General features: G+C 45.8%; 154 protein-coding genes, 1 rRNA gene and 1 other RNA gene (1 of these 156 running past the window's edge). 87 read left to right on the forward strand and 69 right to left on the reverse strand.

Going from position 1 to position 183,010, the window contains the following annotated elements:
• Nucleotides 1-524, forward strand: the 3' portion of a protein-coding gene (locus tag H8S84_RS12575) for a hydrogen peroxide-inducible genes activator (RefSeq protein ID WP_187067689.1). The gene continues 418 nt to the left of window position 1, outside the view; the window shows 524 of its 942 coding nt (coding positions 419-942); its start codon lies off the left edge, out of view; it ends in the stop codon at nt 522-524.
• Nucleotides 525-891: 367 nt separating this feature from the next.
• Here H8S84_RS12575 and rny read toward each other — a convergent pair whose 3' ends face one another.
• The 11 genes from rny to H8S84_RS12630 all read right to left on the reverse strand — a co-directional run bounded on the left by rny (nt 892) and on the right by H8S84_RS12630 (nt 11,327).
• On the reverse strand, nt 892-2,457 hold the full coding sequence (rny, locus tag H8S84_RS12580; protein ID WP_187067690.1) for a ribonuclease Y: 1,566 nt from the start codon (nt 2,455-2,457) through the stop codon (nt 892-894).
• 118 nt (nt 2,458-2,575) lie between these two features.
• A complete protein-coding gene (locus H8S84_RS12585; protein ID WP_187067691.1) occupies nt 2,576-2,863 on the reverse strand; it encodes a cell division protein ZapA in 288 nt (95 codons plus the stop codon).
• 78 nt (nt 2,864-2,941) lie between these two features.
• Nucleotides 2,942-3,238, reverse strand: coding sequence for a hypothetical protein (locus H8S84_RS12590; protein ID WP_187067692.1), 297 nt, complete (start codon nt 3,236-3,238; stop codon nt 2,942-2,944).
• Nucleotides 3,239-3,242: 4 nt separating this feature from the next.
• Entirely contained in the window at nt 3,243-5,660 is a 2,418-nt protein-coding gene (pheT, locus tag H8S84_RS12595; RefSeq protein ID WP_187067693.1) for a phenylalanine--tRNA ligase subunit beta, read from the reverse strand.
• 552 nt (nt 5,661-6,212) lie between these two features.
• Nucleotides 6,213-6,830 (reverse strand): DUF1684 domain-containing protein, encoded by a 618-nt coding sequence (locus H8S84_RS12600; RefSeq protein ID WP_187067694.1) that lies wholly within the window; start codon nt 6,828-6,830, stop codon nt 6,213-6,215.
• A gap of 192 nt (nt 6,831-7,022) precedes the next feature.
• Complete coding sequence (locus tag H8S84_RS12605) at nt 7,023-7,985, reverse strand: sodium-dependent bicarbonate transport family permease (RefSeq protein WP_187067695.1); 963 nt, start codon at nt 7,983-7,985, stop codon at nt 7,023-7,025.
• Nucleotides 7,982-8,476 (reverse strand): carbonic anhydrase, encoded by a 495-nt coding sequence (locus H8S84_RS12610; protein ID WP_187067696.1) that lies wholly within the window; start codon nt 8,474-8,476, stop codon nt 7,982-7,984. The genes H8S84_RS12605 and H8S84_RS12610 overlap by 4 nt, the downstream gene beginning before the upstream one ends.
• Nucleotides 8,477-8,478: 2 nt before the next feature.
• Nucleotides 8,479-9,315 (reverse strand): DUF6671 family protein, encoded by an 837-nt coding sequence (locus H8S84_RS12615; RefSeq protein ID WP_187067697.1) that lies wholly within the window; start codon nt 9,313-9,315, stop codon nt 8,479-8,481.
• Nucleotides 9,291-9,602, reverse strand: a complete 312-nt coding sequence (locus tag H8S84_RS12620; protein WP_222621650.1) for a hypothetical protein — start codon at nt 9,600-9,602, stop codon at nt 9,291-9,293. Before H8S84_RS12620 ends, H8S84_RS12615 begins: the two co-directional genes overlap by 25 nt.
• 2 nt (nt 9,603-9,604) lie before the next feature.
• Nucleotides 9,605-9,853, reverse strand: coding sequence for a hypothetical protein (locus H8S84_RS12625; protein WP_187067698.1), 249 nt, complete (start codon nt 9,851-9,853; stop codon nt 9,605-9,607).
• Nucleotides 9,837-11,327 carry an NADP-dependent isocitrate dehydrogenase gene (locus H8S84_RS12630; RefSeq protein WP_187067699.1) on the reverse strand — a complete coding sequence of 497 codons (1,491 nt, stop codon included), beginning with the start codon at nt 11,325-11,327 and terminating at the stop codon, nt 9,837-9,839. Before H8S84_RS12630 ends, H8S84_RS12625 begins: the two co-directional genes overlap by 17 nt.
• A 95-nt stretch (nt 11,328-11,422) precedes the next feature.
• Between H8S84_RS12630 and H8S84_RS12635 the strand changes: the two genes are divergently transcribed.
• From H8S84_RS12635 to H8S84_RS12660, 6 genes are all read left to right on the forward strand, one after another.
• Entirely contained in the window at nt 11,423-12,352 is a 930-nt protein-coding gene (locus tag H8S84_RS12635) for a LysR family transcriptional regulator (RefSeq protein ID WP_187067700.1), read from the forward strand.
• A 120-nt stretch (nt 12,353-12,472) separates the two neighbouring features.
• Nucleotides 12,473-14,320, forward strand: a complete 1,848-nt coding sequence (locus tag H8S84_RS12640) for a pyruvate kinase (protein WP_187067701.1) — start codon at nt 12,473-12,475, stop codon at nt 14,318-14,320.
• 187 nt (nt 14,321-14,507) lie between these two features.
• Nucleotides 14,508-14,741 (forward strand): hypothetical protein, encoded by a 234-nt coding sequence (locus tag H8S84_RS12645; protein WP_187067702.1) that lies wholly within the window; start codon nt 14,508-14,510, stop codon nt 14,739-14,741.
• A gap of 8 nt (nt 14,742-14,749) precedes the next feature.
• Nucleotides 14,750-15,232, forward strand: a complete 483-nt coding sequence (locus H8S84_RS12650) for a TonB-dependent receptor plug domain-containing protein (protein WP_187067703.1) — start codon at nt 14,750-14,752, stop codon at nt 15,230-15,232.
• A gap of 34 nt (nt 15,233-15,266) precedes the next feature.
• Nucleotides 15,267-16,898: a right-handed parallel beta-helix repeat-containing protein gene (locus H8S84_RS12655; RefSeq protein WP_187067704.1), complete on the forward strand. Its 1,632-nt coding sequence runs from the start codon at nt 15,267-15,269 to the stop codon at nt 16,896-16,898.
• A 37-nt stretch (nt 16,899-16,935) separates the two neighbouring features.
• Nucleotides 16,936-17,136: a YwbE family protein gene (locus H8S84_RS12660; protein WP_187067705.1), complete on the forward strand. Its 201-nt coding sequence runs from the start codon at nt 16,936-16,938 to the stop codon at nt 17,134-17,136.
• A 38-nt stretch (nt 17,137-17,174) separates the two neighbouring features.
• On the opposite strand, the gene H8S84_RS12665 is transcribed toward H8S84_RS12660, so the two are convergent.
• Together H8S84_RS12665 and radC are read right to left on the reverse strand one after the other, a co-directional pair.
• Nucleotides 17,175-17,552 carry a four helix bundle protein gene (locus tag H8S84_RS12665; protein ID WP_187067706.1) on the reverse strand — a complete coding sequence of 126 codons (378 nt, stop codon included), beginning with the start codon at nt 17,550-17,552 and terminating at the stop codon, nt 17,175-17,177.
• 48 nt (nt 17,553-17,600) lie between these two features.
• Nucleotides 17,601-18,323 (reverse strand): RadC family protein, encoded by a 723-nt coding sequence (gene radC, locus H8S84_RS12670; protein WP_317175443.1) that lies wholly within the window; start codon nt 18,321-18,323, stop codon nt 17,601-17,603.
• A gap of 152 nt (nt 18,324-18,475) precedes the next feature.
• Between radC and H8S84_RS12675 the strand changes: the two genes are divergently transcribed.
• The 4 genes from H8S84_RS12675 to uvsE all read left to right on the forward strand — a co-directional run bounded on the left by H8S84_RS12675 (nt 18,476) and on the right by uvsE (nt 22,229).
• A complete protein-coding gene (locus H8S84_RS12675; protein WP_222621651.1) occupies nt 18,476-19,714 on the forward strand; it encodes a metallophosphoesterase in 1,239 nt (412 codons plus the stop codon).
• Nucleotides 19,715-19,898: 184 nt separating this feature from the next.
• Complete coding sequence (locus H8S84_RS12680; RefSeq protein ID WP_187067707.1) at nt 19,899-20,408, forward strand: hypothetical protein; 510 nt, start codon at nt 19,899-19,901, stop codon at nt 20,406-20,408.
• A gap of 174 nt (nt 20,409-20,582) precedes the next feature.
• A complete protein-coding gene (locus tag H8S84_RS12685; RefSeq protein ID WP_187067708.1) occupies nt 20,583-21,218 on the forward strand; it encodes a carboxypeptidase-like regulatory domain-containing protein in 636 nt (211 codons plus the stop codon).
• 117 nt (nt 21,219-21,335) lie between these two features.
• Nucleotides 21,336-22,229, forward strand: coding sequence for a UV DNA damage repair endonuclease UvsE (gene uvsE / locus H8S84_RS12690; protein WP_187067709.1), 894 nt, complete (start codon nt 21,336-21,338; stop codon nt 22,227-22,229).
• Here the strand turns inward: uvsE and H8S84_RS12695 are convergent.
• The 8 genes from H8S84_RS12695 to H8S84_RS12730 all read right to left on the reverse strand — a co-directional run bounded on the left by H8S84_RS12695 (nt 22,226) and on the right by H8S84_RS12730 (nt 30,194).
• Nucleotides 22,226-22,723, reverse strand: a complete 498-nt coding sequence (locus tag H8S84_RS12695) for a DUF4112 domain-containing protein (RefSeq protein WP_187067710.1) — start codon at nt 22,721-22,723, stop codon at nt 22,226-22,228. The two genes, uvsE and H8S84_RS12695, sit on opposite strands and share 4 nt — an antisense overlap.
• Nucleotides 22,717-22,935, reverse strand: a complete 219-nt coding sequence (locus tag H8S84_RS12700) for a hypothetical protein (RefSeq protein WP_187067711.1) — start codon at nt 22,933-22,935, stop codon at nt 22,717-22,719. Before H8S84_RS12700 ends, H8S84_RS12695 begins: the two co-directional genes overlap by 7 nt.
• Nucleotides 22,936-23,240: 305 nt before the next feature.
• Nucleotides 23,241-23,516 carry a hypothetical protein gene (locus H8S84_RS12705; RefSeq protein ID WP_187067712.1) on the reverse strand — a complete coding sequence of 92 codons (276 nt, stop codon included), beginning with the start codon at nt 23,514-23,516 and terminating at the stop codon, nt 23,241-23,243.
• Between the two features lie 241 nt (nt 23,517-23,757).
• Nucleotides 23,758-24,261 carry a cupin domain-containing protein gene (locus H8S84_RS12710; protein WP_222621657.1) on the reverse strand — a complete coding sequence of 168 codons (504 nt, stop codon included), beginning with the start codon at nt 24,259-24,261 and terminating at the stop codon, nt 23,758-23,760.
• Nucleotides 24,262-24,480: 219 nt separating this feature from the next.
• Nucleotides 24,481-24,851: a transfer-messenger RNA gene (gene ssrA, locus H8S84_RS12715) on the reverse strand.
• Between the two features lie 141 nt (nt 24,852-24,992).
• Nucleotides 24,993-26,396: a DUF4932 domain-containing protein gene (locus H8S84_RS12720; protein WP_187067714.1), complete on the reverse strand. Its 1,404-nt coding sequence runs from the start codon at nt 26,394-26,396 to the stop codon at nt 24,993-24,995.
• A 23-nt stretch (nt 26,397-26,419) separates the two neighbouring features.
• Nucleotides 26,420-27,805 (reverse strand): S41 family peptidase, encoded by a 1,386-nt coding sequence (locus tag H8S84_RS12725; RefSeq protein WP_187067715.1) that lies wholly within the window; start codon nt 27,803-27,805, stop codon nt 26,420-26,422.
• 28 nt (nt 27,806-27,833) lie between these two features.
• Complete coding sequence (locus tag H8S84_RS12730) at nt 27,834-30,194, reverse strand: ABC transporter permease (protein WP_187067716.1); 2,361 nt, start codon at nt 30,192-30,194, stop codon at nt 27,834-27,836.
• A gap of 341 nt (nt 30,195-30,535) precedes the next feature.
• On the opposite strand from H8S84_RS12730, the gene H8S84_RS12735 reads away from it, so the two are divergent.
• From H8S84_RS12735 to cfa, 4 genes are all read left to right on the forward strand, one after another.
• A complete protein-coding gene (locus H8S84_RS12735; protein WP_187067717.1) occupies nt 30,536-31,903 on the forward strand; it encodes a sigma-54-dependent transcriptional regulator in 1,368 nt (455 codons plus the stop codon).
• Entirely contained in the window at nt 31,893-33,248 is a 1,356-nt protein-coding gene (locus H8S84_RS12740) for a sensor histidine kinase (protein ID WP_187067718.1), read from the forward strand. Before H8S84_RS12735 ends, H8S84_RS12740 begins: the two co-directional genes overlap by 11 nt.
• 361 nt (nt 33,249-33,609) lie before the next feature.
• A complete protein-coding gene (locus tag H8S84_RS12745; RefSeq protein WP_187067719.1) occupies nt 33,610-34,581 on the forward strand; it encodes a DUF3667 domain-containing protein in 972 nt (323 codons plus the stop codon).
• Nucleotides 34,582-34,735: 154 nt separating this feature from the next.
• On the forward strand, nt 34,736-35,857 hold the full coding sequence (cfa, locus tag H8S84_RS12750) for a cyclopropane fatty acyl phospholipid synthase (RefSeq protein WP_187067720.1): 1,122 nt from the start codon (nt 34,736-34,738) through the stop codon (nt 35,855-35,857).
• Nucleotides 35,858-35,900: 43 nt separating this feature from the next.
• On the opposite strand, the gene H8S84_RS12755 is transcribed toward cfa, so the two are convergent.
• Nucleotides 35,901-36,362 carry a hypothetical protein gene (locus H8S84_RS12755; protein WP_187067721.1) on the reverse strand — a complete coding sequence of 154 codons (462 nt, stop codon included), beginning with the start codon at nt 36,360-36,362 and terminating at the stop codon, nt 35,901-35,903.
• 467 nt (nt 36,363-36,829) lie between these two features.
• Between H8S84_RS12755 and H8S84_RS12760 the strand changes: the two genes are divergently transcribed.
• Both H8S84_RS12760 and H8S84_RS12765 read left to right on the forward strand, forming a co-directional pair.
• Nucleotides 36,830-38,731, forward strand: a complete 1,902-nt coding sequence (locus H8S84_RS12760) for a DNA polymerase III subunit gamma/tau (RefSeq protein WP_187067722.1) — start codon at nt 36,830-36,832, stop codon at nt 38,729-38,731.
• Nucleotides 38,732-38,783: 52 nt separating this feature from the next.
• Nucleotides 38,784-41,744 carry a M16 family metallopeptidase gene (locus H8S84_RS12765; protein ID WP_222621652.1) on the forward strand — a complete coding sequence of 987 codons (2,961 nt, stop codon included), beginning with the start codon at nt 38,784-38,786 and terminating at the stop codon, nt 41,742-41,744.
• Between the two features lie 127 nt (nt 41,745-41,871).
• Here the strand turns inward: H8S84_RS12765 and H8S84_RS12770 are convergent, their stop codons facing one another.
• The 4 genes from H8S84_RS12770 to H8S84_RS12785 form a co-directional block, all read right to left on the reverse strand.
• Nucleotides 41,872-42,459, reverse strand: a complete 588-nt coding sequence (locus H8S84_RS12770; protein WP_187067723.1) for a DUF1989 domain-containing protein — start codon at nt 42,457-42,459, stop codon at nt 41,872-41,874.
• Entirely contained in the window at nt 42,452-43,198 is a 747-nt protein-coding gene (gene gntA / locus H8S84_RS12775) for a guanitoxin biosynthesis heme-dependent pre-guanitoxin N-hydroxylase GntA (RefSeq protein WP_187067724.1), read from the reverse strand. The genes H8S84_RS12770 and gntA overlap by 8 nt, the downstream gene beginning before the upstream one ends.
• 930 nt (nt 43,199-44,128) lie before the next feature.
• Nucleotides 44,129-46,354: an NADP-dependent isocitrate dehydrogenase gene (locus H8S84_RS12780; RefSeq protein ID WP_187067725.1), complete on the reverse strand. Its 2,226-nt coding sequence runs from the start codon at nt 46,352-46,354 to the stop codon at nt 44,129-44,131.
• A gap of 296 nt (nt 46,355-46,650) precedes the next feature.
• Nucleotides 46,651-48,405: a hypothetical protein gene (locus H8S84_RS12785; RefSeq protein WP_187067726.1), complete on the reverse strand. Its 1,755-nt coding sequence runs from the start codon at nt 48,403-48,405 to the stop codon at nt 46,651-46,653.
• A 305-nt stretch (nt 48,406-48,710) separates the two neighbouring features.
• Here H8S84_RS12785 and H8S84_RS12790 point away from each other — a divergent pair, with 305 nt between their 5' ends.
• Nucleotides 48,711-50,063, forward strand: coding sequence for an SGNH/GDSL hydrolase family protein (locus tag H8S84_RS12790; protein ID WP_187067727.1), 1,353 nt, complete (start codon nt 48,711-48,713; stop codon nt 50,061-50,063).
• 1 nt (nt 50,064) lies between these two features.
• Here the strand turns inward: H8S84_RS12790 and H8S84_RS12795 are convergent, their stop codons facing one another.
• The gene (locus H8S84_RS12795) at nt 50,065-50,691 is read right to left on the reverse strand and encodes a phosphoribosyltransferase (RefSeq protein ID WP_187067728.1); all 627 of its coding nucleotides are present in this window, start codon (nt 50,689-50,691) and stop codon (nt 50,065-50,067) included.
• Nucleotides 50,692-50,771: 80 nt separating this feature from the next.
• Nucleotides 50,772-51,452: a dienelactone hydrolase family protein gene (locus H8S84_RS12800; protein WP_187067729.1), complete on the reverse strand. Its 681-nt coding sequence runs from the start codon at nt 51,450-51,452 to the stop codon at nt 50,772-50,774.
• Nucleotides 51,453-51,582: 130 nt separating this feature from the next.
• Here H8S84_RS12800 and H8S84_RS12805 point away from each other — a divergent pair, with 130 nt between their 5' ends.
• From H8S84_RS12805 to H8S84_RS12820, 4 genes are all read left to right on the forward strand, one after another.
• Nucleotides 51,583-52,227 carry a hypothetical protein gene (locus tag H8S84_RS12805; protein WP_187067730.1) on the forward strand — a complete coding sequence of 215 codons (645 nt, stop codon included), beginning with the start codon at nt 51,583-51,585 and terminating at the stop codon, nt 52,225-52,227.
• A 92-nt stretch (nt 52,228-52,319) separates the two neighbouring features.
• Nucleotides 52,320-53,006, forward strand: a complete 687-nt coding sequence (gene nfi, locus H8S84_RS12810) for a deoxyribonuclease V (protein WP_187067731.1) — start codon at nt 52,320-52,322, stop codon at nt 53,004-53,006.
• A 414-nt stretch (nt 53,007-53,420) separates the two neighbouring features.
• On the forward strand, nt 53,421-56,039 hold the full coding sequence (gene clpB, locus H8S84_RS12815; protein WP_187067732.1) for an ATP-dependent chaperone ClpB: 2,619 nt from the start codon (nt 53,421-53,423) through the stop codon (nt 56,037-56,039).
• Nucleotides 56,040-56,170: 131 nt separating this feature from the next.
• On the forward strand, nt 56,171-56,671 hold the full coding sequence (locus H8S84_RS12820; protein WP_187067733.1) for a hypothetical protein: 501 nt from the start codon (nt 56,171-56,173) through the stop codon (nt 56,669-56,671).
• A 34-nt stretch (nt 56,672-56,705) separates the two neighbouring features.
• Here H8S84_RS12820 and H8S84_RS12825 read toward each other — a convergent pair whose 3' ends face one another.
• A complete protein-coding gene (locus H8S84_RS12825; protein WP_187067734.1) occupies nt 56,706-57,077 on the reverse strand; it encodes a SpoIIAA family protein in 372 nt (123 codons plus the stop codon).
• A 118-nt stretch (nt 57,078-57,195) separates the two neighbouring features.
• Between H8S84_RS12825 and H8S84_RS12830 the strand changes: the two genes are divergently transcribed.
• The 3 genes from H8S84_RS12830 (at nt 57,196) to H8S84_RS12840 (ending at nt 61,316) form a co-directional block, all read left to right on the forward strand.
• Nucleotides 57,196-58,029 (forward strand): alpha/beta hydrolase, encoded by an 834-nt coding sequence (locus H8S84_RS12830; RefSeq protein ID WP_394367999.1) that lies wholly within the window; start codon nt 57,196-57,198, stop codon nt 58,027-58,029.
• Between the two features lie 306 nt (nt 58,030-58,335).
• Complete coding sequence (locus tag H8S84_RS12835) at nt 58,336-58,929, forward strand: HupE/UreJ family protein (protein ID WP_187067855.1); 594 nt, start codon at nt 58,336-58,338, stop codon at nt 58,927-58,929.
• 44 nt (nt 58,930-58,973) lie between these two features.
• A complete protein-coding gene (locus H8S84_RS12840; RefSeq protein WP_187067735.1) occupies nt 58,974-61,316 on the forward strand; it encodes a M1 family metallopeptidase in 2,343 nt (780 codons plus the stop codon).
• 120 nt (nt 61,317-61,436) lie between these two features.
• Here H8S84_RS12840 and H8S84_RS12845 read toward each other — a convergent pair whose 3' ends face one another.
• Together H8S84_RS12845 and H8S84_RS12850 are read right to left on the reverse strand one after the other, a co-directional pair.
• Nucleotides 61,437-62,783: an NAD(P)/FAD-dependent oxidoreductase gene (locus H8S84_RS12845; RefSeq protein WP_187067736.1), complete on the reverse strand. Its 1,347-nt coding sequence runs from the start codon at nt 62,781-62,783 to the stop codon at nt 61,437-61,439.
• A 237-nt stretch (nt 62,784-63,020) separates the two neighbouring features.
• Nucleotides 63,021-63,686 (reverse strand): carboxypeptidase-like regulatory domain-containing protein, encoded by a 666-nt coding sequence (locus H8S84_RS12850; RefSeq protein ID WP_230407166.1) that lies wholly within the window; start codon nt 63,684-63,686, stop codon nt 63,021-63,023.
• 74 nt (nt 63,687-63,760) lie between these two features.
• On the opposite strand from H8S84_RS12850, the gene H8S84_RS12855 reads away from it, so the two are divergent.
• The gene (locus H8S84_RS12855) at nt 63,761-64,147 is read left to right on the forward strand and encodes an ArsR/SmtB family transcription factor (RefSeq protein ID WP_187067737.1); all 387 of its coding nucleotides are present in this window, start codon (nt 63,761-63,763) and stop codon (nt 64,145-64,147) included.
• A gap of 128 nt (nt 64,148-64,275) precedes the next feature.
• Nucleotides 64,276-64,977: a YjjG family noncanonical pyrimidine nucleotidase gene (locus tag H8S84_RS12860; RefSeq protein ID WP_187067738.1), complete on the forward strand. Its 702-nt coding sequence runs from the start codon at nt 64,276-64,278 to the stop codon at nt 64,975-64,977.
• 12 nt (nt 64,978-64,989) lie between these two features.
• On the opposite strand, the gene H8S84_RS12865 is transcribed toward H8S84_RS12860, so the two are convergent.
• Nucleotides 64,990-65,427 (reverse strand): hypothetical protein, encoded by a 438-nt coding sequence (locus tag H8S84_RS12865; RefSeq protein ID WP_187067739.1) that lies wholly within the window; start codon nt 65,425-65,427, stop codon nt 64,990-64,992.
• Nucleotides 65,428-65,568: 141 nt separating this feature from the next.
• Here H8S84_RS12865 and pruA point away from each other — a divergent pair, with 141 nt between their 5' ends.
• The 11 genes from pruA (at nt 65,569) to H8S84_RS12920 (ending at nt 75,662) form a co-directional block, all read left to right on the forward strand.
• Entirely contained in the window at nt 65,569-67,203 is a 1,635-nt protein-coding gene (gene pruA / locus H8S84_RS12870; RefSeq protein ID WP_187067740.1) for an L-glutamate gamma-semialdehyde dehydrogenase, read from the forward strand.
• Between the two features lie 434 nt (nt 67,204-67,637).
• Complete coding sequence (locus H8S84_RS12875) at nt 67,638-68,018, forward strand: NADH-quinone oxidoreductase subunit A (protein WP_187067741.1); 381 nt, start codon at nt 67,638-67,640, stop codon at nt 68,016-68,018.
• A gap of 82 nt (nt 68,019-68,100) precedes the next feature.
• The gene (locus tag H8S84_RS12880) at nt 68,101-68,652 is read left to right on the forward strand and encodes an NADH-quinone oxidoreductase subunit B (protein WP_187067742.1); all 552 of its coding nucleotides are present in this window, start codon (nt 68,101-68,103) and stop codon (nt 68,650-68,652) included.
• 4 nt (nt 68,653-68,656) lie between these two features.
• Nucleotides 68,657-69,163 (forward strand): NADH-quinone oxidoreductase subunit C, encoded by a 507-nt coding sequence (locus H8S84_RS12885; protein WP_187067743.1) that lies wholly within the window; start codon nt 68,657-68,659, stop codon nt 69,161-69,163.
• Nucleotides 69,164-69,179: 16 nt separating this feature from the next.
• On the forward strand, nt 69,180-70,424 hold the full coding sequence (gene nuoD, locus H8S84_RS12890) for an NADH dehydrogenase (quinone) subunit D (RefSeq protein ID WP_187067744.1): 1,245 nt from the start codon (nt 69,180-69,182) through the stop codon (nt 70,422-70,424).
• Between the two features lie 55 nt (nt 70,425-70,479).
• Nucleotides 70,480-71,013 (forward strand): NADH-quinone oxidoreductase subunit NuoE family protein, encoded by a 534-nt coding sequence (locus tag H8S84_RS12895; RefSeq protein WP_187067745.1) that lies wholly within the window; start codon nt 70,480-70,482, stop codon nt 71,011-71,013.
• Nucleotides 71,014-71,064: 51 nt separating this feature from the next.
• The gene (nuoF, locus tag H8S84_RS12900) at nt 71,065-72,411 is read left to right on the forward strand and encodes an NADH-quinone oxidoreductase subunit NuoF (RefSeq protein WP_187067746.1); all 1,347 of its coding nucleotides are present in this window, start codon (nt 71,065-71,067) and stop codon (nt 72,409-72,411) included.
• Between the two features lie 79 nt (nt 72,412-72,490).
• Nucleotides 72,491-73,471, forward strand: coding sequence for a 2Fe-2S iron-sulfur cluster-binding protein (locus tag H8S84_RS12905; protein ID WP_187067747.1), 981 nt, complete (start codon nt 72,491-72,493; stop codon nt 73,469-73,471).
• A gap of 3 nt (nt 73,472-73,474) precedes the next feature.
• A complete protein-coding gene (gene nuoH / locus H8S84_RS12910) occupies nt 73,475-74,542 on the forward strand; it encodes an NADH-quinone oxidoreductase subunit NuoH (protein ID WP_187067748.1) in 1,068 nt (355 codons plus the stop codon).
• A gap of 87 nt (nt 74,543-74,629) precedes the next feature.
• Nucleotides 74,630-75,139, forward strand: a complete 510-nt coding sequence (locus H8S84_RS12915; protein ID WP_187067749.1) for a NuoI/complex I 23 kDa subunit family protein — start codon at nt 74,630-74,632, stop codon at nt 75,137-75,139.
• Nucleotides 75,140-75,143: 4 nt separating this feature from the next.
• A complete protein-coding gene (locus H8S84_RS12920; protein WP_187067750.1) occupies nt 75,144-75,662 on the forward strand; it encodes an NADH-quinone oxidoreductase subunit J family protein in 519 nt (172 codons plus the stop codon).
• Nucleotides 75,663-75,749: 87 nt separating this feature from the next.
• Here H8S84_RS12920 and H8S84_RS12925 read toward each other — a convergent pair whose 3' ends face one another.
• The gene (locus H8S84_RS12925) at nt 75,750-76,685 is read right to left on the reverse strand and encodes a DUF6929 family protein (RefSeq protein WP_187067751.1); all 936 of its coding nucleotides are present in this window, start codon (nt 76,683-76,685) and stop codon (nt 75,750-75,752) included.
• Between the two features lie 364 nt (nt 76,686-77,049).
• On the opposite strand from H8S84_RS12925, the gene nuoK reads away from it, so the two are divergent.
• The 5 genes from nuoK to H8S84_RS12950 all read left to right on the forward strand — a co-directional run bounded on the left by nuoK (nt 77,050) and on the right by H8S84_RS12950 (nt 83,084).
• Nucleotides 77,050-77,379 carry an NADH-quinone oxidoreductase subunit NuoK gene (gene nuoK, locus H8S84_RS12930; RefSeq protein WP_187067752.1) on the forward strand — a complete coding sequence of 110 codons (330 nt, stop codon included), beginning with the start codon at nt 77,050-77,052 and terminating at the stop codon, nt 77,377-77,379.
• 42 nt (nt 77,380-77,421) lie between these two features.
• The gene (nuoL, locus tag H8S84_RS12935; protein WP_230407167.1) at nt 77,422-79,386 is read left to right on the forward strand and encodes an NADH-quinone oxidoreductase subunit L; all 1,965 of its coding nucleotides are present in this window, start codon (nt 77,422-77,424) and stop codon (nt 79,384-79,386) included.
• 12 nt (nt 79,387-79,398) lie between these two features.
• On the forward strand, nt 79,399-80,850 hold the full coding sequence (locus tag H8S84_RS12940) for a complex I subunit 4 family protein (protein ID WP_187067753.1): 1,452 nt from the start codon (nt 79,399-79,401) through the stop codon (nt 80,848-80,850).
• A gap of 40 nt (nt 80,851-80,890) precedes the next feature.
• Nucleotides 80,891-82,273, forward strand: coding sequence for an NADH-quinone oxidoreductase subunit N (locus tag H8S84_RS12945; RefSeq protein WP_187067754.1), 1,383 nt, complete (start codon nt 80,891-80,893; stop codon nt 82,271-82,273).
• 124 nt (nt 82,274-82,397) lie between these two features.
• Complete coding sequence (locus H8S84_RS12950; RefSeq protein ID WP_187067755.1) at nt 82,398-83,084, forward strand: dioxygenase family protein; 687 nt, start codon at nt 82,398-82,400, stop codon at nt 83,082-83,084.
• Nucleotides 83,085-83,453: 369 nt separating this feature from the next.
• On the opposite strand, the gene aspS is transcribed toward H8S84_RS12950, so the two are convergent.
• Both aspS and H8S84_RS12960 read right to left on the reverse strand, forming a co-directional pair.
• Nucleotides 83,454-85,214: an aspartate--tRNA ligase gene (gene aspS / locus H8S84_RS12955; RefSeq protein ID WP_187067756.1), complete on the reverse strand. Its 1,761-nt coding sequence runs from the start codon at nt 85,212-85,214 to the stop codon at nt 83,454-83,456.
• Nucleotides 85,215-85,285: 71 nt separating this feature from the next.
• On the reverse strand, nt 85,286-86,191 hold the full coding sequence (locus tag H8S84_RS12960; protein ID WP_230407168.1) for a glycerophosphodiester phosphodiesterase: 906 nt from the start codon (nt 86,189-86,191) through the stop codon (nt 85,286-85,288).
• Between the two features lie 89 nt (nt 86,192-86,280).
• Here H8S84_RS12960 and H8S84_RS12965 point away from each other — a divergent pair, with 89 nt between their 5' ends.
• Nucleotides 86,281-87,918, forward strand: a complete 1,638-nt coding sequence (locus H8S84_RS12965; RefSeq protein WP_187067757.1) for a glycosyltransferase family 39 protein — start codon at nt 86,281-86,283, stop codon at nt 87,916-87,918.
• Between the two features lie 8 nt (nt 87,919-87,926).
• Here H8S84_RS12965 and H8S84_RS12970 read toward each other — a convergent pair whose 3' ends face one another.
• The 4 genes from H8S84_RS12970 to H8S84_RS12985 all read right to left on the reverse strand — a co-directional run bounded on the left by H8S84_RS12970 (nt 87,927) and on the right by H8S84_RS12985 (nt 89,857).
• The gene (locus tag H8S84_RS12970) at nt 87,927-88,433 is read right to left on the reverse strand and encodes a hypothetical protein (protein ID WP_187067758.1); all 507 of its coding nucleotides are present in this window, start codon (nt 88,431-88,433) and stop codon (nt 87,927-87,929) included.
• Nucleotides 88,434-88,542: 109 nt separating this feature from the next.
• Entirely contained in the window at nt 88,543-88,926 is a 384-nt protein-coding gene (locus tag H8S84_RS12975; RefSeq protein ID WP_187067759.1) for a lysozyme inhibitor LprI family protein, read from the reverse strand.
• A 91-nt stretch (nt 88,927-89,017) separates the two neighbouring features.
• Nucleotides 89,018-89,434 carry a hypothetical protein gene (locus H8S84_RS12980; RefSeq protein ID WP_187067760.1) on the reverse strand — a complete coding sequence of 139 codons (417 nt, stop codon included), beginning with the start codon at nt 89,432-89,434 and terminating at the stop codon, nt 89,018-89,020.
• Nucleotides 89,435-89,461: 27 nt separating this feature from the next.
• On the reverse strand, nt 89,462-89,857 hold the full coding sequence (locus tag H8S84_RS12985) for a GtrA family protein (protein ID WP_187067761.1): 396 nt from the start codon (nt 89,855-89,857) through the stop codon (nt 89,462-89,464).
• Between the two features lie 246 nt (nt 89,858-90,103).
• Here H8S84_RS12985 and H8S84_RS12990 point away from each other — a divergent pair, with 246 nt between their 5' ends.
• Together H8S84_RS12990 and H8S84_RS12995 are read left to right on the forward strand one after the other, a co-directional pair.
• Nucleotides 90,104-91,015 (forward strand): ABC transporter ATP-binding protein, encoded by a 912-nt coding sequence (locus tag H8S84_RS12990; protein ID WP_187067762.1) that lies wholly within the window; start codon nt 90,104-90,106, stop codon nt 91,013-91,015.
• A gap of 56 nt (nt 91,016-91,071) precedes the next feature.
• Nucleotides 91,072-94,704 (forward strand): ABC transporter permease/M1 family aminopeptidase, encoded by a 3,633-nt coding sequence (locus H8S84_RS12995; RefSeq protein ID WP_187067763.1) that lies wholly within the window; start codon nt 91,072-91,074, stop codon nt 94,702-94,704.
• 145 nt (nt 94,705-94,849) lie between these two features.
• Here H8S84_RS12995 and H8S84_RS13000 read toward each other — a convergent pair whose 3' ends face one another.
• Nucleotides 94,850-95,287, reverse strand: coding sequence for a hypothetical protein (locus H8S84_RS13000; protein ID WP_187067764.1), 438 nt, complete (start codon nt 95,285-95,287; stop codon nt 94,850-94,852).
• 191 nt (nt 95,288-95,478) lie between these two features.
• Between H8S84_RS13000 and H8S84_RS13005 the strand changes: the two genes are divergently transcribed.
• The 3 genes from H8S84_RS13005 to H8S84_RS13015 all read left to right on the forward strand — a co-directional run bounded on the left by H8S84_RS13005 (nt 95,479) and on the right by H8S84_RS13015 (nt 97,287).
• Nucleotides 95,479-96,030 (forward strand): hypothetical protein, encoded by a 552-nt coding sequence (locus H8S84_RS13005; protein ID WP_230407169.1) that lies wholly within the window; start codon nt 95,479-95,481, stop codon nt 96,028-96,030.
• Nucleotides 96,031-96,145: 115 nt separating this feature from the next.
• Nucleotides 96,146-96,601: a nucleoside deaminase gene (locus H8S84_RS13010; protein WP_230407170.1), complete on the forward strand. Its 456-nt coding sequence runs from the start codon at nt 96,146-96,148 to the stop codon at nt 96,599-96,601.
• A gap of 77 nt (nt 96,602-96,678) precedes the next feature.
• Entirely contained in the window at nt 96,679-97,287 is a 609-nt protein-coding gene (locus H8S84_RS13015; protein WP_187067766.1) for a superoxide dismutase, read from the forward strand.
• Between the two features lie 102 nt (nt 97,288-97,389).
• Here the strand turns inward: H8S84_RS13015 and H8S84_RS13020 are convergent, their stop codons facing one another.
• Nucleotides 97,390-99,615 carry a protein-disulfide reductase DsbD family protein gene (locus H8S84_RS13020; RefSeq protein ID WP_187067767.1) on the reverse strand — a complete coding sequence of 742 codons (2,226 nt, stop codon included), beginning with the start codon at nt 99,613-99,615 and terminating at the stop codon, nt 97,390-97,392.
• Nucleotides 99,616-100,190: 575 nt separating this feature from the next.
• Here H8S84_RS13020 and H8S84_RS13025 point away from each other — a divergent pair.
• The 3 genes from H8S84_RS13025 (at nt 100,191) to H8S84_RS13035 (ending at nt 102,495) form a co-directional block, all read left to right on the forward strand.
• Complete coding sequence (locus H8S84_RS13025; RefSeq protein WP_187067768.1) at nt 100,191-100,502, forward strand: hypothetical protein; 312 nt, start codon at nt 100,191-100,193, stop codon at nt 100,500-100,502.
• A 214-nt stretch (nt 100,503-100,716) separates the two neighbouring features.
• Nucleotides 100,717-102,030 (forward strand): hemolysin family protein, encoded by a 1,314-nt coding sequence (locus H8S84_RS13030; protein ID WP_187067769.1) that lies wholly within the window; start codon nt 100,717-100,719, stop codon nt 102,028-102,030.
• Between the two features lie 6 nt (nt 102,031-102,036).
• The gene (locus H8S84_RS13035) at nt 102,037-102,495 is read left to right on the forward strand and encodes a hemerythrin domain-containing protein (RefSeq protein WP_187067770.1); all 459 of its coding nucleotides are present in this window, start codon (nt 102,037-102,039) and stop codon (nt 102,493-102,495) included.
• Nucleotides 102,496-102,507: 12 nt separating this feature from the next.
• Here the strand turns inward: H8S84_RS13035 and H8S84_RS13040 are convergent, their stop codons facing one another.
• Together H8S84_RS13040 and H8S84_RS13045 are read right to left on the reverse strand one after the other, a co-directional pair.
• A complete protein-coding gene (locus tag H8S84_RS13040; protein ID WP_187067771.1) occupies nt 102,508-103,023 on the reverse strand; it encodes a gamma carbonic anhydrase family protein in 516 nt (171 codons plus the stop codon).
• An 84-nt stretch (nt 103,024-103,107) separates the two neighbouring features.
• Nucleotides 103,108-104,094, reverse strand: a complete 987-nt coding sequence (locus H8S84_RS13045) for a radical SAM protein (protein ID WP_187067772.1) — start codon at nt 104,092-104,094, stop codon at nt 103,108-103,110.
• A 132-nt stretch (nt 104,095-104,226) separates the two neighbouring features.
• Here H8S84_RS13045 and H8S84_RS13050 point away from each other — a divergent pair, with 132 nt between their 5' ends.
• Nucleotides 104,227-104,658, forward strand: a complete 432-nt coding sequence (locus tag H8S84_RS13050; protein WP_187067773.1) for a RidA family protein — start codon at nt 104,227-104,229, stop codon at nt 104,656-104,658.
• A 325-nt stretch (nt 104,659-104,983) separates the two neighbouring features.
• Here the strand turns inward: H8S84_RS13050 and H8S84_RS13055 are convergent, their stop codons facing one another.
• The 3 genes from H8S84_RS13055 to H8S84_RS13065 all read right to left on the reverse strand — a co-directional run bounded on the left by H8S84_RS13055 (nt 104,984) and on the right by H8S84_RS13065 (nt 108,518).
• Nucleotides 104,984-105,712, reverse strand: a complete 729-nt coding sequence (locus H8S84_RS13055) for a LytR/AlgR family response regulator transcription factor (RefSeq protein ID WP_187067774.1) — start codon at nt 105,710-105,712, stop codon at nt 104,984-104,986.
• Between the two features lie 6 nt (nt 105,713-105,718).
• Complete coding sequence (locus tag H8S84_RS13060; protein WP_187067775.1) at nt 105,719-106,759, reverse strand: sensor histidine kinase; 1,041 nt, start codon at nt 106,757-106,759, stop codon at nt 105,719-105,721.
• 232 nt (nt 106,760-106,991) lie between these two features.
• Nucleotides 106,992-108,518, reverse strand: coding sequence for an AbgT family transporter (locus H8S84_RS13065; protein ID WP_187067776.1), 1,527 nt, complete (start codon nt 108,516-108,518; stop codon nt 106,992-106,994).
• Between the two features lie 191 nt (nt 108,519-108,709).
• On the opposite strand from H8S84_RS13065, the gene H8S84_RS13070 reads away from it, so the two are divergent.
• From H8S84_RS13070 to H8S84_RS13085, 4 genes are all read left to right on the forward strand, one after another.
• A complete protein-coding gene (locus H8S84_RS13070) occupies nt 108,710-109,603 on the forward strand; it encodes a S66 peptidase family protein (RefSeq protein WP_187067777.1) in 894 nt (297 codons plus the stop codon).
• A gap of 93 nt (nt 109,604-109,696) precedes the next feature.
• The gene (locus H8S84_RS13075; RefSeq protein WP_187067778.1) at nt 109,697-110,767 is read left to right on the forward strand and encodes a serine hydrolase domain-containing protein; all 1,071 of its coding nucleotides are present in this window, start codon (nt 109,697-109,699) and stop codon (nt 110,765-110,767) included.
• 86 nt (nt 110,768-110,853) lie between these two features.
• Nucleotides 110,854-111,360, forward strand: coding sequence for a hypothetical protein (locus H8S84_RS13080; RefSeq protein WP_187067779.1), 507 nt, complete (start codon nt 110,854-110,856; stop codon nt 111,358-111,360).
• 65 nt (nt 111,361-111,425) lie between these two features.
• The gene (locus tag H8S84_RS13085; protein ID WP_187067780.1) at nt 111,426-112,157 is read left to right on the forward strand and encodes a hypothetical protein; all 732 of its coding nucleotides are present in this window, start codon (nt 111,426-111,428) and stop codon (nt 112,155-112,157) included.
• Nucleotides 112,158-112,174: 17 nt separating this feature from the next.
• Here H8S84_RS13085 and H8S84_RS13090 read toward each other — a convergent pair whose 3' ends face one another.
• Nucleotides 112,175-112,891 carry an endonuclease III domain-containing protein gene (locus H8S84_RS13090; protein WP_230407171.1) on the reverse strand — a complete coding sequence of 239 codons (717 nt, stop codon included), beginning with the start codon at nt 112,889-112,891 and terminating at the stop codon, nt 112,175-112,177.
• 214 nt (nt 112,892-113,105) lie between these two features.
• Between H8S84_RS13090 and H8S84_RS13095 the strand changes: the two genes are divergently transcribed.
• A complete protein-coding gene (locus H8S84_RS13095) occupies nt 113,106-113,795 on the forward strand; it encodes an MBL fold metallo-hydrolase (RefSeq protein WP_187067781.1) in 690 nt (229 codons plus the stop codon).
• Nucleotides 113,796-113,945: 150 nt separating this feature from the next.
• Nucleotides 113,946-114,599, forward strand: a complete 654-nt coding sequence (locus tag H8S84_RS13100) for a DUF2238 domain-containing protein (RefSeq protein ID WP_187067782.1) — start codon at nt 113,946-113,948, stop codon at nt 114,597-114,599.
• A 19-nt stretch (nt 114,600-114,618) separates the two neighbouring features.
• On the opposite strand, the gene H8S84_RS13105 is transcribed toward H8S84_RS13100, so the two are convergent.
• The 7 genes from H8S84_RS13105 to H8S84_RS13135 all read right to left on the reverse strand — a co-directional run bounded on the left by H8S84_RS13105 (nt 114,619) and on the right by H8S84_RS13135 (nt 122,051).
• Entirely contained in the window at nt 114,619-114,972 is a 354-nt protein-coding gene (locus H8S84_RS13105) for a hypothetical protein (RefSeq protein ID WP_187067783.1), read from the reverse strand.
• Nucleotides 114,973-115,110: 138 nt separating this feature from the next.
• Complete coding sequence (locus tag H8S84_RS13110) at nt 115,111-115,788, reverse strand: OmpA family protein (RefSeq protein WP_187067784.1); 678 nt, start codon at nt 115,786-115,788, stop codon at nt 115,111-115,113.
• A 302-nt stretch (nt 115,789-116,090) separates the two neighbouring features.
• Entirely contained in the window at nt 116,091-116,855 is a 765-nt protein-coding gene (locus H8S84_RS13115) for an OmpA family protein (protein ID WP_187067785.1), read from the reverse strand.
• A 252-nt stretch (nt 116,856-117,107) separates the two neighbouring features.
• Complete coding sequence (gene accD / locus H8S84_RS13120) at nt 117,108-118,007, reverse strand: acetyl-CoA carboxylase, carboxyltransferase subunit beta (RefSeq protein ID WP_187067861.1); 900 nt, start codon at nt 118,005-118,007, stop codon at nt 117,108-117,110.
• A 155-nt stretch (nt 118,008-118,162) separates the two neighbouring features.
• Nucleotides 118,163-119,221, reverse strand: coding sequence for a class I fructose-bisphosphate aldolase (locus H8S84_RS13125; RefSeq protein ID WP_187067786.1), 1,059 nt, complete (start codon nt 119,219-119,221; stop codon nt 118,163-118,165).
• Nucleotides 119,222-119,460: 239 nt separating this feature from the next.
• Entirely contained in the window at nt 119,461-120,675 is a 1,215-nt protein-coding gene (locus H8S84_RS13130; protein ID WP_222621653.1) for an amidohydrolase family protein, read from the reverse strand.
• 74 nt (nt 120,676-120,749) lie between these two features.
• The gene (locus H8S84_RS13135) at nt 120,750-122,051 is read right to left on the reverse strand and encodes an amidohydrolase family protein (RefSeq protein WP_187067787.1); all 1,302 of its coding nucleotides are present in this window, start codon (nt 122,049-122,051) and stop codon (nt 120,750-120,752) included.
• A gap of 190 nt (nt 122,052-122,241) precedes the next feature.
• Here H8S84_RS13135 and H8S84_RS13140 point away from each other — a divergent pair, with 190 nt between their 5' ends.
• On the forward strand, nt 122,242-122,904 hold the full coding sequence (locus tag H8S84_RS13140) for a hypothetical protein (protein ID WP_187067788.1): 663 nt from the start codon (nt 122,242-122,244) through the stop codon (nt 122,902-122,904).
• Between the two features lie 315 nt (nt 122,905-123,219).
• Here the strand turns inward: H8S84_RS13140 and H8S84_RS13145 are convergent, their stop codons facing one another.
• The 3 genes from H8S84_RS13145 to H8S84_RS13155 form a co-directional block, all read right to left on the reverse strand.
• The gene (locus tag H8S84_RS13145) at nt 123,220-124,230 is read right to left on the reverse strand and encodes a M28 family peptidase (protein WP_187067789.1); all 1,011 of its coding nucleotides are present in this window, start codon (nt 124,228-124,230) and stop codon (nt 123,220-123,222) included.
• Nucleotides 124,220-125,710 carry a cysteine--tRNA ligase gene (gene cysS / locus H8S84_RS13150; RefSeq protein ID WP_187067790.1) on the reverse strand — a complete coding sequence of 497 codons (1,491 nt, stop codon included), beginning with the start codon at nt 125,708-125,710 and terminating at the stop codon, nt 124,220-124,222. The genes H8S84_RS13145 and cysS overlap by 11 nt, the downstream gene beginning before the upstream one ends.
• 108 nt (nt 125,711-125,818) lie before the next feature.
• A complete protein-coding gene (locus H8S84_RS13155) occupies nt 125,819-126,943 on the reverse strand; it encodes an endonuclease/exonuclease/phosphatase family protein (protein ID WP_187067791.1) in 1,125 nt (374 codons plus the stop codon).
• 306 nt (nt 126,944-127,249) lie between these two features.
• Here H8S84_RS13155 and H8S84_RS13160 point away from each other — a divergent pair, with 306 nt between their 5' ends.
• The 3 genes from H8S84_RS13160 to infB all read left to right on the forward strand — a co-directional run bounded on the left by H8S84_RS13160 (nt 127,250) and on the right by infB (nt 132,140).
• The gene (locus H8S84_RS13160) at nt 127,250-127,723 is read left to right on the forward strand and encodes a ribosome maturation factor RimP (protein ID WP_230407172.1); all 474 of its coding nucleotides are present in this window, start codon (nt 127,250-127,252) and stop codon (nt 127,721-127,723) included.
• Between the two features lie 7 nt (nt 127,724-127,730).
• On the forward strand, nt 127,731-128,984 hold the full coding sequence (nusA, locus tag H8S84_RS13165; RefSeq protein WP_187067792.1) for a transcription termination factor NusA: 1,254 nt from the start codon (nt 127,731-127,733) through the stop codon (nt 128,982-128,984).
• A 120-nt stretch (nt 128,985-129,104) separates the two neighbouring features.
• Entirely contained in the window at nt 129,105-132,140 is a 3,036-nt protein-coding gene (gene infB, locus H8S84_RS13170) for a translation initiation factor IF-2 (protein WP_187067793.1), read from the forward strand.
• 110 nt (nt 132,141-132,250) lie between these two features.
• Here infB and H8S84_RS13175 read toward each other — a convergent pair whose 3' ends face one another.
• From H8S84_RS13175 to mscL, 3 genes are all read right to left on the reverse strand, one after another.
• A complete protein-coding gene (locus tag H8S84_RS13175; protein ID WP_187067794.1) occupies nt 132,251-132,604 on the reverse strand; it encodes a hypothetical protein in 354 nt (117 codons plus the stop codon).
• Nucleotides 132,605-132,696: 92 nt separating this feature from the next.
• Nucleotides 132,697-133,653, reverse strand: coding sequence for a DUF3078 domain-containing protein (locus H8S84_RS13180; protein ID WP_187067795.1), 957 nt, complete (start codon nt 133,651-133,653; stop codon nt 132,697-132,699).
• Between the two features lie 52 nt (nt 133,654-133,705).
• On the reverse strand, nt 133,706-134,149 hold the full coding sequence (gene mscL / locus H8S84_RS13185) for a large-conductance mechanosensitive channel protein MscL (protein ID WP_187067796.1): 444 nt from the start codon (nt 134,147-134,149) through the stop codon (nt 133,706-133,708).
• Between the two features lie 181 nt (nt 134,150-134,330).
• Here mscL and H8S84_RS13190 point away from each other — a divergent pair, with 181 nt between their 5' ends.
• The 18 genes from H8S84_RS13190 to H8S84_RS13275 all read left to right on the forward strand — a co-directional run bounded on the left by H8S84_RS13190 (nt 134,331) and on the right by H8S84_RS13275 (nt 161,689).
• Nucleotides 134,331-135,113 carry an enoyl-CoA hydratase/isomerase family protein gene (locus H8S84_RS13190; protein WP_187067797.1) on the forward strand — a complete coding sequence of 261 codons (783 nt, stop codon included), beginning with the start codon at nt 134,331-134,333 and terminating at the stop codon, nt 135,111-135,113.
• Nucleotides 135,114-135,147: 34 nt separating this feature from the next.
• A complete protein-coding gene (locus H8S84_RS13195; RefSeq protein ID WP_187067798.1) occupies nt 135,148-136,638 on the forward strand; it encodes an oligosaccharide flippase family protein in 1,491 nt (496 codons plus the stop codon).
• Nucleotides 136,639-136,653: 15 nt separating this feature from the next.
• On the forward strand, nt 136,654-137,103 hold the full coding sequence (gene dut, locus H8S84_RS13200) for a dUTP diphosphatase (RefSeq protein ID WP_187067799.1): 450 nt from the start codon (nt 136,654-136,656) through the stop codon (nt 137,101-137,103).
• A 145-nt stretch (nt 137,104-137,248) separates the two neighbouring features.
• Entirely contained in the window at nt 137,249-138,256 is a 1,008-nt protein-coding gene (locus H8S84_RS13205) for a nucleotidyltransferase family protein (RefSeq protein ID WP_187067800.1), read from the forward strand.
• Nucleotides 138,257-138,260: 4 nt separating this feature from the next.
• A complete protein-coding gene (locus H8S84_RS13210; protein ID WP_187067801.1) occupies nt 138,261-140,024 on the forward strand; it encodes a tetratricopeptide repeat protein in 1,764 nt (587 codons plus the stop codon).
• Nucleotides 140,017-140,769: a DUF4292 domain-containing protein gene (locus tag H8S84_RS13215; RefSeq protein WP_187067802.1), complete on the forward strand. Its 753-nt coding sequence runs from the start codon at nt 140,017-140,019 to the stop codon at nt 140,767-140,769. Before H8S84_RS13210 ends, H8S84_RS13215 begins: the two co-directional genes overlap by 8 nt.
• Before the next feature lie 75 nt (nt 140,770-140,844).
• Entirely contained in the window at nt 140,845-142,080 is a 1,236-nt protein-coding gene (locus H8S84_RS13220) for a murein hydrolase activator EnvC family protein (protein ID WP_187067803.1), read from the forward strand.
• Nucleotides 142,081-142,956: 876 nt separating this feature from the next.
• Nucleotides 142,957-143,166: a Sec-independent protein translocase subunit TatA/TatB gene (locus H8S84_RS13225; protein ID WP_187067804.1), complete on the forward strand. Its 210-nt coding sequence runs from the start codon at nt 142,957-142,959 to the stop codon at nt 143,164-143,166.
• A gap of 26 nt (nt 143,167-143,192) precedes the next feature.
• Nucleotides 143,193-143,405, forward strand: coding sequence for a Sec-independent protein translocase subunit TatA/TatB (locus H8S84_RS13230; RefSeq protein WP_187067805.1), 213 nt, complete (start codon nt 143,193-143,195; stop codon nt 143,403-143,405).
• 1 nt (nt 143,406) lies between these two features.
• A complete protein-coding gene (gatA, locus tag H8S84_RS13235) occupies nt 143,407-144,843 on the forward strand; it encodes an Asp-tRNA(Asn)/Glu-tRNA(Gln) amidotransferase subunit GatA (RefSeq protein WP_187067806.1) in 1,437 nt (478 codons plus the stop codon).
• A gap of 6 nt (nt 144,844-144,849) precedes the next feature.
• The gene (locus H8S84_RS13240; RefSeq protein WP_187067807.1) at nt 144,850-146,373 is read left to right on the forward strand and encodes a lytic transglycosylase domain-containing protein; all 1,524 of its coding nucleotides are present in this window, start codon (nt 144,850-144,852) and stop codon (nt 146,371-146,373) included.
• A 261-nt stretch (nt 146,374-146,634) separates the two neighbouring features.
• The gene (locus H8S84_RS13245) at nt 146,635-148,911 is read left to right on the forward strand and encodes an NADP-dependent malic enzyme (RefSeq protein WP_187067808.1); all 2,277 of its coding nucleotides are present in this window, start codon (nt 146,635-146,637) and stop codon (nt 148,909-148,911) included.
• A complete protein-coding gene (gene ruvA / locus H8S84_RS13250; RefSeq protein ID WP_187067809.1) occupies nt 148,912-149,502 on the forward strand; it encodes a Holliday junction branch migration protein RuvA in 591 nt (196 codons plus the stop codon).
• A gap of 14 nt (nt 149,503-149,516) precedes the next feature.
• A complete protein-coding gene (gene sov, locus H8S84_RS13255; protein WP_230407173.1) occupies nt 149,517-156,674 on the forward strand; it encodes a T9SS outer membrane translocon Sov/SprA in 7,158 nt (2,385 codons plus the stop codon).
• Between the two features lie 60 nt (nt 156,675-156,734).
• Nucleotides 156,735-157,115 carry a glycine cleavage system protein GcvH gene (gene gcvH / locus H8S84_RS13260; protein ID WP_187067810.1) on the forward strand — a complete coding sequence of 127 codons (381 nt, stop codon included), beginning with the start codon at nt 156,735-156,737 and terminating at the stop codon, nt 157,113-157,115.
• Nucleotides 157,116-157,183: 68 nt separating this feature from the next.
• On the forward strand, nt 157,184-157,516 hold the full coding sequence (locus tag H8S84_RS13265) for a VanZ family protein (protein ID WP_187067811.1): 333 nt from the start codon (nt 157,184-157,186) through the stop codon (nt 157,514-157,516).
• Nucleotides 157,517-157,569: 53 nt separating this feature from the next.
• A complete protein-coding gene (locus tag H8S84_RS13270; RefSeq protein WP_187067812.1) occupies nt 157,570-158,862 on the forward strand; it encodes a M28 family peptidase in 1,293 nt (430 codons plus the stop codon).
• A gap of 178 nt (nt 158,863-159,040) precedes the next feature.
• Nucleotides 159,041-161,689 (forward strand): S8 family serine peptidase, encoded by a 2,649-nt coding sequence (locus tag H8S84_RS13275; protein ID WP_187067813.1) that lies wholly within the window; start codon nt 159,041-159,043, stop codon nt 161,687-161,689.
• A gap of 330 nt (nt 161,690-162,019) precedes the next feature.
• Here H8S84_RS13275 and H8S84_RS13280 read toward each other — a convergent pair whose 3' ends face one another.
• The 4 genes from H8S84_RS13280 to H8S84_RS13295 form a co-directional block, all read right to left on the reverse strand.
• A complete protein-coding gene (locus tag H8S84_RS13280) occupies nt 162,020-162,823 on the reverse strand; it encodes a M57 family metalloprotease (protein WP_187067814.1) in 804 nt (267 codons plus the stop codon).
• 190 nt (nt 162,824-163,013) lie between these two features.
• A complete protein-coding gene (locus H8S84_RS13285) occupies nt 163,014-163,817 on the reverse strand; it encodes a M57 family metalloprotease (protein WP_187067815.1) in 804 nt (267 codons plus the stop codon).
• 327 nt (nt 163,818-164,144) lie between these two features.
• Nucleotides 164,145-164,948, reverse strand: a complete 804-nt coding sequence (locus H8S84_RS13290; RefSeq protein WP_187067816.1) for a M57 family metalloprotease — start codon at nt 164,946-164,948, stop codon at nt 164,145-164,147.
• A 483-nt stretch (nt 164,949-165,431) separates the two neighbouring features.
• Nucleotides 165,432-166,310 (reverse strand): YicC/YloC family endoribonuclease, encoded by an 879-nt coding sequence (locus tag H8S84_RS13295; protein ID WP_187067817.1) that lies wholly within the window; start codon nt 166,308-166,310, stop codon nt 165,432-165,434.
• A gap of 401 nt (nt 166,311-166,711) precedes the next feature.
• On the opposite strand from H8S84_RS13295, the gene H8S84_RS13300 reads away from it, so the two are divergent.
• Nucleotides 166,712-168,253, forward strand: a complete 1,542-nt coding sequence (locus H8S84_RS13300) for a SulP family inorganic anion transporter (protein ID WP_187067818.1) — start codon at nt 166,712-166,714, stop codon at nt 168,251-168,253.
• A 63-nt stretch (nt 168,254-168,316) separates the two neighbouring features.
• Here the strand turns inward: H8S84_RS13300 and H8S84_RS13305 are convergent, their stop codons facing one another.
• From H8S84_RS13305 to H8S84_RS13320, 4 genes are read right to left on the reverse strand one after another with little or no spacing between them, the layout of a single operon-like run.
• Nucleotides 168,317-169,090 carry a sulfite exporter TauE/SafE family protein gene (locus H8S84_RS13305; protein ID WP_187067819.1) on the reverse strand — a complete coding sequence of 258 codons (774 nt, stop codon included), beginning with the start codon at nt 169,088-169,090 and terminating at the stop codon, nt 168,317-168,319.
• Nucleotides 169,091-169,103: 13 nt separating this feature from the next.
• Entirely contained in the window at nt 169,104-170,255 is a 1,152-nt protein-coding gene (locus tag H8S84_RS13310) for a serine hydrolase domain-containing protein (protein WP_187067820.1), read from the reverse strand.
• 9 nt (nt 170,256-170,264) lie between these two features.
• Complete coding sequence (locus tag H8S84_RS13315) at nt 170,265-173,450, reverse strand: hypothetical protein (RefSeq protein ID WP_187067821.1); 3,186 nt, start codon at nt 173,448-173,450, stop codon at nt 170,265-170,267.
• A gap of 4 nt (nt 173,451-173,454) precedes the next feature.
• Nucleotides 173,455-174,543: an NAD(P)/FAD-dependent oxidoreductase gene (locus H8S84_RS13320; protein ID WP_187067822.1), complete on the reverse strand. Its 1,089-nt coding sequence runs from the start codon at nt 174,541-174,543 to the stop codon at nt 173,455-173,457.
• An 81-nt stretch (nt 174,544-174,624) separates the two neighbouring features.
• Between H8S84_RS13320 and H8S84_RS13325 the strand changes: the two genes are divergently transcribed.
• The 5 genes from H8S84_RS13325 (at nt 174,625) to H8S84_RS13345 (ending at nt 182,494) form a co-directional block, all read left to right on the forward strand.
• Nucleotides 174,625-175,260 carry an MBL fold metallo-hydrolase gene (locus tag H8S84_RS13325; protein WP_187067823.1) on the forward strand — a complete coding sequence of 212 codons (636 nt, stop codon included), beginning with the start codon at nt 174,625-174,627 and terminating at the stop codon, nt 175,258-175,260.
• Nucleotides 175,261-175,281: 21 nt separating this feature from the next.
• On the forward strand, nt 175,282-175,992 hold the full coding sequence (gene pssA / locus H8S84_RS13330; RefSeq protein WP_187067824.1) for a CDP-diacylglycerol--serine O-phosphatidyltransferase: 711 nt from the start codon (nt 175,282-175,284) through the stop codon (nt 175,990-175,992).
• Nucleotides 175,993-176,161: 169 nt separating this feature from the next.
• Complete coding sequence (porU, locus tag H8S84_RS13335; RefSeq protein WP_187067825.1) at nt 176,162-180,013, forward strand: type IX secretion system sortase PorU; 3,852 nt, start codon at nt 176,162-176,164, stop codon at nt 180,011-180,013.
• A gap of 51 nt (nt 180,014-180,064) precedes the next feature.
• Entirely contained in the window at nt 180,065-181,180 is a 1,116-nt protein-coding gene (gene porV / locus H8S84_RS13340) for a type IX secretion system outer membrane channel protein PorV (protein WP_187067826.1), read from the forward strand.
• A gap of 18 nt (nt 181,181-181,198) precedes the next feature.
• The gene (locus tag H8S84_RS13345) at nt 181,199-182,494 is read left to right on the forward strand and encodes a M16 family metallopeptidase (RefSeq protein ID WP_187067827.1); all 1,296 of its coding nucleotides are present in this window, start codon (nt 181,199-181,201) and stop codon (nt 182,492-182,494) included.
• Nucleotides 182,495-182,928: 434 nt separating this feature from the next.
• Here H8S84_RS13345 and rrf read toward each other — a convergent pair.
• Nucleotides 182,929-183,010: ribosomal RNA gene (gene rrf / locus H8S84_RS13350) — 5S ribosomal RNA — on the reverse strand; the annotation flags it as partial.

The raw sequence follows: 183,010 nt of genomic DNA on the forward strand, positions 1-183,010 counted from the left end.
TTTTGGATGTGGGTTTGCTGGTTACTCCTCTCGAAGATAAAAGTATAAAAGAGCTTCCCCTGTTCTACGAAGCATTTGTGACATATATCAACCCAAAGCACCCTTTAGCAAAACATGAAAGTATAAAACCCGAACAGCTTGACATGGACGAACTGTGGGTATTGAATGAGGGGCATTGTTTCCGAAGCCAGGTACTAAACATCTGCAACAGAGGCGGCAGTACAACCTCCCAAAGCAATAACCTCGATTATAGGAGTGGATCTCTAGAGACTTTAAAACGCATCGTTGAAACTCAGCATGGGCTAACGCTTTTGCCAGAGCTATCCATCCTTGACATGCCGGAGCAAAAGCGGCAGTTGGTGCATACATTCCAGGAGCCACAGCCGCTGAGGGAGGTTAGCCTAGTGGTGCACCGCAGCTTCCTTAAAAAGAAACTGATCGAGGCACTGCAGCAAGAAATTATCGCAGCCTTGCCACATGAGATCAGGAACAGAAAAAAAGAACAGGTTGTGCCGGTGGGGTAACCAAGACTACGTGATTTAGAAGGCTACTCAGATTTAAATTACTAACTACAACACCGGGTCCAACCACCCCTAACCCCTCCTTATCTAAGGCGGGGAATTGTGACTTTACTCTGGCAAAAGCATAAGCTCAGTAGTTTCTGCTTAACCTCTCTTCTTACAAGATCCTTAACAGATTGACAAAAAAGAGAATAGCTGCTACAAAAATGTCAGAAGAAACAGTAAGTACAAATACCCAGCCTTGGATAAGGGGTGGTTGGACCCGGCGCCGCAGATAAACAATCTTAGTTCTCCCATTCTTCTACAGCCCAAAACAAAAACGCCTGCTGCATTGCTGCAGCAGGCGTTTTTGTTTACTTATACTTGAGGATTACTTCGCGTAGCTAATAGCACGCATCTCACGGATAACCGTGATCTTGATTTGCCCTGGGTATTGCATTTCTTTCTCAATCTTCTGCGAGATATCGAATGAGATTTGAGCGGCCTTGTCGTCAGACACGTTGTCTGCATCTACCATTACGCGCAGTTCACGACCTGCCTGAATAGCATAGCATTGGTTAACACCTTCAAAAGAGATAGCTGTTTCTTCCAGCTCCTTCAAACGCTTGATGTAAGACTCCATGATCTCGCGGCGAGCCCCTGGTCTTGAACCTGAGATGGCATCGCAGGCCTGTACCAATGGAGAAATCATCGCTGTCATTTCAACTTCATCGTGGTGGGCACCAATCGCGTTGCACACATCCGGATGCTCTTTATACTTCTTGGCAAGCTCCATACCGATAATCGCGTGCGGCAATTCCGGCTCGTCTGGCGTTACTTTACCAATATCGTGTAGCAAGCCGGCACGTTTCGCATGCTTCACGTTCAGGCCAAGCTCTGCGGCCATCGTAGCGCAAAGGTTAGCAACCTCACGAGAGTGCTGCAGCAGGTTTTGGCCATAAGACGAACGGAAACGCATACGGCCCACCATCTTGATCAGCTCAGGGTGCAGACCGTGGATACCAAGGTCAATGGCAGTACGCTCACCGATTTCCACGATCTCCTCTTCAATGTTTTTACGGGTCTTAGAAACAACCTCTTCGATTCTAGCCGGGTGAATGCGACCATCAGCCACCAGGCGATGCAACGACAGACGCGCAATCTCTCTGCGAACCGGATCGAAACCAGAGATAATGATTGCTTCAGGGGTATCATCCACGATGATTTCCACCCCAGTCGCAGCCTCTAAGGCACGTATGTTACGTCCTTCACGGCCAATGATTTTACCTTTAATGTCATCACTCTCGATGTTGAACACCGACACGCAGTTTTCAATAGCGTGCTCAGCGGCTGTGCGCTGGATAGTCTCGATAACGATTTTCTTTGCTTCTTTTGTAGCGGTAAGCTTGGCCTGTGCTACAATATCCTTGATGTGCGATGACGCTTGTGTAGTGGCTTCGTTTTTCAGAGCTTCTACCAATTGTTCGCGGGCCTCTGAAGCAGTTAAACCTGCAATCTTCTCCAGCTGCGCTACAACTTCTTCGTGCTGCTGCTCAACTTCATCTTTGCGCTTTTTAAGGTGCTCCAGTTGCATGTTGAGGTGCTCTTTTTCTTTGTGAAGTTCGTTTTCTTTGCGTTTAACATCCTCCATCTGCTTAGACACGTGCTGCTCGCGCTGCTTTACTTTGTTCTCGTTCTGGATGATGATGTTCTTCTTCTTGTTCATCTCCTCCTCGAACTCAGACTTCAGCTTAAGAGACTTTTCCTTCGCCTCCAGAATACGGTCTTTCATGATGCTCTCGCCGTTGATCTCGGCTTCGCGGATGATGTTTTTGGCACGTTGCCGCGCAGCATCTTCCTGCTGTTTATAGACCTTCTGCAACAGCGAACGGCCAATGTACACGCCCACTCCGAGCGCTACGATGGCAGTTAGTATAATATAAAGAATGGTGGGCATAACTATAGTTTTATGGTTAACAAAAACGTATAGCCGGTGCCTGCAAAAAGATAGGGATAAGGCTCAGGGCCCTAAACGAAGTATAAGCTATATATGAAGTATAAAATCCAGCAATAACTTATTTATTTGTCGATGAAAGGAGTTCGTCGAGTACATTAAGCTGCTGGCCCACTTTAGCGAGGTGAGCTGATTTCTCTTCCTCCATCTTCAGTTTCTCCACCATGGTTTCAAAGGCCACCATGGCCAGCAGATCTTGCTTGTCCTGGATACCGAACTGATCCTTATAAAAACGAAGGCGCTCGTTCAGTAATTTCCCGACAACTCTTAATCTTTCCTCTTCCTCCTCTTTTACCCGCATCGGATACTCGCGTTCCGCGATGCGAATCTTTATAGATAATTCACCCATCCGTTGCGTTTTTTATGGTGATGCTTACTTGCTTTTTGCTCGTTGGCTGCGCTCTAAAGGAGCTTTATGGCCTGATGCTTAGTCTTGTAAGTAAGCGATACACTTATCGATTTCTCTAATGTATTCGTTTAGTTTGAGCTTTAACTCTGTCGAATTTGCAGTATTTCCTGCTATCGCATCTACAATTTTAACAATATTATCCTGATTTTGAAAATTTTTTATTTGCTGCTCTTTCTCTTGCACCAAACCTTCCAAAAACTTGATTTCTTCCTGCGCCTGCGCAAACTTCTGTTGCACATCGGTGTAGCGTGAGATCAGCTTGCGAAGCTTTTCTTCAATATGCTGGAGTTGTTGTACTTGCGTTTCCTTAGCCATAACACTACTTGCGGATAAAAGCTCCCAGTTGTTTTTCAAATTGCTGCATCAGGCGATTCATTGTACTGTCAATCACCTTATCGGTCAGGGTTTGCTGTTTATCCAGCAACGTGAAGCTAAGGGCATAAGCTTTTTTGCCTGCTTCTATTTTGTCGCCCTCGTACACATCAAACACGTTTACACTCTGCAGCAACTTACGCTCTGTGCGCAAGGCAATAAGTTTAACCTGGTCAAAAGTAACATTTCTATCCAGCACCAAAGAAAGGTCACGGCGTACTTCCGGGAATTTTGGCAACTCTTCGGCTACCAGCTTGTTTTTATACTTCTTCAGCAGGTAATCCCAGTTAAGTTCTGCATACCACACCTGCTCTTTTACCTCCATAAAGCGGCAAACAGCAGCATCCAACAAGCCTAATCTAGCTATTTCGGTACCGTTCTTCTGGTAAGATATGCCTTGGCGCATGTAGCTGTTCTGCTCCAGGTTCTGTACTTCAAACTCACCGGCATTTAGCTTGTGCAGCACGTTCTGCACTACACTTGCCAGGTCGTGGAAGGCAGTTTTCATACTTGGCTGCTTCCAGCTTTCGGCAGTTGCGTTGCCAACCATGTATAAGGCCAGTTTGCGGCTCTCCTTATAGTCACCATCTATCTGCTCGTATACTTTACCCAGTTCTACCAGTTTCAGGTCGCGCTGACGGCGGTTAATGTTGCGGCGCAGCACTTCTAACCCAGAGAAAACCATACTTTTACGCAGTACATCCAGGTCTTCGGAGTTATAGTTCAGCACCTTTACCAGGCTCTCTACTTCAGCCTCACCGGCTGGTTTGTAGTAGTTGGAGTTGGTAATAGAGTTAGTAATAATCTCGTTAAAACCATTGGCTGTGATGTAGTTCATGATCGTGTCCGTCACATCTTCAGCGTATGGCGTAGCAAACTTGGCCAGGAATGTTGTGGCCAGGTTCTCGTCCATCTCAATGTTGTTGAAGCCGTAAATGCGCAGGATTTCTTCCACCACATCGGCCTCACGGGTAACATCCACTTTAAAAGGAGGCACCGAAAGGGTTAGATCTGTTTCAGTTTCCTTTGTTACTTCAATACCTAATGATGTAAGTATACTTTTGATTCGCTCCACATCAATGTGCTGCCCGATCAATGTATGGGTACGCTCGATGTTTAACTCAATCTCTGTATTCTTAATCTGAGTTGGGTAAACATCTACTATCTCAGAAGAAACCTCGCCACCTGCTATTTCCTGCACCAACAAAGCAGCACGCTTCAAGGCAGTTATCACCATATTAGGATCTGTACCACGCTCAAAACGGAACGATGCATCCGTTTTTAAACCATGAGCCATACCTGTACGTCGGATCCAGTCCGGTGAGAAGTATGCGCTTTCGATGAAGATACTGGTTGTTTCTTCAGATACACCGGAGTCTTCACCGCCAAATACACCGCCTATCGCCATTGGGCCTTCTGCGTCGCAGATCATCAGGTCAGTTGCCTTCAGTTTGCGCTCTACACCGTCCAAAGTCTTTAGTACAGAACCTTCCGGCAAGGTTTTCACGATAATCTTGCCACCTCTGATCTTATCAGCATCAAAAGCGTGCAGTGGCTGCCCCAGTTCGTGCAGCACGTAGTTCGTAATATCTACAATGTTGTTGATCGGGGAAAGATCGATGGCACGCAGGCGCTTCTGCAGCCACTCCGGCGATGGACCAACTTTTAAACCAGTGATGGTTACACCAGCATAACGCGGACAGGCCTCTGTGTTTTCTACCTCAACCGTTATTGACTTAGAAGTAGTATCAACTTTAAAATCATCTACATTTGGAAGTGTAGCAGCAGCATCTGTTAATGCCTGCAGGTCGCGGGCTACCCCATAATGTGAAGCAGCATCGGCACGGTTTGGCGTTAAGCCAATCTCAAACACTTTATCAGAACCTAATCCAAAGAACTCGGCAGCTGGTGTTCCGTTTGGCAGGTCGGTGTCCAGCACCATGATGCCGGCATGCGATGTACCAATACCTATTTCATCTTCGGCACAGATCATACCTTCCGATACCTGACCACGGATTTTCGACTTCTTGATCTTGAACGGTTCCCCGCCAGTTGGGTAAAGTGTGCTGTTAACCGTAGCCACTACCACTCGCTGACCTGCTGCCACGTTCGGCGCACCACAAACAATCTGGCTTGGTGTACCGTTTCCGATGTCTACTGTGGTGAGGCTTAGTTTATCTGCATCCGGATGGCGCTCACAGGTAAGTACCTCACCCAATACGATGCCCTCCAGGCCGCCCTGTACCTGATCAAAAGTATGAATGGCCTCTACCTCCAAGCCTGCGCCTGTCAGTAAAGCGCCTACTTCTTCAGCGGTTTTATCTGTATGTATAAGTTGTTTTAGCCAGTCGAATGATATCAGCATGATGTTAATCTGTGTCTGTTAAAGTATAGCTTCTATAGCAAAAGCCAATGTTCACCAAAATTAAACATTATTCTGTTTAGTGTCGCAAGAGAGGAGAAATTAAGATATTGTTGCTACTGCTGTTACTTTGACAGACGTTTTTTTGCTTTTCTATTGAGATGAGGTTCATCCTTAGCCTTACTGGCGGTATTTTCACTTCTAGCTTTGGTGCCCTCAAGGCCGTGTGGCCTCGTTTCTATGCATCACCGCTGTGTTCCTTCCTGCACTTGCGTGCTGCCCTAGCGGGCACCGGATCTCACAAGGCGCCTCTAAAGAGGGCCCCTACCCCCACAGAGAAACTGGGATAGACACTTCTTGGCCGATGCATTTGCTAAAGGAGAGGACGTGTGAATCGTTTTTGTAGGGACAAGTCGCGATCTGTCCACCTAAAGGCTGGTGCTATGCAACTTATACTTAAACTAAAGCAAAAACAGAATTCCCCGTCTTGGCTAAGGAGGGAATACAGGGGTAGTTTGACCCGGCACTACCGAACCGACAATCAGCAATCAAATTTTACTTTTCGTACGTCTTTTCCCCTGCCGGAATAGCTATACTTAGGCGGTTATCCTTCGGTGGTAATGGACAAACATACTCCGGGTTATAAGCACAGAAGGGGCTATAGGCGCGGTTAAAATCGAGCGTCACCGTTTTAGCTCCCTCTTCAAAGGGCACATCTAGGTAGCGGCCTCCACCATAGGTTTCGAACCCATTGGTTTTATCTGTGAATGGCACAAACAACTGGTCCTTTTTCTCACCACTTAGCTTTTTATACAGTGTTAACTGGTGTGGTTGGTTTTGAACCTCAAACTTTGCCAGGGCATACCGCAAGTAGGGTTCATAGCTACCATTGGTAAGAGGCATCAGCAATGTATCCTGTTCAGGAAGCGGCTCTACCTCTGCTTTGATACGATACTCCAGGTTTGGCTCGTAATAAACTAGATTCTTGAAACTGCGTCGCTCCTCGTCGTTTAAAGGGGAGTTTGTTTTACTTCTGAAAGACAGGTCTTTGTCTTCCCGCTCTTTCAGCAGAGGCATTGTATAATTCTCCTCGTTAAAAAAGGCATCTTTAAAGAAATAAAACAGTACCAGCACGACGCCGGCAAATATGATCAGCTTATGAGCTCGTTTCATAATTAGAATTCTTGACTTCTGGCAAAGTTCGTAAATTTTGAAGAGAAGTATAAACGGTTTAGCCACTATACATGCAATGGGCACTTTATTATTATGGCACAAAAAAGGAGGCAGCCTTTTCTTCAATTAACTGTTTTTTTAACAGCTAAAGGAAGCGGCTACCTCCAAACCAACTAAACTTAAACCTTATCTTTAGAAGGTACCGATTACAAAGAGGTAAATCGGCATACCTAGTGTAATGTTGAACGGGAACGTAACCGCCAGCGCCATTGGCAGGAAGATTCCCGGATTTGCCTGTGGCACGGCTATTTTCATGGCGGCAGGCACTGCAATATAAGAGGCGCTTGCCGCCAGCACAGCAAACATCAGCCTGTTGCCGGGGTCTTGCGTTATTAGTCCGCTTAGTACTGCCACCGCGCAACCATTTAAAAGTGGTACTACTATGGCAAACATAGAAGTGAACCAGCCGCTTTTGAAGAAGTCCTGTAGCTTGCGTCCGCTAATAATGCCCATATCCAGCAGGAAGATCGCCAGAAATCCTTTAAAAATATCTGTTGTGAACGGTTTTATGCCCTGCGCCTGCTGTTCGCTGGCCAGCATACCAATAGCCAGGCTACCTAAAATCAGCAGTACACTCCCATTCGTAAAAGAATGATGAATTACGTGCCTTAAGTTTGGAGACTGCTCTTTCCGTTCGCAAAACATACTAATCAGGATAACTCCAACTATAATGGCAGGCGCCTCCATAAACGCCATTACGGCTACCATGTGTCCGCTAAAAGGCAGCTGCTGAAACTCTAGAAAAGACACAGCTGTGACAAAGGTAACTGCACTAACTGAGCCATATGCTGCGGCAACAGCACCTGCGTTCTCCACACTTAGCTTTCTCTTTAGCAGAAAGAAAGTATAAAATGGAATGGCGCATGAGATAAGTACCCCAAACAGAAGCGCCCATACAATTTCGAGATTGTAACTACTGTGCGCCAGTTCCTGTCCGCCCTTAAACCCAATGGAAAACAGCAGGTAAAGCGAGATAAATTTTGATGAATTCGGTGGTATCTCCAAGTCACTTTTTACCTGAACGGCCAGAATACCCAACACAAAGAAGAGCAAGGCCGGACTTGTGAGGTTGTCAATCAGTAGATGTAGGTTCATATAGAGAACACAGCTTTGTTTGTTTTTACCGCCGTTAACTTACCCTCTGCAGTGGAGGCTATTAGCCCTTTAATTTTGATCTTTTGCAGTACCACCTGCTGCAGAAAATACTCACTGCTTAGTAATTGCTGTATTTGTCTTTGCACGTTTAGCTCTGCTAATTTCTCCTTTTGCACTTCCACAGAACTACCGCTCATCACCTCTGCATAATTATCAATCAGCAGATCTACCAATACTTCTTCGGCATATGTGCCATACCCTTTCTTCTTCGAGAGCACACTTTCTATAAATTGGCAGTCGACGTCATTTACCACAATCACCTCTTCTACAGATTCTCTTTCTATAAAGTCGATCAGTTCCTCTATATAGGTGTGCTCATTTAGTTTAAAAGCGGCTGCCAGTGCCGTAAGAAAGTAAGCGTTTTTGTACTTGCTACCCAGAAAGTGCTCTAGCTTACTGTGAGGGCATATCAGAAATAACTTATTTTTCATGGTTAAGGATTACATAATTGGCAATAGGCAGGGTCTTCCACCTTTTTATTGTTGGGATACATGCGTTCCGAAGTATAATCACACTTCAGGCAGGTAAGAATTTCGCTCTTGATGGAGTGTGTCGGAAAACCGCAACCGGCACAAGGCAGCCCTTGCTTCACGCTGGTAACCCCGAAACCTGGCGTATGACATGCAGGGCAAAAGGAGTTTACCTTAACCAGCAACTTCTCCGTGGCTTGCCTGATGACGGACATGCGGGTGGGATTATACATAGCCCGCATGTCCGTTTCTACATACACCAGTTCATGTTGCTGCTGTAACTGGCGAAAAACCTCCAGCAGTTGCGCCTTGTCAGTGATACCTTTGGTTATAGCTGTGGCAGAAGATCTTGTTGGCCGAAGCACCAGTGCATGAGATGGAAATTTAGCGTCTACCGCAAAAGCCATCAGTTGCTCCTCTGTGCTTACCGCTTCGCCGGCAAAATTCGTTTCAATGCTCAGTTCCCGGGCTACTATCTCCAGGCTGTTCTTTTTATCAAGCAGCAACAGGATCTCCTGATCTGCCGGCATAAACCCCAGCACCGGATGCGGACCGAAAGACCCTTCACTGGCAACAGCCAAGTCGAAACCGTGCAACTCCAAAGCCATTTCACACTTTTTACGGGCTGTAGTTACAGGGTCAGCTTCACGCTCTACCTCGCCTGTAAATGTGCCCAGCATATCTGTGTCAAACTGCGAAGCCACCACACAACTTACTCCCAAGGCCTCCTCCAACAAAGGCGCGATCACTTTTTCTTTTTCGTGCTTAGTGGCAATTAGTAAATTTCTGCCTCTGAACATGTCTCTGCAGGTTGTTCCTGCGCCTCTAGGGTAATGTTTATAGTAGATTCAATCACAAATTTCTTGTTGTTTCGTTTTGCCTCTTCAATAAGACGCAGCACTTGCTCCTTCGCCTCCCTTAGCTCTTCCAGCCTGCTTCTCTGCTCCTCGTCTTGCTCATCGAAGCGAATGATTGAGCTGAAATTCTTCAGGTTATGAAAGTTGATTTTTTTTGTAATGATCTCAAGTAGGATCTCTTTTGCTTCTTCACAGGTAAAGCTTCCCTGTATCAATTTTATAGTTTCCATGATTATAATTGTTTTTCTGTTGATGTATTGTTGCTTGCCATTACCCTGAACATGTTCAGGCAAAGCACTATGCCTAAAGCTTTACTTAACTCATTTATCATGACATCGCTGGTGTAGAATATCATCATAAAGCAAGCAGCTACGGCCAGTGCGTTTACCATAAGTTGCAGGCGCAGTTTAAGGTCTCTCCTTTTTTCGCTGTTGCCTGCTGCTGGCAGAGCAGGCTGTGCAATGTTACTGTCCTTGCCCAAGAGAGAAGGCTTTTCTGTTATCGAAGGCATATAAATTCTCTGTTTTAATGGTGTCTATGTTCTTTTCGATGGCTTTTGCCAAGATGGCTACGATGTGCTCTTTTGTGATTGGCTGCTCCTGCGCATGCTGGAAGCGGCAGCGCCAGTGGTCGGTGCAGAATGTCTCTGCAAAGCCCTCAGGCCATACTTTGATACCCCGGTTTGTGATCATGCTTAGCTTTACCTCCGGCGTGTCCAGTTGCTGCAGTTGTTTGGCTATCTCCTCCGGGTCTCTGCCATTCCAGTGCACAAACACGTCTACACCAAGCAATTTTTTAGTTGCCGCAGGTTTAGGCATATACTTTGGCATGTTAAACTTAATGCCCTTGCCATAGGCTACTGAGCTTAGCTGTGCAGGTTTTTGCCCCAGGTTATTGATCACGGCTGTGGCAAAATCTTGTGTCCCTACTTTCTGTTTGCTGGTTCCTTCTTGGTAGATATCAGGTGTGTGCACGCCCTCTTCTATGGTCTTTAACCAGGCGTTGTAGATTTTCTCGGCTATGTCGTTTTGCCCGACATGGTTAAGCATCATGCAGGCCGCCTGCAGCAAGCCAGATGGGTTAGCCACTCCTAAACCAGCGATAAGAGGCGCCGAACCATGAATTGCCTCGAACATAGCGCAAGACTCACCGATGTTAGCAGATCCCGCCAGACCCACAGAACCTGTAATTTGGGCAGCCACGTCAGAAAGAATATCGCCGTATAGGTTAGGCATTACTATTACATCGAACTTTTCCGGCGAATCGGCTAGCATAGCGGCTCCAATGTCCACAATCCAGTGCTCTTTCTCTATGTCAGGGTATTCAGAGGCTATCTCATCAAACACCTTGTGAAACAGTCCGTCTGTCTGTTTCATGATGTTGTCTTTTGTAAAGCAGCTCACTTTTTTGCGGCCGTACTGGCGGGCATATTCAAAGGCGTAGCGCACGATTTTCTCGCATCCCGGTCGGCTGATAAGCTTCAAGCACTGTACTACCTCATCAGTCTGCTGGTGCTCAATGCCGGCGTATAAGTCCTCCTCGTTTTCCCGTACGATCACCACATCCATCACTGGGTGTTTAGTTTTAACAAAGGGTGCAAGGCTGGTACAAGGGCGAACGTTGGCATACAGTCCTAGCATTTTGCGCATGGTTACGTTCAGGCTTTTGTAGCCACCTCCTTGTGGCGTTGTGATGGGTGCTTTCAGCAATACTTTATTTTGACGAATCACATCCCATGCTTCTTTCGTGATGCCGGAGGAGTTGCCAGCCAAGTATACATTCTCTCCCACCTCAATTTCTTCTATATCCAAGCGTGCTCCTGCAGCCTGTAACACACGCAGGGTTGCCTCCATAATTTCAGGCCCGATGCCATCTCCTTTGGCTACTGCTATTTTGGTGCGAGTTGGCGCATTTACCGCTGCCTCGTCTGTTTGTTTTTCATTAAGTGTTATCATATCGCTTTTCATTTTTTCTTATTTAACTGCAAACATCATATTTTTGATTTATAAATATTAGTTTATAATTTTAATGCGACACATAAACATTATTTATGAATTATACTTTACACCAATTGCAGGTCTTCCTAAAGATCACGCAGACAAAGAGTATCACCAAGGCCGCTGAGGAGCTGCACCTGACTCAGCCAGCGGTGTCTATCCAGCTAAAAAACCTCCAGGAACAGTTCGAAATCCCACTCACAGAGATCATCGGAAGGAAACTCCACGTCACTGATTTTGGGAAAGAACTAGCCGTTGCTGCAGAGAAAATTCTGAACGAGGTACATGCAATCAACTTTAAAACCCTTGCCCATAAAGGGCTCTTGTCTGGCAGATTAAAGCTATCAGTGGTATCAACCGGAAAGTATGTGATGCCATATTTTCTCTCAGGTTTTCTGAAACAGCACGCAGGGGTAGAACTAGTGATGGACGTTACAAATAAATCAAAGGTGTTAGAGTGCCTGGAGAACAATGAGACGGATTTTGCCTTAGTGTCTATTCTGCCTGAGCACCTTAAGGTGAGTAATGTAGAGCTTATGCAGAACAAGCTATACTTAGTAGGCCGCGAACTGGAGGGAGATGGTAGCAGGCACCACGGCATAGAGCTCTTTGAAAAGCTTCCCTTAATTTACAGGGAGCCCGGATCGGGCACGCGCCTGACGATGGAACGCTTTATCTCCAGCAACAAAATCAGTGTTGGCAAGAAGATAGAGCTTACCTCTAACGAGGCGGTAAAGCAGGCACTATTAGCTGGTATAGGCTATTCCATTATGCCACTGATCGGCATCAAAAATGAGCTTAACCAGAAAGACCTGAAGATTATACCGGTAGATGGCCTACCGCTGATTACCTCCTGGAACCTGATATGGCTGCACAACAAAAGTTTCTCGCCTGTAGCCGAGGCATACCTAAATTATATACAGCAAGAGAAAAGCAGCATCATCCAGAAGCATTTTGATTGGGTGGATAAGTATAAAGATTGATCATATAGACTAACTAATTCTTTTGCCCCTATCGCACTGTATTCTGCTATTTATACTTAGTACAGGAATACCTCATCCTGGCTGTATGCGTAAGTCTCAATAAAGACTAAAGTATGAATTATGCCAAAGCCCAAGGAGGAGCCGTATGATACACTAATTGCGCAATTAGACCAGCTGCACCAGGACGCTATTGCGCTGGAAAAGAAGTTTTCTGCTGCTGTTAAAGTCGTGCATCCCAATTTTAGAAAAAGTGCTAAGAACCTGCTGCACTACCTGGCGCTTCGGCAGCACGATATTCGGGAACTACAGCAACAACTGGCAGCGCTAGGCCTTTCTTCGTTGGGCCGCGCCGAGGGGCATGTGCTGGCCAGCCTGCAGGCAGTACGGAAACAACTTTGCTATCTCTCTGCGTGTCAATCAGCCCCAAAACACTTGTCGGTAACGTTTAATGAAAACAAGAAATTACTAGCTGCGCATACTGAAGCGTTGCTTGGCACGAAGCCTAAAAAGCGTAGGACCAGCATTATGGTAACACTGGCAGCTGATGTGGTAAATGAATATGAGCTAGTACTTCGAATGTTTAAAGCCGGCATGAACTGCGCACGCATTAACTGCGCTCACGACAGTGAAAAGGTTTGGCTAAAGATGATAGAGCTCATACGGCAAGCAGAGAAAGAAACAGGTAGTAGCTGCAAAATCCTGATCGACTTGATGGGGCCTAAACTGAGGACCGGCCCGCTTAAAGAGGGACCTAGGATGCGTGCCATACACCCGGTGCAAAATGACTTAGGCCAGGTAACCGAAGCTGCTAAAGTATGGCTTGCACCAGCAGGCGCTGAGCCCCCAAAAAACATAGATGCTGTACTTCCGGTAGATGCCGATTGGGTAGCACAACTGCAGGAAAACGACAAAATCAACTTTACTGACACCCGTGGCCGTAAGCGAACTTTTACGGTTGCAAGTAAAGAAGAAAATGGTTGTGTGGCGCGCCTATTTAAGACCTCCTACCTCGTAACAGGCACCAAACTGCGCGTAAAAAGTAAATCGGTACCGGACCGGGTAACGGAAGTTGGCGAACTGCCTCCTATATACTCCCCGCTTATACTTAAGAGCGACAGTCTATTGATGATAACAAAAGAGCAGATACCCGGCGAACCAGCACAGTATGACTCAAAGGGACATATTGTACAGCCTGCCCACATTGCCTGTACTTTGCCAGAAGTGTTTAAACAGGTAAAAGCAGGTCAGCCTATCCTGTTTAACGATGGCAAAATAGGTGGTGTAATAGAGGAGGTGAATAAGGATAAACTGTTTGTAAAAATAACCTCTGCCAGTGAAAAAGGCAGTAAACTGCGCGCCGATCAAGGTATAAACCTCCCTGAAAGCGACATCCATTTAAAAGGACTAACAGACAAGGATAAAAAAGACCTCCGCTTTATAGCCAAGCATGCCGACATTGTAAACCTGTCGTTTGTGAACCATGCAGAAACTGTGGATGCCCTTCAGCAAGAATTAAAAAAATTAAAGGCTGAGCACTTAGGCGTGATGCTGAAGATAGAGACCAAGGAAGGCTTCAGAAACCTGCCCCACTTATTATTGGCTGTGATGCAGTGTTACCCTGCTGGCATCATGATAGCGCGAGGCGACCTTGCCGTGGAGTGCGGTTGGGAGCGGCTGGCGGAGGTACAGGAAGAGATCCTGTGGCTTTGCGAGGCAGCACATTTACCGGTAGTGTGGGCTACACAGGTACTGGAAACATTGGCAAAGAAAGGTCGCCCCTCCAGGGCCGAGATAACAGATGCCGCCATGGCCCAGCGAGCCGACTGTGTGATGCTTAACAAGGGTCCTCATGTAATAAAAGCCATCGAGATGCTGCACGATATCCTGGTGCGGATGCAGGAGCACCAGAACAAGAAAACATCTATGCTGCGCAGCCTGCACATTTCGGAACTGGATATGCAGCCTTAAGCCAAGTTAGTAACATTACACGTGCTAAGATTTAACATAATTCACATCTTTTTGAATTTCAGCAATATAATTACAACCTTTATCGTTTTTATACATATATTACCCCTGTAAAGTGCTAAACCTTTTTAAAGTAACTTAGGTCTCGCAATTACACTTAGTAAAGATTTGTTCAACGAAGCATACCATTATGAAATCGAGAACACTTGAAAAGTTGCTTTACAAGGCTGCCATTTTGTTGGTAATTATCGGAGCCTTTGTTAAGTTTATGTATTCCCCGGATAGCAACTTTGGTTTGTACCTTATACTGGCCGGTCATGCTGCTGGTGTAGCTGGCATACTGTTATACATGAAATACTCCTGCAGCCAGGAACGCCAGAGCCAGTTGCACAAAGAAAACTTCAAGCATTTTAAAAACGGCTAAGCTCCGCTATGAAACAACTTTTCGCCCTGCTTATACTCGCCTCCAGCCTGGGAGCAAGTGCACAGACTCCTTCAAACCAGGAGCAACTAACATTTGTTGGCAACACACAAACATCAAACCCGCTGGTAGTTGTAAATGGGCAACAAACAGCTATGGGAGCTTTTATACTTGAGCCCGACAAAATAAAAAGCGTTGATATTTTAAAAGGTGAAAAAGCCACTGCAAAGTATGGCGACAAAGCTGCAGAAGGTGCTGTTATCATTGCTTTAAAAGAGGACATTGAGCTAACCAGACTGCCACAGGTGTTTACCCACTTTAAAGTTCCTGCAAAACAACAGCAGCTGAAAGTTGCCATTGATGGCCGCATGGTTAGCAAACCGGAGCTAGTTTTAGTAGAGCTTGCCACTATAAAAGATGTGGTGGTGGCTGTTGCTGATAATCCGTTTATAGAAGGCGGCAAAGAAGAGTACCTGAACCTGGTTACAAAATAAAACCGGGCATGCAACTGTAAACGTACAGCCGTGCATGGCCTTTACAAAATCAATAGCGACTATACTTTTACTCGTATTCAGTAGTTTGAGTGTAGCCGCAAAAACATACTACATCAGCAGCGCAGGCAGCGATCAAAACACAGGTCTCTCCCCAGCCAGCGCGTGGTACAGCATCAGTAAAGTAAACTCCCATACTTATTACTCCGGCGATACTATTCTTTTTGAGAGCGGCAGCACGTTCAACGGCAGTTTATACTTACACAAAGGCAACCTAAAACAAGGTGACCAACAAGTGGTCATCAGTTCTTATGGTCCGGGTAAAGCCAATATTGAAGCCGATACCAGCTTTGGCTTGTATGCCTACAATGTGTCTAACCTTGATGTAAGCCAACTGGCATTTACAGGCAATGGCTACCAAACCAATCAAAATACCGGAATCCTGTTCTACAACGACTTACCCGGAGACACGAAGCTTAACCGTGTACGCATCCATGATGTGGAGGTGTCTGGCTTTAGGGATGCAGGAATTGCCATTGGCAGTTGGAACGGTAACAGCGGCTACAGCGATGTAAGTATAACCAAAGCCATTGTATATGATGTGGGTTCTGAGGGCATTACCAGTTGGGGATTCTTCAGCCAGTCTAAAAAAGGGTATTCACACCAAAATATTTTTGTGGGCAGCTGCCATGTGTACAAGGTGTACGGCTTAGCCAAACAAAATAAACACAGCGGTAGCGGCATTGTGCTTTCAGATGTAGACGGTGCTACCATAGAGCATTCCGTGGTGCATAGCAGCGGCAGCAACAACATACATTGTGGCGGTCCGGTGGGTATTTGGGCTTGGGACGCAAACAAGGTGATTATTCAGTTTAACGAGGTCTACAATATGCAGGCCGGCAGTGGCTGCGACGGCGGCGGCTTCGATTTAGACGGAGGCACTACCAACTCGGTGCTGCAGTACAACTACTCCCACGACAACGACGGCCCGGGTTTTTTAGCTGCGCAGTTCGAATGGGCCAGGCCAATGCATCACAATACCATCCGGTATAATATCTCGCAGAACGATGGGCGCAAGAACAACTACAAAGGCATTAGTTTGTGGGTGGCTCCAGCCAACACAACAGGCGGCATTAGCCAATTATACATCCACAACAACACTGTTTTTGCAGATGGTGCTGTGGTACCCAGTGGCGGCGGCTTCCGGATTATGAGCAGTGGCTTAAAAGATGTAGAAGTATGGAATAATATCTTTTACACAGACAATGGCGCTACACTCCTAGCAATTGAAGACACCATTAATACCGTACGTTTCCGGAGTAACAATCTCTACAGTAAAGATGGTACACCGCTATTTATCGTGGGAGATAAAACGTATACAGATCCACAACAGCTACAGCAGCATACAAGTATAAATATAGCAGATGCACAGGGGCTGTTTATGCAGAACCCAAGGCTTAGAAAACCGGGCAAAGGAAAAACAGTCGGCTACCCAGGCAAGGTGATGTCTTTAAACGCCTATAAACTGAAAGCGCGTTCTTCCTTACAAGGCAAAGGAGTATGGCCGGAGCAGTTGCAACTCTCTCCAGGAGCACATGATTTTTTCCTGAACCCTTTACCCCGGCAACAACTGCTGGATATTGGCGCACACCAACGAACAAAAGAGTAACACGATTTATACTTACCTTGCCACTTTAATCAAAACTATGGACGGCAGAAAACGATCAAACATAAAGCCCGGCCTTCGGGTAAACATCGTGATGAAAGAAGACCAGCGCACCGGCTATCTTACCGAAGGCTATGTGCAGGATATCCTGACTAATTCTCCAAATCATCCGCACGGGATTAAGGTTAGGTTGGAGACTGGTGAGGTTGGCAGGGTAAAGGAGATACTTCCTGAGTTATAGAGTTAGAGGGTTTAAGAGTTAGAGAGTTAAATCTGTTACTATTTCCTTGCTGAATTCCTGCGGATGGTAGTAAGTATTGCTGTTAGCTCATCTGCTTCTTGTTTTAAGCCAGTTAAAAGTACAGATTTGACTATTCCTGCCTCTTCAAGCATCTCAAGCCAAAAAAGAGATTCGTCCACCTCTTCCAGCGCTATACCAATTTTAGCGGCGAACTCTGCTTTAGATCTTGCTCTACAAGCTGCACGATAATTTGCTGCAACAGATATTGCTGCTCTAAGTAATTGTTTACCCAAAACCTGTGCCTCCACATCTTTAGGTAATGCCTGAAAAAGTTTTATTACCCTTAGACTATAAGCTTTGGTACGCCTTTTAAACTGTTCGCCAAACTCAAAATTGCTTAACCTAAGCTCACCCATATTTCTACCTTTTAACTCTCAAACCCTCTAACTCCCAAACTCTCTAACTCATAACAACCCTTCATCTGCGAAGCTATAGTAGTCATTATCCGTAAAAATGATGTGGTCCAGCACAGGCAGGTCTAGGAACTGTCCGGCTTCTTTCATCTTTTTGGTCAGGGAGATATCGGCTGCGCTTGGTTTGATGTTACCGCTGGGGTGGTTGTGCACCAGTATAATAGAACTGGCCAATTGCTCTAGTGCTTTCTTAAAAATGATCTTTGGGTCAGCCACGGTGCCGGCCACGCCGCCAGAACTTATACTTTCCTTTTTCATTACCACATTGGCGCGGTTCAGAAGTATAATCCAGAATTCTTCGTGGGGCAGGTCGAGCAGTTGGGGCTTAATGTAATTATAAATATCTGTGGAACAGGTTATTTGCGCACGGGCAGCAGCAGTTGTCTCTTTGCGGCGGCGGCCCAGTTCCAGTGCACTTACAATAGTAATAGCCTTTGCCTCTCCTATTCCTTTATGCTTCATCAGATCTTTTACCGAAAGCTTTGCCAGCTCGTTCAGGTCGTTGCCAACGGCAGCAAGTATAAGTTTGGCTACATCCACGGCCGTAAGCTTAGGCGTACCCGAACCGATAAGTATAGCGATGAGCTCGGCATCGCTCAGGACCGCTTTTCCTTTTAGCAAGAGCTTTTCGCGGGGTCGGTCTTCTTCGGCCCAGGTTTTAATATTTAACGGCTGCAGGTATGGCGCAATGGCAGTAGCTTCGGTCTCTTTCACTTACGGTACAAAATTTGATAATAAGAAGATGCTACTGCAATTAATTATAGAGAAAATTAGTTCAGCAGTTAGTAATAAATACAAAATAACTTTCACTAATTGTGGTTACACACGCGCGGCTATTTGATTTATAGCTTGCAGCTTACTAAAATATGATACAACGCATCTTAAATTTTGGCATTGTTGTCCTGATCCTTTTCATGCTGGACCTGTATGTGTTTCAGGCAGTAAAGGCAGCAACTCAGAATCTTGCACCAATCACCCAACGCATTTTACACATAGTTTACTGGCTGATTTTTGTCATAACGGCAGGCACATTTATACTTGCCTCTGCCACACGTGGCACACCTCCTAGTGCCTTCCAGACTTATTTGGCCAGCACGCTCTTTATAATATTTGCCTCTAAACTGGTAGTGGTAGCTTTCCTGATGGTAGACGATTTGTTGCGGGTGGGCAAGTATGCCCTAAACAGCATTAGCAAAGAAACGCCGTTCGATCCGTCGCGCAACAGGTTTATCAGCCAGTTGGGCCTGGCAGTGGCAGCCATTCCATTGTCTGCTTTTATCTATGGCATGGTTAAGGGCGCCTACGATTACCGTGTTAAACGCGTAACGCTCCGCTTCCCTAACCTTCCGGCTGCGTTCGATGGCTATAAAATGCTACAGATCTCTGACTTGCACACCGGCAGCTTTACCTCTACAGAACCGCTGCAGGAGGCAGTTAGGATCATTAACAAGCAGGAGGCCGACCTGGTGTTTTTTACCGGCGACCTTGTAAATAACCTTGCTTCGGAGGTAGAGAGTCACATACCAACGCTTAGCCAGATCAAGGCAAAAGATGCAGTATACTCTGTGCTGGGCAACCACGATTATGCCGACTATGTGCGTGAGTGGCCGCACCCGAATGCCAAAAAGGATAACCTGAAGCGTATGGTAGAAACGCATGCCGAAATGGGATGGCAGCTACTCATGAACGAGAACCGCATTATCGAGAAGAACGGGGAGAAAATTGCCGTGCTTGGCGTTGAGAACTGGGGCAACAGGGCTGGCTTTCCGAAGTATGGCCGCTTAGAGGATGCTTACAAGGGCACTGAAGGCACTCCGTTTAAAGTACTTCTTTCGCACGACCCATCACACTGGGATGGTGAGGTAAATCAGAAATACGATGACATCGACCTTACCCTTTCCGGGCACACGCACGGCATGCAGTTTGGCGTAAACATACCTGGCTTTAAATGGAGCCCGGTGCAGTATGTGTACAAACAGTGGGCAGGCCTGTACAAAAAGGGACAGCAGCACTTGTATGTGAATACGGGTCTGGGCTTCATTGGCTATCCCGGCAGGGTGGGCTTTTTGCCAGAGATCACTGTTTTTGAGTTGAAACGAGCCTAAACCGTAGGGTTTATACTTAAAAGAAAGCCGGCCTTTGCGTCGGCTTTTTTCGTTTCGCTATACTTGCTGTCATCTGCTATAATCAAACATAACAGAACATGAGACGTAATAAACTGAAGCGAAAACAAATGCCGGCTTAAAAGAAAATAAGACCGGCACAACATCAAACAAACAGAAGCAAACCATGAAAAAGGCGTTTAATATTGTACTGGCTGCAGGTATACTTTTCTTTGCAAGTTCATGTATGGAAGACAGTGGCACCTCTTTTGAAACAGAAGAGTCTAACAATGATGAAAGAGTTAATCCTAACCATATCAGACCATACTCTAGTCTCGACTCTTTATCCCGTATGATACAAATGACCACAGCTACTGTACCAACCAACGGGCAATTAGCCACCGAAATGGTTAAGGCTTATTACATATCAGACCAAGACGCAAGTGGCATAATAGAACAATTCAACCTTAATCAAACCACTAGAATGGTTGGCCAGGCAGGAGACATAATAGATGAGTCCAGTGCAACAGACCCAAGAGAGCAGGAAAGTATGGTAACAGTACAGGACAGCCTGAACGAAGTAACTGGAGACAAAAACACCGAAAGCGCGAAGCCGGAACAAAACAACCCCAACCAGAAAACCACAACAGGCACACAAAAACAGTCCGATACAAGCAAGAAGACGAACAAGCAATAAGTATAGCAAAGCATAAGAAAGGCAGACCGTAAATTCATACACGGGCTGCCTTTCTTTTTTAACTATCTTGATATATCTTTCAGGACTAATATTTTGAGGCTGGCATACTTTTTGGCAGTTCTGGACGTAGTAAAGAAGTCCTACGATTAAATGCTGCTTATCAACCTATACTAAATGCTTCGTTTCCCCCTACTTTTCAGCTTTGTCTGTCTGATGCTTTTTGTAAGCCTGCCTGCGCAGGCACAACGGAAGTTACGGGTAAGCGGAACCGTAGTGCAGGCCGATAAAAAAACACCCATTCCCGGTGCCAGCGTCATTAAGATCAACTCAAGTTTAGGAGTAGTTTCAGACGAGCAGGGCAAGTTTGTAATAGATGTGGCGCAGGAAGACACCCTGATGATTCGTGCCATTGGTTTTAAGCCACTTTTATACCTGCCTAAGCCTGTACCTGTTTCCGAGATCAGGGTAAATATTGTGTTGCAGGAGGATAGCGTAATGCTTGGCGAGGTAGAGGTAACGAGCCGCCCCTCTCCTGAAATGATACAGCGCGCCCTGCGCAACATGAAGCAAAGCACCACTAGCCAGGCCAAAAAGCCAGGCTACATACCGGGCTTAGAACCACCCCCACCCCCAGAAGCAGCCCCTGCCACCATCATGAGTCCGGCCACTTTCCTGTACGACCTGTTATCACGGGAAGGCAAGGAGAAGCGCAAATTACAGGAACTGATCATTTTACAGGAGCTTGAGCGTTTGCAAAAAGAACGGGAGGCATACAACAAGTTTTTTAAGGATAACAAAGGCTACGAATAAAGCCAAAGCGCCTGCAGCAAACTGCAGGCGCTTTGGCTTTAGGGACGGTGCAGACGACGAAGTAGATTCCTAAACCTTTTTTTACAGCAGGGGTTAAACAAAACAAAAGAAGCGCACATGAAGATTGGATACCCCTGCATAAACGAATCACTGGATTGCACCTCTTCCCGCACATTCAGGTTAGCATCTTATACAGAAGAACGTCTTATTGAAACTGTAGAGCAAAATCTAGCCTGCTTGCGACGCATTCTGGAGTATAATGTACAGCATGGGCTGCTTTTCTTCAGGCTCACATCCGGTTTAGTGCCCTTTGCCTCGCACGAGGTGAACAAGTATAACTGGCAAGAGCATTTTAAGATGACATTTAGGCGGCTGGGTAGTTACATCCGAAATAACAACATGCGCATCTCTATGCATCCCGATCAGTTTGTGGTGCTAAACTCCCCGAACGAGCAAACGGTAAAGAACAGCATAGCCGAGCTGGTGTACCAGGGCAGCGTACTCGACCTGATGGGCCTTGACACTACTGCCAAACTGCAGATACACGGCGGCGGCGCCTACGGCGATAAAGCCTCTGCCCTGAGCCGCTTTTCCGAAGTATACCACACCATGTTACCCGATGCTGTAAAAGCCCGACTCTGTGTAGAGAACGACGACCGCACCTATTCTCTAAGAGACTGCCTTTACCTACACGACCTCACTGGTATGCCTATTATTTTTGACAACCTGCACCACGAGTGCGTAAACAACGGTGAACCAATGCGTGAGGCAGTTGAGATGGCTGCCGCTACCTGGCAACCAGAACGAGACGGTATACTGATGATGGACTATAGTTCGCAAGCTCTTGGAGAGCGCAAAGGCAGACATACGCAAAGTATACAGGAGCAACTTTTCCATGATTTTCTGATTGAGACTGAGGGTCTAGACATGGACATCATGTTAGAGATCAAGGACAAAGAAGACAGTGCCCTCAAAGCTCTAAAGCTGGCGCAAGCGTTAGGCCGGGCCTAAAACAAGTCCGCTATTATGTGGTAAGCCCACTCCGCCAGTTCCCATAGTGCCCAAATTAAAAGTATAAATAGCACCAGTATCCCAATACCTACGCCAATAATTATATTCTTGCCACTGCCCTGGTATTTGCCTTCTTCGTAGTGTTCCCGCATCATACGAACATTACGCTCATTGGCTTTAAAGAAAAAGTCGAAGATGTTACCTAGTATAGGTATACTTCCTATAATAGTATCTAAAGCAATGTTCAGCAGCATTAGCACAACCAGTTTATTGCTCGCACCGTGCCTCGCCATGGTCATCACGATAGTGGCAGAAACAGCAAATGACGCAAGATCTCCAGCCACTGGAATAAATCCAAGTATAGGATCTAAGCCAAATCTGAAGTTAGTGCCCGGAAACCTGAACTGGTTATCCATCAGCTTCACCATGTGCTCCACCCACTTCAGCTTCTCGCTGCGAGGCGTGCGGGTATAACGACTGTTATATTCTACCATAAGCGCATATACGGCAGCTTGCAGTTAAAGATATTAGCAAGACAATATTCCCAAACTTCAACACTGATGGCACAGGTTTTACCCTCGTCTTCTTTTTGCAAAAGACTTGTTTCTCTTCTTCTGCTGCTTTCCAATGCTTTTAGAGCTGTTCCACTTTTTATTTTTGCTTTCTTGCCGGCCATTATTAAAGCGCATGCTTCTCCCATCATCATCAACCAAAATAGCTTTATTGCTTCTGCTAAGGGGCGAACATGAAGCAACCATAGCTCCTACTGCCAACACAAAAAATCCTTTTGTAAAAAACCGCATAAATAAACTGTTTATTCCTGCCCAGACAAGGGCAATTCTACAAATAGTGTTTTAACAGTGTATTTATACTTTATAATTTCACAATGGTTTTATCCAATTTAAATTTCTCTATATTTTGTTTTACAAATAGCCTTAGCCAAGCATAAAGGCATAAAAAAAGCACCTAAACCTAATGGCTAAAGTGCTTTTCTAAAGATTAACTGGTAAGCTACTTTTTCTTTTTACCGTTGCCCTTACCTGTTGGCTTACCCTTTTGCTTGGTATGGCCCGGATTGGTTGTGCTTGGGTGATGCGGGTTGTTCGGGTTTTTATACCACCCTTTGTGCAAGCCATTGTCTTTTTTGCCGCTTTCTATGCGTACCTGTTTTCCGTCTACTACAACAACACGGCCATTACTGCCAGTGCTTTTTTTAGAAGATGAGCAAGCAGTCATTGACAACACTGCAACTACAATCAAAATACTTGTGCTTAATGTAAAATTCATAAAAGAATTGGTTTCTGATACCGATGAACGGCAAAACTACATCTCTCTGTATAACTTAATAAACACATTGCAAAGATTCTTGAATAAGAATTAACTCAACTGCATTAAGTACAAATTAGACAAATAGGAAGAAGATGAACATTGATCATATTGAGGATTAACTCATTGCACTAAAAAAGAAACCCTTAAACAAAAGAGCCTCTTATGCAGAGGCTCTTTTGTTTATAATAATATCATAAGCTTATCTTCCAAAGTCATCCTGCAGCCTGACAATATCCTCTTCATCAGAGGGTTGTGTTGCATCAGTGTGGCGCCAGATTTCGGCAAGTACGCCCCAGTCGTTAAGTCCGACTAAACGGTGGCGTTCGCCCTGCTTTAAAGTTATTAAAGATTCAGGAGATAATCGCTGCAATTCACCTTCTTCGTCTGTATCGCTGGTAACCACGCCTACCTCGCCTTTTAGCACTTTCCAAATCTCAGCACGGCGGTGGTGGTATTGCCACGACAGTCTTTTGTCAGGAGCTACAACCAAAATCTTAGGGCTAAGCTTTCCGGATATTTTCAGGTCCTCTACTGGTACCTGGTTGAAGTATGTTTCTGCAAACTTTGGTGCCTGGGCTTCATCTATTACAAAAAAACCACCCCAAGGCCTATTTAAATCTTTTTTTTCGATATAAAAGCCCTGGCTGGCAAGTTGTTTTTCTACCTCGCTAAACAACGTTTGTTTATCTTCTGCTAAACTCATCATATAAGGGTGTCTCTTCAGGGTGTATTGTTCTTGGTATTAAGTTTAAACAATACTAGCTCTTATAATTTTTGTTACTACGGAACGTAGTAATTTAGTTAAAACATCAGCATGCACAACATCTTTCAGCAGCTTTTTAGTGAAAACGGTACTGCACAAAAAAAGATAAAGCACAAAAAAGCGCCAGCCGACACAATGTCAGCTGGCGCTTTTTATAATTGGTGGAGATGCAGGGATTCGAACCCTGGTCCAGACAAGGAAACCGTCGTGCCTTCTACATGCTTAGACGCTAGTTGGATTGTCGGGAGATTGCGGGCCTAGGTCAAGCCTATGCGCACTCCTTAGATGCTTAATTTCGCCTGTGCACCGCACCTTTACACAGACTAGTAAATCGGATCGAAGCCTCTGATGTGCAAGCAGATTTACGAAGCCTGCACGAGACTATGGCTAGTGCTTAATACCTAGATTAAGCAGCCATGGCGTAGTTATATTCGCCAGTTATTGTTCGAACGAATTTTTAACAGGTGGTACGTTCATCACCCAACATGCTTACACGCAATCTGCACAAGCTGTCAATTCCGGTCATCCCCAATAAATAAAGAACGAATTCTTGTTATTTATACTTCAAGAAGTATGCCACAAATGTATAAAATTTGCAGCACACTTCTATCCGTTTTTCAGTTAATTAACACTTAAATATCGTTTCAGGTTTCAGATTTCTAAAGTTTTGCCTATAAAGTTTTGCTCCAGTCAAGCATAGCAATATAAAGCTCATCTATACTTATTTTTGGGTTCACTTTGTAAAGCGAGATCAGCTTTTGATTGAAGTCTCCGAACCGGATAAAACCCCTACTCTTCTCCATCTGGCGCTCCATTTTGGGTATAAAGGTGGCATTGTCTTCGGCAGAAAATTTATCCAGGCAATAAAGGGAGTAAATGGCCCATGTCATGTATTCTTTAAAAACATGGTCAGGCGAAGCATAAGCGCTAGTACCAGAAACAGCATCGTTTACCCATTTCGATCTATCTGTAAACGCCTGGTTTACCTGCTCAGGATACTTCTCCGCTACCGGATTCACAAAGTTGTGGTCTATCTCTGTAAATACGACACGCGTATTGCTCATCTCGTTTACTTTCGCATTATACTTTGGGCTTAGCTTTGCACGGTTTACGAACATAACGGTCTGGCTAAAGCCATTGTCTTCGAAACTCATGGTAGAGTGAGCGCCACCTACCAGCGGCGAGAACGTGACACGGTAGTTGCCATACTTGAACCCGAATTTTTCTTCCAGCCACTCCTGCTGCTGGTCTATTGGGTTTTGAGAGCGATACATCTGAATAAGCTCATTGTAGTATGGCTGGTGCTGCTTATAAAATTCCCTGAAATTCGATTTCCTGGCAAAGTCTTCGATCAACGCGCGGTTGGCAAGAATCGGATCCTCAGGATAGTTAAAACCCATTTTCCTGATGAAGCCTTCGTTCTTTATGTTGCCTTTCTTATCGAACACGTAGGCGCAGGCATTCATTTTCATGCCATAGTAATACCAATAGCTGTCTATGTCCTCTGGTTTAGTAATGTGTTTATTAACCACATCCATAACCGGGTGGTTTTTGTATGGGGAGAAATGCGCCATCACTTCTTTGTAGTAAGGCGTAGTCATATCAACCATATTAGAATCCTGCTGCCCTACATTTGAGATAGCCGTTAAGATATTAGCGAGCTCATGCACTTCGGGCACCTCTACACTAAACTTGCCCTGGTGCTCTCGGATATACTTCTTCGTGAAGTTCGTGTTCTTAGGCACTCCCACGATTTCGGTAAGCTTTTTTTCTTTACCTGTCTGCTGCACATAGAAGTGCACAGTTTCACCTTCTTTTATATGAAAGAAGATCGAGTCAACGTCTGTTATAAAACCTACTTTATTTACCTTCAGTTTACACTCTACTTGCAGCCTGGACGGTTCAGCGTCAGGAGACACTCTCCAGTCAGAGCGCCTGTCGGTATCATTTACTACATAAGTAAAGTTGTCTGTATTAGATTTTATGCTTGGCAGTTCCTTTACCTTCTGTGCATAGCTGGCTGATGCGCCAGTTACTAACATCAACGCCAATGCGTATTTCTTTAAGCTTTTCATAAAGTTTTATTTTGAGATTGGTATTATTTAGCGGCTAATTTCTGGTCTTTCAGGTGCTTCAGGGCACGCTCCAGCACAGGATCTTTTTTCTGGATGTAGTCCTGCAGGGTCATCTTCACCTCTATGTCTGGTTTCACACCGTAGCCCACAAACTCACGGCCATCCGGGTAAGTGTCTTTTTTGGTGCAGATGCGGGCATTGCCACCGCCAGGCAACTCAAACATAAAAGGCTGGCCCGTGCTGCCATTAGAGTTCTCCCCTATCTTGGTCATGTGCTTTTGATTATCGGCATAGATCAGGAAATCTTCGGCTGCTGATGTAGTTTTATGCCCAATAAGTATGGCGGTTGGCACAATAACTTTTTCACTTTGCTGGACTTTATTGTGGGCTGGATTGTAGTCAAACTCATACATCAGTCTGTCCTGAAAAGCGTTCAGCGACTTGGCGGCAAACTCACTTCCAACGGTATCTTTTGGCGCCGTAAATACACCCCAGGCTTTAAAACTGGCTAGGTGCTGGCGCGTAGAATTTTTAGAGCCATAAAGCAGTGTGTCAGGACTCAGGTAATCCAGTATCTGACGGCCTATACTTGTAGAGCCGCCGCCATTATAGCGAAGGTCAATGATCAGGGCTTTGGCTTTGCGCAGCTCAGGCAGCTTCTCTAAAAACAGCTGGTTAATTTTAGGATCGTGAAAGGCGTTTAGTGCCAGGTAAGCTGTTTCATTCGGGTACCACTTCAGGTCTAGCAGCTCACGTTTCTCAAGCACCGGGTATACTTCCTGCTCTGTAGTTTTGGCATGGGTCAGCGTCAGGCTCTTTACCTTACCTTTTGGAGTTCTGTACTTGATGTCATACTTCTCTCCTACCAGGCCTCTCAGCATATTTTCAATAGCCCAGTCCATCAGTACATAATCCGTAGAGGATGAGATGTAAAGCAGTACATGCTGCTTTAGGTAGGCATTGGTTGGTTGTCCGTTTACTTCAATGATCTCGCTACCCACCGGCACTTCGTCTTTAGCGCTCAGGTTGATTCTGGTTATAATGGCTTTGTTATCAATGTTGCTAAGGAAGAGTTTATACTTGCCGAATGTGTTTTTGTGAATCAGCGAATCTATACTTTTCGGAAAGTAGATGTTGGTGTGACCATCATTCAGCAAGGCACAGAATTTCTGCAACTCCCTGTAATACTCATAATCATTTTTCGTAGCCTGGACTGTAGTTATAGCCTCACGGTAGGCATTCTCCCACTTGCTGCGGTCCACTTTGTTTAGGTACACAAAGTTATAGTTTACCTCCTGCCAGAATTTAGACAAGCCGTATACTTTGTCGGCTGCAGAAAGGGTGTTAGGAACCTGTGCATGTGCAACAACTGCTAAGAGCAACAGCAACGGGAATAGAAATTTTTTCATGGTTATATTTTATACTAATGGTTGGATACTATTCAGTTCTAAGTGAAGTAACCGGATTAGCTACTGCAGCTCTTACTGCATGGAAGCTAAGCGTGAACAGTGCAATAATAATTGTGGTTATAAAGGTGCCTGCAAAAATCCACCAGCTAACTTCGGTGCGGTATACATAGCCGTTCAGCCATAGCTGCATAACATACCAGCTCAGTGGCAGCGCGATAAGATTAGCAATCAGCACCAACTTCAAGAAATCCTTGCTCAGCATGAACACGATGTTTGCTACCGATGCGCCCAATACTTTTCGGACACCTATTTCCTTGGTGCGTTGCTCGGCTGTAAACAAGGCTAAACCAAACAAGCCCAGGCAAGAGATGATAATTGCTATTACTGCAAAATATGTGGTCAGCTTGCCCATAATGGCTTCGCTTTTGTAGATCTTCTCATAATCATCGTCCAGGAAATGATACTCAAATGGGAAAGCTGGATTGTGTCGCTTTATAACTCCCTCAACTCCAGCAAGTGCATCAGTGGTTTTTCCTGTAGCAATGCGGGCAAACAGAAACTGAGAACCAGACCCTAAAGTGATGATAATTGGCTGCGTGTTTACCTGTGCAGGCGAAGTATGAAAGTTCTTTACAACCCCAATTATTTTTCCCCTTTCATCATCCTGACCAAGCCATTCTCCTACCGGATTTTGTAACTGCATCAGGCGGGCAGCTTCTTCGTTTATAATGTAATTGGCAGTATCGGTACCAAACTCTTTGGAGAACGTGCGGCCCTCTTTCAGCTTGATATCCATTGTTTCAATAAAGTGATAGTCTACCCACAGCCTGCTGAATAGGATATTGGTATCAGGATCTTTACCTTCCCACTCAAAGTTACCGGTAGAGTTTCCAACATAAAGTGGCACTTCACTTCCTGCGGACACACCTGTTATACCCGGCACCTGCTGCAAATCACGCTTTACTTGCTCATACCTTTTGTTTAGCTCGCCTTCCAATGGCAGATACACCACGTTATCCCTGTTCATGCCTATGTCTTTTGTGCGGATGTAGTGCAATTGCAGGTAAACAACCAGTGTGCTGATAATAAGCAAAGCCGAAAGTATAAACTGAAACACCACAAGCCCTTGTCGGAAAACGGCTACGCGCTTATTTAATTTAACTGTGCCTTTAAGCACAACTGCCGGATTAAAGGAGGAAAGGAAAAGGGCAGGATAACTACCAGAAATCAATCCTGTAAACAAAGCCACACCCAGCAGCAAAAGTATAAGAGACGGATTGCTTAAATCAAATGAAATGGCTTTGCCTGTAAGCTCATTAAACTGTGGCAACACCATACCAGCAATGTTTAAAGAAAGGAACAGCGCCAGAAAAGCCACCAACACCGACTCGACCATAAACTGCCCTATAAGTGCAGATTTGCTTGCGCCTATTGCTTTGCGTACACCTACTTCTTTAGCGCGCTTTGCAGAGCGTGCCGTGGCCAAGTTCATGAAGTTGATGCAGGCAATTACAAGTATAAACAGGGCAATAACCGAAAAGAGACGTACGGTTTCAATCTTACCACTTCCTTTCGGGTTGCTTTTGAAGTCACCGTAGAGGTACATGTCTGCAACGGGTTGTACAAACAAATCTATGTGCGTGTCCTCCTGATATTTCTTGATGAAGAATTCAATCTTTTTGTTAAAAGCCGCTACATCGGCACCTGGTTGTAGCTGCACATAAGATCTTATGCCATTGTTGCCCCACTCCTTCAACCAAGCCATATCCGGCTTGCTTAGCAGGTCCTGCATCGGCATCAAAAAATCAAATTGAATTGAAGAGTTCTCCGGCACGTTAGCCAACACACCTGTTACTCTGTAGCTTTCCTTGTTATCTACCTTGAGCAGTTTACCTACTGCTGCATCAGCACTTCCAAAAATATTTTCCGCCATCTCCTGCGTTAGTAATACAGATTTTGGCTGGCTCAGCGCCTGGTTGGCATCACCGTGTAGCAGCGGAAACGAAAACATCTGCAAAAACTCCGGATCTACATAGCGGCCAGTCTGCTTCAGGGTTTTGTCGCCGTAGTTGAAGAGCATCTGGGTATCCCAAAAAATACGCGCTGCACGCTTTACTTCTGGCAGATCTGCTTTCAAAGCCTCAGCTAACGGTCCTGGATTAGCCGAAGTGATAAGATCATCGTTTCCTGGGTAGTGCTGTACCTCCATCACCCTATACAGATCATCTATGTTACTATGATATTGATCAAAGCTCAGTTCGTCCTTCACCCACAGCATAATCAGGATGCTGCACGTCATCCCCAGCGCTAAACCTGATATGTTGATCAAAGAGAAAACCTTGTGGCGCATTAGGTTGCGGTAGGCCATTTTGAGGTAGTTCTTAAGCATAGCTTTAAATTTTATCTGGTACAGGTATAAATCTTCTTTTTGGAGTGTAACAAGTATAACTTCACTCTCTGTAATCTGTATCAAGAAATTAAGATGCCAATTTTAAACATCATTGATTATCAGTTATTTACACAAATAAAGAATTAGAAAGTGTACGCTTCCGATACACATTTCAGGAGAACACCTGTGCGGTTGTGACACAGCTTTTTCAGGAGCCGAAAGACATAAATTGTACTGAGGCAATTTGGAGCATGAGCCAGCAAAGCAGCTTGAATGAAGACAAGTATTAAACTCCGGATAAATTACTTAAATTCGGTATCTGAACCAGAATAACTTGCACGATGGCTACAGGAAAAACCGGTAGAATTTTAGTTGTTGACGATGAAGCAGACGTGCTTTTCGCCATGAAGATGCTGTTGAAAACAGAGGTAAAAGAGGTGGTAACCGAGAAAAACCCGGATAACCTGATGAGCCAGCTGTCGAAGGAGAAGTTTGATGTCATTTTCCTGGACATGAACTTTAAGAGTGCTCTTAACACTGGCAACGAAGGTCTGTTTTGGCTGCGCCAGATTCTGGGAAAAGACAAAGACGCCAAAGTCATACTTATCACAGCTTACGGTGATGTGGAATTGGCTGTAAAGTCGCTGAAGGAGGGTGCTTACGATTTTATAGTAAAGCCCTGGCACAACGACAAGCTGCTGGAAACACTGCATAATGCACTGCAGGCAAAGGGGCAAAAGAAGAGTGAAAAATCAGCTGCCAATACAGGCCATACCACTATACTTGGCGAATCCGAAGCAATACAGGATATACTTTATAAGATAGATAAAATTGCCCCTACCGAGGCTAACGTACTTATACTTGGCGAGAACGGAACAGGCAAGGAACTGGTAGCACGCGCCCTGCACGAGAAATCTTTTAGAGCCAACCAACCTTTTGTAAGCGTAGATGTGGCAGCACTTACCGACACTTTATTTGAGAGTGAGTTATTCGGCTTTAAGAAGGGTGCTTTTACCGATGCCAAAGAAGATCGCAAAGGCCGCTTTGAGGCAGCAGATGGTGGTACGCTGTTTCTGGATGAGATCGGAAATATCTCGCCTGCCATGCAAGCCAAACTGCTGACGGTGCTGCAAAACAGGCAGGTAACGCCACTAGGCTCCAATACACCCATTCCTGTCGATATACGTCTAATTTCTGCTACCAACGAGCCCATTTACGAACTGGCTGCTAAAAACCTTTTCCGCAAAGACCTTATTTACCGCATCAACACTGTAGAAATAACCTTGCCGCCGCTGCGTGTCCGCGGTAATGATGTGGAACTGCTGGCAAGACATTTCGCCGGAATCTATGCACAGAAAAACCATAAGCCTGTACCTGAGTTTGCCCCTGCTACCCTGCAAAAGCTAAAGCAACACAGTTGGCCTGGCAATGTGCGTGAGCTGCAACATGCCGTGGAGCGTGCCATCATACTTGCCGAGGATAATGTGTTGCAACCGCAAGACTTTAGCTTTTCGCCTATGGAAATGGCACCTGCTGCACAGTCTGTACCTGCTTTTGCCGCAGATACAAATATGCCGCTACACGAAATAGAACGCGAAACGATTCGCCGCGTGATCGAGAAGAACAAAGGCAACATTTCTAAAGCTGCTAAAGAACTTGGCCTTACCCGCACTGCCCTTTACCGCCGCCTGAACAAGTATGATATCTAAACGACTGGAGCTCGGGCTGTTTGTCCGGTTTATACTTTTGCTGGGCATGATGTACGTTACGGTGCAATACCTGACACAGTACACCTGGCTGCAGGTTACATCGGGCATACTAATCATGCTGGCGCAGCTTTGGGAGATAGCACGTTACGTAACCCGCAGCAACAACGAACTGGCTAAGTTCCTGGAGGCTGTGAAGCAGCGTGACTTTTCGCAGCGATTTAATGAGAATACAAACTCTTCGCTGCAGCAACTCCATCGCGCCTTTAATCTAATAAATAACACATTCAAACAACTACAGATAGAACGGGAGGCGCAGTTCCAGTACATGCAAACCATACTGCAGTTGGTGGATACCGGCATTATGGCCGTTGACACAGAGACGGGGGAAGTAGAATGGGTGAACGATGCCTTTAAAAAGATGCTGGGCCTGCCTCACCTCAAAAGTATAGATAACCTGGACCGGCGCTACCCTTCCCTGCATAACTCGCTGCAAAGTATAAAGTCAGGAGATAGCACACTCGTAAAACTGAAGTTACCCTCGGGTCAGTCGCAGGTGCTGGTTTCGGCAACGGCCTTTACCATGCAGCACCGTGATCTGCTGCTGGTTGTAATTAAAAACGTAAGCGCTACTGTAGATGCCACCGAAACAGAGGCCTGGCAAAAGCTGTTACGTGTGATGACGCACGAAATTATGAACTCCGTGGCTCCCATTGCCTCACTAGCCGATACTTTAGGAAAACATTTGCACATGGAGCGTGAGCGCTATACTTCTGAGCCCGATGTACCTGTAGATGTGGAAGTGCTGGAAGACACCGAAGAAGGGATCGGTATCATCAAGAAACGTAGCGAAGGACTGTTGCGCTTTACACAGTTTTACCGCAACCTGAACAAGTCGCAACAGCTTAACCTCACTACCATTTATGTTGAGGAGCTTTTCAAAAGTATAGATACCCTGATGCGACCACGCCTGAAGGCAGATGGCATTGAGTATATCTGCAAAGTATCTCCTCCGGACCTGACCATAACCGGTGATGTAAATCTACTGGAGCAAGTGCTCATCAATCTGATCACGAACGCCCAGCGCGCGGTGCTGGAGCGGCCATCGCCGCAGATAATACTTGTGGCTGGGCAGCAGGATGGAAAAGTAACGATTGAAGTGCACGATAACGGCACTGGCATTCCGGATGAAATCCTGGAGAACATTTTTATCCCGTTCTTTACCTCCCACAAAGAAGGTTCCGGCATTGGCCTTAGCTTATCAAAGCACATCATGCTGCTGCACAAAGGCACTATTCAAGTCGAGAGCGAAGAAGGCGTGGGCAGCACATTTAAGTTGGTGTTTTAAGCTAGATTCTGAGAAATTTGCAGGGTTCTCCTCCTCTGAGGAGTTAGGGGAGGAAACACTATATGCTTCACCTGCTTGCACACAAGATCCTTTCAGGATGACGAAAGAAATACTTGGCTTTCTGGCGCTAGTCTTCAGACTCGTGTCTTCAAGTGGTGTAGAGTCAGAGACTCTACTGGGACAGAGGCCCAAGTATAACCGATCACGAGCGAGGACGCTCGCGCCATAGTATGGCAAAGTAAAGCTTAGAGCTTAGCAGCCCCATCTCTTCAATTCTGCCTTTTAAACACATCAAGCTTATATAGCTAAATAATTATTTTTACTTTTGGCGCTTGAAACGACCTTACTCACCACCTCTACTATGAAAAAGCGCTACCGCTCTGAAAGCAACTGCTTAAACTGTGAAGCAACTGTAACGGGTAACTTCTGCTCGGCATGCGGACAAGAGAACCTGGAACTGCATGAGAACTTTCTGCACCTGGTAATGCACAGCGTTGGGCACTACTTCCACTTAGAATCGAAGTTTTTTAAAAGCATGGTGCCGCTTTTAACCAAACCAGGCTACCTGACGAAGGAATATTTTGCTGGAAAACGGGCCTCGCATCTTAACCCGATCAGCATGTACATCTTCATCAGCATCCTGTTCTTTTTCCTCTTCACAGCTAACACAAACATCAACAAGAAAGGAATACTAAAAGACGGTGCTGCAGAAAAAACTGCTACGGCACAGACGGAAGCTAAAAAAGCAGAAGCTTTAGCTGACAAAAAAACATTCCAAAAGATAGTTAGTAATGTCACTCCTGCACCGGCAATTGCCAACAACATCAGCAACGTTAAAAAAGGAGCAAACGGAAAAGAAGAGATTACTTTTGGCGAGTTCAACATCCCCCTCCACACCTTCAATGCCAAATATAGAAAGGTAAAGAACGATAAAGTGCAGTTTGAGCTTTTCTTAAACAAGCTGATAAGCCATCTGCCTAAAGTCATGTTTATCCTGCTGCCACTCTTTGCCCTAATCCTGAAGTTGGTTAATATCAGATCAAAGAAGCTTTATGCGGAGCACCTGATTTACTCGATTCATGTACATTCGTTCCTTTTCCTGTTTGGCTCTATCCTTATCATTTTAAAGTGGTTGCTTCCTTTTGTGTCTGGCTGGGTACAAATGCTGGGTGTGCTTGTGATGCTTTGGTACATCTACCGGTCAATGCGAAACACCTACCGGAGCACACGCTGGCGCACTGTTTATAAATGCATGCTGCTGTCCTTTGCCTATACTTTTCTGCTGTTCCTGAGCAGCTTAGCGGTAGTTATTGCCACACTGTATTCTATGTAAGCTTAACTCCAATAGCTTCATTTTGGCTATGAATTAAATTTATTGTGCATCAGCAATACAGTTTGTAATAGAGCAAAGGCTAAAGGATTTAACTATTCTCTGTTGCCTCCGTTCATATTCTCATAAGTATAATAAGTACTTAAACCTGAGCATTATGGCGGCCCAAAGTCTACAGCAGCAAGTAGTTAATACACTGGCCACAGCAGATGTAAAAATCAACGGGCCCGACCCGTGGGATTTGCAGGTGCACGACAAGAGGTTCTATAAGCGCATACTTACAGACGGAACGCTGGGCCTCGGCGAGTCGTACATGGATGGCTGGTGGGACTGCCAAAGTATAGATCAGTTTGTGTTTAAGGTGCTGCGTGCTGATCTATATAAAAAGGCGAACCTTGGCTGGAGATCGGTGCTGCAGGTGCTGCTGGCAAAGCTGCTGAACATGCAGGCCAAAGGCAAGGCCGCCCGCAACGCACAACGCCACTACGACATCGGCAACAAACTGTACGAATTAATGCTGGACCGGCGCATGACCTATAGCTGCGGCTACTGGAAAGGCGCTGATAACCTGGATCAGGCGCAGGAAAACAAACTCGACTTAATTTGCCGGAAGTTATACTTGCGGCCCGGACAACGGGTGCTTGATATTGGCTGCGGCTGGGGAAGCTTTGCCGGACTTGCCGCCGAAAAGTATGGCGCCGAGGTAGTAGGCATTACTGTTTCGAAAGAGCAGGCGGCGCTGGCCCGGGAGAGGTACAAAGGTTTACCTGTTGAGATTCGCCTGCAGGATTACCGCGACATAAACGAGCAGTTTGACCATGTGGTATCGGTGGGAATGTTTGAGCATGTGGGATACCGCAACCACCGAAAGTTTATGCAGGTGGCGGCCCGTTGTTTAAAAGATGACGGCCTGTTTCTGCTGCACACCATTGGCCATAACTACTCCAGAACTTCAGCCGATCCATTTACCGACACCTACATCTTCCCGAACTGCCTTATACCTTCTGTTAAGCAGCTAGGCGCAGCCATGGAGCACATCTTTAAAGTGGAGGACTGGCATAACTTCGGCCCCTACTACGATAATACCTTAATGGCATGGTTTGACAACTTTAACCGCAATTGGGACCAGTTGCAGGGCGAGTACGGCGAACGCTTTTACCGCATGTGGAAGTATTACCTGCTTTCCAGCGCAGGCTCATTTAGAGCTCGCAACAACCAATTGTGGCAACTGGTATTGTCTAAGGAAGGGATCGCAGGAGGGTATACAGCAGTAAGGTGATGTAAAGCATAGCAAATAAGTATAAAGTATAACTTGTAAGCTTTTACTTTAGCATGAAGCGCGCAGAGGTTACTTCATGCGGTGTTATGAGGCGGCCAATATAAGCCCCGGCTCTAAACTTTTCCTTTTTAAGTTGATACACAAAATGCTCTCCTGCCTGCCCTGTTCCCTCTGCTAATACCTCAAGCACATCGCCTTGCATGTTCAGGATCTCCAGTTTATAGCGGCCATCCTGCCTCAGTGTAAAACTTAAATCTGTTCTAGAGTTAAATGAGTTGGGTGATGCTTTTAGCTCCAGCCGCTCTACGCCAATCTCTTCGCCAAGCGTAGTGGCTTTTCCAGAATTGCTACCTGATTTAGGGCTTTCTTTACCCTGTTGCTGTTGCGCTTTATTTGCCCAGGTCGCCATATCAGCTTTTCCCTCCTGCCCAAACACAAACTCAAGTCTCGACAGAAAAGCCAAAAGCAGCAGCAGCTTAATAAATGGTCCGACGTGCTTTCTCATAACGTATAGGTTGGAATTGATTTTGCTTTCTTTCAGCATTTAAATATAGCTCCACCTCTATACTTTATTGCAGGAATAAAAACTCTGGCAGGTAACGTTTAAACATCAGCTTTTAACTGCTCATACATTAAAACCTCACCGCCTTAGACGCCATTAATGCAATAATTTCAGGGAACAAATGGTGTAAAAGGTAACATATCCGCTTTATTATATTTATCACTATACCTGACAAATGCCTTTTTAAAAGCAAAAAAGCATAAAAAAAGTATAATTAAAACAACACCTTCTAAAACACTATTACAAAAGTCGCTATCTTATTAAAAGCTAATAAGGCAGTCAAGGGCAAAACGAATTGTCTCTTGCCGGTGTTCTTTAACTAGAGAAGCTCCTGCCGTGGATAAGTATCTGGAAAACTACTGGATAAAAAGCACTCCCATCTCAGCTTCAGATTGATTATCTTTGTAGTAATGGAAAATTTCGTAGTATCAGCGCGTAAATACCGCCCAAGCACATTCGATAGTGTGGTGGGGCAGCACCATATAACCAATACCCTTAAAAACGCCATCAGCAGCAAGCATTTGGCGCAGGCCTTCCTTTTCTGCGGACCGCGTGGTGTAGGTAAAACCACCTGTGCCCGTATTCTGGCTAAAACCATCAACTGCCAGAACATTACTCCGGAAACAGAGGCTTGCAACGAGTGCGAATCTTGCCGCAGCTTTAACAGCAACAGTTCGTTCAACATACATGAGCTAGATGCTGCCTCTAATAACTCTGTAGAGGATATCCGTAACCTGGTGGAGCAGGTGCGTTATGCACCGCAAACGGGCAAGTATAAGATCTACATCATAGATGAGGTGCACATGCTCTCGAATCAAGCCTTCAACGCTTTCCTGAAGACCTTGGAGGAGCCGCCATCTTACGCAATTTTTATACTTGCCACCACAGAACGCCACAAGATCATCCCGACTATACTTTCACGTTGCCAGATCTTCGATTTCAACAGAATTCGAATCGAGGACATGGTACGCCACCTGGGCAACATCGCCACAAAAGAAAGTATACAGGCCGAGCCGGATGCCCTGCACCTGATCTCGCAGAAGGCCGATGGCGCCCTGCGCGACGCGCTTTCCATTTTCGACCAGATGGTTACTTTCTCAGGCAGCAATGTGACTTACAAGGCTACCGTAGAGAACCTGCACATACTTGACTACGATTACTACTTCCGGTTAACAGACCACCTGCTGGACCAGAACCTGGCTGGCTCGCTGCTGCTGTTTGATGAAATCCTGAAGAACGGTTTTGATGCCCATAACTTCCTGATTGGTATTGCAGAGCATTTCCGTAGTTTGCTAGTTTGCAAAGATGCGCAGACAATACAGCTGCTGGAGGTATCAGATAACATCAAGGCGAAGTATGCGGAGCAGTCGCAGAAGTCTAGCGTATCGTTCCTGCTATCGGGTCTGAACCTAGTGAGCACCTGCGACACTAATTATAAAAGCAGCAAAAATCAGCGTCTGCATGTAGAGCTGTGCCTGATGAAATTGGCACACCTGAATGCAGCCCTGAGTTTTGCACAAGACGGAGCAGAAGCAAAAAAAGCTAAGGTAGCGGATAAGGCACCAGCCTCTACCGGAAATACAGGTGCCATACCTTCTGCTGCCATGCAGCCTGCCCATAACCAGGGCACGGTGCCATCGCAGCAGATGCAACAGCCAACGCCAGGTAGTGTACCATCCGAGCGTATGCAGCCTCCGCACACGCCTAACCATGTGCCGTCGGAGGGGCTACAACAGCCACCTAAACCGCAAGAGGTAACACCTGATGCACATATTGCTCCTCCAAAGGCACAGGCTGTTCCGGAACAGCCGCGCTCTAAAGTGCAGCTGCCTCCGCCTAAAAAGCTAGGCAAGCTGCCAAGCCTGAAAGACCTGCAGAATCAGCAGACAGCTGTTGCCGATGTGGCCGTAGCCGAGGAGGAAGAGGATACAACTTATGGTGCTATTGTTCCGATAGATGAAGCTAAGCTGAAAACAGTTTGGCATGCTATCCTGCGCCGCAAGAAGGCGGAAAATATGATGGAGTTCACCCTCCTGAACCGCCAGTACCACATCAGTGCCGACAACGAAGTTATACTTCACCTGGAGAACCACGTGATGATGGACCAGTTCACGGCCATTCGTCCGGAGATACTGCGCGAACTGAAGGCACAGACCGGCAACCGAAGTATAAAACTGAGGGCAGAAGTGGTAGAAGTGCAGGATGAAGGGCGAAAACTGTATACTTCGCAGGACAAGTTTAACTACCTCGCCGAGAAATACCCGGTAATCGTCGATTTAAAACAGCGATTTGGCTTAGATACAGATTTTTAAATCAGTAATACTGTATCTTCGTATAGTTACATCATCACTAATTAACAGAACTATGATAATCAAAAAGGGAGTATCTCTGTTTTTGATTGCGTTGGCATTTACATTCACGCAATGTAAAAATGAAACCTATCAAACGCAGTCAACAGCTCAAACTACCGCACCTGCTGCTACAGCTACAGCCGAGAAAGAGTATAAATACGAAACGGTTCCTAATGATCCGCTTAATGCCCGTATTTATACTTTAGACAACGGTTTAAAAGTATACCTTTCGGATTACGAGGAGGCACCGCGTATTCAAACGTACATTGCCGTGCGTGCGGGCTCTAAAAACGACCCTGCCGATGCTACCGGCCTGGCGCATTACCTGGAGCACATGGTATTTAAAGGCACTAGCGAACTGGGTACCATGAATTGGGAAAAAGAAAAAGTAGAGCTAGATAAGATCGAAGCCCTTTACGAAAAGTATAGAGCTACCAAAGACGAGGCTGCCCGCAAAAAGATCTATGCCCAGATCGACTCAGTGTCTGGAGTAGCCGCTACTTACGCAATTGCTAACGAATACGATAAGATACTTAGCGCTATCGGAGCCAAAGGCACCAACGCTTATACTTGGGTAGACCAGACGGTGTATGTAAACGACATCCCGAGCAACCAGATGGAGCGTTGGATTGAACTGGAAGCTGACCGTTTCCAAGACATGGTTCCCCGCATTTTCCATACGGAGCTTGAGGCTGTGTACGAAGAGAAAAACCGTAGCCTAGACAGTGACGGCCGTAAAGTGGCAGAAGTGATCAACACAGCACTTTTCCCAACGCACCAGTATGGCACTCAGACGACCATCGGTACTATTGAGCACTTAAAGAATCCTTCTATCACTGAAATCAAGAAGTACTACAACAAGTACTATGTTCCGAACAATATGGCCATTGCCATGAGCGGAGACATTGATTTTGATAAGACTATCCGCCTGATCGACAAATACTGGGGTGGCATGGAGAAGCAGCCTGAGCCTACGTTTAATGTAGCCCAGGAGCAACCAATCCAGCAGCCAATCGTGAAAGAAGTGCTAGGTCCGGATGCTGAGAACGTATCTATCGCCTACCGCTCACCGGGCATTAATACAAAAGATGCGCTAGTTGTACAGATGATCAGCAATTTGCTTTACAATGGCTCAGCCGGACTAATCGACCTAAACCTGAACCAGCAGCAGAAAGTACTGCAGTCGTATGCCTACGACACGCCGATGAAAGACTATGGCACGTTCAGAATGACAGGTATGCCACGCCAGGGACAGTCACTCGACCAAGTGCGTGATCTGTTGCTGCAGCAGTTGGATATGATCAAGAAAGGCACCTTTGATGAGTCGCTGATTCAGGCTGTGGTGAATAACGACAAGATCAACACCATGAAGGCGTATGAAGACAACAGTAACCGTGCTGATGCCTTCGTTACTTCGTTTATCTATGAGATGCCATGGCAGAAGTTCGTAACCCGCCAGGAAGAATTTGCCAGCATCACGAAACAGGATGTGATGAATGTGGCAAACAAGTACTTCAACAACAACTATGTATTAGTGTACAAGCGCACTGGCAAAGACCCTAACGCTCAGAAAGTAGAGAAACCTGCCATTACGCCGGTAGCCGTTAACCGCGATGCGCAATCAGATTACTACAAGCAGTTTATGGCGAAGGAAGTACAGCCACTGCAGCCAGTATTCATCGACTACAAAAAGGATATAACTGAGACTTCCCTGAAGCAGAATATCCCGCTGCTGTATACTAAGAACAAAGACAATGGCTTGTTCCAGCTATACTACATCCTGGATATGGGTACCAACAACGACCAGAAGTTGGGCATGGCCGTGAACTACCTAAAGTACCTGGGCACCGACAAGTATACAGCCGAAGAGCTTCAGAAGGAGTTCTACAAGCTGGGCACTTCATTTGATGTGTTCTCTTCCGGTGATCAGGTGTATGTAAGCTTATCTGGTTTGGATGAGAACTTCGAGAAAGGCCTGAACCTGTTTGAAAGCGTACTAGCTAACGCTAAACCAGATCAGCAGGCATTAAATGACATGGTTGCTGGTATCCTGAAAGCCCGTGCCGATGCCAAGAAAAACAAAGGCGTTATTCTGCAGCAGGCCATGGTAAACTATGCCAAGTATGGCGCTAAAAATCCATTTAACACCGTACTGAGCGAGAAGGAACTGAAGGCCATGAAGCCGCAGGAACTGGTGAACATCATCAAGAGCATCCCAACGTACGAGCACCGCGTGCTATACTACGGTCCACGTGAAACAGACAACCTGGTAGCTACCCTGAACCAGGGCCACATGGTGCCAGCCAAACTAAAGCCAGTACCAGCCGAGAAAGTATACACTGAGATTGATTTTAAAGAACCAACGGTTTACTGGGCAGATTATGACATGGTGCAGGCTGAAATGTTATTCCTGAGCAAGTCGGTGCCTTACAGCAAAGACATTATTCCGGTGGTGCGCCTGTACAACGAGTACATGGGTGGCATCGTGTTCCAGGACCTGCGTGAGTCGAAGGCCCTTGCCTACTCTACTTACTCATTTTATAGCCCTGCTGCCAAGAAGGACCGCGCCAATTACTTAGTGTCGTACATTGGAGCACAGTCGGATAAACTAGCTGAGGCGATGGCTGGCATGCAAGCTTTACTTACAGACATGCCACTGGCAGATGCGAACTTCCAGAATGCCCGCGCCGCTTTGCGCAACAGCATCTCTACGGAACGTATTACCAAAGCAGGCATCCTGTTTGACTACGAGCGTGCAAAAAAACTAGGCCTGAACTACGACATCCGCCAGGACGTGTACCAGAGCGCCAACTCCATGACCTTTGACCAGATGAAGGAGTTCCAGCAGAAGTATGTAAAAGGCCAGCCACAGGCTATACTTGTGATCGGCTCTAAAGACAAGCTGAACTTCAAAGCGCTGGAGAAGTATGGAAAAGTGAAGCAGCTGGATCTGAAGACCTTGTTTGGGTATTAGTAGATTATAGAACTTGAATACAAGATAAATTAAAAAGGGCAGCTATGTATGGCTGCCCTTTTTAATTTTATACACTTCTGGTGCCTCTTTGTCTGAGAGTGCTTCAGCATTTGTAACCCTTTTGTAATCACTCTCCGGAGATTATCTCATACTGAATAGGCTTAAAAGCATAATTGTTAGACTGCTCTGCAGAGCATGCGGTTAAACCTACAATTAAATCCATTTTAGCCTCCAGTAACATATAGTCGCCTGCTTTGCTTAGCGGCGGGTCTACTGAAAGCGTTCCATCCGGTGAAAACTGCACATTCATGAAAATGTTAAAGGCAGTAGGAATGTCATCAGGGGCAATGCCATACTTGCTTAAGTTAGTGTGCAGGTTCTCAAAGCAACTTGGGTGATACTCAGGGTTTTTATACATGATCTGGAAAGTCTCGGGGCTGCAGGGCGCCAGCAAAAAATCGTTGCGCCCATTCGTATCCTCCAATATTTCCATCATTTTCCGGCTGCGGTTACTCCAGAGGTGGTGCCCTTTGGTTATCAGTATCGTTTCCTCAAAGTCGAGCGTTTTGCCTGATGACAGCTTCTCGCGCAAGTCTTCTGCGTTGAACAGCACTATATCACTTACCTGCTCCCCCTGCGGATCTATTACCTTGAGCCTGTCTCCTTTCCGAAGTCTAAAGGCTGCCCCAGTCTGTTTTTCTATTGTGTTAATCATTCTCCTTTTTTGTTTGATGCTTGAACGCGACATGAAACGGGCACTTCCAACTTTCATCTACCTGCCGGCCACTGTATTGAGGTGCCTCTAGTCCTTCTCCGAAGTTACTCAACATCGGATTGATGGAGCCATCATAAGCTTCCTCACGCTCCCGAATTACCTTTTGCATGTTTTCATACACTCCTTTCTCACGTAGCTGCTCAAACTGGCGGTGCAGATTAAATGCCATGGCCGTATGTGTAAACCTTCTGGCTCTGCGACTGGCCTTAGCATGCAACCCTACTACAAAAAAGGCAGTCCCGTTAAAGCTAAAGCTAAAATCGCTGTCTTCAGGGTTGTTACTTACTTCAGGGTCCCAGCGCTGCAGGTGTTTTTCGCTGTCGTGCAGTCTTTGAAGCTGCTGCCACAACTTCTGCTCAAAATCTAACTCAGAGGCAGGTTCGTCGGTAAACACAGCAATCAGTGTCATATATTCGCTTTCGGCAGATAGGGTTTCTGTTGTGTAGTTTTTCAGGTCTTCTCCTAATTGGCGGGTAGTTTCATCGTCACCCATACTACCATACACACCAATACGGTATTGACTTGAGTTTAAGGCTGCCTTGGCTCCTACACAAGGATAATCTGCATCATTAAGCTTCTCAGTTATGCTCGTATGTATTTCTGTAAGCTGTTCATCCGGGCAATCATTCAGTTGCTCAGGTGTAAAATAAGTTTGTTGTTTTATGTTATTTGCAGACATAATAAAATCTTAAGTAATGCCACTCAGCTACAGTTCGTATGCAGAAGGCATGGATTCTGTGTTACGGCGAAACAATACTTTAAGATAAGTTCCGACAGCAGTTTAGGTACGTTTTGAAAGTACTTTTAAAGATGCTGGCCATAATCTAATTTCTTTATCTTACTCACTATCACTATAAAGTATAAGTATAAACCTGATTGCCTGGTATTTGTTAACAACCTTACTTTTTATGGAAAAACCTCTCCATAACATAAGCTGTGCTTTTGTAATGTACCCAAAACAGAAGACGAACTTTCGATATCAGAGGAGTATGATGACCAGTAGAGTTGGAGCTAAGTATACCATTTGGATGTTAGGTTATACTTTAATTCATAGACTGTGAAAACTAGGGCAGCCAAATATAGTTGGCCGTTAGTTTTTTGTCTTGCTTGTACTAACAGGGACCAAAAAAGTTATAGATAAAGCCTTAGTTAGTCTACCTCCTGCTCGCGTTCGTCTAATTGTGAAACAATATGTTACGATATTTTCTACTTTAGTACAAGGCAGAACTGATTATTAAACAGTACATACTTTGATCATATATGGAGAATAAAATGACCTACACTAAATCAATACTATTTTTTGTTTCAGGCATCATTTCAGTTGCCACTTCATATCTATTGGGCGGCAAAAGCGATTTTTATGGCTTCTTGATTGGCTATGGTTATACTGCTGTAGTTAGTGGCTTGGTGGGAATACTGTATGTGTACACGAGGAAACAGAATCTCAAAAAGCAGGTAAAGGGGTAGTGCATCATTGTTTTAAATTTACTCATAGCAAAACTGTGAAACTCTGCTGTTAGTGAGAAAGCAAACAACGATAGGTTCTCAGCATAAAAAAGGCTGCCCGATATCTCAGGCAGCCTTTCATATTTGTACTTTATACTTCTGATTAGAAATTATTCAAAGCAGCATTAAGCGTTTCGCTTGGGCGCATAGCTTTGCTGGTTTTCTCTTCGTCTGGGTGATAGTAGCCACCAATCTCAACTGGTTTGCCTTGGGCTGCGATCTGCTCATCTACGATCTTCTGCTCGTTGTCGGTCAGCTCTTTTGCCAGGCTAGAGAACTTGTCTTTCAGCTCCTGGTTTTTGTTCTGCTCAGCAAGTGCTTGTGCCCAGTACATGGCTAAGTAGAAGTGGCTGCCACGGTTATCAATACCGCCTACTTTACGAGCCGGAGACTTATCTTTCTCCAGGAACTCAGCATTTGCTTTATTCAGGGCTTCTGCTAATACTTCAGCCTTCTCGTTCTTGGTTTTGTAAGCAAGGTCTTCCAGCGATACAGCCAGGGCTAAGAACTCACCAAGCGAATCCCAACGCAGGTAGTTTTCTTCCACGAACTGCTCTACGTGCTTCGGCGCAGATCCACCGGCACCTGTTTCGAACAGGCCACCACCATCCAGCAACGGAACGATAGAAAGCATTTTGGCACTAGTGCCCAGCTCCAGAATCGGGAACAAGTCCGTCAGGTAGTCGCGCAGTACGTTACCGGTTACCGAGATAGTGTCTTTACCAGCTTTGGCACGCTCGCAAGTATAACGCATGGCCTCAACCGGAGACATGATCTTGATCTCAAGTCCGTTGGTATCGTGGTCCTGCAGGTATTTCTCTACTTTCTTAATCAGGTTAGAATCGTGAGCACGCTGCGGATCCAGCCAGAAAATAGCTGGTGTGTTGGTAATTCTAGCTCTGGTAACGGCCAGCTTCACCCAGTCTTGGATAGCTACGTCTTTTGTCTGACAAGCTCTGAAGATATCACCTTTCTCTACCTGCTGCTCCATCAGCGTGTTACCGTTCGCATCTACGATACGCACCGTACCAGCCTCAGCCATTTCGAAGGTCTTGTCGTGCGAGCCATACTCTTCCGCCTTCTGGGCCATCAGGCCGATGTTCGGAACTGTACCCATGGTAGTCGGGTCGAAAGCGCCGTTCTCTTTGTTGAACTTGATCACCTCCTGGTAAATACCTGCGTAAGAGCGATCCGGAATGATAGCAACTGTATCTTTTGGTTTACCATCAGGCCCCCACATCTGGCCAGACGTACGGATAGCCGCTGGCATAGACGCGTCGATGATCACGTCGCTTGGCACGTGCAGGTTGGTAATACCTTTGTCAGAGTTCACCATTGCCAGCTCAGGGCGCTTCTCCATCTCAGCTTTCAGATCAGCCTCAATCTCGGAACGCTTTTCGGCTGGCAGGCTCTGGATCTTATTGTATACATCGCCCAAACCGTTGTTTGCATCCACACCAATCTCTTTGAATGTAGCAGCATGCTTGGCAAACGTATCTTTGAAGAAAACCTTCACTGCATGGCCGAACATGATAGGGTCAGATACCTTCATCATGGTAGCCTTCAGGTGCAGCGACAGCAGGATATTATCTTCCTTCGCCTCAGCAATCGCCTTTTCGAAAAATGCGTTCAGTTCAGCAACATGCATTACCGAAGAGTCCATCACTTCGCCTTCCTTCAGCGCCACTTTCTCTTTCAGCACTTTTGTATCACCGTTGGCACCCACAAACTCGATGCGCACGTCCGTAGCCTTATCAGCCACTACAGATTTCTCGCTGCCATAGAAGTCGCCGCTCTCCATGTGCGCCACGCGCGTTTTGGAGTCTGATGACCATTTGCCCATTGAGTGCGGGTGGCTCTTAGCGTACTGCTTCACGGCATCAGCCACACGGCGATCCGAGTTACCTTCGCGCAACACAGGGTTTACCGCGCTACCTAAGATCTTGGCGTAACGGGCTTTAATATCTTTCTCTTCGTCGTTTCTAGGCTCAGCCGGGTAGTTCGGGATGTTGTAGCCCTGCGACTGAAGCTCTTTTATAGCCGCATTCAGCTGCGGAATAGAGGCGCTGATGTTAGGCAATTTGATGATGTTCGCCTCCGGAGTTTTCGCCAGTTCACCCAGGTACGCCAGGTCATCGCTTTGCTTCTGCTCTTCAGTCAGACTCTCCGGGAAGGCAGCGATAATACGGCCCGCAAGCGAAATGTCTCTTGTTTCTACTTCGATACCGGCTGCTTTAGTGAAAGTTTGTACAATTGGTAAGAATGAACGCGTTGCTAACGCAGGAGCTTCATCTGTAATGGTATAGATGATCTTTGATGTTTTTGCCATTTAGAATGTTAGTTAAGGCTATACTTTACTGCTAGGCAGCAAAAGTATAGGTTAAAAATGCTTTGATTAAGGATGTTACAACTACAAATCCAGCATACGGAGCAACTGTTTAGCCCAGCCGGATTAAGGAACAAATATAAGAGACTTTTTGATATAGGCAGGGAGGCAAGCCAGCTTTCCTTATTTAATTAGATTATAGCCTCAGCTGAGTTAAAGATACGCACGGTTACACGCCCTAGAGAGTAATAAATTTGGTATAAATCATATTCTTGGACAAGAAAAAGGTGAGTCAAATTTTATGGTTTATTTAGCCAAAGGTGAGGCTCCTGCCCTTTCCATTCAAGGGCACCAACACTAGTCCAAGGTTTAGCCATCTGCTGATGCAGGTGATCTTTTCTCCATTCCATTACAACATCCACTTCCCTTACCTTAATTACAAATAAAGCGTCCTGTAGAGAGACCTGATTCTTAGCGGCCCAAAAACCAACATAACGTACCAGCCCTTCCTCTAGCTGTATCACGTCCTTTGGATACGCACCTATTATTCTCCCCCACTTCGTGTACATTCTGCCAAAACTGTATTCATCGGCCATACCCAGTTTATCTATTATCGGTAACCAGGCTCGCCTACCATCTTCAGCAACATACTCTACTGCGATAATCTTATAACTACCTTCTCTAAAGCCGGCAAAAATAATATTCTCTGTTACACCTAGCAGCTTTGAATTAAAAACGGATAACGGAAAAGATGTATTAGCAATGAGTTGCCGTAACCTATCTGTGCCGGTATAGCTGCTGAGCTTCTGAGCTAGGGGTGAATTTAATGTAAGTACTAGCTGCGCAAGCACCAGGTAAGCTATAAAAAAATATATAAAGCCTGCCTTTAAGTTTTCCTTAAATTCGTAGCTATTCTCTGGACTCACAGTTTGCTCTTGTACCTGCCCGTGCTCCAACGCACTGATAAAAACCCGCTCTAGCTGTGGCACGATTAAAATAAGCTTTAGTGGCCAAAGCAGCCAGACTTTCCCCATTGCCTGACCAATTGCAGCCGGGCCTGTACTTAAACTCCCATCACCGGAAATAAAACATAGGCATTCTTCCGTTCCCGATTGCTGCCTATATGCTAAGTTTCTGCTGACATCGAAGTGCTCCAGTAGTATCTTCACCCGCTGCGCCACTTTATCACCGGAACAATAGATTAGTATACCAGCTTTGCCCTCCTTATTGTCTGAGCGGCTTATTCTGTTCCAGAAGCTAACAGGCAACAGAAGCAGGTACAGGCCAGCAAATGTGACGCCAAAAGAAGGTATAGGAAAGATATAAGCAATACTTAGATGCATACTTATCCCTATCGCAATAAGCCAGAATCTCACCTTCCGGAATGGCAATAGAAACAGAAAAAGAGCCTCAAACAGTAACACCAGGTAGCCTAAAGATATCATGAGCACCTTTTGGTCTAGATGCCAGTTTAAGTCGGTATACACCAAATTTGGCAGAGAAGCAGGTAACCATACACCCAGTCCACTTAGCCATACCTCGGAGGCCCCCTTATGAAAAAAAGAATCGAAGTACTGCAACCCTAGAACCAGCAGTACAGGCAGGAAGTAATAGATCTGTCTTACCTTCCGTTCTTTTTCATGCAGTGTTCGAAGCTTAAAGCGCAGGCTATCTAAAGAGAGCCTATGGCTTACAGGCAGCACCATCAACATAAAACTTAGTCCTACCAGCGCTGCATCAAAATGATACTTAAATGATGTAAACGAAGAGAAGAAGACAAGTACCAGCACGTAATTAACAACAGCGGCGATACGAGTAGAAAATCCAGCTGCTAATAACAGAAGTACTCCCAACCAGCATAGCAGTACTAGCGAAAAACTTAGCTCCGACTCTACTACATAAGGGATCGGGTTAAAGTACAGGTGCCGGAAATAAAAAAGATTGGCTACCTCCACGAACAATACTGAGCTAAAGAATACTCTGAATACACTAAGACCTAACCCGGTAACTTTGTTTCTGGCAGAGCCCTTTACCTTATTGTATAGAGGAAACATAGAAAGTGGCTAAAGTATAAGCCTTGGCCTTAAACCAACGCTCTCAATGATTGATTAGGTAGCAAATATAAGAGTCTTCTTAATATAGGATAAGAATTTAACAGCCTTTCCCGGCACAGTTTATCCACAGCCATTACAAGCATAGGGTTCTGCGTTAGCTACTCATGCAGCAGACCTCTTCCATTTACTAAATTATATATAGCTTCTAGTTTTTATCGTTTGCCCCTCACTTAAAAGGCCAGCACAAAGTATAACTCCAGCACCAGTACCACGTTTACTACAAGCTTAAACGATACAGCCTGCCTATGTCATCATTTTTTACTGCACCAAAGCTCGCACTTACCTTAGCGCTGTTCCTGTTCTTCTCTCAAATTTGTGCGGCTTCTCAAACACCTCTCCGGATCATGGCACTTGGCAACTCCATTACCCAGTCCAACCAAAGCAACTATAGCTACCGCTACAACCTCTGGAAAAAGCTGCTGGACGCTAACCTGGAGGCAGACTTTGTTGGATCACATGCAGAAAACCGTGGAGGCAACCCTAATTGGCCACAGTATAACGGTAAGAGCTTTGACCCTGATAATGAAGGGCACTGGGGTTGGAGTGCAGACCAGGTTTTATACGGAAATACAGAAGAACCTAACAAAGGAAAACTAAGCCAGTGGCTGCAAAACTATACTCCAGACCTCGTGCTGCTGCACCTCGGCACCAACGACATGTTCAGGAACCAACCCCTTGATGAGACATTGAATGAACTGCGCGAGGTAGTAAGGCTTCTAAGAGCAGATAATCCTGAAGTGACCATACTTTTTGCCAAGCTTATACCTGCCTATGACCAAAAAGTAGGGCCACAGGCGGCAAATAACATTGTGCTATTGAATGAGAAGATTCCGGCCTTGGTAGCAGAGTTGAATACCTCCACCTCAAAGGTTATACTTGTAGACCAGTTCACCGGCTTTAACCCTACCACCGGTGCCGACACCTGGGATGGCGTGCATCCTAATGCATCAGGAGAAGAGAAGATGGCGCAGCGGTGGTTTGATGCTATTATGCAGGTAGCAGCGCCATCTGCTGTAACCATTAACGGTTTCGATGCCAGCAAAACCGAGCAGGGCCACATAGCACTGGAGTGGCAAACAACATCTGAGTATAAAAGCTCAGAGTTTGAAATTGAGCGTGCATTAAACTCGAATAATTTCGAAAAGATTGGTGAGGTGGCCGGTGCAGGAAGTTCCACTACGCTAAAAGAGTATGATTTTACAGACCAAAACGCACCCTACGGTGATTTATACTATAGGCTGAAGCATATTGGAGAAGATGGCAAATTAACATACTCTGAGGTAGAGTTTGTTAAGAAAGAGCAGGTGCTAAGCGCAGCAGATGAGATATCTATGAAACCTGAGCTACAGATTTATCCTACTGCTACCAGAGACAAAAAGATAACGATGGCGCTTACCGGGCAGCAGCCTTTTTCAGAAGTTGAGATCCACATTTATACTTTATCGGGCCAGCGTGTACAGCGTGTAGTAAAGCAGTGTACAGCAGACGGCAGTGTGAGCATGGATATTCATCTAAACAATGCACAAAAGGCAGGTTTATACCTGGTGCAGGTGCTAACACCTACAGGAAAGTTACAGGACGAATTTATACTTGAGTAACTTACTCTTTGCCCTGGTCCTGCATCAGCTGGATTACTTCTTCATCGGAGGTTTGGTAAAACTCTTCGTAAAACTGCCCCACGGCCTGAAAAAAAGGCGGTACAAGTAAGCAAACCACTTCATCTACCATACTTTCGAAGCGCGCTATTGCCTCAGCTGGGGCTACGGGTACGGCTATTACTATCTTCTCAGGACTTTCCTGTTTTACCAGCTTTACGGTAGCCTCCAGTGTTTTACCAGTGGCTATACCATCATCTACAATAATTACCACTTTGTCTTTCAGCGCAATATGCTCCCGATCTCCCAAAAAGAGCTTATACTTTTGCTTTAGGCTTTCCCGGATACGCTGCACCTCCCGCTCCACGTATTCATGTGGTACTTCTGCACGCTCATCCACTGCTATACTTTTAAGGCTAACGGCACCAATGGCAAACTCTGGATTCGCCGGATGGCCTATTTTTTTTGTAAGCGTTACCTCCAGCGGCATTCCCAAGCTTTTTGCAATTGGAGCAGCTACCGGAACGCCACCCCTAGGTATGGCCAGCACCACGCCTTGCTCGCCTTTATACTTTTGTAGCCGCTGAGCTAACTCCCTTGCCGCACTCTCACGGTTGTGGATCATGTTCATAGTTTTACATTAATTACAGATGGGTAGATAGCTACTGAAGGTTTTCTCTCTAGCCCTGCCACTCATCCTCTAGTTAAAGATCATGGTTTATCCTGGTGCAGAGGGTGCTGCTTGCCTGGCTCCAGGTATTTTCTAAACCAATCGGTAGCTAGTTGCGCTACCATCTCCAATGCTCCCGGCTCTTCGAACAGGTGTGTCGCATCAGGTACAATCTCCACATCTTTTAGGCACTGCAGCCGGTCCTGCGCCTGCCTATTTAAGTCAATAACAGGATCATCCTTACCTCCTACTATTAGCAGTGTTGGCGATTGCACATCAGGCAACACTGAGTCAGCTAGATCAGGGCGACCACCACGGCTAACCACAGCCTTTACCATATCGCCTAAAGCAGCTGCTGCACCCAGAGCAGAGGCTGCGCCTGTACTTGCCCCAAAGTAGCCGATATTATAGTCGGTTAAACGTTCATCTTTCAGCACCCAATTAGTGGCATCTATCAGGCGCTGCGTAATTAAAGGTATGTTAAAGCGATTGTCGTAATTCTGGTCCTCCTGAGGCGTGAGCAGATCGAAAAGCAGCGTAGCAAAACCAGAGCGCTGCAGGTGTTCGGCTACAAAGCGGTTGCGCGTGCTTAGGCGGCTACTACCGCTGCCATGAGAAAAAATGACTAGTCCTTTTACTTTCTCCGGCACAGACAGGTCTCCGGTAAGATTTACTTTTCCTACTGGTATGGTTACCTCCTCTTGTATAGATAAGTTTGTCATAGTTTGTGTACTTAGGTTGCGTTACAGCACATGCCGTACTTTTTGGATTACGCCCACAAATTATAGAAGTTCAAAAAGCCACACCAATACGCGTCTGTCTTCGTACTGCAAGTATAAATTCCTGATAATCATGCCTAAGCTGCCATTTATATTTGCATTGCTGTTGTTTTTTAGCGCCTGCAGCACAGAAAAGAGTACCTCAAACACAGAAGAGACTGTTGCCAAAGATACTACTGAAACTAAACCACAAGCTGCGCCAGAAGATAACTTTCAGACTGCCTTTTCTACCTATTTTGAGGCACTACAAAACTCCGACACGGCTGCTTTTAACCAGTTTATCCATCCGAAGTATGGCTTGTGGGTAATTGAGCAACCAGGTGCCGTACCCAAAATGACACAGGTACACGACATCCGAAACTTTGGACGCGAGTACCAGGGCAAGTCGTTTTTCACTATTGCCCTGGAGATAAAGCAGTGCAACTTAGTAGAAGAGCCTTTCCCATCTTTTGACTGCGCAGATCTAAATTATGATGCTGGAAAAACTGGCTACAGCAAAGACGGCTGCTTTGTATGGGATGCTGAAAAGTTTAAAACAAGTGGCTACTGGAACTACGCCAGCCTTTCCGAGGCAAAGATTCAGCAAATTATAGAGACTTTGCCTCTGGTGCAGAAGACCGTACTGCATACCAACACCTCTTTCGAGTTTCACTTCGGTAAAGTAGATGACCAATGGTACCTGCTCTTCGCCAAAATCATGTACCCATGCAGCGCTTGAAATAAAGTTTAGATTGAGTGATTGAGTGAATAAGAATCATACCTATACCATCTCCCCTATCATTCGTAATTCTTAATTCATAATTAGAAAAGATGGCCTACTTCAGAAGACATGATACTCCCCCACCCGACCCTAACCTGCTGCGCGAACTAACAGAGCTACAGAACAAAATGCAGCAGCGTATCATCATCCAAAAACCAGACTTCGACCTGAAACTGATTGCCGGCTGCGACTCCTCTTTTATTGGTAAGGATTCTATACTTTCTGTTTTTGTTTTGATGACCTACCCTGAGTTGGAGGTACTGGAGAAAGTATGGCATCACGGTCCGGTAGAGTTGCCCTATGTGCCCGGCTTTCTTGCTTTTCGTGAGGCGCCCAACTTATTAGAGGCTTATAAAAAGCTAGATCAAAAACCTGATTTAATTATGGTAGATGGCCATGGTATCTCACATCCTCGCCGCCTGGGCATTGCCACGCATCTGGGCCTGCACCTAGATAAGCCTACCATGGGTGTGGCCAAGAAGTTGCTAGTAGGCAAGTATAAAGAACCGGCCACTACTAAGGGATCAATCTCCCCTCTTGAGTATAAAGGAGAAGTTATCGCCAATGTTTTACGCACAAAGGATAATATTAAACCGGTCTTCGTTTCTCCCGGCCATCTCATGGACCTGGAATCTGCAACAGAGATTGCTTTCAACTGCGCTATCAAGCATAAACTGCCTGAACCTACCAGATTAGCTGACCATTATGCGGCGGTGTTTAAGAAAGAAGTGAAGTAGAATTTGTTCGGTTCAAGAAGTCCAACCACCCCTACCCCCTCCTTATCTAAGGCGGAGAATTCTGCTTTTGCGGTTTCTGTTGCCAGCCCGGTAGCAGTTATTCTTCTTTATCATCTTGCAAAGATTTAGATTAAAAGAAGTTAATTGTTAACTATAGGGCGCCAGCGTTTGTATGAGCAACAACATATTCCCCGCCTTAGATAAGGAGGGGAAAGGGGTGGTTGGACCAGGTACCGCGAATTAAGTATTGCTCTTTTATCTTCCAGCTTCTAACTCAGACAAAAAGTCCACTTTTTCCAAATACCCCAACCTAAAACCTGTCATTATTTCAGTAGAATCATCTAAAAATACCATTGGTGCACCCTTTGCTTCTTACCTCGTAGAACTAAAACTAAGGGAAACAGACAAAGGAATATGAATTTTAACAACTATACCATTAAAGCCCAGGAGGCCATTCAGAAGGCCACTGAGATAGCAGGCGGCAACCAACAGCAGGCTATTGAGACTGGGCATATTTTAAAAGCGATACTGGAGACAGACGAGAATGTAACAAACTTCCTGCTCCAGAAACTAAACATAAACGGAAACATCCTGCACAGCAAGCTGGATGAGATTGTGGCTGGCTATCCAAAAGTAAGTGGTGGCAGTCCATATTTGGCTAACGATGCGGCGGCGGCTCTTCAAAAAGCTACTTCTTATTTAAAAGAGTTTGGCGATGAGTATGTAGCCATTGAGCACATGCTGCTGGGAATTCTGGCGGGTCGTGATAAAGTAGCTGGTTTGATGAAGGATGTTGGCTTTAACGAGAAAGATCTTAAAAAAGCAATCAAAGAACTTCGTGGAGGGGCCAAGGTAACTGACCAGAACGCAGAAGCAAAGTATAACTCGCTGAAGCGCTACGCCAAAAACCTAAACGAAATGGCCCGTGCCGGTAAAATCGACCCGGTAATTGGCCGCGACGAGGAGATTCGCCGTGTGCTCCAGATCCTGAGCCGCCGTACCAAAAACAACCCGGTACTGCTGGGTGAGCCTGGCGTGGGTAAAACCGCTATCGTGGAAGGCCTGGCGCAGCGTATTGTTTCTGGCGACGTACCAGAAAACCTGAAAAACAAGACACTGATGAGCTTGGACATGGGTCTGCTGGTAGCAGGTGCTAAGTATAAAGGTGAGTTTGAAGAGCGTTTGAAGGCCGTGATCAAAGAAGTAGTGGATGCCGAGGGCGAGATCGTACTCTTCATCGACGAGATCCACACCCTGATTGGTGCCGGTGCAGGTGGCGAGAGCGCCATGGACGCAGCCAACCTATTAAAGCCAGCCCTGGCACGCGGCGAACTGCATGCCATTGGTGCTACTACATTAAAAGAGTATCAGAAGTATATTGAGAAAGACAAAGCCTTGGAGCGTCGTTTCCAGGCGGTGATGGTGGACGAGCCAAGCGTGCCGGATGCCATTTCCATACTTCGCGGTATAAAAGACAAGTATGAAGTACACCACGGGGTGCGCATCAAAGACGATGCGATTATTGCTGCTGTGGAGCTGTCGAACCGTTACATCACAGACCGCTTTTTGCCAGATAAGGCCATTGACCTGATGGACGAGGCAGCCGCGAAACTGCGTATCGAAATTGATTCACTGCCAGTGGAGCTTGATGAGATTCAGCGCCGCATTATGCAGCTGGAGATTGAGCGCGAGGCTATCCGTCGTGAGAATGATAAGGACAAAGAAACAGTTCTTTCGAAGGAGATTGCTGATTTAAGCGGCAAGCGTGATGACCTGAAAGCTAAGTGGCAAAACGAAAAGCAGATCATTGAGGGCATTCAGAAAGAGAAAGAGAACATTGAAAATTATAAACTGGAGGCCGAGCAGGCTGAGCGAAGCGGTGATTATGGCCGTGTGGCGGAACTGCGCTATGGTAAAATCCAGGAAGCCGAAGCGAAGCTGAAAGAACTACAGGAGCAGGTGCGCCAGATGCAGGGTGAAAACCCGATGCTGAAAGAAGAGGTAAACGCCGAAGATATTGCCGAAGTAGTAGCCAAATGGACCGGTATACCTGTAAGCAAAATGCTTCAGAGCGACCGTGAAAAACTACTGCACCTTGAACAGGAGCTGGGCAAACGCGTGGCTGGTCAGGAAGAAGCGATTGAGGCCATTTCTGATGCTGTGCGCAGAAGCCGTGCCGGTATGCAGGACCCGAAACGTCCGATTGGCTCGTTCATCTTTCTGGGTACAACGGGTGTGGGTAAAACAGAGCTTGCCAAAGCCTTAGCAGATTACCTGTTCAACGATGAGAACGCCATGGTGCGCATCGATATGAGTGAGTACCAGGAACGCCATGCCGTAAGCCGCATGGTGGGAGCGCCTCCGGGCTACATTGGGTACGATGAAGGTGGCCAGCTGACGGAGGCTGTGCGCCGCAAGCCATACTCTGTAGTTTTGCTTGACGAGATCGAAAAAGCACACCCAGATGTGTTCAACATCCTGCTGCAGGTACTTGACGATGGCCGCCTGACCGACAGCAAAGGTCGTGTGGTAAACTTCAAGAACACCATCATTATCATGACTTCAAACATTGGCTCGCACATCATCCAGAGCAATTTTGAGACGATGGATGAGTTTAACCATGATGAGGTGATTGAGAAGACCAAAGACGAGGTTTTTGAACTGCTGAAGAAGTCGGTGAGGCCGGAGTTCCTGAATCGTATCGATGAGCTGGTAATGTTCCGTCCGTTGAGCCGTGAGGATATCCGCCAGATCGTGGAGATACAGTTTGGCCACATTCAGGACCGCCTTGAAGAAGCAGGCATACGCCTGATTGCCACAGACGAAGTACTGGATTATCTGGGCGAACAGGGTTACGACCCGCAGTTCGGTGCACGGCCACTGAAACGTGTAATTCAGCGCCAGGTGCTGAATGAGCTCTCCAAAGAGATTCTTTCTGGTAAGATCAGCAAGGACTCTGTAGTAGAGGCTACACTGGAAAATGGTCAGATCCGGTTCAATAACGTGGACGTGGAAATTCCGACTGGTGAATAAATTGTGATTTAGTTTAAAGTATAGATTAGCTGTAAACCCCGCTGCTCCTCGAGAGTGGCGGGGTTTTATGTTTATAACCCAATAAATCTATTTTTATTTATATATATTTATAATCTCAAAATCAGTCAACTATGAGCAGTGAAAGCGCTAAAATTATAGAACTAGTTATATCATTTATTTCCGGTATAGCCATTACAATAGGGGGTGCATGGATTTCTTACCTTTTTCAAAAGAGGCATGAGAGGAAAAAGGAACAATTACAACTTAAGCATGATATTTACAGACTACTTCTAGATATTTATTCTGACTACTTTTGGGTTACGACAGCAGAATTACATGAAATTAGCCTTGAAGTTAAGAAGAGGCTGAAAGATAATTCATGGAAAGTGGCTGATAAGCTTCGACAGTTAGATAGCTTTAAATATCAAAGAGAGATTCTTAACATTTTATTCAATGAAGGTTATTCATCTACAATCGAGAGAGCTAACGCTTTGGATACACTTATCAAGAAACTTCATAAAGAAATTAATCCAAATTATATCAAAACTATAAGAGAGATTGGGAAAGAAAACCTTATTAAATTAGGTACAGATGAAGGCCAACAAACCGCACCAGCTAGCTTATATATCTAGCTACTGAGCTTATAGAAATTATTCCTTCAGTATGTTATAATTTCCACTCCCCTTCCAGCAACCACCGCATCGCCCTCTCCTTATCTGCCATCTCATAATACCGTACCCCATACTTCTTAACCGGACTTATAAGCTTAGCGGCCAACTTTTGCCACCACTTCTCTCCTACCATGGCTACCCGGCCATAATCCAGCCCATGCACTACATCAAACAGGGCGTTTTCAATGGCAGCCACAGGATGCACCCATTTTACATCAGCCATTTCATAGTATAAATGCACCTCATCACATAGCTGCATCAGGTCGCGGAGCAGGTTGCGGTAGGCATCAAAGTCGGCAATGGCAAGCTCACCGCTTATGCGCACCGCCAGTATATTCTCATGAGTTTCAGGCAATATTTCCAGCATCTTGAATAAGTTTATACTTAATTTTTACGCAGAGGAATCTAAATACAGGGGAAGTATTTTATACTTTAATTACTGGTTCAAAATCTATACTTTGCGCCTGCTATACTTCCATATACTGATGATGCTCAAAAGACACCTGCTGTTCCTGCTCTTTGCCTTTACCATACTTACGGCACAAGCCAAAGTTGATACGCTTACTATCCAGAGCCCTTCGATGCAGAAAACTTTAAAAGCAGGCGTGGTTACTCCAGAAGGGTATAAAAAGAAAAAGAACGGCCCTTACCCTGTTTTATACTTACTGCACGGCTACAGCGGCAATTTCAGTAATTGGTTAAAAGTGCCTCCGCAAAAAGACCTGCTACAACGTATGGCCGACAAGTATAATTTTATAATCGTAACGCCAGACGGAGGCTACAGCAGTTGGTACTTCGACAGTCCCGTTGATCAATCAAGCCAGTACGAAACCTTTATTACGCAGGAGCTGGTGCAATTAATCGACAGCAAGTATAAAACCATCAGAGAGAAAAACGGCCGCTTTATTTCAGGCTTAAGTATGGGTGGGCACGGGGCATTATACTTATCTGCCCGGCACCCGGACTTATACTTAGCTGCTGGAAGTATGAGTGGATCAGTAAACATTGCTGCCATAGACCGCAAAAACCTGTTGCCAAGTATAGAGGCTGTATTAGGGCCTAAAGAGGAGAATCAGCAGCGTTATGAACAAAATTCCATTGTACACATGGTGCCACAGCTAAAGCAGAGCGGCATTGATTTCATTATCGATTGTGGTGTAGATGACTTTTTGATTGAGGATAACCGGGAACTGCACCGCAGGTTAGTAGCAGCAAAGGTCCCACACGATTACATCGAACGCCCTGGCGCACACTCCTGGGCATATTGGGGAAATGCACTGGAGTACCACCTGCTGTTCTTTAGCAAGTTAAAAAGTTAAATCCCTGATAATATTAGAACAATCTCAAAACCATTTATACTTCACATTACTAAATGCGAAGCTTCTAATGGCTGCATGCAAAGCTGGCATAGGACCTAACAAAAAGCTCAATGTACTTTTTTTACTATGCATTTTTTGCTGAGCCTTTAATCAATTCGTTATTATGTTTATCACTCAATTTTTAGCTTCAGTTTTAGAGATTATGCGATAATATACTGCTATTCCTGTGTCTTATGCTTGCATAACATAGTGATAACACGTAATTTGCCAAATAACTTTACCTTTAACTTTACTACAAATAAGACAGTGTCTTCTGTTTTCACAACATACACGAAACTAGGATTTCACCACATCTTTAACCTGCAGGCATATGACCACCTGCTGTTTTTGTTGGCGCTGTGTGCCATTTATACTTTAAACGACTGGCGTAAAGTGCTGGCACTGGTTACAAGCTTTACCATAGGGCACTCCATTACACTGGCTTTGTCTACTTTTAATTTAATTCAGTTCGATACGGCACTTATTGAGTTTCTGATCCCGGTAACTATACTTTTCACCTGCCTCACAAACTTCTTCAAACTAAAAGGCGCGGCTTCTAAACAGGGAGTTATACTTTCGTTGCACAATCTGATGGCTGTTTTTTTCGGACTGGTGCATGGCATGGGCTTCTCTAATTACCTGAAGTCATTGTTAGGGCGCAGTTCAGACACTTGGCTACAGTTGTTGGCCTTTAATGTGGGCATAGAACTAGGGCAGTTGCTTATCGTCCTGCTCCTGCTTATTGCTGCCTTTATACTTATGAACATCTTCAACGCCAAAAAGCGCGACTGGATCATGGTGTTATCGAGTGCAGCAGCCGGCATTTCGCTGATCCTGATGATGGAGACCAATATTTTTTAGAACAACACGACTAACTATACCTAAACTAAACGACTAACCAACCAATGAGGAACTTACTTACCGGCTTAGCTTTGCTCGGTTTACTTGCCGGCCCTGCTGTTGTGCAGGCCCAGGACAATACCGATAAGTCTAAGTTTAAGCAGTTACAACAAGAGTTGCCTACACCCAATACCTACCGCACCGCCTCTGGTGCTCCAGGCCACGAGTACTGGCAGCAACGTGCAGATTATACTATCAAAGTAGAGCTGGACGATAAGAACCAGTCCATCAAAGGCTCAGAAAGTATAACTTATACCAATAACTCGCCGGATGTGCTTTCTTACCTGTGGGTGCAGCTGGACCAGAACATCTATGAGCCAAACTCTGCCAGCAACCTCACAAAAACAGGTGAGCTAAAGCAGCAGATGTCGGCGCAGGCGGTTGAGTACCTCACCCGTGAAAAATTTGACGGTGGCTTTAAGATTGAGCAGGTAAAAGACCGCAACGGCAAAAACCTGAAGTATACTATCAACAACACTATGATGCGTGTTGACCTGCCGACGCCGCTTAAGCCAAAGCAGAGTTATACTTTTAGCATCGATTGGCACCACAACATCAACGACCAGAAAGCACTTGGTGGCCGTTCAGGCTATGAGTATTTCCCGGAGGATGGCAACTATCTGTACGAAATGGCGCAGTTCTTCCCGAGAATGGCCGTTTACGACGATGTGAACGGTTGGCAGCACAAGCAGTTTTTGGGCAGCGGAGAGTTTGCATTGCCTTTCGGCGATTACAAAGTAAGCATTACCGTACCTGCTGACCATGTGGTGGGCGCAACCGGTGAGCTTCAGAACGCAAGCCAGGTACTATCTACTACCATGCAAAAGCGCTGGGCTGAGGCTATCAAAAGCAACAAGCCTGTTGTGATTGTAACGCAGGACGAAGCTGCTAATGCAGAAAAGAACCCTGTAAACAGCAAAAAGACGTGGGTATACGCCGCTAAAAATGTCCGCGACTTTGCCTGGGCCAGTTCCCGTAAGTTTATCTGGGACGCGATGAATGTAAACGTAGGCGGCAAAAACGTGCTGGCTATGTCGTACTACCCGAAAGAGGCTAACCCACTTTGGGGACAGTACTCTACCGAGGCAGTTGCGCATACGTTAAAAGTATACTCGAAGCACACTATTGATTACCCATACCCGGTTGCCATATCGGTGCATGGTCCTGTAGGAGGCATGGAGTACCCGATGCTTTCTTTTAACGGTTACCGCCCTGAGGCCGACGGTACGTACTCTGACCGCACCAAATATGGCCTTATTTCCGTGATCATTCACGAAGTAGGTCACAACTTCTTCCCGATGATTATCAACTCGGATGAGCGCCAGTGGACGTGGATGGACGAAGGTCTGAATACCTTTATGCAGTACCTGACGGAGCAGGAGTGGGAAAGAAATTACCCATCGCGCCGCGGCGAGCCAGCTAACATTGTAGAGTACATGAAGAGCGCCAAAAACATGCAGGTGCCGATCATGACCAACTCCGAGTCTATACTTCAGTTCGGTAACAACGCTTACGCCAAGCCTGCTACTGCTCTTAATGTTTTACGTGAAACAGTAATGGGTCGCGAGCTATTTGACTATGCCTTTAAAGAGTATTCACAGCGCTGGGCATTTAAGCACCCGATGCCTGCTGATTTCTTCCGTACCATGGAAGATGCCTCTGGCGTGGATCTGGACTGGTTCTGGAGAGGCTGGTTTTATACTACTGACCATACCGATATCTCTATCGAAAACGTGAAGTGGTATACCATAGACTCGCAAAACCCCGAGTTTGTAAACGCACAGCTACGTGAGCAGCAGAACAAAGCACCTCAAACCCTGTCGCAGCAGCGTAACTTGAAGGATATTAAGAAAACCAGACTTGATGAGAGACCAGAACTGAAGGATTTCTACAACAGCTATGATCCATTGGCAACTACAGCAGCCGACCAGCAGCGTTATCAAGCATTACTTAAGAACCTGACACCTGCTGAGAAAAAAGCGTTGGACTCTGGACTTAACTTCTACGAGGTTAGCTTTAAGAACCTTGGCGGTCTGGTGATGCCATTGATCGTGCGCATGGAGTTCGAAGATGGTTCAGAGGAAATTGTAAACATCCCGGCTGAGATTTGGCGCTATAACAACGAAGACATCACAAAGGTGTTTGTAACAGAAAAACCAGTTGTAAACTTCGAACTAGACCCTTATCTGCAAACTGCCGACATAGAATTATCGAACAACTACTTCCCGCGTCGCTTATCTCCGTCTCGCTTCGATATTTATAAGCAGCAGCAACGCGAACAGCAAAACCCAATGCAACGTGAGCGCTCTACGAGCCGTAACGGCAGCAGAAACAATACCGGCCAATAAATAATACATCTCACCTTAAACACATAAACCCTCAGGCGCATCGTCTGAGGGTTTATTATTTTCAGTAAAACTGGGGAGTTTAAGTGATTTTAAAGTCTCTCATGTTTTAGAAGTAACCTACTAGTCCCCGCCATACTTGTTTATAAAGCTCTGCGACACTCTATCACCACGTCGCACAAAAGGCCTGATGATAAGGCGGGTACTGTTCTCATAAGTAAAGAATTTATAGACCCAGTTACTGAGCACCACCAGCTTGTTTCTAAAACCGATCAAGTACATAATGTGCACGAACAGCCAGATAACCCAGGCAAAGAAACCACCTAAGTGCATGTTGTTCGGCAAATCGGCCACAGCACGGTTACGGCCAATTATAGCCAAAGAACCTTTATCAAAGTACTTAAATGGCTGAAGCGGCTCTTTATTAATAATACGCTTTAGGTTCTTTGCTAATAATTTACCCTGTTGTATGGCCGGTTGCGCCACACCCGGATGGCCTTTTGGATACTCCGGTGTTTTCATCATGGCTACATCGCCTATGGCAAATATATTGTCGTAGCCCTTTACCTGATTAAAGTCATTTACAAGGTATCGCCCACGCTCCACACTTTCATCAGGTAGCCCTGGTATTACAGCGCCAGACACACCGGCAGCCCATATGAGCGTATTGGTTTTTATCTGCTCACCACCTTTCAGGATAACTGTTTCTCCGTCATAGCCCTCCACCAAGGTATTTAGTTTAACAATGATACCCAGCTCATTCAGGTATTTAAACGTTTTTTCACTGGCCTCCTCCGACATAGGCGGCAGTACCCTGTCCATACCCTCAATCAGGAATATGTTCATCTTACTGAAATCAACACCCGGATAGTCGTTAGGCAGGATATGTTTTTTCATCTCGGCAATTGCTCCGGCAGTTTCCACACCGGTAGGGCCTCCTCCCACTATCACAAAGTTGAGCAGGCTTTGTTGGGTCTCCTGGTCAATGGTCATACTTGCTTGCTCAAAGCATTGCAACAGCTGACTGCGCAAGTTTAGCGCCTGAGGTATTTGCTTTAATGGGAAGCCATACTTCTTTATTTGCTCATTACCGAAGTAATTGATCTTTGTACCTGTGGCAATTACCAGAAAATCATAAGGCAAATCTCCTACAATCGTCTCTATTGTTCTGGCTGCGGGGTTTATGCCTGTTACTTTTACCAATCTAAAGTGAAGATCATCATAATCATCGCTGCCAAACATTTTACGAAGCGGCTCGGCTATAGAGTCCGGCTCGAGCCCGGCTGTTGCCACTTGGTACAGCAGCGGCCAAAATCCATGATAGTTTTGCCTATCCAGCAACACTACCTGAAAATACTTTTCTGGAAGCTTTCTGGCTAGGTTGATGCCTCCAAATCCTCCTCCGATAATAACCACCCGAGGCTTAGTGGTTTCCGGTATATTAAGCGATAGCTTATCTGGTTTAAGCATAGTTTATTTTGTTTAAGAAGCTTGCACAGCCTCCATTCAGACACTGTTGTTGTGTGTTTAACAATACACACCTCTTTCGCAAAATAACGCAGGGGGCCGTAGTAAGTTACTTACATACCCACAGCAGCTCCTCTGAAGGCTTTTTACAAGTATAAACTTCATGCACAGTAAACCAGGCTACCTTGGCTGGGCAGCTTTTAAAATTTAAAGAAAAGAGTATTTACTTTTAGCGACTGGCTATTTGCCGTTACCCTTGAAGATGGCATTGAGCAGTGCCGGAATGGCAAAAGGACTGATGGTTGGGTACATTACACGATTCTGCTGCTGCTGTAGCTGCTGTTGTTGCCAAAATCTGAAGTTAGCGCCGCCATCCATCGGAGTTGTCTTAAAAAGCTCTTCCAGCCGTTCGGGGTCCAGGTTGCGCATAGCCATGGCACGGCCCTCGTCTGGCAATTTCACCTTAGCTACGGCCTCTTTAAAATCACGCTCGGTAGGCCACGGAAAAACATCCACAGTAGGCAGTTCAGTGGGATCTTCCTGCATCTGCATAATAATAGAATAACTGTCGCTGCTATAGGTTTTCGGGATGATCAGGTACTGTCTTTTATACCCTAATGCACTAAAAAGCACACTATCGCCTGCCACTACGGGCACTGAGAAAAAACCAAACTCGTTGGATTGGGTACCGCGGCTAGTTCCGGGCACATACACGCTTACGCCGGCTACGCCGTACAGGCTATCACCAACTGCCACAAAACCTGACAACTGAACTACGCGCTGCTTAGTTTGTGCTGTGGCCTGCTTGGGCAGAGCCATTATGAGCATAAGTATAGCTACAACGGTTCCTACAGCTTTTGCAGGCAACTTTAAACGTGTTAAGTAATCGTGTAGCTTCAGAATCATTTCTTACAATAATATGATTTATTATTTTATAATAGCAGCTTTTGCCTAATTTTGTTTATGTTTCCGCAGTAACCATGAGGCTCAAACACTTCAGCATTTCCTTTGGCGAACAGATTCTTAAGGCCCTGGCAGACGAATCTCGCATCCGCATCCTTAACCTGATTTTGCGCAACAAAGAAATGTGCACCTCAGACCTGGAGCAGGTACTCGACTTTACCCAAACAAAGACCTCTCGGCACCTTACATACCTACGCAACGCCAGCTTGGTAACAGCACGCAAGGTAGACCAGTGGGTATTTTACAGTGTAAAAGACGAAGCCGCTGATTTTGCTTCACAAATCTTCAATTACCTAGAGCGTGACACTATTCTACAGAAAGACCAGGAGACCTACCAAATACTCTACTCTAACCGCGAACTGGCCATAAATAAGCTTCAATCCCGCCGCTGGGTGGCACCGTAAGCTTAAGCCGATGCTATAACTGTTAAACCTTTTAATTATTGTAAGGTTTAAGCCAAAGTATAATTATCATCTCTTTCAAGCCGTTATACAGGCTTAAGAAGGTGAAACCATATTAGATATTATCTTAAATGAAAACATACCAGCACATCCTTTTTGACCTTGATCATACTCTTTGGGATTTCGAAAAGAACTCTGAAGAGACCATTTATACTTTATACCACCAATTTGAGCTAGCTGGTTTCGGCAAGTTCGACAGCGAATCGTTTTACAAGAAGTATAAATTTGTGAACACGCAGATGTGGGGCCTCTACAACAAGGGCAAGATAAACCAGAAGGAATTGCGCGAAAATCGCTTTAAGAAAACGCTGATGGGGCTGGGACTGGAAGAGCATGAAGTACCGGCTGGCATTTCGGAGGCTTACACTGATCTTTGTCCTACTAAAAAGGCGGTATTTCCATTTACACATGAGGTGCTGGAGTACTTGCAGCCTAAGTATAGCCTACACATTATTACCAATGGGTTTAAGGAAGTGCAGCATATAAAAATGGCTTCGTCTGAGTTGCACGGCTATTTTAAAGAAATAGTAACCTCAGAATGCTGCGGCTACAAAAAGCCCGATCGCCGTATGTTCGAGCACCTCCTGGACCGCATCAACATAAAGCCAGAAGAATGCTTGATGATTGGGGACAATTTTGAGTGTGATATTGAAGGCGCCATGTCCTGTGGCATAGATCAGGTATACTTTAACCCGGAGGGCGTACGCAGTAAAAAACGGCCTAAGCCAACCTACGAGATCATGTGCCTGAGCGAACTGAAAGTTATACTTTAGGCCAATGCATACTTAGTCTTTAGCAGCCATTCTTGCTTCCATTCCTCTAAACTCGGATTGTGCTGCTCTAATGTGGCTTCTGTCGGCAACTTTTAGCATCCTGTTCATCGAGTTTGTACGGGAATCCAGTTTTCGAAGCACAGCTTTGGCCTGTATCCAATCATCTTCAGACCAGGTGCCTTGGCGGGCGCGTACGTTTTCTATAAAAGTAAGATAGGCGTGTGCAATGTTTCCGGTTGTTAATGATTTTATATCGTGATATGGACCGAGAAGCTCCTTTTCAGGGTTCTTTTGCCCTTGTGCAGTTGCTGCTTGAGTATACGCAGAGCCCATGAAGGTGCAGTACACTGCAACACACACAAAGGTCTTCAGCATCACCATTTTTACTTTCTCCCAACAAGTATAACTATGTGCCATAAACATTGCCTCCTCCAGTATATGTTTACGCATCAGGATTAATTTGTATAGCAAAACCACGGGTAAGACAACGCCCCTTTTATGCCCAAAAATCAAATAATAAGCCTTACCTTTGTATAGATGCCTCCTAAAGGGCATTAGAACGTCATCTTTAAATCTGTAACTATAAAACAAATGGCAACCGGATTTTTTAAAGTACCAACTCCCGTAAACGAACCTGTAAAATCGTACGCGCCGGGCTCTCCGGAGCGCGAAGAACTACAGCGCACCTATAAAGAGCTTAAGTCGAAAGAGATCGATGTACCAATGTATATTGGCGGCGACAAAGTATACACAGATAACAAGAAGCCAATGCTTCAGCCGCACGACCATAAGCATATCTTAGGTCACTTTAGCGAAGGCGATGCGTCACATGTGGAACAGGCAATTAACGCGGCGCTTGCTGCACGTGAGGCCTGGGCAAACATGGGCTGGGAGCACCGTGCTTCTATTTTCTTAAAGGCTGCTGACTTATTGGCCGGCCCTTGGAGAGCCAGACTAAATGCAGCTACCATGCTGGGTCAGTCTAAAAACGCTTACCAGGCTGAGATCGACTCTGCCTGTGAGCTAATCGACTTCCTGCGCTTTAACGTGCAGTACATGACAGAAATCTACCAGATGCAGCCGGAGTCTTCTCCTGGCATCTGGAACCGCATGGAGCACCGCGCTCTGGAAGGCTTCGTGTTTGCATTAACGCCTTTCAACTTTACGGCCATTGCCGGTAACCTGCCTGCGTCTGCAGCCATGATGGGCAACGTTATTGTATGGAAGCCTGCTAACACGCAGATCTATGCGGCTCAAATGATCATGGAGCTTTTCCGTGAAGCTGGTCTGCCTGATGGTGTTATTAACTTGGTATATGTTGATGGCCCTACGGCTGGCGACGTGATCTTTAACCACTCTGACTTTGCCGGCATCCACTTTACCGGTAGCACAGGCGTATTCCAGCACATCTGGAAAACCATCGGAAACAACATCCACAAGTATAAAACATACCCGCGCATAGTAGGTGAGACTGGTGGAAAAGACTTCATCTTTGCTCACAAATCATCAAATGCGAAAGCTTTGGCTACAGCTATTTCCCGTGGCGCATTTGAATATCAGGGCCAGAAGTGTTCTGCTGCTTCGCGTGCTTACATCCCTAGCAACCTATGGGACGAAGTGAAAGGCTATGTGATCGAAGACCTGAAATCGTTTAAAATGGGTGCTCCTGAGGATTTTGGCAACTTCATCAACGCTGTAATCGATGAGAAGTCTTTTGATAAAATCGCCAATTATATAGACAATGCCAAGAATAGCAATGAGGTTGAAGTTATCGCGGGCGGTAACTACGATAAGTCTAAAGGTTATTTTATAGAGCCAACAGTGCTTCTGTCGCACAACCCAACGTACATTACTATGTGTGAAGAGATCTTCGGACCTGTTATCTCAATCTATGTGTATGATGAGAATAATGCTGAAGAGACGCTGGAACTGGTAAACGCAACATCGCCTTACGCCCTAACAGGTGCTATCTTTAGCCAGGACAGATACTTTATAGAATATGCGGCTAAAAAGTTGGAAAACGCTGCCGGCAACTTCTACATCAATGATAAGCCAACAGGCGCCGTAGTGGGCCAGCAGCCATTTGGCGGCTCACGTGCCTCTGGCACAAACGATAAGGCCGGCTCCATGCTGAACCTGCTGCGTTGGGTGTCTGCACGCTCTATCAAAGAAACATTCGTGCCGCCTGTAGATTACCGATATCCATTCCTAGGCGAGAATAAATAACCTCAAAGTTTATCAAGTATGAATCCCCTGTCAGGATTAGAGTTGGCAGGGGATTTTTACTAAAATCATCAAAAAGGAGTATTTCGCTGCTCATACTTTTTCTCTTACTTTACAGCTTATTACATAAAGCCTTCCAAGCAAGGCAAACTTAATAAGGTAGTAACAGATACTTTGCTCATGCGTTTAGCGGGCCCCAGCAAAGTATAGCACACAAATATTATACTATAACCCTAACCCTTTACCAGAAAGCCATACTTACTCAAAGTATGGCTTTTTCTTTATTAGCGGTAGTTATGCTGGCAAATGCAGATTTCTTGATTAACACGGCAGAAACTTGCATACCTACTTACAATTATACACTGTAGTTATCCTTTTGATTAATGGCTATTTATACCTAATTTTGCCACCAAATTTGTAGAAACGATTTCAGAGTTATGGAACCAACTGTAAATCAGTATGTACCGTCGGATTACCTGCCAATAATCATCCAATTTGCGGCTGCTTTAGGATTTGTGATTTTTGCACTCGTGATGACCCACCTGCTGGGCCCGAAACGCAAAAGTGAAGTAAAAGGAGCTGCCTGGGAAAGTGGTATTGAGTCTGTAGGTGATGCGCGTACGCCAATCTCCTATAAATACTTCATGACAGCCATTCTTTTTGTGCTGTTTGACGTGGAAATTATCTTTATGTACCCTTGGGCAGTTAACTTCAGGGAGTTCGGCTTAGATGGCTTCCTGCAAATGGTTGTGTTTATGGGCATGCTTCTTGCAGGTTTCTTCTACGTGATCAAAAAAGGTATCCTTAAGTGGGAGTAACCTACTAAACTTTTCACTGGGCTTTTGTGTTCTTCTTATCGGTGGAATTGCACCAAAACAAGACACAAGCAACCAAATTGAAATGAGCGAAAATACAGATATAAAATTAGTAGAAGCACCAGATGGCATTTCGGGTGCAGGTTTCTTTGCCACATCGTTTGAGAAAGTAATTGGACTGGCTCGTAAGCATTCGCTTTGGCCTTTGCCGTTCGCTACCTCTTGCTGTGGTATCGAGTACATGGCTACCATGGGCTCTAACTATGATATTTCCCGCTTCGGTTCAGAGCGCCCTAGCTTCTCCCCACGCCAGGCAGACATTCTGATGGTAATGGGTACGATTGCTAAAAAAATGGGCCCTGTAGTAAAGCAGGTGTACGAGCAGATGGCGGAGCCTCGCTGGGTAATCGCTGTAGGTGCGTGTGCTTCATCAGGCGGTATTTTTGATACATACTCTGTACTGCAGGGTATTGACCGTGTAGTGCCTGTAGATGTTTACGTACCAGGCTGCCCTCCGCGCCCTGAGCAGATCCTTGACGGATTGATGCGTGTGCAGGAGCTGGCAGAAAACGAATCGCTACGCCGCCGCAACTCTCCGGAGTATCAGGCACTATTAGCCTCTTACAATATTAAATAAGCAAATGGAGCTTACGAACGAAAACGTACTCGGCAAGATCATAAGCAAGTTTGGTGAAGAGAATATCTGGGATGCTTTTAACCCGGATGGTATCATGACCATCACTACAAACCGCGAATCGATCCATGAGCTGATCAAATACCTGCGCGATGACGAGGAACTGCAAATCAGCTTCCTGACAACAATGTGCGGAATTCATTTCCCTGGCCAGGGCGATAAGGAAATGTGCATGATGTACCAGCTGCACAGCCTTCGCCACAATTACCGCATCCGCATTAAGGTGTTTATGCCTGCTTCGGACCCTGTGATGCCTACCATGACAGACCTTTACGCTACTGCCAACTGGATGGAGCGTGAGGCTTTTGACTTTTATGGTTTCATCTTTACCGGCCACCCGAACCTAACGCGCATCCTGAACATTGAGGAGATGGAATACCATCCAATGCTGAAGCAGTACCCGCTGGAGGATCAGACCAGGGAAGATAAAATCAATACATATTTCGGACGCTAAGCCAAAGGAGTAAATAATGGCTACTGAAAATAAGAAAGTCGAGCTTACTGACCTGGAACAATTCCGCCTAGACAACGGACTTGCCCTGACAGAAGAGCCGCAATTAACCACGCTGAACCTGGGTCCTACGCACCCGGCTACGCATGGTATTTTCCAGAACATCCTGCAAATGGACGGTGAGAAGATCGTGGACGCTGTGCCAACGATCGGCTACATACACCGTGCTTTTGAGAAAATAGCAGAACGTAGACCGTTCTACCAGATCACGCCGCTAACTGACCGCATGAACTACTGCTCATCCCCTATCAATAACATGGGGTATCACATGACGGTAGAGAAGCTTTTGGGTATTACCGTACCAAAGCGTGCGCAGTACATCCGTGTGATTATGATGGAGTTGGCCCGTATTTCGGACCACTTGATCTGTAACTCAATTCTTGGTGTTGATTCTGGTGCCTTTACCGGCTTCCTGTACGTGATGCAGGAGCGTGAGCACATCTACGATATCTACGAGGAAGTATGCGGTGCCCGTTTGACAACAAATATGGGCCGCATCGGCGGTATGGAGCGTGACCTTTCACCAAAGGCATTGCACCTGATCGACGAGTTCCTGAAGCGCTTCCCTAAAGTATGGGCAGAGTTTGAGAAAATGCTTACCCGCAACCGTATCTTCATCGACAGAACTACGGATGTAGGTGCAATTTCTGCTGAGCGTGCCCTTAGCTACGGCTTTACCGGCCCTAACTTACGTGCAGCTGGTGTAGACTACGACGTGCGCGTAATGAACCCATATTCTTCTTATGAGGATTTTGAGTTTGAGATACCGGTAGGCTCTAAAGGCGATACATACGACCGCTTCCTGGTGCGCAACGAGGAAGTATGGCAAAGCTTGAAGATCATTGAGCAGGCCTACAAAAATCTGCCAGAAGGATCTTACCATGCTGATGCACCGCACTACTACCTGCCTCCAAAGCAGGAAGTATACCGCAACATGGAAGCCCTTATCTATCACTTTAAAATAGTAATGGGTGAGATTGATGCTCCGGTTGGCGAAGTATACCACAGTGTAGAGGGCGGTAACGGCGAGTTAGGTTTCTACCTGATCTCAGACGGTGGTCGCACACCATACAGACTGCACTTCCGCAGACCATGCTTTATCTACTACCAGGCTTACACAGAGATGATCAAAGGTGGTCAGCTGGCTGACGCGATCCTGACGCTGAGTAGCTTGAACGTAATCGCTGGCGAGCTGGACGCTTAATTAGAATAATCAATTACCATTTATACATTGGCCTTTGGCCGGTGACAAGATAAAAATGGCAGAGACTATAAACGAAGTAAAGTTTTCTGATGCGGCCATGGCCGAAATTCAGCGCTATATCAGCCACTACCCGGAAGGACGCCATAAGTCTGCCCTGCTGCCTATCCTGCACATTGCGCAGGCGGAGTTCGGCGGATGGGTTAGCCCGGAGGTAATGGACAAGGTGGCGGAGATCCTGAACATAAAGCCGATCGAAGTGTACGAGGTGGCTACTTTCTATACTATGTTCAACCTGAAGCCGGTTGGCAAGCACGTGTTGGAAGTATGCCGTACAGGCCCTTGCTGCCTTCGTGGTGCCGATCAGATGATCGACATGATTAAGCAAAAGCTGAACATAGAGGAAGGCGAAACGACGGCAGATGGTATGTTTACCCTGAAGCCTGTGGAATGCCTTGCTTCATGCGGTTCTGGCCCAATGCTGCAGGTGCGCGAGCTATATTACGAGAACATCGACAGCGAAGAGAAGCTGGACGCGTTCCTGGAGATGATGCGCAACAAGGAGCACGAAACGCCAACTTGGAAAAAATAAACCTGAATTTAACGAGGCAGCTTAGGCTGTCAAGATATATATCCTGCTAAAATGGGACTCAAAATATTAACCGAACATATTAACGTACCAGGCATCGAGACCTTGGAGGTTTATCGTAAGCACGGCGGCTACAAGTCAGTAGAGAAAGCCTTGAAAACGATGTCTCCGGATGAGGTGGTGGAAGAGGTGAAAACATCGGGCCTGCGTGGTCGTGGTGGTGCCGGTTTCCCTACTGGTATGAAGTGGAGCTTTTTGGCTAAACCAGAAGGAGTTCCGCGTTACCTGGTATGCAACGCCGACGAATCAGAGCCGGGCACTTTCAAGGACCGTTGGTTCATGGAGAAAAACCCGCATGCTTTGGTTGAAGGTATGATCACCTCCAGCTACGCGCTAGGTGCTAATACATCTTACATCTACATCCGTGGCGAATTGTTGTTCGTGCTTCGCATACTGGAGAAAGCTATCGCTGAAGCGTATGCGGCCGGATTGCTTGGCAAAAACATACTTGGCTCAGGTTATGACCTGGACCTGCACGTAGCTCCGGGTGGTGGTGCATACATCTGCGGTGAGGAAACGGCCCTACTAGAGTCTCTGGAAGGCAAGCGTGGCAATCCGCGTAACAAGCCTCCGTTCCCAGCGGTGAAAGGTTTGTTCCAGTGTCCAACTGTGGTAAACAACGTGGAGACTATCGCTTCTGTGCCTTGGATCGTGAACAACACTGGTGCAGAGTATGCCAAAGTTGGTGTAGGCCGAAGCACAGGCACAAAACTAATCTCAGCCAGCGGTAACATCAACAACCCAGGTGTTTTTGAGATTGAGCTAGGGGTGCCGGTAGAAGAGTTTATTTACTCTGATCAATATTGCGGAGGTATCTGGAATGGAAAACAATTGAAGGCAGTAGTACCAGGAGGTTCTTCTGTTCCAATTCTACCAGCCAACCTTATACTCAAGACAGCAGCCGGCGAAGATCGCCTGATGACATACGAATCGTTATCTGACGGTGGTTTTGTGAGCGGCTCTATGTTGGGATCTGGTGCCTTTATCGTGTTTGATGAAGACCAGTGCATTGTGCGTAACACGTGGAACTATGCTCGCTTCTATCACCACGAGTCATGTGGTCAGTGTAGCCCATGCCGTGAAGGTACCGGCTGGATGGAGAAAGTATTGCACCGCATCGAGTACGGTCATGGACATCAGCAGGACATCGACCTGTTGGTAAGCGTGGCGAAGCAGATTGAGGGTAACACCATTTGCCCGCTTGGCGATGCAGCTGCATGGCCGGTAGCAAGTGCTGTGCGCCACTTCCGTGATGAGTTTGAGTGGCATATCAAACATCCGAAAGAAGCAACAGCTCCGGGTGCTGTGTACAGAGGCCAGTTAGACGCAGTTACAGCTTAAGAAATTAACCACCGCTAAACTTTAGCGGCTTAAATACTGCACAACTTATACTTGTGCGCCAATTATAGGAAGATTACAAATGGTTAAAATAACTTTCGACGGCATCGAAGTAGAGGTAGAAGAAGGAACTACCATTCTGCAAGCCGCTAGAAAAATTGGAGGCGATGTAGTGCCACCTGCCATGTGCTTTTATACTCCACTTAAAGGCAGTGGCGGTAAGTGCCGTGTGTGTCTTGTGAAAGTAGCACAGGGCTCAGCCAAAGACCCACGCCCTATGCCTAAACTGGTTGCTTCGTGTATTACACAGGTACAGGACGGCATGGTGGTAGAAAATACAACAAACGAAGACGTGTTGAACGCCCGCAAAGGCATTGTAGAGATGTTGCTGATCAACCACCCACTTGATTGCCCTGTGTGCGACCAGGCTGGTGAGTGTGACCTGCAGAACCTGTCTTACGAGCATGGCGTGAGCGCAACCCGTTACGAGGAAGAGCGTCGTACGTTTAACAAAGTAGATTTAGGCCCATACATCCAGCTGCACATGACGCGCTGCATCCTGTGCTACCGTTGCGTTTACACAGCTGATCAAATCGCTGAAAACCGTGTGCATGGCGTACTTGGTCGTGGAGATGCTGCTGAGATCGGTACGTACATCGAGAACGTGATCGATAACGAGTTCTCTGGTAATGTGATCGATGTTTGCCCTGTAGGTGCTTTGACAGACAAGACTTGGCGCTTTAAGAACCGTGTATGGTTTACCAAGCCAATGGACGCACACAGAGATTGCCCTACCTGCTCTGGTAAAGTTACGCTTTGGACGCGTGGTGAGGAAGTTCTTCGTGTAACAGCCCGCAAAGATCAGTATGCAGAAGTGGAAGAGTTTATCTGTAACACCTGCCGCTTTGATAAGAAAGAGGTAAAAGACTGGACAATCGAAGGTCCTCGTCACATCGACAGAGGCTCTGTTATCTCGGCTAACCATTATGAGTTGCCGGTTGTAAACGTGCCGATTGTTCCAAACTTACCAGTATCCACTAAGAAAAACCTTCCACAGGAATAAGAAATGGAGTCTGTAGACCTATTATACAAAGCCATATACATCATCGCTATTTTCGGCATCACCCTGCTGATAGCGACGTACTCAACATACTTCGAGCGTAAGATTGCGGCCTTCATTCAGGATCGTGTTGGTCCCAATCGTGCGGGTCCGCTAGGTTTGCTGCAGCCGCTTGCCGATGCTGGTAAATTGTTCTTTAAAGAGGACTTTATACCTTCTAAGTCAAGCAAGGCACTCTTTATACTTGGTCCTGGTATTGCCATGTTGGTGGCTACTATGTCGAGTGCAGTGGTGCCGTTCGGTGATAACCTGATCATAGGCGGCCATGAAATTAACCTGATTGCCATTGACGTAAATATCGGGGTGTTATATGTGTTTGGTGTAGTATCACTGGGTGTATATGGACTGATGGTAGGTGGATGGGCTTCAAACAACAAATTCTCTTTGTTGGGTGCTATCCGTGCAGCTTCTCAGAACATCAGCTACGAATTGGCGATGGGTCTTTCACTTATTGCGATCCTGATGCTGAGCGGTACACTATCGCTACGTGAAATTGCAGAGCAGCAGCAAGGCTTTAACTGGAACATCTGGTACCAGCCGCTTGGCTTCCTGATTTTCCTGGTATGTGCTTTTGCCGAGACTAACCGTACGCCTTTCGACTTACCAGAATCTGAGGCTGAACTTATCGGCGGTTACCACACAGAGTATGGCTCTATGAAGCTGGGTATGTACTTGTTTGCAGAGTATATTAACATTTTTGTGGCATCGGCTGTTATGGCTACGCTATACTTCGGCGCGTACAACTTCCCGTTCATGCTGGAGTTAGAAGCCTGGTTGGTAAATGCTACAGAAGATGCCGTTACAGCAAATAATATTGTTACCCTGATTGGAGTGGCAGTGATGTTCGCGAAGATATTCCTGTTCATTTTCTTCTTTATGTGGGTTCGTTGGACGCTTCCGCGTTTCCGTTACGACCAACTGATGAAGCTGGGCTGGCAGATATTAATTCCGCTTGCGATCCTGAACATACTACTTACAGGTGGCGGTATTCTGCTGAAAGACTATTTATTTTAAACTATAGTACCGAAATTTGAATGTTGCTGAGGGGTATCCTGTTAAAAGTATAAATCACCCAAAGCAATACTCATAATCGAAATAGAGATGGAACCACTATCAAATAGAAGCAAGAAAGTGCAAAAGAGGGAAATGACCTTTGCTGAAAAGGCCTATCTTCCTGCTATTGCACAAGGTCTTGGAATAACATTAAAGCACTTCTTCAAGAAAAAAGCAACGGTTCAGTACCCGGAGCAGACGCGTGAGCGAAGCGAAATATGGCGTGGCCTGCACGTGCTTAAGCGCGATGAAAATGGCGCTGAGCGTTGTACCGCCTGTGGTTTATGCGCAGTGGCTTGTCCTGCTGAGGCTATTACCATGACGGCTGGAGAGCGTAAGGCTGGTGAAGAGAACCTGTACCGTGAAGAGAAGTATGCAGTTACCTATGAAGTAAACATGCTGCGTTGCATTTTCTGCGGACTGTGCGAAGAGGCTTGCCCTAAAGCTGCTATTTTCCTGCAAGACGATAAAGTTGCGCCTGCCCGTTTTGAGCGCGATGAATTTATTTACGGCAAAGACCGTCTGGTTGAGCCTCTGAAAACTACAGAAACGAAATAACCCGATGACAGAGAATCTGTTCTATTTCCTGAGTTCGCTTACGCTGTTATGTGCCTTAATGGTAGTAATATCAAAGAACCCGGTACACAGCGTACTTTTCCTGATTATTACGTTCTTTACCATCTCTGGCCACTACATTCTGCTAAATGCGCAGTTCCTGGCCGCCGTAAACATTATTGTTTATGCCGGTGCCATCATGGTACTGTTCCTGTTCGTGATCATGTTCCTGAACTTGGGCAAAGGCTCTGATAAAGGCATCAAGACATCTATGTTAAGTAAAATAACCGGCACAGTAGCTGGAGGATTGCTCTTTGTTGTGATGATCGCAGCATTAAAAGATGCAGAAGTAGCCGGTTATAACCCAGAGAGCTACAATTCACAAATAGGTATGGTGGAGAACCTGGGCAAAGTATTGTTCACAGAATACCTGCTGCCGTTTGAGTTGGCTTCGGTACTGTTCCTGGTAGCCATGGTGGGTGCTGTGATGTTAGGAAAGAAAGAAACAGGCGAACAGCATTTTTAGAAGAAGTTTTCGATTTTACATAAAAAAGGCGTGCTGCAACTTTGTAGCACGCCTTTTTACTTTATCAGACACAGGTCTAGTATAAACTTAATCTAGCTTCAACTCTACCTCCAGTAATTTGGATCCGCCTCTATCGTCGTCAGTTACAATAATCATATGATAGCGATTCTTGACTTCTGTCTTTTTTACAACTAGCGATTCAACTTTACCTTTGAAGGCGGCCCCGTTTTCAGCAGCTACTTGCACGGCCGGCACAGCCAACGGATTAGCAGAGTTAGTGGCGTAAGGTAAAGCATTCAAGTCTATCACTCCTAAAAGGCTTCCTAAAACCTCACCATCATCTATGGCATTGGGCGTATCCTCTACCGATGCCGTTATAAAAAGCTTATCGCCTAAAGCATATGCTCCGGAAAAGCCTGCGCTGTTTTGCCCGATACCGGGAAGTGTGAAATGATAAACTGCTACAGCAGGAATAGGGCCGTTCCTAAGCAGGAAATCCTTGAAATCATCAGAATCAAAGCGGAACAGCACGTTTACACCACTACCCAAAGGCCTTTGGAGCAAGTAAGTATAAATATTATCCATAGCCAGCGCCTCTATATTCAGTAGCCCCTCCGTCTCGATTTTTAGAGTGCGCTTCAGGAAAGTATAAAAGCGGCTAAGATCCAACTCTTTCACAGTACCCTTTTCCGACAGATTCACCAGATAACCTTTATTCCTGGCTTCACTGGCACCTGAGCCAAAAATCAGCAGCATGTTATCGCGGCCATAGGTAAAACCTGCTATACTTTCCAGGTCAGGCTTCTCTGCTTTTGGTAAGCGGCCGCTCTCACCTAGCTTCCCCGACTCAAACAGACTATACTTATTAATTAACTTAAACTGCTCGTCTAACTGATATAAGTATGGGGAATCGTCGCCAATAACGTAATATGCTCCTTCCACGAATTCAATCCCGGAGGCAGATGGAATTTCCTGTAATGGCTGGTTGCCAACCATGGTAGCTTTTAAACTTAAAGATTTCATTCTTGTTAATACAGGAGCTTCAGTAGCAGTGGTTACAGGTTCGTTAGATTTACAGCCTGTAAGGCACAGTATTACAAAAGCAAAGCACAACACATATTTACACATCATATACAGCGAGAGTCAGGATTTACCATAGCTACGCAATCAAAAGGTAAAAGTATAACAAGTTATATGCTGCTTCAGATAGATGAGGCTAAACAAGTATAAGCTGGGCATATTTGGCGACACAAAATTGAACAAAAACGATACGCTAATTACCTCAAGAAGTGTGGAAATAAGTTATGGTTTTTACAAAAATGGGGGTAACTTTGCGACTTGATTTTTGGACAGTAATTTAACAGTAATACGTTCAGTCCCATACAAGATGAACAACATACCTGAGGTAATCAGAACCATTCCGTTAGAGTATTATTTATACTTCAGCGCCGCTCTTTTTGTTATTGGTGTGATTGGAGTACTCACACGCCGCAATGCCATCATCATTTTTATGTGCGTAGAGCTGATGCTTAACGCAGTAAACGTGCTACTAACCGCCCTGGCTTCTTACAGAGGCGATGCAAATGCACAGGTGTTCGTGTTCTTTATTATGGCAGTGGCAGCTGCAGAGGTATGTGTAGGCCTTGCCATTATTGTAATGACTTACAGAAACATCCGCTCTACCGATGTGCAACTGCTTAACTACCTGAAGTGGTAGAAAGCTCCTTTTAAATAAGAATTAGCTTAAACACATACACAGATGCAAGAAATTGTAATGCCGACTAATAACCAGGGAATGGCACTACTTTGTCTGCTGGTTCCGATACTGCCCCTGCTGGGCTTTATTCTGAACGGCCTGGGCAACCGCAAACTGGCAAAAGGCTTGGTAAGTATGATCGGTTGTGGCACCGTGCTGGCGTCCTTCCTGATCTCGATCTACCTTTTCCTTGATTTTACCGCAAATGGCAGCCAAGCCTACCTTGTAGACTACTACAACTGGATCTCTGCCGGCGATATGCGCATTGGTTTCTCGTTTATGATTGACCAACTGACGCTGCTAATGATGCTGATGGTAACAGGTATAGGATTCTTTATCCACCTGTACTCTGCAGGCTACATGAGCCACGATGAGAACTTCGGTAAGTTCTTCGCTTTCATCAACCTGTTCATGTTCTCGATGTTGTTGCTTGTAATGGGCTCTAACTATGTGATGATGTTCGTAGGCTGGGAAGGCGTTGGTCTTTGCTCTTACTTGCTGATCGGTTTCTGGAACAAGAATACCAACTATAACAATGCCGCTAAGAAAGCCTTTGTGATGAACCGTATCGGTGACTTAGGCTTCCTGTTAGGCATCTTCCTGATCTTTATCACGTTCGGTTCTGTTAGCTACCCTGAGGTTTTCGCGGAGGCTGCACGTTTTACTGGCGGCATCGATTCAAACATCATGATTGCGATTACCCTGCTGCTGTTTGTAGGTGCCATGGGTAAGAGTGCTCAGATTCCATTGTTTACCTGGTTACCAGATGCGATGGCAGGTCCTACCCCGGTTTCTGCCCTGATTCACGCGGCAACCATGGTGACGGCTGGTATTTACATGGTACTTCGTTCTAACGTACTGTATGTACTGGCTCCTACTACACTTGAGGTTATCGCTATTGTGGGTGTGGCTACAGCTGTATTGGCTGCCACTATCGGCCTGGCGCAGAATGATATTAAAAAGATACTGGCTTACTCTACTGTTTCGCAACTGGGTTACATGTTCCTGGCACTGGGCGTGATGGCATTCTCTTCGTCAATCTTCCACGTATTAACGCACGCTTTCTTTAAGGCGCTTCTGTTCTTAGGTGCTGGTTCTGTTATTCACGCTATGAGTAACGAGCAGGATATCCGCTACATGGGTGGCCTGAGAAAATACCTGCCAATTACCTTTCTTACCTTCCTGATCGGTACGCTTGCCATTGCAGGTATACCTCCGTTTGCCGGTTTCTTCTCTAAAGATGAGTTGTTGGCGCACGTATGGGAGCATAACAAAGTACTATGGGGCTTAGGTATGCTGGCCTCGTTCATGACTTCTTTCTACATGTTCCGCTTGGTGTTCCTTACTTTCTTCGGAACATTCAGAGGAACAGAGTCACAGAAGCACCACCTGCACGAGTCTCCAATTTCTATGACATTGCCGCTGATCGTACTGGCTATACTTTCTACAGTGGGTGGTTTCTTAGGAATTCCGGCTGTGTTTGGCGAGAACATGCACGTGCTGCAGAATTACCTGGCTCCTATCTATGGTTACGCGCAGGTAGCTAATGCTGCTGCTGTGGCACCGCTTCATATAGACCACGCTACAGAATGGATGCTGATGGGCTTATCAGTGGGTGTGGCTGTAATTGCTGCTCTTATCGCTTATGTAATGTATGTGAGCAAGAAAACAGTACCAGTTGCAGAAGGTGAGCGTCTATCTCCTCTCCACAACCTGATTTATAACAAATACTATATCGATGAACTGTACGACACTATCATCGTGCGTCCGCTAATGTGGATGTCATCCGCTTTCCACCGCTTCCTGGATGTGATCGTGGTAGATGGTATCGTGAACGGATTTGGCAAGATGGTAATGCAAAGTGGCCGTTCATTGCGCTACGCACAAAGTGGTGCCATCGGGTTTTATATTATGGTAATGGTGTTCAGCATCGTTCTGATTCTATTTTTAAACTTCTTTATCGGATAAGGTTCTAAGAAGATGATTACAGCTCTTTTACTTTTCTGGCCTGCCTTAGCTGCACTACTTGTGTTGCTAATAAAAGGACAAGGTGCCAAGAAAGTGGCTTTTGTAGCAGCGCTTGTTGAGTTTGCGCTGTCTCTTTTCGCTCTCTCTGGATTTAATGCTGAAAACGGCGGTACACAACTGGCTCTTAACTTCCCATGGATAGAGAGTGCCGGCATCAGCTTCAGCATCGGCATGGATGGCATCAGTATCCTGATGGTGCTGCTGACAACGTTCCTGGTGCCTTTGATCGTGCTTTCTTCTTTCAAGCATGATTATAAAAACCCTAACGTTTTTTACGCCCTTATCCTGTTCATGCAGACTGGCTTGATCGGTGTGTTTGTGGCCATGGATGCGTTCCTGTTCTACTTTATGTGGGAAGTGGCGCTTATTCCAATCTACTTTATTGCAGCCGTTTGGGGAGGCGAGAATAGAATTAAAGTAACATTCAAGTTTTTTGTATACACAATCTTCGGTTCACTGTTCATGCTGGCCGCTTTTGTATACTTATACTTACAAACGCCGGGCATACATTCATCAGATGTAAATGCATTTTACCAATTGGCACTAAGCAGCGGTGAGCAAAGCTGGATCTTCTGGTTTCTGTTTATTGCCTTCGCTATTAAAATGCCTGTGTTCCCGTTCCATACCTGGCAGCCAGATACCTATACTGAGTCGCCTACGCAGGCAACCATGCTACTTTCAGGTATCATGCTGAAGATGGGTATCTACGGTGTGATTCGCTGGTTATTACCTATTGTACCGATGGGTGTGAGCCAGTGGGATGAGTTGGTGCTTATACTTGCTATCATTGGTATCGTGTATGGATCTATCATTGCCATCCGTCAGCGCGACCTGAAGCGATTGGTAGCTTACTCTTCTATTGCTCACGTTGGCCTAATTGCCGCCGGTATCTTTACCCTGAACGAGCAAGGTTTACAAGGAGGTGTTATTCAGATGCTAAGCCACGGTATCAACGTTGTTGGTCTGTTCTTCATTATTGATATCATCTTTAGCCGCACCAACACAAGAGAGATCACCAGCCTGGGTGGTATCACACAGAATGCAAAAGCACTGTCGATCTTCTTTATGATCTTATTGCTAGGTTCTGTAGCGCTTCCGCTTACAAACGGTTTCGTGGGTGAGTTCCTGCTACTGTCTGGCGTGTTCCAGTACAACTACATTTATGGTGCTGTAGCTGGCCTTACCATTATACTTGGTGCCGTTTATATGCTGCGCATGTTCCAGGGGGTAATGTTCGGTACTAAGTCTGAGGCTACAGAAAGCTTCACTGATTTGACAATGAACGAGATGGCTGTACTGATTCCGTTGGTGATCATGGTTTTCTGGATCGGATTGTTCCCGAATACTTTCCTAAGCATTTCAGAGCCTGCAGTTATAAACCTGCTAAGCATCATTAACCGCTAAGCAGCTCAATTAAGAATAACGAGTTTATCAGAAATACGACATGACTTCGATTATACTTCTATCCGTATTTGGCATCGCGAACCTGTTTATAGGGTTCATGAAGTCTAAGAGGATACTGTTGCCTCTGGCGCTACTGTTCTTGCTAATAGTATTTGCTGTTAACCTGTTCAGCTGGAACGACACGCAAAGCTATTTCAACAACATGCTGACCATCGACAACTATGCGGTGGCATTTACGGGCATCATGACATTGACAACCTTATTGCTGTTACCGTTCTCGCAGCGCTACGTTCGTGAAGGCGACTCCAACCTGGCAGAATATTACAGCCTGCTGCTGTTCTCGCTGGTAGGTGCCATTATGATGGTGAGCTATGAGAACATGCTGATGCTGTTTGTAGGGATTGAAATCCTTTCTATAGCCATGTATGTGGTGGCTGGTAGTAACAAGAAAAGCTTGCGCTCTAACGAGGCAGCTTTAAAGTACTTCCTGATGGGTGCCTTCTTTACAGGTATACTGCTTTTTGGTATCGTATTGATTTACGGAGCAACAGGTACATTTAACATTACAGAGATTGGTGCTGCACAGATTGCCACAGGTGGTGTGATGAACACTATGTTTATACTTGGCCTTCTGATGCTGTTAATAGGTATTTCCTTTAAAATCTCTGCTGCGCCGTTCCATTTCTGGACACCAGACGTTTATGAAGGTTCTCCAACCTTCTTCACAGCGTTTATGTCTACCGTTGTGAAAACTGCCGGTGTAGCTGCTTTCTTTAAGCTAATGGCCGCTGCTTTTGCCGCTTCTTATGCTGCCTGGTTTCCGACAATGATCGCTATTACTGTACTTACATTAGTGGTAGGTAACATTGGAGCCGTGATACAGACAAGCGCAAAACGAATGTTAGCTTACTCGAGTATCTCACACGCAGGCTACCTGCTTATGTCGCTGGTGGCCTTTAACGAGAAATCTGCCTCTTCTATACTGTTTTACTCCCTGGCTTATGCTACTGCTTCTATCACTGCTTTTGGTGTATTGATGCTGGTATCTGATCAGAAGGGCTCTGACAAGTATGAGGCTTTCAACGGTTTAGGAAGAACAAATCCTCTTCTAGCTTTTGCCATGACTGTTTCGATGCTTTCATTAGCAGGTATTCCACTCACGGCTGGCTTCTTTGCGAAGTTCTTCGTGTTCTCAGCTGTGCTACAGGAATCAAGTATGTTGTGGTTAGTTGTGATTGCAGTTTTACTTGCTGCAGTAGGTATTTACTATTATTTCCGTGTGGTTATTGCGATGTACATGCAGCCGGCAGAGAACTACGAGAAGATTCAGGTTAGCGGAGTAGCATCATTTACACTAATCTTCATCTCAGTCCTGACAATATTATTGGGTATTGCTCCTGCACTTGTAAGCGACATCTTGTAAGCAACACATAACTCATAAAACAGAAGAGGCTGCTCCACAACGGGCAGCCTCTTCTGTTTTATACACCTTCAATATTAAAACTTGCTGAGTCACAAGTTAGTAGAAAGAATATCTACCATAAAAGATGTTTGTTATGTGCTGCGTTTATACTTACCTCCGATTATTTCTGGCCACAGTACTGGCTTTTACAAGCTGCAACAACCAAAGCGCTCAAAATCAGTTTGCTGATGCTGATTCTCCGGCTCAAACAGGCAAACGGGTAGGCGGCAATTGTGAAACCTGTGAACTAATTTATGTAGGTATGCCTGAAAGTATAAATGCAACCGACACCAGCGCTGCATGGAATAGCGAAGGGCAAAAGCTGGTCGTAACAGGCACTGTTTATAAACCAGGCGGAAAAACACCTGCGCCAAATATTATACTATACTACTGGCAAACAGACCCGGCAGGAGTATATGCAGACAAACCTGGCTTAAATCCCGAAGCAAAGCGACATGGCTATATCAGGGGTTGGGTAAAAACAGATAGGCAAGGAAGGTACACTATCTATACCATCCGCCCCGGCTCCTACCCAAATAGCAACAACCCGCAGCACATACACATGCTGGTAAAAGAGCCACAATTTAAGAATGAGTACTATATCGATGACATTCACTTTGAAGACGATCCTTTAATGACAACTGCCATGAAGCAAAAGATGCGTAATGTAGGAGGAAGTGGCATTGTGAAAGTGCAGCAGCAGAATGGACTTCAGAGTGCTACCCGAGATATTATACTTGGAATGAATGTTTCTGATTATCCGAAGAGATGATATGATTTACTTCCCTCCCTGGCTGTAGCAAAGATGTAAAGCGAATTGCCCAATATGCTGGTGTGTGGCGGGAAGTCTTCAATCAGCCGAACAAGTATGCATACTACCTATATTAATACACAGCGCTGTGTACTTACTGGATACATCACCCCTAAAGTTATACACCATACTTATCAACCTGACTTATCCACATATCCACAAATAGCAGGTGTTTGTACTTACAAAAGCCAAGACTAAAGTATAAATGAGCTGCAATAATTCACAGTTATCAACAAACCTAGAGTGGATAACTGTGGATTTGTGGATAAACAGAAGGGCCTGCTCCATTTCTGAGGCAGGCCCTTCTGTTATTTAGTTGATAACCCGCTGTTACTGGTGCGGAATATTTTTCATTCTTATGTGTAACTCGTTTAGCTGCGTATCCGAAATTGGGGAAGGCGCATCTATCATTACATCGCGACCTGAGTTGTTCTTCGGGAAGGCAATGTAATCGCGAATAGACTCTGAGCCACCAAACAACGTGCAAAGCCTGTCGAAGCCAAAGGCAATACCACCATGCGGCGGAGCACCGTACTCGAATGCGTTCATCAGGAAGCCAAACTGTGCCTCTGCCTCTGCGTGTGAAAAGCCAAGCAAAGTAAACATCTGCTCCTGCAACCTGCGGTCATGGATACGAATAGAGCCGCCACCAACTTCTACACCATTTATCACCATATCGTAAGCATTTGCCCTGATGTCACCCGGACGATCATCAATCAATTCGATATCTTCTGGTTTAGGCGATGTGAACGGATGGTGCATGGCATGCCAACGGTTGCTGTCCTCGTCCCACTCCAGCAGCGGGAAATCAACTACCCAAAGCGGAGAATACACATTTTTATCGCGCAGGCCAAGACGCTCACCCATTTCCAGGCGCAGCTCATTCAGAGCCTTACGTGTTTTGTCTTTGTTTCCGGCAAGTATAAGTATAAGGTCGCCACGCTCAGCATGGAAAGCGCTACCCCAGTGCTGCAGATCGTCAGGAGAATAGAATTTATCTACAGATGACTTTATACTTCCGTCTTCATTAACTCTGGCATAAACAAGACCTGTGGCACCGATCTGTGGGCGCTTCACAAAATCCGTCAATTCATCGAGTTGCTTACGAGTATAGTAGGCTGCACCTTTCGCGTTGATACCTACTACCAGCTCTGCATCGTCGAATACTTTAAAACCTTTGTTCTTTACCAGGTGGTTCAGCTCCACAAAACGCATGTCGAAACGGGTATCTGGTTTATCAGAACCATAGTATTTCATCGCATCTGCATAGGTCATACGTGGCAGCTTGCCCAGCTTAATTCCTTTCTCCTTTTCGAAAAGGTAAGAGATAAAGCCCTCAAACATGTTCAGCACGTCCTCTTGCTTTACAAAAGACATTTCGCAGTCTATCTGGGTAAATTCAGGTTGGCGGTCAGCACGTAAGTCTTCGTCGCGGAAACATTTCACGATCTGGTAATACCTGTCGAAGCCAGACACCATCAGCAGCTGCTTAAATGTCTGCGGCGACTGCGGCAAGGCATAGAACTCACCCGGGTTCATACGGCTAGGCACCACAAAGTCACGGGCACCTTCTGGCGTAGATTTTATAAGCACAGGCGTTTCCACCTCGATAAAATAGTGCTGGTCCAGGTAATTGCGTGTTTCGCGCATCATGCGGTGGCGCAGCTCCAGGTTACGGCGCACAGGTGTACGGCGCAGGTCCAGGTAACGGTATTTCATGCGCAGGTCATCACCTCCGTCAGTCTCGTCTTCGATAAGGAACGGCGGCAGCTTGGCAGGATTTAGCACCTCCAGTTTATGCACCACGATCTCGATAGCACCGGTAGGGATTTTGTCGTTTTTCGAATAACGCTCTACTACCTTACCAACTACTCTTATTACATACTCACGTCCAAGCGTACGGGCTTGATCAATCAGGTTTTGTGGCGTAATCCCTTCTTCGTAAGTTAATTGCGTAATTCCGTAACGGTCACGCATATCCACCCACAGCATACCGCCTTTGTCGCGAAGGCGCTGTACCCATCCGGTTAAAATTACTTCTTCACCAACGTTGTCTAGGCGCAATTCGCCGCAAGTATGAGATCGGAGCATAGTGTCTTGTATAGTTTTATGCAAATGTAATAAATAGTACTTATCGTTTACTTTATCAAAGCCTAAGTTGTTTACTCCAGCAGGTCGCGCATGGTAGCTACATTATTAACCTGAATGGCATCTGGCTCAAGATTGATCATTTTGGTGATGCGTGAGCGCGACTTACCGCCAAACAGCGTTACCTGCAGCCCCTGATCCTTGGCTCTTTTGATCTGTTCTGCAGAAACGCTTTTACCTTCAGCGCAAATGGCATCAAAATTACGTTCAACAGCAATCTTAAAGGCTGCCTCAAAGTCGCCACCTGTATCCAGCATCAGTGGAGTGTCCGGATTTACCTGCCTGAAAGCCTTCAGAAAATCAGGATTTGGAGAGATAAACATCAGCTTCGCGAATGGGTAGTCATACTTCTGCAGCATTTCCAGAAGCGTTTGCGCGTAGTATAAATGCCGCTCCGGATCATGGTTACGAAGGTCTATATGCAGCACAGGCAGTTCGGGATAAATAGCAAAGCGCTGTAGCATTGCCTCCAGGGTTATGATCTCTTCGTCGTGGAAAAGATCATAGAAGAAGCCCCCTTTATACTTTAGCCCAATAACATCTGCAGCAGCATGATTTTCTATCAGGCCAATCTTTTCTGTCATTGAGCTAAGGTCAACATCATGGTAAAGTATAGGAACACCGTCTTTGCTCAACTGCACATCCACTTCTACGCCATCAGCGCCATGCTCTTCCATAGCCTTTACAATGGAGGCCATACTATTGGCAGGCAATGGGTTAAACGGGCTTAATGGCGACATAAAACCGGAACCGGCGTGCCCCAGCACCTGCACATCAGAATTAATTTTAGCGCCAAGACCGAACGGGTAATACAGGAACCCAAACACACCCAGCACCAGCACTCCGGCTATAATCATAAGCCAACCAGTACTGCGGCCTCGCTCTGCTTTTTTAGCTATTCTTTCTCTTGTTGTTTTCAATTTTAAGGGCTTTGTAGCAATTATAAAGCGAAGGTAACACCAATTCTTTTTAAATACCCTTAAATTTGCACCTGCACAACCACAAGCCTATGCAAAGCACAAGCAAAACATCTGTAGCTAAAGCATTTACTGCCGATGCCGCCACACTGGGCCAGCAACCACAGGAGCGTTACCTGATACCTTTGTCGGTTATACTTATCATAGCTTTTGTGTTCCGGATGCTGGCAGCCTTTTTTTCTAAAGGTTATGCATTTAGCGACGATCATTTTGATGTGATTACCATTGCACAGGGCTGGCTGGATGGGCTGCCACTCTGGTTGAATGAACCTATGCCGCCGCGCCACAGCATGCTGTACGTGCTGCTGCACTATGGCTTATTTTATACTTTAGAGGCGATGGGCATCTATAGCCCTGATGTAAAAATGACGGTGGTGCGTGTACTGCACGGGCTGTACTCGATGCTTATTGTGTATTTTGGCTATAAAATAACCGAACACCTGTCTAACAAAACCAACGCAAGGCTGGTAGGTCTTATGCTGGCACTGGTGTGGTTTATGCCTTTTATGAGTGTGCGGAATCTGGTGGAGATGGTGTGCATTCCGCCGTTTATGGCAGCATTTTACTTGATGCTGCGACAGGACCAAGAAGCGCGAAAACGCCTAATGCCATACTTCTGGGCTGGTACTTTGTTTGCGCTTTCTTTTGTATTCCGATATCATACAGTGTTGATGGGAGCTGGAGCAGGTTTAGTACTGCTATACCGAAAACAGTGGAAAGAGTCAATTTCGCTGCTGATAGGTTTTGCCGTAGCAGCTATGTTGATACAAGGCACCATCGACATTATTTACTTCGATTATCCTTTTCACTCAATTGTAGCATATTTTCTCTACAACACAGAACATGCGTATGGCTATAGCACAGGTCCAGTTTATCGTTTTGCTTTAACTATACTTGGCTTTTTGGTGCCTCCGGTTAGCGCCTTTTTAGTTGTGGGATACTCCCGTACAGCTAAACTGGCACCTGCACTGTTCTGGGGTGGTCTGATCTTTTTTGTGGCGCACTCACTGTTCCCGAATAAACAGGAGCGTTTTATACTTCCGCTGTTGCCACTGGTAATGATACTCGGTGTAACTGGCTGGCAGGACTTCGTGAGAACCTCTGCGTTCTGGAGTAAGCGACGAAAACTTTTAGCTGTGTCCTGGGGATTCTTCTGGGTTGTGAATATCCTGGCAGCTGTTGGCCTCGCCTTTACTTATACTAAGAAAAGTCGTGTGGCACCACTAGTGTACTTATCTGAAAAGCAGCACTTGGATGCTGTAGTACTGGAGTTCGGTAACCACAGCGTAAAGACACCGCCCCTCTTCTATCTAAACCGCATCAGCGCCGACTATGACTACTATGTTATTGATGATGACATGGTGTGGGAAGATTACCTGGAAGGCAGAAAGCCGCTGCCGGAGGAATTCGTGATGGTTTATACTTTGAACGGCGATAAAACTACAGCCACACTCGACTCTGTTATACAATCTACACCTTATAAGCCAGACTATGTGGTAGTAGTGGGCACCGACGACATGGAAGAACGAATGGCCCGACTAAACAGCCTGTTTCCAAACCTGAAGCTGGAGCATACCGTTACGCCCTCTTTATACGATAAGGTGTTACACTTCCTGAACCCGCGCGTGCACAAGGATGAACATGTGCAGATCTATGAGGTGGTGAGGTAAACCTGAATTTAATGTTTATAGAATTCTGAAATTAGAAATGAGTTGTAAAGGCCATTACTGGAATGTTCGTTCAAGAACAAGCAGTATAATCTTACTGACTCTCCTTTTTTCACTTCCTTCTTGAGCGGCTTTTCGAGCTGGCTTTGTATAGGAGCCCAAAACGTTATATCTCCTACCTGAAAGAGATACTCGCTTTTAACATCATTTTTTATCGCCTCGGTGTCACCTCCAAACAACTTAAATACATTCAGCATCGAGCGCATTACTCCTGTATCTACTGTTCTGGACTCTCCCAAGTAAGTGGCCATGAACCTATACTTTGCAATTCTGGTGTAGTAATTACTTTTCCCAAGTGTTACATCAATACTATCAGCATATTCCTGCTCATACTTTAATATCTCAGTCAGATTTATTGAATTGTAATTTTTATTCCATTCTTCAAAGCTTTTCTGAGCAAATGCACTCATTGTAGCGCAAAGCAGGATTATTAAAAGCAATGTTGTTTTCTTAGTCATGTGAATTTAATCGTTAGAGATTTACAGGTAAACAGAGCAACTCTCTACCACTGGTGGCGCCTCACACACAATCTGTACTCCAGCTGCTTTCTGTAAGATTGGACTTCATTTACTCTTCTGTCACTTCCCGTAGAATCATCCTTAATTCCTTTATCCGATTCTGCGTTAACTCAGTTTTGCAAGTATATAACATCAGCGGCATAATAGAACCACCCTGGTAGAACTGCTCATATAAACCGCAATGATTGTCTCTTACAACCAGCCAGCTTTTCTGCGCCTTTACCATCAGTCCCTTCGAATTCGGCTCCAATTTCGAAACTATCTCCTTGTACACTTTATTAAGCTCTGCATCGACCCTTTTAAAGTCTTCAGCTGCACAAATATTCATCTCCAACTGTGTCTGCGGATCTTCGCAATTTTGTTTCGCCTGTCCCTGGCCCCAGGCACTGGTAAAGGCAAATGTCAGGAAGAGTAACAGGAATGAATTTCTCATGCTTTCATTTTTTGAAAATAACGGTTTGTACACAAGGAGAATGAGGCGTAGCCGAAGTATAATTCATGTGCTGTGTTGGGTAAAGACACTTTTAGTTTTCGTGCTCACCCCAAGGCTCAAGAAATTCCAACTTCTTATTATTTCCTAATTCGTAAGGGTAGTAATAAGTCAGTCTTCCTTCAACATCTTCATGTTTGATTGATAGAAGTAGAGCGTCTGTTGCAGCGTCATACTTTTCATTTTTTACTCTCACATCATAAGCTATACAATATGCTCTAACTTCCTTCTTATTAAGAGCATCTTCAAAAACAGAGGTCAATCCATTTATTATCTTTTGACTTTCTGGGAATTCTTCTTCGTCAAAGTAACTAAGTGGTGTCAATTCTCCAGATGAGCTAATCTTTGAACCAAATGGGTAGTATTCACCAGAGCCAAGCAGTAGAGTCTCTGCAAAATCAATAGAATAACCTATCAACTTTTCAATGTCACCTTTGACTTTTGGACTCATCTCTTATATACTTTTGATTTTACCCAACTACCTCGTAAAAGTATACAGGTAATTTATAGAGAAATTCCAGAAGAACACGATAACAATGGCGCAGAATTTTGCCACGTAGAAATTAAACCGGAGGCGATCAGTGAGAATGTAAATAATAAAGTTATTTAGCAGCAGCCCTACCAGTGCCACCACCAAAAATTTAGAGTATTGCCAGCCTATCTCAGGATCGTGGCTGCGGAAGGTCCAGATGCGGTTAAGGTAGAAGTTACTGGCACTGGCAAGTATAAACCCGAGGCTATTAGCCACATACTTATTCCATCGCAGTTTTTCTTTGGCTACATAGGTAACACCAAAATCTAGCAGCAGGCCCGAAAATCCGACAGTGCCGAACTTGAGAAACTTAAAAAAGAGATTTTGCAGGTATTCCGACATTAGCTTCAGATTGCTGTAACAAAGGTGTAGTAGCAACAGCAACTGCAAAAGTAACATACTTCATACAGGCAACCAACCCAAATCTGCTGCCCCATACATCCACCTCCTCCCAGCATCTATCGATAAGCACCTGATTCTAAGTTTAATTTGTCGATAAAAGCTGCTGATTAGTATAGTTTATTTTGAATGAATACTAAGAATTATTTAATTGATTATTAGTAAGTTTCACCTAAACAAACACTAACCATGGAACTAGTCATTCAGAACCTATCCAAAACTTATCCGAACGGTACTAAAGCTTTAAAAAACATTAACCTCACCATCCCTAAGGGCATGTTTGGTTTGCTTGGACCTAACGGTGCGGGTAAATCATCGCTGATGCGCACCATTGCCACCCTACAGGAGGCTGACCAGGGAAGCATTATGTTGGGTGACCTGGATGTGCTGCGTGAAAAGGAGGAGATGCGGAAGGTGCTGGGCTACCTGCCCCAGGAGTTTGGTGTTTACCCTAAAGTGTCTGCCGAAGAAATGCTGGATCACTTTGCTGTATTAAAAGGCATCAGCAATTCCAAAGAGCGCCACGAAATAGTAAAGGCGCTGCTGCAGCAAACAAACCTGTACGATGTGCGCAAAAAGAACCTGGGTGGCTATTCTGGTGGTATGAAACAGCGCTTCGGAATTGCACAGGCACTGCTAGGCAACCCTAAAATCATTATCGTGGATGAGCCAACTGCCGGCCTGGATCCTGCTGAGCGTAATCGTTTCCATAACCTGCTTAGCGAGATCGGAGAGAATATCATCGTTATACTTTCCACGCACATTGTGGAAGACGTAACAGACCTCTGCCGCAATTTTGCCATCATCAACAAAGGAGAAGTACTACTAGAAGGCGACCCACTTGAGGTAATAAATGATCTGAAAGGCTGTATCTGGCGCAAGTTTATACACAAAGACGAACTGGTGCAGCACCAACTGCAGCATGAAGTTATCTCATCGCGCCTGTTTGCCGGCAAAACAATCATACATGTGCTCTCTGAGGTACAACCCGGCCCGGAATTCGAAGCTATTGCTCCAGACCTGGAAGATGTGTACTTCAGCAAAATATATGAGGCAAGCCGAAAAGAGCAAGCAAATGAGCAAGAGCTAGTTGTGAATTAGAAGTTGGATTAAACACCATTTCTAATTTTTAACTTTTAATTCATAATTATTAAGCCATGTTTAAAGAGATATTCTTATTCGAATTAAAGTACAGGCTAAAGCGGCCTGCTACTTATATATACTTTGGCCTGCTGTTCCTGATGGCGTTGTTTGCCATGCTGGCGCTGGCTGGAGCTTTTGGCGGCGGTGTTATTATCGGTGATGCCAGTGGTGGTAAAGTAAACGCCAATTCTCCTTATCAGATCAACTGGATTGTAACATTGCTCAGCTGGTTTGGTGTGCTGATAACCTCTGCCATGATGGGGACGCCTATCTTCAGGGATTTCGAACATAAGACCCACTCCCTATACTACACCACGCCAATTTCAAAGGCAGGTTATCTGTTTGGCCGCTTCCTCGGCTCATTCCTGATCACGCTGTTAGTGTTTTTAGGTGTAGCTGTGGGCGCTTGGGCTGGTACAGTTATGCCGTGGGTTGAGCCAGACAAGATCGGGCCGTTTAACCTGATGTGGTACCTGCAGCCTTACCTGACCATTATTATCCCAAATCTTATACTTACCGGGTCCATTTTCTTTACACTTGCTACCCTGACACGCAGTGCGCTTTCTATTTACGTGGGAGGTGTTATTTTTCTGGTGCTTTACGGCGTCTCCAGCAGCCTTACAGCTGACTTAGATAACGAAACTGTTGCCAACCTAGTCGACCCAATGGGTGCATCGGCTATTTACTATACACAACGCTACTGGACCATTGCCGAACGCAATACGCTTATGCTGCCGTTTAGCGAGCATGTCCTGTTAAACCGCGCCCTCTGGACCAGCATAGGTCTCGTGATACTGGCTTTCTGCTATTTCCGTTTCAGTTTCTCTTTTGCCAATACAGGCCTCAAACTTTTCCGCAGGCGTAACAGCGCAGAGGCGGCCGGTGCCTTTGTGCCATCGGAGCGCCTGGCCTTACCTAAAGTTAGCCAACACTTCTCATTTAAACTTAGCTGGCAGCAGTTCCTTAAGCTTACCAAGCTGGAGTTTAAAGGTGTGATAAAAAGCGTTTACTTTATTGCTATTGTTACAGCTGGTATACTTTTTCTGTTTGTTGCAGGCGCCAATATTGGCCAAATGTATGGCACAACTGTGTTCCCTACCACCTCCTCAACAATCATAGTACTTAATGGCACCTTTGCGTTGTTCATCCTGATCATTATTACCTTTTATGCCGGAGAACTGGTGTGGCGTGAGCGCGATAACAGCATCAATCAAATGTACGACGCGCTCCCTATCCCCAATTGGGTGCCTTTTGCCTCTAAGCTATTAGCCCTTATACTGGTGCAGGTAGTACTGCTCTTTGTAGTAATGTTCTGCGGCATCATTATCCAAACGTTTAAAGGCTACTACAACTATGAACTGGACATCTACATAAAAGGGCTGTTCGGGCTGCAGTTGATAGATTACGTGATGCTTTGCGTGCTGGCGATGCTGGTGCAGGTGATCGTGAACAACAAGTATCTTGGCCATTTTGTAATGGTAGTATACTTCCTGCTGAACATTTTTAAAGGTCAGCTAGGCTGGGAGCATAACCTGTACAGCTTCAACTCCGATCCGGGTATAACTTACTCTGCCATGAACGGCTACGGGCATTTTGTATGGCCTTTCACCATTTTCAAAGTTTATTGGGCAGCCTTTGCCATTATACTTGCCGTGCTGGCTAACATGCTGTGGGTGCGGGGATCCGAGTCGATGATCAAGTGGCGCTTTAAACTGGCCGCTTTGCAGCTTAGTAAGCCAACTATGGCTGTAACAGGTGCAGCTATGGCTATATTTATGGTAACAGGCGGCTACATTTACTACAATACCAATGTTCTGAATGACTACCGCAATTCTGATGCCCAGGAAAAGGCTCAGGCTGAGTTTGAGAAGACCTACAAGAAGTATGAAGGAATTCCGCAGCCTCGCATTACCGATGTAAAACTGAATGTAGATATTTATCCGGATGAGCGTGCCTTTGCTTTTCAGGGCTACTTTTGGTTAAAGAACAAGCACAACCAGCCGATCGACTCTATCCACATCATGCTGGATGATAACATCGAGATTAAACAGCTTGAGTTTGCGAAACAAGCCAAAGTTGTGCTTACTGATAAAGAGAATGGCTACCATATTTATCACCTGGCACAGCCGCTGCAGCCCGGTGACTCCTTGCAGCTGAACATGGACCTGTTGTACGAAACCAAAGGCTTCAGAAATAGCGGTTCCAACACGAACATTGTATACAACGGCACTTTCATCAACAGCCAGTATCTGCCTAAAATAGGTTACCAGGAGGCTGTTGAGCTTAGCGATGATGATGTGCGCAAAGAACATGGGCTGGCTCCTAAACTACGCATGGCCGATGTAAACGATGCGGAAGCCAGAAAGAACACCTACATCAGTAAGGAAGCCGACTGGATTAATTTTGAAGCTACCGTGAGTACTGTGCCGGACCAGATTGCCATTGCCCCTGGTTATTTGCAGAAAGAATGGACCAAAGACGGACGCCGTTACTTCCATTACAAGATGGATGCTCCTATCCTTAATTTCTACTCTTTCTTATCGGCAGAGTATGAGGTACTCAAAGACAAATGGAAAAGTAAAGACGGTAAAGAAGTGGCCATTGAGATTTATTACCACAAAGGCCACGAGTATAACCTCGATCGCATGGTGAAGAGTGTGAAGAAGTCGCTGGATTACTTTACAGCTAACTTCAGCCCTTACCAGCACCGCCAGGTCCGCATTATCGAGTTCCCGGGCTATGCCTCCTTTGCGCAGGCCTTCCCGAACACCATTCCGTTTTCTGAGGCTATTGGCTTTATTGCCGATGTAGACGACAGCGACCCTGAGGATATTGATTATCCGTTCTACATCACAGCCCACGAGGTGGCGCACCAATGGTGGGCACACCAGGTAATTGGCGGCGATGTACAGGGCTCTGTGCTTATGTCTGAAACCATGAGCCAGTATAGTGCCTTGATGGTAATGAAGCATGAGTATGGCGAAGAACGCATGAACAAATTCCTAAAGTATGAGTTAAACTCTTACTTAACAGGACGAACCGCTGAAAGCAAAAAAGAAATGCCACTTTACCGTGTTGAAAATCAAGGCTATATCCACTACAGAAAAGGTAGTCTGGTAATGTATGCTTTGGCCAATTACATCGGTGAAGATAAGCTGAACGATGCGCTGCAGCGCTACATAAAAAAAGTTGCTTTCCAGGAGGCGCCCTATACTAATTCTATCGAGTTCATGCAGTATATTCGTGCCGCCGCTCCAGACTCGTTGCAGTACCTCGTAACCGATATGTTCGAAAACATTACGCTTTACGAGAACAAGGCTACCGAGGCAAAATACACCAAACTTAAAAATGGAAAGTATAAAGTCAATTTTACAGTTGACGCAAAGAAACTTTATGCCGACAGTTTAGGTTCTGAAAGCGAAGCCGTTATGAATGACTGGATTGATATCGGTGTACTTGCCCGTGAGAAAGTTGACGGGCAATGGCAGGACCAGCCGCTGTACCTTAAAAAGCACAAGCTAAAGGCGGGCCAGAATAAATTTGAGTTCGTTGTGGATAAAAAGCCAGCTAAAGCAGGCATCGATCCATACAATATCCTGATAGACCGAAATCCATCGGATAATACAAAGACATTGTCGGAAGGCTGATTCCAGCACCGGCAATAAGGCAAACTTGTTTAAGGTGAGATGTAAGTAAGAATTGCCTTACGCACTAAAAATCTACGTGACGTTAGGGAGAAGCCATACTCAATGAGTATGGCTTCTTTGTTTTTATACTTGTTTGAGCAGTGTTCTACTTAAATAGCCCGCCTAACTTACCTCCAAGGCCTTTGCCAAGCGAATCTTTTATACTTCCCCCCACCAGGCTGCCCAGTATATCTGACTGGCCCAAATTATCGGATGCCATTTTACCGGACACTTTCTGGATAATAAAGTTAATCGCAAAGGGCGCCACCTGCTGAGCTATGTTTTCGGGTATTCCAACTTTAGAAGTAAGATCGGTAACATACTTACTTATCATCGAATTAACTCCAGAGCCGCCAGCATCACCTTTTAGCATATTCATGGCGCCACCTACATCGCCGCTGGTAGCTCTGTTTTTAACTTCGTGCAGCAGGTTATCTTTGGCCAGGTCTACAGATCGGTTGGCCGCATCAGGTTGCAAATGAAATTTATTTTGCAATTCGCCGGTCAGTTGTCCCTTTACCTGGTCTATAATGTTGTCTAGCATAGTTATAGGTTAATTTGATTTATACTTTAGTTGCTCTCAAGTATAACGTTAATAACTGCATCAGGATGTACTTCAGGAATTTTAGAGGCCACTTTTGCGTTAGGTACTTTGGCAAAGTAATTGCACTAAATCCGGTAGATTCGCCGTTTTACTCAATAATTTTATAGCTTTGCCCCTCCATACATATGAATATGCGTTACATAGCTTTTTTAGCCATTTTACTTCTGGCCGGAGCCACTTTTGGTCAAGCCAAACTCAAGAAAACCCAGATCAGCAAAGAGATTTCTGTTATGCTGCCGCGTGATTTCACGCCAATGCCCGATGATGGGATAGCACGCCGTTACCCTGCCACTACCAAGCCGCTTGCCGTGTTTACCAGCCCTAATGGGCAGATTGATTTCAGCGTAACACAGAAGGGTACTCCATTCAGGTCACGTGACCTGAACATGCTGCAAGAAGTATATAAGGCAAACCTCTTGGAGAGATTCACCGACGTGGATTTCATCCGTGAAGAAATTGTTGATATAAAAGGAGAGCAATACATTGTTTTCGAGTTCGTGTCCAAAATGGCAGATGAGCGTGGCGTAACAAACCTGGCTCCTGTTCAAAAGTATAGCATCGTGCAGTATACTATAAAAGGTAACCAGTTGATGGTGTTTACCATGCATGCACCTTTTATGCTGAAAAACGACTGGCAGCAAACGATGCGTGAAGTAATGAGCTCTATCAAGATAAAAGTATAAATGTCATTTATACTTTAAGAAAGCCTCTCTTGCAAAAGGGAGGCTTTTTTGTTCTATACATGCCTAAACGGAAGTATACCTTTCGTAAACCAGCATATCTTATACCTTTGCACTTATGGCAACAGATTTTTTATCGATACATAGCGACGAACATTTTATGCAGCAGGCCTACAGGCAGGCGCAGCAGGCGTTTGAGGAAGGCGAGATTCCGATAGGTGCGGTAGTGGTAGCCAATAACCGTATTATAGCCAAAGCTTATAACCAGACCGAGAAGCTGAACGACGTTACAGCCCATGCCGAAATGCTGGCCCTGACAGCAGCTGCCGAATACCTGGGAAACAAATACCTGAACGAGTGTACGCTTTATGTTACCGTAGAGCCTTGTGTGATGTGTGCCGGCGCCAGCTATTGGGCACAGCTAAAGCGGGTGGTATTCGGAACATCAGAACCGAAGCGCGGTTATAGACGTGTAGGTAATTTACTGCACCCTAAGACAGAGATGGTAAGCGGCGTTATGGCACAGGAATGCGCCGAGTTGATGTCGTCTTTCTTTGCAGGAAAAAGAAATTAACTAACTTTGAAACGAAGACGTACACGTTAAAACTGTGTACGACATATAATTTTTCACATATAAACATACATAAAACTATGGCTTTCGAACTTCCGAAACTACCTTATGCTTACGATGCTCTGGAGCCGCACATCGATGCGCGCACCATGGAAATCCACCATACAAAACACCACCAGGCTTACACTGATAACCTGAACAAGGCTATCGCAGGCACTGACATGGAGAACATGAGCATCGAAGAGATTATGCGCAATGTTAAAGAAGACAACAAAGCTGTTCGTAACAATGGTGGTGGCTACTACAACCATAACCTGTTCTGGACAGTGCTTTCTCCTAACGGTGGCGGCCAACCTTCCGGCGAACTTGCTGATGCAATCAACTCTGCTTTTGGTTCATTCGACCAGATGAAAGAGAAATTTAACGCAGCTGCGGCTACTCGTTTCGGTTCTGGCTGGGCATGGCTTTGCGTAAAAGGCGGAAAGCTGGAGATTTGCTCTACTCCTAACCAGGATAACACGCTGATGTCGTTTGCAGAAGGTTGCGGCGGCCAGCCAATTCTTGGCCTGGATGTGTGGGAGCACGCCTATTACCTGAACTACCAGAACCGTCGTCCGGACTACATTAACGCTTTCTGGAACGTGGTAAACTGGGATGAGGTAACCCGTCGTTACAACGAAGCAAAATAAGTATACTTTATACTTTAACAGAAAAGCCCCACCGGAAACGGCGGGGCTTTTCTGTTTTAGCACTGCAGAGACGTCATATCTTGCGTCTCCTAAATCAGTAGTCTATTTCTGTGCTACCTTATCGTGGCGGGCCTTATAAGAGGCTACTCCGGCATCCAGAAAATTAACAAAGTTCTCTACGTTTAAGTCGTAAGCGATTGGCTTAACCAGCACGTTTTCCTGGGCATCCATCAGCACATAGTATGGCTGGGCATTCACATTAAATTTCGTTATCTGGTAGTCAGCATACTTTTTACCAATAGTAGCTTTCTCTTTGCCATCGTAATCGCTAATATACTTCTCCGACTCAGCCAGCTCGGTTTTGTCGTCCACATACAGAGCTACGATCACATAGTCTTCACGCAGGCGTTTAAGCACCGCTGGGTCAGACCATACATTGGCCTCCATTTCGCGGCAGTTAACGCAGCCATGGCCGGTAAAATCAATAAAGATAGGCTTACCCTGTTCTGCAGCGCATTTCTTTGCCTGCTCCAGGTCGAAATAACCCTGCAGGCCATGTGGCAAGTGCAGAAAATCTGCATACTTAGGCGTTTCGCACAACTGATTATCAGCAGATGCTACGGCTGTTCCACTGCCATTCTGCCGAATAATAGTGTTGATATCGAAGTCCTGGGTAGTTTGCGGCGGCAGATAACCGGATAATGCCTTAAGCGGCGCTCCGAACATACCCGGTATCAGGTATACTACAAATGCAAAGGTTGCCAGCGCCAGAAATAAACGGGGCACGCTTAAGTATGGCAAGTCCGAATCGTGTGAGAACTTAAGCTTGCCAAGAAGGTAAAAGCCCATCAGCGTAAATATCACGATCCACAGGGCTAAGTATACTTCGCGGTCCAGTATTCCCCAGTGGTATACTTGGTCGGCCACACTTAGGAATTTAAGGGCAAGCGCCAGTTCTATAAAACCCAGTACCACCTTAACAGAATTAAGCCAGCCACCGGACTTCGGCAGACTGCTCAACCAAGACGGGAAAACAGCGAATAGTGTAAAAGGAAGGGCAAACGCCAACGAAAACCCAAACATACCCACTACAGGTCGAAGTGTTTCGCCTCCGGCAGATGCCACCAGTATGCTACCCACAATCGGGCCTGTGCAAGAGAATGAAACCAGCACCAGTGTTAGCGACATAAAAAAGACGCCTAAAAGGCCGCCTCTATCTGCCTGTGCATCTACCTTTGTAAGAAAAGAGCTGGGTAGCGTAATCTCGAACAAGCCGAAGAAAGACATGGCAAAGATGATGAACACCGCAAAGAACAGCAGGTTCGGAAACCAGTGTGTACTTATAAAGTTAGCGCCATCGGCCCCAAATAATTTAGCTACCACCGTACCTACCAAAGTATAAATAGCAATAATAGAGAGTCCATATACCAAAGCTTTGAAGATGCCCTCTCCCCTATTTGTGCTGTTACTTGTAAAAAAGCTAACCGTCATGGGGATCATCGGGAAAACGCAGGGTGTAAGAAGAGCACCTAAACCAAACACAAAGGCAATCAGCATAAACGACCACAGATCACCTGCCTCATCACCAGGAGCCGGCTCAGACAAGGCTGAAGGTATGCTTTCTGCTTCTGTTTCGGCAGTTTCACCGGTCTCAGCGACTATTGCTATTTTGTCTGCCTCTGTCTCTTCAGCGTTCACATTATCAGCCGGGGCTGTGGTTACTTCGTCTGTTCCGAATACAGGAGAGGCAGGTTGTTGTGTCTTGTTAAGCGTTTCCTGCTGGGCCGGTTTCTGCTCTGCTGCCCCGGACTTAGTTGCCGGCGCTACTTCACCGCTTATGTTTAGTTGCTTGTTAGTAAAGGTAAATGTATCGTCAAAAGGAATGCAGCGGCCATCAACATCCGTACAAACCTGGTATTCATAGCTACCCTTCACTAACAGCTCTGGCTTAAGCACGCGGATCTTCTGCCTGAACTGGGCTGTGCCTACAAAGTAAGTGTACTCTCCCTCCCACAGCTCATCATACTTCTTCTTCGGCTTAACAGGCACAATTTTACCTATCAGCTCGTAAGACGGATGCTTCTGAAACTTGAATTCCGTTACCATTGGCCCCAGGTCAGGGTCAAAATCAGACGAGTACAGGTACCAGTCCTTGTCAATGCGCACGTTAAAGATAAGTTCTACCTCCTCACCTACAGCGGCCTGTTTCTTCGAAACGTCGTAGCTCCAGGTGACAGGCTTAAGTACCTGTGCCTGTGCAATGAAAATGGTTAAAAGCAAAAGCAGCCAGGTGGCCATCAGTTGCTTCACTATTATTTTTTTGTTCATGGGTGATGCTATAATAAAGCGTGTAGCGAGTTACTATAAGAACCAGCTTCACATACTTTAATGTTCAAGTTTACAATGCAAAAGTATAGAATTTTGTTTGGAAGCTCTTTATTGACTACTCCTTTCAGATAAACAACGCTTCTGCTCCCCTTAATGCTTGATAAGCTGCTCCAGATTACAATTATTACTAATCCTGCTCACCATACTTAATCTAAAATATAAAAATAAACTCTTAATAATAGTACAAATTAATGATACGCAATACTATAAAAGCACTTCTCACAGCTTTTAAAGGCACTTTTATACTTTATCTTAGCTTGAGTAGCTCGTAAATCAATACAAAAAGTAATATTTTTTATAAAATTATTTAATATAAATACAACTATACTTCTATATATACCGTAATATATCCTATTAAAAATATGCTTATTCATATTTGCTATTAATTAAGCATACTTCACCTATAAAAATAGCACATTAACGGACAACAAAGCATACCTTGAACTACAAAAGGAATTTAAAAAGGAAGCATATTGTATAACTTGTATTAGAATAAATTGCACCTGTAACACACTATGAAAAATTATGCAACAGAACAGCAAGCGCTCTTGCTTAGAACAGAGTGCGGAAAAGAATACAGCCAGGCATTCAGAGCCATTAAGCTGGTTCGTGATGAAAAGCATAACTTTCATGTAGTGTACAGGACCTACTCTGATGAGTATATTTATTCTTCCTGCAATCCCTTCCAGGATACTTATGCGGCAGAAACATACAAGTTAATTACTGAGGCAGAGGCAAAGCAGATCTTTCTGCACCGCCTGTCACAGGACAACGCTCGTGAGTTATTCAGCACCGCAGAAGCGTTCAACAAGCAAATTACCCTCTGAACTAGCTGGTAAGTATCCAGAAACAAAAAGGTGCCTCTACGGGGGCACCTTTTTGTTTTAATGTCAACTAAAAAATCTAAATTACGAAGTATAACGTTATGCATACTAGTATATAAACTTTAACATATATACATGCTTTTGCATTTGTCTCGTAGCACAAACATGTAATTTAGTTTAAATTTACAGCTTGCATTTATTTGCCGGGTACACAACTATGATATTAGACATACTTTTAACCATATTTCTTGTTCTGCTTAACGGGTTCTTTGTGGCTGCAGAGTTTGCTATCGTAAAAGTGAGGTCTTCGCAGATAGAATTGCGCGCGCAGGCTGGCAGCGCCATGGCAAAGATGGCTCACCGCATGATCACCCACTTAGATGCATACCTCTCGGCTACACAGTTGGGTATCACGCTGGCATCTCTGGGCCTAGGTTGGATAGGTGAGAGTGTGGTGGCCAAAATGGTAATAAATGTGATGGTGTTCTTTGGTTTTAGCGGCAACGAGGAGCTGGCACATACCATAGCACTTCCGGTATCTTTTGCTATTATCACGGTACTGCATATCGTATTCGGGGAACTGGCACCCAAGTCGCTGGCTATCCAACGCTCCGAGTCTACTTCGCTAGCAGTAGCCTACCCTCTTCGCTTCTTCTACGTTGTATTTAGCCCTTTTATCTGGATGCTGAATGGTTTGGCCAACATGGTGCTGCGCGGCATGGGTATACGACCTGTACATGGTGCCGAAGTTCACTCGGCAGAAGAGTTACGCTTGCTCTTTGAGCAGAGCGCCGAAGGTGGCGCCATACATGAAGGCCACCACGAGCTGATCGAAAATGTGTTTCAGTTTAACGAGCGCATGGTAAAGCAGATCCTGGTGCCCCGCACCAAAATGGTTGCCATAGACGTAAACATACCGGAAGATGAGTTGATGGAGGTGATCTTTAACGAAGGCTATTCGCGCCTGCCGGTTTACAATGGCAATATCGATAATATTGTGGGTATTCTGTATGTAAAAGATATCCTGAGTATAATGCGCCTCGGCAAACCTATAAACATCGAGCAGTTGATGCGCCCAGCCTATTTTGTGCCTGAAACAAAGAAAATAAACTTACTCCTGAAGCAGTTCCAGCGGCGCCACATGCACATGGCCATCGCCACCGACGAGTTTGGAGGAGTGTCTGGTATCGTAACCATTGAGGATATCATTGAAGAGTTGGTTGGAGAGATACAGGACGAGTACGACGAAGAAGCACCTATTGTAGAGCGCATCAACGACTTTGAGTATAAAGTGAACGGCTCGGCTGCCATCGGCGATGCCAACGATTATCTGCCTTACTCGCTGCCAGAGGGCGAGGACTACGAAACAGTTGGCGGGCTTATGAACGTGGTTTACGGCCATATCCCAGAAAACCTGAACGAGGTAACCAGCTTTAACCAATACGATGTGCGCGTGCTAGAGAAGTCTGACAGGCGCGTAGAGTGGGTGCTGCTGACGGTAAGAGAAGAGGCACGCGACGAGATTAGCTAACAAAGGATGAGGCGCCACGAAAGCATTGTTCCTATTTCGAGGCAACACCACAGGGGCTTGCTAACGGCAAGACTGCTGCAACATGGGGCACCACCTTACAAAGGCATGCCTGCTACACCAGAAGCAAAACGGGACTACGCATTAAACTTTCTGCAGCAGCACCTGCTGCCACATTTCAGGCTGGAGGAAGAAACTGTATTTAAGCTGGCTCCTGAAGTATCAGAAGAACTTGCGCAACAGACAAAACACCTGCAGGAACAGCACCAGCATTTGGAGAACTTAATAGTTGCACTGCCTGATGCCACCAGCGTAGACTTACCAGACAAGTTACACAAAATTGGGAAGCTCCTGGAGCAGCACATACGTCACGAAGAGCGGGTATTTTTTGAGCAGCTACAGCAGGAGCTTCCGGATGAGAAATTAAAAGTACTGCAGCAACTGGTGCTGCAGCATTTGAACGGGTAAGCTTGTATGATCCTATTGCCCGGTAAACCAGCTGCTGTACATCACATAATTATTGGCTACTTTGTCCAAGCCTGCTATCTGCTCCTCGCTTAGCTGCTTTACCTTTTTGGCCGGTATGCCCGCGTAAATCCAACCCGACTCGCAAACGGTATTTTCCAGCACAATGGCCCCGGCCGCCACAATAGCGTTTTTCTGCACCAGCGCATTGTCCATTACAATTGAGCCCATCCCTATCAGCACATTGTCCTCTACTGTACAACCGTGCACAATGGCATTATGCCCGATAGATACATTGTTGCCAATGGTGGTTGCTGCTTTTTCGTAGGTGCAATGTATTACAGCGCCGTCCTGTATGTTTGTTTTGTTTCCTATCCGGATGCTGTTCACATCGCCACGGATTACGGCATTAAACCAAACAGAGCAGTTGCTGCCCATGATCACATCACCTACAATAGTCGCGTTGGGAGCAATAAAGCACTCATCTCCCATCTGTGGCTTAACTCCTTTTACCGGAAGTATAACTGGCATATCTTTTAAATTATGAATTTCAAATTAAGAATTATGAACTGGTGTAGAGTAGCATATGCACACACCTTTTCTTTAGTCTAGTATCTAACTATTTAACAAAAGTCGTTTCCATGTGCCTTTTAGGTAGTTATACTTTAGTGTGCTCGGCAGCGCTTTCCAGAAGTACTTGTTCATCTCAACGGCAAAACTTGGTTGCATGTAGCAGTTAATGGTACAGCCTTCGCACTCCGGTAGCCTTCCCTCCTGCTGCTTTAGCGCCTCCACCTCTTGGCTCAAGTATAAAGTGTATAGATTCCCCTGTATTGGGAAGCTTTTGGCTCCTAAGTGGTAACAGGGCAGCACCAGTTCGTTCTCAGGCGAAATAACCAGGGTTGTGCTGGCGGCTTTGCAAACCGGGTCTGCAATGTGGTTGCCTCCATCGCAGCGCAACTGTATAAACCCCTCGTTCAAGTATACTTGTTTTCGCTTACCAAATGCTGATAGGTACTTTAGCTCCTGCTCCGTTAGCTGCTCTCCGGTTTCTACCTGGTTGTACTCAAAGGCAGGGTTGATAATAAGCAGCAGTTTGTTGGGTAGTACAATCTTTTGGTATACTTCCTCCAGCTGATGAAGATTATTTTTGAATACCGTAAAAAGTATATCCGGCTTCTCCCCCAACTGCTTCGCCACAGCAATCGATTCCATCACAAAATCAAAGCAGGCAACACCCCGGCCTGTGTCATGCTCAGTTTTATCGGCAGAATCTAATGAGAAGTGCAGCATGTCTACCTTACCCTTCAGGCGCTCTGCTAGCTTAGGGTATAGAAGTCCGTTGGTAGTAAGCGTGGTGATAAAACCCATGTCGTGCGCCATGCTCAGCATCTGGTCTATTTCGCGGTGCAGCAGTGGTTCGCCGCCGGTAAAGTCAATTACCTGCACGCCCAACCGTTTCAGGTCCAGCAGGTTTTGCTTTACATCCTGCAGCGTAATATAAGGCGAGGGCTTTTCCCAGATGTCGCAGAACGAGCACTTTGCGTTACAGCGGTAGGTAACGTAGTAGTTGCAAAGTACTGGCTTGGACCTTAGGCGCATCAACTGGGAACTTATGAATTCAAAATTATGAATTATGAGTGAAGTAAGGTACGAAAGTATAGCTGAGTTTGCCATTTCTGCCTCACTTGATTAGCAATTCCTAAATTTATACTTTCACGAAAACTCAGAACTATGAAAAGACAGAACATTTCTTCCGGCGCTGTTTGGGAAGATATTGTAGGCTACAGCCGCGCTGTGCGCATGGGCAACACCATTGAAGTAGCCGGTACTACTGCCACAGAAGGCGAAGAAATAGTAGGCAAAGGCAGCGCCTATGAGCAGACAAAGTACATCATCCGAAAAATTGAGAAGGCTTTAGCAGAAGCAGGGGCTGCTCTGGACGATGTCATACGCACCAGAATTTTCATAACCGATATCAACCAATGGCAGGAAGTAGGCCGTGCGCATGGGGAGTATTTCAGAAGTATAAAGCCTGCCTCTACTATGGTAGAAGTCAGTGCACTTATAAACCCGGAATTACTTGTAGAAATTGAGGCCACCGCCATACTTTCCAGTGAGGAAAAACTGATCAACGAAAGTGCCACACCCTACGATGAAGTATAAACTTATTAGGCACACAATGATGTAACTAGCAGACTATCAGTGTTTACACATTAAGACACTGCTAACCCTTAGTGCTCTTACAAAAAAATAACATAGGGCGTTCGTCTAACTTTTTGGGGTGGTAGTATAGTAATATCAGCACTTTGTATAAAAAAATTTTAAACCCCTATTAAACCTTTACATTTGTACTGCATCTAATGTGCAATGGGTATTCTTGTTTAAGGTGAGATATAAGTAAGAGCCCTCTTAATTTCAAAGGCCGTGCCGTCAGGTATGGCCTTTGTTGTTTTAAAGCAATATGCTTTTATTAAGTAACAGGGGTGTGTTATATGCCTTGGTTGAGCAGCTTAAAAAAGTCGACAGCGTAGGTTTTACCAATAGGCAGTTGCTGTTTGTTCAGGTTTACGTGTTGCCGCTCAATGGCATCTATGTGCCGCAAGGCCACAATGTATGATTTGTGGATTCGGAAGAAATCGTCGGGAGGCAATAGCTGCATTACCTCGCTTAGTGGCATAAGCGCCAGTACTTTCTTATCCGTAGTTACAAAGGTCACATAGTTCTTAGAGGCCTCTACATAAAGTATAGAATCCAGTTTTAGCTTTATTAGCTGATAGCCGCTTTTGATAAAGATATACTCTTTGGTGGCAGTAACGTCCTCATCTTTTGCCCCTGTTTGCTGTGTTCCTGCTTTATGGCGGGTGTTAAACTGCTCTATGGCCTTGTTCACGGCTTTTAGAAAGCGGTCAAACTCGACTGGTTTAAGCAAATAATCTACGGCATCAAACTCATAGCTTTTTACTGCATACTCTGAGTAGGCTGTGGTAAACACGACCATAGGCGGCTGGCGCAAAGACTTGAGCAGCTGTATCCCCGACAGGTCGGGCATGTTAATGTCCAGGAAGAGGAGGTCCGCTTCGTGGGTTTGCAGGTAAGCCAGTGCCTCAAGGCTGTTGTTAAAAGTATGCTGCAGCACCAGGTTGGGAGTCATTCTTATGTAATCTTCCAACACCTCCAGGGCCATTGGTTCATCGTCTACTACCACACAGCGTATCATAGCTTTTTAGTTTAGGTGGATGTGCAATTGAGTTAGAAAAGCGTGTTCTGTTTCCTGCGTGTGCAATTCGTGCCGATCGGGGTATAGCAGTGCCAGGCGGCGGCGCATGTTCTCCAGGCCAATACCCGATGCATCTTCCTTTAAGGTCTCTTCACGGCGATGCATACTGTTCTTCACGCTAAACGTCAGGTCTTGCCCCTGCACATCTAGTTCCATAAAAATAAACGAAGGCTGCTGATAGCTGATACCGTGCTTGAAGGCATTCTCTACAAGCGTGATCAGCAGCATGGGTGGCACCTGTACTGTTTCCCAGTTCCCTTTCTTCTCCAGTTTGATCTCAACACCCCTCTCCGGCAGGCGTAGCTTCTGCAGGTCGATGTAATCTTCCATGTGCTTTACGTCTTTTTCCAGCTCTACCAGGGGTAAGTTGCTATCGTGCAAGGTATAGCGCATCAGGTGGGCTAGTTTGGCTACACAGGCTGCCGTGCCATGCGCCTTCTCTCGCCGGGCCATCGAGAACAAGTTGTTCAGGGTATTAAACAGGAAATGCGGGTTGATCTGTGCCTTGAGATACTTTAGTTCGGCTTCCAGCTTCTCCTGTGCCAGTTGCCGTTCGCGCCGCTCATGCTCCACCCAATCCTTTAGGAAACGGTACGAGAACGACAGCAGCAGCACAAGCAGGTTCATGACCAGGTTGGGAACAATGGCCAGGCCACTGCGAAACGTATACTCCTCCGGCCATAGGTACGCCACTAGTATTCCGTCAAACAGCATTTCTAAAGCCGAAACACCGGCAAAAAGCAAGATCAGTTGCCCGATGTACAGTTTCAGGTGGCGATGCTGTTTATACTTGGGCAGAAGCGTCAGTGCATTGCCATAAAAGAGCAGCACGTTAAAGCACATCCAAACAAGCGCAGGAAGTATAATGGAGCCATCTCTCCCGCTGAACTTGTACATGGTTACATTGGTAAATGGGCTCACAAAAAGCACATAGCCAATCAGCCATACCAGCACATGTAACCATACTTCTTTCTGCAGCTTTTTCATGCCCATTGAGATATTTTTTATACTAAAGATAAGTTGTTTCAGCGTATTTAACCATATCTCTGGACGAACGGCTATACTTTATGTATCAACGTGGAGAATAGATATACTTTAGTTTGAATAGAACCAGCATGAAGTATAATCCTGTCCATCTTTCAATCCTGTAAATCCTGCTCCAAAATAAAAATCGCCTAAACATTGCTGCTCAGGCGATTTACTATCAAATAGAATAAACTTACGGCATGTACAAGTTCGCACCCGGACCAATTGGCAGGTCTGCCAGAATCCAAATGATGAACAGTATAATCCAGCCGATCAGGAAGGCAACAGAGTATGGCAACATGGTTGAGATAACCGTACCGATACCTGCTTTCTTATCATAACGTTGAATAAAGGCCACGATCAGGGCGAAATAGGACATCATTGGAGAAATGATGTTGGTAACACTGTCACCGATACGGTAAGCCACCTGTGTAAACTCCGGTGTGTAGCCTAATAGCATGAACATTGGAATAAACACCGGCGCCATAATGGCCCATTTAGCAGAAGCAGAGCCCATAACCATGTTAATAGTGGCAGCCACAAGTATGAACATGATCATTAAAGGAATACCGCTTAGGCCCATTGTTTTTAGCGCATCGGCACCGTTAATGGCAAGTATAAGCCCCAAGTTGGTCCAGTTAAAGTAGGCCACGAATTGTGCCGCAAAAAACACCAGTACGATGTAAGAGCCCAGTGTTTCCATAGACTTGGCCATGCCGCGCATTACATCGCTGTCGTTTTTGATAGTTTTGGCACCAATACCGTAGGCAATACCGGCAATACCAGCCAGCAAGAAGATAAATGCCACAATACCTGACATAAACGGCGAGTGCAGAATCTCTCCTGTTTCAGGATCACGCAGGTAGCCGTTCTCTGGAATTAAACCACCAAGTATAAAGGCCGTCATCAAAAGTATAGCTATAGTAGCATAAAGTATACCACGCTTCTCCTGCGGAGTAAGCCTGTCTATACTTTGCGGTTTCTCATCACCTTCGTACTCACCCAGCCTAGGTATCACCACTTTTTCGGTAACCCACGTACCCAGTGCGGCAATAACAAACGTAGAGGCAAACATAAAGTAGTAGTTAGCAGCAGGGTTTACAGCGTAGGCAGGATCAATAATTTTAGCCGCCTCCGTAGATAAACCAGCCAACAGCGGATCTACCGTACCTAGTAACAGGTTAGCACTATAACCACCCGACACACCGGCAAAAGCAGCAGCAAGACCAGCCAACGGATGACGCCCAGCGGCCAGGAAAATAACAGCAGCCAATGGCACAAGCAGCACGTAACCAACCTCAGAGGCTGTGTTAGAGATTACACCGGCAAACACGATAACGAATGTAAGCAAGCGCTTCGGCGACGAAAGCACCACCAGACGCAGCACGGCACCTATCAAACCAGTACCCTCGGCAATACCAATACCCAACAACGACACCAGTACCGTACCCAGTGGCGCGAAGCCAGTGAAGTTGGTAACCATTTTGGTCAGGATCATGTGCAGGCCTTCTGTAGAGAGCAGGTTAACCGGTGTTACCGTTTCGCCGGTACCCGGGTGCACAACCGCCATATCAAACTGGCTGGCCACCCACGACAGTATTATCACCAGCAGGGCAAAGCCGGCAAAAAGTGTAGCAGGGTGCGGCAGGGCATTGCCAATGCGCTCCACTACCGACAGGAACTTGTCAATTCCTGATTTTTTCTTTTCTACTTCAATCATAAAAAGGTTGGTTGGTTAGATTAGCCAAGCACAGACTATGCTGTACTTCCTCTTTCAGCAGCACCAAAAACCGCAGTATTGATGCTTGTGTTGCCGCTAAGGCCTTCGAATTTGGCAAAAAAAAGCCATCTCCCCAAATTTTGCCCAAAAAGCCATAACTTAGCTTTACATTACAGATACTTGCTTTACCTATGATACCAGCACTTAAACCCGGCGACCGTATCGCCATTACTGCTACTGCCCGTAAAATAACCTACCCTGAAATAGAAATGGCTGTCCAGGTATTCCAGAGTTGGGGATTAGAAGTAGAGCTGGGTCAAAGTATAGGGGCCAGTTACAACTATTTTTCCGGAGATGATGCGCTACGCCTGCAGGACCTGCAGCAGTTTCTGGATGATGAAAGTATAAAGGCGATTGTCTGCGCACGCGGCGGCTACGGCACCACCCGCATCATCGATCAGGTAGATTTTACGCAGTTTAGGAAGAACCCGAAGTGGGTAGTTGGTTTTAGCGATGTGACCACACTCCTCAGCCATATCCACAATTTTGGCATCGAGAGCGTGCATGGCATTATGCCACTGCTTTTCCCAAAAGAGGGAACCGAAGCCTCGATAGAAACACTTCGCCGCGTGTTGTTTGGCGAGGAAGTGACCTATACAGTAGCCCCGCATAAGTTCAACAGAACCGGTACGGCGTCTGGCCAGTTAGTTGGCGGAAACCTCTCAATATTTCAAACATTATCAGGCACCCGATCCGATATTAGCACCGACGGCAAGATCCTGTTTCTGGAGGACCTCTGCGAATATCTGTACAATGTAGACCGCATGATGGTACACCTGGATCGCTGCGGCAAACTAGCTAACCTTGCCGGCCTTATTGTCGGAGATATGAGCGATATGATTGACCCTCCTGTACCTTTTGGCAAAACTGCTTACGAGATAATATTGGAGCACACCGGCAAGTATAACTACCCTGTTTGCTACGGCTTTCCGGTTGGCCACGAACCACACAACCTGGCTTTAGTTTGTGGCAGAGAGGCAACCCTGGAGGTAAACGATGCCGGGGTAAGGCTGGCATACAAGTAGTATCTGCCGCATCAAGTCTCTAAAGTTTTATGGCTAGGCAACTTTTTTACTTATAAACGCATCTTTACTTGGTCACGCACTAACAACTATACTATGAAAAAAGCAGCTCTACTTACCTTCATCTGTTTCATATCGTTCGCAACAGCTTTTGCCAACCCAGACTCAACTGTGCTTAATATCATGAAGGAGCTCAATATTCCTGGGCTTAGTTACGCAGTGATTAAAAAGGGAAAGGTGCTTCAGAAAGGGCATTTCGGTAAAGCCAACGTGGAGTTAGATGTTCCGCTAACTGAGCAGCATGTCTTCCCTATCTTCAGCACAACAAAGACTTTTACCAGCATTGCATCCATGAAATTAGTGGAAGAAGGCAAGATAAAGCTTGAGGATAAAATTAGTAAGTACCTGACTGGTTTGCCAACGCAATGGCAAAACATAACCGTTTACCAACTGCTTACCTTAACTTCCGGCTTACCCGATGTAGTGGTCGAGCAGAAGCCCGGTTATACTATGGCCTGGGTAACCGAGGACGAGAAAGAGCTCATTAACTCGCTGTCTAAGCTGCCAATGCAGTTCGCCCCGGGAGAAAGCTGGAGCTACAACCAGACTAACCTAAGTCTGATGGGGTTGATTATAGAGAAAGTTACCGGGGTAACTTACAAAGATTATGTGCAAAAGGCGATTCTGAACCCGCTAAACATGAAATCTGCTACGTTTGGCGATGTATGGCAGGTAGTTAACAACAGAGTAAGCAACTACGGTATTAAGAAGGATAATTCGCTGATGACATGGAACACCTACCATTACCCAAGATTTGCTTTGCCAAACGCAGGGTTGAATGCAGGCCTTGATGACATGGTGAAGTTCTGCAATGGGGTAACAAGCAACAAGATTCTGAAGGAAGAGAACCAGCGGAAAGTATACACCTTAGCCAAACTCAATAATAACAAAGACAACCTGCTAGATGAGGGAGTAGGTTTTGGTATGGGCTGGATGGTGATGAACATAAACGGATTAAAAGCTTACGGCATGTCGGGTGGGGCTTCATCAGGCTTTTTGATCTTTCCTGAGCAGCAGCTTTCGGTGGTGTTGCTTACCAATGCTTCAGGTATAGATGTGGAAGGATTGATAATGCGAATAGCTGCTCCGCACCTGACTGTGAGATGAAGGAAAATATGAAGTAAAGGAGGCTGGCATAAGAGATAGTACTTTTTAGTTTACTATCTTTCTAAGCAACACACAGCCTACTTTGTATGAAAGCACTTTTACTTGTAATGTTTATACTAGCTGTATCCTTTACAGCCTCTGCTCAGAAAATTGAGTTTGTAACGCTGGAGTACAGTACTGCTGTAAGAGCGGAAAATGCGCACGTGAAAGTCAGGATACATCCTAAGATGAACAGTAGCTACAGGTTATTAGTAGAATCTGTGAATTTATCTGAAACAATAGACCCTGTAACTAAGAAGCTCAAAAGTCCTGGCAAGAATGTAGACAAAGATACTACCATAACTGAAGCACAGTTTATCGCTATCGTTAATGCTTTACAGCAAATCAAGCAAACAGATGTTTCAGGTGGGCCGCACCCCTCGCTTTTAGATGGATCGAGCTGTTACATCTCGTATGGGGCACGCGGCACTTCGGTTACCTTTCACGCAAACACACCGGACTACGAAACTGATAAAAGAAATTTGACTGGTTTCCTGAATGCTTATAAGCTCATATTAAAAACAGCTGAACTAGATCCAAAGGCCATACTTTAAAGCCCTCCTCAATGTGCTGACATAGCGTATACAGTGTAGTAACCCAAGCTATACTTGCCGCCGTTATGACGACACCACACGAACTGGCTCAACAACTAGAAGCTAATCCAATTTTACCTAAAGGCACAGAAGAACGCTTTAACGGGTATGGCTTGATGGGAATGCCTTTTAGTTCGGGGCATGTACTGGCACTTCGCCGGTTTACGGCCTCATCAATAGGAAATGGTTATACTTCGGTGTGGCACCGCAGCCCCAACAAAATCTGGACTTTTTACGCTGACACCGATCCACAGCACTCCTGTACCCGCTACTTTGGCAGAATGGCTACACAGGCTATCGTTACGCCCATCAGCATAAACTGGCTTAGCGATTTTAGCTTTGAAGTTACCGTAGAGAGTGCCCAACTCCACTGGTTTGTAAAAGTAGCTGCTACACCGGTTACAAAAGCCATGAATGTACTGGGCACTGTACTACCGCAATCTGCCTGGAAAAACGAACTGGTTTTAAACCTCATGAGCAAAGTGGCAAGTGCTGCTTTAGGCGTACAAAGAGTTGGTTTATCGGGCACTGTGCCTAACGGGCAGCACTTTATCGCAAACCCTAAAAGTATTTGGGCTGTAACAGAAAGCTATGCTACCCTTGCCGGCACAGACTTGGGCACACCCACTCCATTGCACCAACAGGCGTCTCTACAAGATTTCTGGATACCACAAAAAGGCATATTGGCTTTCGGGCAGGCATACTTTGAGGTTTTTGATACAAACCGGCACTCAGCTATCACGCACAAAGCAGCTTAATTTATACTTTCAGCAGCCTACGCCGCCTTGTCGATACCTTTCTGACGCACATCCTGGTAGTAATTGCAGATGCTGTTAAGCACACATTCTTCACACTTGGGGCTGAAGAAGGTACAGATACGTTGCCCGTGCCGCAGCATGTGCTTATGGAAGTTGTATAGTTCTACAGGCTCTTGAGGAAGCATCTCTAAAAGTATAGCATGGGCTTTGTTGGCTGTTGCCTTCGCGCCTATAAGCCCCACCCGCTGGCTTATCCTGAAAACATGCGTATCAACGGGCATCACAGGCTTTTTAAAATTGAAGAGTAACACTAAGGTAGCTGTTTTTAGTCCTACCCCGGGTAACTTCGTCAACCAGTTTAACGCTTCATCCACAGGCATGTCTTCCAGAAAATCGATATTTATCTCGCCGCGCTCTTCTTTTATCATGCGCAATGTTTGCTGTATCTGCGGCACCTTTTGCTCTGGATAACGCGTGGTTTGAATGGCATCAGCCAAGGCATCAAAATCTGCTTTCATAATGCCCTCCCAATCACCGAAGCGCTCCAGCATGGTGTGGTATGCTTTTTCTTCATCTTTGTGGTTGGTACGGTGCGACAGCATGGTAGAGATAAGCTCGTGCATGTGGCTTCGGCGTGGCTCCAGTTTCAGACGTTTGTATTCCTGGTTTAGCAGCTCATGCGTAAGCTGTGCTTTGTCGTGAGGAGGTAATGTATGGGCATCCATTAGTATCATTTTTATGGACTATATCTTTACGATTATAAAGCCGTCTTGTTAATAACTATAACCCAGCAGGCACTAACAGGATCAAATCCAGTCACTTCTGCTGAACAACCGTTTGCATAGCTATTGCACTTTTTCTACCCGAAAAGGCTTGCCCTACACAACTATTTATATTGTTTAACGCTATACCTTTTTGGCAACCGGGGGACTACACTTAATTTTTTGTATGCAAATTAAATTTTTGGGAACAGGCGGCGCATTCGACACAGACTACTTAAACTCTGCGGCTATATTAGATTTTAGGGGCATACACCTGCTCATCGACTGTGGCTTTACCGTATTCCCGACACTCGTAAAGAAGAACCTGATAACAAAAGTAGATCATATTATACTTACCCACCTGCACAACGACCACTGCGGCAGCCTTGCAAACCTGTTGATTTACAAGCAGGCTATCGAAAAAGTAAAGCCACCTGTTATACTTTATCCTTCCGAAGGCTTTAAACAGCAACTCTATAAATTTCTGAAAATACAGTTAAAAGATCCTGACAAATATGCCGAGTTCGTACCCCTAGAGCAGTTTGAGGGTATTACAGCCATAGACACGTTTGGACAGCATTCTGAGGGCATGCAAACATATGGTTACATCTTCGAAAACGACAGCCGTATTGTGTATTCCGGAGACCTGGGCAAACCTGACGCGCTTTTCGAGAAGTTACAGAAGATGCCGCCCAAAGAAACCTGCGTTTTTCACGACATCACATTCAATCCAGACAACATAGGACACACGTACTATAAGAAACTGTTACCATACTTAAACGGCGTGGATATGTTCGGCTACCACTGCGACCCTACCCAAAACCCCTTAGACAACCCGATACGTCTTGTCTTCTATGAGAAAGACCTGATGGCCTGATGTTGTTTCTTGTTCGATGCAGCCATACTCGCTGTTTCAGGAAAAAAGCATACTGGATTTTAGCCAACAGCGCTGATAACTTTACTTTTATCAAAACTATCCCCTGACTTCTGAGGTTAATGCTAGTACAACTGCCACCTGCATGCAACTATGAATTCAACTACTCAAAAGGCAACTGCAACTAAAAAGACATTTACCAGCCAACCGCTTCATATAGCGTATAGTATACTTTTTGTTGCATATTTAGTGTATACCGGCCTTACCACACCCGACTTAAAAAACTGGGCACTTGAAAATACGCTTTCGCTTTCGCTGGTTATCTTTTTGATGGCCTTCTACAACATCTTCCGGTTTTCTAACCTAAGCTATACTTTAATATTTTTCTTTTTACTGCTGCACATGTATGGCAGCCAGTACCAATACGCTGACAACCCTTTTGGTGAGTGGCTTAAGGTGGAGCTAAACCAACCCCGCAACCAATATGACAGGCTGGTACACTTGGGCTTTGGCCTGCTGCTGGCTTACCCTATGCACGAAGTGCTCCGAAAAGGATTTAATGTGAGGCGGTTTTACAGTTACCTGCTGCCCATGGAAATTATACTTTCGCTGAGCGCTGTATACGAGCTGGTAGAGTGGATTGTAGCCGACCTGGTGTTTAAAGATCCGCAGCGCGGCATGGATTTCCTGGGCATGCAAGGCGATATTTGGGATGCCCAGAAAGATATGGGACTAGCCTTAGGCGGTGCCTTTTTCGCTATACTTGTAACAGTGGTAGTACGAATGCTACGGCGGGAAAAATCATAAGCATCTTAAGGCTCTGCTATTAACTGCCATGGGCCAGTTTTACCCTGCCCTTTTGTGTTTGTATGCGCATCTCGTTACCATTCACATCAATCTTTACATAATCGTCCTGGTGTTGCAAGCGGTACCTTCTGTAAAAATTATGGCGTGTTTTCATGTGCCGTGCAAATTGCTTCAAAGGCATGGTTCGGGCTAACTGGGCATCTTTGTACAGTGCATCCCTTACTTCTTTAGCCTCTTTAGGCTCTGTTATAATTTTAGTATCAGTTGCATTACCAAACAGCCCATAAGAGCTTGTATCACCCATTCGTTCGCAGGCAGTAACTACCACCACTATGAACAGGCTGAGCAGGCCCATCTGTAAATACTTTTTCATACGCTACTCTCTGCTAATAGCTATGCGTTAATAACGTTGCACACAAGCCAATAACAGTATGCTAAAAAAAACCAGCCGCACCAGAAGGCACGGCTGGAAAATCATTTAAAATTAACACCTAATAACATGGGTTAAAGATTACAGATCGCCACGCTCTGCGGCTTTCTTCATTTTCTCGTTTGCGAAAATGGCAATCTCTACACGGCGGTTCTGCTGACGGCCAGCTGCTGTTGTGTTATCAGCTACAGGCTGCGAATCGGCATAGCCTTGTGTGGTCATGCGGCTGCGGTCAACGCCCATTGCTCCTAAATAAGACGCTACCGATTGCGCACGGCGCTCAGAAAGCGGCTGATTGATCTCACGTGTACCTGTGTTATCGGTATGTCCTTCGATCAGGATGTTAGTGTCAGGATACTTTTTAAGTGTTTCGGCCAGTTGCGTAAGCTCTGTTTTGGCATTTGGCTGCAGCTCAGCAGAGTTAACCGCATATAGAATACCAGAGTCAAACGTGATCTTGATACCTTCTCCTACACGCTCTACCTGAGCACCTTCAAGGTCTCTTCTCAGTTCTTCAGCCTGCTTATCCATGCGGCGGCCAATTAAAGCACCGGCAGTACCACCTACGGCAGCACCGATAATAGCGCCTTTGGCTGTGCTACCTGCAACTTTACCAATAACACCACCAACTACGGCACCAGAACCGGCACCTATAACTCCACCTTTAGCTGTTCTGCTCATTCCTCCGCCAGAAGCACAAGAAGACAATATCACGGCTATAATGGCTATAATTGAAAGATTGATTCTAAAGTTTTTCATAGTCTTTATGTTTTATCTTGAAAACGAACTTTTAAGTTCTGTGCATAATACTCCTATTCTTCTAAAATGTTCTGTTCACATGGCCTTAAAAGCTGCTCCAGACCTGCTGCCCAAGCCAGCACACAACTACTTTTGCCATTGATAAGCAACACTTTATATTCTACATTCTTTATACTTTGCTGTACTTAATTAGTTCTGTTTATTTGAATGATAATCCAACCATAGCGCTATAAAACAACCAGGGCCGCCGGTATATACCGGCGGCCCTGGTTCAAAAATTAACTTTATACTTTAAGTGCTGCTTACTTCAGATCACCGCTTTCAGCTTGCTTCTTCAGCTCTTCGTTTGCAACGATAATAACCTCTACGCGGCGGTTCTGCGCGCGCCCTTCAACAGTACTGTTATCAGCGATTGGCTGATCGTAGCTATAACCTTTGGCCTGCAGGCGTGAACCATCTACCCCTAAGCTCTTGGCATAGTTTGCCACAGCCTGAGCACGTCTTTCAGAAAGCTTCTGGTTTAGCTCATAAGAACCAGTATTGTCTGTGTGGCCCTCGATAATTACGTTTGTGCCTGCGTTCTGCTTTAACGAGGTGGCAAGTTTCTCGATGTCTTTCTTGGCACCTGCACTAAGTTCTGCAGAGTTCACATTAAAGAGTATACCTGAGTCAAAGTTCACACGGATAGCCTCGCCTACACGCTCTACTTTAGCGTTCTCCATACTTTTCTCCAGCTCTTCGGCCTGCTTATCCATGCGGCGGCCAATTACGGCACCTGTAGCACCACCCACGGCAGCACCAATAATAGCGCCTGCAGCGGTGTTACCCATTTTATTACCAATGATACCACCAATCACAGCACCAGAGCCGGCTCCAATAATGCCACCCTTCGTGGTCTTGTTCATACCTTTCTTATCAGTGGTAGTGGTACTGTTATCTGTAGTAGTCTGCTCTGTTTTAGCGGTACCTGTGTTGTCTGTGCTTGCCGTAGGGGTTTTTGTCTGGCAAGACGCAAAAAAGATTGTTGTGGCTAAAAGAGAGCTTAATGTAATTCTCGCTAGTTTCATGTTGTTTGTTGTTTTGTAAATGTTCTTTTGTTTTTGATGATTGAGATTGTACTTGTATCTACAGACTGCTATTGCAATCCGTGTGCCAAGAGTATATTTTGTTTTAGCTATACACGAACAATTCAATTTTTTATTTTATACCCATGTATAAAAACTTCCCTAGTCTACGCTAATTTGTGGCTTTGGATAAATAAAAAGCGCCTGCCACTAAGTATGGCAGGCGCTTTTAAATTATATTCAGTACAATATCTGTTAAGATGCCTTTGCTGATTTGGCAGCTTTGGCCTTGGCTCCATTCTCTGCTTTTTCAGTAACGATCATACTTAGCAGATCTGTTAACCTGTCTTTCAGCTCTTTGCGGTCTACAATGAAATCCAGGAAGCCGTGCTCTAACACAAACTCAGCGCTCTGGAAGCCTTTTGGCAAATCTTTACCAATAGTTTCTTTGATGACACGCGGACCGGCAAAACCGATTAGCGCACCTGGCTCAGCAATGTTAAAATCTCCCAGCATGGCGTAAGATGCCGTTACACCACCTGTCGTAGGGTCTGTCAGCATCGAGATGTATGGCAGTTTTTCCTCGGCCAGCAATGCCAGCTTTGCAGATGTCTTGGCCATTTGCATTAACGAGAAACCAGCCTCCATCATACGTGCACCGCCAGATTTAGAAATCATCATGAACGGGGTGCGTGTTTTGCGGGCATGGTCTATGGCGCGGGCAATTTTCTCACCTACCACAGAGCCCATAGAACCACCGATAAAGGCAAAGTCCATACAGGCGATGGTGATGTCCTGGCCGTTCATTTTACCATACGCAGCACGCACAGCATCTTTTAATCCTGTGACTTTCTGTGTGGCAACGATACGGTTCGGGTATGGTTTGGTATCTACAAAGTCCAGTGGATTGCCAGAGGTAAGGTTCTCATCCAGCTCCGTGAACTTGTTATCATCGAAAAGTATGGCAAAATACTCTTTAGAACCAACACGGTCGTGGTAGTTACACTTTACGCAGGTACTAAGGTTTTTGCGGTGCTCAGCCATGCTAGTAACAGTTTTGCAGCTTGGGCATTTGTACCACAGCCCGTCCGGCGTCTCTTTCTTTTGCTCTGTAGGAGTAATAATTCCTTTTTCAGCTCTCTTAAACCAAGGCATCATAGTAATAAGCGTGCAACAGCACATTTAAGTTGAATATACGCCTGCTACACAGCATCGTATAAAAAGTGACCTGCCCTCTGCCAGCCCTTTTTGCGGGGCTTTGAAGAAAGCAGGTCACAAAAATATGTAACAATCAGCAGTTTTGCTACAAATTATGCCAATGTAATCTCATTGCTCAGGTAAACATCCTGTATAGCGTTAAGCAACTCAACACCAACCTTCATGTCTTTCTGGAACGCCTTACGGCCAGAGATCAAGCCCATACCGCCCGCACGCTTGTTAATTACAGCTGTACGCACTGCATCTGCCAAATCCGACTCGCCTTTAGACTCGCCACCAGAGTTGATCAGACCGGCACGACCCATATAGCAGTTAGCCACCTGGTAACGTGTTAAGTCAATTGGGTTATCGTTTGAAAGCTCTGAGTACATTTTCTCGTGTGTTTTACCGAAGCCAATCGCTTTAAAGCCTCCGTTATTCTCAGGTAACTTCTGCTTGATAATATCCGCCTGGATAGTTACACCTAAGTGGTTTGCCTGCGCAGTAAGGTCGGCAGCCACGTGATAGTCTGTACCGTCTTTTTTGAAGGCGTTGTTACGCGTGTAGCACCACAGGATAGTAGCCATACCTAACTGGTGCGCTCTTTCGAATGCCTCAGCCACTTCAATGATCTGGCGAGAAGACTCCTCAGAACCAAAGTATATTGTTGCACCTACTGCTGTAGCACCTAAGTTCCAGGCCTCATCCACAGAACCGAACATGATCTGGTCATACTTGTTAGGGTATGTCATCAGCTCGTTGTGGTTGATTTTTACTACAAAAGGAATTTTGTGTGCATATTTTCTAGACATCATGGCCAGGTTACCAAATGTAGTAGCAACGGCATTGCAACCACCCTCGATAGCTAGTTTAATGATGTTCTCAGGGTCGAAGTAAATAGGGTTAGGAGCAAAAGAAGCACCAGCTGTGTGCTCGATGCCCTGGTCTACAGGCAGGATAGAAAGGTAACCTGTTCCACCCAGGCGGCCATGGTCAAATAAAGACTGCAGGCTGCGCAGCACCTGTGGGTTACGGTTAGAGTTTGCAAAAATGCGATCTACGAAATCAGGTCCCGGCGCGTGTAGCTGCTCTTTAGAAATTGTTTTGCTTTCATACTGCAGCAGGCTATCTGCCTCAGAACCAAGTAAAGAAACGATGTTATCGTAATTCATTTGTTTTTTTATTTTGTGTAAGGGACACTTTGAATTGGTGATACAAATATATAATTCTTCTATTTAATTCTATCAATACTTGTGAGATACAGGTTAAATGTATTGACACAGGAATAGCAGCCACTACGGTTGTGGTTTAGATTCCACAGAACATACTTATACCCGGCAAAAAGGTTATGATAAAAAAAGCGCCGATTCCAACTCAGGAAACCGACGCTTTAACAACAGCTAAAGTTTTGCTATTTGCACTCTTCGCTTACCACCTTACCGTTTATAAGCACAGTGCACACATGGGAAGTATATTCAAATGGGTCTCCGTCAAAAAGCACCAGATCTCCGTCCATCCCTTTGGCCAGGGCGCCTACACGCTTATCTAAACCGATGATTTTAGCCGGAGTTGTAGTAATCGCTGCCAGAGCTTGCTCAGGAGCCATACCGTTAGCCACTGCCACACCCGCCTCGAAAAGTATAACCCGGGCACGCGGCACATACGCCTCAAAGCCACTCTGTATTGCTACCGGCACCCCGGCTTTGGCAAGTATACCTGCCGTCTCGAACGACAGATTCTTGTTTTCACCGTATGAGCGAGCCATAGTCGGGTGAAGTATAACCGGCACGCCAGCTGCCTTTATTTCATCCACTAACAAGTAAGCTTCGGCGGCTCCATCCAACACTATACTTAGGTTAAATTCTTTTGCCAGGCGCAACGCAGCCATAATATCGTTTGCCTTGTTTGCTGTGATCAGGGCTTTATACTTTCCATTTAGCACATCTGACAGGTACTCCATTTTAAGGTTGCGGTCCGGGCGTTTGCTGGCATCGGAGTTAGACGCTTTTTTAGCGTAGGCTTGCGCCGCCTGCAACTCAGAGCGCAGCATAGCCATACCTTTGGCAGAGGTTTTAGGAGAGTTATAGTTATCTCCAACAGTTGAGCCCAGCGTAAACGTCACCATTTTAGTGGTATCCATTAACGTGGCAAATCCTTCCGGGGCAGTTTTGATCGTCATCGTCTGTCCGCTGATCAAAGCGCCGGGGCCGTGGCCGGTATTAATGGTGGTGACGCCGTGGCTACGCACCCACCCTATAAGCTCCTCGTTCGGGTTATAAGCATCTATAGCGCGAAGTTCAGGCTGAATGGGTGCTGTTTTCTCGAGTTGCTGCTGGTCGGCGGGTACGTTATAAATACCTGCCAGGCCCACTGAAGTATGAGCATCTACCAAGCCCGGCGTAACCACCTTTGCTGAGTATACTTTATAGTTCTGCGGAATCTGCAGGTTGGCTCCCACGGCTTCTATCTTACCGTCTTTTACCAGCACCACGCCATTTTTGATGGGAGTACCAGCCATGGTATAAACTGTCTCGCCTTTTACAGCGATCTGCGCCAATGCCTGCTGCCCACAAAGTATGGCCATTCCGGCAAGTATGGCAGCGCCTAATTTTACATGATTTTTCATGATGATCTTTTTATGATGAAAGACTATTCGACAAGAGACAATAGAATAGAAAGCCTTTTGCCCTTGGTCAAAAATCAATGTGCATGATAATGGATTTCGCCGCTAAAGGTATTGTAACCGCCTGTAGCAAACTTCTTGTCGTCGGGATTGTGCAGGTCGAAGCGCTTTTTGCCCTCTACCCAGGTTTGCTCTACTTTGGTGTACACGCTGAACGGCTCTCCGTTTAGCACGATAAAGTCAGCGTCTTTCCCTTTCTCCAAAGAACCCACGCGGCTGTCCAGCTCCATCATTTTGGCTCCGGCTATAGTTAGTGCCTCCAAGGCTTTTTCGCGGCTCATACCGGCACGCACACCCAGGGCAGCGCCGCGCAAAAATAACCTTGAGTCAGTAATGCCATCATCGGTATGAAATGCTGTCAACACTCCTGCCTTTTCCAGCGCAGCTCCGTTTGTATTCCGTATCTCCACTGCCTCGGACTTACCTCCCGGAGAATCCAGTGTAATAATAGAAGCTGCCACACCTGCCTTGGCTATTTCGTCGGCTGCTTTCCAGGCTTCGCTTACGTGGTGCAGCACCAGTTTAAAACCAAACTCTTTCTGCAGGCGCAGGGCAGTCAGCACATCATCGTAGCGGTGTGTATGGAAGTGCACCACCCGTTTGCCGTCCAGTATCTCTACCAGTGGCTCCAGGCTTGGCTTGCGCTCCGGCATCTTGTCTGCCTTGCCTTTGGCTGCTTTTATCTTGTTGTTATATGCCTGCGCATCCAGGAACAGCTGCCGTGCCATGGCCGCCGACTTTGCCCGTGTTCCCGGAAACGGAGCAGCTTTCATGGGATTAGTACCGTTAGCCATTTTCATCCCGCCGCAGATGCCGTTGGTCACATCATCACAAAATGCCATATCGCCAATGGTTTTGGCGTCGCGCATCTTCAGGTATACTGTTTGCCCGCTCATCAAATGTCCGGAACCCGGCATTATATTAACAGTTGTTATACCTCCTGCCAAAGCACGTTTAAAGGTATCGCTGAGTGGGTTTATGGCATCAATAATTCGCACATCCGGGTGCAGGGCACCAGAGCCGTCTCCGCCTGAGCCTTCTCCTAAGTGTGAGTGGGTATCAACCAGGCCAGGCATCAGCACCTTACCCGTCATGTCAAATTCTACAGCGTTTTTAGGTGTTTTCACTTTATCGGCAGCACCTACGGCTGTTATTTTACCGTTTTGCACTACCAGTATTCCATTTTCAATGGGCTGGCCTGAGATGGGAATTATTTTGGCACCTTTGAAAACATGAGGCTGATCCTGTGCCAGAAGGGGTTGCCCCCCGAGCAGCAAAGCCATTCCAAAGGCAGCCAATAATTGCTTATTGGATTTCATAAAAGTATAAAGCTGGTAAGGTTAGTTAAGTTTAGCTTATCAACTTAGTGATTTTATACTTTAAATAAAAATCTTCTTCAGCTTTTGATACGCCTGAAGCCAGTGCATCCGGTAAGCCTCTCTTATATATCTATTTGATACTTCACTTCGTTTATATTATCATATAACCATCTAACAATCTGCAACCTATATGAAAACAAAGTATAAACTCCAGCTGCCAAACCAGTACAACCTGCTATTCCTTTTCATAGCCCTACTTTTGAGTTCGTGTGTACCTACCACCAGAATTACAGGCACCTGGAAAAACCCTGACGCAGCAAGTAAAAACTATAACAAAATTGTAGTAGCCGCCCTTACAGACAACATCAGGGCCAGGGAAACAGTGGAAAGCCACATGCAGGCACAGTTCAGAGCCAGAGGTGTAGAAGTAGCCAGAAGTATAGATCTTTTTCCGCCAACTGCCTCCAGTAAAGGAGGTCCGGATATAGACCTGTTGATTGATAAGATGAAGGTCCAGAACTATGATGCTATTATGACCATAGCCCTGATCGATGAACAAACGGAAACGCGCTATGTACCTGGCACCTACGGCTACGCCCCTATCACCCGCTTTGGCTGGTATGGTCGTTTCAGGGGCTACTATAGTTACTGGTACCCAACCCTATATGACCCGGGTTATTACACCGAAGAGAAAATATACTTCCTGGAGACCAACCTTTATGATGAGGACACTGAAAATCTTGTGTGGTCGGCGCAGTCTCAGTCTTATAGCCCAGCCAGCTTAAGAAATGCTTCTGAAAAGCTGGCTGAGATTACTGTTAGCAGGTTGGCACAGGATGGGTTGATCAGGTAGGGTTGATTTATGCCCTCTTGAAAGAGATTATCTACTCCAAAACAGAATAGGGAATTTGGCAGGAGAGAGTTCAAACTATTATAACAACGAGCCTTATCCGCAGGTGCAATCATTCCCTCCCCCTTCGAAGGGAAACTTTTCGCTACTGCTGTTCAATTTATACTTGTACTGTAGCAGAGGTAGAAGTCGAGTATTTATTTTCCCAGCCTTTGGAGTAGTTTCACTCTTCAAGTTCGCTTGGCAGATTGGCATAAAAACAAATCAGCCAGAGCATCAAACTAGAGACTCTGGCTGATTTGTTAAAACTATATTTTATTACTCATTATACAGCACATGCAGCACCGTTTGGCCCACAGCCTTTAGTGTACTCTTACTAATTACATCCATATTATCAGTGTGGCGGTGATGATACGGGCCGAAGTAATCATCAGGGTTATTCATGTTGTACTCGATAATGTCGATCATGCGGATGTTAGCCCAGGCATTTACATAAGAATGATCGTCGGTAATAGCAGGTGCATTTACATACTTAAAGTAGTCGGAGTACCCGATGCTGTTACCCGCTTTCCATACTTTGTCTACTACCTCTTTGGCATACTGCAACGATGTGCCTTCTCTTGCAAACTTGGCTCCCTCTGCTCCCACCATATCCAGAAGTATACCATAACTGGCACGGTAGTTCGGATTATGCTTGTTCTTGCTCCAATACTGTGAGCCCAGGCACCAGGAGTTCTCCATAGTTGCAAATTCACTGTTGTCCGGCTGTCCGTAATCTTCCCCATCGAAAAAGATCATATCTACCCCAACCTCCGGCTTTTGCTCAGAAGTATGAATTGTCCTGGCTATCTCTAGCAGCACCCCTACGCCACTGGCTCCGTCGTTGGCTCCATCTATTGGGCGTTTCGGATCTTTCTCATCTTTGTCAGCAAAAGGGCGCGTATCCCAATGTGCTGCCAACAGCACACGGTTAGCCGCACCCGGGTTGTAAGAGGCGATGATATTACGCAGGTTTAGCATTTTGCCATCAAAGGCACGCATCTGGAAGTTCTGCACCTGCACCTCTGCACCATACTCTTTCAGCTTCTGGATTATCCATTCGCCGGTGGCGTAATGCGCAGGAGTGTTAGGTACACGTGGACCGAAAGCTACCTGCTTCGCAATCAGCGCGTAAGCTGTGTCCGGGTTAAATTCAGGAGCTGCTACCACTGGTCTTTCCTTTTCAACCTCTACTACTTGCTTTGCACCGCCCTTCTCAGCAGAATCGCAGCTGTAAATGCCCAGCGTGCCTGCCGCAACAAGAGCAAGCGCGATTATTTTATTCTTCATATGCCCAGTCTATTCCGGTTTTCATGTCTTTTATCACGATACCCTGCTTCTTCAGTTCAGCACGAATGGCATCCACTTTATCGTAGGCCTTGTTTTCTTTAGCCTCCTTGTAAAAGCCCAGCACCAGGTGCAGCATCTCCTCCATGTCACCAGTCTGCTCTTCCTTCAGGCCAAGCACATCCAGCACTAACTGCTGATAAGTGTTGCGAACAGTATCGAAGGTGCCACGCTCCAAGGTTGTGATATCAATCTGCCCCAGGTATAAGCTATTGATCTTCTTAAGCAGGTTAAACAGCGAAGCAATGGTACGCGCCGTGTTCATATCGTCGTTCAGGCCACGGAAGCAATCCTCCGTCAGCTTCAGCAGTTCCTCATTCAACTTTGCATCAGGTGTTCCCGCATCTTCCGGATACTTCAGCTTCTTCAGCACGTTTAAGCCGTTCATCAGTTTAGTATAACCTTTGCGTGCCGCCTGAAGCGCCTCGTTACTAAAATCGAGGGTACTACGGTAGTGGGCCTGAAGTATAAAAAAGCGGATAGTCATCGGAGAATACTTCTCCTCCAGCATCTCATGGTTGCCACTAAACAATTCGCTCAGGTTAATAAAGTTGCCCAGCGATTTACCCATCTTCTGCCCATTTACTGTGATCATATTGTTATGAACCCAGTACTTGGCGGCATCGGTGTGGTTGTTGCTTGCCTGGCTCTGTGCTATCTCGCACTCGTGGTGCGGAAACATTAAGTCAAGTCCGCCTCCGTGTATATCAAAAGTAGTACCCAGATACTTGCGGCTCATGGCAGAGCACTCCAGGTGCCAGCCCGGAAAACCGTCGCTCCACGGCGATGGCCAGCGCATGATGTGCGAAGGCGATGCTTTTTTCCATAGCGCAAAATCCAGCGGAGAACGCTTGTCGCTTTGTCCTTCGGTATCGCGGGTATTCGCCATCAGGTCCTCAATCACGCGGCCAGAAAGTTTACCATACTTGTGCTGCTTGTTGTAAGCCGGTACATCAAAGTATACCGAACCATTCACCTCGTAAGCCAGGCCGTTACCCAGTATCTCCTGTATCATCTCGATCTGCTCAATGATATGGCCTGATGCACGCGGTTCTATATCAGGGCGAAGCACGTTCAGTTTGTCCATGTCCTGGTGGTAGATGTTGGTGTAGTGCTGTACTACTTCCATCGGCTCCAGGTGCTCCAACTTGGCTCTTTTTGCAATTTTATCTTCACCTTCGTCGGCATCGTTCTCCAGGTGGCCAACGTCGGTAATGTTTCTTACAAAGCGTACTTTATACCCCTGATTCTTCAGGTAGCGGTACAGCACATCAAAGGTAACGGCGCTGCGGGCGTGGCCCAGGTGAGGTTCTCCGTAAACAGTTGGGCCGCACAGGTACATCCCTACAAAGGGGGCGTGCAATGGCTCAAACTCTTCTTTTTTCCGCGTTAGCGTGTTGTATAGGTTCAGTTTCTGTTGCATGGTTCTTTTAAAGTATAGGCACCTGCGGCAGCCGTACTTATTTATTCGCCTTTATACTTTGGCGTTTGCTGTTTCAAAACTATAAATATTGTGCCCTTTCTCCTAACGCTACTCCTGCGCCTTAGGCTGAAGCACATACTTTGCCGAGATCGGGAAATGATCCGAAAGCCCCATTTCGTAATGTGTTTCAAAATCGTAGGCCTGCAGTGCTTCGCTGTAAAACTGGTTGTCGATGCGCAGAAACGGCAGTGGCCCATTGTATGTTGCCCCTATCCCGGAACCAGCCGCCACAAAAGCATTCTTGAGTTCCTCGGCCATCTCGTTATAAGTATAGCTGAAAGGGATGTCGTTAAAATCGCCGGAAATAATTACCGGATAAGGCGACTCGCGGATATGCTCCAGCAACAGCTCCACCTGGTTGCCCCGCGCCACAAATCCACGCTTCAAACGCCGGGCCAGGTTACGGCCTTCTTTTTTAAAGCTTTCCTCGTTTCCAATAGCCGAGTAAGTATTTTCAATGTCTTGTGACTTTATACTCATCGACTGAAGGTGTGCTGAGTAAATACGTACCGTATCGCCTTTTACATCTACATCGGCCCAGATTGCCCGGTTAACGTGAGATTCACCGAAACGGATAACACCTTTATTTACAATGGGGTACTTTGAAAAGATCGCAGTTCCAACGTCTGCCTTGTTCCGATCTACATAAGACACCGAGAAGAACCTGTACCTGTTGTAGCGATTACCGATCTTGCTAATGGTGTTGTAAGTGCTGGACCCGCGGTTGCTGTAAAACTCCTGTAGGCAGATAATATCAGCAGGATGCGTGGCTACCCACTCTATCATATCCATAGAGGCTTCTATCTCACTTCCATCGTGGTTGGTATAAGCATTGAATACGTGGGTGTTAAAACTGAGCACCTGTAACGTTTTAGCCCCAGCGGCAACTTCCTCTTCAAAATTTATAGAAGCGAGGCGAGCATAGTAACCCCAGCCAAATATAAACACCGAGAGCGGCAGCACAACCAGCCATGAGCGGCGCAGCAGCCAGTAAAGCAGAAACAGAAAATTGAGCGCCAGCGGGGCCGGTAACGAAAAGGCGATGAAGGCAGCTGGCCAGAACTCTGCCGGCGGCACCTGCAGGCACAGCACGCCCAGCAATATCCAAAGCACCACCAAGGTGTTCAGGGTAAGCCACACGCGCCTGCGTATCGATCTAAAACTTGCCGCCATATTAGCAAACTTACAAATTATGCTTTTATCTATGCTATTTCTGCCACCAGAATATATTTATACTTGCATAAACTCCATACCTTAAACATGCGAACTATAAATAGAGCTGGTTTGTTATTTTTTGCTGACCTGTGATGGCAGCGGGTGTCCGAGTTTAATCCCCTTAGTTTGATGCTCAAATTATTTAAAAGCTTAACTACACGCACTATGTTGTATATATAATGTTTTTGTAGTAAATTTGTGGCGTTATTTCAAGGAGATGAGGGGACAAAAGAAGTCCCCTTCTTTATTTCTTAACCACTGACTATGGCACTTACTGCGCAAACCATAAAAGCAATGGCGGAGGAAAGCCTCCCCGACAACGATCTTTTTATAGTGGATGTTGCTGTATCTGACACGGCAGTTCGCCCTAAAATAACAGTGCTGGCCGATGGCGAGCAGGGCATTACCATAGACCAATGCGCCACCATCAGCCGCCGCATTAATGCTAAAATAGCAGAGGCGTTCGGAGAGGAACTGGCTTATGTACTGGAGGTAAGCTCTCCGGGTGTAGATTTTCCGCTTACACAGCCACAGCAGTTTAAGCGCAACGTAGGCCGCAATTTAAAGGTAAAGCTGCAAGGCGGCACCGAGAAAACAGGCAAACTGGAAGAAGTAACAGAAACAGGAATTAATCTGCTGGAGGAAATAAAACAAAAAGGCAAGAAGGCAACGTATGTGCCTGTGCAAATACCTTACGGGGATATTGTGAAAGCAAATGTTGTAATATCATTTAAATAAAAAGATAATGAACAGTTCAGTCCTGATCGAGTCGTTCGCTGAATTTGCGAAATTCAAGAACATTGACCGTCCGACCATGATGCGTATACTTGAAGACGTATTCCGCACCATGATACGCAAAAAGTGGGGTACCGACGAGAACTTTGACATCATCCTGAACGTGGAGAAGGGTGACCTGGAGATTTGGCGCAACCGCGAAATCGTGGACGACAACTCGGAGGACATCTGGGACCATGATAAGATAAGCCTTACCGAGGCACGCAAGATTGAGCCTGACTTCGAGGTTGGTGAAGAAGTATCGGAGGAGATACAACTGGAGGACTTTGGTCGCCGTGCTGTACTTACGGCACGCCAGACTCTGATCCAGCGCATCAAGGACATGGAGAAGGAATTGCTGTTCCAGAAGTATAAAGACCAGGTTGGCGAGATCATCTCAGGTGAAGTATACCAGGTATGGAACCGCGAAGTATTACTACTAGACCAGGAAGAAAACGAACTGCTTATACCAAAAGGAGAGCAGATACCAAAAGACCGTTACCGCAAAGGCGACGTAGTACGTGCCGTAGTACAGCGCGTTGAGATCGTGAATGGTAATCCTAAGATTATACTTTCTCGTACTTCTCCTGCGTTCCTTGAGCGTTTGTTTGAGAACGAGGTACCGGAAATATTTGATGGCCTGATCGCTATCAAGAAAATTGTTCGTGAGCCAGGTGAGCGTGCTAAAGTAGCCGTAGAATCTTTCGACGATCGCATTGACCCGGTAGGTGCCTGCGTAGGTATGAAAGGATCTCGTATACACAGCATCGTGCGCGAACTGGAGAACGAAAACATTGACGTAATTAATTATACAGATAACCTGGAGCTATACATTCAGCGTGCCCTTAGCCCTGCTAAGATCAGCAGCATGAAAATAGACGATGAAACAGGCCGTGTGTCTGTGTTCCTGAAACCAGACCAGGTGTCCCTTGCAATCGGTAAAGGCGGCCAGAACATTAAACTGGCGAGCAAACTGGTTGACATGGAAATTGACGTATTCCGTGAGTCTGAAACATACGAAGAAGACATCAGCCTGGAAGAATTTACCGATGAGATCGAAGACTGGGTAATTGCAGAACTTCGTCGCATCGGCCTTGACACTGCGAAGAGTGTGCTGGCAGTAAGCAAAGAAGATTTGCTGCGCCGCACAGAGTTGGAAGAAGAGACAATTGATGACGTGCTCTCTATACTTCGCGAAGAGTTGGAAGAAGAAGATAACCAATAGTTGTTAGTTGTGCTTCGTTCGTATAATTTTGAAAAGATTTTACTGCGGAGCACAGCTAAACCCTTTAACAGAGGCAGCTATACTTTAACATTAGAATTTTAAGACAGCATATAGAACAACATGGCAGAAGAAACAACAAGGAGGCTTAAACAGGTTGCGACTACTTTAAACATTGGTACATCTACCATTGTGGACTACCTCTCTGCTAAAGGTTTTGACGTGGAGAATAGGCCTACCACCAAAATCACAGCAGAGCAGTTCAATATGCTGGCTAAAGAATTCGCGTCCTCAATGCAGGATAAGCAAGAAGCAGAAGAGCTGAACATCGGCAAGAAACCGCAGAGCAACCAGGTTATTGAGTCGGAGCCACAGCAACATGCTGAAGTTAAGAAGCCTAACGAGCCAGAGCAGGAACTGCAGATTAAAACAGTACACCAGCCGAAGCCAGCGGCTGAAGAGCCAAAGGCACCTGAGCCGGCTCCGGAAAGCAAATTACCTGGCATCAAAGTTCTAGGTAAGATAGAGCTTGACGCCAAAGGGCGTCCTGTTCCTAAAAAAGCTGAACCACAGCCAGCAGCTCCTGAACCAGAGGCTCCTAAAGCTTCAGCTGCTCCGGCACCTGAAGCTAAGAAAGAAGAAACTCCGAAGGAGGAGGCGCCAGTAGCGCAGAAGCCTGCTGCACCTACTACTCCTGAGGCCCCTGAGGCCCCTAAAGCACCTGAGCCAAAAGAGGAACCTGCCGCACCTAAAGCGGAGGCACCTCAGCAACCGGCACAAGAAAAGCCTGCTGCAGCTCCAAAAGCTGAACCAACTACACCGCCTGCTGAACAGCAAGCACCTGCAACACCTGCCTCGGCACCAGCTGCTGAGACATCTGCTGCAGATAACGATAATAAAGAACCAATAGAAACGATTACAGGAAAAGCCGACCAGCTAAAAGGTCTGACTGTGCTTGGCAAGATTGAATTGCCAACAGAGTCCAGACGAAAAGGACCTAAGCCGGTAGCATCTTCTGACGAGAAGAAAGGCAAAAAGAAAAAACGTAAACGCATTATGGTGGCCACAGAAGGTGGTCAGCAAGGCGGACAGCCAGGACAACAGCAGGGTCAGCGCCCTCAAGGCGGACAACAGCAAGGTGGACGTCCTGGTGATAGAAACCAAGGAGGACCGGGCCAACGCCCAGTCAGACCAGCCGGAAAAGGCGGACCACGCAATGCCCCAGCTCCAAGACCTGACAAAAAAGAGGTTACGGACAAGGAGATTCAGGAGCAGATTAAAGCAACACTTGCAAAACTGAGCGGTGGTAAAAGTGGCGGTGGTAACCGTGCTAAGTATCGCCGTGAAAAACGCTCAGCCATTGCCGATGCTACAGAAGAGCGTCGAATGCAGGAGCAGGCCGAGTCTAAAACACTTAAGGTAACTGAGTTTATCTCTGCCAACGACCTTTCGTCGCTGATGGATGTGAGCGTGAACGAGGTTATTAAGGTGTGTATGCAGCTTGGCATGTTCGTTTCAATTAACCAGCGTCTGGATGCTGAGGCCATCACGATTATTGCGGATGAGTTTGGCTACGACGTTGAGTTCATGACAACGGAAGAAGAGCAGGCCCTGGAAGAGATGCAGGAAGAGAACGAGGAGGACCTGGTAGAACGCGCTCCGATCGTTACGATCATGGGTCACGTTGACCATGGTAAAACTTCCCTACTCGACTACATCCGTAACGCAAACGTTACAGCCGGTGAGGCCGGTGGTATTACGCAGCACATTGGTGCCTACAAGGTAAAAACTGAAAGCGGCCGAAATATCACATTCCTTGATACACCAGGTCACGAGGCCTTTACAGCGATGCGTGCTCGTGGTGCCAAGGTAACTGACGTTGTAATCATTGTGGTAGCAGCTGACGACGCGGTAATGCCTCAGACAAAAGAGGCTATCAACCACGCACAGGCAGCCGGTGTACCAATCATCATTGCTATAAACAAAGTAGATAAGCCATCTGCTAACCCGGACAAGATTCGTGAGGAACTTTCTCAGATGAACATCCTGGTAGAAGAGTGGGGTGGTAAATACCAGTCTCAGGAAGTATCTGCAAAATCTGGCTTAGGTGTAGAAGACCTGCTGGAGAAGGTATTGCTGGAGGCTGAATTACTGGAGCTGAAAGCTAACCCAGAGCGTCATGCTATTGGTACCGTAATCGAAGCATCTTTGGATAAAGGCCGTGGTTATGTAGCTACCATGTTGGTACAAACAGGTACAATGCAAATCGGAGATGTAGTACTAGCCGGTTCGCACTACGGTAGAGTAAAAGCCATGACTGACCACCGTGGCCGTAAAATGAAGGAAGCAGGCCCAGCAACACCAGTACAGTTGCTAGGTTTAGATGGTGCACCGCAGGCAGGTGATAAGTTTGTGGTAATGGATTCGGAGCGTGAAGCTCGTGAAATTGCCTCTAACCGTTCGCAAATGCAGCGTGAGCAAAGCTTGCGTACACGTAAGCATATTACACTTGATGAGATCGGTCGTCGTTTGGCAATCGGTACATTTAAAGAGCTTAACGTGATCGTGAAAGGTGACGTGGATGGTTCGGTAGAAGCACTTTCTGACTCCCTGTTGAAGCTGTCTACGCCTGAGGTTCAGGTAAGCATCATCAACAAAGGTGTGGGTGCCATCTCTGAGTCTGACGTATTGCTGGCTTCTGCTTCAGATGCGATCATCATCGGTTTCCAGGTACGTCCGTCAGTAAACGCACGAAAACTGGCCGAGCAGGAGCAAATAGACATCCGTCTGTATTCAATCATCTACGATGCAATTAACGAGGTGAAGGATGCGATGGAAGGTATGCTTGCCCCTACTCTGAAAGAGGAGATTGTTGGTAACGCAGAGGTACGCGACGTATTCAGGATCAGCAAAGTGGGTACGATTGCAGGATGTATGGTTACAGACGGTACAATCCAGAGAAACTCGAAAGTACGTTTAGTACGTGACGGTATTGTGGTACTGGACGGTGAGATACTTGCCCTGAAGCGCTTCAAAGACGATGTGTCTGAAGTAAGACAAGGCTACGAGTGCGGTATCAGCCTGAAAAACTACAACGACATCCAGGTAGGCGACATCATCGAGGCTTACACAGAGAAAGAAGTGAAGCGTAAGCTTTAATTAAAGTATAAAAAGCAGAAAGCCCCGGTTACCAAAAGTAGCCGGGGCTTTCTTGTTGTTGCACAAATAAAGAAGCCACTCCTGAGGGAGTGGCTTCTTTATTTTATATTTTAGTTCCTACGTTTTTGCTGCCGCTTTAAACGCTTTTTATCGCGCTTGTGCTTTTTCATCATCTCTTCTTCCTTCTTCAGGATCTCCTTCATCTTTTTACTCTTGGCAATCTTCTTCTTTTCAAAAGATTTGCGGCGGCTGCCTCTATCATCTTCATACTCATTGTATCTTTTGTCCAGCCCCTGCCCTCTTCTGCCAACAGCATCCGCGGAACTGCCTTTAGTCTGCACTTTAGAGGTTCCCCAATATTCGTCCTTTGATTTTGTACTGCTCTGGGCAGAAGATTGCGCCTGCGCCTCAGAAAAGGATAGAAAACAACCAAGCGCCAGCACCAATAGAAACAATTTCTTCATATCAACCTGTGTGTGTTTAGTAATACAACGCAGAAAAGCGTGTAATGTATATATTTAAATTAAGAACAGCACAGAAAACTTTAAAAGTTCAGCTACTGGAAACTATAAGAGATACCGATGCCTAATGTTTCTTTTACCTGCAGCCGCGGTCCTTTTTTTGCAGATGCACCGGCTTCACTGGCAGGTATGATTATGTTTATGTCATCGTCATAGATCATGTGCACAAACAAACTGGCAGAAATAAGTTTGTTTACTTTAAAGTTGATTAGATTCTCCCAGTTCACATCTATGTTCTCAGGGTTTTGCAGGTAATTAGAAAACAAATCGAGTTTAGACTGGAAAATAACATTCTTCAAAATCTCCTCTCTGTATCTTACATTAACATACCCACCAAACTCCTTACGAAGTCGCTCCCCTGTGCCCGGGATAATCTCTCCTGCTGCATTGCGCTCGGCAGGTTCCACACCGAAGGCTCCTCTGTCTGCCAATGTCTGCAAGCGCACAAATGTGAACTTACCTGTAACAGGCGATATAAAAACCGACAACTTATCATTTGGTTTATAGTCCATACCCAACGAAGCAAGCACAAAGGCAGGTGCCAGGAAATCAGACAGGATGGTATCGCGGGACGCAGTGTAGGTGGAGGTAAGTTGCGTTTTTAAATTTACCTGTGCAGAATAAAACCAATCTTCAGAAGCACGATGGCCATACTTAGTGTTTAGCTCAAGTTTATCGTCGCTCTTGCGCAAACGCTGATTCTCCAGCTTTAAAGTGCCATACGTTATATCCAAAGCATTATCCCAGGTGTGGTGGCCTTGGGCGTAGTTCGCATGTACATTAGCTATTCCTAACACGGATACAGAGCTTTGCCCTCCGGCGGCCCAGTTACTCAAACTTACCTGGCTAAAATTTATAGTACCGGTACCCCCAAAATCCCAGATGTTGGCGGAGTCAGGAGAAACAGAATTGTCTTGCCCAAAAGATGGAACAACAGCTAAGAAAAAAAGAACGGATGCGTAAAGGGTGTTTTTAAGTATAGATGTGATCATTTATAAAGGATTGTTTCGCTGCGGCGGCAGCAATATTCAAATTTTTGTATGCTTATACTTGCTTTTGCTCCGGTGTGTTAGGAACATTGTCATTTTTGAGCAAATCACGGATCTCAGCCAACAGCATTTCTTGCTTATTACTAGGTGGCGCAGGTTTAGCCGCCTCTTTTTCGCGTAGCCTGTTAATAGTTCGTACAAGTATAAAGATGGCGAAGGCGATGATCAGGAAATTAACAACAGCCTGTAAAAAGCTCCCATAGTTAATAGATACGGCCTGCTCTACCACTTCCCCATTTGCCACAACAGCCTCTTTTAGCACAAGTTTTAGCCGGGAGAAGTCAACGTTACTAATCAGCAAGCCCAGTGGAGGCATAATAACATCATCAACCAATGACTTGGTTATTCCTCCGAATGCGGCACCAATCACCACACCAACAGCCAGATCAATTACATTGCCTTTTACAGCGAACTTTTTAAACTCAGAAAGAAGACCCATCTTTTAAATTTAAAGGTGAAATAAAAACTTTATTATACTTTATACTTATACACAGAAGCACATTTAGCACTCTCGGAAGCGATGGTTGCACTAAGGCAGGCAAACCAATTAGCTAATCAAGAATTTAACTAAATTACTATATTTGTGCTGAAAAATTAAGAATAGAAAAGGCGAAAAACCTATGGCTACATACGAAAACCTACTGCTCGAACTGAACAATGGCATCTTAACCATTACAATTAACAGAGCAGATAAGCTAAATGCACTTAACATCGATACAATCCGCGAAATCAAAACTGCTATTCAGCGGGTGTATGACGACGAGGATGTAAAGGGTGCCATTTTTACAGGTGCTGGCCAAAAGGCATTTGTAGCAGGGGCTGATATTTCGGAGATTGCTGAACTTAGCGAGGTGAATGCGCGCAGCTTTGCAGAAAGAGGCCAGGATGTTTTCGCTATGATAGAGCGTTGCAATAAACCAGTAATTGCTGCTGTAAATGGATTTGCGTTGGGTGGTGGTTGCGAGTTAGCCATGGCATGCCACATGCGCGTAGCCAGCGAAAATGCCCGCTTCGGACAGCCAGAAGTTAACTTAGGCGTAATACCAGGCTACGGCGGCACGCAGCGCATGACGCAGTTAATTGGCAAAGGCAAAGCCATGGAGCTGATGATGACCGGCGACATGATTACAGCAGAAGAAGCTAAAGCGCTAGGACTTGTAAACCATGTAGTACCGCAGGAAGATCTGCTGCTGAAGTGTACTGAGATACTGAACAAGATCATGAGCAAAGCCCCGCTAGCTATCGGATTGGTGATCGAGTGTGTGAACGCGGTGTTTAATAAAGATGAAAACGGCTACCAAACAGAGGCTAACTCTTTTGCCCGTTGCTGCTCATCCGACGACTTTGTAGAAGGCACCAATGCTTTTCTTGAGAAACGTAAACCTGAGTTCAGAGGCGTTTAATTCCCATCAATCCCAAACCCGACCCTTTTAAAGTATGAGTATAGCCAAGAAATTGGTCGGGCAGACTGCTGCCTATGGTTTAAGTAGTATAGTAGGCAGGGCGCTAAATTATTTGCTCGTTCCTGTTTATACACGCGTATTCCTGCCCGAGGAGTATGGGGTTGTTTCTTATCTATATGCCTTCGTCGCTTTCTTTAACGTGGTGTATACATATGGCATGGAGACAGCCTTTTTTAGGTTTGCCAACAGGCCTGATTCTGATCCCAAAGCAGTGTATAACCGTGTGCTTAGCGCCATACTTCTTAGCAGTGCTGTTTTTACAGGCATCCTTCTTCTTCTGTCAGGATATATTGCAGACTACATTGGCTACCCGGACCGGCAGGAGTTTATTACTTGGCTAGCCCTGGTATTAGCCATAGACGCAATCGTAGCCATACCTTTTGCCTGGCTACGACACCAGAATAAGGCAATTAAGTTCGCATCTATAAAGCTCTCCAACATCCTGATTACAGTGGGGGCTAATCTCCTTTTCCTGGTAGTGTTCCGACATATTTATGAAGGCAAATATCTACAGGAGCTTAGGCCTTTAGTTTCTTACCTGTACGACCCTGATTTTGGAGTAGGCTATATATTCATCATTAACTTGGTGGCCAATGCTTTGCTCCTGCCTATGCTCTGGCGCGAATTCCGCATTTTCCGCTTTAAACTGGATCTGGAGCAACTGAAACCAATGCTTGTATATGCTTATCCCCTGCTTTTTATGGGATTGGCAGGCATGGTAAATGAGGTGATAGACCGAATTCTGCTGGAGCATTGGCTACCTGAAAGCTTCTATCCGGAAATGAGTAATATGGCTGCAGTAGGTGTTTACAGTGCCTGCTATAAACTTGCCATATTTATGACGCTGGCCATACAGGCTTTCCGATATGCAGCAGAGCCATTCTTTTTTTCGCAGGCGCAAGAGAAGGATTCACCTCAATCATTTGCTCTTGTGATGAAGTGGTTCGTGATTGTCTGCACTTTCATCTTCTTGTTCATATCTGCTAACTTAGAGGACTTCGCATACTTTATAGGACCCGAATACTGGGACGGCCTGATAGTGGTGCCGATTCTGTTGCTGGCAAACCTGTTTCTTGGCGTATACTATAACCTGTCGGTGTGGTTTAAGCTAACCGATAAAACAAAGTATGGCACCTACATTAGTTTTGCCGGGGCAGCCATAACGATACTTTTTAACCTGCTGCTCATACCTGTGTTAGGCTATGTGGGCTCAGCTATTGCCACTTTTGTTTGCTACTTTAGTATGGCACTTGCCAGTTACCTGCTCGGGCACCGCCACTACCCTATTCCATATCCTGTTAAAGCAATTGTAAGCTACATCTTGCTGGCAATTGCGCTGGTGTGGTTGGCATTGGCCATAGAAATTGATAACTTCTGGCTGCGTCATGCGTTTCACTTGGCTGTAACTGCTGTTTTTCCGGTAGTAGTATGGCTACGTGAGCGTCCCCGCTTTCTTAAACTTTAAGCCTTAATTTTAAAGATGAACAACAACAACCTAAAGGTTAACGTCATTAACCAATCTAAGCACGCGCTTCCGTCTTACCAGACCATACACTCTGCTGGCATGGATCTACGGGCTAACTTAGAGGTACCTGTTATACTGAAGCCTTTACAGCGCGCGCTGTTGCCAACAGGCCTTTTTATTGAACTACCCGAAGGTCACGAAGCACAAATTCGTCCTCGCAGTGGTCTGGCATACAAACACGGTATTTCCATCGTTAATAGCCCGGGCACCATTGATGCCGATTACCGCGGAGAGATAAAAGTGCTGCTGGTTAACCTCTCTGACCAGGATTTTGTTGTGGAAGATGGAGAGCGCATTGCCCAAATGGTAGTAGCCAAGTATGAGCGAGTAGAATGGGCTGAGGCAGAAACATTAACAGGCACTGAACGCGGAGCAGGCGGCTACGGCAGTACAGGAACAAAATAGTAATTGCTCGACTTCCATTATGGGTTATCATGCACCGAATTATGCTTTACCCAGTAGTTATCGAATAACGAACAACCGATAATAAAAAAAGCTGCGACTCAGGTTGTGGCGTTTAATATACCTTTAATCAAAACTAAAGAACGCTATGAGGATAATAATACCGATGGCAGGTATGGGCAAGCGTATGCGCCCCCACACATTAACAGTACCTAAACCACTTATACCTATTGCGGGTAAGCCTATTGTACAACGCCTGGTAGAGGATATTGCTAAAGTATGCCAGGAGCCAATCGAAGAGGTAGCTTTTATTGTTGGCCGCTTTGGCGACAAAGTAGAAGCTGACCTTAAAAGTATAGCCGAGAAAATCGGTGCTAAAGGTAGCATTCATTACCAGGACGAAGCTTTGGGAACTGCCCACGCCATTATGTGTGCTAAGGAAGCTTTAACTGGTAAAGTAGTAGTAGCTTTTGCCGACACACTGTTTAAGGCAGACTTTAAACTGGACACAAATGCGGATGGTACCATCTGGGTGCAACGCGTAGATGACCCGCGTCCGTTTGGTGTAATTAAGCTTAACGAGAACAACAAAATCACTGATTTTGTGGAAAAGCCACAAGAGTTCGTGTCTGATCTGGCTATTATCGGCATCTACTATTTCCGCGATGGAGAGTACCTGCGCCAGGAGCTGCAGTACCTGCTTGACAACGACATCAAGGACAAAGGTGAGTACCAACTGACCAATGCCTTGGAGAACATGAAGAACAAAGGCACTAAGTTTATACCTGCCGTTATCTCTGAATGGTTAGATTGTGGAAATAAAAACGCAACTGTTTATACTAATCAACGCTATTTAGAGTATATAAAAGACGAGGAGGGACTGATAGCCTCTACGGCGACGCTGGAGAACACAGTAATTATACCCCCAGTATATATTGGTGAGAATGTGCAGCTTACAAATTCTGTAATCGGGCCTCACGTTTCCATCGGTAACGATACAAGCGTATATAACTCTGTAGTGAGCAACTCCATTGTTCAGGAGAGCACCGCCATCAAAAACAGCAACATTGCAAACTCAATGCTCGGCAATTTTGTTGTGTATGAGAGTCGTCAGTCCGACTTAAGCCTCGGCGACTACAATACGCTTATAGACTAATGCCATGAACACATTCAGAAACATTCTGCTTGCTACCTGCTGCTTCTCTTTAGTGGCAGCAGCAGAAGCCAACGCTCAATCTTCCAGAAAGAAGAACAGAGCAGCAAAAGAGGCAGCCACCGCACAGGCCCCTGTTTTAAAGGAGCCATCGGAGCAAGACAGGCAGATAAGCGAGGCAATGTTTCTGGATGGACTGAAATATTTTGTGCTGGAGGACTATCAACAAGCCCTCCAGCTTTTTCAGAAAGCACACACCCTTACCCCTAACAACGCAGCCCTAAACTATAAAATAGGCGAAACATACCTGCACCTGAAGGACCCTAAAGCTGCGGTTCCGTTTGCCCAGGCTGCTATTGCACAGGATACTAAGAACCCATACTACTACTTGCTGCTGGCGCAGCTGCACACCGATCAGAAACAGTTCGATGCTGCGGCGCAGGCCTACAACGACCTGCTGAAGAATGTGCCGAATTCGGAGGAGTATCTATTTAACCTGGCAGATCTGTACCTGGCACAGGCCCGTTACGACGATGCACTTAAAACCTATGAGCGTATCGAAAAGCAATTTGGTGAGCTGGAGCAGTTAACTGTAAACCGGCAGCAAATTTACCTTCGCCAGAAAAACATTGACAAAGCCATACAAGAGGGCGAAAAGCTAATCATAACTTACCCGACAGAGGTTCGATACTTCTTGGCCCAGGCCGAGTTGTATAACGCCAACAAAAAGCCAGACCAGGCAATTGCAGTGTTGGATAAAGCATTAGGCTTAGATCCTAATAACCCATTTGCTCACCTAATGCTGTCAGACCTGTATCGCCAGAAAGGCAACATGCCTGAATCTGAGAAACGTGTAAAAAGAGCTTTTGCCAGCCCTGAGCTAGATATTGATACAAAAGTTAGGATACTAGTAGATTTTATCCGTCAGTTGCCTAATCCTGCTATCGAACAAGTATCGCTGGATTTGGTGGATCTAACCATCAAAAATCATCCCGAAGAGGCAAAGGCATATGCTGTTGCCGGCGACTTGCAAACCATAGTTGGCAAGAAAGAGAAAGCCCGCAACAACTACCTGAAAGCCGTTAAACTAGACGATTCTCACTTTAAGATCTGGCAGCAGATCGTTCTGCTTGATGCAGAGTTGGCGCAGTCTGACTCATTAGTTGTTCACTCAGAAAAGGCACTGGAGCTTTTCCCTAATCAGGCAGTTTTCTGGTTCTACAACGGTACCGGTCACATGATCGAAAAAAATTATGCGAAGGCTGTCAAAGCGCTGGAGTATGGCAAACGACTTTCTTCCGGAGAACCTGAGTTGGTTGCTCAATTCAACTTGCAGCTTGGCGATAGCTATAACTCCTTAAAAGAATATAAAAAATCGGATGAGGCATACGAGGCTGTTTTAGTGCATGATGCCGACAATGCCCATGTACTGAATAACTACAGCTACTTTTTATCGCTGCGCAACGAGAACATGCAAAAAGCAAAAGCCATGTCTGAGCGCCTTGTAAAGCAACATCCAAACAACCCTACCTATCTGGATACTTATGCATGGGTGCTTTATAAATTAGGAGAGTATTCTGAGGCCCGCAAATACCTGGAGCAAGCGGTTGCTATCTCTGATGATGCCACCATAGTAGAACATTATGGAGATGTACTTTATAAATTAGGCAAAAAAGAAGAAGCTGTTAGCCAGTGGCAAAAAGCCAAACTAAAAGGAGAAGCCTCCGCCTTCATAGACAAAAAGATAAAAGAGAAAAAGCTTTATGAGTAAACACCTTTTGGTGGGCCTGCTAGCTATACTTATGCTGGCTGGCTGCAAAAAAGAAACTGTTCCTACTACCGCATCTGAAACTACTGCAACCGTAGGCCGGGTATCGGTTAACAACCTGGACTTTAATTATCTCAACTCTAAAGGCCAGATTACCTACAACGACAAAAATGACAACCTGACTTCAGGCGTTACCATGCGCATGAAAAAGGACAGTGTGATTTGGGTATCGGTGCAACCTGGACTGGGTATAGAGGCTGCCCGAATGATGCTAACTCAGGATTCTGTGTATATGATAAACCGTCTGCACAAAGAATATGTAGCTACTGATTACCGCTTTCTAAAAAGTAAACTAAACGTTGATGTAAACTTTGAGACACTTCAAGCTATCTTGCTGGGTAACTACAAGGCACAAGGTACGGAAAAAGTAATGGCCGAGGAAAATACACAGCATATACAGCAAAGCTATCAGAACCTGCTTTACGACTATTTTATCAGTCTGGATAACAGCAAGCTTAAGCAGCTGAATGTTCAGGACAATGGCAGCGGCAACTCTATTACTGTTAAGTATAATAACTTTAACCAAGTAGGCACAGTACCTTTTGCCCACGATATGGCCGCACAGGTTCTGCAAAAGGGAGAGGTAACAGACTTTACTTTAAAGCATTCCCGTATCTCCATCAGCGATGAGGTGCTGGAGTTTCCGTTCACTATTCCGAAAGACTATAAACGCCTTACTTTTAATTAAATCTGCCTGCCCGTTGGTACTTCACTTATAGTTTTGCCATATTTGTAAACTGAGTGCATACCAACCTATAGTTTAATGAAGGCCCTTTACAAATTCATCTTTTTACTGTGTTTACTTTCTCTTCCGTTTGCCACTCTGGCTCAAAAAAATAAATCGAAAGCACAGCTCGAAAAAGAAAAAAGGGAAAACCTTAACCGTATAAAGCAGGCTAATAAAATCCTCCAGCAAACAAAAAAGGAGAAAGAAGCTTCTATTGGGCAGCTTAATGCCATCAAAGAGAAGATTGATGTACAAAAGGGTGTGATTACGAATATATCACGCGAGATAAACTACATCGAATCAGATGTGCAGGAGACAGAAGGTATAGTGCAGGCTCTGCAAAACGACCTGGAAAAGCTGAAGGCAGAGTACGCAACCATGGTATATGCCGCGTCAAAAACTGCCAACAGCTACAATAAACTAATGTTTCTTTTTGCTTCTGAGTCTTTTAACCAGCTTGTAATGCGCCTGCGTTATTTGCAGCAATACTCTGAAGCACGACAGAAACAAGTAGAGCAAATTAACAGAGTACAGGCTGCCCTTACAGGCCAAATTTATATACTCGAGTCTAAGAGAAAGCAAAAGCAAGGGCTGCTCACCAAACAGATAGCCGAAAGCAAGAACCTGCAAACGCTTAAAGTACAACAAGACAGTGTAATAAACCGCCTGAGTAAACAAGAGACTAACCTGAAGCAGGAAGTAGCTCAGCGCCAGCAAGCGGTAAAGAAACTAGACAAGCTTATTGCTGACATTGTTCGGGAAGAGATTGCCAGAGCAGCGCGAGCAGCAAGAGAGGCCGGTAAAGCATCGAGTGGCAGCAGCAGCAAGATGACGCTTACCCCGGAAGCCGCCTTAATCTCATCGTCGTTTGCAGGAAATAAAGGCAGATTAGCATGGCCAGTTGAACGTGGGTTTATCTCACAGAAATTTGGGCGCCATAACCATCCTGTGTTAAAAGGTGTGGTAGTAGAGAACCGCGGTATTGATATCCAAACAGCGCAGGGCGCGGCAGCGCGTGCCATCTTTGAGGGTAAAGTGCTTACAGTTGCTTCGGTACCAGGCATGAATAACATTGTAATGATACAGCACGGAGAGTACTTTACAGTTTACGCCAAGCTAAAATCTGTGAGCGTTACGACAGGCCAGAATGTTAATGTGAAGGATGTAATTGGTACTGTATACACTGATGCCGATGGTACAACAGAGCTGCAGTTCCAAGTATGGAAAAACAGCGACAACATGAACCCAGAGACGTGGCTGATCAGGAAGTAATTGTAAGTCGGTAACATTTAGCACAGTCTATAAATGGGAAGCTCACGATATAAATCGTGAGCTTTTGTATTTATGATACCATAGTCTCGTGCCTCAGCTGTATTTTATTATTCAGCAGATTTATACTTATAAAGTAGTACTAAACATATATAGCTATAAAATAAAAAAACACCCTACAGTGCAGGGTGCCTTTCCAAGCTATGAAAACAAACTTAATATTTTATATTTAAGCACAGCCTCGGGTTTCCAAAACATATGCTCTTATATTCTAACTCTAAATTACAACCTGAAGTTCAAACAATCAAGTTATAAGCAAAATTTAACTGCTTTTTTATAATAACTGTATAGCTATACTACTATCTAATAGCTTTTGTTGCCAAACCATATATCTTTTTTTTAAGATATCGGTTTCCTACTCAAAAAGAGCCAAACTTGATTTGCTTTAAGATGCACTTTATATTTGTGCACTTTGCAGAGATATAACTTTATCAGTAAAGCCGCCTGCTTCAGATATACTATATACAAGCTTGGTGCCAATTTATCTAAAACACCCTAAGCAGTTGATTTACAAAACTTCTCCAAATTGAACATATATCTTTATTTCCCAAATTGAGAAATAAAACAAAGCATACTTCCCATTTTTAGAAACAACCTTAATATACATACTGCCAATCTACTACAGGGAGTATTGCCGTATATATAGGCGCATCACAGACAAATGAATTTATTTGGCATCAGCTATACATAACCTACTGCACAATAGATAGCTGTATACTATATTATACTGTTCGGATGCGACATTAAACTTATCTCGGCTGTTGTGGGTTTATTTAAATATTAACCCTAATTTTGCAGCATACATTTAATTTTAACAACATGGAAATCACTAACATTTTCCTATTTATTGGTGGTCTTGGCGGTACAGAGGTTATTCTTATCCTTGTGGTAATCCTGCTTCTTTTCGGTGCTAAGCGTATTCCTGAGCTTGCTAAAGGCCTTGGTCGTGGTATCAGAGAATTTAAAGACGCGACTAAAGAAGTTAAGAATGAGATCGAGTCTTCAGTAAAAGACGACGAACGCAAGTAATAACCAACACCAGCCCATAACAGGCTATGTGCTTAACTACGATATTCCTTTTCCTGGGAGACCTGGGAGGAGGAGAAATGCTCGTTGTATTAACGGCAGTCTTATTATTGTTTGGCGCAGATCGTATTCCTGGCATTGCCCGTGGTTTTGGCCGCGGTATCAGGGAATTTAAAGATGCGACCAACGAAATCAAACACGAACTAGAGCGTTCTATAGACGACGAAAAGAAGTCAAAATAGATTGAAACAGTATAACTCGCTACAGGACATTCGCACTGATATTGCCAATGGGCAAGTTACGTGCCGTCAGCTGGTGGACCACTACATCCACAACATCAAAGAAAAGGCTGAGCTAAATGCGTTTCTGGAAATTTTTGAGCAGGAAGCCTACACACAGGCCGATATAGTTGACCATAAACTGGCAAACGGCACTGCCGGCAAGCTGGCAGGTATGGTTATCGGCATTAAGGATGTGTTGGCATATGAGGGCCACAGCCTTCAGGCCTCCAGCCAAATTCTAAATGGCTTTAAATCGCTTTATACTGCCACGGCAGTGCAACGCCTGATTGCCGAAGACGCTATTATCATTGGCCGCCAGAACTGCGATGAGTTTGCCATGGGTGCTTCTAATGAGAATTCATCGTTTGGCCCGGCACTTAATGCTGATGATGCTACACGCGTACCTGGAGGTTCTTCAGGCGGTTCGGCAGTTGCTGTTCAGGCTAATTTGTGCCTTGCCTCCATCGGCTCCGACACGGGTGGCTCTGTGCGTCAGCCGGCTTCTTTTTGCGGTGTGGTGGGTTTAAAGCCTACTTACTCACGCATCTCCCGCTACGGCCTTATCGCTTATGCATCTTCTTTTGACCAGATCGGTGTTATTTCTAAAAGCGTGTCGGATGCGGCGCTCTTGTTAGAGGTAATGGCAGGCAAAGATGAGTACGACAGCACAGCAAGCCAGCGTGAGGTGCCCGCTTACAGCGACTTGCTGGCTACTGACAAGAAGTATAAAATCGGCTACATCCGCGACTGCTTCGAGAGCGAAGGCTTAGATGCAGAGGTGAAAGATGCCATACTTGGCGTAAAGGACATGCTGAAAGCCGCAGGACACGAAGTGGAGGCAGTAGAATTCCCATACCTGGACTACATGGTACCTACTTATTACATCCTGACCACTGCGGAGGCAAGCTCTAACTTGGGCCGCTATGATGGCGTGAAGTATGGCTACCGTTCAGAAAACGCTACTGACCTGACCTCACTTTACAAAAAAACAAGAGCTGAGGGTTTTGGTCCTGAGGTGCAGCGCCGCATCATGCTGGGCACATTTGTTCTCAGCGCTGATTACTATGACGCATACTATACAAAGGCTCAGCGCGTTAGAAGATTAATAAAAGAAAAAACGGATGAGTTGCTTCAGGCATATGATTTCCTTATCTTGCCTACTGCTCCTACTACAGCATTTAAAATAGGAGAGAATACAGCGAATCCGTTGGCTATGTATTTAGCCGACATCTTCACCGTACAGGCCTCGTTAGCAGGCGTCCCGGCCATTTCTATACCAGTTGGTCGCGATGCCAACGGCCTTTCCATCGGGTTACAACTTATGACCCGTGCATTTGAGGAGCCGCAACTGCTTGCTTTCTCGAATTACATCCTGGACAAGATAACCGTTGAAGCATAACACCACATGACTCAATTCAGATTATTTACAGTACTAGCTACTATAATTGGCAGCTTGTGTGCTACTGGCGCGCAGGCTGCCAATTATGGCTTTATTCAGGAACAACTCGTTCTTGAGGACACCCTAAAACCAGTAAAGGACACTACTTTTCTTTCTGAGGAAGACCTTGCGTTACTGGTTGAGTATATCCCCAATGAACCCAACGAGGTTATTCAGGATCGCTTGAGCTGTATAGAATCTGATATGCCCCTTGTGTTCAATAACTTTGTGCGAGCACACATAGATTATTTTACTATCCGCAACAGAAAGTATACACGTAAGATGCTTACGCGTGAGAATGTATACTTCCCGCTTTTCGAGAAGTACCTAGAAAAGCACAACATGCCAAGAGACCTGAAGTACCTTTCTATTGTAGAATCTGGTCTTAACCCAAAGGCAGCATCTTGGGCCGGCGCCGTCGGCTTGTGGCAATTCATTAAAGTTACGGGCAAGGAGTATGGCTTGGAGCAGAACCAGTACATTGATGAACGCATGGACCCTGAAAAGTCCACGGATGCAGCACTACGCTTTTTAAAGAGACTGTACAGAACCTACGGCGACTGGGAATTGGCCATGGCAGCTTATAATTGCGGCCCGGGTAACGTAAATAAAGCCATACGCAAAGCAGGCGGTGGCAAAAGAACTTTCTGGGAAATCTTCCCGCACCTCCCGCGCGAAACACGCAGCTATGTACCTAACATGACAGCTGTAATCTATGCTATGAACTATGCAGCTGAGCATAACATCTTCTCAGATTCTATACTATACACGCCGGATGTAGCTTACCTGGAACTGAACAAGGAGGTGGACCTGGAGAAGTTGGCAGAGGAACTGCACCTCACAAAAGAGCAGCTAATGGCTCTTAACCCTGAACTGAAAACAACCAAGATCCCACAGCACCTGCTTAACTACAGGATTAAGATACCAGCCCAGTCAGCAAAGCTTGTGGCAAGTGCAAACGACAAAGATTGTATACTTCTGGCAGCAGCACCAGTAAAGCATCCTGAACCAGAAACAGCTCCAGAGCCGGCGAAGTCTAAAGCTTTGCTCGCAAGCAACACGGAAGAGAAGCCTGATAAAGACGAGACAAAGCCTACAGACAAAATTACCTATGTTGTACGCCGCGGCGATAACCTTTCCAACATCGCTAAAGATTACAACATAACTGTAGAAGATCTGAAAGAGTGGAATGATATTAAAGGCAGCAGCATTATGCCCGGCCAAAAGCTACTTGTGATGAAGCCTGCCGATGAAGCGAACACTACACTATTAGCGGTAAATAAGGAAGCAGCTGCGCCAGCCAAAGCTACCCCAGCTAAATCTGCTATAGAGAAGATAAAGAAAGAATCGTTGATATACCATGTGCAGCCAGGAGATACTCTCTGGACTATCTCTCAAAAGCACAACGGCCTTACTGTAGAGCAAATTAAAAGGCTAAACAAACTAAAGTCAAACGCAATACAGCCAGGCCAGAAACTGATCTTAGGCTAGAGTTTATAAAGTATAAAAAAGAGAGCACCCTTTCGCTGCGAGAGGGTGCTCTCTTTTTTATACTTGTTGGCGAAGCACAAACTCCAAGTATAAATATTTGCAATTTCTGCTTCACAATGGATTCATAGCGCGTATCTTTGGAGGCTCAGTTTTGGATTAACGCGAAAAACTTATGAAATTGGTCTTTAGCAAGATATATTTTGCTGAAACTCCAAACAGGTGTCCAGGCTTGAGCAGTAATAACACACAACGACGCATACAATGACGACTAAAGTAAACAGAGAAGACGCCTTAAATTACCACATGCAGGGGCAACCTGGCAAAATAGAGGTAGTTCCAACAAAGATGGTGAGCACACAGCACGACCTAGCACTTGCTTACTCGCCAGGCGTTGCAGAGCCATGCAAAGAAATAGCCGCCGACAAAGACAACGTTTACAAATATACAGCCAAGGGCAACTTAGTTGGTGTAATATCTAACGGTACTGCCGTACTTGGTTTAGGCAACATCGGCCCTGATGCATCTAAGCCAGTAATGGAAGGCAAAGGAGTTCTCTTCAAAAAGTTTGCAGGTATTGATGTTTTCGACATTGAAATAGATTGCACCGACCCTGCTGAGTTTGTACGAATTGTAAAATCACTAGAGCCAACCTTCGGAGGTATCAACCTGGAAGATATTAAAGCCCCTGAAAGCTTTAAAATAGAGAATGCACTAAAGGAGCAAATGAACATTCCGCTCATGCACGACGACCAGCATGGAACGGCTATAATTTCTTCTGCAGCGCTTCTAAATGCATTGGAGCTTGCCGGCAAAAATATAAGTGAGATCAAAATGGTAATGAACGGTGCAGGAGCCGCCGCCATTGCCTGCGCTAAGCTTTATGTTGCCCTAGGTGTGAAGATGGACAACATCGTGATGTTCGATAAAGAAGGCATCATTCGTCCGGAGCGCAATGATCTGGATATTTATAAGGCACAGTTTGTTACCATGCGCAAACTGGATACACTGGAGGATGCGATGCGGGATGCCGATGTATTTGTAGGCCTATCAGCAGGTAACGTTCTGCCACCAGAATACGTGAAGCTAATGGCTGCTAATCCGATCATCTTCGCCTTGGCAAACCCTGACCCGGAGATTCCTTACGATATGGCAATGGCAACCCGTGAAGATATCATTATGGCCACCGGCCGCTCTGATCATCCGAACCAGGTAAACAACGTGCTCGGCTTTCCATACATTTTCAGGGGTGCATTGGATGTACGCGCAACCGAGATCAACGAAGAGATGAAACTGGCTGCTGTACATGCACTTGCTGCCCTTGCGAAAGAGGATGTACCAGAGATCGTGCACAAAGCATACGGCGACAACACTATTTCTTTTGGTCGCTTTTATTTGATCCCAAAGCCGCTTGACCCTCGCCTGATTACAACCATTTCGCCGGCTGTAGCAAAAGCAGCTATGGATAGCGGTGTGGCGCGCTTGCCGATAACAGACTGGATAAAGTATGAGCAGGAGCTTCAGGAGCGTATCGGCATCGACCAAAAGCTGATGTCTCGTATTACGAATCAGGCAAAAGAAAATCCTAAAACAGTCGTGTTTGCTGAGGCAGACAACTATAAGATACTAAAAGCCGCACAGGCTGTAAAAGACCAGCGAATTGCCAAGCCTGTACTTTTAGGTAACCGCAACCGCATACAGAGTATCATAGAAGAAAATCACCTGGACCTACAAGGCGTTACCATTATTGACCCTTTTGAGGAGGCGGAAAAGCGTGAAGAGTATGCGCAATTGTTTTACAAAAAGCGCCAGCGAAAAGGACTTACCCTTTTTGATGCAGGCCGCCTGATGCGCGACCGGAACTACTTCGGAAGTATGATGGTGGAGTGCGGAGACGCTGATGCATTAATTTCCGGTTTAACCCGAGATTACTCAAAAACAATTGTCCCGGCCCTGCAGGTAATCGGTGTGGAAGAGGGTATCAACAAAGTGGCAGGTATGTATATCATCCTGAACAAGAAAGAGCCATACTTCTTTGCCGACACTACTGTGAACGTAAATCCAACTGCAGATGAACTGGTAGATATAATAGGCTTGACAGCTCGCACGGTACGCTTTTTTGATACAGAGCCACGTATGGCAGTGCTTTCGTACTCGAACTTTGGATCGGTACAGGGTGATATCCCAAATAAAGGTGCTGAGGCGGTTAGAAAAGCGAAGGCTAAATACCCTAACTTGCTAATAGACGGTGAAATGCAGGCAAACACGGCCCTTAACCGTAACCTGTTGCGCGAGCATTATCCGTTTAGCGAGTTGGCAGAGAAAGGTGCTAACACTTTGGTGTTCCCAACGCTTACCTCTGGCAACATTGCTTACAAGGTACTGCAGGAGATTGGAGGCGCCGAGGCTATTGGTCCTATCCTGATGGGAATGCGTAAGCCGGTACACATCTTACAATTAGGCAGCTCGATAAGAGAAATTGTAAACATGGTGGCTATTGCTGTCGTAGATGCTCAAAACTATAATAATCAACATATATAGATGATAGCCTATATTGATGGTAAGCTAGCCCATAAAGATCCGACCTACGTCATCATAGATGTGAATGGCATAGGCTATCAGATCAAAATATCGTTAAGCACTTATTCTTCATTGCCAGCCGGAGAGCGCTGTAAGTTGCATACCTTCCTGCACATAAAGGAAGATGCCCACACGCTTTACGGGTTTACCACGGCCTCAGAGAAAGAAGTGTTTCTGCATTTAATATCTATTTCAGGCGTGGGTCCCAATACGGGACTCATGATCCTGTCTTCCCTTTCTGTAGATGAGGTGCAGCAGGCCATTATCAGAGAGGATGTAAGAACAATACAGCAAGTAAAGGGGATAGGCGCTAAAACGGCCCAGCGTGTTATACTTGAGCTGAAGGATAAGATGAAAAAGGAAGCTTTGCTGACAGACACATTTGTACCTGCAGCCGCACACAATACGAACAGAGCCGAAGCGTTATCTGCTTTAGTTACATTAGGTTTTGCCAAGAACGTAGCCGAGAAAACACTGGATACGATTATTAAGAGAGAAGGCGGAAATCTGAGTGTAGAGGAGTTGATAAAGTTTGCGTTGAAAACATCGTAACAGATATACCCAATTTGATCTGGAAAAGTAAAAAGAACAACCTGCTTCTGGTGACGGTTGCAACTATCTCTATGCTGGCCTGGTGGTCGCAGGCGGAAGAGTTGCGCTCAAAGAGCAGATTTAAGTACACTATTCTTCAAAATCTGCTATCCTTTCAGGATACAGTAAAAAAAGACACTGCTTACCTCCCAAGCAGACGGCCTACGTTTGTGCCTAGCGACAGGCGCGGCAACCCTTTCAGTACACGCTCTAACTCCTCTCCCCTGCTGTTGGGCCAGCCCAGCAATCTGCAGCTAAATGTAGAACTGGACGACAGCCTACAACAGTACAATATTACCGAAACCATAGGAGACATAAATTACCGGCCGCCTTCGTCTATGACGCTGCAGCAGTTTTCGGAGTGGCAGCAGCGCGAGGCCATTCGTAATTACTGGCGCTCCAAGTCGGCTGGTTTGGATGGTGAGAGTGTAGTAAGCAGTAATAGGCTTATACCTAAAATATACATCAGCCCTGCTTTTGATCGTATCTTCGGAGGCAACTATGTAGATATTCAGCCTAACGGTAATGTGTCGCTTAAATTCGGTGCACGCTTTAACCGCAATCAGAACCCTACTATACCACTGCGCCAGCAACGCACCGGCGACTTCGATTTTGACCAGAACATCTCCCTGAACCTAGTGGGCAAGGTAGGTGAGAAAATGCGCATCAACTTTAACTGGGACAACAACGCCAACTTCGATTTCGAAAACAACATGAAGTTGGATTACACTGGTTACGAGGAAGAAATTATCCGTAAAGTGGAGGCCGGCAACGTAAGCCTGCCCTTGAACAACTCGCTTATTACAGGCGCGCAGAACCTGTTTGGTATAAAGACACAGCTGCAGTTCGGCCGCCTAGGCGTTACAACCATTGCCTCCAACGTGCGTGGCCGTAACGACGAGGTAATTATTCAGAACGGAGCACAGAACAAGCCATTCCTGATTAGGGTAGATGAGTACGACAAAGACAGGCATTTCTTCCTGTCGCAGTTCTTCCGTAACCGCTACGACCAGGCCCTGGCAAAGCTGCCCTTAGTTAACTCTGGCATTGTTATTCGCCGCCTGGAGCTGTACGTTACTAACAACAACCGCTCTACCGAAAACCTGCGCAACATGGTTGCCTATATGGATATCGGTGAGTCAGACCCTTATCGCGAGCAATTTGATACTGGCCGTCCGGCCACCGCACCGGCAGATAATCAGGCAAACTCACTCTACAATATACTTACTAATCCTCAGGCACGTGATAACTCCGGCGTAGACCAATACCTGAGAAGCCGCGGCTTACAGAAAACAGTAGATTTTGAGCATGTGCGTGCCCGTAAGCTGGACCCACGCGAGTATAAGTTTAATCCACAGCTTGGTTACATTTCCTTAAATACAGCACTGCTACCAGACCAGGTGCTGGGCGTGGCGTTTGAGTATACTTACAATGGCAAGACCTATCAGGTAGGTGAGTTGATTGATAATTACCAGAACCTGGATGATGAGAAGGTAATTCACATGAAGTTGCTGCGCGCCACCAACCCTGCATTGGAGTACCCTACCTGGGACCTGATGATGAAGAACGTGTATAGCCTAGACGCAACACAGGTAAATCGCACAAACTTCCAGATGCAGATCATCTACAAGGATGATGAGACAGGTGTAGACATTACCAGCTTAAAAGAGCCTAGCCCGATCCAGAACATTCCGCTGGTGGAGGTGCTAAACCTCGATAACGTTAACCCGAACAACGACAAGCCAAGCGATGGTAACTTCGACTTTTTACCGGGCATCACTATTGATACAGAATCAGGCAGGATATACTTTCCGCAGGTAGAGCCCTTTGGTAGTTACCTGGCCCAGAAACTAGAAGGCCGACCTGAACTGATTGACCGTTATGTGTTCCAGGAGTTGTATGACCAGACACAGACGGATGCCCAGCAAAATAACGTAAAGGCCAAGTTCTTTTTAAAAGGCCGCCTGCAAGCCACCTCCGCCGACGAGATAACCTTGCCAGGCTTTAGAATTGCAGAGGGATCTGTGGTAGTATACTCTGGCGGCACCCGCCTGGTAGAGGGAACAGACTATCAAGTATTCTACGACCTTGGCCGTATTAAAATTTTGAACCCAAGCTACATTAGCTCAGCCAGCGATTTAAGAGTAACTTACGAGAAAGCAGAACTGCTGAACATACAGCCGCGCTCTTTGCTTGGTGCCCGCTTTGATTATAGACTTAACGAAGATGTAAACATTGGTGCTACTGTTTTACACCTGTCTGAGCAGCCTTATATTAACCGCGTAAGTATAGGCGATGAGCCCTCAAACAACACCATTTACGGGTTTGATTTAAACATGCAGCGGGAGTCGCGTTTCCTTACAAAGATGACTGATGCGATCCCTTTTATACAAACAAAGGTGCCTTCGCTGGTAACATTTAGCGGTGAGTTTGCTCAGTTGGTACCGGCAAATACAAAATCAGCTGTAAACGAGGATGGCGCCTCTTACATTGATGACTTTGAGGGGGCTGAAACACCTTATAGCCTGGGTGGATTTAATAACTCTAGTTGGCGCTTAGCGGCTACCCCTGCCCCACTTGTACCGGGTGCTGGGCTGGCATACTCTTATAACCGCGCAAAACTTGCCTGGTATACCATCGATCAGATCTTTTACAGGGATGCAGACGGTTTAAGACCAAAGAACATTACCAAAGAGGAACTTGCCAATAACTATGTGCGTGGGGTACAGAGAAACGAGGTTTTCCCGGGTCGCGACCTGGAAGTAGCTAACACTTTTGAGTATACATTTGACCTGGCTTACTATCCTAGCGAGCGAGGCATGTATAATTATAATCCTAACTTGACGCCACAGGGTTTGCTAGCCGGTGATCCTCGTGATAACTGGGGTGGCATCAGTCGCGATATCACCTTCGATACCGACTTTGACAATGCCAACATTGAATACATTGAGTTCTGGATGATGGACCCGTTCGCTACCGGTCCTAACGGTAGAAAGGATGCTCAAGGTAACCTGATCACAAGCAACGAAGGCGGACAGCTGGTATTTAACTTAGGTAACGTATCTGAAGATGTGCTGAATGATAACCTGTACGCTTTCGAAAACGGATTGCCGGTGTCGCAGGACAACATGCTTAAAGTACAGGAAACGCTTTGGGGCCGTATTACCACACAGCAGTTCCTGACAGATGCCTTTACAGGCGTAGCAGGTGGACGGCAGTTACAGGATATAGGTTTGGATGGCTTGAATGATAACGAGGAGCAGGCATACTTCCAAAACACATTCCTGAACCTAATTTCCGGCACACCTCCACAAAACGTGTTGAATGACCCATCGGCAGATAACTTCCTGCACCACTTAGATGCACGTTACGATGGACAGAATGCAGGTATACTTGCCCGCTACAAGAACTTTAACGGCATGGAGAACAACTCCCCGGAAAACAGTCGTTTCTCCAACTATGCCTTCCCAGACAAAGAAGACCTGAACCGCGACAACGTGATTAGCGATGTGGAGCAGTATTATGAATATAAGATAGACCTGCAGCCGGGTCAGCTAAATGTAGGGCAGAATTACATTGTAGATGCCGTAGAAGGAAAAGGAGTTACGTGGTACCAGTTCCGCGTGCCGATCCGTCAGCCAACGGGTTCAGTGGGGAACATCAATGGCTTCAAGTCTATCAGGTTTATGCGTATGTACCTAACTCAGTTTGCCGATCCGGTGGTGCTGCGCTTTGTACAGTTCCAGTTTGTGGCTAACCAGTGGCGCCAGTACCTACAGCCTATTACCGACGGCAATCCATGCTTAACCTGTACCGACGACGCTAAAGCCTTTACTATTTCAACAGTAAACATCGAGGAGAACGGACAGCAAATAGAGGGCACTATACCTTACGTAGTTCCTCCTGGCATCGAACGCCTTCGTGACTACGCCTCTACCAACGATCGCCGTCAGAACGAGCAGTCGCTGCAGCTTTGTGTTGAGGATCTGAAGGATTCTTTCTCGAAGGCAGTATACAAGAATATCTCTTTGGATATGCTTATTTATAAGCGCCTGAAAATGTTTATACATGCCCAGAGCCAGGAGGCAGGATTACGGGATGGAGAAATGCAGGCCTTTATCCGTATCGGCACCGACTTTACCCAAAACTATTATGAGTATGTTGTGCCGCTGGAGATCACCCCGCAGGGTAGTCTGACCCCAGATGCTATCTGGCCGCGGGGCAACCAAATCGATATTGCTCTACAGGAGTTCGTAGACGCGAAAGCACTGCGCAACTCTCAGTCAGGTGTAGATCGCTTCAGACCATTTGATGTTAACGTAGGCGGCAAAACTATACGAATAGTAGGTAACCCTGACTTTAGCGAAGTGCAGGGTATTATGATCGGTATCCGTAACCCTAGCGATAATGGACAGCCGCATTCTGTGTGTATGTGGGTAGACGAGCTGCGCGTTACTGACTTCCGTAACCAAACCGGTTGGGCAGCTAACGGCCGCTTAAACACCAAACTGGCAGATTTTGCGAACATCACCGCAACCGGTGCCTATACGACTATTGGCTTCGGCGGCCTGCAGCAGAAAATCGCGCAGCGTGCCCGTGAAAATACTGCCCTGTTTGACGTGAGCGCCAACATTGTAGCCGACAAATTCCTGCCGGAGAAGTTAGGTATTAGAGTACCGGTATCGGTGCAGTATGGTACCCTTAACAGCGAGCCTCAGTTCGACCCACTGGACAAGGACGTACCGCTGGAGCAATCGCTTACAAGATTTAAGGAGGATGAGGACGCCAAAAAAGCTTATAGGAAAGAAGTAACCACGCGGGAAACACGTAAGAGCGTAAGTTTGCTTAATGTGCGCAAAGAGCGGACTGATCCGGAGGATAAGGTTCAGCCTTATGATATCGAGAACTTCTCCTTCTCCTACTCTTATGCGGAACGCCTGTTCAGCAACATCGAAACCGACAGAGATTTTACGAAGACATACAACGGTGCCGTGGCTTATACTTACAATACTACGCCACGAAACATTGTGCCTTTTGCCAAGGCAGAAAGTATGAAATCGCCGTACCTGCGCCTGATTAAAGACCTGAACTTTACGCCGCTACCAAGTAGCTTTAACTTCAGGGCAGATCTGGACCGTCGTTATAACGAAACATTCCTGCAACGCCGTGACCCGGAAACCGGACTGATCACCTCCAGAGGTATAGCGCCTACATTCCAGAAGTATTTCTACTTTAACCGTATTTACGATCTGAAATGGGACATTACTAAGAGTCTGGCATTAGACTACACAGCCACCAACAGAGCTATTGTAGATGAACCGGATAACCGCATCAACAATGAGATCGATTCGCTAGCTTACAAGAATAAAATCATTTGGGATAACTTAAAGCATTTTGGCCGCAATACCAACTTTAACCAGATGGTAGCCTTAAACTATAAGCTGCCACTGGACAAGTTCCCGCTGGTAGATTGGATCGGCGCCGATACCCGCTACGCCGTTACCTATCTCTGGACAGCAGGCTCTACGGCTCTTAACCAGGATACCACTTTCAGGCTGGGCAATACAGTAGAGAACAACACCGAGTTTACTGTAAACGGTAAGTTTGACTTAGTAAAGCTGTACAACAAGGTGAAGTTCCTGAAAGCAGTAAACTCGCCTGCTCCTGTAGCGGCAGCACCTGCTCCTGGCGATACTATAGCTAAGAAGCCTGCCTCTGAAATGAAGTTTGCAAAAGCGCTTGCCAGAGCATTTATGATGACGCGCTCGATCAACTTTACATACTTGCAGAACCGCGGTACGTTGCTGCCGGGCTACCTGCCAAGCACACAGTTCTTCGGGTTTGATGATGACTTTGAGGCGCCTGGCCTGCCATTTATACTTGGTAAGCAGTACGATCTGGATAATTTATACTTCAGGGCGAAAGAAAACGGATGGTACACTGATAGCAGCCAATACCTGAACACGCCATTGAGCAGTATACTTACCGAAGACTTTAGAGCACAGGCTAACTTGGAGCCATTCAAGAGCTTTAATGTGCAGTTGGATGTGCGCCGCAACAAGTCTACCATTGAAGAAATCTTCTACCGTAAGGAATTTGATGATTTTGGAGAGGTGGGTGTTGTAGACCAGCGTCAGAATCCATTCAATACAGGTGCTTTCTCTACTTCATTTATGGCCTTGGGCACTCTATTTGAGTCTACCAGTGCGGGAACATCAGAGGCATTTGAGCAATTTGTGCGTAACCGCCATAACGTACGCGACAAACTACTAGCAGCTAACCCGGCTGCCACTACAGATTCGGCTTATACTTTAAATTCGCAGGAGGTACTTATAAAGTCGTTCCTGTACGCGTACCAGGACCGTGATATAAGCGGCTTTGCCCCAGATGCCAACGACAACCCATTTAAGCGATTACCAATTCCGAACTGGCGTTTGGATTATAATGGCCTGTCGCAGTTGCCGTTCTTCCAGCAGTGGTTTAGCCAGGTAAATATTACACATGCTTATAACTCTAGCTTTAACATCACCAGCTTTACCACATCGCTGCTGTACGACCAGGAACCGGCTGGTTTTTCAACTGCCACCAACAACTTTGGCCAGTTGGTACCTTACTACATTGTAAACCAGCTAACGGTATCAGAAAGGCTGGCACCGCTGTTGGGTGTCAACTTTAGAACCAAGACAAACCTAACCGGCCGACTAGAGTATAAAATTGAGCGTAACCTGTCGCTTAATTTGACCAATGCACAGGTAACCGAGACGAATGTAAAAGACTATGTGTTTGGCTTTGGCTATGCCACTAGCAATTTCAGGATACCGTTCAGAATCGCTGGTAAGCGCCGTGTTTTAGAGAACGAACTAACTATGCGCCTTGACTTCTCGGTGCGTGATAACCAGACAGTGCAGCGTGCCATCTCTACCGACGACGACACAGGCCTGGAAGTTAGCCAAAACCAGATTACGAACGGCACACGCCAATTGCAGCTGCGCCCAACCGTGGACTATGTGCTTAGCCAGCGGGTGAATATCCAGTTCTATGTGCTACGAACCGTTTCTGACCCAAAGATTTCTACCTCTTTCCGAAACAGTGTGACAGAAGGCGGCGTTCAACTGCGAGTTAGTTTGCAATAAAATTTTGGCATTGCAAAAAAGGCCGTATTTTTGGGCAGTAATCTTAACCAGATAAAACAAATGAACTTACCAGAGAACTTAAAGTATACAAAAGACCACGAGTGGATCCGCATTGATGGCGATGTAGCGTATGTAGGCATCACTGATTTCGCACAGAGCGAACTTGGCGATATTGTTTATGTAGACATCGACACTGTAGATAAAGAAGTAAATCAGGAAGATGTTTTCGGCACTGTAGAGGCCGTTAAAACTGTTTCTGACCTGTTTAGCCCACTTAGCGGTACTGTACTTGAGTTTAACGAGAAGCTGGAAGGCAGCCCTGAGCTTGTTAACTCTGACCCTTACGGCGAAGGCTGGATCATTAAAATGTCTATCGGTGACAATAGCCAAGTAGACAGCTTACTTTCTGCAGAGGCTTACCGCGAGCTTATCGGCCAGTAATTATTGATGTGATAGATTAAGCCGGTTTGATACTACGCTATAATCTGTTTACAATATTGTGGGCAGTAATGATCTTGTTAACGACATTACTGCCCTCTTCTTCTATGCCCTCTCTTTCGGTATGGGAGCTTTTTTCTTTTGACTCCTTTGCCCACGCCTTTCTCTTTGGTATCCTTACTTTTCTGATGATTGTGGGGCTAACCAAGCAGTTCAGTTACCTTAAGCTTCGTCATTTTGCCATCAGGGCGAGTCTTTTCATCAGCTTTATGTTTGGTGTTTTTGTGGAGCTGATGCAGCACTTCTTTATCTATGGCCGCCAGGGCGATATCATGGATGTGCTGGCTAATACCATTGGTTGCCTGCTGGGTATAGTGCTGTTTAAGTGGGTGTACATCTGGTAATCCTTCATTTACGCTTCGCATCTTTTTTGCCTGCAATTGCTTATCTTTAATAGATGAAGCACTTCCGCATCTTTCTCTTTTTTATACTTGTAGCCACCGGTACGGCATCTGCTCAGAACATGGAGCGGGTACGGCAAACTGTGGATACCCTGGCCAGCCCATACTTTCATGGGAGAGGATACATATTAGACGGGGACGCAAGAGCAGCCGACTACATTCGTGACAGGTTTAAGCAGATGGGACTGAAACCGCTGGGCAATTCATACTTCCAGAGCTTCAGCTTTCCGGTGAACAGGATAACCGAAACACCACAATTAGAGATAGACGGGAAAAAGCTGTTAGCAGGCAAGGACTTTGTAGCGCGCGCCTCTTCTCCTTCCGGCTCCGGAAAAGCAGCTATACTTGTACTAGATTCACTTGCCCTCACAGATGCGGCCGCAGCACAACAGTTCTTCAGCCAAAATTTTAAGGGCAAAGCCATCGTATACCGCCAGCAGGACGCAAAACCAATTAGCCAGTTGCCGCAGCCGTACCAGCAAAAGTTGCAGCAAGCTGCTGTGCATATTATACTTCAGCCAAAGGCATTACTAACCACTGTTGCACATCAAGCAGAAGCCACGCCGATGCTGGAAGTATTGTCTACAGCATGGCCTGCCAAAGCGCAAAGTATAAAGTATAGCATCAAGAGCAGCGTGAACCCAAACCACCAGGCGCAAAATGTAATTGGTTACATAGAAGGAAGTACCAAACCTGATTCTTTCCTAGTTTTCACGGCACACTACGACCACCTGGGTGGGCAAGGCAAAGAGGTTTACTTTCCGGGTGCCAATGATAACGCCAGCGGCACGGCTATGCTGCTGGAGCTGGCAGCGCACTTTAGCAAACCCGAAAACAAGCCAAAGTATAGCATGGCCTTTATTGCCTTTGCTGCAGAAGAAGCCGGCCTGCTTGGTTCCTTTTATTATGTCCATAACCCACTGTTCCCGCTTCGCGATATCCGCTTTCTGGTCAACCTGGACCTGCTGGGCACCGGCGACGAGGGAATGATGGTGGTGAATGGACAGGTGCATAAGCAGGAATTTGAATTGCTGAGCTCCATTAACCAGAAGTATAACTACCTGCCGCAGATCAAGAGCCGTGGCAAAGCAGCCAACTCCGACCACTACCCATTTTCGGAGCAGGGTGTTCCGGCTTTCTTCTTTTACACCTTGGGTGGCACTGCCGCCTATCACAACACCCAGGACTTCGCCAACCAACTGCCGTTAACCAGGTTTGCAGACGTGTTTAAGCTGATAACATCTTTTACAGAGCACCTGCAGAAGACCTCAAAGTATAAATCTAAGTAACATAGCATCCACTCAAACCTTTTCGACTGTTCATCAACTGCCTTAAACAGGTATAAATCTCTAAAATTTACTATGTTAAGGCACTCGGAGGTATTGTGTTATTGAGGGCAATTCTTTAGCTTTAGTGTTAGTTCGATTCTCCTGCCCCGGAGAATTCTTTGTTTCTCAATAGTTACCTATGCAGAACTTTTACGCGCGCCACAAGACTAGTTTGTTTTTGTTACTGTTCTTCCTCACCCCCTTTTCTCTTACAGCACAGAAGAAGGCGGATGTGGTGGTGCAGAAGCAGGCAATGGCAAAATTGGCGCGGGTTCTCCGTGAGTCGCTGCAAAGTAATACAGCAAGAAATTACACAGTGGCCGTTAAAGACAAGGCTGCGTTTAAAGTATGGCTCCAAAGCCAAGGCATAGCTGTCAGCGCAAAAGAACTTACAGGCACTTCAAATGCCATCGCACTTACCGGAGTAAAAGGAGCACAGCTAAAACAGCTTTTAAACTCTCCCTACGTCACCTTCATAGACCGGGCACACAGAACACCTAAAGAAGAGGCCGAGTTAAAGGATGTAGACTTTGCAGCTAACAATATCCCTATCCTGCAGGCCTCCTATCCAGATCTTACCGGCGACGGCATGGTGGTATCAGTTAAGGAGGGCGCTTTTAACCCCTCAGATATAGACCTAAAAGCACGCGTGCTGGCACCAGAGTCGTTTACTGAGGGCTACACCCAGCATGCCACTACCATGGCTACCATTATTGCAGGCGCGGGTAACTCAGGACCCAGAGGCAGAGGTATTGCTACCAAGGCTATACTTGCTACCTCAAGCTTTAAGCAGCTTTTCCCAGATAACAGCAATACCCTTACAAGTAATGGAGTGGGTGTGCAAAACCACTCGTATGGTGTTGGTGTAGAGAACTATTACGGCCTGGAATCAGTAGCCTACGATCAGCAAACAATTCAGAACCCACAGCTGTTGCACGTTTTCTCGTCGGGTAACAGCGGCGACAAAGCAGAGACAGCAGGTACATACGCTAACTTACCCGGCTTTGCTAATTTAACCGGCCAGTTCAAAAACTCTAAAAACACCCTAAGCGTGGGAGCCTTGGAACCTGGCAATGTAATAGGCAGACTTAGCTCTAAAGGCCCAGCTTTTGATGGTAGGGTGAAACCAGAATTAGTGGCGTATGGTATAGCCGGCACCTCAGAGGCGGCTGCAGTGGTATCGGGAGTAGCAGTGTTGGTGCAGCAAGCTTATAAAAACCAGTATGGAGGCAACTTACCTACTGCTTCGCTTGTTAAAGCTGCTCTTATTAACAGCGCCGACGATGTAGGCCGGAAGGCAGTAGATTTTGCATCTGGGTTTGGCAATACCGATGCATTGGGCGCTGTGAGGAGTATACTGGAGACGAGGTTTGTAGAGGCCGGTGTGGCACAAAATGAGCAGCAGTCATTTCGTATAAGGGTGCCAGAGGGTGCCAAAGCCCTGAAAGTAACTCTTGTGTGGCATGATAAAGAAGCAGACCCAAGTGCTGCAACTGCCCTGATCAACGACCTTGACCTGGAAGTAAAGCACATAGGCACGAATAAAGGTTGGTTCCCGTGGGTACTCAGCACATTTCCGCATGCCGATTCACTTGCCAAACCAGCTAAACGCGGCCTGGACAGGCTGAACAATGTAGAGCAGATAACAATAGACCTGCCAGCAGGCGGCGAGTACGAGCTTCTTGTAAAGGGATATAAGGTGCAGGATAAAGCACAAGCTTTTAGCCTGGTGTACGAATACGAGGCAGCCTTGGAGTGGCTTTATCCGGCAGTCGGCCTTAGCTTGAAAGCCGGCGAAAAGAACAAACTGCGGTGGCAGGGAAGTATAGCCTCCGAACCAGCCCAACTAGAGTATAAACTATCGCAGGACAGAGATTGGACGGTAATCTCTGAAGTTAACACCGCTGATTTATACTTTGAATGGAAGGCCCCTGACACAGTTGCCGTGGCACAGCTTCGGTTATCCACTGCAGGTACAAGTATAACCACAGAACCATTCATACTTACTAAGCAACTAAAACTCAATGTTGGTTTCGATTGCACAGACGAGGCAATGGTTTACTGGCCTGCGCTTAACGGGGTAAAAGAGTACCAGCTGCTGTTTGTAGATAAAGCGTATACTTCTAAGTTGCTAGCCACATCCGATACCCTTGCCGTGCTCGATAAAAGAACGCTGCAGGACTTAGGTGATCATATTTTAGTAGCTCCAATTGTAGAAGATATGCTGGCAGAAACAAGCGATGCGATAGCTTACAGCAGACCGGGCACAGGGTGCTATATAAAGAGCTTCTTACCTGAAAAGTTTGTAATGGACACTGTTCGATTGAACTTGCAACTCAGCACACTTTATCAGGTTGCCTCTGTTACCCTGGAGCGCCAGCAGCACGGCAGTTTTAAGGCAGTACAAACACTTAAGCCAAGCTCTGGACTAGACCTGCAGCTACTTGACCCGGCTCCGGCTCCGGGCAGCAACAAGTATAGAGTAAAAGTAGAAACCCTACATCAGGCATCGTACTATAGCAGCATTGAGGAAGCTGTTTATACAAAGCATGGCTATATGCAAGTATATCCAAACCCAGTAGAGGCAGGACAACCTTTGCACATTGCTGTGGCTGGCGATGCTGCCACACTCCAGCTTTATGACCAGCTTGGGAAAATAGTAAGAGAATCAGAAGAGATTGGAGTTGTAAAAACACTGGATACTACCGGTTTAGTGAAAGGCCTTTATATACTTCGTGTTAAGTCGGATGCCGGATTATATATTTCTTTACGCGTGGTTATACTTTAGCAGCTTTTTCCATTGATGCTATGTAGAATTACAAACCTCGTGTTAGGGATTTAACAGCGGAGAGATATTTATTCGATTGGTAGCTTTAATGTGCCACTATACCAGCTTTACTCTGCTTCATTAACCTGTAACACACCTCGTGAGATACCCTGGATGTTTTATACTACTGTTATTATCTTTTCACAAGTTGTGACGCTCTTACTTGTTTGATCAAGGCACACCCTATAACGTAACATCAACTTTTATCTTTACACTGCTGCTATAAATACAAAAAAGGCCCTGCATTGCTGCAGAGGCCTTTTTTGTATTTATGTTATACTAAGTTTTTCCTTAGTACAGGTAGCCGAGAGCGACTTTGTCGTTGGAGTTGAACGGACGGTTCTGGCCAGAGCCGATGCAGGCCAGCATCCACGAGTTCGGGTCAGCCTCTGTCGGCGTGCCCGGGATGTGGATGGCACCCACCGTAGACTGCCCCTCGTTGGAGTAGCTGCCGCCGCAAGAGTAGCTGCGGTCCATGTAGTCGGTGTGGCGGAAGCCGATGCAGTGGCCCACCTCGTGCGCCAGGATGGTGGCGAACCAGGCCTGGTTCGGGTTAGAGCCGATGTAACGCGTGGCCACCTTGATCAGGTTGTGCGGATCGCCGGCCGAAGTCGGGAAACCTGCTGATGCTAAATAACGAGCAGATCGAGGAGCAGCAACAATGCTTATATCAGCACCAGAAGATACACGGCGCATAGTAATCGTCAATCCCTCAGCGTTGTAGCGTGCGATCGCCTCGTCAAGTGCTGGCACATAAGAAGACGGCAGCGAAGCATCCATTGAGATGGTAATCTCGCGGCCAGTGCCGGCGTTCACCAGGTTGGTGGTGCGGTACTGCTCCGACTCGCCCACGCGCAGCGCCTTCGTGTTGTGGGCGCCGGTAAGGTCGTTCTCCGTTAAGAAGATGTCGCCTTCTACTACATAACCGCCTTCTGTCTTCTGCACATTCTGGTTGCTGAAGCCAAGGGCCTTGATCTGAGCCAATACTTCCTGAGAAGCTTCTTCTTTGTTAGTGATCTCCTCCTCCTGCTGGCAAGAAGAGAAACCAAGGGTAGCCACTACGGCTGCGCACAGTAGTAATCGTTTTGTAAACATGTTTTTTAATAATTTTAAGTTAGACATAAAATAAATATATAGATATCAATGTTATAACACAAGTTAAAAATTAAATTTTTGCTATGTTTATACATTTAATGTCTATACAAAACATATAATAGTACATAAAAAAAGGCCTCTGCATTACTGCAGAGGCCTTTTTTGTATTTATGTTATACTAAGTTTTTCCTTAGTACAGGTAGCCGAGAGCGACTTTGTCGTTGGAGTTGAACGGACGGTTCTGGCCAGAGCCGATGCAGGCCAGCATCCACGAGTTCGGGTCAGCCTCTGTCGGCGTGCCCGGGATGTGGATGGCACCCACCGTAGACTGCCCCTCGTTGGAGTAGCTGCCGCCGCAAGAGTAGCTGCGGTCCATGTAGTCGGTGTGGCGGAAGCCGATGCAGTGGCCCACCTCGTGCGCCAGGATGGTGGCGAACCAGGCCTGGTTCGGGTTAGAGCCGATGTAACGCGTGGCCACCTTGATCAGGTTGTGCGGATCGCCGGCCGAAGTCGGGAAACCTGCTGATGCCAAGTACTGCGCTGACTTAGGCGCTGCAACGATCTGGATGTTACCATTAGATGCAACACGACGCATTGTGATGGTTAGGGTTTCTGCATTGTAGCGTGCGATCGCCTCGTCAAGTGCTGGCACATAAGAAGACGGCAGCGAAGCATCCATTGAGATGGTAATCTCGCGGCCAGTGCCGGCGTTCACCAGGTTGGTGGTGCGGTACTGCTCCGACTCGCCCACGCGCAGCGCCTTCGTGTTGTGGGCGCCGGTAAGGTCGTTCTCCGTTAAGAAGATGTCGCCTTCTACTACATAACCGCCTTCTGTCTTCTGCACATTCTGGTTGCTGAAGCCAAGGGCCTTGATCTGAGCCAATACTTCCTGAGAAGCTTCTTCTTTGTTAGTGATCTCCTCCTCCTGCTGGCAAGAAGAGAAACCAAGGGTAGCCACTACGGCTGCGCACAGTAGTAATCGTTTTGTAAACATGTTTTTTAATAATTTTAAGTTAGACATAAAATAAATATATAGATATATAAGTTATAACACAAGATATTTTTGCTGTTTTTTTTGCTATAAATCAATGTTTAAACAGTAAAATTTAAAAATATAAATGTTTAAATTTTAGCATCGGTTTATTATAATTTTTCTAATAATGACAATGGCATTTATAGACATTTATTGCATGTGCAACTAACCTGCAAATACAACTAAATATTAGTATAATTATTCAATAATTTTTATTAGCTATTCAAAAATAGAGGGACTCCCTATATTTAGAGAGTCCCTCTTTTATGTTTAAGCTACAGACTAGCCTTAATAAATGTAATTAAGTGCTGTTCTGTCGTTAGAGTTAAAATAACGGTTAACTCCTGAACCTATACAAGCCAACATCCAGGAGTTCGGGTCCGGACCTGTTGGTGTGCCAGGGATATGTACTGCTCCTACTGTGCTTGCGCCTTCATTGTAATAAGAACCGCCGCAAGAGTAGCTTCTATCCATGTAATCGGTGTGGCGGAAGCCGATGCAGTGACCAGCTTCATGTGCAAGAATAGTGGCAAGGTAGTTAGTACCAGGATTAGAGCCCAGATAATCTGAATTTACTTTAACGCTGTTATATGGATTACCATTTGATGGGAAACCAGCTGAAGCAAGGTAAGTAGAGCCAGACGGAGCTTTAGAGAAAAGAATCTCGTAGTTAGATGATACACGCTGAAACTTGATTCTTAAGTTCTCTGCATTGTAGCGGCGGATTGCCTCATCAAGCGCTGTTACATAAGAAGAAGGAAGACTTGTAGTAATCGCTACACGGATTGTGCGGCTAGTGCTACCAACGTAAACCAGATTGTTGGTGCGGTATTGCTCCGACTCACCCACACGTACGGCCTTCTCGTCGTATGCGGTTGCCAGATCCTTCTCACCTAAGAAGATATCACCTTCTACGATATAGCCTCCTTCAACCTTCTGCACATTTTGGTTGTTGAAGCCCATTGCAGTTATCTGATTCAGGATTTGCTCAGATACTTCTGCCTTGTTCGTAATTTCTTCTTCTTGTTGGCAAGAAGAGAAGCCAAGCACAACTGCCAAGGCAGCTACAGCAAGTAAACGGGTTACTTTCATAAACATTAAACAATTAAAAGTTAGACATATAGGTTAATAAAACAGAAAATACTTGGATAAAGACACAAAAATTGGCTAGTGCCTCTGCAAAACACAGGTACCGGAGCCAACTTTAAGTTGGTATCATAGATGAAGGTTGGAGGGAGAAGCTTAAACATCGGCACGAACAGGCTTGCAAACCTTAAGAACTATTGTGCAGATGTTAGTAGGATAAAAGTATTGGATAACATCCTGTAAAAACAGGAATAATTGCAACAAAAGGTAACACAGCCTGCACTGCCCCCATATTGCGCAATTCAGCAATCTTAAAAGAAAATCTGATCAAAACCCGCTATTAAACAACAGAAAAGTAACATAATACAAATCTGCAACTATGTTTCAAAGAGACTCTTTTTTTTGTGCAGTGTGTGGCAGTAAAGTATAAAACAACAGGCCCCTGCAAGTATAATTTGCGGGGGCCTGTTAAGAGAGCATTAAGCCAGATTAAAGAATATTGTTTATCTGCTCCTTTATCTTCTCCAGTTCCTCTTTCATCTCTACCACATAATGTTGTATGGTGGCATCGTTGGCTTTAGAGCCGATGGTGTTAATCTCACGGCCAATTTCTTGCGATATAAAGCCAAGCTTTTTACCAGTGGGCTCTGGCAAGTAAACCGTTTCCGTGAAGTAGTGCAGGTGGTTGATCAGCCTTACCTTTTCTTCGGCAATATCCAGCTTCTCCATAAAGTATACCATCTCTTGCTCAAAGCGGTTCTTGTCGAAGCTTTCCGAGTTAGAGATTTCAGTCAGGTGGCCTCTTACTCGGTTACGGATGTTTTCCATGCGCACTGGATCGTGCTTATCGATCTCAGCCAGCAGAATACGGATACGGTCTATGTAAGCCATAATTTCTGCGGTAAGTGCTTTGCCTTCGTCGGCACGGAAAGTATTTATACTTTTCAGCGCCTCCTCCAGCAGGGGCTGCACTATGCTCCAATCCGCATCGCCTGCTTCCTCGTCCTGCTCCTGCTGCAATACCTCTGGCATGTGCAGGGCCAAACGGAACAAATCCTGTTTAGAGGCGCCCACTGCATCGGCAGCCTGGCTTAACTCATTATAGTATACTTGCAGCAGCTCGCGGTTAATGTTGTTCTTGGCTTTCTGCGATTTGTTTTTTGAGTAATCAACAGTGACAGATACTTTGCCTCTTACCAATGCCTTCGTAACCATATTCCGAATCTCATACTCTTTGTCGTTCAGATAGCGTGGTGTGCGAACGTTCAGGTCCATCCCCTTAGAGTTTAGAGATCGAATCTCAACACAAATAGAATACTGATCAGAATCAAGGCGGGCACTGCCGAAGCCTGTCATGGATTGCAACATAATCTTTACTAAATATGGTACGCTGGCAAATTAGGCATAATTATTCACTTTTGCGTGGCACAGCACCTGAAAGCTTCTTCACATCATTTTAAGTATGCGGCCAACACAGCTAATTTTCCCTTGTACATTAAATTTGGTGTCGTTGTTTCTTTAAGCCTGATGGGACCAAGATGTAGATACTGTACGGTAACTCAAAAATTCATACTTTTGCATCCATAATGATGAATGCACTCTTCTTCAAGTCTCTTACTCCGCCGTGAGTTCTTAGCATCCAATCCTGCTTAAAATTTGTTTGCCTGCTTGCGCTTGCAACTGTAAGCGTATGGCGTTAACCTGAAGTATAGCCTAATGCTATTTTTCGCATTCATTCTTCACTATTAGTACATTTCTTTTACTTACATATGAAGCCTTTTTTACGCTTATTCGACTTCAGTAAAAAAGTCGATTATAAAATTGAGGTACTGGCAGGCCTTACCGTTGCCATGACCATGATTCCAGAGTCTCTCTCTTTTGCAATTATTGCCGGCTTTCCTCCTCTGGTAGGGTTATATGCCGCCTTTATTATGGGTTTGGTAACAGCCGTGTTTGGCGGCAGGCCGGGCATGATATCCGGTGGAGCAGGCGCAACGGCTGTGGTTCTTATTGCGCTAATGCAGTCGCATGGGCTGGAGTATGTTTTTGCCGCTGTGGCACTTGCCGGCGTGCTTCAGATCCTGGTAGGTGTTTTTAAGCTGGGTAAGTTTATTCGCTTGGTGCCGCAGCCGGTTATGTATGGCTTCGTAAACGGTTTGGCGGTTATCATTTTCATGTCGCAGATAGAGCAGTTTAAGACCGTTGTTAATGGCGAAACCACTTGGTTATCAGGAACGCCATTGTACATCATGGCTGGTTTGGTAGCCTTAACCATCGCCATTATCGTGCTGCTACCGCGCATCACAAAAGCTGTTCCTCCATCGTTGGTCGCTATTATCGTGGTGTTCGGCGTTGTGCTGGGCTTCGGCATCGATACGAAGCTGGTAAAAGACATTGCCGCTGTTAGCGGTAGCCTACCGCCGTTCCATATTCCGGAGGTACCTTTAACGCTGGAGATGCTGCAGGTGATCTTCCCATACGCCCTGATTATGGCCGGCGTAGGCTTAACCGAGAGCCTCCTGACCCTGAACCTGGTAGACGAAATTACGAGCACACGCGGCAGCGGCAACAGAGAAAGTATAGCACAGGGTAGCGCCAACTTATTAAATGGCTTCTTCTTTGGAATGGGTGGCTGCGCCATGATCGCGCAGACACTGGTAAACCTGTCGGCTGGCGCGCGTGCACGATTAGCAGGCATAGTAGCCGCTATAACCATTCTGATAATCATACTTGTTGGGGCACCGATAATTGAAAGAGTACCCATGGCCGCTCTGGTAGGCGTTATGGTTATGGTTGCTATAGGCACGTTCGAGTGGATAAGTTTCAGGATCATCAATAAAATGCCCAGGCATGATGTGTTTGTAGGTATACTTGTGGCCGCTATTACCATTTGGTTGCATAACCTAGCCCTGGCCGTACTTATAGGTGTAATTATAGCGGCCCTAGTATTTGCCTGGGAAAGCGCCAAGCGTATAAGAGCCAGAAAGTACGTGGATGCACACGGTGTAAAACACTATGAAATGTATGGCCCGCTTTTCTTTGGCTCTGTAGCTGCTTTTACTGAGAAATTTGACGTACTGAATGACCCTGAAGAAGTGGTGATAGACTTTAAAGAAAGTAGGGTGGCCGACATGTCTGGGATTGATGCGCTTAACAAGCTTACGGAACGCTATCATAAGGCCGGCAAAACATTACACCTGAAGCACCTGAGCCCCGACTGCCTGCTACTGTTAAAGAATGCAGATAAGGTGATTGATGTAAACATTCTGGAAGACCCACACTATGCCGTAGTTACAGATAAACTGGCTTAGTACAAGTATAAAATACATTTGCTTACGGCGGCTATACTTGAGCAAAGTATAGCCGTTGTTTTTTTATATCAGCCCCGTTGCAAGGCCAAGTGCTACAAGTATAAGCATAACGGCCACTATCATTTGCAGCGCCTGTATTGTTACTTTCTTAAGGAGCTTGTTGCCCAGTAGCGCCCCCGCAAACGCCGAGACCGTAGCAGCAGCCAACAGCGTATAGTTTATACTTTGCTCCGGTGCAAAGATCAGTTTACCATATACACTAATGCGGCTGGCATCAATAAGGCAAGCTATAACCACTCCCGTTGCTATAAAAGCCTCTTTGCTTAAACCTAGTTTAATTAAAAAAGCACTGCGCAACGCACCTTGGTTACCTGAAAGCCCGCCAAAGAAACCGCTAAGAACGCCTCCCACAGGCAAATACTTTGGATCGAAAGAAAGCGTCGCCAACCGGGGAAGCAGATCAAATAATGCAAATCCGATCATCAGCAAAGCCACAATAAGTTTGACCGGCGTGATGTAGAACTCCTTTGCGCCTAAAGTATAACTTGCCAGAGGCTCCCATTCTGATATGATAGCAAGCAAAGCAGCACCGGCAAAGGCAGCTACAATAGAGGGTAAACCAAACTTGAGCACCACCGGCAGCTTTGCATGTCTCCCTACCAAAGTCAGCTTGAACAGGTTGTTCAGGAAGTGGACAACTGCCGTTAAGGCAATGGCAATATCAATCGGAAAGAACAGGGCAAAAACAGGCACCAGCAATGTACCCAAACCAAAACCAGAGAAAAAAGTTAAGCCGGATGCGATAAAAGCAGTAGCACAGATAAGCAGGTAATCCATCCAACAAAGTATGTTATGGTATCAGTTTATTGGCTGCATCGATCATGGTCAGTACTTCGCCGGGGTGTTTGCCCACACGCTCAGCGCGCTCTTTACCCAATCGCACCATCACAATGTTCTTCTCCGGGATCACGATAATGTACTGCCCCAGTATGCCGCGCGCGTAAAAAACGTCCTGTCCTTTATAGTTTGGCAGCAGCCACCATTGGTAGCCATAGAAATCAACCTTTTCCTGGTCTCTTTCATCTACCAGGCCATTAGGTGTAAGGGATGCCTTAACGTATGCAGGAGGCACAATGATATCGCCGTTCCAAACACCGTTCTGCAAGTATAGCTTACCTAAGCGGGCAAAATCGCGGGCATTGGAGTAGAAACAGCAGTAGGCTTTTTCTATCCCATCAGGCCTGTCCAGGCTCCATTCTGCGTCTTCTGCGGCACCCAATGGCTTCCAGAGTTTTTCCTCTGTCAGTTCGCTCAGGCTTTTGCCGGTGGCAGCTTTCAGCACTAGTCCCAGCACCTGCGTGTCGCCGCTTTTGTAGCTAAACTGTCTGCCTGGCTCCTCTACCGCCTCCAGTCTATCGATTACCTTCTTCAGGTCGGAGCCATAGTAAGCCTCTGTTGTAACCGACAAAGGGCTGCTGTAAGACTCGTCCCAGTTTAGCCCAGAGCTCATCCACAGTAGATGCTTTATTTTGATTTTGGATTTATCGCCTTCTCTAAACTCAGGCAGAAAATCGGCTACAGGCTGCTCTACACTTCTGATTTTTCCTTCTTTTATGGCCACGCCAACCAGCATGCTCACGATACTTTTAGCCATCGAAAAGGAATTGCTCAGCGACTTCGCAGAGTAGCCATCCCAGTACTGTTCGTAAAGTATGGAGTCGTTGTGGATCAGAAGAAAGGCGACAGACTGGATATCCAGGTGCTGTTGCTCCAGGTCTTCGGGCAGGCTTAGTTTGTTGTAGTTTTTTGCCAGCGGCCATGGCTGCTCCTTTCGGGGGGCGTCTATTTCGCGCTGGTCAAATATGTTGCGGTCATCTATGTCAGCAAAGTTGTACACTACTGCTTTGTATAGGTAGTTTTTATCAGCCATGTGTATCCAGGCTGCCCCTAACATAAGCAGCAGTATAGCGCCAGCACCATAGCGCTTTGTCTTTCTATTCATGCAGAATTTTTAGAAGTCGTACCCTAAGGTGATATAGAACTTAGGTCCTTTACGCTCGTAATCCTCTTCGCCCCAAGCTACATCCAGCTTGCCATACACACCCAGCAAGGTAGTGCGGGCACCAACACCATAGCCCAGCAAGAACGGGTTACGATAGTTGATCACCGTAATTTCGAACGGATCTACTTCTGTAGGGCTTCTTCTGCCACCGACTACACGGGTGTTGATGGAGTTATTACCTGTAAAAGGGTTAGATCCGTTGTAGGCAGAACCAGCATCGGCAAAAGCTGTAAACTGCAGGTTACGGAAAAAGCCAGAAGGTATAGGACCACTGTACAGGTACTGCACAATCGGAATGCGCAGCTCTGCATTTGCCATAAGGTACTTGGTACCATTACGCGTGTTAAAGCTAAAACCTCTTAGCGGCGTGGCATACTCTAGGTAAAACAAATCGGCCGGCGACTGTATCAGGATATCATTCTGCTCGGATTCTTCGTCATCATCAGCCAATAACCAGTTGTCCATGCCGCCAATTAGGAAGCGTTTGGGAGAGTTGCCGAAGAATGAACCATAGCCAATACGAGTAGCCAGCACAATCTGCCGGTGCAGTTTCTGATAGTGGCGTAAATCCACATAAAACTTACTAAAGCTAACAGCAGATTCGTCAAAACCTTGCAGGGAAAGTATACCGGCTTTCATACGGGTACCTTCGCGCATGTTTACACCTGTAGTTACAGAGTTGTCATACACCAGCTCTATGTTGGCACCACCAAAGTTGGTAATGCTGTCTGGCGTTGAGAAGCTGTTTACAAAAGTGAACCTGGTGTTTACAAACTTAGGCTGCGCTCTGATGCTAGTGCTATGGCTAAGCGGGTAAACCAGCGTTGGCGAAAATTCATTTTTAGAGAAACGAAGCTTTGCACCTGTCTCTGGCACCTCGGTAAGTATGATATCGCGACGGAACTGCATACCTAGGTCTACCCTGTTTTTCAGGTTCATATACTCTGCCCATACACGGCTTGTCTCTAGGTCTGTTCTTATAAACGCGCTGCCTCTAATATGGTGGTTTTCGAAGAGGTCGCTCATGTTAACCCCGGCAACTATACCAAATCCCAGCTGTGGGTCGGCATAAACTGATGTAACAATCTCGTGCACGCTAAAACGCACATCATAATCCAGTGGCCCTGCAATTTGTAGGTTAGAGGCCGGGCGCCTAGCCACTATTGGAGAGGCTTTTGTGCTGTCTGTTTTAGCTACCTGTTTTTGTTCGGTGCTGAACTGGTAGTTATCAATATTAATTTCCCCCTCTGTTCTGGCAGTTTTTTTCTTCTTGCTTTCGCTTTCCAGTAACTTTCGGGTAGCGGCAGATTGCTGCGGTGCTCTTACTCTTGTCTCCAGTATGATCTGGCGCGATGTTTTGGGCAGCTCATCCAGCGTAGTAGCAGTAAAGTTTGGCAGCAGGTACACAAAGTCACGGGAACGGTCTTTTGCTACAAAGGCTAAAGTATTGTTGCTGCTCACATAGTCATAATCGTCAATCCCCTGCATGAAGTTTGTAAGCGGCGTACTGGTGCCTGTGCTCAGGTTGTAGCGGTACAAACTACGTATGCCGCTTGCTTCGCCCAGATAAATCAAATTACCGTCTTCTGTTGCACGCGGTCTTAACTCGCTGGCTACAGTATTGGTAAGCTGTTTCAGGTTAGCACCTTGCGCATCAAGTAAAAAAATATCGTAGTTATTAACTACACTGGCAAAGGTGGCATCAAGTGTCGCCCCTGTAGTATCTACCCAGCGGTTAGAGCTAAATGCAATTCCTCCCTGTCCGCCACGCAAGAACGTTGGCTGGATATCATCAAAGATATCTTTCGTGAGCTGCTTCTGTAAACGGCCGTTGGCTGTAAGTATAAATATGTCTGTCTGTCCGTCTTTTAAGGCACTAACTACTATGCTTTGCCCGTCTTCAGAGTAGTTCATGTCGTAAACCTGCGCAAACTGCTCGAGGGTAACGGCAGGCGTGGTTAGGTTCTCGTAAAAAGGAAGCAAAGCGTAACGGTCGCGGGCATCTACCTGCCGCAGCGTCATTTTACCACGTCGCGCCTCAATAAAGCCAAGCTGGTTGTTTGAGCGCCATGCCAGCACCGGCAGCTTGTAATCTACCATCTGATCCATGGTTTTGTAGCCTCCGCGCCAAACTACACGGTCTTTTTTGGTGCGAACGTTCTGCACAATTATATTAAAGTTGCCATTATCCATTTCGGCATAGGCAAGCAGCGTACCGGCAGGGTTCAGCACAGGCTCAGAATAGCGGTGGTTCTGTTTGTTCTTGTTAAACAGTCGCGCAGCCTCCGGCATCGTTATCAACCTGTTGTCCGCACTGCTGTTTATCTGCAGGTAATAATTTCTCCAATCCTGCAGAAAGCGTTTGTAAGGGATATTTAAGCTGCTGGTAATCCCAATCTCTATGTCGCGGGTAATGCGGGTAAGGTTAAGTATGTTTTGGATCGAAGTGTAGCCGTAGCGCTCAGCAATATAGTTCCAGATAGACTGGCCGGTAAGTTGAGGATCGCGGGTAAAGAACACCTGCGGATTTTGCTTCGACTCCAGCAGCATGTCGCGCATGTAATTGTCCATGCGTATGCTCCAGCCCTCGGCTGTATAAGCCGACACGCCACTGATAAACCAATCGGGCAGGCGCAACAGGTAACTGCTTTGTAAAGCTTCTTTTAGACTGCCGCCATACATCATATCGTTTAGCAGCAGTTCGGTAAGTGTATAGCTAAGGTCGCGTTTAAATTCGGTCTGGGTGCCTTCGTATGCCAGCTCTATCTTGTTCTTCATGAACAAGGTTTCGCCGCCGATCTGGTATTGCTCATTGTCGAGGCCAATGTTGCTTTGGCGCAGGTCGGTGGTGGTGTTGTAAAGTATGAGCGTTACCTTGGAGTATGGGTAATACCCGATCAGGCTTGTGATGCGCTTCAGCTCTTTTTCAGCGTACTCTGCGGCATTCAATGCTGTCTCCTTGCCTCCGCTGTAGAAGTAGATGTTAAAGTTCTGGGTGCTGTAGAGCTGCCAGTCGAAGTTTTTATATTGAATGCGGCTCTTCCCGAAAACATCGCGGCCAGGCTGGGCCTGCAGGGTGTTAACTGATAAAGAGCACAGCACAAAGAGCAACAATAACCTTGTATAAAAACGCATGCGCTTAGGTTTGATGGTTCTGGTGTTTTATGTAGTCGTAATATAACGAAAAATATCGCGAAATGTGTATCTCCGGGAGCAGGTTGGTTTTGCCTTCTAATGCTTCGGCAAAGTTTTCCGCCAGGTACGGCGACATCATCACACCTTTAGAGCCCAAACCGTTAAACACACTCAGTTGTTTAAAATCCGGATGGGCACCAGCTAGTGGTCGTCTGTCGCGCACAGCCGGCCTGATGCCTGCCCTGTGCCCTACAACCTCAAAATCTTCAGAAGTAATTTGCCTGAAACGCTCGGCCAGCTCTTCTTCACCTGATTTTGTAGGCACCTCGTCGGCCTCACGCCAGTTGTAAGTTGCACCTATTTTAAAGCGGCCTCCTCCTATCGGAACAACGTAAACGGCTTTATTATAGATGCATTCCGGCTCAAAATTATGCGTTTGCACCTCCAGCACCTCTCCTTTGGTTGGCTGCAGCGGCAACCACTTAAAGTATGGATTTTTAACCGCCTGGTAACCCTCACAGAAGATAAGGTGCCTGGCCGCGATACCTTTATATTGCACGCCTGCATCTGTTAAACCCAGATGTTCGATGTTAAAGCGCTCCGGCAACAGGAGGTTTTGCTCCTGCAGTTCTTTCGTAAGCAAACGCAAAGTTTCTTCTACCTTCAAGTACCCGCCCCTGCTGATCATGATGCCGCCAAAAGGATCGTCTATGCCCGGCTGGTTTATACTTTGCGTGTAAGTGGCGTCAATATATCCTTGCCAACCCTCGCCGGCACTTTTGGCCATCCAGGTATTTTGCTCTTCAATAGAGGAAAAGATTTTATAGATAGGCTTCCGGATGTAAAGCTGCTGCCCGTAGCGCTGCTCCAACTCGCTATACAGCGCATCCGCTGCCGGAATAAAAACATCTGCCAACCACGATTTTGCAAAGCGCTTTCCGGCAACAGGGTTTACCAGACCTGCCGCAACCTTAGAGGCTGTGTCCACTTTAGGCTCATCAACAACTAAAACACGATGCCCCCTTTTGCGCAAAGTATAGGCTAAAATGGCGCCTGCCAGGCCATGCCCAACAACTACAAAATCGTAATTCATAGAGGCAAGTTACAAGATGTACAGGTGAAATTCGTAACTTAGAAGCCGATTTTCTGGGCCAGAAAGTAAAAAACGACACGAATGAAAGTTACCTGCCTTACCTTTAACCAATTTCAGGAAAACACTTACCTGCTGCACGACGACACAAAAGAGTGCGTGGTGGTAGACCCAGGTTGCTATGACAAACACGAACAGGAAGAACTGAAAAAGTATATCGCAGACAATGACCTGAAAGTGGTGCGCCTGCTGAATACCCATTGCCACATAGACCATGTGCTGGGCAACAAGTTTGTAGCCGATACCTATAACGTAGAACTGGAAATACACCCCGAAGACGAGCAAACGTTGCGCTCGGTGCCAGCCTATGCACCAGTTTACGGTTTCCCGATGTATGCAGAGCAACTGCCTGCCAAGTATTTAAAAGAAGGAGACACGGTTAAATTCGGTAGCACCGAACTGGATGTGATCTTTGCGCCTGGCCACGCGCCTGGCCATGTAGTGTTCTACAACAAAGAAGAGAAGAAGGTAATTGGCGGCGATGTATTGTTCCAGGGAAGTATAGGCAGAACAGATTTACCCGGCGGCGATTTCGATACGCTTATCCAAAGTATAAAGACAAAGCTTTTCACGCTGCCCGACGATGTAACAGTTTACCCGGGTCACGGGCCTGAGACCACCATCGGCTACGAAAAAAAGTATAACCCATTTCTGCGGTAGTATACTTGCCGCCAACAGCACATGAAAAAACATATACCAAACGCCATCACCTGCCTTAACCTTTTCTCGGGCTGCCTGGCTTTATACTTTGCTTTTCAGAACCAGCTCGTGTATACAGCCTACTTAGTAGGCATTGCAGCTGTGTTCGATTTCCTAGATGGAATGATAGCACGAGTATTGGGAGCGTACTCCGAAATTGGCAAGCAACTAGACTCCCTGGCAGACATGGTTTCGTTTGGCGTGGTGCCCGGTACAGTTATGTTTATGCTGCTGCAGCGCACCGGCGAAAGCTTTCTTGGCTTCCCGATAGAGACAGTGGCTTTTTTCGGATTCCTGATAACCATCTTTTCGGCCCTGCGCCTGGCCAAGTTTAACATCGATACCCGCCAGACCACTTCATTTATCGGTCTGCCAACGCCAGCCAACACTATTTTTGTATCCTCGCTGCCGCTCATACTTGAGCATGGCGATTTAATGCACTATGCAGTTATACTTAACCCATGGGTGTTGGTAACCCTTACCATACTGCTGTCTTACCTGCTGGTGGCAGAGTTACCGCTTTTTGCTTTAAAGTTTAAGAACCTTACCTGGCAGGATAACTCAGTCCGGTATATCTTCCTTATTCTGTCTGTTATCCTGGTGGTGCTGCTTCAGTTTGCAGCCATACCACTAATCATTGTATTGTACATACTTCTGTCTGTTGTAAAAAAGGCTTCGCACTCATCAAACTGATGTTGTGCTTTGTCCGAAACTGCTGGTTAAGTATAACCAGCCTGTATTGCTAAAACAGCTGCAAAATCCTGCTGAAATACAATATATTACCCGTAATTTTGTTACTTTGCAAAGGGGTGCTTTGGAGTTAAGCCAAGGCCTCCTGCTTTAACACTATTACGGTTAAATAATGAGGCAATTTCGACTCGTTTTCATTAGCACGTTTTTCCTGCTTTCGAGCTTCTTTACCCATCGTATCAATGCCCAGCAAAGTATAAGAATAAACTGGCAGGGCTACGAAACTGTGCTTCCTGTTGATAACCTGTCTGATAAAGTACCGACTTTTGATGGTGCTACCCTAGATCCCGCTGAGCGCCTACCCTACTACCGTTTTCGTTTACAGCAGCACATCGAGAATTTTTCACTTACCGATGCAGTATACCAGCCTTTCACGGCAGCAGAACAGAAGCTGTTTGGCAAGTATAAATTTGCGGCCTCCCCTGAGGTACATGTAGTAAACAGCACCGAGAATAAAACCCCTGTAGCTGTGGTAACAGTACTGCCTATCCGGCGAAACCCGCAGACAAACCAACTCGAAAAGCTGACATCCTTTAGTTACAAGTATACTTCGGCATCGATAAAAGCGGCTAATGCCCGCGCTGGCGCAACAAGTTATACCAGCAATTCTGTGTTAAGCAGTGGCAACTGGTACAAACTGGCTGTTACATCGTCTGGGGTTTACAAAATAGACAAAGGCCTGCTACAAACGCTTGGCATAAATACACAAGGCCTTGATCCTAAAACAATTCAGCTTTATGGCAATGGCGGCGGTATGCTGCCGCAACCAAATAATATTACCCGTCCTGATGACCTAGTTGAAAACCCGGTAATGGTGATCGGAGAGGCAGATGGCCGTTTTGACGATAATGATTACGTGCTTTTTTATGGGCAAGGCCCACATACTTGGGAATATGACGCTACACAAAAGCAGTTTAAGCATAATTTTAACGTTTACTCTGATACAGCTTTCTATTTCCTGAGAGTGGGCTCGGCACAAGGCAAGCGCATCAGCAGCCGTGCACAGGCAACAGGAGCAACACAAACCATCACCAGCTATAACGAACGTCACTTCCATGAGCGCGACCTGAAGAACATGGTGTTCTCAGGTCGGGAATGGTACGGAGAAGAATTCAGCTCCTTTGTTACATCGCACAACATCAGTTTGCCTATTTCTGATATTGTAGGTGGCTCCGATGTAAAACTTACGGCCTTCCTAATGGCAAATTCACCAGTAGAAAGTGCTTTCACAATTAAAGTCAATAACCAGACAATAGGAACTCAGCCTATCGCTTCGCGTGGCACATACAGTTATCATCCTCAAGGCACTAATAGTATAAAAACCTATACTATAAGCCAGCAAGCATTAGGCTCCCCTACTGCCCTTGAAACTAACCTGGCCTTCGGTACTGGGGGCAGCTCCACCTCGCTTGGTTATCTGAACTACCTGCTGCTAAACTATGAGCGGCAGCTAAGGCTAAAAGGAGACCAAACCAGCTTCAGGTCTGTGGCAAGTATGGCCGCGCCAGTAAGCACCTTCAGAATTACCGGGGCACCGGCTGGTGCAATGGTGTGGGATGTTACAAACCCGCTGGCACCTGTGCTACAGCAAACTGACGCCGGCACCGATATCAGCTTTAGCACTGCTACCGCTACCCTTCGTGAGTTTGTAGTGCTGCAAAGCAATATCAGCAATAAACCCATAGCAGCCGGAAAAGTAAATAACCAGAACCTGCATGCGCAGAACCTAGACGGAAACCTGGATTTTGTTATCATCTCTAACCCACGCTTTTTACAGGAGGCTAACCGGCTGGCAGAGCATAGGCGCAAGCACAGTGGCATGCAAGTACTTGTAACTACCACTACACAGGTTTTTAACGAGTTCTCTTCTGGTGCACAGGATGTAACAGCCATACGCGACTTTATGCGCATGCTGTACAAGCGAAGCAATAAAAGTGGCCATGACCATATGTACCTGCTGCTATTAGGCGATGCCTCTTACGACTACAAGAACCGCCTCAGCAACAACACCAACTTTGTTCCTATCTATGAGTCAAGGCAATCGTTACACCCGATCACCAGTTACTCCTCTGAAGATTATTATGGCTTTTTAGATGACGAAGAAGGCGAATGGATAGAGTCTACTATCGGCGATCACCTGCTGGACGTTGGCATTGGCAGGCTACCTGCAAAATCAGTAGCTGAGGCCTCTACTATGGTTAGTAAGGTTATCAATTACGACAGCCCCTCTCATTTTGGCAAGTGGAAGAGCCGCGTAACTTTACTGGCCGATGACGGTGATTACAACGAGCACCAGAACGATGCGGAGTTTTTGGCTGATTTTCTGAAGAGCAACGCCATCAACTACAACCCTAATAAAGTATACATAGATCTTTACCGGCAAGTGTATGAGGCAAACGGGCAGTCGGCACCGGATGCAGTTGCTGCGCTTAATAAAGCTATTGAGCAGGGCTCGTTAATCACTAACTACACTGGCCACGGAAATGAGGTGAGTCTTGCGTCTGAGCAGTTGATTACCATACCTCGTATAAACAGCTGGACAAACAAAGACAGGCTTACCTTCCTATTAACGGCCACCTGTGAATTCGGCCGCTACGACGACCCAACGGTTGTATCGGGGGCAGAAACAGCTTTGCTTCATCCAAACGGTGGAGCTGTAGGGTTAATTACAACTACGCGCCCTGTTTACTCGAATGGCAACCGCGTGCTCAACCGTAACTTCTTTAAAAGCTTTTTTACACCTGCAACTGGTGCTAAAACACGCTTAGGCGATCTGGTTTTAAACACCAAGAATAACAGCATTACCGACAACATTAGCGGATCCAAGGGGGTTAACAATCGTAACTTCTCCCTACTAGCCGACCCATCACAGCAATTGGCCTCTACTGCTCTTAACACGGAGATTACACACATCAACAATAAGGCAGTAGCCTCAGATACCCTCAGCGCTCTTGGGAAGATTAATCTTAAAGGACAGGTGCGTACAGGTGCAGGTAGTGTTGCTTCTAATTTTAATGGTGAGGTACAGGTAACTGTTTATGAGAAGCCGGTTACACTTAAAACTTTTGGCGATGATGGTTCTCCATCTGTTCCTGTAAGCGTAAGAGAAAACGTGATTTATGATGGCAAGGCGACTATAAAGAATGGCTTATTCGATTTAAGCTTTGTTGTGCCTAAAGATATTGCCTATAATTATGGGCAGGGCAAAATCTCGCTCTATGCCAGCAACCAGCTACAGGATGCATTAGGAGCCAACCAGTCTGTAGTGGTGGGCGGTACGGCTAAAAACGTTCAGGCGGACAACACAGCGCCAACCCTGCAGCTCTTTATGAACGATGAATCCTTTGTATTTGGAGGCACTACAAACAAAGATGCCGTGCTTTTGGCAAAACTTTTTGATGAGAACGGTATTAATACAGCAGGATTAGGAATCGGGCACGAAATAACGGCCATACTTGATGAGCAACGGGACAATCTGCTTGTACTAAATGATTACTATACTTCTGAGCCGGATAGTTACCAGGCTGGGCGCGTAAAGTATACTTTCAAAGATTTGGAACCAGGGCCTCATTCGCTTAGAATTAAAGCTTGGGACACACATAACAACGCGGCAGAAGAATACATAGAGTTTATTGTATCTAATGATAGCAAAATTGCGTTAGAGCATGTGCTGAATCATCCAAACCCGTTCTCTACCAAAACAACATTTCATTTTGATCATAACAGAGCCGGCGACAACCTGGAAATTCAGATTCAGATTTACACCATTTCAGGTAAGTTAGTAAAGACATTAGAGACAACAAGTTATGCAAGTAAAGCACATTTGGCAGAATTAACGTGGGATGGCAAAGATGAATACAATGATGTGCTGGCTAAAGGCGTTTATATTTATAAAGTAAACGTAAGGTCGCAGCAGGATGGCTCTAAAACCTCCAAGTTTGAAAAGCTTGTAATTTTAAATTAAAATCTAACTCAATATTTCTATATTTGGTATAGTGTTATCAACAAACAACCTATGTATAAAAGAAGTACTTTAATAAAAGCTATTGCTTTCGTGTTAGCGTTTGCATCAGCTCCGTTTGCCTTCGCACAATCTACGGTAGGTAGCAATGCAGTAACCACGGCAGTTCCTATCCTAACTGTAGCCCCTGATGCACGCTCTGCTGCTCTCGGCGATGCAGGTGTGGCACTAAGTCCGGATGCCAACGCGCCATTCTGGAACCCAGCCAAACTCGGCTTTGTGCAGAACGACCTGAGTGTTAGCTTTTCTTACTCTCCATGGCTGCGCAACATCGTTGATGATATGTCGCTTAGTTATTTGTCAGGTTACAAAAAATTGAGCGAAACATCTGCGCTCTCTGTTTCTCTTTTATACTTCGATCTGGGTGAGATTCAATTTATAGATGAGCAACGCAATCCTATCCAAGATTATAATCCAAAAGAATACACAGTTTCGGTTGCTTACGGACAGGCGCTTAGCGAAAACTTTAGCTTGGGTATAGGTGCTCGTTTCATTCACTCTAACCTGGCCGGCAATGTAAATGTTGGTGGTTCTACTCAGTCTTTTGAATCAGAACCGGGCAACACCGCTGCAGTAGATGTGGGTGTATACTATAATAAAGATTTGGGTCAGAAAATTAATTTAGCTCTGGCTGGTAATATATCTAACATTGGTGGTAAGATCTCTTATACTACTAAAGACGAGAAAGACTTTTTGCCAACTAACCTAAAACTAGGCACAGCGGTTACTTACAACCTGGATGCTTATAATAAACTTACATTAGCGGTAGATGCAAATAAACTTTTAGTACCATCTCCAGGAGCAGATAGTACGCAAACAGTACTAAGCGGTATATTTACCTCGTTTGGTGATGCGGAAGGCGGTTTCAGCGAGGAGCTACAAGAGGTTAATATCTCTACCGGTGTAGAATACTGGTACAACGACCTATTTGCCGCAAGAGCTGGTTACTTCTATGAGCACCCTGAAAAAGGAGGCAGAAAGTACTTCTCACTAGGTTTAGGACTGCGTTACCAGAAATTTGGTATCGATGCTGCTTACCTGATTCCTAATGATCAGAATAACCCACTGGCACAAACCCTACGATTCAGCATTGCGTTGAACCTAGAATAACTGAACGACAAGATAATAATGCTTGATAGAACAAAAGCTCCAGAAATACACGAAATAGATGCGGTAACACTCCAAATTGCTGAAGTAACTAATTTAGACAATGGAGTACGTCTGCATAGCATCATAAGCGAAACCCAGCCTGTCATCAGGCTGGATTTTGTTTTTAAAGCCGGTAAGTGGTACGAAGAAGAAAATGGCGTATCCGACTTAAGCTCTAAAATGCTACTGGAGGGCACAACTAACTTAACAGCTAAGCAAATTGCTGAAAAGGTAGCATTTTATGGTGCTTCATTAGATATTAATCATGGCTATGACAGAACAGAAATTACGCTTTACTGCCTGGCTAAATATATAGGTGAGTTATTACCTATAGTTATCGATGTACTAGAAAATCCATCTTTCCCTGAAAGCGAATTTGACCTATTAAAACAACGCTCTCAGCAAAACCTAAAAGTACAAAGGCAAAAGAACAGCTACTTGGCAACCCATGCTTTCACAAAGCAAATATATGGCAACAGCCATCCTTATATCTTTGGATATGATGAACAAGATCTCGATAAAGTAGACCTCACTAAAGCTAAGGAGTTTTATAAGAAAAATTTCATTTCACAGGAGCTAGAAGTGTTTGCTTGTGGTGCAGTTGATAAAGTTATGCATCAGCAGCTCACATCACTTATAAACAAGCTTAAACTGAACAGAGCTAACTCTGGTGTAGCGGGCTCAGAAGGCATCAATAGAGAAAAGGTGGCATTACCTGTTAAAAATGAGCTGGTAGAGATGCCTGAAAGTTTACAGTCCTCTATTCGAATCGGTAAGCAGTTCCCAATGATGACAAGCAACGACTATCAGAAGCTGCTAGTGATGAATGAGATATTTGGAGGTTACTTTGGCTCCAGACTCATGAAAAACATTAGAGAGGATAAGGGCTATACTTATGGCATCTACTCTGCCATTTCTCCTAAGGAGCATGATACACTTTTCTTTATAGGAACAGATGTTAAAAGCTCAGTTACTGAAGATACTATCAATGAGGTTATGAAAGAGATTTCACTGCTTCAGAACGAACTAGTACCAGAAGAGGAATTAGAGACGGTAAAGAATTACATGCTAGGCAAATTCCTAAATGACATAGCTACCATTTTCGAGCAAGCTGACAGGTATAAAAGAATTGTTCTGAATAATCTTCCGCAGAACTTCTACAACAGTTACGTAGCCACAGTTAGGAATATAACTACAGAAGAAATTCAGCAACTGGCTCAACAATACTTACAGGAAAAAGACTTACATATTGTAGTAGCAGGAAAGTATAGCTAATAAAGCAACACGACCTATAAATGAAAAGAGCCCAACAAGTGGGCTCTTTTCATTTATAGGCTACCTAGAATTAGGGAAAACATATCTTAAAAATTTATGAAGATACAACTTTAGAATCATTGCACAATAGCTTTTATTCATAACAAGATCTATCAAGCTAGTATAAAAGATAAGTAAGACTAAATAGAGGATGTATACTACCACACTATTACCAGAGAATAAAATGCGGTTTTACTTTTTGCACTATATCTAAGAAGCTGCTTATTGCTGTTACGAATGTGTGAGCAGTCAAATTATCTTTCCACTCATTTAATTAAACCTCTCCTTACTTTGTCTTCAAAACGCATCAGTCCCGGCTCTTGTAGCGGGTTGCGTTAGGGTGGGGTGAATGAAAAAAGGGGCAGCGGGATTTCTCCTGCTGCCCCTCCTGTTGGGGTTGGCGGCCACCTACTCTCCCGGGTGTGACCCCAGTACCATCGGCGCGTCCGGGCTTAACTTCTCTGTTCGGGATGGGAA

The sequence above is a fragment of the Pontibacter cellulosilyticus genome (genome assembly GCF_014306105.1).
Classification (GTDB): Bacteria; Bacteroidota; Bacteroidia; order Cytophagales; family Hymenobacteraceae; genus Pontibacter; species Pontibacter cellulosilyticus.

Bases quoted from the DNA above. Each gene is read 5' to 3' on its own strand.
- rny (WP_187067690.1), bottom strand. From the start codon at position 2,457: ATGCCCACCATTCTTTATATTATACTAACTGCCATCGTAGCGCTCGGA.
- H8S84_RS12585 (WP_187067691.1), bottom strand. From the start codon at position 2,863: ATGGGTGAATTATCTATAAAGATTCGCATCGCGGAACGCGAGTATCCG.
- H8S84_RS12590 (WP_187067692.1), bottom strand. From the start codon at position 3,238: ATGGCTAAGGAAACGCAAGTACAACAACTCCAGCATATTGAAGAAAAG.
- pheT (WP_187067693.1), bottom strand. From the start codon at position 5,660: ATGCTGATATCATTCGACTGGCTAAAACAACTTATACATACAGATAAA.
- H8S84_RS12600 (WP_187067694.1), bottom strand. From the start codon at position 6,830: ATGAAACGAGCTCATAAGCTGATCATATTTGCCGGCGTCGTGCTGGTA.
- H8S84_RS12605 (WP_187067695.1), bottom strand. From the start codon at position 7,985: ATGAACCTACATCTACTGATTGACAACCTCACAAGTCCGGCCTTGCTC.
- H8S84_RS12610 (WP_187067696.1), bottom strand. From the start codon at position 8,476: ATGAAAAATAAGTTATTTCTGATATGCCCTCACAGTAAGCTAGAGCAC.
- H8S84_RS12615 (WP_187067697.1), bottom strand. From the start codon at position 9,315: ATGTTCAGAGGCAGAAATTTACTAATTGCCACTAAGCACGAAAAAGAA.
- H8S84_RS12620 (WP_222621650.1), bottom strand. From the start codon at position 9,602: ATGGAAACTATAAAATTGATACAGGGAAGCTTTACCTGTGAAGAAGCA.
- H8S84_RS12630 (WP_187067699.1), bottom strand. From the start codon at position 11,327: ATGATAACACTTAATGAAAAACAAACAGACGAGGCAGCGGTAAATGCG.
- H8S84_RS12635 (WP_187067700.1), top strand. From the start codon at position 11,423: ATGAATTATACTTTACACCAATTGCAGGTCTTCCTAAAGATCACGCAG.
- H8S84_RS12640 (WP_187067701.1), top strand. From the start codon at position 12,473: ATGCCAAAGCCCAAGGAGGAGCCGTATGATACACTAATTGCGCAATTA.
- H8S84_RS12645 (WP_187067702.1), top strand. From the start codon at position 14,508: ATGAAATCGAGAACACTTGAAAAGTTGCTTTACAAGGCTGCCATTTTG.
- H8S84_RS12650 (WP_187067703.1), top strand. From the start codon at position 14,750: ATGAAACAACTTTTCGCCCTGCTTATACTCGCCTCCAGCCTGGGAGCA.
- H8S84_RS12655 (WP_187067704.1), top strand. From the start codon at position 15,267: ATGGCCTTTACAAAATCAATAGCGACTATACTTTTACTCGTATTCAGT.
- H8S84_RS12660 (WP_187067705.1), top strand. From the start codon at position 16,936: ATGGACGGCAGAAAACGATCAAACATAAAGCCCGGCCTTCGGGTAAAC.
- H8S84_RS12665 (WP_187067706.1), bottom strand. From the start codon at position 17,552: ATGGGTGAGCTTAGGTTAAGCAATTTTGAGTTTGGCGAACAGTTTAAA.
- H8S84_RS12675 (WP_222621651.1), top strand. From the start codon at position 18,476: ATGATACAACGCATCTTAAATTTTGGCATTGTTGTCCTGATCCTTTTC.
- H8S84_RS12680 (WP_187067707.1), top strand. From the start codon at position 19,899: ATGAAAAAGGCGTTTAATATTGTACTGGCTGCAGGTATACTTTTCTTT.
- H8S84_RS12685 (WP_187067708.1), top strand. From the start codon at position 20,583: ATGCTTCGTTTCCCCCTACTTTTCAGCTTTGTCTGTCTGATGCTTTTT.
- uvsE (WP_187067709.1), top strand. From the start codon at position 21,336: ATGAAGATTGGATACCCCTGCATAAACGAATCACTGGATTGCACCTCT.
- H8S84_RS12695 (WP_187067710.1), bottom strand. From the start codon at position 22,723: ATGGTAGAATATAACAGTCGTTATACCCGCACGCCTCGCAGCGAGAAG.
- H8S84_RS12700 (WP_187067711.1), bottom strand. From the start codon at position 22,935: ATGATGATGGGAGAAGCATGCGCTTTAATAATGGCCGGCAAGAAAGCA.
- H8S84_RS12705 (WP_187067712.1), bottom strand. From the start codon at position 23,516: ATGAATTTTACATTAAGCACAAGTATTTTGATTGTAGTTGCAGTGTTG.
- H8S84_RS12710 (WP_222621657.1), bottom strand. From the start codon at position 24,261: ATGAGTTTAGCAGAAGATAAACAAACGTTGTTTAGCGAGGTAGAAAAA.
- H8S84_RS12720 (WP_187067714.1), bottom strand. From the start codon at position 26,396: ATGAAAAGCTTAAAGAAATACGCATTGGCGTTGATGTTAGTAACTGGC.
- H8S84_RS12725 (WP_187067715.1), bottom strand. From the start codon at position 27,805: ATGAAAAAATTTCTATTCCCGTTGCTGTTGCTCTTAGCAGTTGTTGCA.
- H8S84_RS12730 (WP_187067716.1), bottom strand. From the start codon at position 30,194: ATGCTTAAGAACTACCTCAAAATGGCCTACCGCAACCTAATGCGCCAC.
- H8S84_RS12735 (WP_187067717.1), top strand. From the start codon at position 30,536: ATGGCTACAGGAAAAACCGGTAGAATTTTAGTTGTTGACGATGAAGCA.
- H8S84_RS12740 (WP_187067718.1), top strand. From the start codon at position 31,893: ATGATATCTAAACGACTGGAGCTCGGGCTGTTTGTCCGGTTTATACTT.
- H8S84_RS12745 (WP_187067719.1), top strand. From the start codon at position 33,610: ATGAAAAAGCGCTACCGCTCTGAAAGCAACTGCTTAAACTGTGAAGCA.
- cfa (WP_187067720.1), top strand. From the start codon at position 34,736: ATGGCGGCCCAAAGTCTACAGCAGCAAGTAGTTAATACACTGGCCACA.
- H8S84_RS12755 (WP_187067721.1), bottom strand. From the start codon at position 36,362: ATGAGAAAGCACGTCGGACCATTTATTAAGCTGCTGCTGCTTTTGGCT.
- H8S84_RS12760 (WP_187067722.1), top strand. From the start codon at position 36,830: ATGGAAAATTTCGTAGTATCAGCGCGTAAATACCGCCCAAGCACATTC.
- H8S84_RS12765 (WP_222621652.1), top strand. From the start codon at position 38,784: ATGATAATCAAAAAGGGAGTATCTCTGTTTTTGATTGCGTTGGCATTT.
- H8S84_RS12770 (WP_187067723.1), bottom strand. From the start codon at position 42,459: ATGATTAACACAATAGAAAAACAGACTGGGGCAGCCTTTAGACTTCGG.
- gntA (WP_187067724.1), bottom strand. From the start codon at position 43,198: ATGTCTGCAAATAACATAAAACAACAAACTTATTTTACACCTGAGCAA.
- H8S84_RS12780 (WP_187067725.1), bottom strand. From the start codon at position 46,354: ATGGCAAAAACATCAAAGATCATCTATACCATTACAGATGAAGCTCCT.
- H8S84_RS12785 (WP_187067726.1), bottom strand. From the start codon at position 48,405: ATGTTTCCTCTATACAATAAGGTAAAGGGCTCTGCCAGAAACAAAGTT.
- H8S84_RS12790 (WP_187067727.1), top strand. From the start codon at position 48,711: ATGTCATCATTTTTTACTGCACCAAAGCTCGCACTTACCTTAGCGCTG.
- H8S84_RS12795 (WP_187067728.1), bottom strand. From the start codon at position 50,691: ATGAACATGATCCACAACCGTGAGAGTGCGGCAAGGGAGTTAGCTCAG.
- H8S84_RS12800 (WP_187067729.1), bottom strand. From the start codon at position 51,452: ATGACAAACTTATCTATACAAGAGGAGGTAACCATACCAGTAGGAAAA.
- H8S84_RS12805 (WP_187067730.1), top strand. From the start codon at position 51,583: ATGCCTAAGCTGCCATTTATATTTGCATTGCTGTTGTTTTTTAGCGCC.
- nfi (WP_187067731.1), top strand. From the start codon at position 52,320: ATGGCCTACTTCAGAAGACATGATACTCCCCCACCCGACCCTAACCTG.
- clpB (WP_187067732.1), top strand. From the start codon at position 53,421: ATGAATTTTAACAACTATACCATTAAAGCCCAGGAGGCCATTCAGAAG.
- H8S84_RS12820 (WP_187067733.1), top strand. From the start codon at position 56,171: ATGAGCAGTGAAAGCGCTAAAATTATAGAACTAGTTATATCATTTATT.
- H8S84_RS12825 (WP_187067734.1), bottom strand. From the start codon at position 57,077: ATGCTGGAAATATTGCCTGAAACTCATGAGAATATACTGGCGGTGCGC.
- H8S84_RS12830 (WP_394367999.1), top strand. From the start codon at position 57,196: ATGATGCTCAAAAGACACCTGCTGTTCCTGCTCTTTGCCTTTACCATA.
- H8S84_RS12840 (WP_187067735.1), top strand. From the start codon at position 58,974: ATGAGGAACTTACTTACCGGCTTAGCTTTGCTCGGTTTACTTGCCGGC.
- H8S84_RS12845 (WP_187067736.1), bottom strand. From the start codon at position 62,783: ATGCTTAAACCAGATAAGCTATCGCTTAATATACCGGAAACCACTAAG.
- H8S84_RS12850 (WP_230407166.1), bottom strand. From the start codon at position 63,686: ATGATTCTGAAGCTACACGATTACTTAACACGTTTAAAGTTGCCTGCA.
- H8S84_RS12855 (WP_187067737.1), top strand. From the start codon at position 63,761: ATGAGGCTCAAACACTTCAGCATTTCCTTTGGCGAACAGATTCTTAAG.
- H8S84_RS12860 (WP_187067738.1), top strand. From the start codon at position 64,276: ATGAAAACATACCAGCACATCCTTTTTGACCTTGATCATACTCTTTGG.
- H8S84_RS12865 (WP_187067739.1), bottom strand. From the start codon at position 65,427: ATGCGTAAACATATACTGGAGGAGGCAATGTTTATGGCACATAGTTAT.
- pruA (WP_187067740.1), top strand. From the start codon at position 65,569: ATGGCAACCGGATTTTTTAAAGTACCAACTCCCGTAAACGAACCTGTA.
- H8S84_RS12875 (WP_187067741.1), top strand. From the start codon at position 67,638: ATGGAACCAACTGTAAATCAGTATGTACCGTCGGATTACCTGCCAATA.
- H8S84_RS12880 (WP_187067742.1), top strand. From the start codon at position 68,101: ATGAGCGAAAATACAGATATAAAATTAGTAGAAGCACCAGATGGCATT.
- H8S84_RS12885 (WP_187067743.1), top strand. From the start codon at position 68,657: ATGGAGCTTACGAACGAAAACGTACTCGGCAAGATCATAAGCAAGTTT.
- nuoD (WP_187067744.1), top strand. From the start codon at position 69,180: ATGGCTACTGAAAATAAGAAAGTCGAGCTTACTGACCTGGAACAATTC.
- H8S84_RS12895 (WP_187067745.1), top strand. From the start codon at position 70,480: ATGGCAGAGACTATAAACGAAGTAAAGTTTTCTGATGCGGCCATGGCC.
- nuoF (WP_187067746.1), top strand. From the start codon at position 71,065: ATGGGACTCAAAATATTAACCGAACATATTAACGTACCAGGCATCGAG.
- H8S84_RS12905 (WP_187067747.1), top strand. From the start codon at position 72,491: ATGGTTAAAATAACTTTCGACGGCATCGAAGTAGAGGTAGAAGAAGGA.
- nuoH (WP_187067748.1), top strand. From the start codon at position 73,475: ATGGAGTCTGTAGACCTATTATACAAAGCCATATACATCATCGCTATT.
- H8S84_RS12915 (WP_187067749.1), top strand. From the start codon at position 74,630: ATGGAACCACTATCAAATAGAAGCAAGAAAGTGCAAAAGAGGGAAATG.
- H8S84_RS12920 (WP_187067750.1), top strand. From the start codon at position 75,144: ATGACAGAGAATCTGTTCTATTTCCTGAGTTCGCTTACGCTGTTATGT.
- H8S84_RS12925 (WP_187067751.1), bottom strand. From the start codon at position 76,685: ATGAAATCTTTAAGTTTAAAAGCTACCATGGTTGGCAACCAGCCATTA.
- nuoK (WP_187067752.1), top strand. From the start codon at position 77,050: ATGAACAACATACCTGAGGTAATCAGAACCATTCCGTTAGAGTATTAT.
- nuoL (WP_230407167.1), top strand. From the start codon at position 77,422: ATGCAAGAAATTGTAATGCCGACTAATAACCAGGGAATGGCACTACTT.
- H8S84_RS12940 (WP_187067753.1), top strand. From the start codon at position 79,399: ATGATTACAGCTCTTTTACTTTTCTGGCCTGCCTTAGCTGCACTACTT.
- H8S84_RS12945 (WP_187067754.1), top strand. From the start codon at position 80,891: ATGACTTCGATTATACTTCTATCCGTATTTGGCATCGCGAACCTGTTT.
- H8S84_RS12950 (WP_187067755.1), top strand. From the start codon at position 82,398: ATGTTTGTTATGTGCTGCGTTTATACTTACCTCCGATTATTTCTGGCC.
- aspS (WP_187067756.1), bottom strand. From the start codon at position 85,214: ATGCTCCGATCTCATACTTGCGGCGAATTGCGCCTAGACAACGTTGGT.
- H8S84_RS12965 (WP_187067757.1), top strand. From the start codon at position 86,281: ATGCAAAGCACAAGCAAAACATCTGTAGCTAAAGCATTTACTGCCGAT.
- H8S84_RS12970 (WP_187067758.1), bottom strand. From the start codon at position 88,433: ATGACTAAGAAAACAACATTGCTTTTAATAATCCTGCTTTGCGCTACA.
- H8S84_RS12975 (WP_187067759.1), bottom strand. From the start codon at position 88,926: ATGAGAAATTCATTCCTGTTACTCTTCCTGACATTTGCCTTTACCAGT.
- H8S84_RS12980 (WP_187067760.1), bottom strand. From the start codon at position 89,434: ATGAGTCCAAAAGTCAAAGGTGACATTGAAAAGTTGATAGGTTATTCT.
- H8S84_RS12985 (WP_187067761.1), bottom strand. From the start codon at position 89,857: ATGTCGGAATACCTGCAAAATCTCTTTTTTAAGTTTCTCAAGTTCGGC.
- H8S84_RS12990 (WP_187067762.1), top strand. From the start codon at position 90,104: ATGGAACTAGTCATTCAGAACCTATCCAAAACTTATCCGAACGGTACT.
- H8S84_RS12995 (WP_187067763.1), top strand. From the start codon at position 91,072: ATGTTTAAAGAGATATTCTTATTCGAATTAAAGTACAGGCTAAAGCGG.
- H8S84_RS13000 (WP_187067764.1), bottom strand. From the start codon at position 95,287: ATGCTAGACAACATTATAGACCAGGTAAAGGGACAACTGACCGGCGAA.
- H8S84_RS13005 (WP_230407169.1), top strand. From the start codon at position 95,479: ATGCGTTACATAGCTTTTTTAGCCATTTTACTTCTGGCCGGAGCCACT.
- H8S84_RS13010 (WP_230407170.1), top strand. From the start codon at position 96,146: ATGGCAACAGATTTTTTATCGATACATAGCGACGAACATTTTATGCAG.
- H8S84_RS13015 (WP_187067766.1), top strand. From the start codon at position 96,679: ATGGCTTTCGAACTTCCGAAACTACCTTATGCTTACGATGCTCTGGAG.
- H8S84_RS13020 (WP_187067767.1), bottom strand. From the start codon at position 99,615: ATGAACAAAAAAATAATAGTGAAGCAACTGATGGCCACCTGGCTGCTT.
- H8S84_RS13025 (WP_187067768.1), top strand. From the start codon at position 100,191: ATGAAAAATTATGCAACAGAACAGCAAGCGCTCTTGCTTAGAACAGAG.
- H8S84_RS13030 (WP_187067769.1), top strand. From the start codon at position 100,717: ATGATATTAGACATACTTTTAACCATATTTCTTGTTCTGCTTAACGGG.
- H8S84_RS13035 (WP_187067770.1), top strand. From the start codon at position 102,037: ATGAGGCGCCACGAAAGCATTGTTCCTATTTCGAGGCAACACCACAGG.
- H8S84_RS13040 (WP_187067771.1), bottom strand. From the start codon at position 103,023: ATGCCAGTTATACTTCCGGTAAAAGGAGTTAAGCCACAGATGGGAGAT.
- H8S84_RS13045 (WP_187067772.1), bottom strand. From the start codon at position 104,094: ATGCGCCTAAGGTCCAAGCCAGTACTTTGCAACTACTACGTTACCTAC.
- H8S84_RS13050 (WP_187067773.1), top strand. From the start codon at position 104,227: ATGAAAAGACAGAACATTTCTTCCGGCGCTGTTTGGGAAGATATTGTA.
- H8S84_RS13055 (WP_187067774.1), bottom strand. From the start codon at position 105,712: ATGATACGCTGTGTGGTAGTAGACGATGAACCAATGGCCCTGGAGGTG.
- H8S84_RS13060 (WP_187067775.1), bottom strand. From the start codon at position 106,759: ATGAAAAAGCTGCAGAAAGAAGTATGGTTACATGTGCTGGTATGGCTG.
- H8S84_RS13065 (WP_187067776.1), bottom strand. From the start codon at position 108,518: ATGATTGAAGTAGAAAAGAAAAAATCAGGAATTGACAAGTTCCTGTCG.
- H8S84_RS13070 (WP_187067777.1), top strand. From the start codon at position 108,710: ATGATACCAGCACTTAAACCCGGCGACCGTATCGCCATTACTGCTACT.
- H8S84_RS13075 (WP_187067778.1), top strand. From the start codon at position 109,697: ATGAAAAAAGCAGCTCTACTTACCTTCATCTGTTTCATATCGTTCGCA.
- H8S84_RS13080 (WP_187067779.1), top strand. From the start codon at position 110,854: ATGAAAGCACTTTTACTTGTAATGTTTATACTAGCTGTATCCTTTACA.
- H8S84_RS13085 (WP_187067780.1), top strand. From the start codon at position 111,426: ATGACGACACCACACGAACTGGCTCAACAACTAGAAGCTAATCCAATT.
- H8S84_RS13090 (WP_230407171.1), bottom strand. From the start codon at position 112,891: ATGATACTAATGGATGCCCATACATTACCTCCTCACGACAAAGCACAG.
- H8S84_RS13095 (WP_187067781.1), top strand. From the start codon at position 113,106: ATGCAAATTAAATTTTTGGGAACAGGCGGCGCATTCGACACAGACTAC.
- H8S84_RS13100 (WP_187067782.1), top strand. From the start codon at position 113,946: ATGAATTCAACTACTCAAAAGGCAACTGCAACTAAAAAGACATTTACC.
- H8S84_RS13105 (WP_187067783.1), bottom strand. From the start codon at position 114,972: ATGAAAAAGTATTTACAGATGGGCCTGCTCAGCCTGTTCATAGTGGTG.
- H8S84_RS13110 (WP_187067784.1), bottom strand. From the start codon at position 115,788: ATGAAAAACTTTAGAATCAATCTTTCAATTATAGCCATTATAGCCGTG.
- H8S84_RS13115 (WP_187067785.1), bottom strand. From the start codon at position 116,855: ATGAAACTAGCGAGAATTACATTAAGCTCTCTTTTAGCCACAACAATC.
- accD (WP_187067861.1), bottom strand. From the start codon at position 118,007: ATGCCTTGGTTTAAGAGAGCTGAAAAAGGAATTATTACTCCTACAGAG.
- H8S84_RS13125 (WP_187067786.1), bottom strand. From the start codon at position 119,221: ATGAATTACGATAACATCGTTTCTTTACTTGGTTCTGAGGCAGATAGC.
- H8S84_RS13130 (WP_222621653.1), bottom strand. From the start codon at position 120,675: ATGAAAAATCATGTAAAATTAGGCGCTGCCATACTTGCCGGAATGGCC.
- H8S84_RS13135 (WP_187067787.1), bottom strand. From the start codon at position 122,051: ATGAAATCCAATAAGCAATTATTGGCTGCCTTTGGAATGGCTTTGCTG.
- H8S84_RS13140 (WP_187067788.1), top strand. From the start codon at position 122,242: ATGAAAACAAAGTATAAACTCCAGCTGCCAAACCAGTACAACCTGCTA.
- H8S84_RS13145 (WP_187067789.1), bottom strand. From the start codon at position 124,230: ATGAAGAATAAAATAATCGCGCTTGCTCTTGTTGCGGCAGGCACGCTG.
- cysS (WP_187067790.1), bottom strand. From the start codon at position 125,710: ATGCAACAGAAACTGAACCTATACAACACGCTAACGCGGAAAAAAGAA.
- H8S84_RS13155 (WP_187067791.1), bottom strand. From the start codon at position 126,943: ATGGCGGCAAGTTTTAGATCGATACGCAGGCGCGTGTGGCTTACCCTG.
- H8S84_RS13160 (WP_230407172.1), top strand. From the start codon at position 127,250: ATGGCACTTACTGCGCAAACCATAAAAGCAATGGCGGAGGAAAGCCTC.
- nusA (WP_187067792.1), top strand. From the start codon at position 127,731: ATGAACAGTTCAGTCCTGATCGAGTCGTTCGCTGAATTTGCGAAATTC.
- infB (WP_187067793.1), top strand. From the start codon at position 129,105: ATGGCAGAAGAAACAACAAGGAGGCTTAAACAGGTTGCGACTACTTTA.
- H8S84_RS13175 (WP_187067794.1), bottom strand. From the start codon at position 132,604: ATGAAGAAATTGTTTCTATTGGTGCTGGCGCTTGGTTGTTTTCTATCC.
- H8S84_RS13180 (WP_187067795.1), bottom strand. From the start codon at position 133,653: ATGATCACATCTATACTTAAAAACACCCTTTACGCATCCGTTCTTTTT.
- mscL (WP_187067796.1), bottom strand. From the start codon at position 134,149: ATGGGTCTTCTTTCTGAGTTTAAAAAGTTCGCTGTAAAAGGCAATGTA.
- H8S84_RS13190 (WP_187067797.1), top strand. From the start codon at position 134,331: ATGGCTACATACGAAAACCTACTGCTCGAACTGAACAATGGCATCTTA.
- H8S84_RS13195 (WP_187067798.1), top strand. From the start codon at position 135,148: ATGAGTATAGCCAAGAAATTGGTCGGGCAGACTGCTGCCTATGGTTTA.
- dut (WP_187067799.1), top strand. From the start codon at position 136,654: ATGAACAACAACAACCTAAAGGTTAACGTCATTAACCAATCTAAGCAC.
- H8S84_RS13205 (WP_187067800.1), top strand. From the start codon at position 137,249: ATGAGGATAATAATACCGATGGCAGGTATGGGCAAGCGTATGCGCCCC.
- H8S84_RS13210 (WP_187067801.1), top strand. From the start codon at position 138,261: ATGAACACATTCAGAAACATTCTGCTTGCTACCTGCTGCTTCTCTTTA.
- H8S84_RS13215 (WP_187067802.1), top strand. From the start codon at position 140,017: ATGAGTAAACACCTTTTGGTGGGCCTGCTAGCTATACTTATGCTGGCT.
- H8S84_RS13220 (WP_187067803.1), top strand. From the start codon at position 140,845: ATGAAGGCCCTTTACAAATTCATCTTTTTACTGTGTTTACTTTCTCTT.
- H8S84_RS13225 (WP_187067804.1), top strand. From the start codon at position 142,957: ATGGAAATCACTAACATTTTCCTATTTATTGGTGGTCTTGGCGGTACA.
- H8S84_RS13230 (WP_187067805.1), top strand. From the start codon at position 143,193: ATGTGCTTAACTACGATATTCCTTTTCCTGGGAGACCTGGGAGGAGGA.
- H8S84_RS13240 (WP_187067807.1), top strand. From the start codon at position 144,850: ATGACTCAATTCAGATTATTTACAGTACTAGCTACTATAATTGGCAGC.
- H8S84_RS13245 (WP_187067808.1), top strand. From the start codon at position 146,635: ATGACGACTAAAGTAAACAGAGAAGACGCCTTAAATTACCACATGCAG.
- ruvA (WP_187067809.1), top strand. From the start codon at position 148,912: ATGATAGCCTATATTGATGGTAAGCTAGCCCATAAAGATCCGACCTAC.
- gcvH (WP_187067810.1), top strand. From the start codon at position 156,735: ATGAACTTACCAGAGAACTTAAAGTATACAAAAGACCACGAGTGGATC.
- H8S84_RS13265 (WP_187067811.1), top strand. From the start codon at position 157,184: ATGATCTTGTTAACGACATTACTGCCCTCTTCTTCTATGCCCTCTCTT.
- H8S84_RS13270 (WP_187067812.1), top strand. From the start codon at position 157,570: ATGAAGCACTTCCGCATCTTTCTCTTTTTTATACTTGTAGCCACCGGT.
- H8S84_RS13275 (WP_187067813.1), top strand. From the start codon at position 159,041: ATGCAGAACTTTTACGCGCGCCACAAGACTAGTTTGTTTTTGTTACTG.
- H8S84_RS13280 (WP_187067814.1), bottom strand. From the start codon at position 162,823: ATGTTTACAAAACGATTACTACTGTGCGCAGCCGTAGTGGCTACCCTT.
- H8S84_RS13285 (WP_187067815.1), bottom strand. From the start codon at position 163,817: ATGTTTACAAAACGATTACTACTGTGCGCAGCCGTAGTGGCTACCCTT.
- H8S84_RS13290 (WP_187067816.1), bottom strand. From the start codon at position 164,948: ATGAAAGTAACCCGTTTACTTGCTGTAGCTGCCTTGGCAGTTGTGCTT.
- H8S84_RS13295 (WP_187067817.1), bottom strand. From the start codon at position 166,310: ATGTTGCAATCCATGACAGGCTTCGGCAGTGCCCGCCTTGATTCTGAT.
- H8S84_RS13300 (WP_187067818.1), top strand. From the start codon at position 166,712: ATGAAGCCTTTTTTACGCTTATTCGACTTCAGTAAAAAAGTCGATTAT.
- H8S84_RS13305 (WP_187067819.1), bottom strand. From the start codon at position 169,090: ATGGATTACCTGCTTATCTGTGCTACTGCTTTTATCGCATCCGGCTTA.
- H8S84_RS13310 (WP_187067820.1), bottom strand. From the start codon at position 170,255: ATGAATAGAAAGACAAAGCGCTATGGTGCTGGCGCTATACTGCTGCTT.
- H8S84_RS13315 (WP_187067821.1), bottom strand. From the start codon at position 173,450: ATGCGTTTTTATACAAGGTTATTGTTGCTCTTTGTGCTGTGCTCTTTA.
- H8S84_RS13320 (WP_187067822.1), bottom strand. From the start codon at position 174,543: ATGAATTACGATTTTGTAGTTGTTGGGCATGGCCTGGCAGGCGCCATT.
- H8S84_RS13325 (WP_187067823.1), top strand. From the start codon at position 174,625: ATGAAAGTTACCTGCCTTACCTTTAACCAATTTCAGGAAAACACTTAC.
- pssA (WP_187067824.1), top strand. From the start codon at position 175,282: ATGAAAAAACATATACCAAACGCCATCACCTGCCTTAACCTTTTCTCG.
- porU (WP_187067825.1), top strand. From the start codon at position 176,162: ATGAGGCAATTTCGACTCGTTTTCATTAGCACGTTTTTCCTGCTTTCG.
- porV (WP_187067826.1), top strand. From the start codon at position 180,065: ATGTATAAAAGAAGTACTTTAATAAAAGCTATTGCTTTCGTGTTAGCG.
- H8S84_RS13345 (WP_187067827.1), top strand. From the start codon at position 181,199: ATGCTTGATAGAACAAAAGCTCCAGAAATACACGAAATAGATGCGGTA.